The organism is Agromyces ramosus, assembly GCF_004216665.1.
In the GTDB taxonomy this organism is placed as follows: Bacteria; Actinomycetota; Actinomycetes; order Actinomycetales; family Microbacteriaceae; genus Agromyces; species Agromyces ramosus.
Window position 1 is genome coordinate 226,270 of the sequence record NZ_SGWY01000001.1, and the last position, 226,332, is coordinate 452,601.

A 226,332-nucleotide genomic window follows, 5' to 3' on the forward strand; every position below is an offset into this window, starting at 1 on the left:
GGTGAGGATCGAGGGATGCGACGAGAGCTGGGCCATGAGGTTGGCCTCGGCCTGGAACATCTGGCGGAGTTCGTCGTTCACGACCTCGGCGAGCAGCACCTTGACCGCCACGAGCCGACGGGGCATGTTCTGCTCGTACAGGAACACGTCTGCGAAGCCACCGGAGCCGAGCACGCGGATGAACGCGAACCCGGGCAGGTTCGGCGGAGTGGACGGCAGACGCCTCGTCACGTTCCTCCCAGCGCTCGGGCCCCTCGGCGCCGCCCGGTGGCCCGGCGGCGCCCGGTGCCCACCATTGTAGATTGGGGGCGGACGCCCCCGCGAAGCCCTGTGCAGTGCGTCCGGCCGCCCCGCGGCATCAGTCAGTCGAGGTCGCTGTCGGCGCGTCGACCGTGGCGGGCGTGCTCGGGCCGGACGACCTTCAGGACATCGACCACGACGACGGTCACGTTGTCGCGACCGCCGTTGCCGAGGGCCGCCTCGACGAGCTGGCGCGCGGCCTTCTCGGGCTTGGGGTTCGCGACGAGGAAGTGGCGGATGCCGTAGGCCGTCAGCTCCTTCGTGAGCCCGTCGGAGCAGATCAACAGCCGCATGCCCTCCTCGACCGCGATCGCCCGGTAGTCGGGGATCGGCGCCTCGTGGAAGCCCACCGCGCGGGTGATCACGTTGGAATGGGGATGGGTGTCGGCCTCCTCGCGCGTGATCTGGCCCGCGTCGACGAGCTCCTGCACGATCGAGTGGTCGACGGTCAGCTGCTCGAGGAACCCATCGACGAGGCGGTACACGCGGGAGTCGCCGATGTTGAACACGATCCACGCCGGCTCGTCGGAGATCGACCCCAGCGCCGCCCCGGTCACGGTGGTGCCGCTGCCCTCGTCGGTGACGCCGGCCCCGCGACCCATGTCCTGCACGGCGAGGCGCAGCGCGGCATCGATCTCGGGCGTGCCCATCGCGACCTTGCCGCCGTGCTCGGCGAGGCGGGTGACGACGGCGGCGCTCGCGAAGTCGCCTGCGGCATGGCCGCCCATGCCGTCGGCCACGGCGAAGATGGGCGCCTGGGCGACGAAGCTGTCCTCGTTGACCTCCCGGCGCAGCCCGGTGTCGGTCATCGCGGCCCAGGCGATGGTGACCTCGGTGCCGTCGGGGAGCATGACGCGATGCCTGGCGTTGCCGTTGCCGATCTGCGTCACGGGGCTGCCTGCTGTCTGGTCGGGGTCATTCGAGGGGAACTGCGGGGGCGGGGAGGATCTCGATGATCGTATCGTCTCCGAGGTCGAGGCTGGTGCCCGGTCCCACGACGATCGATTCGCCGGAACGCAGGCGACGCGAACCGGACGGGCCCCGCACGATCGTGCCGTTGGTCGACCTGAGATCGGTCGCCACCACACGGGAGCCCTCGAGTCGGAGCTCGAGGTGCGTGCCCGACACGACGGCGCGCGGAGACGGCACCACGACGAGCTCCGGCGATCCTCCCAGGGCGTGGGGGATGCGCGGGGCGAGCGGCCGTCGGCCGATGAGCACCGGGCCGGTCACCGGATGCACCGGGCCGTCGCCGATGCGGTACGCGGGCGCCTGCATCGACGGCTCGACGGGCGTCCCGGGCGGCGCGGGCATCCCCGACGCGGGCGCCGCGGGCGTCCCCGACGCGGGCGGTCGCGGCGGCGCCGGTGCCGGCGCCGCGCGCGCGGTGGAGGACGAGGGCGATCCGGGTGACCGCCGGGCGTCGGCGGCGGGCGGCGGCAGCGATGCTGCGGCCGCGGCGGCGGCGGCGGCGGCGGCAGCGGCGATCGCGGCGAGGTCGACGGGCACGGTCGCCGTCGGCGGGCCGGCGATCAGCCCGGTGCCGATCGGACGCGGCGAGCGCCCGACGAGCTCGGCATCGGGGGTCGGGATCGGCGCCGTCGTCGGCGTCGCCGCCACCGGTCGGCCGCGTGGCATCAGGATGGTGTCGGCATCGGCGGCCGAGGGATCCGGTCGTCGCGGCATCGCCGCCGACGCCCACTCCACCGCCGACGCCCGGAGGCTCGCGCGCGCGTGGGGCACCGCGTCGTCCGCCTCGCCGAGCCGGCCGAGCGGTGCCTCCGCCGCCGTGACCCTGATGCCGACGACGGCGCCGAACTCGGCGAGGTGCCATGGCCGGATGCCCCGGGAGTCGAAGCGCCGCGTGCCCCCGGGAGAGGCCAGGTCGACGACCGCGTCGCCGCGCACGACGGCCGTGACCTCCGACGTGTCGGTGCCCGGCCACCACACCAGCGCGAAGGATTCCACCGGCTGGCTGCCGCCGAGCGGGACGAGGCCGACGAGCGACTCGATCGACACGTTGCCATCGGCGGCCGCCGTCGCCAGCGCGGCGAGGCAGGGACCGGGTGCCGGAGCCGCGATGGCGGCGATGAACCGGTCGCCGACCACGACGTCCCAGGCGCGTGCCCCGAGAACGGCGGCGCTCGTGACGGTTCCGGCGACCATGTCGACCAGTCTGGCACCGCCGCGACGACGGCGTCAGCCGATGCGGCTCATCACGTGCTTGATGCGCGTGTAGTCCTCGAACCCGTAGTTCGAGAGGTCCTTGCCGTAGCCCGAGTGCTTGAATCCGCCGTGGGGCATGTCGGACACGAACGGGATGTGCGTGTTGATCCAGACGCAGCCGAAGTCGAGGTGCTTGGCGAAGCGCATCGCGCGGGTGTGGTCGCTCGTCCAGGCGGATGCCGCGAGGGCGTAGTCCACGCCGTTGGCCATGGCGAGCGCCTCCGCGTCGTCGCGGAACGACTGCACGGTGAGGACGGGCCCGAAGATCTCCCGCTGCACCGCCTCGTCGTCCTGCCGCAGCCCGGTGACCACGGTGGCCTCCCAGAAGTAGCCGCGGCTCCCCTGCCGCCGGCCTCCGATTGCGATGTCGGCGTGCGCGGGCAGCCGGTCGATGAAGCCCGACACGTGCGCGAGCTGGTTCGCGTTGTTGAGCGGGCCGTAGAGGACGCCGTCCTCGCGCGGGCCCCCGGTGCGCGCGTTGGAGGCGGTCGCGGCGGCGAGCATGGAGACGAACTCGTCGTGGACGGACTCGTGCACGATCACGCGGGTGGCGGCGGTGCAGTCCTGGCCGGCGTTGAAGTAGGCGGCGGCGACGATGCCCTCGGCCGCCCCCTGGAGGTCGGCATCGGCGAACACGATCGCGGGCGCCTTGCCGCCGAGCTCGAGGTGCACGCGCTTCAGGTCGGATGCCGCCGCCCGGGCGACCTCCATCCCCGCGCGGACGGACCCCGTGATGGCAACCATCTGGGGGGTCGGATGCTCGAGGAGCGCCGCGCCCGTGCCGCGGTCGCCGGTGACCACGTTGAGCACGCCGGCCGGCAGGAACTCGGCGGCCACCTCGGCGAGCCTGAGCGTCGACAGGGGCGTGGTGTCCGAGGGCTTCAGCACCACGGTGTTGCCGGCGGCGATCGCCGGCGCGACCTTCCAGACCGCCATGTTGAGCGGGTAGTTCCACGGCGTGACCTGGCCGACGACGCCGATCGGCTCCCGGCGCACGAACGACGTGTGGCCGGCGAGGTACTCGCCCGCCGAACGGCCCTCCAGGTTCCGTGCGGCGCCCGCGAAGAAGCGGAGCTGGTCGACCGACTGCATGATCTCGTCGGCGACGAGCGTGGCGCGTGGCTTGCCGGTGTCCTGCGACTCGAGGTCGGCGAACTCCTCGGCCCGCGACTCCATCGCGTCCGCGATGCGGAAGAGGGCGAGCTGCCGTTCGGAGGGTGCGACCTGCCCCCAGGTCTCGAAGGCGTCGGATGCCGCGCGGTACGCGTGGTCGAGGTCGGCCTCGGTGGCGACGGGCGAGACGCCGTAGACCTCCTCCGTGGCGGGGTCGATCAGGTCCTGTCCCGTGTCGCCACGCGCCTCGACGTAGTCGCCGTCGATGAAGTTGCGGAGTGTTCCACTGCTCATGGGTGTCGATCCTCGAACTCGTGCGCTCGGCGCGACGCGCGCGCCCGGCGCCCTGGCCGGCACCGTGCGCCCATGGTACGGGCGATTGCTCGCTCGAGGCGAGCGAATGCATTGGAATCAGTTGTGAAGGGCGCGGATTTCGACGGAATCGCTTGCCTGCGGCATCCGGCGCTGACACAATCGAACGCATGACGAACGCCGCACGCTCCGCCGCCGCGCGGCCGGTGCACCTCGACGATGTCTCGAAGGCCATCATCGAGCAGCTCCAGGCCGACGGCCGGCGATCCTACGCCGACATCGGCAAGGCGGTCGGCCTCTCGGAGGCGGCCGTGCGCCAGCGCGTGCAGCGACTCACCGAATCGGGCGTGATGCAGATCGTGGCGGTGACCGATCCGATGCAGCTCGGGTTCACCCGCCAGGCGATGATCGGCATCCGCGCGGGCGGCGACACCCGTGAGCTCGCCGAGCGGCTCGCGGAGATCCCGGAGCTCGACTACGTGGTGCTGACCGCCGGGAGCTTCGACCTCCTGGCCGAGGTGGTGTGCGAGAACGACGAAGAGCTCATCACGCTCCTGAACACCCGCATCCGCAACCTGCCCGGGGTGCAGAGCACCGAGACGTTCGTCTACCTGAAGCTGCAGAAGCAGTTCTACAACTGGGGCACCCGATGAGCGGGCGCTCCTCCATAGGAGGACAGAGATGACCACCCTCGACACGCCGACGAGCCTCGAAGCGACCGGCTACGACAACGCCGACCTGCAGCAGAAGGCGAAGGATCACCTCTGGATGCACTTCGCCCGCCAGTCCACGATGGAGACGTCGGGCGTCCCGATCATCACGCGCGGCGAGGGCCACCACATCTTCGACGTCGAGGGGCGGAAGTACTTCGACGGCCTCTCGGGCCTGTTCGTGGTGAACGCCGGTCACGGGCGCGCCCGGCTCGCCGAGGTCGCGGCCAAGCAGGCCGAGCAGCTCGCGTTCTTCCCGATCTGGTCGTACGCGCACCCGTCGGCCATCGAGCTCGCCGACCGGCTGGCCGGCTACGCGCCGGGCGACCTCAACCGGGTGTTCTTCTCCACCGGCGGCGGCGAGGCCGTCGAGACCGCGTTCAAGCTCGCCAAGTACTACTGGAAGCTCAAGGGCCAGCCGACCAAGCACAAGGTGATCTCGCGCGCGGTCGCCTACCACGGCACGCCGCAGGGCGCCCTGGCGATCACCGGCATCCCGGCGATGAAGGCGATGTTCGAGCCGCTCACGCCCGGCGGATTCCGTGTGCCGAACACCAACTTCTATCGCGCAGCCGAGGTCGGCGCACCGGCCGACGACCTCGAGGCCTTCGGCCTCTGGGCGGCCAACCGCATCGAGGAGATGATCCTGTTCGAGGGCCCCGAGACGGTCGCTGCGGTGTTCCTCGAACCGGTGCAGAACTCGGGCGGCTGCTTCCCGCCGCCCCCCGGCTACTTCCAGCGGGTGCGCGAGATCTGCGACCAGTACGACGTCCTGCTCGTCTCCGACGAGGTGATCTGCGCATTCGGCCGCATCGGGCACACGTTCGCGTGCGACGCGTACGGCTACGTGCCCGACATGATCACGTGCGCCAAGGCGATGACGTCGGGCTACTCCCCGATCGGCGCCACGATCGTGTCGGAGAAGATCTACGAGCCGTTCGCCACCGGCAACACGTCGTTCTACCACGGGTACACCTTCGGCGGGCACCCGGTGTCGGCCGCGGTCGCGCTCGAGAACCTCGACATCTTCGAGGAGGAGGGGCTGAACGAGCGCGTCCGGGTGAACTCCCCCCTGTTCCGCGCCGAGCTCGAGAAGCTCCTCGACCTGCCGATCGTCGGCGACGTGCGCGGCGACGGGTACTTCTTCGGCATCGAGCTCGTCAAGGACACGGCGACCAAGGAGACCTTCGACGACGACGAGTCCGAGCGGCTGCTGCGCGGATTCCTGTCGAAGGCGCTCTTCGACGCGGGCCTGTACTGCCGCGCCGATGACCGGGGCGACCCCGTGATCCAACTGGCGCCGCCGCTCACGATCGGCGTACCGGAGTTCCAGGAGATCGAGCAGATCCTGCGCTCCGTGCTCACCGAAGCCTCCAACCGCCTCTGATGGCGGGAGCCCACCAGACGACCGACGGCGCATCCGCCACCTACCGCCGCTCGAGCTTCTGGCTGGATGACCTCGTCCGCTCGGGACGAGACGACCTCGTGCCTCGCGCGCCGCTCGCGGCCGATGCACGGTTCGACGTCTGCATCGTCGGCGGCGGCCTGACCGGGCTGTGGACGGCGTACTCGCTGGCGAAGGCCGACCCCCGCCTGCGCATCGCCGTGCTCGAGCGCGAGATCGCCGGCTTCGGCGCGTCGGGCCGGAACGGCGGCTGGTGCTCGGCGCTGTTCCCACGGTCTCCCGGATCGCTCGAACGCCGGCACGGGTTCGACGCGACGGTCGCGATGCGGCGTGCGATGGTCGACACGGTCGACGAGGTCGGTCGAGTCGCGCGAACCGAGGGCATCGAATGCGACTTCGAGCGGGGCGGGACGGTGGTCTTCGCCCGCAACGACGTGCAGCGCGACTTCGCGACGGCGGACGTCGCGGAGCTGCGGCGGTTCGGGGTCGACCGCCCCGACTACTGGGACCAGCGCACGGTCGGGTCCCGGTTCGGGGCGACCGGCCTCGACGGCGACGCGCCCGGTGCGATGTTCGATCCGGCCTGCGCGAGGCTCCACCCCGCGAAGCTCGTCCGGGGCCTCGCCGAGGTGGTCGAACGGCTCGGCGTCGTCCTCTTCGAGCGCACCGAGGTCATCGACTGGGCGGCGGGGAGCGTGCGATTCCGCGGGGTCGACTCGGGCGTCGAGGGCTCCGTGGCCGCGAGGCACGTCATCATCGCGCTCGAGGGCTACGGCTCCCAGCGGCCGAGGGTGCGTCGACGCATCCTGCCGCTCTACTCGCTCATGATCGCGACCGAGCCGCTGGATGATGCGATCTGGGACGAGATCGGTATCGAGCACGGCCAGACGTTCAGCGACTACCGCCACCTGCTCATCTACGGCCAGCGCACCGCAGACAACCGCTTCGCCTTCGGTGGCCGAGGCGCCCGGTACCACTGGGGCAGCACCGTGGATCCGGCGTTCGAGCGCGTCGACCAGGTGTTCGATCACCTGCACGGAGTCCTGCGCGACCTCTTCCCCGCGATCGGCGACGCGGCCGTCACGCACCGTTGGGGCGGCCCGCTCGGGGTCGCGCGGGACTGGCACGCCACCGCGAGCTACAACCCGAAGACCGGTGTCGGCTTCGCGGGAGGGTACGTGGGCGACGGGCTCTCGACGACGAACCTCGCCGGTCGCACCCTGGCCGACCTCGTGCTGGGTCGCGACTCCGAGCTGACGGCCCTGCCGTGGGCGAATCATCGCTCTCCCCTGTGGGAGCCGGAGCCGCTCCGCTTCGCGGGCGCGAACCTCGGGATCCTCGGCATGCAGTTCGCCGACCTCGAGGAGCGCATCACCCGCCGCCCCTCGGTCACCGCGCGGCTGCTCGCCCCGCTCACCGGTCACTGACGTCGCTCGCGGGGTCCGCGAACGCCCACTCGGGGAGGGCGCCGCTCCCGATGAACGCCGAGAGCAGCGACGCCATCGTGTGGCCGGGTGCGAGCGCGAGGACCTGGTCGATGAGCAACCCGGCGGCGGACCCCATGCCGAGTGCCCACGCCAGCCACGCCGCCATGCACAGCGGGCCCGGCCGGTGCTCGGCGGGTGCGTGGGCGGCGGCCCAGCGAACGAGGTCGAGCGCACGGCGGACGCGCCGATGGTCGGGCCGGACGCTCGTCTGGCCGAGCAGCAGCCGACCGAGCAGTTCGGATGCCTCGTCGGCCTCGTCGCCGTCGAGCTCGCGCCGTACCGACTCGTCGACGGTCTCCCCTGCCTCGGCCGCCCTCGACGCCGTGGCTGCCGCGTCATCGTGCGCGAGCTCGCCGATCTGCGGTCCGAACGCCAGTTGCAGCATCATGGCGTCGCGGAAGGCGGGCCGATCGGCCAGGTGCAGGAACCAGGCCAGCCGCAGTGGCGGCTGCCCTGCCGGCTCGCCGAGCAGGAGTGTCTCGATCAGGGTGACCGGGTCGGTCGCATGGCCGAGTCGCTCGAACTGCACGACGCTGCGCTCGAGGTCGTCGAACGCCTCGAGCTCCGCCCGGACGACGCCCACGGCCGTCCCGCCGACGGCCGGCAGCCGACCGGCCTCGGCCGGCGACCCGGACGTGTGGGCGTCCGCCGGCAACCGCCTCGCGGCCGGGCTCTCGTCGATCACCTCGAGCGGGTGGCCCGCGGCCGGCGTATCGGGGTCCAGCAGCGAGCCCCAGCCGTCGGCGGCCCGGCAGAGCGCATCACGGACGCCGAAGCCGGCCTGTCCGGCCCGGCGCACCAGCATCGACAGGAGACCGCGCTCGGGCACGCCACGAGCCGCGGCGAATGTCGCATCGGTGTAGGCGATCGGCACCACCGCGTCGACGCCGGGCATGCGGCAGAGCGTTCCGATGATGGCGGAGACGAGCGCCGGCCGATCCTTGGCCCGTCGCGGCAGGTCGTGCCGGAGCACGCCGGCCGACCGTGCGCCGCGGAACGCGACGCAGACGATCGATCGCTCGGGAAGGAAGCCGGCGAGGACCGGGACGAGCGCGAGCAGGTCGTGCGCACCGGTGGCGCGGATGATGGTGGTCATGCGGCCAGCGTCGCGCGCGCCGCATCCGCTCGACCGGCCCACCGTCCGATCGGGCGACGGACGCCGGCATCCCCGAGGTGGGGAGGACGGGTCAGCGCCCCGAGAACAGCTCCGAGATCTCGGCCGTTTCCGCAGCCGTCGGCCGCCATGCGCTGCCGGCCGCGGCGTTCTGCCGGATCTGCTCGGGGCGCGTCGTGCCCGCGATCACGCTCGCCATGGCCGGCTGCGCGAGCAGCCAGCCGAACGTGGCCTCCAGCATCGTGATGTCCCGCTGCTCCGCGAAGGCGCGGTAGCGGTCGAGCAGGTCCCACGGTGCGTCATCGACGAGGTGACGGCGCTGGCGCATGATGCGCGTGTCGGCGGGATGGTCGTCGCGCCGGAACTTGCCGGTGAGCAACCCGTTCTGCAGCGGGAAGTACGGGAGGAAGCCGAGTCCGAAGTGGCGGACGGCGGGCAGCACCTCGGCTTCGGCCCCGCGCGAGAGGAGGTTGTACTCGTTCTGCGCGGAGACGAATCGGGTGGCGCCGAGCTCGCGGGCGACGAGCTCGGCCTCGGCGACCTGCCAGCCGCTGAGGTTCGAATGGCCGAGGTAGCGCACCTTTCCGTCGCGCACGAGATCGTCGAGCGCCGCGATCGTCTCGTCGATCGGCGTGGAGGGGTCGGGCGTGTGGAGCTGGTAGAGGTCGATCCAGTCGGTCTGGAGGCGCCGCAGCGAGCCCTCAACGGCGAGGCGGATGTACCGGCGGGAGCCCCGCGCTCCCCACGCGGGCAGCGGCGACGGCAGGCTCGCGTGCCCGAACTTCGTGGCGATCACGACCTCGTCGCGCCGACCGCGCAGCGCCTCGCCGAGGAGCGTCTCGCTGAGCCCGTACTCGCGCCCGTAGATGTCGGCGGTGTCGATGAGGTTGACGCCGGCGTCGAGTGCCGCGGCGACCACTTCGTTCGTGCCGTCCTGCGACTCCGTCGCCGTTCCGGCGCGGCCGAAGTTGTTCCCGCCGAGGCCGACCGCCGACACGCGGAGGCCCGAAGGTCCGAGGGAGCGGTACTCGAGTGCGGTCATCCGTCAAGCCTAGGCGGCGGCCTCGGCGGTCCGCGAACGCGTCGATCGGGCGCGGCCTCGTCCTCCACAGGGCCCGCTTCGGCGCGAACCCGTGCGATGTCCGATTCCCGCGAGTCGATGTCGGATGCCGCGGCTACGCTCGAAGCATGAACAGCGTATTCCTCACCCGCCTCGACAGCCCGATCGGCCGCATCGAGCTCACCGGCGACGACGACGCCGTCACGAGCCTCTCCATCGAGCGCGACGGTGCGCTCCCGCACGACGGCGAGCCCGAACGCTCGAACGACGTGCTCGACCTCGCTCGCGCGCAGCTGCTCGAGTACTTCGCCGGATCCCGCACCGAGTTCGACCTCCCGGTCCGTCTGTCCGGCACACCGTTCCAGGAGGCGGTCTGGGCGGAGCTCGAGCGCCTCGGCTGGGGCGAGGCGATCTCGTACGGGGCGCTCGCGGCAGCCGTCGGCAAGCCCGGGTCCGCTCGTGCGATCGGCGGCGCCGTCGGGGCCAACCCGATCCCCATCATCGTGGGCTGCCACCGAGTGCTCGCCTCCGACGGTCGCATCACCGGCTACTCGGGCGGCGAGGGCATCCCGACCAAGCTCTGGCTGCTCGGCCACGAGCGCATCGGCTTCGCCGCGTGAGCGCGGTGCCGCGCCCCGAGCTCGTCACGGGCGACGACGGCCTGGCGCGCTGCGCGTGGGGCGCCGTCGATCCCGAGTACCGCCGCTACCACGACGAGGAGTGGGGCACGCCCCAGCACGACCCGGTGCGCCTGTTCGAGAAGGTCTGCCTCGAGGGGTTCCAGGCCGGGCTGTCGTGGATCACGATCCTCAGGCGCCGTCCGGCCTTCCGCGAAGTCTTCCACGGCTTCGACATCGAGCGCGTCGCGGCGATGTCCGAGTCCGATGTGGAGCGACTGCTCGGCGACGCGCGCATCATCCGCCACCGGGGCAAGATCGAGGCGACCATCCAGAACGCCCGCGCCACCCTCGCACTCGATGAGCCGCTCGACCGTGTCCTCTGGCACTTCGCTCCGGCACCGCGAGCATCAGCACCCGCCTCGTTCTCCGACGTTCCGGCGACCACGCCCGAATCGGTGGCGATGAGCACGGCACTCCGCAAGCTCGGCTTCCGCTTCGTCGGGCCGACCACGATGTACGCCCTCATGCAGGCGGCCGGCATGGTCGACGACCATCTCGCCGGGTGCTTCCGTACGTCGACTGGTCGCCGTGGCGCCAGGATCGCCGTCGGGGCCTGAAGCCCGTCGAGCGAGGGCGGGAGCCGATCGGGCAGCGTCGCTCAGGCGACGAGCTCGAGCTCGCGCGGCTCGTCCCCCGCGCTCGACTCGCGCAGCTCGAGACGGAATCCCGCCGCCCGAGCCCAGTCGATCAGCTCGTCGAGCGAGCCGATCGTCGGACGCGACTGGAGGAACGACCGGGTGAAGCGTCCCTTGGCGTGCTTGTTGAAGTGGTTCAGCGCTCGACGGCGCCCATCGGCGTCGACCGAGACCACTCGGACGAAGGCACTGCCGCCCCGAGCAGGCGCCGGGCCGAGTTCGGCATAGCCCTCCGATCGCAGGTCGAGGATCACGTCCGACCGCGACGCCAGCAACGACGAGAGCGATTCGCGCCAGAACGCACGCAGGCGAACGCCCGGCACGCGGGAATCGTGCGACAGCCGATACGCGGGGATCGGGTCCAATGCCCCGACGAGACCGAACAGCGCGGAATGCACGACGACCGTGGTCTCCGCGAACGCACGAGCCTCCGTGGAGAGGGTCGACGGGTCGAGCGCGTCGTAGAGCACTCCGGTGTAGCGGTCGATCGCCGGCATCGTGGACGCGTCCCGCAGGCGCCGGTTGCGTTCGACCTCCGCGACCTGACGCCGACTCAGCTTCAACGCGCGCATGGTCGCGTCGGGATCACCGGCGAGACCGACCACCCGTTCGACGAGCTCTCCACGCAACGCGGTGAGGTCGGGATGCGCGAGCGCGTCGAGGTCGAGCGGTGTCGGGTCGCCACCGTCCCGCTTCGTCTCGGACGGCGGAAGCAGCAACAGCATCTACGCGGCGATGAACGCGAGCGCCGCGTCGACGTTCGAACCGAGCGATTCGACGCTGTCGATCGTGACACGCGGGAGCGCCGACGACGGGCCGGTCCAGGGCGCGTAGCCCTCGAGGCTCTGCTCGACGGCGCGCCAGGTGGTCTCCTCGAGGTGCGGCAGGCCGCGCTCGCGCTTCTCGAGCCGAGCGCGGTGCAACGACTCGTCGGAGCAGACGACCTCGATGACCCGCAGGCGGACGTCGGCGCGGGCGGCGAGGTCCCGCCACTGCAGGCGCGCGGCCTCGGCGGCGTTGACGGCATCGACGATGACCGTTCGCCCCGAGTCCAGCTCCTTCTCGGCGATCTCTTCGGCCACGAGGTACGCGGCGAGACCGGTCGGCTGGTCGGCGTCGATCCCCGCGCGGAGGATCGCCGACTCGATCGGGTCGACGGACACGACCGTGGCGCCGAGTCGGGCTCCTACGATCTCGCCGATCGTCGACTTGCCCGCGCCCGGCAACCCGGCCATCACGATGAGTTGGGTGACGCTCAGGTCACCGAATTGGCGGTCGATCGGCTGCTCCCCCTGCATCCGGAACTCCTCAGGAGAGCTCTGCGCGTGACGCGACCACCTGCACGGCGTTCGACTGCACCGACAGGAAGCCGTCCTCCGCGTTCGCGGTGATCTTCTCGCCGCCCGGCAGTGTGACGCGAACCTCGCCACCGGCCAGGATCGCGAGCATCGGCTCGTGACCCGGCAGGATGCCGATCTCGCCTTCCACCGTGCGGGCGACGACCATGGCCGCCTCGCCCGACCAGACTTCCTGGTCGGCCGAGACGACGCTCACGTTGAGGGCGGCCATGCTCAGCCGTTCTCCTTCTGGATGCGAGCCCAGTTCTCCTCGACGTCGGTGATCGGGCCGACGTTGAAGAAGGCCTGCTCGGCGACGTGGTCGAAGTCACCGCGGGCGATCGCGTCGAACGACTCGATCGTGTCCTTGAGGGGCACCGTCGACCCCTCGACGCCCGTGAACTTCTTGGCCATATAGGTGTTCTGCGAGAGGAACTGCTGGATGCGACGTGCACGGGCGACCGTGATCTTGTCCTCTTCGGAGAGCTCGTCGACACCGAGGATGGCGATGATCTCCTGGAGTTCCTTGTTCTTCTGGAGGATCTGCTTCACCGTGGTCGCGACGCGGTAGTGGTCCTCGCCCAGGTAGCGCGGGTCCATGATGCGCGAGGTCGACGTCAGCGGGTCGATCGCCGGGTAGAGGCCCTTCGACGCGATCTCGCGAGAGAGCTCGGTCGTCGCGTCGAGGTGCGCGAAGGTCGTGGCCGGCGCCGGGTCGGTGTAGTCGTCGGCGGGCACGTAGATCGCCTGCAGGGAGGTGATCGAGTGTCCGCGCGTCGAGGTGATGCGCTCCTGGAGGATGCCCATCTCGTCGGCGAGGTTCGGCTGGTAGCCCACGGCCGACGGCATGCGGCCGAGGAGCGTCGACACCTCGGAGCCGGCCTGCGTGAACCGGAAGATGTTGTCGATGAAGAGGAGCACGTCCTGCTTCTGCACATCGCGGAAGTACTCCGCCATCGTGAGCGCGGAGAGCGCCACGCGAAGACGCGTGCCGGGCGGCTCGTCCATCTGGCCGAAGACGAGGGCGGTCTTGTCGAACACGCCCGCCTCCTCCATCTCGTGGATGAGGTCGTTGCCCTCACGCGTGCGCTCGCCGACGCCGGCGAACACGGACACGCCGCCGTGGTCCTGCGCGACGCGCTGGATCATCTCCTGGATGAGGACGGTCTTGCCGACGCCCGCACCACCGAAGAGGCCGATCTTGCCGCCCTGCACGTAGGGGGTCAGGAGGTCGATCGACTTGATGCCGGTCTCGAAGAGCTGCGTCTTGGACTCCAGCTGGTCGAAGGCCGGAGGCCTGCGGTGGATCGGCCAGCGCTCGGTGATCTCGACCTGGTCGCCGGGCTCGCCGTTGAGGATCTCGCCGATGACGTTGAAGACCTTGCCCTTGGTGACGTCGCCGACGGGCACCGAGATCGCCTCACCGGTGTCGCTGACCTCCTGGCCGCGCACGAGACCGTCGGTGGGCTTCAGGGCGATGGCGCGCACGAGGTCGTCGCCGAGGTGCTGGGCGACCTCGAGCGTGATGGTGTTCGTCTCGCCCTCGATGGTGATGTCGGTCTTGAGAGCGTTGTAGATCTCGGGGATCGAGTCGTGCGGGAACTCGATGTCGACGACAGGGCCCGTGACGCGGGCGATGCGGCCGACGGCGCCGGCGGTCGACTCGGCGACCGGCGCGGTTGCGGTGTCAGTCATTCTGGCTCTCTCTTTTCTGGATTACTTCTTTGCGGCGAGCGCATCGGCGCCGCCCACGATCTCGGCGATCTGCTGCGTGATCTCGGCCTGTCGCGCCTCGTTCGCGAGGCGCGTGTAGTCGGTGATGAGCTTGTCGGCGTTGTCCGATGCCGACTTCATCGCCTTCTGGGTCGCGGCGTGCTTCGCCGCCGCCGACTGCAGGAGCGCATTGTAGATGCGGCTCTCGATGTACACCGGCAGCAGCGAGTCGAGCACGGTCTCGACGTCGGGCTCGAACTCGTAGAGCGGCTGCACCGTGGCATCCGGCTCCTCGACGCCCTCGACGACCTCGAGCGGAAGCAGGCGCACGACCTCGGGGGTCTGCGTCATCATGCTCACGAAGCGGTTGTAGACGACGTGGATCTCGTCGACGCCGCCGTCGGCGGCATCCCGGAGGAACACCTCGAGCACCGCGTCGGCGATCTCCTTGGCCAGCTCGAACTCGGGGTTCTCGGAGCTGCCGGTCCACTGCCGCTCGGATGCCCGACGACGGAACTGGAAGTATCCGACCGCCTTGCGTCCGACGAGGAAGTACACGACGTCCTTGCCCTGGCTGCGCAGCAGCTCGGCGAGCTGCTCAGCCTCGCGGAGCACCTGCGAGTTGAACGCACCCGCGAGTCCGCGGTCCGACGTGAGGATCACGACGGCGGCGCGCTCGATCGTCTCGGGCTCGGTCGTGAGCACGTGGTCGACGTTGGAGAACGTCGCGACGGCCGACACGGCTCGCGTGATGGCCCGCGAGTACGGCGTCGAAGCCGTCACGCGCGCCTGCGCCTTCTGGATACGCGAGGCGGCGATGAGCTCCATCGCCTTCGTGATCTTCTTCGTCGTCTGGGCAGACTTGATCTTCTGCCGGTAGACCCGAAGTTGCGCTCCCATGTCTCTCCTGTATCCCTAGGGGTCGATCGCGATTCGCCGGCTGCCTAGCGGCGGCTCTTGACGATCTTCTCCTGGTTGACGTCCTCGACGGCGATCGCCTCGAACTCCTCGCGCCCCACCGAGGCGAGCGGCTTGCCCTCACCCGTCTGGAACTCGAGCTTGAACTTGTCGACCTCGGTCTCGAGCGTCGCGACGGTCTCGTCGGACAGCACGTTGGTGTCGCGGAGCGTCGAGAGCACCTCGGTGTTGCGGCCCAGGTAGTCGAGGAACTCGCGCTCGAAGCGCAGGATGTCCTCGACGGGCACCTCGTCGAGCTTGCCGTTCGTGCCTGCCCAGATCGAGACGACCTGCTCCTCGACCGGGTACGGCGAGTACTGCGGCTGCTTGAGGAGCTCGGTGAGGCGTGCGCCGCGGGCGAGCTGACGACGGCTCGCCGCGTCGAGGTCGGACGCGAACATCGCGAACGCCTCGAGCGAACGGTACTGCGCCAGTTCGAGCTTCAGCGTGCCCGAGACCTTCTTGATCGACTTGACCTGCGCGTCGCCGCCGACTCGCGAGACCGAGATGCCCACGTCGACCGCCGGTCGCTGGTTCGAGTTGAAGAGGTCGGACTGCAGGAAGATCTGGCCGTCGGTGATCGAGATCACGTTGGTCGGGATGTACGCCGAGACGTCGTTCGCCTTCGTCTCGATGATCGGCAGGCCCGTCATCGAGCCGGCGCCGAGCTCGTCGGAGAGCTTCGCGCAACGCTCGAGCAGGCGCGAGTGCAGGTAGAACACGTCGCCGGGGTAGGCCTCACGTCCCGGCGGGCGGCGGAGGAGGAGCGACACGGCACGGTACGCCTCGGCCTGCTTCGACAGGTCGTCGAAGATGATCAGGACGTGCTTCGAGTCGTACATCCAGTGCTGGCCGATCGCCGAGCCGGTGTACGGCGCGAGGTACTTGAAGCCGGCGGGATCGGAGGCGGGGGCGGCGACGATGGTGGTGTACTCCATCGCGCCGGCGTCCTCGAGCGCACCCTTCACGCCCGCGATCGTGGAGCCCTTCTGGCCGATCGCGACGTAGATGCAGCGCACCTGCTTCGACGGGTCGCCCGACTCCCAGTTGGCCTTCTGGTTGATGATCGTGTCGATCGCGATGGCGGTCTTGCCGGTCTGGCGGTCGCCGATGATCAGCTGGCGCTGGCCGCGGCCGACCGGGATCATCGCGTCGATGGCCTTGATGCCGGTCTGCAGCGGCTCGTGCACCGACTTGCGCTGCATGACGCCGGGCGCCTGCAGCTCGAGGGCGCGGCGGCCGTCGATGCCGGTGATCTCGCCGAGGCCGTCGATCGGGTTGCCCAGCGGGTCGACCACGCGGCCGAGGTAGCCCTCGCCGACGGGAACGGAGAGGACCTCGCCGGTGCGGGTCACCTCCATGCCCTCCTCGATGCCGGTGAACTCGCCGAGCACGACGACGCCGATCTCGTCCTCGTCGAGGTTCAGCGCGAGGCCGAGCGTGCCGTCGGCGAAGCGGATGAGCTCGTTCGCCATGACCGAGGGCAGGCCCACAACGTGGGCGATGCCGTCGGCGGCGTCGGAGACGTATCCGACCTCGGTCGTCTGCGCCTGGCCCGGCTCGTACGACGAGACGAACTCCGAGAGAGCCGAACGGATCTCGTCGGGGCTGATGGAGAGTTCTGCCATTGTCTTTCCCTTTTCTGTACCGGTTGTACAGCTACTGGTGTGTCGCGGCGCAGGACGCCGGTCGTTTCATCCGGCGTCAGCCGGCAAGCTTCTGCCGCAGCGAGCTGAGGCGTGAGGCGACGCTGCCGTCGATGACGTCGTCGCCGATCTGCACGCGGACCCCGCCGAGGACGGCGGGATCGACGATGGTGTTCACCCGGAGCGCACGGTCGTACTGCGCCTCGAGGCCCCGCACCAGGCGGTCGAGCTGCTCGCTGGACAGCGGCGTCGCGGTGGTGACCGTGGCGATCTCGAACCCGCGCTGCTCGGCGACCACCGCGGCCGCATGGCGGAGGAGCTCGCCGATCCGGCGTCCACGCGGCTGCTGCACGAGGTGGTTCACGATCGCGACCGTCTGCGGCGACGCGTTGCCCGCGAGCAGCTTGTCCACGACCTGCACCTTCGACTCCGTCGGGTTCAGCTTGCTGCCGAGCGCGAGCTCCAGTTCGGCGTCGGATGCCACGGCACGCTGGATCGCGAAGAGCTCCGCGTCGATCGGGACATCGCGTGCCGATTCGGAGGCGACCCGCAGGCCGAGCTCCTCGATGCCCTCGAGCAGGTCCCTCGAGTCCGACCAGTGGCTCGAGGCGAGGTCGGTGAGCAGCGTCACGGAGTCGGCCGCGAGCTTCGAGCCGAAGACGGCCTCGACGAGCGCGCGCTTCTGCGCGGCATCCGCCTCGCTGTCGGTCAGCGCGGTACGGAGCTGCTTCGACGAGCCGATGATCCGGCCGGCGGCGAGGAGGTCCTCCGCGACGCGCAGTTCGGCCCGGCCGAGCGACGTCAACGCGGCGTGCGTCCCGGCCAGGGCCTTCCTCGTAGCGCTACCCATGGGTTACTTCTTCCCTCCGGCGGTGGCCTCGGAGGCCTCCAGGTCGGCGAGGAAGCGGTCGACGACGGCGGTCGCCTTCGCGTCGTCGGAGAGGCTCTCGCCGATGACGCCCGACGCGAGGTCGATCGCGAGCGTGCCCACCTCGGAGCGGAGCGAGACGAGCGCGGACTGGCGCTCGGCCTCGATCTGCGCCTGCGCGGTCGCGGTGACGCGAGCCGCCTCACCGGCGGCACGCTCCTTGGCCTCGGCGACGATCCTGTTGCCGTCCTCGCGGGCGGACTCGCGGATGCGGCCGGCCTCGGTGCGCGCGTCGGCCAGCTGGGCGGTGTACTCCTCGAGCGCCGCCTCCGCCTTGCGCTGGGCCTCGTCGGCCTTCGCGATGTTGCCCTCGATGGCCTCGGCGCGCTCGTCGAGCAGCTTCTGGACGCGCGGCAGCGCGTACCTCCAGAAGAAGACGAGGATGATGATGAAGCAGATCGCCGACCCGATGATGTCGTACGGCTCGGGGACGACCGGGCTCGTGTTCTCCTCGGCAGCCTCGGTCGCAGCGCTCAGAACTGCGTGGAGCACATTGGCCTCCTAGATAGCGGCGGAGCGGATCAGACGAAGATGAAGTACGTGGCGATGCCGATGAAGGCGAGCGCCTCGGTGAAGGCGATGCCGATCCACATCAGCACCTGGAGGCGGCCGGCGAGCTCGGGCTGGCGGGCGACACCCTCGATCGTCTTGCCGACGACGATGCCGACGCCGATGGCCGGGCCGATCGCCGCAAGGCCGTAACCGACCGTCGCGATGTTGCCGTTGATCTCAGCGAGAACGGTAGTTGCGTCCACGTTGGGTTTTCCTTTCCTAGGGATGTTCTGGGCGGGTGCCCGGGCTCAGTGCTCTTCCGCCACCGCGAGCTGGATGTAGACCGCGGTGAGGAGTGCGAAGACGTAGGCCTGCAGGACGGCGACGAGGATCTCGAACAGGGTGAACACGAGGCCGAAGGCCAGGGTCCCCACCCCGAGGAGGCTCCACCAGCCACCGAGCTGGACGACGAAGAACGAGGTCGCGGCGAAGAACAGCACGAGCAGGAGGTGCCCGACGATCATGTTCATCATGAGTCGGAGCGTGAGCGTGATCGGCCGGATGATGAAGGTCGAGATCAGCTCGATCGGCGTGACGATGATGTACACCGGCCACGGCACGCCCGACGGGAACAGCGAGTTCTTGAAGAAGTTCTTGGGGCTCTTCTTGACGCCCGCGTAGATGAAGGCGGCGTAGGCCACGATCGCGAGCACGAGGGGCACGCCGATCACGGACGTGCCGGCGATGTTCAGGAACGGGATGACACCCGTCAGGTTCATGAACAGCACCATGAAGAAGATGGTGGTGAGCAGCGGGAGGAACCGCTTGCCGTCCTTCTTGCCGAGCAGGTCGTCGGCGATGTTGACGCGGACGAGGTCGAGGCCCATCTCGACGAGGCTCTGGAAGCGGCCGGGCACCATGCGCATCCTGCGCGTGCCGAGCCAGAACACGAGGAGCAGCGCGACGACCGCGACGATGCGCACGAGCGTGATGCGGTTGATCTCGAACGGAGTGCCGCCGAAGAGCAACGCCCCCGGGAAGAATTCCTCGATCGACGGACCGTGGAAGCCACCATCATCGGTTGACATCGGAACCAGCAGGTTCAGAGCGTTAGCTAGCAGCGCTATCTCCTGTTTCGGGGCGTGGAGCTCAGCTCTCGCGACGACGAACATCGGACACGGATTCCGAACAGGCCGAAGCCGGGCGGAAACCGTGGGGGATCGTCAATACTCTAGCAAGACTTCTACGAGCAGACGAATTCGCCGCCGGGCCTCAGTCGTCGGTGGGAGCCTTGGGCAGTCGGACGTCGCTCACGTACGGGATCCGGGACTTCGCGACCACGAGCACGTCGACGACGAGCGAGGCGATGACGCCCGCGACCAGGCTGAGGAACAGCACCGTCGGGTTCAGCCACGGGGCGTCGCGGAGCACGACCACGAGCACGATGAAGACGATGAACTTCAGCAGCCAGCCGCCGAGCACGATCCCGAAGAACACGCCCACGAACACGTCGCTCGAGGCGAACCGGTTGGCGAGCAGGATGCTCGCCGCGGTGATGCCCATGAACACCACGGCCATGAGCGTGCCGATGAGCGCGCTCACCAGTCCCTCGGTGCCGGCGAAGACGAAGCCGAGGATGCCACTGACCACGAGCACGACCGCGGCGAGCACCCCGCCCCAGGCGAGCGCCCTGCGGAGCACCGGATTCGAGGTGGGCGTGCGGTCGGCGGATTCAGGGCGTGCGTCGGTCATCGTGCTCCAGTTCGGGGTCGCCCGATTCTAGCCGGGACGCCTGAACGGGCACCGGGGCCGGCTCGAGCTCGTCGAACACGATCGCCTCGGGCACGTCGACCGATTCGGCCTCCGCGGCGACCGTGAGCCGCTTGCGGCGGCCGAGCGGGGCCAGGGTGACGGCCGCGCAGGCGATGAAGCCCAGGCCGAGCAGCAGGAACGCCCACCCGGAGTCGATGCCGAGGTAGACGGGGAACACGAACGAGAGGAGGCATCCGACCGACGCCACCGCCGTCCAGGCGTAGAAGATGAGCACGGCGTGCAGGTGCGAGTGGCCCATGTCGAGCAGGCGGTGGTGCAGGTGCTTGCGGTCGGCGGCGAACGGCGACTTGCCGGCCCGCAGGCGCCGGACGACCGCGAGCCCGAAGTCGAGCAGTGGGATGACGAGCACGGCGAACGGCAGGATGATCGGGATGAAGGCGGGGAACAGCTCGTCGAGGCCGAGCGAGGCGGGATCGATCTGGCCGGTCACCGCGATCGCCGACGTGGCCATCAGCAGGCCGATGAGGAGCGCGCCCGCGTCGCCCATGAAGAGCTTCGCGGGGTGCCAGTTGAGCGGCAGGAATCCCACGCAGGCGCCGACGATCACGATCGCGAGCAGCGAGGCCAGGTTGAAGTAGTTGAGCGGCGACGTCTTCTGCACGAGCAGGTAGGTGTACAGGAAGAACACGCCGTTGGCGATGAGGGCGACGCCGGCGACGAGGCCGTCGAGCCCGTCGATGAAGTTGATCGCGTTCATCACGAGCACGATCGTGAACACGGTGATCGTGGCGCTCATCCACGACGAGCCGACGGTGATGCCGCCGATGGGCAGCGACACGATCGACACGCCCTGCCACGCGATCAGGCCCGCGGCGATGAACTGGCCGGCGAGCTTCGTGGTCCAGTCGAGGTCCCAGATGTCGTCGGCCACGCCGATGAGCACGATGAGCAGGGCGGCACCGAGGATGGCGAGCATCTGGCTGGGGTTCTGGAAGATGATCGAGACGATCGAGAACCGGGACGAACCCAGGGTGGACACGAACGCGGCCGCGCCGATCGCGGCGAGGATCCCGACGAACATCGCGATGCCGCCGAGCCGCGGCGTCGGTCGCGTGTGCACGTCGCGCTCGCGGATCTTCGGGTAGAGCCGGTACTTCAGGCTCAGCTTCCAGACCAGCACCGAGCCGCCGAAGGTGACGAGCGCGGCCACGAGGGCGAGCGCGAGGAACAGGGTCATGAGGCGGCGGCATCCGCTCCGTCGTCGGCGGTGGTGCGGGCTGGTGCCGCGGGCGCGTCGGATGCCGCGGGGCCGTCGGACGCCGCGGGGCCGTCGAACGCCGCCGACGCGTCGGATGCCGCACCCTCGCGGGCCGCCGCGGCCCCGTCGGTCGCGGCATCCGCCTCGGGGTCGATCGTCGCGGCCTCGTCGGCCGGAGCCAGCATGTCCTCGCCGATCACCTCGGCGATGCGCTCACGGGAGATGACGCCGGCGCGCACGATGCGCATCACTCCCCCGTCGACGGCGAGCCCGGTCGCGTCGACGATGGTCGACGACGTGTCGCCGGGCCGTTCGCCGATGGCCTCGTAGCCCTCGCCGGCCGGACCGCCGTCGAGGTAGACGGTGACCGAGTCGCCGAGCATGGCCTCGGCGTCGGCGGCCGTGACGGCCGACGGCTGCCCCGAGAGGTTCGCGCTCGACACGGCGAGCGGGCCGGTCTCGGAGAGCAGCTCGAGCGCGATCGGATTCGCGGGCATGCGCAGCGCCACGGTGCCCCGCGTCTCGCCGAGGTCCCATTGCAGCGAGGGCTGCGCGTGCAGGATGACCGTGAGTCCGCCGGGCCAGAACTCCTCGACGAGCCGGCGCACCGCTCCGGGCACCTCGCTCGCGAGCGCGTCGAGGGTGGGGATGCCGGGGATCAGCACGGGCGGCGGCGAGGTGCGCTCACGGCCCTTGGCCTCGAGGAGTCGGGTCACCGCGGCCGCGTCGAACGCGTCGGCGGCGAGGCCGTAGACCGTGTCGGTGGGAATCACCACGAGTTCGCCGCGTCCGATGGCACCGCGCGCGAGGCGCATGCCGGTGAGCAGCTGGGAGTCGACCGAACAGTCGTAGATGGCAGTCATGACCGCTCGATTCTAGACCAGCGCGCTTGCCATCCCCGGGGCATCGGCGCGCCGCCGTTCATCGTCGACGCCTGGGCGACGGATGCCGCGAGCCCGTGCGGCCCGCGGCATCCGTCGCCTGCGCCCCCGTCGTCAGCGGCGACCGGCCTTCCGGCGGAACAGCCAAGCCCCCCAGGCCACGGAGCCGGCGATGATGACGACGCACCATCCGACGGCCCACCATGCCGAATCGCCCATCGGCGTGCCCATGAGCAGCGACCGGAGGGTCTCGATGATCGGGGTGATCGGCTGGTTCTCCGCGATCCACTGGAGCCAGTCGGGCATCGTCTCGACCGGCACGAACGCGCTCGACAGGTACGGCAGGAAGAGGAGGATGAAGCCGTAGCCGTTCGCCGCCTCGGGTGTCGACGCGGCGAGGCCGATCGCGGCGAAGAGGTAGGTGATCGCGAGGATCCACAGCGCGACGAGCCCGAACACGGCGAGCCACTCGAGCGGCGTCGCCGTCGGCCGGAAGCCGACGAGCAGCGCCACGAGGATCACGACGGCGGTCGCGACGAGGTTGCGCGCGAGGCTCGCGACGACGTGCCCCGTGAGCACCGCGCCGCTGCGGAGCGGCATCGTGCGGAACCGGTCGATGATGCCGGTCGTCATGTCGTTCGCGACCGAGACCGCCGTCGACGCCGAGCCGAAGCCGGCGCAGAGCAGGATGATGCCGGGCACGACGTAGTCGACGTAGCCGCCCGACGGGTCGATCGCGTTGCCGAAGATCCAGGTGAACATCAGCATCAGCATCACGGGCAGCACGATGGCCATGAGGGCCGACTCCACGTCGCGCACGGAGTGGAGGAAGCTGCGCGTGATGAACGTGGACTCGGCCGTGAACGCGCCGATGCGCGGGCGCACGAGGGTGGTCGTGGTCATGGTCGTCACTTCGCTTCCAGGAGTTCGGGCGACGCGGGCGCCGCGTTGCGGGCGGTGATGTCGAGGAACACGTCGTCGAGGCTGGGACGCCGGATGGACACCGCGACGCCGTCGGCGGCGGCCGCGGGAGCGCGGTCGAGCTCGTCGAGGGCGGCCCGGAGCCCGTGCACGCTCCCGTCGGTGGGCAGCTCGAGGAGCAGGACCCCGTCGGCGTCGCGGAGCTCCACGACGTCGCCGCCGATGCGGGCCTTCAGCTCGTCGGGGGTGCCCTCCTCGGCGACCCGTCCGCCGTCGAGCACGGCGATGCGGTCGGCGAGGCGGTCGGCCTCCTCGAGGTACTGGGTGGTCAGGAAGACCGTCGTGCCGGCGCCGGCGAGCGAGCGGATGACGCTCCACAGCTCCTGCCGGCTGCGGGTGTCGAGCCCGGTGGTCGGTTCGTCGAGGAACAGCACCGCGGGCGCGACGATGAGGCTGAGCGCGAGGTCGAGCCGACGGCGCATGCCGCCCGAGTAGGTGCCGACGCGCCGGCCGGCGGCATCCGCGAGGTCGAATCGATCGAGCAGCTCGGCGGCCCGCACGCGGGCCTCGCGGCGCGAGAGCCCCGAGAGGCGGCCCATCATCACGAGGTTCTCGGTGCCGGTGAGCACCCCGTCGACCGCTGCGGACTGGCCGGTGAGGCTGATGCGGCGCTTCACCTCCTCGGTGTCGGCGACGACGTCGTGCCCGGCGACGAGCGCCGTGCCCGAGTCGGCCCGCACGAGCGTCGTCAGGATGTTGATGGTGGTGGTCTTGCCCGCGCCGTTCGGCCCGAGCAGGGCGAACACGGTGCCGGCGGGCACGGCGAGGTCCAGCCCCGCGAGCACCTCGGTTCGGCCGAAGTGCTTGCGGAGTCCGCGTGCGTCGATGGCGAGCGTCATCTCCTGCCCCTTTCCCTGGGTTGTCTGCGTATGCCGCAAACTGTGTATGTAATGCACTGTTGTTTAAGTAATACACAGTTCTAGACTGTCGTCAACACCCACGAGAACGGGAGCCGATGCCGAACCCCACGCCGCCCGACGTCGAGCAGCCCGACCCCGAGCTCCCCAGGGGCGTCGCGCTCGCCTGGGGCATCGCGGCGCATCCCCAGCGCGGGCCGAAGCGGGAGCTGTCGATCGAGCGGATCGTCGAGGCGGCCATCGAGATCGCCGACGCCGAGGGTCTCGGTGCGGTCTCCATGAGCCGCGTGGCGACCTCGCTCGGGTTCACGACGATGTCGCTCTACCGCTACGTGACGAGCAAGGACGACCTGATCCTCCTCATGCAGGAGGAGGCGAGCGTCGTCCCCGTTCCCGACGAGGCCGTCCAGCGCAGCTGGCGCGACGGCGTCAGCGCGTGGGTGCTCGCCATGCGCGACGCCTACCGGGCGCATCCGTGGCTCGTCGACATCCCGATCTCGGGTGCTCCGATCACCCCGAACAGCCTGACGATCGTGGACTGGTTCCTGCGCGAGATGCACGACCTGCCGCTGAGCGACGGCGAGAAGATGTCGGCGCTGCTCCTCGTGACGAGCTACGTGCGGGCCACCAGCGCCCAGGAACGCGACCTCGGCGCGGCGGCCGCGGCCTCCGACCCCGGCGACGTCACGGGCGAGAACGCGTTCGGCGCCCTCGTCGAACTCGTCACGGCCGAGCGCTTCCCGTACCTCCAGCCGCTCCTCGTCGCCGGCGGCTACGTGGCGGAGCCCGGTGCCGGCAACCTCGAGAACGACGACGACTTCGAGTTCGGCCTCCAGCGCATCCTCGACGGCATCGAATACCACGTCGGCCGAGTGGCGGCGGGCCGTGCCGTCGTGCGCCCCGAGCCGCCGGCGCCCGAGATCGCGCTCCCCCGCGACAAGCACGTGCGCGAGGCGGCCAAGGCCAGGCGGGAGGCCGAGAAGGCGCTCCGCGAGGCCCAGAAGCGAGAGCGCGAGGCCGTGAAGCGCGCGCTCGAACGCGAGCGGCATGAACGCGAGCAGCTCGAACGCGACCGCGTCGAACGGGAGCGGCGCGAACGGGAACGACGCGAACGGGAACGCGAGAAGCGCGAGCGCGAGCGGGAACGGCTCGATCGCACCTGAGCCGGTGACGGATGCCGCGGGCTCAGCGCACGGCGGTCGTCGCGCGGTCGCGCGAGGTGAGGTCGCGGTGGTGGACGATCGCACGCCAGCCGTCGGCGGCGAGGATCGCGGCGATCGACGCGGACTGCGTCTCGGCGTGCTCGATCACGAGCACCCCGCCCGGGTGGACGAGCTCCCACGCCCGACGCGAGAGCACCCGCACCACGTCCAGCCCGTCAGCGCCGCCGTACAGGGCCGCGACGGGGTCGTGACGGTGCACCTCGGGGTCGACCGGGACCTCCCCCGCCGGCACGTACGGCGGGTTCGAGATCACGAGCGCGACGCTGCCGTCGAGTTCGGGCAGGGCCGTGGCGAGGTCGCCGAACACCAGCTCGAGGTTCTCCGCGCCGACCTCGTCGACGTTGCGCCGCGTCCACGGGAACGCCTCGGGCGAGTTCTCGACCGCCCACACCCTCGCGTGCGGCACCTCGGTGGCCATCGCGAGCGCGATCGCCCCGCTCCCGGTGCCGAGGTCGACCGCGATGGGCTCGGGCTCGGCCGTGGCCCGGAGCGCGTCGATGGCGAGCTGGGCGACCTGCTCGGTCTCGGGGCGGGGCACGAACACGCCCGGCCCCACCGCGAGCTCGAGCGAGCGGAACGCCGCCCGGCCCGTCAGGTGCTGCAGCGGCTCCCGGCCAGCGCGCCGCGCCGCGAGGGCCTCGAGGGTCGCCGCCTGGGCCTCGTCGAGGACGGCGCCGACCACGATGCGCGCCTGCACGCCGCCGCGGGAGAGGCCCATCACGTGGCCGAGCAGCAGTTCCGCGTCGACCTGGGGTTCGGGAACGCCGGCCGCGCCGAGCCGCGCCACGAGGTCGTCGCGCACCGCGCGGAGGTCTCGTGCGCCGTGCGGCGGCATCCGTTCATCCACGAAATGGAATGTAACGCACGTGACCGGGTGCGAGCGCCGCCGTAGGCTGGGCCGCGGCAGCAGCCCGCCCCGCGTACCCGGTCGTCGCCGACGACGACGCACAGCCGAGAGGAAGCACCATGGCCCAGGTCTTCGACAACATCACCGAGGTCTTCGGTCGCACGCCCCTCGTGCGACTCAACCGCGTGACCGACGGCGCGGAGGCGACCGTGCTCGCCAAGCTCGAGTTCTACAACCCGAGCGCGAGCGTCAAGGACCGCCTCGGCATCGGCATCGTCGACGCCGCCGAGGCGTCGGGCGAGCTCCAGCCCGGCGGCACCATCGTCGAGGGCACGAGCGGCAACACCGGCATCGCCCTCGCCATGATCGGCGCGGCCCGCGGCTACCGGGTCGTCATCGCAATGCCCGAGACCATGTCGAAGGAGCGCCGCGCGCTGCTGCGCGCCTACGGAGCCGAGCTCGTGCTCACCCCCGGTGGCGAGGGCATGAAGGGCGCGGTCGCGCGCGCCGAGCAGATCGCCGCCGAGACGCCCGGCGCCGTGCTCGCCAAGCAGTTCGAGAACCAGGCCAACGTCGAGATCCACCGCCTCACCACCGCCGAGGAGGTCTGGAACGACACCGACGGCGGCGTCGACATCTTCGTGTCGGGCATCGGCACCGGCGGCACCATCACCGGCGTCGGCCAGGTGCTGAAGGAGCGCAAGCCCGAGGTGCGGATCGTGGGCGTCGAGCCCGCGGAGTCGCCCATCCTCAACGGTGGCCAGCCCGGCCCGCACAAGATCCAGGGCATCGGGGCCAACTTCGTGCCCGCGATCCTCGACCGCGAGGTCTACGACGAGATCATCGACGTGAACATCGAGCAGTCCGTGGCCACCGCGCGCCGTCTCGGCGTGGAGGAGGGGATACTCGGCGGCATCTCGTCGGGCGCCACCGTCTACGCGGCCGTCGAGCTCGCCAAGCGTCCCGAGAACGCGGGCAAGACCATCGTCGTCATCGTCGCGAGCTATGGCGAGCGCTACCTGAGCACCGTGCTGTACGAAGGTCTGCTTGACTGAGCGGGTGGGAATCCTCGCCAGGCTCAGTGAAGACGTCGCCACCGCCCGCGCCCACGACCCTGCTTCGCGGAACGCCACCGAGGTGGTCCTCGCCTATTCGGGCCTGCACGCGATCTGGGGTCATCGGGTGATGCACGCCCTGTGGGAGGCCGGGCTCCGGCTGCCCGCGCGGCTCGGCTCGCAGCTCGTGCGCTTCCTCACCGGCGTGGAGATCCACCCGGGGGCCACGATCGGCCGGCGCTTCTTCATCGACCACGGCATGGGCGTCGTGATCGGCGAGACCGCGGTCCTCGGCGACGACGTGATGCTCTACCACGGGGTCACGCTCGGCGGGAAGGCGCCTCGCGGTACGCCGCGCGGCGCGAAGCGGCATCCGACCCTCGAAGACGGCGTGACCGTCGGTGCGGGGGCCAAGGTGCTCGGCGACGTGACCATCGGCGCCTGGAGCGCGATCGGCGCGAATGCGGTCGTCACGAAGGACGCCCCGGCGCACTCGCTCATCGTCGGGATCCCCGCGACGTTCAAGCCGCTCTCGCACGCCACGGCCGACGCGGCACGCGGCGTGCACGACTGGCACATCTGAGCGTCGCTCCGGCCGCGCACTCGGCTCCTGGCGTCGTTGCGCCATTTCGGCGTGCTCCGCGCCGCTTCAAGTGGCGCGCGGGACGCGAAACCGGCGCAGCGGCGACGAGAGCAGTGGAATCAGCGTCGTGCCGGTCGCACGAGCGGCAGGCCCGCCTGTTGCAGGATGCGGCGGAGCAGGCCGCCGTTCCAGGCCTCATCCCACTCCCATCGACCGCACGCCCACTTCGTCACCGATCGCACGTCGTTCTCGCGCTCCTTCTCGTCGCAGACGATCTCGGCGGGTGAACGTCGATCTCCAACGTCGGCGGAACCGCCGAGGTACTTGCCCGCTCCGTCCGCCTCACCCCACACGCCATGATCGGGCCACGCGAAATCGAGGAACGCCGGCCCACGTCCTCGTGGGCGGTTCACCCGCAGCTGCAGTTCCGGCCGAGGGAATCCGAGCTCCTCGATCCGAACTCGGCTGAGCGTCTCGAGCGGCGTCTCGGCACGGGATGACGCACGGTCGAGCACGGCGGCGACGCTGCGACTGCCCGGGAACGGCGATCGCGCGTCGAACCCGGCGCGAAGCTCGTCGATCGTCGCAGCCGGACGCCCCGTCCCGAACCGGGGAATCCAGAGCGCGGCATCCGTCATCGTGAGCGCCGTGAGCAGGGGCCGGGTGCGTGCGACCTCGATCAGGGTGTCGACGACCGGGGTCACCGCGATTCCGTCGTCGGTGAGGATCGGAGCATCCGTTCGCCGAACGATCTCGACAACGCCGTTGCGTCGACGGCCGGACCTGCCGGCCGCGAGCACCACGACATCGCGCGGCACCCCGCCCACGATCGGCATTCCCGAGAGCACGGCCGCCGTGAAGCCGGCGAACACGACTCCAGGCCGTTGTTGCGCGACGGCGAATGCCATCTCACGGTGTCGCGCGACCGGCGAAAGCTCATCGTGGCGCGCTGCAAGGACGTACATGCCCCGCCGCACGGCCACGAGCCGCCCCGCGTCGCGCGCCGTCAAGAGCGTGGCCGAGACCCCGGCGGCACGCGCCCGTGCCGAGGGGATCACGTCTCCGGCGGCACGCGGCAGCGAATCGAGGTCCATGTGGACATGGTCACGGCTCGCCGGGCGGCTGGACGCGGTATCCGTCCCCCGCCCGAATGCTCGGAGCAATGCTCGACCTGTCGAGGAGCTGTCGATGCCGCGGCGCCTGCGCCCGATTGCGGTCCTCTGCGCCACTTGCCGTGGCGTTGAGGACGTCGAAGTGGCGCTGACGAGGCCGCCGAGTCGTCGCCTCAGCCGGCGAGCTGCGCCTCCTCGTCGGCCTGGATGGCCGACTCGATGATGGGGTCGAGTGCGCCGTTCATCACCTGGTCGAGGTTGTACGCCTTGTAGCCGGTGCGGTGGTCGGCGATGCGGTTCTCGGGGAAGTTGTACGTGCGGATCCGCTCCGAGCGGTCCATCGAGCGGATCTGCGTCTTGCGGGCGTCGGATGCCGCGGCCGCGAGCTCCTCCTGCTGGCGGGCCAGCAGGCGGGCCCGCAGCACGCGCATCGCCGCCTCGCGATTCTGCAGCTGCGACTTCTCGTTCTGCATGGACACCACGATCCCGGTGGGCAGGTGGGTGATGCGCACGGCGGAGTCGGTCGTGTTCACCGACTGGCCGCCGGGACCCGACGAGCGGTAGACGTCGATCTTGAGGTCGTTCTGGTTGATCTCGACCTCTTCGGGCTCGTCGACCTCGGGGAAGACGAGCACGCCGGTGGTCGACGTGTGGATGCGCCCCTGGGTCTCGGTGACGGGCACGCGCTGGACGCGGTGGACGCCTCCCTCGTACTTGAGGTGCGCCCAGACGCCCTGCGACGGGTCGGTGGTGTTCGACTTGATCGCGACCTGCACGTCCTTGTAGCCGCCGAGGTCGGACTCGTTCTGGTCGAGCAGCTCGATCTTCCAGCCCTTGGACTGCGCGTACTGGAGGTACATGCGCAGGAGGTCGGCCGCGAAGAGGGCGCTCTCGGCCCCGCCTTCGCCGCCCTTGATCTCCATGATCACGTCGCGTCCGTCGTCGGGATCGCGGGGGATGAGCAGGCGCCGGAGCTTCTCCTGCGCCTGCGCGAGGCTCTCCTCGAGGGAGGGGACCTCCTCGGCGAACGCCTCGTCCTCCTTGGCGAGCTCCCTCGCGGCGACGAGGTCGTCCTGCGCCTGCATCCACACCTCGTGCGCGTGCACGATGCGGCTCAGCTCCGCGTAGCGGCGGTTGACCTTCCTCGCGCGCGCGGCGTCGGCGTGCAGCGCCGGGTCGGCGAGCTCCTCCTGGAGCTCGGCGTGCTCGGCGAGCAGGGCCTGGACGGACTCGAACACGCGGCCTACCGGTGGTCGGTCTCGTGCCCGTGCGAGTGCGCCGCGCCGTTGGCGACCGGCATCGACTTCTGCATGAGCATGAGGAACTCGACGTTGGACTGCGTCTCCTTGAGCCGGCCGAGGACCGCCTCGAGCGCCTGCTGCTGCTCGAGGCCGGCGAGGGCGCGCCGCAGCTTCCAGGTGATCTTGACCTCGTCCTGCGAGAGCAGCATCTCCTCGCGACGCGTCGACGACGCGTTGACATCGACCGCCGGGAAGATGCGCTTGTCGGCGAGCTGGCGCGAGAGCCGGAGCTCCGAGTTGCCGGTGCCCTTGAACTCCTCGAAGATCACTTCGTCCATCTTGGACCCGGTCTCGACGAGCGCGGTGGCGAGGATGGTGAGCGAGCCGCCGTTCTCGATGTTGCGCGCCGCGCCGAAGAAGCGCTTCGGCGGGTAGAGCGCCGAGGCGTCGACGCCGCCCGAGAGGATGCGGCCCGAGGCGGGCGCGGCCAGGTTGTACGCGCGACCGAGGCGGGTGATCGAGTCGAGCAGCACGACGACGTCGTGGCCGAGCTCGACGAGCCGCTTCGCGCGCTCGATGGCGAGCTCGGCGACCGTCGTGTGGTCCTCGGCGGGGCGGACGAAGGTCGAGGCGATGACCTCGCCCTTCACCGTGCGCTGCATGTCGGTGACCTCTTCGGGGCGCTCGTCAACGAGCACGACCATGAGGTGGACCTCGGGGTTGTTGATCGAGATGGCGTTCGCGATCTGCTGCAGCACGATCGTCTTGCCGGCCTTCGGGGGCGCGACGATGAGGCCGCGCTGGCCCTTGCCGATCGGTGCGACGAGGTCGATGATGCGCTGCGTGAGCTTCGTCGGCTCGGTCTCGAGGCGCAGGCGCTCCTGCGGGTAGAGCGGGGTGAGCTTCTGGAACTCGACGCGCGCCGCCGACTCCTCGGGCGTCTGGCCGTTGACTGAGTCGACCTTGACCAGGGCGTTGTACTTCTGGCGGCTGTTCGACTCGCCGTCGCGCGGCTGCTTGATGGAGCCGACGACCGCGTCGCCCTTGCGCAGGTTGTACTTCTTCACCTGGCCGAGTGAGACGTAGACGTCGCTCGGACCCGGGAGGTAGCCGGTCGTGCGCACGAAGGCGTAGTTGTCGAGCACGTCGAGGATGCCCGCGATGGGGATGAGCACGTCGTCGTCGAGGATCTCGGGCTCGAGCTCGTCGCCGCCCGTCTGGCCGCGGCGCTTGCGGTCGCGGTAGCGGTTGCGACGGCCGCCCTCGCCCTCGAGCTGCGGCTGGGCGTCGCGCGTCTGGCCCTGCTGGCCACGCACCCCGTCGCCCTGCTGCTTGCCGGCATCGCCGTCGGCCTGGCGTTCGCGAACGGGCTTGCCCTGCTCCTCGGCCTTGCGCTGCTGGTCGCCGCCCTGGCCGTTCTGGCGACCCTGACGCTCCTCGGCGGGCTTCTGCGTGTCGTCGCCGGCCCGCTCGGCACGATCGCCGCCGCGGCGGCCGCGGTTGCGGCTGCGACCCTGGCGGGGCTGCTCGGCGGCCGGCTCGGCCTCGCCCTCGGCGGGCTGCGAGACGCGAGCGCCCTCGCCCGTCGCGGCCGCGAGCTCCTCGCGCACGGCGGCACGGGCGGCCTCGCGGGCGTCGGCGTCGGCGGGGACGAGGTCGACCCCGGCGCCTCCGGCGTTCACGTGCTGTGCGGCCGTGGTGGCGCTCGTCGCGCGGCGCGGCTGGCGGCCCTGTCGGGCGGGCTGCGTCGTGGCCGGTGCGGCCTCGATCACGGGATTCGCCGGGGCGGGCCGGTCGGCGGAGGCGTCGATGACGGGCTCGGCGACGGGTGCCTCGACGGCGGTCGCCTCGGTGGTCGGAGCGTCGGTCGCCGCCGTGTCGACGGGGGCCTCGGTCGCCGGCGCGTCGGCCTCGAGGGCGGCAGCCTCGGCCGTGGTCGGTTCGGCGACGGGAGCGTCAGGGGCGGCGGAGCCGTCCTGGTGGGCGGAGATCAGGTCCACGAGCTCTCCCTTCCGGCGCTTCGACGCACCTGAGATCCCGAGGGAGGCGGCGAGCTCCTGGAGCTCGGCGACCTTCAGGGTGCTGAGGCGGGTGCGGTTCGCCACGCTCACGTCGGCGTGGTCGGTTGCGTTGGTCACTGGGTATGTTCCTTTCCCCTGGTCGCAGGAATTGCGGACCCAGGAGAGCTGATCGCCGGCACGAGCGATGTCGGTGCGCGGTGGCGCAGACATGCGCGAGAGCGAAAGCAATGGATTGCGGGAATTGCACGATGCGGCCGTGAGATGCGAACTGTGCGTCTCCTGCCGGGTGCGGAACAATCCTAACACCAGGACGAGCACGTCTCCGACGTGCGACGCGCCCGGTGGTGGCGGATGCCGCAGCGGCGCCCTCGGGCCGGCATCGCCCGTCGGCCTCGGCGCGCCGGCGTCAGCGGTCGGCGTCGACGACCGTCGCGCCCTTGAAGTCCACCGCGAGCGGCATGGCCTGCCACGCCGTGTCGGCCGACTCCTCGACGAGGCGCACCGCGTCGGCCCGCTCGCTCGGGTCGCTGGCCAGCACCAGGATCGACGGACCTGCGCCGGAGACGACGGCCGGATGCCCCGCCGCCCGCAGCACGCGGATCAGCCGGTCGGTCTCGGGCATCGCCTCGGCGCGGTAGTGCTGGTGCAGCTTGTCCTCGGTGGCCTGGAGCAGCAGCTCGGGGCTCTGGATGAGCGCGGCGATGAGGAGCGCGGACCGCGACACGTTGAACACCGCGTCGGAGTGCGGCACCGACTCGGGCTGCAGCGAGCGGGCCAGCGCCGTGGACATCTCGTGCTCGGGCACGAGCACGAGCGGCGAGACGCCGCGGTGCACGATGAGCTTCTTGTGCCGGGGTCCCTCGGGCGTGACCCACGCGATCGTGAGACCCCCGAAGAGCGCCGGGGCGACGTTGTCGGGGTGGCCCTCGAGCTCGGTCGCGAGCTCGAGGAGCTCGTCGGGCGTGAACTCGACGACGCCCTCGAGCAGGCCCTTGGCCGCCATCACGCCCGCGACGATCGCGGCGCCCGACGAGCCGAGGCCACGTCCGTGGGGGATCGAGTTGTGCGCCACGATCCGCAGCGACGGCATCGGCGCGCCGGCTCGCGCGAAGGCGTGCGCCGCGGCGCGCACCACGAGGTGCGTCTCGTCGAGCGGCACCTCGCCGGCGCCGACGCCGTGCACGTGGATGTCGTGGGTCGCGGCATCCGTCGCCTCGACCTCGAGCTCGTCGTAGCGGGCGAGCGCGAGGCCGAGCGTGTCGAATCCGGGGCCGAGGTTGGCCGAGGTCGCGGGCACCTTCACGTGCACGGTGCGGCCGACGAGCGAGGGGGTGACGCCGGCGCCGGCGGTGGCGGTGGCGGTCATGACGTGAGCCCGAGCACCTGGGCGACCTGCTTCGTGTCGACCGGCACGACGGTGGGCTGCACGTCGGAGCCGTCGGCCGTGCGGAGCGCCCACTGCGGGTCCTTCAGCCCGTGCCCGGTGACCGTGAGCACGACCCGCGCGCCGGCCGGGACGACCCCGGCCGCCGAGCGCTCGAGCAGCCCGGCGACGCTGATCGCCGACGCGGGCTCGACGAAGATGCCGACCTCGGCCGAGAGGATGCGCTGCGCCTCGAGGATCTTGTCGTCGTCGATGGCGCCGAAGTAGCCGTCGGTCTCGTCGCGCGCCTGCAGGGCGAGCTCCCACGACGCGGGGTTGCCGATGCGGATGGCGCTCGCGATCGTGTCGGGATCGCGCACCGGCTCGCCGCGCACGATCGGCGCGGAACCCGATGCCTGGAACCCGAACATGCGGGGCATCCGCGTGGCATTGCCCGCCGCGATGTCCTCGCGGTACCCGCGCGTGTACGCGGTGTAGTTGCCGGCGTTGCCGACCGGGATGAAGTGGAAGTCGGGCGCGTCGCCGAGCACCTCGACGACCTCGAACGCCGCGGTCTTCTGGCCCTCGATGCGGTCGTTGTTGACCGAGTTCACGAGGTGCACGGGGTAGTTCGCGGCGAGGTCCCGGGCGATGTCGAGGCAGTCGTCGAAGTTGCCCTGCACCTGCAGCAGCTGGGCGTCGTGCGCGATGGCCTGGCTGAGCTTGCCCATCGCGATCTTGCCCTCGGGCACGAGCACCGCGGCCGTGATGCCCGCGTGCGTGGCGTACGCGGCCGCCGAGGCGGACGTGTTGCCGGTGGAGGCGCAGATCACGACCTTGGCGCCGCCCTCGACGGCCTTCGTCACCGCCATCGTCATGCCGCGGTCCTTGAAGGAGCCGGTGGGGTTCATGCCCTCGAACTTCACCCACACGTCGGCGCCCGTGCGGCGCGACAGCGCCGGGGCGGGCAGGAGCGGCGTGCCGCCCTCGCCGAGGGTGACGACGGGCGTGGCATCCGTCACATCCAGCCGGTCGGCGTATTCGCGGATGACGCCGCGCCACTGGCGCGAGCTGGCCTTGGGGGTGGGGTGGTTCACACTGCTCCTTCGACTCGGAGGACGGACGCGACGGATTCGACGACGGGGCTCTGGGCGAGGGCGGCGACGGTCTCGGCGAGCGCGGACTCCTTCGCCTCATGCGTTCCGATGACCAGCGTAGCCCGCTCGGCCGCGCCGCTCACGGTCTGCTGGAGCTGCTCGACCGAGACGCCGTGCTCGGCGAAGACGTGCGCGATCTGCTCGAGCACGCCCGGCTCGTCGGCCACCTCGAGCGTGATCGCGTAGCGGGTGGTGATGCGGCCGATGTCGAGGAGGGGCAGTTCCGCGTGCGTGGACTCGGCCGTGCCGGGGCCGCCGATGACGTGGCGGCGCGCGATCGCGACGAGGTCGCCGAGCACCGCGGACGCCGTCTGCACTCCCCCGGCCCCGGCGCCGTAGAACATGAGCGGGCCGGCGGCGGCGGCTTCGACGAACACCGCGTTGTTGGCGCCGTGCACGGCGGCGAGCGGGTGGCTCCGCGGCACGAGCGCCGGGTAGACGCGCGCCGAGACGCCCTCCTCGCCGGTCTCGTCGTCGACCAGCCGCTCGCAGATCGCGAGGAGCTTCACGACGAACCCGGCGCTCCGGGCCGACTCGACCTGCTGGGCGGTGACTCCCGTGATGCCCTCGCGGTGCACGGCCGTGACGGGCACGCTCGTGTGGAATGCGAGGCTCGCGAGGATCGCCGCCTTCTGCGCGGCGTCGTATCCGCCGATGTCCGCGGTGGGGTCGGCCTCGGCATAGCCGAGCTCGGTCGCGGTCGCGAGGGCGTCCTCGAGCGAGGCGCCCGTCGAGTCCATGCGATCGAGGATGAAGTTCGTGGTGCCGTTGACGATGCCGAGGATGCGGTCGATGCGGTCGCCGGCGAGGCTGTCGCGCAGCGGCCGGATGATCGGGATGGCCCCGCCCACGGCGGCCTCGTAGGAGAGCTGCGCGCCCACCTGCTCGGCCGCGGCGAAGAGCTCGGGTCCGTGGTTCGCGAGGAGCGCCTTGTTGCCCGTGACCACGTCGGCGCCGGAGGCGATCGCGCCGAGCACCAGCGTGCGCGCGGGCTCGATGCCGCCCATGAGCTCGATCACGATGTCGGAGCCCAGGATGAGCGACTCGGCGTCGGTGGTGAGCAGCTCGGGCGGCAGCTGGGTGTCGCGCTTCGCGCCGGTGTCGCGCACCGCGATGCCGACGAGCTCGATGCGCGCGCCGATGCGCTGCGTGAGCTCGTCGGAGTGCTCGAGCAGGAGCCGCGCCACCTGCGACCCCACCGAGCCGGCCCCCAGGAGGCCGACTCGGATGGTGCGGTACTCGATCATGCGGGGGCCCCTTCTGCGGCGTCGGATGCGTCGAGCCCGGCGTCGCGGGCCAGGAGGTCGGCCTCGGTCTCGCCGCGCACGATGACGCGCGCGACGCCGTCGCGCACGGCGACGACGGCCGGCCGCGGCACGTGGTTGTAGTTGTTGGCGAGCGACCAGCAGTAGGCGCCGGTCGCGGCGACCGCGAGGAGGTCGCCCGGGGCGACGTCGTGCGGGAGGTACTCGGCGTCGACCACGATGTCGCCCGACTCGCAGTGCCGGCCCGCCACGCGGAAGAGCGCGGGCGGGGCGTCCGACACCCGGGAGGCGATGCGCGCGGAGTAGTCGGCCCCGTAGAGGGCGGTGCGGGCGTTGTCGCTCATACCGCCGTCGACCGAGGCGTAGTGGCGCCATCCGCCGTCGATCGGCACCGGCTTGACCGTGCCGACGGTGTAGAGCGTGATCCCCGCCGGGCCGATCACGGACCGCCCCGGCTCGAACGCGAGCTTCGGCACGGCGACGCCGTGGGCGCGGCATCCGCTCGCGACCGCCTCGGCGATGCCGAGCGCGATCTCCTCGATCGGCGTCGGGTCGTCGGCTGACGTGTAGGCGATCCCGAAGCCGCCGCCGAGGTTCAGCTCGGGCAGCGGGCCGGCCGCCGAGAGCTCGGCGTGCGCGGCGAGCAGGCGCTCCGCCGACTCGGCGAACCCCGCGGAGTCGAAGATCTGCGAGCCGATGTGGCAGTGCAGCCCCAGCAGCTCGAGCGAGGCGTGCGAGCGGATGCGCGTGCCGAGCTCGACGGCGCGGTCGAGGGAGACGCCGAACTTCTGGTCCTCGTGGGCGGTGGCGAGGAACTCGTGCGTCGAGGCGTGCACGCCGCTGTTCACCCGCAGCCGCACGCGCTGGACGCGGCCGGCGCGGGCCGCGGCATCCGCCACCCGCTCGATCTCGACCTCGCTGTCGATGATGATCGCGCCGACGCCGGCCGCCACCGCGCGCTCGATCTCGGCGACCGACTTGTTGTTGCCGTGGAACCCGATGCGCGCGGGGTCGGTGCCCGCGGCCAGGGCGACCGCCAGCTCGCCGCCGGTGCACACGTCGACGCCGAGGCCGGCGTCGGTGACCCAGCGCACGATCGCGCCGGAGAGGAATGCCTTGCCCGCGTAATAGACCGTCACGGTCGTGCCGACGGATGCCGCGGCGGCCTCGAACGCGGCGAGGATGCGCGCCGCCCGTGCCCGCGCGTCGGACTCGTCGACCACGTACAGCGGCGTGCCGAACCGCTCCGCGAGCTCGGTGACGGCGATGCCGGCCACGACCAGGCGGCCATCGGCGTCGCGGTGCGCACGCTCGGGCCACACCTGCGGGGCCAGGGCATTGGCGTCATCGGGCACGCGGAGCCATCCGGGTGCTGCTGCGGTGGTTGCCACGGGGAAACCTCAACGGGACGAGGGCATCGACGGGATCGCTCGCGGCGAGCGAACCCGGATTGGTTCCTGAAGCCTGCTGCGTGCCGCCCTTGTGGGGCGGACTACGGCGAGTCTACCGAGGCGCGGCAGGCAGGCCGAATCCGTGGCGACGTCTCGTCGATCGCGTCAGTCGCAGCTGCCGAGCGTCGCGAGGCTCGCCGCGTCGAGGCGGAGGCCGTCCGCCTGGAGGGCGACGGTCGCGCCGGTGGGCTCGACCGTGAGCTGCTGCACCTCGACGCCGGCCGGCAGGTGCTCGGCGACGCACACCGGGATCGGGTCGTCGCCGAGGAGCCGGTCGACGAGGTCCGACACGTCGATCGAGCCGCCGCCGGCCGCGACGTCGACGCCGACGGGTTCGAGCAGCACGGTGTCGCCCGCCGCGGTCGGCCGCGCGGTGACGGTGAACTCGACGGGGAACCCGAGCAGGCGGACGGAGTCGGTGTAGCCCACGGTGCCGTCGCCGAAGGCCAGCTCGCCCTCGATCCCCTGCACGTCGACGAGCCGGTTCACGGCCGCGGCGTCGGCCTCGATGGTGGCCGTCACGTGCTCGACGGGCACGGCGAGGTCGACGGGCACGCCCTCCCCCACGACCTCGACCGCGATCGGCACCCCCTCGACGTCGAGCTCGGGGGCGGAGAGCTCCACGCGCTGCATCGTGCCCGAGAGGTACTGCGCGATCACCGAGAGTCCGCCGATCGTCACGCCGACGTCGCCCTCGACGCCGTCGGGCAGGTTCGCCTCGATCTCCTCGGCGAAGCGCGCCTCCGCGATGTTCCGCACGATGACGTCGGCCACCACGACGAGCGCCGCGAGGGCCACGACGATCGCCACGACCGTGAACCAGATGCGCGCCGCGCGCCCGCGGGGCTTCCGCTCGGCGGGAGGCGCGGGAGCCGTCGTCGCCGCTCGCGCGTCGTTCACATGCGCTCCGGTGCGGAGACGCCGAGCAGGTCGAGCCCGTTGCGGATGACTTGGCCGGTCGCGTCGTTCAGCCAGAGGCGCGTGCGGTGCAGGTCGCCGATCGCCTCGTCGCCGAGTGGGAGCACGCGGCAGTTGTCGTACCAGCGGTGGTAGAGCCCCGCGAGCTCCTCGATGTAGCGCGCGACGCGATGCGGCTCGCGCAGCTCGGCGGCCTGGGCGACGATGCGCGGGAACTCCTGCAGCGCGCCGAGCAGCGCCGACTCGGTCTCGTGCACGAGCAGCTCGGGTGCGAAGGTCGAGCGGTCGACGCCGACGGATGCCGCGTTGCGGTCGACCGCCGCCGTTCGCGCGTGCGCGTACTGCACGTAGAACACGGGGTTGTCGTTGGTGCGACGCGTGAGGATCTCGGGGTCGATGGTGAGCGGCGAGTCGGCCGGGTAGCGCGCGAGCGTGTACCGCAGCGCATCGGTGCCGAGCCAGGCCTGCAGGTCGTCGAGCTCGATGATGTTGCCGGCGCGCTTGGAGAGCTTCGCGCCGTTGATGCTCACCAGCTGGCCGATGAGCACCTCGATGTCGCGCTCGGGGTCGTCACCCGCCGCTCCGGCGAGCGCCCGGAGCCGGTGCACGTAGCCGTGGTGGTCCGCGCCGAGGAGGTAGATCTTGTGGCCGAAGCCGCGGTCGCCCTTGTCGAGGTAGTAGGCCGCGTCGGCGGCGAAGTACGTGTAGGCGCCGTTGCTGCGACGGATCACCCGGTCCTTGTCGTCGCCGAAGTCGGTCGTGCGCACCCACACCGCGTCGTCCTCGTCGAAGACGTGGCCCTGCGCGCGAAGGCGCTCGACGGCGGTGTCGACGTCGGACAGGCCGTCGTCGCCCTTCACCTGCAGGCGCCGCTCGCTCGTCCAGACGTCGAAGTGCACGTTGAAGCGTTCGAGCGATGCGCGGATCTCCGCCAGCTGGAGCTCGTAGGCGATCTCGGTGGCGGTGTGCAGCGCGACGGCCTCGTCGAGCTCGAGGAGCTTCGGCTCCCGCTCGAGCACCCTCGCCGCGAGGTCGGCGATGTAGCTCCCGGGGTAGCCGCCGTCGGGCGTGGGCTCGCCCTTGGCGGCGGCCAGCACGGACAGGCCGAAGTTGTCCATCTGGGTGCCGGCGTCGTTGATGTAGTACTCGTTCGCGACCTCGGCACCCGCCGCGCGGAGCACGCGCCCGATCGAGTCGCCGAGCGCGGCCCAGCGCGTGTGGCCGATGTGCAGCGGCCCCGTCGGATTCGCCGAGACGAACTCGAGGTTGATCCGGCCGTCGCCGGCCAGCGTGTCGCTGTGCCCGTACGCGCCGCCCGCGTCGACGATCGCCTTCGCGAGCGCGCCGGCCGCCGCCGCGTCGAGGCGGATGTTGATGAAGCCCGGCCCGGCCACCTCGGCGCTCGCGACGCCGTCGAGGCCGGCCAGCTCGGCGGCGAGCTCGGCGGCGATCTCGCGCGGGTTCGACCCGAGCGGCTTCGCCACCCGCATCGCGATGCTCGACGCCCAGTCGCCGTGCTCGCGCAGCTTGGGCCGTTCCAGGGTCACCTGCCCCGGCGCGAGGTCGAGCACGACGTCGTCGCCACCCGCCCGACGTCGCTCGGCGAGCCCGTTCACGAGGGCGAACAGGGCGTGCGAGAGTTCGTCGGGAGTCACCCGCAAATCCTACCCGGCACGGTTGATAGGGTTCGTCACATGCCGCGCCCGCCCAAGCCCCGACGCACTCGTTCCATCGGCCTCGCGCTCCTCGCCGCGGCATCCGTCGCACTGCTCGCCGGGTGCGCGCCCGACGCGGCCCCGCCCACCGGGACGGCGGCGCCGACGGCCCCGCCGGACGCCCCCACGGCGGCGCCCGCTCCCACCGAGACGGCCGAGCCGCCGACGCCGTTCGAGGTCTCCTGCGACGCGCTCCTGACCGCCGACCAGCTCTACACGTTCAACCCGAACTTCGGCACCGACCCCGCCTACGAACCCGCCGCCGCCAACGTCGTCGCCCTGGTCGAGGAGGATGCCGGCACGGCATGCGGCTACCTCAACCAGTCGAGCGGCGAGGTCATCGAGGTCGCCGTCGCGACGCCGACCGAGGCCGCCGGCGAGGCCCGCAGGAACGCCGCCGCGCTGTCGAGCAAGCCCGTGCCGACCTACGGCACGCCCCCCGACGTCGAGGGCTACTTCGTCATGGCCGGCGGCACCGGCGAGGCGCAGGTGTTCCACGGGCCGTACTGGATCGTGGTCGACTCGGCCGCGCTGTTCGAGCCGGGCGACGCGCAGCAGATCGTCGCCGCCGTGATCGCCAACCTGCCCGCGGCCTGACGAGTCCCATGGCGGCCGACTCCACGACGGGAACGCCCTCCTGGCTGGGGGCCGTGAACGACCGAGCCGGCCTCGCGGTCCTGCTCGAGCGCGGCCCGCTCACCCGCAACCGGATCTGCGAGCTCGTCGGCGTCTCCAAGCCCACGGCGTCGCAGATGATGTCCCGCCTGCTCGCCGGCGGACTCATCGAGGAGCGCGGTCGCACGTCGGGATCCGCGGGGCGGAGTGCGGTGGTCTACGCCGCCCGCACCGACCGGCCGCTCGGCGTCGCGCTCGACCTCGACGCGTTCGAGCTGCGCGCCACGGTCGTCGACGCCACCGGCGCGGAACGCCCCGTCGTCCGGATCCCGCTGCCGCACGATCCCACCGAGCGCTCCGCCGTCGAGGAGGTGTCGCTGGCGATCGCCGAGGCGAGTGCCGCGGCCGGCACCGACCCCGGCATCGTGCACTCGGTCTGCGTCGGCATCCCCGGATACGTCGACCCCGGCGAGACGGGCGAGCTGTTCAGCGAGGCGCTGCCCGGCTGGCCCGTGCGCGGCCTCAAGGAGATCCTCGAGACCGAGCTCGCGCGCACCGTGCACATCGAGAACGACGTGAACCTGGCCGCCGTCGCCGAGCGCCAGCACGGCGCCGGCGTCGACAGCGACGTGTTCGCACTGCTCTGGCTCGGCAACGGCGTGGGCGCCTCGTTCGACGTCGCGGGCGACCTGCACCGCGGCGCCTTCGGCGGCGCCGGCGAGATCGGCTTCCTTCCGGTCTCGGTGGCGGCGAACGCGCTCGACCCGAGTGCGCACACCGCGCAGGACCTCGTCGGCGGCCGCGCGGTGGCCCTGCTCGCACGCCGGCACGGCCTCGAGGTCTCCGGCTACCACGCCGCGCGCTCGGCGCTCGCGGAGCCGGGCGCCGGCGCGGCGCGCGCTGCGGTGTTCCACGATCTCGCCGAGCGCGTCGCGCACGTCGCGCTCCCCCTGCTCGCGACCCTCGACCCGGGGCACCTGGTGCTCGCGGGTCCGTCGGCCAGCCTCGGCGGCGAGCCGTTCGCCGAGGAGGTCGGTCGCGGCATCCGCCGCCTGAGCCGCTGGTATCCCGAGGTGGTCGCGACGCGGGTCGACCGCGATCCGGTGCTCGTGGGCGCCCGCATCATGGTCGCGGCGCGCGTGCGGGAGGAACTCCTCGACACGGTCGCGAGCGTGAGCCTCGCGTGACCCGTCGAACGCACCGCAGGGCGCCCCACGTGTCGGAGACGGGCCTCGGGCAGTGGTAGTCTCTCCAGTTGTGCGCCTCCGTAGCTCAGGGGATAGAGCGCCGGTTTCCGGTACCGTAGGTCGGGGGTTCGAATCCCTCCGGGGGCACTTCAGGCGATGACGTCGCCATCGCCGTTCGAGGGCTCCGAAGAGGAGGCCGGGATGGGCGCGTTCACCGGCTGGCCGGCCCGCGCGGTGGAGTTCTACCGCGGGCTGGGGGCCGACAACTCGAAGGCGTACTGGACGTCGCATCGGGCCGAGTACGACGAGCTCGTGCTCGAGCCGATGCAGGCACTGCTCGAGGACCTCGCCGACGAATTCGGCGAGGGGCGCATCTTCCGTCCGTACCGCGACATCCGGTTCGCCGCCGACAAGTCGCCGTACAAGACCGCGATCGGCGCGACGCTCGGCGGCTCGGGGTACGTGCAGTTCTCGGCGTCCGGCCTCGGCGTCGGCGCCGGATGCCACGTGATGGCCCACGACCAGCTCGCCCGCTTCCGCGCGGCCGTCGACGAGCACCGCAGCGGCGAGGCGCTGGTCGCGGCCGTCGCCGCCGTGGAGGCCGGCGGCGTGTCGGTGAGCGCACGGGAGCGCCTGAAGCGGATCCCCCGCGGCATGGACCCCGACCATCCGCGGGCCGACCTGCTGCGCGACAAGGACCTCGCGGCGTGGGTCGAATGGCCGGTCGCGCCGTGGTTGCACACGTCCGCCGCCGAGACGCACGTCGCCGAGGCGCTGCGGGCCTCGAAGCCGCTGACCGACTGGCTCGACGCCCACGTCGGCCCGTCGGCGATACGCTGAGCCAGGCGATCCCCTCCCCGCACAACGAAACGCGCTCGTCGCTCGTCTGTATGGGTGACGGCGCATCCGCCGCCGTCGGGAGGAGTGCGGGTGGCTCGCTCGTGGGACGAGGTGGCGACGAGGCTCGTCGTCGAGCGCGGCGATGCGCTGAGCCGCTACGCGTACCTGCTCACGGGCAGCGTCGACGACGCGGCCGACCTCGTGCAGGAGGCCCTCGTGCGCACGTTCGGCACGCCCCGGCTCGGGCTGACCCTGCCGCGCGCCGAGGCGTACGTGCGACGGGCCATCCTGAACCAGGTCATCGACCGTTCGCGACGCGACGGGACCTGGCGCCGGGTGCGGCACCTCGCCGTCGCGCCCGCGGCCGTCGACTCGTCGGCGCCGGCGAGCGACGACCGGCTCGACCTGTTCGGGCGACTGCGCGAGCTGCCCCCGAGGCAGGCCGCCTGCATCGTGCTCCGGTACTACGACGACCTCACGGTCGACGGCATCGCCGGCGTGCTGGGCATCAGCTCGGGCGCCGTCAAGCGGTACCTCAGCGACGGGCTCCGCACGCTCTCCTCCTCGATCGATCCGGACGGAACCCGTTCCGCGCGGGCGGGAGGCGAGAATGTCAGCACCTGAACCCACCGGGCTCGGCGAGCACCTCAAGCGGGCAGCGGATGCCGCGAGTCCCCGTGCGGTCGACGTGGACGCCGTGCTCGCCGCGAGCCGTTCCAGACGACGGGCCCGCCGCACGGCGGTCCTGACGGGCGCCGGTGCCGTGGCGGCGGTGCTCGTGGTCGGCGGACTCGTGTTCGGGCTCCAGCGCCCCGGCGGCGACGCCACCACGGCCGACGCCCCGGTCGCCAGCGAGTCGGCCGAGTCCGCCGACGTCGCCCCCGAGGCGGCGGAGGGTGACGGCGCGGCATCCGGACCACGGCTCGCCGTGCCGGAGTCGGTCGATCGCTGCGGCGCGACCGTGGTCCCGCTCGGCGACGCGGCCGACGCCCCGCTCGCGGTCTCCGTGGCGACGCCCACTGCTCCGGTGGCCCCGGGCGCCACCGCATCCGTCACCGTCACGGTGACGAATCCCGGCACGGAGGTCGTGACGGGCGACCTCTCCCGCATCCCGACGATCACCATCGCGGACGCGGGCGTCGTGGCGTGGCACTCGAGCGGCGCGTCGGAGGCGGGTGCGATCCGCGTCTCGCTGCGACCGGGCGAGTCCGTCACGCTCACCGGCGTGCTGTCGGCGCTCCGCTGCACCGCGGCGGACGACGACGGCACGGAACTGCCCTCCGACCTTCCCCCGCTCGCACCCGGCTCCTATGCGGTCGGGGCCACCGTGGCCTTCTCGGCGCCGCAGGAGGGCATGGTCGTGCTGGTGCCGTCGCCGATGACGCCGGTGCTCGTCGGCTGAGCGGTACGGCGGACGCGACCCCGCGCGAGCCGCCGCGGGCGCGACGACGTGGACGCGGCATCCGCCTCACCCATAGACTCGGGATCGTCCGCTGGGACGGGGGAAAGGCACTGGTGCATGGCGTCGTCACGTCGGAAGTCCGCGGTTCTCGGGATCATCATCGGGGCGATGCTCGCGATCGGCGCACCGGCGGCCGCGTGGGCTGAGGATCCGGTCGGGTTCGGATCGAGCCCCGTCGTCGACACCGTCGGCGCGCTCGACGGTCGACTCGCCGAGGTGGAGGCCGCCATCGACGAGACGGCCGACGCGACCGGTCGACAGCTCTTCGTCGCCTACGTCGACGAGTTCACGAACCCCGAGGCTGCGGACGCGTGGGCCAACGACACGGCGATCGCCAACAACATGGGCGCCGAGGACTACCTGCTCGCCGTCGCGATCGACGGCCGGGCGTACTACCTCTCGGCGGACTCCGAGGCGTCGGTGTCGGACGACGACCTGCAACGCATCATGCTCGAGGTCATCGAGCCGCAGCTCCGCGACGGCAACTGGGCGCAGGCGGCGATCGACACCGCCGACGCCCTCGGCGACGGAGGCGGCGGTGGCGGGGGCGGCGGCTGGGGCTGGGTGTGGTTCCTCGTCATCGCGGCCGTCGTCGTCGCGATCATCGCGATCATCCTCGCCCGCCGTCGCTCCCGGAAGCAGGGCGGCGCCGGCGGACCCGCGCCCGGGCCTCCCCCGCCCTCGATCGACGAGCTCCGGCGGCAGGCGGGCGGCGCCCTCGTGCAGGCCGACGACGCGGTGAAGACCAGCGAGGAGGAGCTCGGCTTCGCCGTGGCCTCCTACGGCGAGGAGGCGACGGCGGACTTCCGCGCGGCGCTCGACGGCGCGAAGGCGAAGCTCGCGGAGGCGTTCGCGCTCCAGCAGCAGCTCGACGATGCGACGCCCGACAGCGACGAGGAGCGGCGCGCGTGGTACGGCGGCATCATCCGCCTCACCGACGAGGCCGACGCGGTGCTCGACGAGCAGGCCGAGCGGTTCGACGCGCTTCGGGCCCTGGAGCGGAACGCCCCGGCGGAGCTGAAGCGCGTGCAGGCCGAGGCCACGGCGGCGGCCGCGCGCATCGCGCCCGCCACCGACCGGCTCGCGGCGATCACCCGGGAGTACGCGCCCTCCGCCGTCGCCCCCGTCGCCGACAACCCGGCGCAGGCGGAGGCCCGGCTGGGCTTCGCCAAGCAGGAGCTCGACGAGGCCGCGGCCGCGATCACCGAGGGACGGCCGAGCGACGCCGCGGTCGGCATCCGCGCGGCCGAGGAAGCGGTCGACCAGGCGAACCTCCTCGCGGACGCCGTGGACCGCCTCGCCGCGGACCTCGCCACCGCCGATGCGGCCGTGGCCGCCGGCGTCGCCGACCTCGAGCACGACGTGCAGACCGGGCGTGCGCTCGACGACGCGAACGCCGCGGCACTCGCCGACCGGGTCGCCGCGGATGCCGCCGCGATCCGGGCGACGATGGGCGCCCCCGGACGCGATCCGCTCGCGGCCCATGCCCGCATCGAGCAGGTGAACGCCGAGATCGACGCGGCGATCGCGGGCGCGCGCGAGGCTGCGGTGCGCGTGCAGCGCGCGCAGGCGCAGCTCGGACGCACGCTCGCGACCGCGCGCGCGCGGGTTCAGGCCGCGGAGGACTACCTCGTCGCCCGCCGCGGCGCGGTCGGGGCCGAGGCCAGGACCCGTCTCGCGGAGGCCGGCCGCCTGCTCGTGGAGGCGGAGGGCCAGGCGCAGGTCGACCCCGCCGGTGCGCTCGCGACGGCGCAGCGGGCGGAGTCGCTGGCGAGCACCGCCATGTCCCTCGCCCAGCAGGACGTCGGCGGCTTCGCGGGCGGGTTCGGGGGCGGACTCGGCGGAGGCATGGGCGCGCCGCAGGGCGGCGGGGGCGGCGGCGACCTCTTCGGCGCGGTCCTCGGCGGCATCCTCATCAACTCGGTCCTCGGCGGCGGGGGCGGCGGCGGCTTCGGCGGTGGTGGCGGCGGCTTCGGCGGCGGCTTCGGCGGCGGCGGCGGCGGCCGACGGTCCCCCGGCAGCTTCGGCGGCTCGGCCACGCGTTCGCGGCGCGGGGGCGGAGGCAGATTCTGAGCGCCGCGACCACCCGAACCGGCACCTGAGCCGACCAGACGACCAGACGACCCATCGACCACCACCGAAAGGAACGACCATGGCAAAGCAGTCCATCTTCGGCCGCATCTCGCAACTCCTGCGGGCCAACATCAACGCCCTCATCGACCAGGCCGAGGATCCGCAGATGATGCTCGACCAGATGGTGCGCGACTTCACGAACAGCATCGCCGACGCCGAGGCGGCCATCGCCGAGACCATCGGCAACCTGCGACTCCTCGAGGACGACCACCGCGAGGACGTGGAGGCCGCCCGCGAGTGGGGCGAGAAGGCCCTCGCCGCGAGCCGCAAGGGCGACGAGCTGCGCAGCGCCGGAGACGCGGTGGATGCCGACAAGTTCGACAACCTCGCGAAGGTCGCCCTCAGTCGCCAGATCTCGGCCGAGAACGAGGCGAAGGCCGCCGAGCCGCAGATCGCCGCGCAGACCGAGGTGGTCGACAAGCTCAAGAGCGGGCTGAACGGCATGAAGGAGAAGCTCGTCCAGTTGCAGAACAAGCGCTCCGAGCTGGTCGCCCGCGCGAAGACCGCCCAGGCGCAGCGGCAGGTGCATGACGCGGTCAAGTCGATCGACATCCTCGACCCGACCAGCGAGATCGGCCGCTTCGAGGACAAGATCCGCCGCGAGGAGGCCGTCGTCCGCGGCCAGGCCGAGCTCGCCGCCTCGAGCCTCGACGCGCAGTTCAACGAGCTCGACGACCTCGGCGAGCTCACCGAGGTCGATGCGCGTCTTGCGGAGTTGAAGGCCGGCGGTTCGTCGCGGGGCCAGATCTCGGGCTGAGCGGCTGCGATGACGGATGCCGCGGCCCGCGACGGTCGCGGCATCCGCTCGTTCCCGGTGGGCACCCGCCCCGGTCCCACCCGAGGAGGCAGATGCGAAGCCCGGATCCAGCGAGGCGGCGGTAGCGTTCGAGTATGACGCCGGACGAGGCCGCCGCGGTGCTCGGCGTCCGGCGGGACGCCGACGGAGCCGAGATCGACCGCGCCTACCGGCACCTCGCGCGCGAGCTCCATCCCGACCGGTTCGCGGGCAGGCCGGCGGCCGACGTGCGCGCCGCGAGCGAACGCTTCGTCGATGTCACCCGCGCGCGCGACGTGCTGCTCCGGACGGCGGTCGACCGGATCCGCGGCCGGGAGGGGGGTCCCGGCGAGGGCGGCGACGGCGGCGCCACCGGTGGCGCCACCGCCCGCCGCCGCGTCCGGATCGTCGACGAGCGGGTCGTGGATGCCGAGGCGGTCCGGCCCGCCGGCCCCTCGAGCTGGTGGCTCTTCGGCACGTGGACGCTCCTCCTGCTGATGGGAGCGGTGCTCGCGCTGTCGGGGCTGCCGGTCTGGAGCCCGATCGACCTGTCGGTGCGGGTCGGGCTGCTCGTGGGTTCCGCGATCGCGACCGGCCTCACGGGTCGCCGCTGGGCGTGGCGCACGACCCTCGTGCTCATCGGGGTGAACGCCGTCGCGACGGTGCTCGCGACGACCATCGGGGGCCTGCTGGGCCTGGGGTTCATGATCGTCGCGAGCTTCGGGCTGGCCGTGCAGGCGCGCCTCGTGCGGTTTCCCGACCAGTGACGTGACGCGGGGCGAGCGCGATACTGTGTGAGGCATGCCCGCAACGTTCGTCGTCGTTCCCCAATGGCAGGGCTCCGTCTCGTCGCGCGCGATGAGCCACGCCGACGGCGCGGTCGCCATCCTCGGCGACCTGCCGGCCGCCGCCACGATCCTCGTCGAGGTGCCCGTGGAGGCCGGCGACGCCCTCGGCACCGGCGTGGCCAGGTACAGCGCGCTCCGGCGCGTGCGCGAGCGCACCGAGAAGGCGCTCGCCCAGGTGCCCGACCTGGCCATCACGGTCGGTGGCGACTGCGGCGCGTCGCTCGGCGCGGTGGCCCACGCGTCGCGGCGTGCCGGTGGCGACCTCGCGGTGCTCTGGCTCGATGCGCACCCCGACCTCAACACCCCCGAGTCGTCGCCCTCCGGCGGCTTCGGCGGCATGACCCTGCGTGCGATCGCCGGCGACGGCGCCGACGGGCTCGCCCTCGACGAGCAGACCCGGGTCGCGCCGGCGCGGCTCGTGCTCGGAGGCATCCGTGCGATCGACGACGAGGAGCGCCGCTTCATCGACGAGCACGACGTGGCCGTGCTCACCGTGGAGGACCTCTCCGACCCCTCGATGGTCATCGCCGCGCTCGAGGACACCGGCGCCTCGCAGGTGTTCGTGCACGTGGACCTCGACGTGCTCGACCCCTCCGCGCTCGCCGGCCTCTCGTATCCGATGCCGTTCGGCATCGAGACGGCGACGCTCGTCGCGCTGCTGCGGGCCGTGGCGGCCCGGTTCCCGCTGGCGGGCGCCGCCATCGCGGGATTCGCACCGAGCTCCCCCGAGGCCGCGGAGGACGACCTGCCCACCATCCTGCGGCTCGTCGCCGCGCTCACGTCGGGCGGCGCGGCGCGCGCGTCGGACGTCGGCGACGCGGCATCCGCCACCGGATCGGACTGACCGCGCGACGGGTGTCGCCCGTCGGCAGGCCTGCCTAGGCTGGGACCACGCTGCCCGGCGCCGCCCGGGCCGGAGGGAGACACATGGAGCGCGAGGTGGACGTCGTCGTCGTCGGCGGGGGCCCCGTCGGCGAGAATGTCGCTGACCGGGCGCGGGCCGGGGGCCTCGACGTGGTGCTCGTGGAGCACGAGCTCGTCGGGGGCGAATGCTCCTACTGGGCGTGCGTGCCGTCGAAGACCCTCCTGCGCAGTGCGGCGGCCCTGCGCGCCGCGCGCCGCGTTCCGGGCGCCGCCGAGGCGATCACGGGCGAGCTCGACGTGGCCGCCGTGCTCCGCCGCCGCGATTTCTGGGTCTCGGACTGGACCGACGACGGCGCCGCGAAGTGGGTCGCCGGCGCGGGCATCGGGCTCGAGCGGGGCCACGGGAGACTCGACGGTCCGCGCCGGGTCGTCGTGGAGCACCCCGACGGCTCGGAGGTGACGCTCGTGGCCCGGCACGCGGTCGTGCTCTCGACCGGATCGGACCCCGTCATCCCGCCGGTCGTCGGCCTGGCCGAGGCGGAGCCGTGGACGAGTCGCGATGCGACGAGCGTGCAGCATCCGCCCGCCCGGCTCGCCATCATCGGCGGCGGCGTCGTGGCCTGCGAGATGGCGACCGCCTACGCGGGGTTCGGCACGCAGGTCACGGTGCTCGCCCGCAGCGGGCTGCTCGGACGGATGGAGGCGTTCGCCGGTGAGGCGGTCGCGGCCGGGCTGCGCGGGCTCGGCGCGACCGTGCGGCTCGGTGTCGAGCCCACGCAGGTCGAGCGCAACGCGTCGGGCGAGGTCGTCATCACGCTCGACGACGAGTCCACGGTGACGGCCGACGAGGTGCTGGTCGCGACGGGCCGCACGCCCCGGTCCCGCACGGTCGGCCTCGAGTCCGTCGGGCTCGAGCCGGGCTCGTGGCTGACGGTCGACGAGACGATGCTGGTCGCCGACGCCCAGGGCGACGGCGAGTGGCTCTACGGCGTCGGTGACGTGAACCACCGGGCGCTGCTCACCCACGAGGGCAAGTACCAGGGTCGCGCGGCGGGCGACGTCATCGTCGCCCGTGCGCTCGGCCGTCCCGTCGACGCAACGCCGTGGGGCGTGCACGCCGCCACCGCCGACCACGCCGCGGTGCCGCAGGTGGTCTTCGCCGAGCCCGAGTGCGTGTCGGTGGGGCTCACCGAGGCGGAGGCCGCCCGGGCCGCCGTCGAGGTGCGGATCGCCGACGTGCCGATGCAGTCGGCGAGCGGCGCGGGCATCCTCGCCGACGGCTACGAGGGCCGGGCGCGACTCGTCGTCGACGCCGAGCGCGGGGTGGTGCTCGGTGCGACGTTCGTGGGACAGGACGTCGCCGAGCTCCTGCACGCGGCGACCGTCGCCGTCGTCGGGGAGGTGCCGGTCGACCGTCTCTGGCACGCGGTGCCGGCGTTCCCGACCATGAGCGAGGTGTGGTTGCGACTGCTCGAGGACCTCGGCCGCCCCAAGGCCGCCGCGTGAGCGGGCCGACGGTGCGCATCCGGCTCACGGACTCGCCGATCAGCCGGGCCGGCTACTGGTGGGCGACGGCGGTCGGCTTCACGTGGGGCTTCATCTGGAGCACGGGTCCGGTCCAGGTCCGCCACGGGCTCATCGTCTTCACCGGCATGCCGAAGTGGACGTTCGGACGCGGCGGGTCGTGCGTCGGCGGCTGCTACCTCACCGATCGCAACGCGGGCGACCTCGTGCTGGGCCACGAGGTGGTGCACCAGCGGCAGTGGCGCACCTACGGCATGCTGTTCCCGCTGCTGTACCTCATCGCCGGCCGCGATCCGCTCGGGAACCGCTTCGAGATCGAGGCGGGACTCGAGGCCGGCGGCTACCTTCCGAAGCAACGTCGGGCGCGGCAGCACCGCACCGGGCGCTGAGACGTCGAACGGCCCGGATGCCGCAGTGTGCGGGCATCCGGGCCGTTCGCGTGCCGGCTTCGCGCAGCGAGGCGCGACGCGCTCAGTCCGCGGACTGGGCGGCGGCCGAGAGCGACGCGACGAGCTCGTCGAGCCCGTAGGTCAAGGACAGGGCCGTGGGCGGGGAGACCGCGGCGATGAGTTCCGTGCCGACGACCTGCGCGACCTGGCCGCGCGCGACCGCCGGGATGGCCTGGATCGGCGCGGACGCGAGGAAGGCGTCGGCCTCCTCCTGCGTGTCGTGGTAGCTGATGATCAGGTCGGAGTCGAGCTGGTCGAGCTGCTCGTAGGAGAGCGTGTAGTAGAAGGGCGAGTCACCGTTCGCGAGCTCGGCGACGGCGGGCGCGTCCTCGAGGCCGAGGGCCGAGAGGAACTCCACGCGCGAGTCCTCGGGGGTGTAGACGTAGAAGGTGCCGGCGACATCCCAGACGGCGGCGACGGTCTGCCCCTCGAGCTCGGGGTGCGCCTCCGCCTGGGCGGCGAGCTCGGCGTCGAGGTCGTCGAGCACGCCCTGCGCCTCGTCGGCCTTGCCGAGGGCGGTGCCGACGATCGTGACGGTCTCGCGCCACGGGGTCGTCCACGGCTCGTCGGGGTAGGCCACGGTGGGGGCGATCTCGCTGAGGAGCTCGTACTGCTCCTCGGTGATGCCCGAGTACGGCGCCAGGATCACGTCGGGAGCGGCCTCGACGATCTCCTCGTACGGGGGCGCCTCGCCGTCATCGGTGAGGATGACGGGGGTCTCCTCGCCGAGCTCGTCGAGCTCCTCGGCGACCCACGGCAGCACGCCGTCCTCGTTCGCGCCGTAGGCCTGCTGGCCGATGGCCACGGGCACGACGCCCAGGGCGAGCGCCGCCTCGGTGCTGCCCCAGCCCCAGGTCGCCACGCGCTCGGGCGCGGCGGGGATCTCGGTCTCGCCGAACGCGTGCTCGATCGTCACGGGGAAGCCACCGTCGGCGGCTGCGGTCGAGCCGTTCCCGTCGGGCGCGGCGGTGGAACAGCCGGCGAGGCTGAGGGCGGCCGCGGTGGCGGCGGCCAGGACGGCGATCGTGCGTCGGGCGTGCATGAACTCCCTTTCGAGTGGGTGGATTGAGGTTAGCCTAACCTAAACGTCAGGCCCGATGGAACCGACCGATCGGCACGATCATCGGGGAGCCCGCGACGGGGTCGGGGGTCACGACGCAGTCGAGCCCGAAGGCGGCGCCGACCGTCTCGGCGGTCATCACCGCGGCCGGCTCCCCTGCGGCGGCGATGCGGCCGCCGTCGACCACGACGAGGTGGTCCGCGTAGCGCGCGGCGAGGTTCAACTCGTGCAGCACCATGACGACCGTCGTGCCGTGCTCGCGATTGGACTCCGTGAGCAGGTCGAGCAGTTCCAGCTGGTGGCTCACGTCGAGGAAGCTCGTGGGCTCGTCGAGCAGCACGATGTCGGCTCGCTGCGCGAGCGCCATCGCGATCCACACGCGCTGGCGCTGTCCGCCCGACAGTTCGGAGACCGCACGGTCGGCGAGCTCGGCGGTGCCCGTCGCCTCGAGCACCTCGGCCACGATCCGGTCGTCGTCGCTCGAGCGGCCGCCGAACCAGCCGCGGTGCGGGTGCCGCCCGCGCGACACGAGCTCCGCCACGAGCACGCCGTCGGGGGCCACCGGCTGCTGCGGCAGCACCGCCACGCGGCGCGCGAACTCCTTCGGCGCGAACGAGCGGATGTCGCGGCCGTCGAGCGTGACCCGCCCGGCCTCTGGGCGCATGAGGCGCGCGAGCCCGCGCAGCAGCGTGGACTTGCCGCTCGCGTTCGGTCCGACCACGGCCGTGATGCGGCCGTCGGGGATCTCGAGGTCGAGGCCCTCGACGACGCGGCGGCCGTCGTAGGCGAGGGTCAACGCATCGGCGCGGAGCGCATGCGGTGCTGGCGGGGTCATCCGTCCGATCCTCTCCGATTGCCCCTGGCGATGAGCCAGAGCAGGTAGGGGGCCCCGATGAGCCCCGTCACGATGCCGACGGGCACGGCGAAGCCCGTGAACGCGTGCTGGGCCACCAGGTCGGCGACGAGCACGATGGCGGCGCCCACCACGGCGGATGCCGCGAGCGCGGCCTGCCCGTGCCCCACCAGGGCGCGTGCGATCGGCGCCGCGACGAGCGCGACGAATGCGATCGGTCCGGCGAGCGCGGTCGCCACCGCGACGAGCCCGACGCCCAGCACGATCGCCGTCGCGCGGGCACGGGTCGCGTCGAGCCCGAGCGAGCGCGCGCTGTCGTCGGAGAGCGCGAGCAGCGGCATCCGCGGCGAGAAGGCGACGGTGAGCACGAGGAGCACGGCGAGCGTCGACCCGGCGGTGCCGAGCTCCGGCCAGCCGACGCCGGCGATGCCGCCGACCATCCAGACGAGCGCCTCCGACGCCTCGCGCACCTCCGCCCGCGTGATCAGCCAGCCGAGCAGGCCCGACACGATCGACGCGAGCCCGATGCCGACGAGCACGAAGCGGATGCCGGTGAGCCCGTCGCGCCACGCGAGGCCCCACATCAGGGCGGCCACGACGAGCGCGCCCGCGAACGCCGCGAGCGACACCGCAGGCCCCTCGAGGCCGAGCAGGAGCATCGAGCCGACCGCCGCGAGGCTCGCGCCGCCGGTGACGCCGAGGATGTCCGGGCTCGCGAGCGGGTTGCGCAGGGTCGTCTGGAACAGCGCGCCGCCGAGGCCGAGCGCCGTGCCCGCGACGATCGCGGCGAGCACGCGGGGCAGGCGCAGGCGCACGATCACGAACTCGGCCTTCGGCGAGCCCTGGCCCACGAGCGCGGCGAGCACGTCCCCGACGCCGAGCCCCGCCGCGCCGAGGAGCAGCGACGCGGTCGCCGCGGCCAGCGCGAACAGCGACCCGACGGCCACGACGGTCGTCGCGCGGCGATGGGTTCGCGACCTGGCGGCGGCGACCCGGACCGCGAGGGGGTGGACCGACTCCCCCGGTCCGGTGGGCACGACGGCGGGCGCGACGCTCACAGCGACGTCCCCTTGGTGCGGCGCACCAGCGCGATGAGCACGGGCGCGCCGACGATCGCGGCGACGATCCCGGCCTCGAGCTCGGCCGGCGCCACCACGACGCGACCGATCACGTCGGCCGCGAGGAGCACGATCGCCCCGAGCACACCGGCCAGCGGCGTGATCCAGCGGTAGTCGCCGCCCACCAGCCCGCGCGCGGCGTGGGCGACCGCGAGGCCGAGCAGCGCGATCGGGCCGGCGAGCGACGTGGCCGTGCCCGCGAGGATGATGACGGCGACGGCCGTCACGACGCGGGTGGTCGCGAGTCGCACGCCGAGGCCACGCGCCACGTCGTCGCCGAGCGCGAGCAGGTTCAGCCGGCCGGCGAGCCAGGCGGCCAGCACGAGCCCCGCGACGAGGAACGGCCAGAGCACCGCGGCGGTCTCGAGGCCACGCCCCGACAGCGAGCCGACCGACCAGAACCGGAACTGCGAGAGGGTGCCCTCGTCGCTGATGAGGAGCAGGGTGACCAGCGGCGTGGTCGCCGCCGTCAGCGCCGCACCGGTGAGCGCGAGCTTGGCGGGGGTCGCGCCGGCGCCGCCGGTCGACCCGATCGCGAAGACCACCGCGGCGGCCACCGCCGCACCCCCGAATGCGAACCAGATGAATCCGAACGGCGAGGCCACGCCGAGGAACGCGATCGCCGCCACGACGGCGAGCGAGGCGCCCGCGTTGATGCCGAGCAGGCCGGGGTCGGCGAGCGGGTTCCGGGTCGCGCCCTGCAGGAGCGCGGCGACCACGCCGAGCGCGGCGCCCGCCATGATGCCGATCACCGCCCGCGGCAGCCGCAGGTCGCGCACGACGACCTGGTCGGCATCACCGGCGACCGGCGAGGCGAACGCTCCGAACACCACGTCGAGCGGCACCTGCCGGGTGCCGATCGCGAGGCTCGCCAGCGCGACGAGCACGAGCAGTCCGGCCGCGATCGAGAGGGTCGCGATGGGCGGGAGGCGTCGGGCACCGCGCCGATCGGGCGTGCCGGTCGGGTGCGTCACCGTGGCGGCGCGCGGCATCCGTTCGGTCACCCCTCGTCAGTCGAGCTCGGCGCGACCCATGCGCCAGTAGCCCATGAACGCCACCTGCCGGCGGTCGAGGCCCGCCTCGCGCACGAGGAAGCGACGCAGGGTGGTGATGGCGGATGCCTCGCCAGCGAGCCAGGCGTAGCAGCCGCCGTCGAGACTGTGCCCCTCGGGCACGTCCCACAGGGGCGTGTCGGGCAGGTCGGCCCGTTCCGCCGCGGCGAGCGCGGCGGCCGCCTCGTCGAGGTCGGCGGCCCGGGCCAGGCCGAGCGCGGCGAGGTGGCGCACGACCCAGTCGCGCACGGCCGGCACGAGCAGGCCGCCATGGAGGCATCCGGCGTCCTCGCGGGCGAGCCAGCGCACCTCGACGCCGGCGGGGGCGCGCACCTCGAGCCGGTCGCCGTGCGCGGGCACCTCGATGAGGGCGATCCCGGTGGCGTCGGCCGGCAGGGACTCGAGGATCGACGCGATCGCGGGTGCGGCCGTCTCGTCGCCCGCGAGCAGCAGGGTGTCGACGTCGCCGGGGCGCCAGTCGATGCCGACCGTGCGGCCGGGGCTCAGCTCGTCGGGGCCGATGAGCACGAGCTCGTCGCCGGGCGCGGCCGTGGCCGCCCACGCCGAGGCGGGTCCGGCGTCGCCGTGGCCCACGAACACCACGTCGACCTCGCGCACGTCGGGGCGCACCGCGCGCACCGTGTAGGTGCGGAAGGGGTTGCGCAGTTCGGACGGGAGCTCACGCCACGAGCCGTACCAGTCGTCGCCCTCGGGGAACGTCGCGAACCCGATCTCGGGCAGCGGGAGCACCACCTTCACGCGCTGGTCGAGGCCGGCCGTGCCGAAGCCGTCGAGGTCGTCGCCCGAGAAGGTCACGCTCGTGAAATGCGGTGCGAGGCGTTCGACCCGGGCCACCTGCACCCGGAAGCTGCGGTAGGCGGGGCGCTCACGCGGCGCGGCTTCAGCGAGTGAGGTAAGCATTACCTAAGTCTTGCACATGGTGCCGGCGGTCGTGAATCGTGACGTCATGCACGGTCGCCGATCACCAGTTCGGCGGATGCCGGTGCCCGCGACGCACCCGACGCTCGAGCTGCGCGGCGAGGGAGAAGAGCGTCGCCTCGCCGCCGGGCCGGCCGATGAGCTGCACCCCCATGGGCACGCCTGCGCGCGTCTCCTCGACCGGCACCGTGACGGCGGGCAGCCCGGCGACGTTCACGAACGACGTGAACGGCGTGAACTGCACCTGCTGGGCGAAGTTCCGTTCGCCGTCCTGCTGGTCGTACCAGCCGACCGGCGGCGGCGTGAGTGCGAGCGCGGGCGTCATGACGGCGTCGAACGGGGCGAACCTCCGGATGACGCGCTCCTCGAATCCGGACAGCCACTCGAGCGCCTCCGCGAGCCGGCGGGCGGGCACGGCGCGACCTCGTTCGAGCAGCCAGCGCGTGAGCGGCTCGAGGAACGCCTCGGCCTCGCCGTCGACGGGGATGGTCGCCGCGCCCGCCTGCCAGATGGTGCGGAACGCCGCGGGGTAGCCGGGCTCGGGCTCGGGCGCCATCGCCTCGACGCCGTGGCCGAGCCCGTCGAACACGGTGATCGCCCGATCGAACGCGGAACGCGCGTCCTCGTCCAGCGCGATCTCGTAGGCCTCGTCCCACGGCGAGTCCGTCATCACGCCGACCTGGAAGCGTCCCTCGCCGCGGATGGCGGTGCCGAGGTAGGGTCCGTCGTCGCCGGGCGCCCGCAGCGCGAAGCGATGGGCGGCGGGATACCCGGCCGGCGCGATCATGCCGTCGAGGAGCAGCGCGGCATCCGCGACGTTGCGCGCGATCGGACCCGCCACGCCCAGCCCGGCGAGGCTCGCGAGCCCCGAGCCGGCCGGAACCCGTCCGCGCGACGGCTTCACGCCCACCAGGCCGCACGCCGCCGCGGGGATGCGGATCGACCCCCCGCCGTCCGATCCGGGCGCGAAGGGCAGCATTCCGGATGCCACGGCGGCCGCGGCTCCGCCGCTCGAGCCGCCCGCACCGAGCGACGGGTCCCACGGGTTCCGCGTCGGCGGGCCGGCGAGCCCCTCCGTGTACGACGGAAGCCCGAACTCGGGGGTCGCGCTCTTGCCGAGGCTCACGGCGCCCGCCGCATCGACCGCCCGCACGAGCTCGTCGGAGTCGTCGGGCACGAAGTCCGTGAACGCGCGCGACCCGAACCGCGCCGGAACGCCCGCCCGCCGATGCAGGTCCTTGTCCGCGAGCGGCATCCCCCACAGGGGGGCGGCGGTCGGCACGTGCTCCTCGACGTGACGGGCCCGGGCGATCGCCGCCTCGGGCGTCACGGTGGCGAAGGCCCCGATCGCGCCGTCGAGCCGCGCGATCCGGCCGAGGAAGTGCTCCGCGAGCTCGACCGGCGACACGTCGCGACGCTGCAGCAGCTGGTGGAGCTCGAGGGCGGTGTACTCGTGCAGCTCGGTCATGCTCCGAGCCTACGGGCGATGCCCGCGGCATCCGTGGGGCTACTTGAGCGACTTCTGCAGCAGCACGGTGCCCAGCCAGCGGTCGAACTTGAAGCCCACCCGGCCCATGCGGCCGATCTCCTCGAAGCCGAACTTCTCGTGCAGCGCGATCGACGCCTCGGCGCCCTGGTCGGCGATGACCGCGATGATCTCCTTCAGGCCGGCGGCTCGCGACCGCTCGATGAGCTCGCCGAGGAGCGCGCGCCCGAGGCCCTTGCCCGCGGCGGCCGGTCCGAGGTAGATCGAGTTCTCGACGGTGTACCGGTAGGCGCGCTTCTGCTTCCACGGCGTGACGAGCGCATAGCCGAGCAGCTGCCCGCTCGGCGACTCCGCCACGAGGAAGGGCATGCCGAGCTTGTGCAGGTAGGAGAACTTGGCCTTCCACTCCCGGAGGGTCATCGCGTCCTCGTCGAACGTGACCGTGGAGTTCGCGACGTAGTAGTTGTAGATCTCCCGCACGGCGGGCATGTCCGCGAGCCGGGCGTCGCGGATGGCGAACTCGAAGGGCGCCTCGGGCGGCTCGACCCGGCGCAGGTGCGGGGGCAGCACGCGGCGCTGCTGGTATTCCTCCTCGAGCATGGCGCCAGACTACCTCGCCCGCGTTGCGACCGGATGTCGCGACGGTCAGACGGGCAGCCGCCAGTCGACGGGCTCGCCGCCCTGCGCCTCGAGCAGCGCGTTGGCGCGGCTGAACGGCCGCGAGCCGAAGAATCCCCGGCTCGCCGACAGCGGACTCGGATGCACCGACTCGATGACGGGCGTGTCGGCGAGCAGCGGCCTGAGGCCCTGCGCGTCGCGCCCCCAGAGGATCGCCACGAGCGGCGTGCCGCGTGCGACCAGGGTGCGGATCGCGTGGTCGGTGACATCCTCCCAGCCCTTGCCCCGGTGGGACGCGGGCGCTCCCGGCCGCACGGTGAGCACGCGGTTCAGGAGCATCACGCCGTGCGTGCTCCACGACGTGAGGTCGCCGTGCGCCGGCGTCTCGACGCCGAGGTCGTCGGCGAGCTCACGGTAGATGTTGGCGAGGCTGCGCGGAACGGGTCGAACGTGCGGATCCACCGCGAACGAGAGGCCGATCGGATGCCCCGGCGTGGGGTACGGGTCCTGGCCGACGATGAGCACCCGCACGTCGTCGAGCGGTGCGCCGAACGCCCTGAGCACGCGATCGCCGCTCGGCAGGTACCCGCGTCCGGCCGCCGTCTCGGCGCGGAGGAAGTCGCCGAGCTCGGCGATGCGCGGGGCGACCGGGGCGAGCGCGCGCGCCCATCCCGCGTCGATGAGCCCGACGGCGGCGAGCTCGTCGAGGGACTTCGGCATCTCAGGCTCCGATCGTGGAGACGAGCACGCCCTGGTCGGTGGGCAGGACGCGCCAGACGCTGCCGCTCCCCTCGACCCGGAGGCCGCCGTCGCCGACGATCAGCGCCGTCCGCTCGTCGATGCCGAGCCCGCCGCCGACGAGGCCGGATTCGACGGCGGCGACCAGGCGGGAGAGCATGCCGCGTTCGGCGACGTGCGCCTCGATGGCCACGTCGACCAGGCCGATGCCGGCCTCGATCTCGAGCTCGACCCCCGGCTCCTCCGGGTCCTCCGGTGCGACGAGCACGCCGCCGATGCGCGAACCGCTCCCGAGCGAGCCCTCCGCCGCGATCATCGCGCCGGCCGAGACGCCGAGGTAGGGCACCCCGCCGGCGACCAGCCGGCGCACCTCGCCGAACAGCGGCTCGAGGCCGGCACGCACGTCTTCGACGACGCCGCCGCCCACGGCGATGGCGTCGACATCGGCGATCGCGGTGAGCCCGATCGGCTCGCCGGGTCGCCCTGCGGTGAGGTGCACCTCGATCTCGCCGCCGCTGCCGGCCGCGACCAGGAGATCGGCGAGCGCCGCCGCCTTCTCCCCGGCCTCGGGGTGCAGCGAGATCACGGCGATGCGCGGTCGCGCGCGTCCGGCGGCGCCGCCCCGCAGGACGGCCTCGGCGACGAACGGCGCGTACAGCGGGGCATCCGCCCGGGAGGTCGCGCCGCCGCCGACGAGGTGCACGCTCACGCGGCGCCCTGCGCGGCGTCGACCGGAGGGAGCGCCGACCAGGGGAACACGATCCAGTCGTCGGTGCGCCGGTAGTCGAAGTCGGGCACCAGCACGGTGTGCGACTTCGTGTAGAGCGTCGCGGTGCGCACCTCGGCGCCCTCGTCGCGGATGATCGCCACGACCTTCGCGAGCGTGCGACCGGAGTCGGAGACGTCGTCGACGAGCAGCACGCGCTTGCCGCCGAGTGCCGGCGCATCGAGCATCGGCGGGTGCAGCACCGGCTCGGGGAGCCGCTCGTCGATCCCCGAGTAGAACTCGACGTTGATGGAGCCGCATGCCTTCGTGCCGAGGGCGTACGAGATCGCGCCCGCGAGCAGCAGTCCGCCGCGGGCGATCGCGATCACGACGTCGGGCTGGAATCCGGAGCGCAGCACGTCGCCCGCGAGTCGGCGAGCGGCATCGCCGAACTCCTCCCAGGTGAGGATCTCGCGACGGATCCTGTCGACGCCCGTCGCGGCGTCGTTCGCATCGAAGGTCATCCCGACAGGCTACCCGGCGGTTCCGGCCGGATGCTCGTGCTCGGCGTCGGCGACTCCGGCCGCCGATCCGGCAGGCGGCAGGGCGGCGGTGGCCCCCGGATCCGGCTCCTCGCCGGTCGAGAGCGAGGGCGGCGCCAGCGTGTCGCCCTGGTGCCGGAGGCCCGCGACCCGCTCGTTGAGGTAGGAGATGATCGTCGCCGACGCGGTGCCGACGATCGCGATGCCGCCGGCCATGAGCAGCACCGCGTAGAACCTGCCGAGGGCGGTCACCGGGTAGGTGTCGCCGTAGCCCACGGTCGCGATCGTGACGAGCGCCCACCAGATCGCGTCCCCGAAGGTGGTGATGTTCGCGCCGGGTGCGTCGCGCTCGGCCTGCAGGGTCGCGAGGGCGAGGAAGAACACCCAGGCGAACGCGTAGGCGAGCGCGAGGATGATGAACTGCGCCCGGACCGCGGTCGGCGTGTGCCGTTTCAGCACGGGGAGGTCCTGCAGCAGGCCCACGACGCGGAGCGCGCGGAACACCGGCAGGATGGCGGACAGCACCTCGAACGGATGGTGCCAGGCGTAGTGCCACCGTCGACCGCGCGGCGTGAGCAGGATCCGGATGGCGACGTCGACGACGAAGATCACCCAGGTCAGGATCAGGATGACGATCACGAACGTCGTCACCCACTGCGGCCGGTCGGGCCACAGCACGTAGACGGTGTACGCCATGACGAACGCCACGCCCAGCAGGGCGAGCGTGCGCCCCGTCGCGTCGACGTAGCGTCGGCGACGATGCGTGGCCGGGTCGCCCTCCGGCAGGCCCCGGAGGTTCATTCCGGGGTCTCCGCTCGCACCACGAGCGGGCCCTTCGCGAGGCGGTACGGCGCCGCCTGGGCCACGGGCTTCACGACGATGAGGTCGAGGTCGACGTGCCGCGGCTTCTGCACGGCGTCCGCGATGACGCCGGCGATGTCCTCGGCCAGGAGCGGCTCGGGCACGTCGTCGTACACCGCATCGGCCCTGGCGCGGTCCCCGCCGAATCGCACGAGCGCGAACTCGTCGGTGCGCACCATGCCGGGCGCCACCTCGATCACGCGGAGCGGCTCGCCGTTCAGCTCGAGCCGGAGCACCTCGGTCAGCGCGTGCGCGGCGAACTTCGCCGCGTTGTATCCGCCGCCGCCCGCATAGGCGACGTGGCCGGCGATCGACGTGACGTTCACGATGTCGGCGACCCCGCGCTCGACCGCGCCGCGGCGGAGCAGTGGCAGCAGCGCGCTCGTGACCCGCTTCAACGCCAGCACGTTCACCTCGAACATCCACGCCCAGTCCTCGATGGAGGAGTCCTCGACCGAGTCGAGGCCCTTCGCGCCGCCCGCGTTGTTCACGAGCGCGTGCAGCGGGCCGGTCGCGGCCAGGTGGGCGCGCAGGGCGTCCACGTCGCCCTGGTCGGTCAGGTCGGCCGCGAACACGGATGCCCCGGTCTCCTCGGCGAGCTCCCGCAGCCGATCCTCGCGGCGGGCGACGCCGACCACGTCCCATCCGGCGGCGCGGAGGGCGCGCACGGTCGCCGCTCCGATCCCGGAGCTCGCACCGGTCACGACCGCTCGCAGCACATCCATGCGCCCATTGTGGCGCACCCCCGGAGGAATGCGCGCGACCGCAACGGCCGAGGCATCCGCGCGGCCGTTGGGGTTGAATGGGACGATGCAGACGAGGCCGCACGCGACGCCCCCGACGCGGAGGCGGCGCGTGCCGCTCTGGGACAACGCGCGGTGGATCGCGATCACCCTCGTGGTGATCGGCCACGGCATCCTGCCGCTCATCTCCGAGGACGACGTCGCGTACAGCGTCTACCTGTTCATCTACTCGTTCCACGTGGCCGTGTTCGTCACGGTCAGCGGCTACTTCGCGAAGTCGGGGCCGCCGAACGCGCGGGCCCTCCGGCAGATCCTCACCGACATCGTCTTCCCCTTCTTCATCTTCGAGACGATCTGGACGATCGTCAGGTGGGCGCTCGGCGGCGCGTTCGAGCTGGACTACACGACCGCGTCGTGGACCCTGTGGTTCCTGATCGCCCTCGCGGTGTGGCGCATCATGCTGCCCTACCTGGTGCTGCTGCGCTTCCCGCTGCTCATCGCGATCGCGATCTCGATCGGCGCGGGCTACACGGAGTCGATCGACGCGACGCTCGCCCTCTCGCGCACGCTGGGGATGCTGCCGTTCTTCGTGTTCGGCTGGAAGCTCCGCCAGTGGCAGCTCACGGGTCGCTGGCTCGACCTGCCGTCGAGGGTCGCCTGGCGGTGGCGGGCCGGGGCGATCGCCGTCTTCACCGCGGTGCTCCTGGTGATGCCCATCGCCATCGAGACGTGGCGCGACCTGAAGCTGCGGCGTTTCATGCTCTACGACGAGTCGTACCAGGCGATCGGCTACGACGAGCCGTGGTCGGGCGCCATCCGCCTCGCGCTGCTGCTCTTCGCGATGCTGCTCTCGGTCGCGTTCCTCGTGCTCATGCCGCGCCGCACGACGTGGTTCACGCCGTTCGGCACCGCCACGATGTACATCTACCTCCTGCACACCTTCATCCTGTTCCCGTTCCGCGAGACCGGGATGCTCGCGGGGGACCAGCCGTTCTGGGTCCTGCCCGCGATGATCCTGTTCTGCATCGGCATCTCGGTGGTGCTGTCGCTCAAGCCCGTGCGGCGGGTGTTCCGCCCGCTCGTCGAACCACGGGCGAGGTGGCTGTTCCGGCCCGAGCCGTCGACGGCGACGGGCACGCTGGTGCTGCCGCCGGGCGCGATGCCGCCGCTGCCGTCGCCACCGCCGTCGGCGACGACCGACGGCGATCCGCCCGAACCGCCCGCACCGCCCGCTCCGCCCGCATCGCCGGCACCGCCCGATGAGCCCAGGGCGGGCGCCTGACGTCTCCCTGACGCGATTACGCCGTGTGTCGGGGTCCATTGCCCGCGCCGGGGCGCGGTCGTAACGTGGCTCGGGCCCGGCGGGGGCCCTCTTCCCGCCATCGAGAAGGAGACCTCAATGAGCGAGAACGCCGCCGACTGGCGCTTCGAGACGAAGCAGGTGCACTCAGGCGCCGCACCCGACCCGGTGACGCACGCCCGGGCCACCCCGATCTACCAGACCACGTCCTACGTCTTCGACAACGCCCAGCACGCGCAGAACCTGTTCGCGCTCGCCGAGTTCGGCAACATCTACACGCGCATCATGAACCCGACCCAGGCGGTCGTCGAGGAGCGCCTCGCCGCCCTCGAGGGGGGCACCGGCGCCCTGCTCGTCGCCTCCGGCCAGGCGGCCGAGACGTTCGCGGTGCTGAACATCGCGCAGGCCGGCGACCACATCGTCTCGTCGTCGTCGATCTACGGCGGCACGTACAACCTCTTCAAGTACACGCTCGCGAAGCTCGGCATCGAGACCACGTTCGTCGAGAACCAGGACGACGCCGACGAGTGGCGCCGCGCGGTGCGTCCGAACACGAAGCTGTTCTTCGCCGAGACGATCGGCAACCCGAAGATCAACATCCTCGACATCGAGCTCGTCTCGGGCATCGCGCACGAGGCGGGGATCCCGCTGATCGTCGACAACACGATCGCGACGCCGTACCTCATCCGCCCGTTCGAGCACGGCGCCGACATCGTCATCCACTCGGCCACCAAGTTCCTCGGCGGCCACGGCACGGTCATCGGCGGCGTCATCGTCGACGGCGGCACGTTCGAGTGGTCGAAGAACGTCGAGAAGTTCCCCGGCCTCACCGAGCCCGACCCGTCGTACCACGGCGCGAGCTACACGGCCGCGGTCGGCGACGGCCTCGCGTACGTGATCAAGGCGCGCGTCCAGCTGCTGCGCGACCTCGGGGCCGCCATCGCGCCGAACAACGCCTGGCTCCTGATCCAGGGCATCGAGACGCTCTCGCTCCGCATCGAGCGCCACGTGCAGAACGCACAGGAGATCGCGGAGTGGCTCGACAACCACCCCGACGTCGCGAGCGTGAACTACTCGGGCCTGCCGTCGAGCCCGTGGTACGCGGCGGCGAACAAGTACGCCCCGAAGGGCGTCGGCGCGGTGCTGTCGTTCGAGCTCAAGGGCGGCGTCGACGCCGGCCGGGCCCTCGTCGACAACCTGCAGCTGTTCAGCCACCTCGCCAACATCGGCGACGTGCGGTCGCTCGTGATCCACCCGGCGTCGACGACGCACTCGCAGCTCACGCCCGAGCAGCAGCTCACGACCGGTGTCACGCCCGGTCTCGTGCGGCTCTCGGTTGGCATCGAGAACGTCGACGACCTGAAGGCCGACCTCGAGGCGGGCCTCGCCGCCGCGCGCGCCGCCACGGAGGCCGCGCGCGTCTGAGACCCTGACGCACACGACGGATGCCGCGGGCCGCACGGGCTCGCGGCATCCGTCGTCATCGGGCCGACACCGGCGTAACAAACGCGTGCTGGCGCGCAGGGTTCGGGAGAATCGGGACATGGACTGGCAGACCACCGCCGACGCGGTGCCCGCGGGCATCGTCTCGGAGGCGCGCGCGCAGGCCCTGCAGGGCCGGGCGCCGGCGACGGGGGCCTGGCGCGAGGGCGACCCGGTGGGCGACCGCCGGTTCGTGGCGATCGGCGACGTGCCGCTCGATTCTGGAGCGACGCTGCCGCGCGCGCACATCGCCTACGAGACGTGGGGTACGCCGTCCCCTCGCGGCGACAACGTGGTGCTGGTGCTGCACGCCCTCACGGGCGACAGCCACGTCATCGGCCCCGCCGGTCCGGCGCATCCCAGCGCGGGCTGGTGGCCGGGGGTCGTGGGCCCCGGGCTCGCGATCGACACCGACCGGTACTTCGTGGTCGCCCCCAACGTGCTCGGCGGATGCCAGGGGTCGACCGGTCCCGCGTCGCTCGCCCCCGACGGGGTGGAGTGGGGCACGCGGTTCCCCTTCCTCACGATCCGCGACCAGGTGCGGGCGCAGCTCGCGTTCGCCGGGGCGATCGGGATCGACCGCATCGCGGCCGTGGTCGGGGGCTCGATGGGGGCGATGCACGTGCTCGAGTGGGCGATCATGGCGCCCGACGCGGTCGACCGCATCGCGGTGCTCGCCGCCCCGGCCGCGGCGACCGCCGACCAGGTCGCGCTCAACTCGGTGCAGATCGAGGCGATCCGCAGCGACCCCGCCTTCCGGGGCGGCGACTACTACGACGCGCCCGACGGCGAGGGTCCCACCCGCGGCCTCGCCCTCGCGCGCCGCATGGCGATGCTCAACTACCGCACGGCGACCGAGCTCAACGCGCGCTTCGAGCGCAGCTGGCAGTCGGACCTCGACCCGCTGGGCGGGGGCGGCCGGTTCGCCGTCGAGTCGTACCTCGACTTCCACGGCAACCGGTTCACGCGACGCTTCGACGCGAACAGCTACATCGTGCTCACCGAGGCGATGAACTCCCACGACATCGGGCGAGGACGCGGGGGCGTGGGTGCGGCGCTCGCGGGGATCCGGGCGAAGAGCCTCGTGCTCGGCATCGACAGCGACCGCTACTTCTCCCTCGACGGCCAGGAGGAGGTGGCCGCCGGCCTCGCCGGGAGCGTGCACGGGGAGCGCCCCGTGCTCGTGCACTCGGAGTACGGGCACGACGCGTTCCTCATCGAGCACGCCGTCGTCGGCGCCGCCCTGCGCGCCCTCCTCGACGCCTGAGGGCGCGCCCCGCCGGCGCCGCCGCGGACGGCGCACGCGTCGCCGGGCCGACTCCGCTACAGTTTCGAATGGCGGCACCCGTGTGCCGAGGGTGCCCGACCCTGCGAGGGGGTGGCGTGAAGCGCATCCACAAGGAACGCGACCGGCTCCTGCGACGCCTGGCGCGCGTCACGGGATTCGTCGGCGCGGCCGGCGCGCTGATCTGCCTGCTCGTTCCCGGGGCGGCGACGCCGCTGGAGCTCGCCGTCGGCTCGGTGCTCTGCGCGATCGTCGCCGTGCTCGTCGGCCTGCACACCGCTCGCGGCGCCCTGCTCCCGGCGTTCGGCGTCGTCGCGGGCTCGATGGCGATCATGGTGATGCTCGGCACCGCGTCCGTGATCGACGCCGCGACCACGACCGCGATGGCGGTCCTCGGCGGGGTCGCCTCCGCGTCGGTCGCGATCTCGCTCGTGGTGCACCGTCGTGGGCGGCTGCTCGTGACCGCGCTCGCGGCGATCGTGCTCGGCATGATCTGGATCGTCGCCGCGCGGTCGCACGACCTGCGTGCGGTGGCGGTGGCGACGGCCGCCGGGTGGGCCGCGTGCGGGGTGCTCGGGGCGTGGATCGACCGCGCCATCCGGCTCGCCGCCGACCGCATCGACGAGGTCGGGCGCGCGCACGAGGCCGAGCGCCTCGCGAGCGAGCTCGAGGCCCAGCAGCGACAGGACGCCCGCGTGCTGCACGACACGGTGCTCGCCACGCTCTCGCTCCTCGCGCACTCCGGCGTCGGCGTCGGCCCGACGGCGCTGCGACAGCAGGCCGGCGACGACGCCCGCCTCCTGCGGCAGCTCCGCCTCGGCGCGCCCCTCGACGCCGGCTCGACCACGATCTTCTCCCCCGAGGCCGACAACGACGACGACGCACTGAGCACCACCTTCGAGTCGGTGCGGCAACGATTCGCCCGCATGGGACTGGCGGTCAACTGGCATGGTGCGGGCCAACTGGCCCTTCCCCGCGAGACCCTCGACGCGCTGCTCGGCGCCCTCGGCGAGTGCCTCGAGAACGTCCGCAGGCACTCCGGGGTGAGCGAGGCGGATGTCACGGTGACGGACGACGACCGCACCGTGCGCGCCATGGTCACCGATGCCGGGAGCGGGTTCGAGCCCGAGACCGTCGACGGGGCGCGACTGGGGTACGCGGAGTCCGTGGTCGGCCGGCTGCACACGGTGGGCGGGCGCGCCCGCATCTTCTCCTCGCCCGGCTCGGGCACCACCGTCATGCTCGAGGTGCCGAAGCCATGAGCGATCACGCACCCGACGCCGGCGGCCGCGCCGACCACCAGTTCCGGCGACCGGCCCGTTCGGCCCGCACCGTGCGCGCCGCCGGCGACGTCCGCGAGAGCCACGGCGGACGCCGCCTCGCCACCGGGATCACGATCGCCGCGGTCCTCATCGTGCTCGCGCATCTCGTGCACGCCGTCGCGCAGGCTCCCTACGTGCTGACGGGGCGCGGACCCTGGCCGGCGTGGATCGCGCTCGGCGTGGTCCTGGCCGTCGGCGTGATCTCGCGGCTCGTGTCACGCGTGCTGCCCGACTGGCTGTACCTCGTGCTCCTCGCCGGGCTCGCCGTGCCGCTCTGGCTCGACGTGAGCGCCACGGCCGGCCAGCTCGACCGCGGCGTCACGCCGACCGCCGCCGCCGCGGCCGGAGCCGTGCTCATGCCCGTCGCCGCGATCCGCGGCAGTCGCGTCCCGCTCGTCGCCGCCTCGGTCATCGCCGCCGTGCTCGCGACGGAGGCGCTGCTCCAGGCCACGTCGGCGGGGCTGTTCGTGGTGCCGGGTGTCGCCGTGGCGGCGACCGCGGTGTTCCCGGTGCTGCTCGCGACCCTCGCCATCAGCGGATTCCGCCGGCTCGTCGGGCGCGAGCTCGACCTCTCCCTCGTGCAGAGCACCGTGGGCACCGCACGCACCGCCGTCGGCATGCGCGCGTCCGAGGAGCTCGCGCAACTCGACTTCGACGCCGAGACGCTGCTCGACGACGTCGGATCGGGCCGCATCATGATCCCGTTGCCGCCCGACGCCGCCGAGCTCGCCGGGTCGCTCGCGGCCCGCCTGCGCGTCCGCCTCATCGAAGGGCGGACCGACACCTGGCTGCGACACGCGGTGACGGAGTCGGCCTATCTCAGCCACCGGGTCGTGCTCGACGACCCCCTCGGCTCCGCCGGACTGCTCTCCCAGGAGCAGCGCGACGGGCTGCTCCTCGCGCTCTGGCTCCTCGTCGCCGAGCCGCCGAAGGGCGCCGGACCGCCGCTCCAGGTGCACGTCGCGTGCCGCGAGCGGGCGGACGAGACCGATCCGGATGCCGGATTCGACATGATGATCGACGTGTCGGGCGTTGCACGACGCCGTGTGGACCCCGCGACGTGGGACGCTATCGGTAGTGTCGGAAGCCACAACGTGGTGACGGGGGCCGATGGTTTCCGGATCGACATCGCCTGCCGGGTCGCCCCGAACATCCACGCAGGCAGCCCATCGGCCCGTGGGGCCGCTCGATCGAGGGGAAGCTGAATGGCTGAGACCGATTCACCGATACGGCTCGCGATCGTCGACGATCACCGGATGCTGCTCGGTGCCCTCTCCGAGTGGCTTCGCGGCGCGGCATCCGACATCGAGCTCGTGGTGGCCGTGCCGTCCTGGTCCGAACTGCTTGCGCATCGCGAGTTCCCGGTCGACGTGGTCCTCCTCGACCTCGACCTGCGCGACAACATCCCGATCTCGCTCAAGCTTTCGATGCTGAAGACGGCCGGCGTGCAGACCATGCTCATGAGCACGTACTCCGAGCCCGCGGTGGTGCGCGAGGCGCTCGGTTCCGGCGCGCTCGGCTACCTCGTCAAGTCGGAGCCCGTCGAGAACATCATCGAGGCGATCCGCGCCGCGCGCGTGGGCAACTCGTACCTCACGCCCGAGCTCGAGGACGCGCTCGCCGACGACGGCGCCGTGCCGAAGCTCTCCGCGCAGGAGCGCCGCGTGATGGCGCTCTACGGCGCCGGCCAGCCCGTGAAGGCCGTGGCCTTCCAGCTCGGGATCTCCGAGGAGACGGCCAAGAGCTACCTCAAGCGCATCCGCGAGAAGTACCGGGTCGCCGGCTTCGACGTGGGCACCAAGGTCGCCCTGCGCAAGCGGGCGATCCTCGACGGGATCCTGCTGCAGTCCGACTGAGCGGATGCCGCGGCCGGGCGTCGCCCGGGGCGAACCCTCCGGCTACGGCTCGACGACCTCGACCGCACCCGTGGCGTACGGCACGACCACGCCGCGCCGGCCGCGCGAGCGGTCGAGTGCGAACGAGGCGAGCGTGAGCAGCACGCCCGCGATGGTGAGCACGAGGCCGATCCAGATCGGGGCGACGTACCCGAGGCCGCCGGCGATCGCGAGGCCGCCGAGCAGGGCGCCGAGGCTGTTGCCGATGTTGAGTGCCGAGTGGTTGAGGGCGGCCGCGATCGACTGGCTGTCGCGGGCGACATCCATGAGCCGGGCCTGGATGGTGGGCGACAGGGCCGCGGAGGACGCGCCCACCAGGAAGACCCCGGTGAACAGCCCGACGGGGTTCGCCACGGTGAAGCCGAGCAGCACGAGCGCCGCGGCGAGCACGGCGAAGAACACGTACATGCTGCGGCGCACGCTCCAGTCGGCCAGTCGCCCGCCCACGAGGTTGCCGATCGTCATGCCGAGGCCGAACACGATGAGCACCACCGGCACCATGGCGGGAGGAAGCCCGGTCACCTCGGTCGCCAGTGGCGCGACGTAGCTGTACACCGCGAACAGGCCGCCGAAGCCGATCGCCCCCATCCCGAGCGCGAACCACACCTGGGCGCGGCCGAACGCGCGGAGCTCGCGCTTCATCGTCGCGTACGGGTCGCCCGCCTGCCACGGCACGGCGAGCGCGACGGCGACGAAGGTGAGGGCGAAGATACCCGCGACGGCGAGGTACGCGACCCGCCAGCCCGCGGCCTGGCCGAGCCAGGTGATCGCCGGAACGCCCACGACGTTCGCGATCGTGAGGCCCGACAGCACCAACGCGACGCCTCGGGCTCGCTTGCCCGGACCCATGAGGCTGGCGGCCACGAGGGAGGCGATGCCGAAGTAGGCGCCGTGCGGAACGGCGGCGAGGAATCGTGCGACGAGCACGAGCTCGAAGGTCGGCAGGAGCGCAGAGGCGACCGTGCCGAGCGTGAACGCCGTGAGCAGGGCGAGCAGGAGTCGCTTGCGGGGCCACCGCGCCGCGGCCGCGGCGATCGTGGGCGCACCGACGACGACCCCGAGCGCGTACGCCGAGATGATCCACCCGGCCGCCGCGTTGGCCTCCTCGGGCGACTGCGCGTAGACGCCGGGCAGCAGGTCCTGGGCGATGTTCGGCAGCAGCCCCATGGCCACGAACTCGGTCGAGCCGATGCCGAAGCCGCCGAGGGCGAGTGCCAGCAGCGCGAAACGGATACGGGCCGGCGACAACGTCGTCGGCCCGTCTGGGAGGTGGGTCACCCGTCGATTCTCGCACGAATCGAATCGATTCGACAAGCGGATGCCGCGGCGCCCGCACGGCTCGCGAGCACGCCTAGTCGCAGCGGGGCACGTCGAGCACGTCGCAGCGCACGATCTCCTCGCCGAGCGCGATGCCGATCACGAGGAACGCGCTGACGAGCGCGAGCGCCACCAGCACATTGACGATGGGGACGCTCCGTCGCCCATCGACGTCGGCCGACCGCAGCGGGCGAAGCGCCACCACCGCGCCCACCGGGAGGAGGAACAGCACGACGGCGAGCAGCGGGATCTCCATGGGCCCCGTGTGCACGCCGGGCCGGATCACGGAGAGGTACGGCTCGACCCGCAGCGCCACCACCGCGTTCAGCAGCAGGAACGGCACGGCGAACGCGAGGCCGGCGGCCGCGGACCAGTCCGCGACGGCGGCCCTGAATGCGCGCACGGCGACTCCCTCGAGCTGACGGACCACTCCATGGTCCTCCCGCACGCATCGGGGCGCAATCACCCCGTGCGCCTACGCGACGCCGCCGCCCGCCTCGTCGATCGCGGTCTCCAGTCGCTCGACCTTCGCGTCGAGCTCGCCCGAGTAGCCCGGTCGGATGTCCGCCTTCAGCACGAGCGACACCCTCGATCCGTACTCGCCGGCGGCCTCCGTCGCACGGCGGACGACGTCGAAGACCTCGTCCCACTCGCCCTCGAGCTCGGTGAACATCGAGGTCGTCCGGTTCGGGAGTCCCGACTCCCGCACGATCCTCACGGCCGCCGCGACGGCGTCGTGCACCGACCCGTCCGCCCGTCCGGTGCCGCTCGGCGCGACGGAGAATGCCACCAGCATGTCGACTCCAACCTCGAGGTCCTATTCTCGCGCCGATCGCTCCGGCGCCGATGCCCGGTCGAGGCCGGCGACCCCCCGGACGGTCCCAGCCCGCCACACCGCGCGGATCCCCCACGCCAGGAGCGCCGCGAGCAGCGCGGCCTTGACCGTGACCAGCAGCACGAACGCCGGATGCGCGACGAGCAGCCACCCGTACAGGTAGGGGTACAGCACGTGCGTGAGCAGCGCGATCGCGGCCGCGAGCAGCGCCGGCACGAGGTACCGTCGCGGCCACAGCGCGAGTCCGAGGATGATCGGCGCCGCGAGCCAGGTCGCGAACTGCGGCGAGCCCACCTTGTTCGCCAGCATGAGCACCACGACGAACGACAGTGCGAGCGGGGGGAGCAGGCGTCCGAAGGCCGCTCCGCGCCGCACCGCCCGGATGCCGAGGAGGAGGACGACCCCCACGCCCACCGCCATCACCGGCGTCGTGAGGGCCGCCGCGGCATCCGCGCCCGGACCCGAGATCTGGAATGTGAGGATCTGACGGTCGTAGACGATGTCGACCGCCCGCGAGCCCGCGACCATCTGCCACAGCCACACGGCCGCGATGGGCGCCTCGACCTGGAGACCGCGGTCCGCCTGTTCGGCGACGAATCCGAGCGCGTTCAGCCACGAGCCGGCGACGAGGCTCACGCCGAGGATCCCCGCGCTCAGCGCGACCGCGACGATGCTCACGTCCCACCGCTTGCGTGAGGCGATGACCACCGACGCGAGCAGCGCGGCCGGCCACACCTTCACCCACGCGCCGATGGTCAGGAGGGTCGCGGCGACGCGCGGCCGCCCCGCCGCCCAGAGGAGCCCCGTGAGGGCCAGCGGCACGGTGACCGCGTCGATGCGTCCGAGCGCGATCGGACCGAGCAGTGCGAGGAACCCCACCCACCACCACGCCGCGATCCGCCTGGTGCGCGACAGCCGCCGATCGCCGAGGAGGATCGCGAACGCCGCTGCGTTCAGGAGCACCACGATCGCGAGCCAGGTCTGCCCGTACCACTCGGACCCGAACGCCAGCGAGGCGGCCATCGGCGCGAAGGCGAGGATCGGGTAGACCCACGGGGCGTCGATGCCCATGCGCACGTAGCCGGCGGCGGCGTTCTCGGCCCAGACGCGGTAGACCCCGGTCACGTCGCCCAGGGGGTAGCCGCGGGCACCGAGGTTCAACCAGACGAGCGCGCCGTGCACGATCGCGAACGCGAGCCAGAGGGCGGCACGGCTGCCGAGGAACCGACGGATGCGCCGGCCACGCGACACGGATGCGTCGCGCAGCTCCCCCACCGTCATGGCGAGAGCCTATCCGACCCTCACCCGGCGCCACCCCCGGTCGCGGGAGTCGCGGGCCACCAGGCCGGGCGGAGCGATCATCGCGCGAGCAGGGCGCCGATCACCGCGGGCACGGCCACGGCGATGTCGAGGGCCGTCACCGGTCCCCCGCCGACCTCGGCGCTCGCGCGCCGAGCCGCCTCGCCGTGCACCCATGACGCGGTGGCGGCGAGGGCGGTCAGCGCCTCGGCATCCGCTGCGAGCTGCACATGGTGCGTCGCCACGAGCGCGCCGAGGATGCCGCCGAGCACGTCGCCGCTGCCGGCGGTCGCCAGCCAGTGGGTGGGCGCCGTGACGGTGTAGCGGTCTCCGTCGGGGTCGCAGACGTACGTGACCGCGCCCTTCAGGAGCACCGCGACGCCGAGTTCGGCCGCGGCCCGCTCGGCCCATTCGCCGGGCGCGGCGCGGACCTCGTCGACGGTCGTGGGCATCTCCCGAGCGGTGAGGAGCGCGGCGAGCTCCCCCGCATGCGGCGTGATGACGGTGGGCGCGGTGTGCGTGCCGACCAGGTCGAGCGCGCCGGCGTCGAGCACGACCGGCACCTGGGCGGCGAGCGCGTGCCCGAGGTCGCCGAGCAGCACGAAGGAGCGGCGCGACTGGTCGATGCCCGACCCGACGAGCCACGCCTGCACCCGCCCGGCGACGCCGACGGTCTCGGGGCGACGCGCCAGCACGGCCTGCCGGACGGAGCGCGGCCCGATGTACCGCACCATGCCGATGCCCGTCCGATGCGCCGCCTCAACCCCCAGCACCGCGGCCCCCGGGAACTCCTGCGAACCGGTGACGACCCCGAGCACGCCGCGCGAGTACTTGTCGTCGCCCGACGCGGGAGCGGCGACCCAACCGGCCGCGTCGTCGGCGGTCCACTCCTGCCACACGGTCGTCATGCTCCAACGATAGGTTGGGGTGGATGCCTTCGACAGCCCCCGCACCGATCAGCCTCGCCCCGCGCGTCGTCGTGTTCGACTACGGCGAGGTGATCTCCCGTGAGCCGACGGACGCCGACCGGGCACGACTCGTCGCCCGCGCCGGCGCGGCGGCGGAACCGTTCTGGGCCGCCTACTGGGCCCACCGCGAGCCGCTCGACCAGGGCACGGCATCGATCGCCGAGTACTGGGCGGCCGTCGCGCGCGACCTCGGCGTCGAGTGGAACGCGGTCGACGTGCACGAGCTGTGGGCGATCGACCACCGCGGCTGGCTCAGCCTCGACCCCGACACCCTGCGCGTGCTGCACGCGCTCGCCGAGGGCGGCACCCGCCTCGCCCTCCTGTCCAACGCCGGCGCCGACTTCTCGGGGTGGCTCCGATCCGGCTCCTTCGCGCCGCTGTTCGAGCGCGTGTTCGTCAGCGGCGAGCTCGGGCTGGTCAAGCCGAACGCGGCGATCTACGAGCACGTGATCGACGAGCTGGGCATCACGCCGTCGGAGCTGCTGTTCGTCGACAACAAGTCGGAGAACGTCGAGGGTGCGCGGGCGGTGGGCGGCGACGGTCACGTGTTCACGGATGCCGCGGCGCTCGAGGCCTGGCTCCGGAGCCTCGCCGCATGAACGAGAGCACGGCCCGGCCCGACGCCTCGCCGGAGTCGCCGGCGCTCTTCCGACCGATCACGATCCGCGGCCTCACCATCCGTAATCGCGTCTGGGTCCCGCCGCTCTGCCAGTACTCGGTGACGGCGCGCGACGGCGTGCCGCACGACTGGCACCTCGTGCACCTCGGCGCGATGGCGGCCGGCGGCGCAGGTCTCGTGGTCGCGGAGGCGACCGCGGTCGGCCCCGAGGGCCGCATCTCCGACTACGACACCGGGCTCTGGAACGACGAGCAGGCCGAGGCCTGGAGCCGGATCACCCGGTTCATCCGGTCGCAGGGGGCCGCATCGGGCATCCAGCTCGCGCATGCCGGGCGCAAGGCGTCGGTCTGGCCCGAGACGATCCGTCGCTCGGGCTCGCAGCCGCTCGACGAGGGCGGTTGGACGACCGTCGCGCCGTCGGCGGTGGCGTTCGACGGCCTGCGTGAGCCGGTCGCGCTCGACGAGGCGGGCGTGCTCGGCGTGATCGAGGAGTTCCGGCTCGCGGCCCGACGCGCCGTCGACGCGGGCTTCGACGTCGTCGAGCTCCACGCCGCGCACGGGTACCTCGTGCACCAGTTCCTGTCACCGCTCTCGAACCGTCGCGACGACCGGTGGGGTGGTCCGCTCGAGAACCGGGCCCGGCTGCTGCTCGAGCTGGTGCGCGTGGTGCGCGCCCAGATCGGCGAGCGGATGCCGCTCTTCGTGCGCTTCTCGGCGACCGACTGGGCCGAGGGCGGCTGGGACGAGGAGCAGACGGCGATCGTCGCGCGCTGGGCGCAGGACGCTGGAGCCGACTTCTTCGACGTGTCCACCGGCGGGCTCGTCGCGCACGTGCGCATCCCGGTCGGTCCCGGCTACCAGGCCCATCTCGCCGAGTACGTGGGCGACCGGGCCGACGTGCGCGTCTCGGCGGTCGGCCGTATCACGATGCCCGAGCAGGCCGAGCGGCTCGTCGCGGCCGGCGAGGTCGACGCCGTGATGTTCGGCAAGGCGATGATGCGCGATCCGCACTTCGCGCTGCGGGCCGCCCACGAGCTCGGCGCCGACACGTCGATGTGGCCGCTGCAGTACCTCCGGGCACGGCCGGAGGTCAACGACGGCGAGTGGTGAGCGAGGGTCAGCCCATTCCCGCCGCCGAGGAGCGCATCCTCCTCGCCAGGTCCATCATCTGCGGAGAGTACTGGCCGATCGCGAAGATGTTGCCCTCGCTGTCGCTGAACCACGCGCTGCGCCCGTCGTCCATCTCTGCGACGCCGTCGACCGTCTTCAGACCGGGCATGTCGTAGTCGTGGAACATGACCCCGTGCGTGCGCAGTTCGGTCATGTCGCGGTCGAGGTCGTCGGTCATGAGGCCGAAGGCGGTGTTCTTCGCCGTACCGGCGAAATCGGTGCGGTAGACGAGCACGGGCATCCCGCCGACGTCGTAATACAGGGCTTCGCCCTCGGCGTCCTCGTACATCGGATCACGGCCGAGCACGTCATGCCACCACTGCTTGGCGCGTGCGAGGTCGGACGCCGGGAGTACGGCTGTGGCCATGAGCTTCTCGAACATGATGATTCCTCGAATCCTCGGGTCGGCGTCAGTCTACGCCGACCCGAGGGGTGCCGGTCAGCTCGTTCGAGGGTGCCGTTCAGCCGCGTCGGGTGGCGTCCTGCACCTCGCCCACGAGCTCCTCGATGATGTCCTCGAGGAAGATCACGCCGGTGGTCGTGCCGTCCTCGTCGAACGCCCGCGCGACGTGGGTGCCGAGGCGCCGCATCGTGGCGAGCGCGTCCTCCAGGTCGGTGCCGTCGTAGATCGAGACGAGCCGGCGGATGCGCTTCGCGGGCAGCGGATCGTCGAACTCGTCGTCGTCGAGGTCGATGACGTCCTTCAGGTGCACGTAGCCGTCGGGCTCGCCGCTCGCACCGAGGATGACGTAGCGCGAGAAGCCGTGGCGCGCCACCGCCCGCTCCACGTCGCCGGGTGTCGCCGTCGGCGGCAGGCTCACGAGGCCCGACATCTGCACCGCGACATCCTTCACCTGCTTCGTCGTGAACTCGAACGCGGCCGTCAGGGTGCCGCTCGCGTCGTCGAGCACGCCCTCGCGACGGGACTGGTCGACGATGGTCTGCACCTCCTCGAGCGTGAACGTGGAGGTGGCCTCGCTCTTCGGCTCCACGCCGAACAGTCGCAGCACGCCGTTGGCGGTGGCGTTCAGCGCGACGATGATCGGGCGGAACAGGCGCGCCAGGAAGACGAGCGGCGGCGCGAGGAGGAGCACCGCACGGTCGGGGACCGAGAACGACAGGTTCTTCGGCACCATCTCGCCGAACACCACGTGCAGGTACGAGACCAGCACGAGGGTGATGATGAACGCGATCGTCGAGACGACGCCCTCGGGCCAGCCCGTGAGGTGCAACGGCACCTCGAGCAGGTGGTGGATCGCCGGCTCCGACACGTTCAGGATGAGCAGCGAGCAGATCGTGATGCCGAGCTGGCTCATCGCGAGCATGAGCGTCGCGTGCTCCATGGCCCACAGCGCGGTCTTCGCGCTGCGTCGGCCCTGCTCGGCGAGCGGCTCGATCTGGGATCGTCGCGCGGAGATGACCGCGAACTCGGCGCCGACGAAGAAGGCGTTCGCGATGAGGAGCACGAACAGCCAGACGATCCCGGCCCAGTCGCTCATCGCTCGCCCCGCTCGGTCTCGGTCGTCTCGGCCTCGGGCATGGGCGTGGGCACGAATCGCACGCGGTCGATCCGGCGACCGTCGAGGCGCTGCACCTCGAGGGTGCCCTCATCGATGAGCACCTCGTCGCCGACGACCGGCAGCCGGCCGAGCTCGGCCATCACGAAGCCGCCCACCGTCTCGTAGTCGCCGTTCTCGGGCACGCGGATGCCGGTGCGCTCGAGCAGTTCGTCGGGTCGGAGGATCCCCGGGAAGCTGACCACGTCGCCTCGTCGCACGATGCCCGCGCGGGTGCGGTCGTGCTCGTCGGCGACCTCGCCCACGAGCTCCTCCACGAGGTCCTCGAGGGTCGCCACGCCGGCGGTGCCGCCGTACTCGTCGACGACGATCGCCATCTGGAATCCGCGTCCCCTGAGCTCGCCGAGGAGCATGTCGAGCTTCATCGTCTCGGGCACGCGCAGCGCCTCCGACTGCAGGGCCGAAGCCGGGACATCCGCTCGCCGCTCGCGCGGCACGGCCACCGCCTGCTTCACGTGCACGATGCCCACCATGTCGTCGAGGTTCTCGTCGTAGACCGGGAAGCGGGAGTAGCCGGTCTGCCGGGCCAATTCGAGCACCGCCTCCGACGACTCCTGGCGCTGCACCGCCGCGACCCGCGGGCGCGGGGTCATGACGTCGGATGCGTCGTGGTCGGCGAAGCGCAGCGTGCGCCCGAGGAGCGTGGCGGTGTCCTGCTCGAGCAGCCCGGCGCTCGCCGAGCGGCGGACGAGCGAGGACAGCTCCTCAGCGGACCGGGCGCCCGAGAGCTCCTCCTTCGGGTCGATCCCGACGCCGCGCAGCAGCGCGTTGGCGCTACCGTTCAGCAGGGCGACCGCCGGGCGGAACACCCACGTGAACGCGGTCTGGAACGGCATCACGATGACCGCCGTCTGGCGCGGCAGCGCCAGCGCGAAGTTCTTCGGCACGAGCTCGCCGAGCACCATCGAGAGGAGCGTCGCCACGACGATCGCGGTGGTGGCGCCGACGGGGCGCACCATGCCCTCGGGGAGGCCGAGCGCGGTGAGCGGTCCGGCGAGGAGCGAGCTGATCGCGGGCTCCATCGTGTAGCCGGTGAGCAGCGTCGTGAGCGTGATGCCGAGCTGCGCGCTCGACAGGTGCGTCGACGTGATCTTCAGCGCCGAGATCGTGAGGCCGAGCCGCGTCTCGCCGCGTTCGCGGCGCGCTTCGAGCTCTGCGCGGTCGAGGTTGACGAGCGCGAACTCGCTCGCAACGAACAAGCCCGTGCCGATCGTGAGGAGGAGTCCGATGCCGAGGAGGATCCACTCAGACATCCGCACCTCCCCGGTCGGTCACGGGCGAGGGTCTATGGCCGGGCGTATTGGCAGAGGGGGGATCGTCCATCGTCTCGTCAGTATATCGGCGGCATGGGCGCGCCTCCTGAGCCGTCACGGGCTCGACGCACGCCGCTCCAGGTCGGTCCGGCCCTACCAGCTGACCGGCAGCGCCTTGCCCTCCTCGTAGCCCGCGGCCGACTGGATGCCCACGAGCGCGCGCTCCCGGAACTCCTCGATCGAGCGGGCTCCGGCGTAGGTGAACGAGCTGCGCACGCCCGACGTGATCATGTCGAGCAGGTCCTCGAGCGACGGGCGCAGCGGGTCGAGGTAGATCGAGGACGACGAGATGCCCTCGGCGAAGAGCTCCTTGCGGGCCAGCTCGTACGGCGAGAGCCGGTCGAAGCGCTCGCGCACCGCCTTCGTCGACGCCATGCCCCAGCTCTCCTTGAAGAGGCGGCCGGATGCGTCGCGCTTCAGCGTGCCCGGCGCCTCGATCGTGCCGGCGAACCACGAGCCGATCATGACGGATGCCGCGCCCGCGGCCAGCGCGAGCGCCACGTCGCGGGGGTACCGCACGCCGCCGTCGGCCCAGACCTTCGCGCCGAGCTCGCGCGCCGCGTCGGCGGTCTCGAGCACGGCGGAGAACTGCGGACGGCCGACCGCCGTCATCATGCGCGTGGTGCACATGGCACCCGGTCCGACGCCCACCTTCAGCACGTCGGCCCCCGCCTCGACGAGGTCGGCCACCGCGTCCGCGGTCACGATGTTGCCCGCGACGATCGGTACGCCGAGGTCGAGGTCCCGCACGATGCCGACCGCCCGGATCATGCCCTCCTGGTGTCCGTGGGCCGTGTCGATCACGAGCATGTCGACGCCGGCGGCCACGAGCGCCTGCGCCCGGGCGGCCACGTCGCCGTTGATGCCGATCGCGGCCGCGACGCGCAGCCGCCCCGCCCCGTCGACGTTGGGCTCGTAGATCGTGCCACGGAGGGCGCTTCGTCGGCTCAGCGTTCCCACGACCCGTCCGTGCTCCAGCACGGGTGCGAACTCGAGGCCCGCGTCCACCATGAGGTCGAAGGCGCGCCGCGGGGAGTCGACGTCGTCGGCCTCGAGGGACGCGAGCCCGCCGTGCACGAGATCGCCGAGTCGGGCGTCCGAGAGCGCGGTCGCGAGGCGCTCGGCCGCGATGCAGCCGACGTACTCCTTGCGCGCGTCCTGCAGCACGATGCCGTGCCCCGGCACCGGCGGGAGCACCGCGAGCGCATCCGCGACGGTGTCGTCGGGCGAGAAGCCGTGGGGCGTGTCGAAGCGGGGCGACTGGTCCTTCACCCACCGGATCGCCTCGTCCAGGTCCTGCAGGTGCAGGTCCTGCGGGAGCACGCCGAGCCCGCCGCGCCTGGCCAGCGTCACCGCCAATCGCGGGCCGGTGATCGAGTTCATGTTCGCCGAGACGATCGGCACGGATGCCCCCGAGCCGTCATCGGGAGCGAGCGAGACGTCGAGGCGGCTGGTGACCCCAGAGCGGCTCGGAACGAGGAACACGTCGGAGTACGTGAGGTCGTGGCTCGGGGTCGTCCGGTAGAACTCCATGCGCCCCACGCTACCGCCGCGCAGGGCCACCGGGCCCCCGCGAGGGGTTTAGGCTTGTGTGGGTGATCGGGCACGGAGCGCGTGCGCGCACGTGCAGATCGCCGGCAGAGAATCCAGCATCAATGGAGAGAGTGGGCGAGAGGCTGTGTCGAGCCAATTGACCGGGTCGGGATCCGAGGAGACGACGGCGGGCGAGTACGGGGCCAACGAGTGGCTCGTCGACGAGATGTACGAGAAGTACCTCGCCGATCCTGATTCCGTCGACCGAACGTGGTGGCCGGTCCTCGAGCACTACCGGCAGGGGCGCTCCGACACCTCCGCCGCGGCTCCGGCCTCCCAGCCGACGGATGCCGCGCCCGCCGCGGAGGCATCCGCACCCGCCGCGCCCCCGGTCGCACCGCCCGCACCGGCGGCCCCCGCGCCCGCCGCGCCCGAGACCTCGGTGCCCCCGGCACCAGCTCCCGCGACCTCCGCCCCCGTCACCGCGCCGTCGCCGATCATCGGGCAGGCGCCCGAGGCGCGCACCACGTCGGTGGCACCGCGCACGGCGCCCGTGCCCGCCGACGTGCCCATCACCAGCCCGCAGCCGATCGTCGCCGAGGCGCCGCAGGAGGACGAGATCGTCCCGCTGAAGGGCCTGCCGAAGACGCTCGCGGCGAACATGGACCAGAGCCTCACCGTGCCGACCGCCACGAGCGTGCGCACCATCCCGGCGAAGCTCATGATCGACAACCGCATCGTGATCAACAACCACCTCCGCCGCTCGCGTGGCGGCAAGGTGTCGTTCACGCACCTCATCGGGTGGGCGCTCATCCAGGCGCTCAAGGAGTTCCCGAGCCAGAACGTCTCCTACGCCGAGGTCGACGGCAAGCCAAGCATGGTCAAGCCCGCCCACATCGGCCTCGGCATCGCGATCGACATCCCGAAGCCCGACGGCACCCGCGCCCTCCTCGTCCCCGCCATCAAGCGGGCCGAGACGATGACGTTCAACGAGTACCTCAGCGCCTACGAAGACCTCGTCACGCGAGCCCGCCAGAACAAGCTCAAGGCCGACGACTTCACGGGCGCCACGATCTCGCTCACGAACCCGGGCGGCATCGGCACGGTGCACTCGGTGCCCCGTCTCATGAAGGGCCAGGGCTGCATCATCGGCGCCGGCGCCCTCGAGTACCCGGCCGAGTTCCAGGGCGCCTCCGAGAAGACCCTCGCGAACCTCGCGATCGGCAAGACCATCACGCTCACCTCCACCTACGACCACCGCGTCATCCAGGGCGCCGGATCGGGCGAGTTCCTGAAGAAGGTGCACGAGCTCCTCATCGGGCAGCGCGACTTCTACGAGAACCTCTTCGCGGCGCTCCGCCTCCCCTACGAGCCCATCCGATGGGCACCCGACATCTCGGTCGACATCGCGAGCGCCATCGACAAGACCGCCCGCGTGCAGGAGCTCATCAACTCCTTCCGCGTGCGCGGACATCTCATGGCCGACATCGACCCCCTCGAGTACGTGCAGCGCTCGCACCCCGACCTCGACATCGCGAGCCACGGCCTCACCTTCTGGGACCTCGACCGCGAGTTCGTCACGGGCGGGTTCGGCGACAAGCGCACCGCGCTCCTCCGCGACATCCTGGGCGTGCTGCGCGACTCGTACTGCCGCACCATCGGCATCGAGTACATGCACATCCAGGACCCGGTGCAGCGCAAGTGGATCCAGAACGAGGTCGAGCGCAAGTACGAGAAGCCGGGGCACGACGAGCAGATGCGCATCCTCGGCAAGCTCAACGAGGCCGAGGCGTTCGAGACCTTCCTGCAGACCAAGTACGTCGGCCAGAAGCGCTTCAGCCTCGAGGGCGGTGAATCGGTCATCGCGCTCCTCGACGAGATCCTGCAGGGCGCGGCGAAGGACGGCCTCGACGAGGTCGCCATCGGCATGGCCCACCGCGGCCGGCTCAACGTGCTCACCAACATCGGCGGCAAGACCTACGGCCAGGTGTTCCGCGAGTTCGAGGGCACGCAGGACTCGAAGAGCTTCTCGGGGTCCGGTGACGTCAAATACCACCTCGGCACCGAGGGAACCTTCACCGCCGACGACGGGCACCAGATCCCCGTGTCGCTCGCTGCGAACCCGTCCCACCTCGAAGCGGTCGACGGCGTGCTCGAGGGGATCGTGCGGGCCAAGCAGGACCGCAAGCCGGTCGGCACGTTCTCGACGCTGCCGATCCTCATCCACGGCGACGCCGCCATGGCCGGGCAGGGCGTCGTCTTCGAGACGATGCAGATGTCCCAGCTGCGCGGCTACCGCACGGGCGGCACCGTCCACATCGTGGTCAACAACCAGGTCGGCTTCACCACCGTGCCGGGCGACGCGCGATCGTCGATCTACTCGACGGATGTCGCGAAGACGATCCAGGCACCGATCTTCCACGTGAACGGCGACGACCCCGAGGCCGTCGTGCGGGTCGCGGAGCTCGCGTTCCGCTACCGCCAGGAGTTCAAGCGCGACGTCGTCGTCGACCTGGTCTGCTACCGCCGCCGCGGGCACAACGAGGGCGACGACCCCTCGATGACGCAGCCGCTCATGTACAACCTCATCGAGGCGAAGCGCTCGGTCCGCAAGCTCTACACCGAGGCGCTCGTCGGCCGCGGCGACATCACCGAGGAGGAGTACGAGGACGCGCACCGCGACTTCCAGGACCGCCTCGAGCGTGCCTTCGCCGAGACGCACGCCGCCCAGACCGGCGCCATCCCCATCGTCGGCGCCACCGAGCGCTCCCGCGACGAGGAGGTCGTCTCGGGTGAGCTCGAGACCACCGGCGTCTCGACCGAGGTCGTGCACGCCATCGGCGACGCCTTCGACAACAAGCCGGCCGGGTTCACCGTGCACCCGAAGATCCAGCAGCTGCTCACCAAGCGCTACGACATGAGCCGCAACGGCAAGATCGACTGGGGCTTCGGCGAGCTGCTCGCCCTCGGCTCGCTCCTGCTCGAGGGCACCCCGGTGCGCCTCGCCGGCCAGGACGCCCGTCGCGGCACCTTCGTGCAGCGCCACGCCGTGCTGCACGACCGCGTGAACGGCCAGGAGTGGCTGCCGCTCGCGAACCTCTCCGACAACCAGGCCAAGTTCTGGATCTACGACTCGCTGCTCAGCGAGTACGCCGCGATGGGCTTCGAGTACGGCTACTCGGTCGAGCGGGCCGACGCGCTCGTGATGTGGGAGGCGCAGTTCGGCGACTTCGCGAACGGCGCGCAGATCATCATCGACGAGTTCATCTCGTCGGCCGAGCAGAAGTGGGGCCAGCGCTCGAGCGTGGTGCTCCTGCTCCCCCACGGCTACGAGGGCCAGGGTCCCGACCACTCGAGCGCCCGCATCGAGCGGTACCTGCAGCTCTGCGCCGAGGACAACATGACCGTGGCGCGTCCCTCGACGCCCGCGTCGTACTTCCACCTCCTGCGCCGGCAGGCCTACGCCCGGCCGCGCCGGCCGCTGATCGTGTTCACGCCGAAGGCGATGCTGCGCCTGCGCGGTGCCACGAGCGAGGTGTCGGACTTCACCTCCGGCCGCTTCGAGCCGGTCATCGACGACGCCCGCATCAGCGACCGGGCGGCCGTGAAGCGCGTCGTGTTCGTCTCGGGCAAGATCTATTACGACCTCGCCGCCGAGCTCGAGAAGCACCCGAACCCCGAGATCGCGGTCGTGCGCCTCGAGCAGCTGTACCCGCTGCCGAAGGTCGAGCTCAAGGCCGTCGCCGACAGCTACCCGAACGCCGAGCTGATGTGGGCGCAGGACGAACCCGAGAACCAGGGCGCCTGGCCGTACTTCATCATCGAGACGAACAAGCTGGGCCCGCGCCCCGTGTCGGTCGTCGCCCGCACGGCGGCGGCGTCCCCCGCGACCGGATCGGCGAAGCGCCACTCGGCCGAGCAGGCCCAGCTCGTGCGTCGCGCGCTCACCCTGTAGCCGCGGGTCTCGAGCACGCGGAAGGGGCCGGATGCCACGTGGCATCCGGCCCCTTCGCCGCGTCAGGCGCGATGCACGGGCTCGTCGTGCCGAATCGGCGCCGCGACGGCCGCATCGGTCGCGACGGCATCGGACGACGCGACGACCGGTTGGTCTCCTGGTCCCCGGACGGGCGCGCGCCAGGCCTTCGACGGCCACCAGATCACGCGGCCGAGGTCGTAGGCGAGCGCGGGCACGAGCAGCGATCGCACGAGGAACGTGTCCAGCAGCACGCCGAACGCGACGATGAACGAGATCTGCGCGAGGAAGAGGATGGGCAGCACGCCGAGCGCCGCGAACGTCGCCGCGAGCACGAGCCCGGCCGACGTGATCACCCCGCCGGTGACCACGAGCCCGCGGAGCACGCCCGCCCGGGTGCCGTGCCGCAGGCTCTCCTCGCGCACGCGCGTCATGAGGAAGATGTTGTAGTCGACGCCGAGCGCCACGAGGAACACGAACCCGAACAGCGGCACCACCGGGTCGGCCCCGGGGAAGCCGAAGACGCCGTCGAACACGAGCGCCGAGACTCCGAGTGCCGCGGCGAACGAGAGCACGACCGTGCCGATCAGGAGCAGTGGCGCGACGATCGAGCGCAGGAGCAGCATCAGGATCACCAGGATCACGCCCAGCACGAGTGGGATGATCAGGGTTCGGTCGCGGATGGACGCCTCCTTCGTGTCGAGCGCGACCGCGGTCGTCCCGCCCACGAGCACGGGGTCGTCGGTCGTCGACACGCCCGCCAGCTCCGCGCGGAGCGTCGACACGACCGCCTCCGCCTCGTCGGAGTCGCTCGCGTCCGCGAGGGTCGCGTCCAATTGCACGAGTCCATCGACCACGGTCGGATCGCCGGCCGGAGTGCCGGGTGGGCCCACCGGCTGGATTCCGTCCTCGGTGACGGGCAGCGAGCCGCTCGGCGAATCCTCCGAGACGATGGACACCGCCTCGACCCCCTCGGTGGCGAGCAGCACGTCGGCGACATCCTGCACCTGCTCCTCGCTCGCGATGACCACCGCGGGCGTGCCCGAGCCGCCCGGGAAGTGGGCGCTGAGCAGCGCCTGGCCGTCCCGGGCCTGCGATGCACCGAGGACGAACTCGCTCGACGGCACGCCGTCGGCCTTCAGCTGCGTCATCCCGAGCGCCATGAGCGCGAGCAGCAGCGTCGAGACGAGCCACGTCACCCGGGGCCGTCGCGCGATGAGTCGGGCGACCCTCGGCCAGATCCCGCGACGGCCGACGACGTCGTCGGCCTCGACGTGCGCGCCGAACCTCGGCCTCACCGGCCAGAACGCCGCACGGCCGGCCCAGAGCATGAGCGCGGGCAAGAGCGTCAGTGCGGTCAGCAGCGCGAAGGCGATGCCGATCGCCGAGACGGGCCCGAGGATCTTGTTCGACGTGAGCTGGCTCGCCAGCAGCATCAGCAGGCCCGCGATCACCGTGCCGCCCGAAGCGACGATCGGCTCCCACGATCCCCGCAGCGCCGCCCAGGTGGCATCCCACTTGCGCGCGTGGGTGTGCAGGGCTTCCCGGTAGCGGGCGATGTAGAGCAGCGAATAGTCCGTGGCCGCGCCGATGACCAAGATGAACAGGATGCCCTGGGTCTGGCCGTTGAGCACGAGCACGTCGGCCCGCGCGAGAGCGACGACCACGAGCACCGACGCGCAGAGCGCGGTGAGGCTGGTGCCGAGGACGATGACGGGCAGCAGCGGCGACCGGTAGACGACCACGAGGATGACGAAGACGGCCGCGAAGGCGACGAGGAGCAGCAGGCCGTCGATCCCGGCGAATGCGGCCGTGAGGTCGGCGGTGAAGCCGGCCGGGCCGGTCACCGCAGCCTCGAGGCCGTCGCCCGCCGTCTGTGCGACACGATCTCGGATCCCCCCGACGACCTCGTCGACCTCGGCCGTGGCGTCCACCTGCACGAAGACCTCGGCGGCCTCGCCGTCGTCCGACGCGACGGGCGGCGACACCCCGTCGTCGACGACACCCGGCACGTCCTGGAAGGCGGTCGCGTCGTCCGCGACGGCGTCGGCGTCGGCATCCGTCAACCCGCCGTCGCGCGCGTAGACGACGACGGCCGGGATCACGTCGGCCGAGCGGAACCCGGCCTGGAGGTCCTGCACCCGCGTCGACTCCGCGTCGTCGGGGAGGAACTGCGACTGCTCGTTCTCGACGACGTCGCTGAGGGAACCGAACGATGCGCCGCCGGCACCGAATGCGCCGAACCAGATCAGGATGAGGACGGTGGGGATCAGGAGCCGCAGCCAGGCGGGGACTCGGGATCGGCGGGGGCTGTCGTGCGTTGCGGGTTCCATCCCGAACGACGCTACGGGCTCGACTCCCCGCGCCGCGTCCACCGAAAGACGGAAACACCCCGGTGCGTCGGCGGCGCGGCGCCGGTCGGCGGGATGGCCGTCGCCGCGGTGTCAGTCGACGAGGATGCCGTGACCCGACTGGATGTCGCGGATCCGGGCGAGCACCACCATGCGCAGCTCTTCGGGCGCGCTCTCCTTGCAGGCACGCTGCACCACCTCGGTGATCGCGACGCCCACGCGCAGTTCCGCCTGGCAGTCGGCGCAGTGCTCGACGTGCTCGCGGATGTCGGCCGCATCCTCGCGGCGCAGTTCGTGGTGCAGGTACTCCTCGAGTTCGGCCCTGGCCTTCTCGCAGCCGCAGTCGGTCATCGTGAGCTCCTCGGCATGGTCTGCCTCCTGGTGGTCTTGGCCGCCGTCTCGAAGCCCTGCTCGCGGGCGTACTCGGCGAGGGACTCGCGGAGCATCCGCCTGCCACGATGCAGTCGGCTCATCACGGTCCCGATGGGGGTGTTCATCATGTCGGCGATCTCCTGGTAGGAGAAGCCCTCCACGTCCGCGAAGTACACGGCGAGGCGGAAGTCCTCGGGCAGCGCCTGCAGGGCGTCCTTCACCGCGCTGTCGGGCAGGTGGTCGATCGCCTCGGCCTCGGCCGATCGGCTCGACCGCGCCGTCGTCGACTCCGCGCCGCCGAGCTGCCAGTCCTCGAGCTCATCGATCGTGCCCTGGTATGGCTCTCGCTGCTTCTTGCGGTAGCTGTTGATGAAGGTGTTCGTGAGGATGCGGTACAGCCACGCCTTGAGGTTGGTGCCCTGCGTGAACTGCCCGAAGGCCGCGAAGGCCTTGACGAACGTCTCCTGCACGAGGTCCTGCGCATCGGCTGGGTTCTTCGTCATGCGCAGCGCCGCGGCGTAGAGCTGGTCGATGAACGGCAGCGCCTGCTCCTCGAAGAGCTCACCGAGCGGGCGGCCCTCGTCGTCGGGCACCGCATCGGTCGGTGTGGTCTCGATCTCTTCGGCAGTCATCACCGGCCATCCTAGATCGTCGGCCGGTGCGACAACTGGGCGTTCGAGCACCACGACTGGCACGCGCACCATCTCCTTCCGCGTTCGCTGACGCTACTGTTGATAACCGATGCAGATATCGAGGTATTCCGCCCCCGAGTTCGATCCCTACGGTGAGGCGAGGCAGACCGAGCCCGACGACGGGTGGCGGGCGCCCGTCGCCACGGCCCCGCTCGAATCCGTCGTGGCACTCCCCGGCTCGAAGTCGCTCACGAACCGCGAGCTCGTGCTCGCCGCCCTCGCCGACGGCCCGTCGACACTGCGCGCGCCGCTCTGGTCGCGCGACAGCGAGCTCATGGTCGAGGGCCTGCGCGCGCTCGGGACCCGATTCGAGCGGATGCCGGGAACCGGCGGGTTCGGCGACGACCTCCGCGTCATCCCGGCCGACGAACTGCTCGGCTCCACCACGATCGACTGCGGACTCGCCGGCACGGTCATGCGGTTCCTCCCGCCGGTGGCGGCGCTCGCACTCGGGCCCACGACGTTCGACGGCGACGAGGGCGCCCGCCGGCGGCCCATGGGGGGCTCGATCGAAGGCCTGCGCGCCCTCGGCGTCGACCTCGACGACGACGGCCGCGGCGCCCTCCCATTCACCGTGCACGGCACGGGTCGGGTCGAGGGGGGACCGCTCGAGATCGACGCCTCGGCGTCGAGCCAGTTCGTGTCGGGCCTGCTGCTCTCCGCGGCGCGGTTCGAACGCGGCCTCGACCTTCGTCACGTCGGCGAGCGACTGCCGAGCCTGCCGCACATCGAGATGACCATCGCGACCCTCGCCGCGCGAGGCGTGGCGGTCAGGAGCCCCGAGCCCGGCCGCTGGCAGGTCGACCCCGGTCCGATCCGCGCTGTCGATGTGGACGTCGAGCCCGACCTCTCGAACGCCGCGCCATTCCTCGTGGCCGCCCTCGTCGCCGGCGGCCACGTCACCGTCACGGGGTGGCCGGCCGAGACCACGCAGGTGGGCGCCCAGCTCGCCAGGATCCTCCCCCGCTTCGGCGCCCGGGTGTCGATCGACGCCGACCGGCTCATGGTGCGAGCCCCCGAACCCGGCGCCGACGGGGGTCGCGGCATCCGCGGGGTCGACCTCGACCTGTCGGAGGCCGGCGAGCTCGTGCCGAACCTCGTCGCACTCGCGGCATTCGCCGACGCACCGAGCACCTTCACGGGCATCGGCCACATCCGCCACCACGAGACCGACCGGCTCGCGGCGCTCGCCGCGGAGCTCAACGGGCTCGGCGGCGCCGTCACCGAGCTCGACGACGGGCTCCGCATCGAGCCCGCGCCGCTCACGGGCGGCCCGTGGCGCGCCTACGCCGACCACCGCATGGCCACGACCGGCGCGATCGTCGGTCTCGCGGTACCGGGCGTCGTCGTCGACGACATCGGGTCGACGTCGAAGACGCTGCCGCAGTTCACCAGGCTCTGGGAGCAGATGCTGGCATGAGCTGGTGGGACACGGACGACGACGAGGACGAGCCCGAGTTCGACGAGTCCGACGTCCGCGTGCGCCCCAACCGACGCGGGAGCCGTCCTCGCACGAAGGTGCGACCCGAGCACGCCGACGCCGTGCCGGGCACGGTCCTCGGCGTCGATCGCGGACGCTACGCCGTGCTCATCGACGAGGGCGGCTCCGACGAGCGCGAGATCACGGCGGCGCGTGCGAGCGAGCTCCGCCGCAAGTCGGTGGTCACCGGCGACCACGTCGACCTCGTGAGCGACACGACCGGCGAGCCCGGCACGCTCGCCCGCATCGTGCGCATCGGCGAGCGGTCGACCCTGCTCCGGCGGAGCGCCGACGACACCGACGAGGTCGAGCGCATCATCGTCGCGAACGCCGACCAGATGCTCATCGTGGTGGCGGCGGCGAACCCCGAGCCGCGCATCCGGCTCGTCGACCGCTATCTCGTCGCCGCCTTCGACGCGGGCATCCAGCCACTGCTCGTCATCACCAAGACCGACCTCGCCGACCCGGCCGAGTTCCTCGAGAACTTCGCGGGTCTCGACCTGCCCGTGTTCCGGTCGAGCACCGAGCGGATGCCGCTCGAGGAGATCACGCGAGCGCTCATCGGGCACCGCACCGTCTTCGTCGGGCACTCCGGCGTGGGCAAGTCCACGCTCGTGAACGCGCTCGTGCCGGGCGCCGACCGCGCCATCGGGCGGGTCAACGAGGTCACGGGCCGCGGACGCCACACGTCCTCCTCCACGGTCTCCCTGCGCGTCGAGGACGGGCGCGGCGGCACCGGCTGGGTGATCGACACTCCGGGCGTGCGCTCGTTCGGCCTCGGCCACGTGGACCCGGCGAACATCCTCGGCGCGTTCACCGACCTCGCGCGAATCGCCGAAAACTGTCCCCGCGGGTGCACGCACCTGCCCGACGCCCCCGACTGCGCGATGAACGAGGCCGTCGCCGCCGGTGAGCTCGGCGAGACCGGTCGTGCCCGACTCGACTCGCTGCAGCGGCTGCTCGCGACGTTCGCGTGACGGTCGCAGCGCCCGGCAGCGGCCCCGCCGTCGCACCGGGCGCTCAGGCTGCCGTGCCTACGATGGACGGATGACCGACGCACGACTCGCCCCCGGCGACCTCGCCCCCGACTTCACGCTCGACGACCAGGATGGCACCCCCGTGTCGCTCTCGTCCCTCCGCGGAACCCGCGTCGTGCTGTACTTCTACCCCGAGGCGATGACGCCCGGTTGCACCACCGAGGCGTGCGACTTCCGCGACAACCTGAACTCCTTCAGGGCCGCGGGCGTGCGCGTCGTCGGGGTGTCGAAGGACGACGTGGCGAAGCTCAAGCGATTCGCCGAGCGCGACGGGCTGAACTACACGCTGCTCGCCGATGAGGATCTCGCCGTCCAGCAGGCGTACGGAGTGTGGGGCGAGAAGATGCTCTACGGCAAGACCGTGGTGGGTTCGATCCGCTCCACCTTCGTGATCGGCGAGGACGGCCGCATCGAGCGCGCCTGGTACAACGTCAAGGCCACCGGGCACGTCGCGCGCGTGCGCCGCGAGCTCGGACTCGACGGCTGAGCCGACGGTCGATCAGGCGCCGTCGGGCGCCCGGTCCCCGTCCTCCTGGCGCGTGTAGGCGAGCCGCACCGGCGTCCAGAGGAGCAGCCCGATCACGGTGACCGCCGGCACGAGGAGCAGCCACCCGACATCCGGCCGTGCGAAGAGGCCCTGGAACGCGCCGACGGCGATCGAGACCTGCAGGATCTGCCAGACGATCGCCGCCGCGCGCGACCAGCTCGCCCGCCGAAGCGAGGCGATCGCCACGGCGCCGACCCACACGGCTCCGATCACGACGAGCACGATGAGCGCGATCGCCGTCGGGTACGACGACGGCTCCAGCGTGACGAGGTCGACGACCAGCCAGACGATGATCGCGACCAGCGCGACCGCCTCGAGGAACAGCAGCGCGCTCACCACGACCAGCGCGGCCTTCACCCCACCCGAGACGGATGCCGCCGGCGGCATATCCCCGTCGGCGTGCTCCTGATTCACAGCGTTATCCCATACACGGCTATTGCTTCGATCTCTCCGCTATGCGACCATTTATGAGGCCGAATTGATGCTCACAGGGACGTGAGCCGATCAGTCATGATCCTACTTCCCGAGATTCGGCCTTTCCCCCTGCAGCAGCCGTCACCGGCAAGCGCAATCGAGCGCGTCTGCGAACGAAGTACACGCAAGGAGCATCTCCATGGATTGGCGCGACAAGGCCGCCTGCCTCACCGCAGACCCGGAACTCTTCTTCCCGGTCGGCAACACTGGTCCCGCCGTCGACCAGATCGAGAAGGCCAAGGCTGTCTGCGCCCGGTGCACCGTCACCGAGATCTGCCTGCAGTACGCCCTCGAGACCGGTCAGGACTCGGGCGTCTGGGGTGGCCTCAGCGAAGACGAGCGTCGCGCCCTCAAGCGCCGCGCGGCTCGCGCGCGTCGGGCCTCCTGAACCGCACCTGAACCCGTGGACGGGTGGGCTCGTTCACGTCGGGCCTCCTGAACCGCACCTGAGTCCGCCCCCGGTGGGCTCGTTCACGTCCTGCGCCCGAACCGCACCTGACCCCCACGGCATCAGCACCCTACTCGGGTGCGATCCACCGCAGCGGCACGTCGATGGTCACCTCGGTACCGCGGCCGACGACCGTGTGCCAGTCGATGGTGCCGCCGAGCTCGCCCTGGATGAGCGTGCGCACGATCTGCGTGCCGAGGCCCTCGCCGACCTTCCCCTCCGGCAGGCCGGACCCCGTGTCGCGCACCTGCACGGTGAGCGCCGTCGGCGACCGGTCGGCGGTGATCTCGACGTCGCCCTCCTGGCCGGCGAGACCGTGCTCCACCGCGTTCGTGACCAGCTCGGTGAGGGCCAGCGCCAGCGGCGTCGCGTACTCGCTCGGCAGGACGCCGAACGAGCCCGACCGCTTCGGGTGGGCGGTGGTGTTGTGCGCCGAGGCCACCTCGGCGACCAGCAGCAGCGCACGGTCGAAGACCTCGTCGAAGTCGACGTTCTGGGTGAGCCCCTCGGAGAGCGTGTCGTGCACGACGGCGATCGCGCCGACCCGTCGCATCGCCTGGGTGAGGGCGTCGCGAGCCTCGTCGGAGTGCGTGCGACGAGCCTGGATGCGCAGCAGCGAGGCCACGGTCTGGAGGTTGTTCTTGACGCGGTGGTGGATCTCGCGGATCGTCGCGTCCTTCGTGATCAGCTCCTGCTCCTGGTGCCGGAGTTCGGTGACGTCGCGGCTCAGCACGATCGCGCCGATCCGCTCGCCGCGATGGCGGATCGGGATGGCGCGCAGCGAGACCGTCACGCCGCGCGATTCGACGTCGGTGCGCCACGGCGCCCGCCCCGTGACCACGAGGGGCAGCGACTCGTCGACGACGAGCTTGCCGCTGAGGAGCCTCGTGGTCACCTCGGCGAGGGACTCCCCCTCGAGCTCGTCCTCGAAGCCCATCCGGTTGAAGGCCGACAGGGCGTTCGGGCTCGCGAAGGTGGTGACGCCGTCGACGTCGAGGCGGATGAGCCCGTCCGAGGCACGCGGGGCGCCGCGACGAGGCCCGGTCGGCGCGCCGAGGTCGGGGAAGTCTCCCGACGCGATCATCTGGAAGAGCTCCTCGGCGCACTCGTTGAACGTGAGCTCCTGCCGGCTCGGCGTGCGCTGCGCACCGAGGTTCGTGTGCCGCGTGATGACCGCGACGGGCTCGGGGGCGAGCTGGGTCCCGGTGGCGGACAGCCGACGCATGACGGGCACCGCGCGCACGCGCGTGGGCATCTCCTCGTACCAGTCGGGTGCGGATGAGTCGGCGATGCGGGCGCTCGCGAACGCGTGGGTCACGAGGTCGCGCCACTGCGGCTTGATCTGCTGGCCGACGAAGTCCCGGTAGAAGAGCGTCGCCGCGCTGGAGGGGCGCGCGTGCGCGACCGCGACGAAGTCGTCGTCGCCCGACGGGACCCAGAGCACGATGTCGGCGAAGGCCAGGTCGGCGAGCAGCTGCAGGTCGCCGACGAGCATGTGCAGCCAGTCGACATCGGCCTGACTGCTGCGGCCCTGGGCGAGGACGAGATCACTGAGGGTCGACACAGACCCAGCGTAGTGCGCCCCCTCGCCGCCGGCGTTCCCGCGCCCTGGGTCCCGACCCCCGCATGCCCGCGATCAGCCCGCGGCCGCGCGCCGGACCGCCGGAAAGGCCGATCGGCGCCGCCGCGCGGGCTGCGGCACCGGCAGGATCCGGTCGAGGGCGTACTCGCGCAGCGCCGCACGGAGGGGGCTCCGCGGCGCGGCGTCCCGCAGCGTGCGCGCCGTGAGGATGGCGGCATCCGTAGCCCGCCCGTCGTGCGGGAGCAGGGTCGCATCGCCGATGCCGGCGAAGCGCCGGAGGGTCTGGCGCACCTGCGCGTGGGCGTCGATGCCGAGGGCAGCCGTGCGCACCCGGTTCACGATCACGTCGACGCGCTCGGGCTCGACGTGCTCCAGGAGATCGCCGTGGCCGCGGAGCAGTCGCGACAGCCCGACCGGATCCGCGAGGCCCACGGCCACCACGCGATCGGCCGCCGAGATCGCGGCGAACGTGGCGGCGTTGCGGCGCGGCGCGAACTGGTCGCTCGTGAGCTCCTCGTCGCGCTCGAGGCTGAACCCCGTGTCGATCACGACGTACTCCACGCGTGCGGCGATGGCCCGGATCGCGGCCATGACCCGATCGTGCGCCAGCTCGGGCCATCGGCTCGGACCGACGAGGCCGGTGAAGACGTCGAAGGAGGCCCTCGGTGCCGAGTACCGCTGCGCGATGCGCTCGAGCTCGGCGCGGTCGAGCGCGTCGCCCCCGGCGAGCCGGCAGGCCGACGCGAGCCCGGGCGCCTCGTCGAGGAGCCCGAGGGCGGGGGCGATTGCGCCGCCGTACGGATCGGCGTCGACGAGGGCGACCGAGTGCCCGGCCGCGGCGAACTCGGCGGCGAGGTTCACGGCGATCGTGGTGCGGCCCGGCGCGCCGGCCGGGCCCCACACCGCGATGACCTCGGCGGCTCGCTGCGCCCTCGGCTCGGGGTCGCCGAGCCGGGACGGAACGGGCACGCCGCCCCTGACGAACGCGTCGATCGCCGTCCAGTGCGCGGATCGGTCGAGGACCTCGTGGAGTCCGAGCTGTGCGGCGTGCGCGCGATCGGCGTCAGCGGCCGCGAGGGCGATCAACCGGATGCCCCGATCGTCGCACCCGGCGAGGAGCTCGCCGCTCAACGTGGCGCGCCCGGCGCCGACCAGCACGACATCGGGTGCGAGCACATCCAGGTTCTCGAGCACGTCGCGCCAGCCGACGAGGCGGGCGACGATCGCGTGGCCGTGCTCGACGGCATCGGCGATCAGGCGGTCCTCGGTGGCCGGATCGAGGGCGAGTGCGAGGCGCACCATCAGCGTCCGGTCGCCCGAGCCGGGACGAGGTCGATCGAATCACCCGCCGTGAGGCCCTCGAGGAGCGCGGCCACCTTGTCGCGCGGGATGAGCAGTTCCACGGACACGCCGCCGGAATCGACCATCCCCTCGGGCTCCTGGATGGCGGCGACCTCGGCGTTCGCGACCAGCACGGCCGGCGGCTCGTACGCGCCGCGCTCGAGCTCGCGCGCCGCCCACACGTCGACCGTGGAGCCGGGACCGAGGCCGGTCGGCAGCGCGCCACGGGTCGGAACGACGACGCTCGCCAACCCGCTGCGATCCACGTCGTCGACGGCGGAGTCGGGGACGAGCTCGCCCCGCTCGACGGTGCGGGTCACGACGAGTCCGCGGTCGGGCACCTCGCCCGGCACGAGGTAACGGTCGACCGTCGCGCCGAGGCGCACCGACTCGACCACGAGGTCGCCGGCCTCGATGCGGGTGCCCGGCGTCGCCGTCTCGCGCAACGCGTAGGCCTCGACGCTGTCGTCGAGGCCCGATACCAGCGCCCAGACGCCCGTCGTCGAGCCGGCGACGAGCAGGATGCCGATGACCAGGCGCGGGTCGAGACGGAGCGCGCCGCGCTCCGAGCGTTCCGGTCGACGGACCATCGGGTTCCCTCCTGACACGGGCGCGAGCACGCCGGGCACCATCGTCGCCCGATTCCGGGAGGTCGCCCCGAAGTTATCCACATCCGCGGCCGCTTCCGCGCGCCGGGTCGATACTGGAGTCATGACCTCTCCCGGTTCAGGCGATGAGATCGGCCGGTTCCTCACCGTCGCCGACGCGGCGGAGCTCCTCGCCGTCGACGTCCCGACCGTCGACGAGCTGATCCGCTCGGGCGAGCTCCCGGCGATCCGGGTCGGCAGCGCCGGCCCGTGGCGAGTGGAGCGCACGCAGCTCGAGGTCTGGATCGAGGAGCAGTACGAGGCGACCCGTCGTCATTCGCTCTGGAACCAGGGCGAGTTCGCGAACGTGGCGGAGCTCTCGGGGGCCCGCGCGGGGCGCCTGCGACCCGTCGACTGAACGCAGGGGCTACGGGAACGAAACCAGCACGATCCGCTCGAGCGGAACGAGGCGGATGCCGCGCACGAGGTTGTCGCGACGCACCGTGCCGGGCTCGTGCACGGCGAGGTCGAGGTGGTCGCGCGCCACGCGATCGAGCGTGCCGTGCACACGGCCGTCGTCGGTCGTGAGGTGCACGGGAGTGCGGCGGCGGCAGAGGTCGCGCAGCACGAACGACATGCCGATGCGTTCGGCGAGCCGAGCGGACGACTCCGGCACCGGCCGGAGGCTCGGTTCCAGCTGCGAGCGCGTCGGCAGCACCGCGGCGATCGCCGCCAGCGGCACGATGCAGTGGCCACCCCCTCGGCCTGGCGCGTCCAGCGCGGCGCTCATCCAGTCGCGCCCGAATGCGAGCGGGCGCACTTCGAGCACCTGTGCGTCGCGGAGCTCGACGCGGATGCCCGCGGACGGGTCGTGGTCGGCGATGCGGGCCATCGAGGTGAGCCGGTCGCGGAGGGTGAGACGACCCATCCGGAGCCGCTCCTCCTCGAGCGCGAGCGCCCGCTCCTCGTCGCGCTGCTCCTGGTCGAGCTGCGACTCGAGGTCGTCGAACAGCAGGTCCCAGCGCATGCACGCACGTTACTCCGGCCCCCCTGACCGCCCATTCGTTCTCCACAGGTTCCCGAATCCCTTGACACGGCTCGGGCCGGCTCAATACCGTTCACTCAAGGATCACCCGACGTCCCCCGATCGGGGGTGATCCCGCAGTGGGCCGCGAGGCCGACGCCATCCCCTCATGGAGCCGACATGACCGCACGCCCTGCCGCCGGCCGCGCCCCGGCGAGAAGTTCTGCCCTGCAGTTCCTCGACGATGACGACGAGTACTTCGCCCGTCAGCCGGCGCGACGCAGCGAACTCCCCGATCCCGAGCCGCTGCTGCGCAACCTCACGCACTGCGTCATCGAGGTGCTCGCCGGTGCGCGCGACCTCGACCAGCTCGCGCGCTGGGTGACCGACGACGTCTACCGCAACCTGTCGAAACGCGTGGTGCTCGCCGCTCGTGCTCGGCGTGTCAAGGGGCAGGCGCTGCAGCGTCCGGCGTTCAGCCTCGGCACGGTCATCACCTGCGAGCCGGCCGATGGCGTCGTCGAGGCCGTCGTGATGGTGCACCAGCGGGCACGTTCGCGTGCGGTCGCGATCCGGCTCGAGGGGCTCGACCAGCGATGGCGGGCCAGCGCGATCAGCGTGCTCTGACGCCCTCCGTCGTCACTCGCGGCTGCGGCCGCGGCCGCGGCTGCGGCTGCGGCTGGAGCGTCGTCGCCGCCCAGCCGCGCGCTCCTCGACCCGCTGCACCGGTGCCGTGGCGGGCGTGCAGCAGATCGAGGATGCGGGTCAGCGTCCCTTGCGCTCCTGCGCCCGACGCTCGGCGCGGTTCTGCGGTGCGACCTCGCCGCCGCCGCCGGTGCGCTGGCCGAACGCCCCGCGCGATGGCTCCGCCTCGGGGGCCTGCGCCTGCGCCACGGCGCGGCGAGCGCGCTGCGTGGCCGCCTGCTGCACCTGGCCGCGCTGGTTGCGCACCTCGACACCGCCGGAGTCGCTCGGCGCGGAGTAGCTCAGCTTGTCGTCGGAGGCACCCTGCCGGCCGAGGCCCTTCGCCTCGATCGTCGCCCCGCCGACTCCGGCCTGCGGCGCGACCTCGACCTCGAGGTTGAACAGGAAGCCGACCGTCTCCTCACGGATGGATCCCATCATCTGCTGGAACATCGCGTAGCCCTCGCGCTGGTACTCGACCAGCGGGTCGCGCTGGGCCATGGCGCGCAGGCCGATGCCGTCCTTCAGGTAGTCCATCTCGTAGAGGTGATCCCGCCAGCGGCGGTCGATCACCGAGAGCACCACGCGGCGCTCGAGTTCGCGCATGGCCGGGCTGCCGAGCTGCTCCTCACGGCGCTGGTAGGCGAGCCTCGCGTCGGAGAGGATCTCGCGGCGGATGAAGTCGCGGTTCACGCGCCCCTTCTCGCCGGCCTCCGCGACGACCTCGTCGATCGTGATGCCGATCGGGTAGAGCGTCTTCAGCTCGGTCCAGAGTGCGTCGAAGTCCCACTCGTCGGGGTTGCCCTCGGCCGTGTGCACGTCGAGCACCTCGTCGATGACGTTCTCGAGGAACGTCTGGGTGCGCTCGTGCAGGTCGTCGCCCTCGAGGATGTGGCGGCGGTCGCTGTAGATGGCCTCACGCTGGCGGTTGAGCACGTCGTCGTACTTCAGCACGTTCTTGCGGATCTCGGCGTTGCGCGCCTCGACCTGCGACTGCGCCGAGCGGATGGCGCGCGTGACGACCTTCGACTCGATGGCGACGTCGTCGGGCACGCCGCGCGACATGAGGCTCTCGGCCGCGCCGGCGTTGAAGAGCCGCATCAGGTCGTCGGTGAGCGACAGGTAGAACCGGCTCTCGCCGGGGTCGCCCTGACGGCCGGAACGACCGCGCAGCTGGTTGTCGATGCGACGGGACTCGTGGCGCTCGGTGCCGAGCACGTAGAGGCCACCGGCCGCCAGCACCTTCTCGGCCTCCTTCGCGACCTCGGCCTTCACCGACGCGAAGACGTCGTCCCACGCGGCCTCGTACTCGTCGGGCGTGTCGACCGGGCTGAGCCCGCGCTCGTGCATCTGCTGCACGGCGATGAACTCGGCGTTGCCGCCGAGCATGACGTCGGTGCCGCGTCCGGCCATGTTCGTGGCGACGGTGACGGCACCGTGCCGGCCGGCCTGCGCGACGATCGCCGCCTCGCGGGCGTGGTTCTTCGCGTTCAGGACCTCGTGCCGCACGCCCTTCTTGGCGAGGAGCCGGGAGAGGTACTCGCTCTTCTCGACGCTCGTCGTGCCGACGAGCACCGGCTGCCCCCTGCCGTGACGCTCGACGATGTCCTCGACGACCTGGGCGAACTTCGACTCCTCGTTCTTGTAGACGAGGTCGGGCTGGTCGAGGCGCACCATCGGCTTGTTGGTGGGAATCGGCACCACGCCGAGCTTGTACGTCGACATGAACTCGGCGGCCTCGGTCTCGGCGGTGCCCGTCATGCCGGAGAGCTTGGCGTAGAGGCGGAAGTAGTTCTGCAGCGTGACGGTGGCGAGGGTCTGGTTCTCGGCCTTGACCTGCACGCCCTCCTTCGCCTCGATCGCCTGGTGGATGCCCTCGTTGTAGCGGCGGCCGACGAGGATGCGGCCGGTGTGCTCGTCGACGATGAGGACCTCGCCGTTCATCACCACGTAGTCCTTGTCGCGCTTGAAGAGCGACTTCGCCTTGATGGAGTTGTTGAGGAACGAGATCAGTGGGGTGTTCGCCGACTCGTAGAGGTTGTCGATGCCGAGGTAGTCCTCGACCTTCTCGATGCCGGGCTCGAGCACGCCGACGGTGCGCTTCTTCTCATCGACCTCGTAGTCCTCGCCGGGGGTGAGGCGCTTGGCGAGGTTCGCGAACTCGTTGAACCAGCGGTTGGCCTCGCCGGACGCCGGGCCCGAGATGATGAGCGGCGTGCGCGCCTCGTCGATGAGGATCGAGTCCACCTCGTCGACGATCGCGAAGTGGTGGCCGCGCTGCACCATGTCGCTCGACTGCCACGCCATGTTGTCGCGCAGGTAGTCGAACCCGAACTCGTTGTTCGTGCCGTAGGTGATGTCGGCGGCGTACTGCTCGCGTCGCACCGTCGGGTTCTGGCCGGCGACGATGCATCCGGTGGTCATGCCCAGCGCGCGGAACACGCGGCCCATGAGCTCGGACTGGTAGCTCGCGAGGAAGTCGTTGACCGTGACGATGTGCACGCCACGGCTCGTGAGTGCGTTGAGGTAGGCCGCCGTCGTCGCGACGAGGGTCTTGCCCTCACCGGTCTTCATCTCGGCGATGTTGCCGAGGTGCAGCGCCGCGCCGCCCATGAGCTGGACGTCGAAGTGACGGAGGCCGAGCGTGCGACGGCTCGCCTCGCGCACCGCCGCGAAGGCCTCGGGCAGCAGGTCGTCGAGCGACTCGCCGTTCGAGTAGCGCTCACGCAGCTCGACCGTCTCGTGCTTCAGCTCCTCGTCGCTGAGTGCCTGGAAGTCGTCTTCGAGGGCGTTGATCGCCGCCGCGTAGTTCTCCAGTCGCCTGAGGGTTCGGCCCTCGCCGACGCGGAGGACCTTTTCCAGAATCGAAGCCACGAATGTTCTCCTGTACTCGTCGGGCGCCGTGTTCCTCGAGTGGAACTCCCGGGCACGCCCGTTGCCGCCGTGCAGACGGTCATCATAGCCATGCTAGCGGGCAGCTGGCTGGGCGCGGACGGAGAGCGGGCCGGGTGCGGGCGCTGGGGCCCGCACCCGGCCCGGGTGCGGAGGACGGCTGCGCGTCAGGCGGACGCGCGCTGCAGTTCGGGTGCGGATGCGTCGGACGTGGCATCCGCTCGGTCGTCGAGGCCGATCAGGCCGTAGTCCCATCCCTTGCGGCGGTACACCACGCTCGGCCGGCCCGTCTCGGAGTCGACGAAGAGGTAGAAGTCGTGGCCGACGAGCTCCATGAAGTAGAGGGCGTCGTCGACGGTCATCGGAGTGGAGGCGAACACCTTTCGGCGGATGACCACGGGGCAGTAGACCTCGTCCTCCTCGGTGTAGGGGGCTTCCTGGCCCTCCTCGATCACCGGAATGCTGCCCGTGCGCACCTGTTCGAGCACCTCGGGCGCTGCGGCCTGCACGCCGACCTCGGCGAAGCCGACATCGGTCGCCTCGCGGAGCGAGGTGGGCCTGCGCTGGCCGCGGTGGACCTTGCGGCGGTCCTTCGCGCGGCGGATGCGTTCGAGGAGCCTCCCGAGGGCGACGTCGAACGCGGCGTACTTGTCTGAACCGTCCGCTTCGGCCCGGACGACGGGCCCCTTTCCGACGAGCGTGAGCTCGACGCGGTCGGGTCCGGTGTTGCCGTTCTTCTCATTGTGACGGCTGAGCTTCACGTCGAGGGAGATGGCTCGTTCGGCGAGATGAGTGACCTTCTCCGACTTCTCCGCCGCGTAGGCGCGGAAACGATCGGTGATCCCCAGGTTTCGTCCGACGATGTTCAGTTCCATTTCGACCTCCATTCACCGGCGTGTCACCCGGATCTGAAGGGTGGATCGACCACGCCTGTCCTGCCACCGTAGTCGTCCGGGCCGTGGATGTCACGGTGTGTCTCACGAGTTCCTGCCATGTGTCCCGATCGCCGCAACGGGGTCTCCGCCAGCACCGCGAGGGCCGCCACCGCGCCGCCGGCGGCGAGCACCGCACGCCGTGTCTCGGCCAGCGTCGCACCCGTCGTGAGCACGTCGTCGACCAGCAGGAACCGCCGTCCGACGAGCCGCGAGCGGGCCTCGAGGCCGCCCTCGGCATTGGCCAGGCGGGCCTCGACGCCGAGCCCCGCCTGGTCGCGACGCTCACGTGCGAGGCGCAGCACCGGCGACGGTCGGATGCCGCATCGGGACAGCATCGCGTCGACGGGCGCGTAGCCCCGTCGACGGCGCGCGGCCGGGGTCGACGGCACCGTGCACACCTCGACGGAACCGGCGCGACGCTCGCCGAGGGCCGCTCCGACCGCTGCGCCGAGCGCGTGCGCGAGCGGTGCCGCGGCATCCGTGCGCAGGTCGTCCTTGTAGGCGCGGATGACGGCAGCGGCCACGCCGGCGTACTCGAGCGCCGTCCACACCCTGAGGTCGCCCCGGGCGACCGTGCGCGGCGACGGGCGGAGCGCCGCCGCGCACGACGGGCACACCGAGCGATCGGGCGCGCCGCAGCCGGCGCAGGTGACGGGCAGCAGCAGCCCGATCGCGTCGAGCCCAGCCCGTCGCGCCGCAGCCAGGAGCGGCCGGTCGAGGAGTCGCATCGTCCGAGCGTGGCGCATCGCGGACGATCGCCGGCCGAGATCGGGCCGCACGGTCCGGACCCGGTCTGCGGCTCGCATCGTGGAGGACGAGTCGATCAGTCGGGCTGCTGGGACGCGAGGAACCGGATGTTCCCGGCGCGGACCTGCCAGCCGACGCCGCTCTGTACGTTGAGCGTTCCCTCGCCGGTGAGGACGCGCGGGTCGGCATTGCCGCCGTCGACCTGCACGCCCCCGACGGGTCCGTCGCGATCGCGTGCGAAGCCGCCGAGCTCCTGGGTCACGACGTGGGTCACGCCGTCGGCGAGTCCGGTGAGCGATGCCACGGTACTGGAGTCGAGCCAGGTGACGTCGAGCGGCGTGCCCGAGACGTCGGCGAGCCGGAGCGCCGTGGGGCTCAGGGCCACCGGCAGGCCGTCGGCGCCGCGCTGGATCGAGGCGGCGACGAAGTGCGTGCGTCCGCCGTCGGCGAGGAGCGCCACGATCCGGGTCGAATCCCGCGACACCTCGATCGCCGCGATGGACGACCCGCTCCAGGGCGCGGCGACCTGCTCCGACACGCTCCCGTCGGGCGCGAACCAGACGAGCTGGTCGGGGAATGCGGCCGGGACGGACCAGACGACGCCCTCGCCGTCGATCGTCGGCACGACGAGTCCCTCGCGGGGGTCGAGGAGCACGGATTCCTCGCCCGCACGCACGCTCCACACGCCCTCCGCCGACCGCACCGCGGCAGCGTCGGCCTCGAGTCCGAGCGCGGCTCCGGTCGGCGCGAGCGCGACGACCTGGTCGGACAGGTCGGCGATCGGGTCGATCCCCTCCCCCGACGTCGCCAGGTAGCCGAAGGTCTCGCCGTCGAAGACCACCGATCGGGGATCGACGCGCGGGTTCTTCACCGGCGGGCTCGCGAGCGGCGGCGCATCGGGGTCGACGCCGTTCAACGTGAGGTCGACCGAGCTGATGTTGCGCACGCCGATGAGGCTCGCGTCGAGCTGCTCCTGCATCTGCTGCACCGTGGCGAGGTCGTCGAAGGCGGCTCCGGCGAGGGACACGTTCGCGACGCCGCCGGTCACCGGCACGGCGGCGGGTTCGAGCTGCATGCCCTCGGGGAACGCCGATACCACTCCCGGCCTGAGCCACTCGGCGGGTCCGGCGAGCATGGCCTGCACCATGCTGGTCTGCGCCGAGTCGCGCCCCGCGTACCACCGCACGTCGGGCACGAGGTAGCGATGCGTCGGATCGAAGAAGTAGAGCGTGTAGTCGCGGAAGACCTGCGTGAAGCTCACCTGGTCGATCAGGATTCCCGTCGGCGCACTCGAGATGCGCCATTGCCCGTCGACCTGCTCGAAGCGGTAGTCGAGCGGGATCGGCGTGCGGGACTCGGGCTCCTCGTACTGGCCGTTGTCGCGAAGGGACGCGGCGGGCGTGGCGTCGATCCGGATCGTCGTCTCGTCCACGACCTCCTGTTCCCGGTCGGCGAGCACGTCGATCGTGGCGGCGGCATCGGCCTGCCACTCGTCGGAGAAGGTCGGCGTGAGGTACTCGCGGGCGACCTGGTAGTTGTTGCGGGGGCTCTGTGCGGCGGTGAGGAAGCCCTCGAGGATCTGCTCCTGCGTCGCGTCGGCCGTCGGTCCCTCGACCACGATGTCGAGGTCGGGCGACGAGTCCGCCGGCACGGGGTCGCCCTGTTGCACCGGCCCCGAACTCGGGATGGTCGCGCACCCCGCGAGCAGCATCGAGAGCAGGGCAGCGGATGCCGCGGCGGCCAGGCTGCTACGCATCGTGCACCTCCCGCGCGCCCGTGTCGAGGCCCGGCGTCGCCCCCACCGCGCCCGTGGACGGAGGTCCCTCCGCGCCGGGGTCGACCGGCTCGAGCGGCAGCGGCGACACGACGGCCGCGGCATCCGGTGTTCGCGGCAGCGTGAGGCGGAACACGGTGCCCTTGCCGGGCTCGGACCACACGTCGAGCATTCCGCCGTGGGCGACGGCGTCCTCGAGGGAGATCGCAAGGCCGAGCCCCGTGCCGCCGATCGTGCGCGTGCGGCTGGGATCGGCGCGCCAGAACCGGTCGAAGACGCGGGCCGTCTCCTCCTCGCTCATGCCCATGCCGTAGTCGCGCACCGACAGGGCGATGGCGGTCTCGTTGCTGTCGACGGCGACCACGATGGGGCGCCCCTCGCCGTGCTCGATGGCATTGCCGAGCAGGTTCCGCACGATGCGGCCGATGCGACGGGGATCCACCTCGGCGTCGAGGTGGCCCCCGGGCGCGTCGAGACGCAGCTCGCAGCCCTGCTCGCGTGCGAGCTCGTGCATCGACTCGATGGCGTCGCCCGCCAGGTGCACGAGGTTGGTCGGCTCCGTCGTGAGCTTCACCGAGCCGGCGTCGTAGCGGCTGATCTCGAGGAGGTCGGCGAGCAGTCGCTCGAACCGGTCGGTCTGGGTGTGCAGGAGCTCGACGGTGCGGGAGGTCGGGCCCGGGAAGTCGTCCCGCTGCCCGTAGAGCACGTCGCCCGCGAGCCGGATGGTCGTGAGCGGCGTGCGGAGCTCGTGCGAGACGTCGGAGACGAATCGCTGCTGCATCACGGAGAGCTCGGCGAGCTCGCGGATGCGGGCCTGCAGGCTGTCGGCCATGCCGTTGAAGGAGGCGGCCAGGGTGGCGAGCTCGTCCTCCCCGCTCTCTGGCATGCGCACGCCGAGATCGCCCGCGGCGAGGCGACGGCTGGTCGCCGCGGTCGCGCGGATCGGCTCGATCACGCCGCGCACCACCACGAGGGTGATCGCGCTGAGCAGGGCGAGCAGGGCCGCGGCGCCGACGATGCCCGTGACCTGCATGAAGGCGAGCGTCTGCTCGGCCTCGGAGAGGTCGTAACCCAGGTAGAGCTCGTATCGGCCGGCCGCCGGCACCTCGAGGTCGCTGCCGACGACGATGCCCGGGTCGGTGCCGGCGTCGGCGTTCGGGAGGGCCACCGACTGCCAGTACTGCCGGTCGGGGTGCTCCTGCACCTGCTCGCGCAGCTCGGGCGTGATCACTCCGCCGCCGAGGCGCGGGCTCTGCCGATCGGGCGGGGCGATCAGGACGGAATCCTGGCCGGGCTCCCGGAACAGGGCGATGTCGTTGCTGCCGGACACGCTCGAGATGGTCCGGATCGCCGAGGCCATGAGCAGCTGGAGCGACGCGCGGTCGGCGGCATCCGACGAGTCGAGGATGCTCTGCGCGGCCGCGGTGGCGTTGTTCGACGCCTCGAGCACGGTCTCGCGCTGCGCCTGGAACAGGTTCGAGGCGACGCTGAAGGAGATGTAGAGGCCGATCACGAGGATGGCGAGTCCCGAGAGTCCCAGCGTGATGAGGACCGTGCGGAACTGCAGCGACCGGCGCCAGAGCACCGCGAGTCGACGCGGCACCTCCCGCCACGATCGAGCGGCGAAGAGTGGGGAGGCGTCGGCCGCTGACATCCTCGGCCTACGTCGTCGCGCCGGCCCGATAGCCGACGCCGCGCACGGTCATGACGATGCGCGGGTTGTCGGGGTCGTGCTCGACCTTCGCGCGCAGGCGCTGCACGTGCACGTTCACCAGCCGGGTGTCGGCCTTGTAGTGGTAACCCCACACCTGCTCGAGGAGCATCTCGCGAGTGAACACCTGCTGGGGCTTGGACGCGAGCGTGAGCAGCAGGTCGAACTCGAGGGGCGTGAGGTTGATGCGCTCGTCGCCGCGACGCACCTCGTGGCCCGCGGCGTCGATGGTGAGGTCGCCGACCCCGAGCGTGTCGACCACGGGGTCGGGGGCCGGCCGCAGCCGCGTGCGGATGCGGGCGACGAGCTCCTTGGGATTGAACGGCTTGACCATATAGTCGTCGGCGCCCGATTCGAGGCCCTTCACGACGTCGGCGGTGTCGGACTTGGCCGTGAGCATGATGATCGGCGTGCCCGACTCGGCACGGATGCGACCGCAGACCTCGATGCCGTCGATGCCGGGCAGCATCAGGTCGAGCAGGACGAGGTCGGGCTTCGTCTCGCGGAACGCGGCGAGCGCGCCGGTGCCGTCGGCGCAGAACGCCGGGTCGAAGCCCTCGGTGCGCAGCACGATGCCGATCATCTCCGCGAGGGCCGTGTCGTCATCGACGACGAGTACGCGTGGGGTCATCCGTTCGGTTTCCGTCGGGGCCCGCGAGGCGGGCCGATGGCAGTGGATCCACTGTAGTCGTTCGTTGCCGTGAGCCGCCCGGAAGCGCGCTGGGAGCCGCGGGAGGCCCCCTCGAGCCGGCCGCTCGGGCCGGGCAGGTGACGGATGCCTCGCGGTACGCGAAATGTGCGAGCATGGGGACACCCCGCCGGAAGGAGCGCATGCAGGTGTCCGATCACGACTGGCAGGCGCCCGGCGGACCGGCTCCGGCCCCGAACGGCACGCGGGCCGCGGGCGACGCGACGACCGGGGGCGTGACGCCGCCACCGCTCCCGCCCGGCTCCACCGCGTACGGGCCTCCCGGCGCCACTCCGCCTCCCGGCGCCTTCCCGCCTCCCGGCGCCTTCCCGGCTCCCGGCGCCTTCCCGCCGCCCGGCGCGGGAGGCTGGACGCCGCCGCCGAAGCCCGGCCTCCTCCCGCTTCGCCCGATGAGCTTCGGCACCCTGCTCTGGGCGCCCTTCCGCACGCTCCGCCGCAATCCCGCCGCGACCTTCGGCAGCGGCCTCGTGGTGCAGCTCGTCACCGCGATCGCGACGGCCGCGGTCCTGGTGCCCTTCCTCACGCTCACCCTGTCCCGGCTCGAGGGTGCGACGACCGCCGACGCCGATGCGCTGCTCTCCGGCGCGGTCGGCGGCTTCCTCCTGCTCATGCTCGTCCCCGTCGCACTGTCGGTCGTCGCCGGCGCGTTCCTCCAGGGCGTGATGGTGGTCGACGTGGCGACCGGCACCGTGGGCGAACGGCTCGGGTTCGGCGCGCTCTGGAAGCGCGCCGCGAAGCGGATCTGGCCCCTGATCGGATGGACCCTCCTCGTCGGTGCCGCACTGCTCGTGGCGTTCGCCCTGCTCTTCGGCGTCGTCCTTCTCGCCGCCGCCGTCGACTCCTCGCCCCTCGGCATCCTGATCGGCGTCGTCGGGGCCCTGGTCCTCGGGCTCGGCCTGCTCGTGGTCGGCTTCTGGGTCGGCGTGAAGCTCGCCCTGGTGCCGAGCATCATCGTGCTCGAGCACGCCGGCATCCGCACCGCGATGACCCGGTCGTGGCGCCTCACGAACGGTGCCTACTGGCGCACGCTCGGCGTGCTGCTGCTCGTCGGCGTGATCCTGAACGTGGCCGCCCAGGTGGTCGTGCAGCCGGTCTCGCTGGTCGGCACCCTGCTCGCACTCGTGATCGACCCGACCGGCACTGGCGCCGCCCTCACGATCACGATCATCACCACGATCGTCACCCTCGTGCTGTCGCTGCTGATCGGCGCGATCACGGCCGTGGTTCAGGCGGCGCTCGTGGCCGTGATCTACATCGACCTGCGCATGCGCAGGGAGGGACTCGACCTCGAGCTCGAGCGGTTCGTCGAGCAGCGCGACGCGGGGCAGCCGGTCGGCGATCCGTACCGCGTCCCCGCCGACGCGTCCACCCCGGCCGCCGCGTCGGCGCCGCCCGGAAGCGAGCGCCCCGCCACGTGGTCCTGAGCGTCCTGAACCCCCTGCTCGAGACGCCGCTCGATCCCGATGCACCCGAGGCCCGGCGGTGGCTGCAGGACGAGCTCTCCAAGCCCGAGTACGTGAGCGCGGAACCCAACGCGTTCGACCTCGCCATGCAGTCGATCCGCGACTGGTTCGTGGGGCTCTTCGAGGGCGCCTCGGGCATCCCTGGCCCGCTCCTCGCGCTACTCGTGCTCGTCGTCGTGGTCGTGCTGGTCGTGGTCGGCCTGCTCGTGTTCGGGCTACCGCGACTGCGGCGACGTCGACGGGCCGCCGAACCGCTCTTCGACGACCACGACCGCCGCGACCTGCGGGCGCTCCGCCGCGCCGCCGTCGCGGCCGCCGAGGCGGGCGACTGGCCCCTGGCCATCGAGGAGCGGTACCGGGCGATCGTGCGCGGCATCGTCGACCGCGATCTCGTGCGCGTGCACCCCGGCACCACCGCCCGCGGCGTCGCGGATGCCGCGGCCGCTCCGTTCCCGGCGCACGTCGAGGCCCTGCGGTCCGCGGCCGCCGACTTCGACGCGGTGCGGTACCTCGGCCGATCGGGCTCCCGCGAGGACTACGACGCGCTGACCCGGCTCGACGGCGAGCTCGCGGCCGCGACGCCCGCGACGCCCGTCCGCGAGCGCGCGACCGACGGAGCGCCGGCATGACCGCCACCCGCGCCCCCGCCCGCGCGCCCGCCGCCGAGACGGGCACCGACCCCGTGGCCGCCGCGATCACGCCGACCCTGCGCGAGACGTTCCGGCGCAGGCGCGCGTGGATCGTCATCGCAGCCGTCCTGGTGCTCGGCGCGCTCGTCGTGCTCGTCGTGCAGGGCGGTGCACGCGCGCCCGGGCCGATCCTCGGGGCCGACAACCCGGCGCCGCCCGGCTCGAAGGCGCTCGTCCAGGTGCTCCGCGCGCACGGCGTGGACGTGAGCGAGGCGCGGACGGCGGAGGCCGCGCTCGATGCCGCCGCGAGCGGTGCGACGGTGCTGCTCTACGACGAGACCGGGATCCTCGGGGCGGAGCGCCTCACGGAGCTGGCCGCCGCCGCAGACCGCCTCGTGGTCGCCGAGCCGGGGTTCGGCGCGCTCGAGGCGCTGGCCCCCGGCGTGCGCCTCGCCGGCGCGGCGAGCGGTCCGATCGACGACGTCGCCTGCGCGGCGCGGCCGGCCGAGCGCGCGGAGGCCCTGTCGGACGGCCAGCGGCTGCTCACGGTCGACGATGACGCCGCGGCGGCCGGGTGGCGAGGATGCTTCCGCGACGGGGAGTTCGGGTACGCCGTCGCCACGGGTCCCGGTCCGTCGGGCGGCGAGGTCGCGCTCGTCGCGGCGACGACCGTGTTCGAGAACGAGCACGTCGACGAGTCCGGCAACGCGGCGCTCGCGATCGGCCTGCTCGGGGCATCCGACGAGCTCGTCTGGTACCTGCCCGGGCCCGCCGACGCCGACGCCGCCGAGGCGCCGACCCTCGCGGAGCTCACACCCGGGTGGGTGAGCCCGGTCGTGGTGCTCGCGATCGCCGTCACCATCGCCGCGGGCGTCTGGCGAGGACGCCGTCTCGGGCCGCTCGTCGTCGAGCGGCTGCCCGTGCAGGTGCCCGCGGGCGAGACGAGCGAAGGCCGGGCCCGGCTCTACGCGCGCAGCACGTCGCGAGGGCACGCGCTCGACCAGCTCCGCATCGGGGCGATCGGCCGCATCGCCGCCGTGCTGCGGCTGCCGCGCTCGGCACCCGTCGAGGCGGTCGCGGATGCCGCGGCGCAGGCGACCGGGCGTGACGCGGCATCCGTGGCCCGCCTCCTGGTGGGCACCCGACCGGCCGGCGACCGCGAGCTCGTCGACCTGGCCGCTGAGCTCGACCGGCTCGAACACGACGTCGCCGCCTCCGTGCGGCCCGACGACCGCACCGACCCGACAGGAAGGCGACCATGACCGACGCGATCGCGACCACCGAGGAGGAGCTGCGCGCCGCGCTGAACCGCGTGCGCACCGAGGTGGGCAAGGCCGTGGTCGGCCAGGACGGCGCCGTCACCGGCCTGATCATCGCCCTGCTCACGCGTGGCCACGTGCTGCTCGAGGGCGTGCCCGGCGTCGCGAAGACGCTGCTGGTGCGCACGATGAGCCGCACCCTGCAGCTCGACACGCGGCGCCTGCAGTTCACGCCCGACCTGATGCCGGGTGACGTGACGGGATCGCTCGCCTACGACCCGCGCACCGGCGACTTCGCGTTCCGCGAGGGTCCGGTGTTCACGAACATCCTGCTCGCCGACGAGATCAACCGGACGCCCCCGAAGACCCAGTCGGCGCTGCTCGAGGCGATGGAGGAGCGCCAGGTGTCGGCCGACGGCGTGACCCGCCCGCTGCCCGACCCGTTCATGGTCGCCGCCACCCAGAACCCCATCGAGTACGAGGGCACGTATGCACTGCCCGAGGCCCAGCTCGACCGGTTCCTGCTGAAGCTCGTGCTCGAGGTGCCCGAACGCGACTCGGAGGTGCTCCTGCTGCGGCGCCACGCCGACGGCTTCGACCCGCACGACCTCGCCGCCGCGGGGGTGACGCCGGTGCTCGGCGCGGAGGAGCTCGCCGCGGCGCGCGCCGCCGCCGCCGCCGTGCGCGTCTCCGACGACGTGCTCGCCTACGTCGTCGACCTCGCGCGCGCCACCCGACGCAGCCCGTCGATGCGGCTGGGCGTCAGCCCGCGGGCCACCACCGGGCTCCTCGCGGCGTCGAAGGCGTGGGCGTGGCTCACCGGCTACGACTCGCTGACGCCCGATCACGTGCAGGCCATGCTCCTGCCCGTGTGGCGGCATCGGGTGCAGCTGCGTCCCGAGGCCGAGCTCGAGGGCGTGTCGGTCGATGCGGTGCTGCGGTCGATCGTGCAGCAGGTGCAGGTGCCGCTCTGACATGGCGGTCACCGGTCGGTTCGTGCTCCTGGTCGCGCTCGGCGTCGTCCCCGTCGTCGTGGCGGGCCTGCAGGGCGCGGATGCCGCGTGGCTCGCGCTCGTCGGATGGCTCGCCCTCTCGATCGGCGCCGGCGTGCTCGACCTCTCGCTCGCGGCGTCGCCGCGCCGGCTCGTCCTGACGCGCTCGCTCCCCGATCGGGTGCGCCTCGGCGAGACCGTGACGTCGGAGCTCGCCGTCCAGCACCTCGGCCCGCGCGTGCTCCGGGCGGTCGTCAGGGACGGCTGGGATCCCTCGGCGGGCATCGCCGGGCCCAACCGCACACGCCTGCGGATCCCGCCGGGCGAACGGCGCCGGATGTCGCTGGAGCTCACGCCGTGGCGTCGCGGCGACCGCCGGGCCGAGGAGGTCACGATCCGCTCCTCCGGACCGCTCGGGCTCTGGTCCCGCCAGGCCACGCTCGCCGCGCCGGGCCGCCTCCGCGTCCTGCCGCCATTCCATTCGCGGGTGCACCTGCCGTCGCGGCTCACGCGCCTGCGGGAGCTCGACGGACGCACGCCGCTGCTCATCCGCGGCCAGGGCACCGAGTTCGACTCGATCCGGGAGTACGTGCGAGGCGACGACGTGCGGTCGATCGACTGGCGGGCCACCGCGCGGCACGTCGACCCCGAGGTGCCGGGGAGCATGCGCCTCATGGTGCGAACCTGGCGGCCCGAGCGCGACCGCCGCATCGTGATCGTCGCGGACACGTCGCGCACCGCCGCGGCGCGGGTCGACGACGAGCCGCGACTCGACACTGCCTGGGAGGCGTCGCTGCTGCTCGCCGCGCTCGCGTCGCACGCGGGCGACCGCGTGGACTTCCTGGCGTGGGATCGCCGCCTGCGGGGCCGGGTGCACGGGGCGGGCGGCGCCGAGCTCCTCGCCCGCATGGTCGACACCATGGCGGGCATCGACGCGGAGCTCATCGAGGCCGACTGGGCGTCGGTGCCCGGACACGTGCGCCGGGTGACCAGCCACCACGCCCTCGTCGTGCTCCTCACCGCGGCGGACTCGCCGGGCAGCGCCCGCGGACTCCTCTCGGTGCTCCCGCAGCTCACCGCACGCCACACCGTGGTGGTCGCCTCCGTCGCCGATCCGGCGCTCCTCGCCGCGCGCCACGAGCGTGACACGCTCGACGAGGTCTACGGGGCGTCCGCGGCCGAGCGCGGCCTCCTCGACGTGGAACGCGTGGGGGCAGCCATCCGACGCCTGGGCGGGATCACCGTGACCGCGGCACCGCACGAGCTGCCGCCGGCGCTGGCGGACTGCTACCTCGAGCTGAAGGCGACCGGCCGGCTCTGAGCGCCATGCTCGTCGCGCGCTCGACGGCCGCGGTTCCTACCCCTGTCCGCCGTCGTCATCCGGCGACGATACGGCTCGCGCCGGCGTCGAACTCGACGAGGTCGCCCGTCTCGCCGGCTCGCCACGCGCGCCGCCCGAGCACGAGCATGTACGCCAGGAACCCGCCGAGCGCGGCCACGCCGATGCTGATCTTCACGGGCCACGGCCACGGCGCCGGCGTGACGAAGCCCTCGATCAGGCCCGACACGAAGAGGAAGAACACGAGCCCGATGGCGACGCTGAACAGCGAACGCGCATCCTCGGCGAGGGCGACGCCGCGCGAACGCGGTCCGGGCGCGACCCACGCCCAGAAGATCCGCAGGCCCGCCGCCGCAGCCACGAACACGCAGGTGAGCTCGAGGAGTCCGTGCGGCGCGATGTAGAGGAAGAACGTGTCGGCCTCGTCGTAGGCGAACATGACGGCGGCCGTGACCCCGAGGTTCTGCGCGTTCTGCAGGATCACGTGGGGCACCCAGACCCCGAGGATGCCGAACGCCACGCACTGCGCGGCGATCCACGCGTTGTTGGTCCAGACCGCCCCGGCGAACGACGCTGCGGGGTTCTCGGAGTAGTAGGCGACGAAGCCCTCGTCGGCGACCTGCCGCAGCTCCTCCTCGGTGCCGAGGGCCGCGAGCACGCGCGGGTCACCGCCGATCCACCAGGCGTACAGCGCGGCCACCGCGAACGTGACGACCGCGACGGCCAACGAGAGCCACCGGAGGCGGTAGAGCGCGGCCGGGAGGCTGACGATCGCGAACCGGGTGAACTGGCGGAGCGGGTTCTCGGGCGCACCGGTGAACCGGAGCCGGGCGCGCGCGAGGCTCACCGACAGTCGGTCGCCGAGCGCCGTCGACCCCGCCGTCGCCTGGACGAGCGAGAGATCGGACGCCGTGGCCTGGTAGCGCTCGATCAGCTCGTCGGCGCCTGGGCCGTCGAGCCGGCGCGTCGTCGCGAGCACGTCGAGCCGCTCCCAGTCGTCGTGGCGGGCGGAGGCGAGCGCGTCGAGGTCCATCTGCTTGAATACTACCCATGGCCTCCGCGACCGCCGCCCGGAGCCGGGTCGCCCGGTTCGACGACGAGGGACTGGTCACCGGCGAGGCCGTCACGCTCGACGTCCGACCGGCCAGCGCCCTCATCAGGGCCGCCGGCTCGGCGATCGACGTGCTCCTGTCGCTGCTGCTCATCGTGGCGCTGCTGCTGTCGCTCGCCGGGCTCTCCGTCGACGAGGCCGCCTTCCGCGCCATCCTGGTCGCGGGCATCGTGGGCTGCATCGTGGTGCTGCCGACCGCGGTCGAGACCGCCTCGCGCGGGCGGTCGCTCGGCAAGCTGGCGCTCGGGCTCCGCGTGGTGCGCGACGACGGCGGCGCGATCGGATTCCGCCACGCGTTCATCCGCGCGCTCACGGGCGTCGTCGAGATCTACCTCACGTTCGGCGGCCTCGCCGTGCTGGTCGGCTTCCTGAACCCCTCGTCGAAGCGCCTCGGCGACCTGCTCGCGGGTACCCACGCCCAGGTCGAGCGGGTGCCGAGGGTGCCGTCGGCGGCGTTCGGTGTGCCGGCCGAGCTGGCGGACTGGGCGGCCACCGCCGACGTGGCGCGCCTGCCCGACGTGCTCGCGCGTCGCGTCGCCTCGTTCTTCGGGAACATCGACCACCTCGTGCCCGAGAGCCGCGCCCGGGTCGCCGCGTCGCTCGCAGCCCAGGTCGCACCCTTCGTCTCGCCCGTGCCGGATGCGCCGCCCGAGCGGTTCCTCGCCGCGGTCGTCGCCGTCCGGCGGTCCCGCGACCTCACCGCGCTGCAGCTCGAGGACGCACGAATGGACGCCCTCGCGCCGGTGCTCACGGCCAAGCCGGTGGGATTCCCGGAGCGGTGAGGGCCGGATGCCGCGAGCCCGCGGCATCCGTCGTCGTCAGTACCGGTAGTGGTCGACCTTGTACGGGCCGTCGATGGAGACCCCGATGTAGGCGGCCTGCTCGGGCGACAGCTCGGTGAGCTCGACGCCGAGCGCATCGAGGTGCAGACGGGCGACCTTCTCATCGAGGTGCTTCGGCAGCACGTAGACGCCGATCGGGTAGGCGTCGAGGCGGGTCCACAGCTCGATCTGCGCGAGCACCTGGTTCGTGAACGAGTTCGACATCACGAACGACGGGTGACCGGTCGCGTTGCCGAGGTTCATGAGGCGCCCCTCGCTGAGCACGAGCACGCTGCGGCCGGTGGGCAGCCGCCACTCGTGCACCTGCGGCTTGATCTCGACGCGCTCGGCACCCTCGAGCGACTCGAGTCCGGCCATGTCGATCTCGTTGTCGAAGTGGCCGACGTTCGCGACGATCGCGAGGTGCTTGAGGCCGAGCAGGTGGTCGAGGCGCACCACGTCCTTGTTGCCGGTGCCCGTCACGACGATGTCGATCTCGCCGATGACCGACTCGAGGCGCGAGACCTGGTAGCCGTCCATCGCCGCCTGCAGCGCGCAGATCGGGTCGACCTCGCTCACGATGACCCGGGCGCCCTGGCCGCGGAGCGCCTCGGCGGCACCCTTGCCCACGTCGCCGTAGCCGGCGACGAACGCGACCTTGCCGCCCATCAGCACGTCGGTGGCCCGGTTGAGGCCGTCGGGCAGCGAGTGCCGGATGCCGTACTTGTTGTCGAACTTCGACTTCGTCACCGAGTCGTTCACGTTGATCGCCGAGAACAGCAGCTCGCTCTTGGCGTGCAGTTCGTAGAGGCGGTGCACGCCGGTGGTGGTCTCCTCGGTGACGCCCTGGATCTCGGACGCGATCCGGGTCCAGCGGTCGGGCGAGAGCTCCAGCGAGCGCCGGAGCGTGTCGAGCACGACGCGGAACTCGTGGCTCGTGGCATCCGTCGCCTCGGGCACCACGCCGGCCGCCTCGAACTCGCGGCCCTGGTGCACCAGCAGGGTGGCGTCGCCGCCGTCGTCGAGGATCATGTTCGGGCCGATCCAGTCGGCGCCGGCGTCGGCGGCCTCGGTGCTCCAGTCGAAGATGCGGTCGGTGCACCACCAGTACTCCTCGAGCGTCTCGCCCTTCCAGGCGAAGACCGGCACGCCCTGCGGGTCGTCGACCGTGCCGTCGGGCCCGACCACGACCGCCGCGGCGGCCTCGTCCTGGGTGGAGAAGATGTTGCAGCTCGCCCAGCGCACCTGCGCGCCGAGCGCCACGAGGGTCTCGATGAGCACCGCGGTCTGGACGGTCATGTGCAGGCTGCCCGCGATGCGCGCCCCGGCGAGCGGCTTCGACGCGCCGAACTCCGCGCGGAGGGCCATCAGCCCCGGCATCTCGTTCTCGGCGAGGCGCAGCTGGTGGCGTCCCGCTTCGGCGAGGGACAGGTCGGCGACCTTGAAGGGCAGGGCGGTGGTGACAGGCGGCGTCGTCATGCGGACCATTCTCGCAGGACCGCGGGAACTCGTCGCGTCAGCCGCACAATTCGGACGGGACGTTCGACGTCGGAACCGCCGAGATGTTCACGACCGCCTCGTCGTCCATCCAGAAGACGATCCAGCCGTCGGAGTCCTCGACCGCGAACAACCGCGAGTTGTTGCTCGTCCCCGTCTGCTGGATACCCGGGTACGCTGCCTCCAGCTCCGAGAGGGTCGCCCCCAGCCGTATGCCGGCGGCGGTCGACGGCGAGACGACGGCGCCCGGGGTCCCCCAGCTCGTGACCTGCACGAACGCGATCGCCGAGCCGTCCTCCTCGGTGACGACCGACAGGTTCGCCAAGCCCTCGCCCTCCAGGTACGTCACCAAGGGATTGGGGCACGCCGTCGCCTCGACTGCGTACGGCCCTGTCCCTGGAGCTGCCGGGTCGAACGCCGCGCCCCGCTTCAGCGGCCCGATGCCCGCGCCGCTGACGATCCACGTCGATGGATCGTCGAGGACCTGAGGCGACTGCATGGGGGTGTCGTCCGCGGGCGCGGTGCTCGGCGACGGCGTCGCGCTCGCGGTGGTGCCGGCCGGCGGTGTGCTCGGCGTGGCGTCCGCTCCCGGAACGCACCCGGTCAGCGCCGCGATCGATGCGGCCACGAGTGCGAGCCTTGCCCAACGAACGTTCAATCCGTGTCCTCCCTTGGTGCGCGACGGCCGTTCGGACAGGCCGACGGCGGGGTCCTGGTCCCCGCCGTCGCTCTGTATCGTCTCGGCCTGGGCCGAGCCTAGCGCTCAGGCGCGGATGAGCCCGAGCACCTCGTCGCGCACCGCCGCCATCGTGGCCGCGTCGGCGCCCTCCACGTTCAGCCGCAGCAGCGGCTCGGTGTTCGACGGTCGCACGTTGAACCACCAGAACGGCTCGCTCTCGGGCGTGATGCCCGTCACCGTGAGCCCGTCGAGCTCGTCGAAGTCGGCACGACCGGTGAACGCCTCGACGATGCGCGTGTAGGCGGCGGGCACGTCGTCGACGACCGAGTTGATCTCGCCCGACAGCGCGTAGGGCGTGTAGCGGGCAGCGAGCTCGGAGAGCGGTGCCTCCTGCGCGCCGAACTCGGCGAGCAGGTGCATCGCCGCGAGCATGCCGTTGTCGGCGCCCCAGAAGTCACGGAAGTAGTAGTGCGCGGAGTGCTCGCCTCCGAACACCGCACCCGTCTCCTTCATGCGGTCCTTGATCAGGGAGTGGCCCACCCGCGTGCGCACTGCCGTGGCGCCGGCCTCCTCGATCGTCTCGGGGACGAAGCGCGAGGTGATCAGGTTGTGGATGACGGAGATGTCGTCCTCCCCGGCGGCGCGAACGCGCGAGATCTCGCGGAGCGCGACGATCGCGGCGACCGCGGAGGGGTTCACCGCCCCGCCCTGTTCGTCGACGACGAAGCAGCGGTCGGCGTCGCCGTCGAAGGCCAGGCCGAGGTCGGCGCCGTGCTCCACGACCGCGCGCTGCAGGTCGACGAGGTTCGCGGGCTCGAGCGGGTTCGCCTCGTGGTTCGGGAAGGTGCCGTCGAGCTCGAAGTAGAGCGGCACGATCTCCAGCGGCAGGGCGGGCAGGCCGGCGGCCTCGCCGAGCACCGCGGGAACCGTGAGTCCGCCCATGCCGTTGCCGGCGTCGACCACGATCTTGAGGGGCCGGATGCCGCTGAGGTCGACGAGCGAGCGGAGGTAGGCGGCGTAGTCGGCGAGCACGTCGGCGGTGCTGATCGTGCCCGGGGTGGCGGCGTCCGTGATGCCCTCGTCGAGGTAGTCGCCGGCGCGGTCGCGGATCGCGGCGAGGCCGGTGTCCAGGGAGATGCCCTGTGCGCCCGCGCGCGAGAACTTGATGCCGTTGTAGGCGGCCGGGTTGTGGCTCGCGGTGAACATCGCGGCCGGGGCGTCCATGGACCCCGAGGCGAAGTAGCTCTCGTCGGTCGAGCAGAGCCCGATGGCCACGACGTCGGCACCCCGTCGGGTGGCGCCGCGGGCGAAGGCCGCGGCGAAGCCGGGCGAGGAGTCGCGCATGTCGTGCCCCACGACGACCGTGCCGCCTGCGGCGCCCACCTCGTCGACGAACCCCGCACCGAGTGCCTCGACGGACTGCTCGGTGAGCCCCTCGCCCACGATGCCGCGGACGTCGTAGGCCTTCACGATCGCGTCGAGGCGCGCGCGAGCTTGGGAGGGTGCAGCGGGAGTCATGCCTTGAAATGTACCCCACCGAGAGAAACGTGCCGCACGACCTGCCACCCGACCGGCGCGGAGGTGCGCTCGGCATGACGGCTGCAGAGGTCGTAGCCGTTGGGCTCGCGCGCGAGGGCGAGCGGGCCCAGCACCGCCATCGAGTCGGCGTAGTCGAACGTGAGGGTCGCGACCGCCTCGGCGGTGCATGCGGTTCGCGAACAACGTCTCATGGCTCCACCAGAGTAGCGAGCGATGCGGACATTACGATGGAGGGCATGCCCCGTTCCCGTCGTGTCGCCACACCTCGCTCCCCCAGGCGGCTCGCCCGGGACCGACACGGCCGCGGCATGCGCTCCGCGGTGACCGGGCCGCACCTCGAACCCATCCGCACCCGCCTCGACGAGTTCGACTTCACGGTCGCGACGACCGCGGCCTACCTGCGCGGCCTCTGGCCCGAACTCGAGGGCGTCGTGTTCGAGGTGGCCCAGGGTCCCGCCGAGGCGATCCACGGCGACCACGTCGACCGGTGGAAGGTGATGCACGACGAGCGGCGCATCACGTTCTACCGGCTGCCGATCGTGCGGTTCCTGCGCCTCCAGGAGGGCGAGGATCGCGAGGAGAAGCTCCTGGTCGAGAGCTGCGTGTTCCGCGCGGTCGCCGAACTCCTCGACAAGGATCCGTGGGAGCTCGCGCCCGGCCGCTACCGCCACCTCTGAGCGCGTCCTCGCCGGCATGGTCCGCCGGCGACGCCCGCATCAGTTCGGGTAGACGCGGATGGGCGAGTCGAGCGGGCCGGGCGGCTGGATCCCGAACGCGGCGAGCTCGTCGTCGCCGGCGAGCGACACCGTCGCGTGCAGCCCCGTCGTGCCCGTGAGTGCCACGGATGACGCGCCCCCGAGCGAGACCGAGAGCGCTCCCGCCGCCGGCACGTCGACGGTCCGCTCCGCGCCGCCCTCGACGAGCGTCACGGTCGCCGGGGCGCCACCCGGATTGAAGAGGTGCAGCGTCGGCGACGGACCGGGCGGCACGGCGATCACGGCGGAGTCCAGCAGGGGCGCCGTCGCGACGGTCCAGGCGAGGTCGGACGGTGCCGCGGCATCCGTCTGCCCCTCCGCGCCGCCGACGGTCGTGCGAGCGGCGGCGACCACCGGCTGGTCGGCCTCGATGCGCACCGTGTAGGAGCCCTCGTCGAGCACGCCGAGCGGCACGTCCGTCACGCTCCCGGGCTGGAGCGTGGCCTCGATGGTGTTGCCGCCGCTGCCGGACTCGGGGACCACGCCGATCGACACGTCGACGGTGCCCTCCCCCGGCGCGAACAGCCGGACCGCCGGGAAGTCGTCGCCTTCGGCGTGGTCCTCGGATGCCTCCACGCCGCCGGACTGGGGCACGACGAGCCCCGGGATCACCTGGCTCGTCGCGGGGGTGGCGGTCACGCCGGTGAGCTCGATGCCGGCCGGAGCGAGGCCGACGACCACGGAGGTCTCGAGGCTCGCCGCGATCGCGCCGCCCGTGCTCGTGACGTGCACCACCGGGGACGTCAGGTTGGGAGCCAAGCCCGCGAGCGACAGCACGCGCTGGCTGCCCGGCTGCACGATGATGCCGAGCGCCGACGGCGCTTCGACGGGCCCCGCCTCCCCGTTCACGCGCACGTCGACGGTCGCGGCGACGGCGGTGGGGTTCGAGAGCAGGACGAGCCCGCTGCGGCCGAGGTTGGTCGCCCCGGCCACCAGCCAGGCGTTCGCGACGGCCTCGCCGCACGCGGCTGCGGCGAATCCGCCGAGCGTCTCGGTCGACACGCCCTGGGACTGGGCACCGGCGAGCATGCCGGCGGCGACGCCGCCAGGCTCGGCGGCGACGGCGACCGGTGCGCCGTCCTCGGCCGCGTTGGGATTGCCGGGCGCCGCGAGCGGGACCTCCTCGAGCACGGCGTCGGCCGGTTCGGCCGCGGTCACGACGTCGGCCGAGCCGACCGACGATGCGGTCGTCGCGGCGGCTGCGTCCTCGCCGAGGGCGAGCAGCGGTCCGGGGCAGACTCGCTGCTGACGGCTCTCCGCGGGCTGCACGAGCACCGACGGGGCATCCGCCCGGTGTTCGGGCCACGGCACCAGCGCGGCGGCGGCGACCGTGCCGACGGCCAGCGCGGCCGCGGCGACGAATCCTGCCGCGCGCCCGCCGAGACGGAGCGCCCGCTTGCGATCAATGCGCATCGTCGTCCCCCTTCGGGTGCGCCCGCGGCTCGGCGTCGGGTTCGCGCTCGCGTTCGGCGTCGGCTGCCGGGTCGGGTACCGGCTCCGACGCGGCTTCGGTGCCGGTGGCGTGCGATCCCACGTCGTCGTCCGAGGCGTCGTCGACGGATGCGTCGTCGACGGATGCGGCGGCCTCGGCGGCATCCTCATCGCCATCGCCATCGCCGCCCGCATCGTCGACGGGCTCGACTGGCCCGGCACCGGCACCGGCGCCGAAGGCGGCAGCACCGGCAGCGGCGGCGGCGGTTGCGGCACCGCGCCGCCGGGGCATCCGCCGCGGTGCTCGCCGGTCGGCCTCGCGTCCCGCGCCGGTCGGGATCGACAGCAGCAGGGCCGCGCCGATCACGATCACCTGGATCGTCGTGATGAGCGCCCCGAGCCACCCGCCGGCGTCGTCGGGCACCTGGGCCGCCGCGGCATCCGGCTCTGCGGCCGCGAACCGCCAGAGCGCGCCGATCTCGGTCTCGCCCACCGCGACGAGCGCGGAATTACCGTCGAGGGCCGTGCGCGCCCTCGCCTCCGTCTGCGTGGCCTCACGGCCGTCGGGCGCCGGCGCCAGCAGCACGAACGAGGCGCCGAACTCGCGCATGGCCGCCTCGGGATCGAATCCGCTGCGGGACGCGAGGTTCCCCGCGACCGTGGCGAGCTGCACCTCCTCGTCGGTCAGCTCCGTCCGGGTCTGCGCGAGCGTCGACTGGTCGTCGAGGGTCATGCCCGTGCCGTGCTCCAGCGTGGCTCGCAGTCCTCCGTCGGGCTCGGGTTCCATGCGCAGGGTGGTCACGCGCGGATCGGCCTCCGCCTGGGCGACGACGTAGGCGGGAAGGGTCCGCTCGCTCGCCGGGGCCAGGGGCACCGCATCCGTCGCGATCGCGAACGACAGCGGAACCACCGCCACGAGCGACACGACCACCACGAGTGCACCGACGGCGGCCGCACCGCGTCGGAGCGCGTCGAGGGCGGACACCGAGGCGAGGACGAGCCCGAGCCAGGCGAGGCTCAATCCGGCGCCGGCCCAGATGGGCACGACCTGCGGTCCCACGATGGCGACGGACACGAGCGTGGCCGCGACCGCGGTGGCGTAGCCGAGCAGCACGGTGCCGAGGGCGAGCACGGCGCGGCGCCACCCGGGCGCGAAAGCCGACGCGAGCGCGGCGAGCACGAGCGGCACGACGAGCAGGGTGGCGACGACTCGCGGGTCCAGCGACGTCGTCGCCGTCACGAGCTCGTCCCAGCCGCCCCATCCACCGCTCGGCAGTCCGAGGGCGAGCTGCCATGCGGTCGGTTGCGCGCCCCCGACGGGCAGGCCCGGATCGGCGAGGAGTCCGAACGGCGTGCCGCGGCCCACCTGCTCGACGATCAGCGGCAGGGCGAGCACGAGGGCGGGGACCGGCAACCCCGCGAGTCGCACCGCAGCGCGGCCGCTCACCGCGAGCGCGACGATCCAGCCGACGATGAGGGCGGGAGCGAGGCTGGGCGCCGCCGCCACGACCGCGGCGAAGAGCAGCGAGGCCGTGGCCGCCGCCGCCCACGACGTGGCGGCGCCGAACACCGCGAACGCAAGCCAGCCGAGCAGGACGTGCGCGATCACGGCGCCCGGCCGGCCCTCGGCGAGCGCCGTGAGGAAGGGCGGGGAGGCGACCCAGAGGATCGCGGCGACGGCACGGAGCGATCCGCGTGCGGTGAGCCGCGAGGCGGCGAACCAGACGCCGATCGCGGCGGCGGGCATGGCGATGAGCCAGAGCAGCACCATGGCGAAGGACGGCGCCCAGAACGTGAACGATCCGAGCACTGCGAGCACGCCGTTGAACGGGTCGGCCGCGCCGACGAATCCCGTGCCGATGTCGCGCCAGCCGTACGCAGCGTTGCGCCAGAGCTCGGCGAAGCCCGAGAGCGGCAGCAGCCCACCGCCGCCCACGCCGACCGAGCCGATCAGCCACGAGTACAGCCCGACGGATGCGGCGGCGGTCGCGAGCAGCACCCACCCGCCGCCCGTGCCGATGAACTGCAGCTCGTGCGAGCGCCCCCGGGCCCTGGTGCGACGCGCCTCGGCTGCGGCCTGGCGCCGGCGGCGCACCTCGTCGGGCTGCAGCCGGAGCGGTGCGATCGCCGACCAGCCCACCGTCCGCGACGATGCCAGGACGCGACGCGCGCGGGCGACCCGAACGCCGGAGACCATGGTGGCCAGCGCCGCGCTGAACTCCCCCGGGATGGCGCCGGGCTGCTTCACCAGCAGCAGCCGGATCGACCGCAGGATCGCAAGCGGGAGGAAGCTCAGCCAGTGGAACGGCACGGCGGGCGCCGGCGCGTACGCCAGGCGGCGGTGCAGGGCGGCAGCGCGCGCGGCGCGGGTGTTGCGGCGACGCGTGCGCGCCCGTCCGTCGTCGGGCGGCCCCGCGACGCCGTCGGCGGCGAACCGCACGCGCGCCGCGGGCACGACGGCGACGCGATGACCGGCGAGGCGTGCACGGACGCCGAGGTCGAGGCCGTCGTCGACGGTCGGGAGCGCGGGATCGAGGCCGTCGAGCGACTGCCAGACGGTGTGCCTGACGAGTATGGCCGCCGGATCGAGGCCGAGCACATCGCTGAGTCCGTCGTGCTGGCCCTGGTCGAGTTCGCCGGCGACGACGGGGACGCTGCGGCCGAGGCGCGTGACGGTACGGCCGAATCCGGCGATTCGGCCCGGCTCGTCCCACTCCATGAGCTTCGGACCGGCCACGGCCACGGACTTCGCCGTCTCGAGCGTGGCGAGCAGCGCGTCCAGCGCCTCGGGTTCCGGCGCGGAGTCCTCGGCGAGCAGCCAGAGCGAATCCGCCTCCGATGCGGGCGCGTCGAGCACCCGTTCGCCCGCTCGCACGGCCTCGCCGAACGAGAGGGGCTCCTGCAGCGACACGACATGGGTGGCGCCGGCGGCGGCGCTCTGCGCGCGCGCCTCCGTGTCGGCCTGCGCGAGCACCACCACGAGCGCGTCGGGTGTGCGCACCTGCGCACGGATCGCGTCGAGCGTGCGCCGGAGATGGTCGCCGCCGTGGCGAACGACGAGGACGGCGGTGACTCTGGGGAACATCGGGGCCAGCCTAAGCGGCCCCCGGCGCGGCATCCGCAACCCGGCCGGGCGCGCCACGAAACGATCGGATCCCCTCAGGGCCGGCGCGCCGGTCCGACGCGACGTCGGTGTCGCGTCGGACGAGGCTCAGACCGCGCGCTTGCGGAGCTTGCGGCGTTCGCGTTCGGAGAGCCCGCCCCAGATGCCGAATCGCTCGTCGTTGGCGAGCGCGTACTCGAGGCACTCCCCGCGCACTTCGCATCCCGTGCAGATCTTCTTCGCGTCCCGCGTGGAGCCGCCCTTCTCGGGGAAGAACGCCTCCGGATCGGTCTGCGCACACAGCGCGTCGCTCTGCCATGCCAGCGGATTGTCGTCGCCGGCCCCCTGCCGAACCCCCGGAACGCCCAGCCTCACCGGATCGACGAACCAATCGTCAGGTACTCCAGAACGATATTCAGGATTGCCCATATCGTCTCCCACCCAGTTGTACCGACCACCCAGAGGGTGTGTCACGACCAATTACACCGGTGTAATTCGTGAGAGTCAAGTCGCAGATCGTAAACCCTCAAGCGGCCGTCGAGGCTTCATCGCGCTCGCGACACGCCGACGGCGTTCCGCAGACGTTACCTTCGGGTCGCCGATCACGCTCGCGGACGGACGCGTGGACCGGATCAGGCGTCGGGCGCGGCGCGGCGGGCCTCCCATGCGCTCTCCACCATCTGGGCGAGCGAGTGGCGCATGCGCCAGTCGAGGTCGCGTGCGGCGAGCTCGCCGGAGGCGACGATCCGGGCGGGGTCGCCGGCGCGGCGCGGGCCGACCTCGGGAGCGAACTCGATGCCCGTGACGGCCGCCACCGCGCGCATGATCTGCCCGACCGAGACCCCGTCGCCGGAGCCCAGGTTGTAGACGGGCTCGAGGGGCTCGCCCGCGTCGAGTCTGCGGGCCGCCACGACGTGCGCGGCGGCGAGGTCGGCGACGTGGATGTAGTCGCGCACGCACGTGCCGTCGGGCGTCGGATAGTCGTCGCCGTTGATGCGCGGCGTACGCCCCTCGATCAGCGCGTCGAACACGAGCGGGAAGAGGTTGTGCGGACTGGGGTCGAACACCCGCGTGGTGCCCGACCCGACGACGTTGAAGTAGCGCAGGCTCGTGTGACGCAGGCCCGTGGCGCGCGCCTGGTCGGCGAGCAGCCATTCGCCGATGAGCTTGGACTCGCCGTACGGCGACTCGGGGCGCTGCGGCGTCGCCTCCGTCACGAGGTCGACGTCGGGCGTGCCGTACACGGCCGCGCTCGACGAGAACACGATGCGATCGACGCCCGTCGACTCCATGGCCGCGAGGAGGGTCGCCGTGCCCGTGACGTTCTGCTGGTAGGTGTGGAGGGGGCGGCTCACGGAGACGCCCGCGTACTTGAAGCCCGCGAGGTGCACGACGCCCTGGACGTCGTGGTGGCGGATGGCGGCCTCGAGCGCCGGCCCGTCCAGGATCGTCCCCTGGACGAACGGGGTGCGCGGCGGGAGGAACGCGTGCCGACCGGAGGACAGGTCGTCGACCACGACGGTGTCGATGCCCTGCTCGGCGAACGCCCGCACGACGTGCGACCCGATGTACCCGGCGCCTCCGGTGACCAGCCAGCTCATGTTCCCGCCTCCCGCCCGCGGGAGGTCCGCACGCTCAACCCGATGGTATCGGGGAGGCGGGAGGGTCGGTCGCGGCGCTCACGCCCCTGCGCGACGGTCGAGCGGCCGGACTCCGCGGGCTCGGGAGGGCGCACGCCATCGGCGCGACTCGAGGCCCGGTCAGACCGTGCGAGTCGGCAGGTTCTCGGCGTGCCGGTTGCGGTCCCGGATCTCAGGGCGGCCGTAGCCGTCGGTGTCCAGGCGGAGCACCGTGGCGAGGACGCCCCAGATGGCGAGTCCTGCGATGACGAGGAACACTATCGTGGTCATGGCAGTTAATGTACTCCTTGCGACATCCTGCCGGAAGTGGCAGAGTAGCCACCAAACGACCTATTCCTGCCATCCGGAGGATTCCGTGCTCCAGACCATCGCCTGCATCGCCCTCCCGCAGATGGCGCCGTTCGAATTCGGCGTGATCTGCGAGGTCTTCGGCATCGATCGCCGCGAGCACGGCGGGCCCACGTTCGACTTCCACGTCGTGGCCGCCGACCCCGGCCCCATCCCGACGAAGCTCGGATTCGACGTCGTCGTGAAGGAGGGACTCGAGTTCGCCTACGAGGCCGACCTCGTCGCCGTGCCAGCCTCGCTGGTCGGCTCGCCGGCCGACGAACGCGTGCTCGACGTCATCCGCCACGCCGTCGACCGGGGCGCCTGGGTGCTCTCGGTGTGCTCCGGCGCCTTCACGCTGGGCTACGCCGGCGTGCTCGACGGCCGGCGGTCGACCACCCACTGGATGTACACCGACCGGATGGCCGAGCTGTTCCCGAAGACCGACGTCGACCCCGACGTCCTCTTCGTGCAGGACGGCAAGGTCGTCACGGGCGCCGGCACCGCGGCCGGCATAGACGCGGCCCTGCACATCGTGCGCACCGAACTCGGTGCGAGCGCGGCGAACATCGTCGCCCGCCGCATGGTCGTGCCGCCGCAGCGCGACGGCGGACAGTCGCAGTTCATCCAGACGCCGGTGCCGGAATGCCAGAGCGATTCGTTCGCCAAGGTCACCGAGTGGATGCTCGAGCACCTCGACCACGACCTCACGGTCGACCTGCTCGCGCGCAAGGCGCTCATGTCGCCCCGCACGTTCGCCCGCCGATTCCGCGCCGAGACCGGCACCACGCCGAACGCGTGGCTCAATCGCCAGCGGCTCCTGCGCGCCCAGCAGCTGCTCGAGGAGACCTCGCTCTCACTCGAGGAGGTCGCCCGCGAGACCGGGTTCGGTGCGGCCGCGGTGATGCGCCACCACTTCCTGAAGGTGCTGCAGACGACGCCGACGCAGTACCGTCGCCTCTTCGGCCTGCGCGCCGCGAGCTGACCGTCGGGCCCGCTGAGCGGCGTCGTCAGTCGGCGGATGCCGCGGGCGAGCCGGTCGTGGCGATCCAGGCGATCCCATCCCCCGCGACCGCCAGCCCGCCCTCGTCGGGCGTGACGTAGACGGCGTCGCCGCGCGCGACGGACGCGGCGCCGCCCGCTCCGCGGAGCCGCACCTCGCCCCCCTCGGCGAGCACGATGGCCGGGCCGTCGAGCGGCACGACCGGGGCGTCGGCCCCTGCGGCATCCGCCTCGACGCGGTAGAGCACGAAGTCGGGCACGTCGGGCCGGAACGCGACCACGCCCGGCGCCACCGGCTCGGGCTCGAGGCGCGGCGGTGCGATCGGGGTGAAGTCGAGCACGTCGAGCAGCTCGGTCACGTCGATGTGCTTCGGCGTGAGCCCGCCGCGGAGCACGTTGTCGCTCGCAGCCATCAGCTCGATCCCGAGCCCCGCGAGGTAGGCGTGGATGTTTCCGGCGGCCAGGTACAGCGCCTCCCCGCGGCGCAGCCGCACCCGGTTGAGCAGGAGCGAGATCACGACGCCGGGATCGCCGGGGTAGGCCTCGGCGAGCGCGCCGACCGTCTCGAAGGACAGCGCGTACGGCGAGCTGCGGGCGGGCTCGGATGCCGCGAGCAGGGTGATCCGCTCGGTGACCCATGCGGCCTCGCCCGTGTCGCCGCCCCGTCCGTCGCGCAGGAGCCACTCGACCGTGTCGCGCAGCGGATCCGGCGTGCCGAGCCGTGCCGCGAGCAGGTCGAGCGCCCCCGGCTCGGGCTCGTCCTGCGCGGCATCCGCCGCCCGCAGCACCGCGAGCACGCCCGACACCTCGTCGAGCGGGCGGAAGCCGGACAGCGCGTCGAACTCCTCGCTCAGGGCGACGATGAGCTCGGGCTTGTGGAACGGATCGCGGTAGTTGCGGTCGTACGCGTTGATCGGAATGCCCTCGGCCTCCTCCCGGGCGAACCCGGCGCGCGCCTGCTCGGGCGTGGGGTGCGCCTGCAGCGAGAGCGGCTCGGCGGCGGCGAGGAGCTTCAGCAGGAAGGGCAACCGCGGGCCGGCGTCGGCGAGGCGCGCGCCGAGCGCCTGCTCGGGGGCCGCCGCGATCCACGAGGCGAGGTCGGCGTGACCGACGGATGCCGCGTCGACGACGATCGCGGGCGATCCGGCGTGCGCACCGAGCCACAGCTCCGCCTCGGGCGATCCCGAGGGCGCGACACCGCGGAACTCCGCGATGGCGGCCGTGGAGCCCCAGGCGTACTCGCGCGGGCTGTTGCCGATCGTCACAAACATCCTCGGTGGTCCCTTCCCAGACTTTGGGTCCAAACTACCAACGGCTTCATCGCCCGCCGCGTCCCGCCCTAGGCTCGACGGATCCGACGACGCATTGGAGCATCATGACGTTCGAGCCGCTCGCGAGCGACTTCTACTCGTACGAATCCCTTCTCAACGACCGGGAGCTGGCCGCCATCGCCGAGCTCCGCGCCTGGCTCGAGTCGGAGGTGCGGCCGATCGTCGCGGGCTACTGGGATCGTGCCGAGTTCCCGGCGCAGATCGTGAAGCCGCTCGCCGAGCTCGGCGCCTACTCGTTCGCATGGGACGAGACGAAGCCGTTCGAGAACTCCGCCGTCTTCCGCGGGTTCATCGCGATGGAGCTCGCCCGGGTCGACCCGTCGGTCGCGACGTTCGTCGGCGTGCAGAACGGGCTCGTCAACGGCACGCTCAGCATCTGCGGCTCGGCCGAGCAGCGCCGGGAGTGGATCCCCAGGATCGCGAGCGGAGAGATCGTCGGCGCGTTCGGCCTCACCGAACCGCTCTCGGGCTCCGACTCGGCGCAGGGGCTCCGCACCACCGCACGGCGCGACGGCGACACCTGGGTGCTGAACGGTTCCAAGCGGTGGATCGGCAACGCCACGTTCTCGGACATCACGATCATCTGGGCGAAGGACCTCGCGGATGGCCAGGTCAAGGGCTTCATCGTGCCGACGAGCACCCCCGGGTACCACGCCACGAAGATCGAGGGGAAGGTCAGCCTCCGCATGGTGCAGAACGCCGACATCACCCTCGAGGACGTCGTCGTGCCCGAGTCCCACCGGCTCCAGAACGCGAACTCCTTCCGGGACACCGCCGCCGTGCTCCGCCTGACCCGCGCGGAGGTCGCCTGGGCGGCCGTCGGCACGGCGGTCGGCGCCTACGAGGCGGCCCTGACGTACGCGGGCGAGCGCGTGCAGTTCGGCAAGACGATCGGCTCGCACCAGCTCATCCAGGACCTCCTGGTGAAGAGCCTCGGCAACATCACGGCGTCGCTCGGCATGGTGATCCGGGTGTCGGAGATGCTCGACAGCGGCGAGCAGCGCGACGAGCACTCCGCGCTCGCGAAGGCCTACGCGACGGCGCGGATGCGCGAGACCGTGGCGTGGGCACGCGAGGTCGTCGGCGGCAACGGCATCGTGCTCGACTACGACGTGGCCCGGTTCTTCGCCGACGCGGAAGCGCTCTACTCCTACGAGGGGACCCAGGAGATGAACACCCTCATCGTGGGCCGCAGCATCACCGGCAGGGCCGCCTTCGTGTGAGCCGCGAGACGGATGCCGCGCCCCATGCAGCGCGCGGCATCCGTCACCTGGCGGCGACCGCGCGCGCGATAGCCTTGGAGCCATGACCACCGGCCGACGTCGCACGCTCATCGGCGCCTACGCGACGTTCGCGCTGTTCACGGTGCTGGCCGGGCAGTTCTGGCGCAACCTGCTGGGCTGGTGGGGGTTCGCGGCGGTCGCGGCGGTCGTGATCGGCGGCGCGGTCGCGCTGCTCGTCGCGGAGCGCCCCGCATGGCGGTGGCGGCGGGTGCCGAAGTCCACCATCGCGTTCCTGATCATCGCGACGGCGTCCCTCGCGTGGTCGTACTACCCCGCGGCGACCCTGCTCGGACTCGCGATCACCCTGTCCACGACCCTCGTCGCCGTGGCCCTCGTGCTGTGCGTGCCGTGGACGCGGATCGTCCGAGCGGTCGGCGGCGCCATCAAGTGGATCCTCGCGCTCTCGATCCTGTTCGAGCTGTGGGTCGCGATCTTCGTGCGGGAGCCGGTGGCGCCGAACTTCACCGACTACGGCGACGACGCGCCGATGGCGTTCTTCTGGTCGCGGGGGCTGCTCTTCCAGGGCGGTCCCATCGAGGGCATCGTCGCGAGCCGCAACCTCCTCGGCATGATCGCGCTGCTCGGGCTGATCGTCTTCGGCTCGCTGCTCGCGGCCGGGAGCATCCGGCGCGCGCAGGGCATCGGCTGGCTCGTCGTCGCCGGCGCGGTCATGCTCCTCACGCGATCGGCGACCGTGATCCTCGTCGCCGTGGTCGTGCTCGTCGCCCTCGGCTTCGCCCTGTGGGCGAGGAAGGTCGGACCCGACCGGCGCCGCGGCGTGTACTGGGCGGCGGCCGGCGCCCTCGTGGCATCCGCAGCCCTGCTGCTCGTCTTCTGGAACGCCCTGCTCGCCGTCTTCGGCAAGAGCGACGACCTGACCGGGCGCCTCGACATCTGGAACGCCGTCATCGGCCTCGCGCTCGAGCGCCCGTGGTTCGGCTGGGGGTGGATCGGCTACTGGCAGCCATGGGTGGAGCCGTTCGACGGGCTCGCGGTGCGCAACGGCGTGGAGTACCTGCAGGCGCACAACGCGTGGCTCGACGTCTGGATGCAGCTCGGCATCGTCGGCCTCGTCGCCTTCGCCTCGATCGCCGTCGGCGCGCTGTGGCGCTCGTGGTTCCTGGCCGTCGACCGGCCGAGGGACGACGCGGGTCTCCCGCTCCCCCATTCCGCCGCCGCGCTCGTGCCGCTCCTGCTCCTCGTCGCCCTCCTCGGCCAGAGCCTCGCCGAGAGCCGCATCCTGATCGAGGGCGGTTGGCTGCTGCTCATCGCGATCGCGTGGTCGACGAAGCAACGGCAGTGGGCGGCCGAGCCCCTTCCCGCAGAGCCGCCGCCCGTCCCCGCATCCCGGATGCCGCCGCCCGAGGGGCGGCGATGACGGATCCCGTCGCCGGGGGGCACCTCGCCCGCGCCCTGCGCGACTTCGCGGGTTCCGCGCGGTTCGCCCAGGCACTCGCCCTCCTGGTCGTCGGGTTCGCGTTCTCGACGCACGCCGTGCGGAGCCTCATCGGATGGCCCGGCCTGCTCGCCGCGCTCGCGGGCCTCCTCACCCTCTGCGTGCTCTCGCTCATCGCGAGGTGGCGGGCGGTGGAGTGGTACGGGATCCTGCCGATCACGATCCTGGTGTTCGTGGGGTGGTGCGCGGCATCCGTGCTCTGGAGCAACTTCCCCGGCGCGACGGCGATCCGGGTGGTCTACCTCATCGCCTTCGCCTTCCTCGGCGTGTACGTCGCCCTCATGCGCGACACCATCCAGATCGTGCGCGCGTTCGGCGACGTGATGCGCGTGCTGCTGGGCGCGTCGCTCGCGCTCGAGGTGCTCTCGGGCATCCTGCTCGACGTCCCGCTCGCGATCCTCGGGATCCAGGGCGACCTCGCGTCGCTCGGGCCCATCCAGGGGCTGTTCGGGTCACGCAACCTGCTCGGCTTCGTCGCCCTCATCGCCCTCCTGACCTTCGTCGTGGAGTGGCGCACCCGGATCGTGCCGCGGGGGCGTGCCATCGGATCGCTCGTGCTCGCGTCGCTGTGCCTCGTGTTGTCGGGATCGCCGACGACCTGGGCGGCGCTCGGGGTCTCGCTGCTGGCCCTGGCCGCGCTCTACGGCCTGCGCCGCGCCACGCCCGCCACGCGCTGGCGGTGGCAGATCGCGCTGCTCGTCGCTGCAGTGGTGGTCCTGGTGACCGCATGGATCTTCCGCATCCGGATCATCGAGCTCCTCGACGCGCGTGCCGAGTTCGACGTGCGCCTCGACGTCTGGCGGGAGCTCTCCCGCTACCTCAACCTGAACCCGCTCCAGGGATGGGGCTGGGTGGGGCTCTGGCCGGATGCCGCGCCGTACACCTGGATCGAGCTCGCGACCGGCCGGCCGCATTCGTCCGCGCTCAGCGCCTACATCGATGTCTACTTCCAGGTCGGCGTGATCGGCCTGCTCCTGTTCGTCGGCCTCGTCGGGGTGGCCCTCGTGCGAGCCTGGCTCCTCGCCTCGACGCGGCGGAGCGTCGTGTACGTCTGGCCGGCGCTCATGCTCGTCGTCATCGCGGTGACGAGCTTCGCCGAGAGCTTCGCCCTCGGCGAAGGCGGCTGGATGCTGCTCGTCGTCTGCGCCGTGAAGGCGGCACGGGACATGAGCTGGCGCGACGCGCTGGCGACCGGTCGGCCGCCGCCCCCGACGGTGGAGCGGATCGAGCAGCTGCCCGGCGGCTGACTCGCTCCGGGCGGGGTCTTCCCGTCGGGGTCACTCCCGTCGGAGCCCGACCTTCAGCGCACCGAGGAACATGCCCGCCATGATCGTCTGCGCCCCGAGCATCATGAACAGGGCGGCGAGCACGGCGGTGCGGAGGGTCGACGACGGGTCCTGTGCCCCGAACCCCGATGCCGCCCACACCGAGAACTGCCAGATCGCGATGCCCAGCCCCACGAGGAACAGGAACAGGCCCACCAGCGCACCGCTCTCCAGGCTGATGCGCTTCTCGAGTCGGTCGAAGTTCCGGGAGCGGGGGATGTTGAACCCCTCGTGCTGCGCGTAGATCTTCGTGAGGATCGCGAACAGGATCGCCTGATAGCCCACGACCGCGAGTGCCGCGAGGTAGATCTGGCTCGACACGTCGAACCCGACGTCACCCAGCTCGACCGGACCGATCGCGAGGAGGAAGGCGCCGAGGAATCCGACGAAGAACGCGACGACTCCCGGGATCAGGAACAGCCAGCGCGGGCTGAAGATCAGGAGGAACCGGAGGTGGCGCCAGCCGTCGCGCCAGCTGCGAAGGTGCGGCGGGCGGCTGCGGCCGTCCTTGTCGAGCGTCGTCGGCACCTCGGAGACGCGGAGGCCGCCGAGCGTCGACTTGACGACGACCTCGCTGGCGAACTCCATGCCGGTGGTCTGCAGGTGGAGGTTCAGGATGGATCGGCGGTTGAATCCGCGGAGGCCGCAGTGGAAGTCCCCGATCGGCGACCTGAACAGCACCTGACCGATCCAGGAGAGCACCGGGTTGCCGAGGTACTTGTGCAACGGGGGCATCGCGCCCTCGGCGATGCCGCCCTTGAAACGATTGCCCATCACGAGCTCGTCACCGGCGCGGAGTCGCTCGACGAACGGGTCGAGCTTCGAGAAGTCGTAGCTGTCATCGGCGTCGCCCATGATCACGTACTCGCCCCGCGCTGCTTCGATGCCGCCCATGAGGGCGCTCCCGTACCCCTTCGCCGGGACGTCGACGACGCGGGCGCCGTGCGCACGCGCGATGTCCTGGGAACCGTCGGTGGAGCCGTTGTCGGCGATGATCACCTCGCCGACGACGCCGCTTCGTGCGAGGTAGCCCTGCGCCTTGTCGATGCACACGGCCAGCGTCTCGGCCTCGTTGAGGCAGGGCATGACGATCGAGAGCTCGATCGCATCGGTGGAAGTCGGCATGTCGGGGTCCTGTCGTACGGCGGGCGGGCCACCTCATCGTACTGAATGGGGTGCGGTGAGTCTGAGGGTCTCCTCGCCTCGCTGCCCTGCCGCGCGGATCCGTGGAGCGTCTGCTCCTCCCGGAGCGGCTGCGCCGGGTCCTAGACCGGCTGCACGAGGTCGCGGAGGACGTCCTGCGCGCCGCGCCCGAATCGGTCGTAGGCGCCGGAACGCCACTCACGCAGGACGGGTGCGATGCGGCGCGCGCGTGCGGCGGGAATGGCTCCGCGCATCACCTCGTGGGCGAGCTTTCCACGCACCGCGGCCTCCGTGTGCGACGGCTCGTCCGCGATCGCGGGCAGGCGGTCGGCGAGCTCGATTGCACGGCGGAGCAGCTTCGCATTGCGATCCGTGCGGGGCTCGCGAAGGCGCGCCAGCCTCCCCCCGGCACCGAGTCGCTCGACGCCGATCTGGTTCGCGCCGTGCTGCCGGTAGTCGATCACCGGCTCGGGGATGACGGCGATCCCGCCACCGACGGCGGCCACGACCGCGAGCCATTCGTCGTGCACCCACGACGCGGGGAACGGCGCCGCGCGGTCCACCAGGGAGCGCGTCACCATCGTCGTGGCACCCGTGACCAGGTTGCGCTTGAGCAGCTCGTCGAGGGCGGCATCCGACTCGAGCCTGTCGCGCACCGCGGCGTCCACGCCCAGCGTCGCGAACAGCGAGGCGTGGAGGTCGGCGCCCTCGGCATCGACCAGGCGCGCGTCGCCCGCCACGAGCTCGACGGCGGGGCGGCGCTCGAGCGCGGCGAGGGCCCGCGAGATGCGATCGGGGTGCCAGACGTCGTCCTGGTCGGCCAGGGCGATGACGTCGCCGGATGCCGCGAGCAGCGCCTGCGCGAAGTTGCCGGTGACACCGAGCGGCGCGGGGTTGCGGAGCACGACGAGCGCAGGGGCAGCGGCGCCCGAGGCGCGGCGATCGTCGAGCAGCCCGATCGCCAGTTCCACGGTGCCGTCCGAGGAGGCGTCGTCGGACAGGATGATCTCGTCGACGGGACGCGACTGGTCGAGGATGCTCTCGAGCTGCGCTCCGAGGAAGCGCGCGCCGTTGCGCGTTGCCAGCGCGACCGAGACCGTCGTGGCCACGATCAGCGTCGTCGCACCGGCACCGAGAGGATGCCCAGGAACATCCCCGCCATGATCGTCTGCACACCCAGGATCATGAGCAGCGCCGCGGGGATCGCGAGGCGCACCGTGTCGACCACGTCCTGGCCCCCGAAGCCGACCGCCGCCCACGCGGCGAACTGGAGCACGCCGATGACGAACCCGGCGATGAAGAGGGCGGTGCCGACGAGCGCGCCGGACTCCAGTGTCGCGCGTTCCGCGAATCGCTCGAACGCGGCGCTGCGTGGGATGAAGAACCCCTCATGTCGGGCGTAGAGCTTGGCCAGGAGCGCGAACAGCACGGCCTGGTAGCCGACGATCGTGAGGGCCAAGAGGTACACCTGCGTCGAGACGTTGAACCCGACCGAGCCCACCTCGACCGGACCGAACGCGAGCATGACGCTGCCGATGAGCCCGATCAGGAAGGCGACGGCGCCCGGGTACAGGAACAACCACCTCGGGCTGAAGATGAGCAGGAACCGGAGGTGGCGCCATCCGTCTCGCCAGCTGCGGAGGTGCGGCGGACGGGAACGACCGTCCTTCGCGAGGGTCGTGGGTACCTCGCTGATCCTGAGTCCGGCGAGGGTGGACTTCACGACGACCTCGCTCGCGAACTCCATGCCGGTGGTGATGAGGCCGATCGAGAGGATCGACTCGCGCTTGAATCCGCGCAGGCCGCAGTGGAAGTCCCGGATCTGGGAGGGGAAGAACAGGCGACCCACGAACGAGAGCACGGGGTTGCCGAGGTACTTGTGCAGGGGCGGCATCGCCCCGGGCTCGATCCCGCCGCGGAACCGGTTGCCCATCACGAGGTCGTCACCGGCGCGGAGTCGTTCGACGAACGGGTCCAGGTCGGAGAAGTCGTAGCTGTCGTCGGCATCGCCCATGATGACGTATTCGCCGACTGCGGCCTCGATGCCCCCCATCAGCGCACTGCCGTAGCCCTTCTCGGGGACGTCGACGACGCGGGCGCCGAGCTCGCGGGCGATCTCCTGCGATCCGTCGGTGCTGCCGTTGTCGGCGATGACGACTTCGCCGACCACGCCGGATCGTTCGAAGTACCCCTGCGCCTTCCGGATGCAGACGGCGAGCGTCTCGGCTTCGTTCAAGCACGGCATGACGACCGAGAGCTCGATCGTGGAGGTGGTGATCATGGGGTCCTTCGCGGTGGGTGACGAGATATTCTAACGGACCTCGTCGATGCCCCCGTCGCCTGCGATCACACCGCGCTCGGCGCGCTCGGGCGGGCGTGGCGGCAGTCGGAACGACCAGCCGACCGACAGCAGCGCGCTCGCCCCGGTGCCCACGATCACGCCGAACGCGGCCGCGAACGCTCCGCCCAGCGCTCCCGACGTGGCCGCCATGACGACGACGCCGAGCACGGAGCCGATGCCGGCGGCCACGGTCGCGGACATGGTCCGCCACGAGGTGATGAGGAACGACGAGGCGATCAAGCCGATCGAGAAGAGGAAGACGCCGACCAGGAGCAGGCGGAGCAGTGGGACCGCGTCCTCGTACCCGGGACCGTAGAGCAGGGGGACGAGCCAGGGTGCGACCAGCGCGACCAGGCCGAATGCGACGAGGAGGATGCCGGTCATCGCCGCCATGACGCGGAGGTGATGCCGGCGCGCCTCCGCCCGATCCTCCTCGAGCCAGTGCGCGTACCTGGGGATCAGCACCTGGCTCACCGCCTGCGCGAGCATCGAGGCCGGCGTCGCCAGTGCGATCGCCGCAGCGAACATGCCGGCCTCCTCGGCGCCCGAGTTGGCGAACGCGAAGACCATCGAGAACTGGATGAGTCCGTTGCTCGCGATCAGGCCGACGGAGTTCCATGCGATGAGGTGCCAGACATCGGCGGACGCCGAGGCGGTGTCCGGCGACCGATCGCGGCCCGCGCGACGCATCGCGGGCACCGCCGCGAGGGCGAAGATCGCGTACCCGACCGTCAGCGGCCACAGCAGGAGCACGGTCTGGCCCGAGGCGATGACGAGGGCGAGCAGGGCGAGGCTGATGAACGCGGTGATCGCGTCCCAGGTCGCGGCCGCCCCGACCTGGCCGAGCCCCATTCGCACGCCTCGCGTGAGGATGTACGCCGACCAGGCGAGCGTGAGCGCGATCATCCCCGCCGTCTCGACCGGATCGGCGCCGATGAACACGACGGCGATGACCGCGCCCACGACGACGATCGCGACGGACGCCAACGCGGTCGATCCCCAGAGCAGCCGGAGCACGTACTGGGGCGACCGGCCGTTCCGGAGCGCGCGGGCCAGGAACGTCCCGGCCGCGTTGCCCGCGGCGGTCGGCCACAGCAGGGAGAGGATGATCGAGAGGGAGATGAGGGTGTTGACGAGCGCGAGCGGCTCCGCCCCTACGAATCGCGCGATGAGGATCGAATAGCCGAATCGCGCCAGCCCCTGCACGGCCACGCCGACGGTCGACAGCACCCCCTGTCGGATGAGGGAGGATTGAGGCACCCGAGAATGCTAACCCCGTCAACGGGGCAGAGGAGCGCCGAGACCCCCATGCCGTTCGACATCATGATGCCGTTCTACGGTCGCGTCGACCACTTCCGCATCGCGGTGCGGAGCGTACTCGACCAGACCGACGAGGACTGGCGCCTCGTGGTCATCGACGACCACTACCCGGATCCGAGCGCGGGCGAGTGGCTCGTCGGCCTCGGCGACGAGCGGATCGAGTACGTGCGGCACGCCGCGAACGTCGGGATCAACGCGAACTTCCAGGAAGCCGTCGACCGGTCCGTTGCGGACTGGTTCACCATCTTCGGGTGCGACGACGTGCTGCATCCTGGCTACGTCCGGCACATGCGATCGCTCGCCGCCGAGTTCCCCGACGCCGCGATGCTGCACCCGGGGGTGCGGATCATCGACGAGGACGGCGAGGTCGTGCGCACGATGGTCGATTCGGCGAAGGCGTTCTACCGTCCGAGTGCACGGCAACCCATCCGCCTCTCCGGGGAGCAGCTGGCCACCAGCGTGACACGGGGCAACTGGATGAACTTCCCGTCGGTCGCCTGGCACGGCCCTCGCACCCGAGCAACGGGATTCCGCGACGGATACGAGGTGGTCCAGGACCTCGCGCTCGTCCTTGACCTGTGCCAGGCCGGCGGGTCGCTGATCGTCGACGACACCGTCGAGTTCGACTACCGCCGCCACGCCGGCAGCGTCTCGTCGTGGAAGGCCGTCGACGGGAGCCGCTTCGTCGAGGAGCGTGCGTTCTTCGTCCAGCTCGCGCGGCAGTTCGAGGAACGAGGATGGCACCAGGCCGCCAGGGCGGCCCGCTTCCACCTCTCCAGCCGGGTCAACGCGCTGACGCGCATCCCCTCGGCGCTCGCCGCGCGAGACGGCTTGGGAATCCGCACGCTCGCCGGCCACACCTTCGGCAGGAGCCGCTGACCACTCGTCGGAACGGCCCGGCTCAGGAACGCGCCGGGATCACCTCGAGGATGCGCAGCTCACCATCGGCCGCGAGGTCGAACTCGTCGACGGGCACGAGGCAGTCGCTCTCCACGTCGACCGACTCGTCGACGAGGACGAAGTCCACGTGCTCCTGCGCGAACTCCGAGCAGGCGTCGAACGTGGCGACGATCTGGTCGGGCGCCGGATTGGAGATCTGCGGCTCACCGGTTCCGGGGGTCCAACCGACGCCCGCCAGGCGATTCCACTCGAACTCGTACTTGCCGGTGGGATCGACCAGTCCCCACATGGACTCGGACGGAGCGCCCTGGAACCCGTTGAACGCCTCGACGCCCGACTCGAGCAGGAGCGCGGTCGGAAGGCGTCCGCCCATTCCGACCCACGTGGCCCCATCGGCCTGCTCGTCGAGCGCCTGCACGGCGGCGGAGGCATCCGTCTCGCGGAGGTCGAGGACGCCGCGATACAGCGGGTTGACGGTCGCTGAGCTGATGACGCCCACGAGCAGGAAGGCCGCGACGCCGAGCACCGCCCTGGACCGGGCGAGGAGGTAGATCGCGGCGGCCGAGACCAGCGCCAGGAGCCACCAGTACCGCGCCGGGTCGATCGCGCCGGGCGCCGTCACGCGCAGCGCGATCGCGATCGCGCCCTGCGAGGCGAGGAAGGCGAACGCCAGGACACCGGCGAAGACACGTCCGGGGCGGCGATCTCGCGAGAGTTCCCTGATCAGGATCACCGTGATGACGAGCGAGGCGAACCCGAGGCCGATCCGCAGCCGATTCGGCATCGTCCGGTCCAGGAAGAGGAGGTGCGCCACGGCGTCCCAGCCGGGGATGAAGATGAACGCCAGGATGACCACGGTCGACGCCGAAGCGCCGACCAGCATCCACGGGAACGCCATCGTCCGCCGCGACCTGACGAGCAGCCACACCACCACCGGGAGCAGGAAGATCCCGACGAAGAAGAACGTCGACGCCTCGGACGCGTTCGTGCCGAGCCATCCGCCCGACTTCAGCGCGAGGGCGAACGACGAGGACAACGTCGCCGCCACCTCGACCAGGTCCCCGCGGCCCGTCGGGAAGAGCCGTTCGCCCGGGTACGCGGTGCCGAGGAACGCCTCGACGGTCTCGCGCTTCTCGGAGAGCCAGAGGACCGTGACCGCCGAGCCGAGCACCCCTGCGACCAGGACCGGCGAGAGTCGCAGCGCGAGGCGACCGAACCGCGTTCCGCCCCTCGTCGCGTCGACGACGGCGCCGACCGCGGCAAGGGCGCACACCAGCACGATCGGGACGATGAACGGTACGTAGATCCCCATCGCCATCACGACCGTGAGGTAGGCGAGGATGCCCGCCCAGACGATCGGGACGACCTTGGTCGCCGAGCGGAGGCACCAGACCAGGGTGGTCAGCAGCACGAAGCCCCAGACGACGGGCCACAGTGTCGTCTGGAGGAACCACCACTGGAAGAACGGACTCAGGAAGAACCCGAGGGAGATCGCCGCGGCGAGGAGTGGTCGCCGCGGCAGGATCGTGACCGCGAAGCAGTAGGCCGCCGCGACGAGCGCGAGTCCCGGCAACCACCACTTCAACGCGATCGCGTGGTCGACATCCCACACCAGGAAGCCGAGGAGGTGCGGGCGGAACGCCACGGACCAGTCCGCCCGAGGGAGGTCCTGCGGGATCGTGGCGTCCATGCCCCCGGGGAACGTCTCGTTCTCGACGGGCAGTCCCTGCTCGGCCTGCGCGATCGCCCAGACCGTCTGGACGTTCCACTCGTCGGTTCGGATGAGTTGCGGCGCGCCGGCGATGAGGTCGGGGTCGCGTCCCTCGTGCAACTCCGGATAGAACGCCCCCGACGAGGAGCCGTTCACCGAGAGGCCGACGAGGATCGCCCCGACGACGGCGAGCAGGAGCGGGAGCGCGACGAGGACGCGGATGGCGGGCAGCCCGTCGGGCCGCGGCTCCACCCAGCGATCGAACCGTGCGCGCCAGGCGGCCAGCCGGCCGGGGCTCGCAGTCTCGCTCACCGCGGGGATCCGTCCGTCGACACCGTATGGCAGATGGCGGGCAGGGGCAGCGAGCGCGAAATCACCTACGTAACCTACCCGAACTCCGCCGTGGCTAGCGGCGCTTCAGGCGGAGGCGGCTCTGGACCTTCGAGGCCAGCACGCGCGGGCCCCCGGTGCGAAGGTAGTGCACCGCGAGATCCACGTCGTGCAGGATTCCGTGACGCTTGCGGGGCGGCGTCTTCCGCGTCCGGACGGGGCCGCCGGTCGCGCCATCCGACCCCGCCAGGTCCCGTGCGCGCCGGGGCGACGCTGCGAAGTCGACGAGCGGCTCGAGCACCACCTCCCATGCGTAGTCCTCCCGCACCCGCCGGATGTTCTGCTTCGCCTCCGCCCGGAACTCCTCGTCGAACATCACGGTCTCGAGTGCCGCGGTCAGCGCCTCGACATCGTTGGGCGGAACGACGATCCCGAGGCCCTCCGCCTCGACGAGATCGGCGAAGTGGTCGCCCGCCGTCACCACCATCGGTAGTTCAGCCCAGAGGTAGTCGAGGATGCGGGTCCGGAAGGAGAAGGTCGTCTCGACATGTGCGAAGTGCGTGCTCACGCCGGCATCGGCCTCGGCGAGGTAGTTGTGGCGCTCGCGATAGTCCACCCACGAGGCGTTGAAGTACACGGCACGGTCGAGCACGCCCAGCTCGCTCGCGAGGGCACGCGACTCCGCCACGATGGCCATCTCGGGAACGCCCGGGTGCGGATGCTTCGTGCCCTGGAAGAACAGCCGCACGGTCGGCCGTCGCGACGACAGCTTGGCGACGGCGCGGATCAGCGACTTCGGATCGAACCAGTTGTAGAGGCCCCCACTCCAGAGCAGGACCCGGTCGTCTGCGCCGATTCCCGGCACGACGCCCTTGAGCACCTGCCGATCGTGCGCGGGGAACGCGGAGCCGAGCCCGAACGGGACGACGGCGATGAGACGCTCGAGGTCGGGGTCGGTCTCGTAGTTCGTCGGGTTGATCCGGCCCAGCGCCGCGAGCTGGCCGAGGTAGAAGTGACGCTGCCGCTCCGAGGCGCACAGGAAGAAGTCCCCCCGGAGGAGCTGCTCGTTCAGCACCTCGGTCGCGTCGAGCACCTGCCGGTCCCACTGGGCCCGAGGCAGGTCGCGCCCCTGCTCGAGGTGCTCGAGATGCATCGGGTCGTAGATGTCGCACACGATGATCTTGTTGCTCTTGCGGATCGAGTTGAACAGCGCCATCGCCAGGCCCTGGAAGACGATGATGTCCGTCTCGCGCTCCAGCGCACCCATCGACCGGTCGTCGCCCGGTGCCACGTGCACGACGCGGAACGGGGCGTCGACGGCGTCGACCTTCGCAAGCGAGACCAGGGTGACCGAATGCGTCGTCGCGAGCGCCGCCGCCATGTGCCAGGCGCGGATCGCCGGCCCGGCCATCTTCGGTCCGATCGGATCCCCTGTGATGATCAGCACCCGCGACGGCGTGGGCTCGGAGTAGACGTCGAATGCCTCGGCGATGTTCACGTACCCCTCGAGGTAGGCCCCGCCCTGGTACGAGGGTGCATCGGTGACGCCGAACAACGGCCAGATCCGCGCGTCGGACACCGCTCGCTTCGACTGCACCTCGTGACGTGCCTTCTCGAGCTCGGGGAGCTCCTCGACGAACTGGTCGATGCCGAAGATGCCGGCGAGGGCGGACTTCGCCACGGTCATCGACGGTTCGTCACTCGCCCCCCGACGGAGGTCGAACGAACTGGAGTCGAGCTCGCCGCGGGCGACCGAGCGCCTGACCGTCAGCGCGAGCGTCGCCGGAAGGAGCCGGGCGAGCTCCTCGTCTCCGAGGTTCTTGTACATCGTGAAGAGGGCGTTGCGCTCGAGGAGGTAGGTCTCCTTGAACTCCCCGAACGACGACATGGAGGCGTGGTGCTTGTGGTAGGCGAGGGATGCCGGCTCGTAGACGAACCGCCATCCCGCCAGGTTCACGCGCCAGCCGAAGTCGACGTCCTCGAAGAACATGAAGAACCGCTCGTCGAATCCTCCGAGCGCCTCGTAGACGGACCGCCGCACGAACATCGCGGATCCGGTGCCGAACAGCACGTCGGACGGCTCTTCCGCTGACTTGGGAACGGGCTGCGCGGTGAGCGGCTTGTAGCCCATGCCGAACCAGGTCAGGGCAGCGCCGATGAAGTCGACGTGCTTCCCCTCCCAGTCGAGGACCCGGCTCGCGACCGCTCCGACGTCGGGGCTGCGCTGGAACCGCTCGACGGCGGCGGCCACCCACGCGCGGTCAGGGCGCGCGTCATTGTTGAGGAACGCCAGGTACTCGCCGTGCGACGAGCGGACACCGAGATTGCACCCTCCTGCGAACCCGAGGTTCTCGTCGGACTCGACCACGGTCACGTGGGGCGCTGCGGCTCGAATGCGCTGCGCGCTGTCGTCGCCGGATGCGTTCTCGACGACGACGATCTCGAGTCGGTCGCGTGGCCAGTCGAGTTCACCGAGGAAGCCGATGGCTGCGATCGTGTCATCCGCACCGCGGAAGTTGACGAGGACGACGGAGACGAGCCCCGGGGTCGGCTTGGCCATTCGTGCCTTTCGTGAGGAGCGCTTGCGTTCGGGAGTCTACCCAATCCCACTCGGCGCCCGTCCTGCGGCCGGTGGGCGGACGCCTCGAAACGGACCATGACGCTTTCTCGAACTAGGATGATCGCGACTCTTGCATGCCAGCACGGCTCGATCGTGCTTCTCCGAGTGAGGACTCCGTGAACTCAGCTTTCTCCAACGATGTCGTCGTCATCGGCGGCGGCGGCCATGTCGGCCTCCCGCTCGCGATCGCCCTGGCCGACCGCGGATCCAAGGTCGTGGTCTACGACATCAGCGCGAGCGCGGTGGACATCATCAACTCGGGCAGGATGCCGTTCTCCGAGCCGGGCGCCGAGCCCGTCCTGCGACGCGCCCTCGACGCGGGCATGCTGACCGCATCCACGGACCCGTCGGTGGTCGCGACCGCGGCCAACGTGATCGTGGTGATCGGCACCCCGGTCGACGAGCACCTCAACCCCGATCCGACGGCCATCCCCGAGGCGCTCGCATCGTGCAGCCGGTACTTCCGCGACGGGCAGCTCCTCATCCTCAGGAGCACCGTCTACCCCGGCGTCACCGCACTCGTCGAGAAGATGGTGGCCGACCTCGGAGTGCAGGCCGATGTCGCGTTCTGCCCCGAGCGCATCGCCGAGCACAAGGCGATGGAGGAGCTCTACACCCTGCCGCAGATCGTGTCCTCGCGCTCGGAGGACGGTCGCCGACGCGCCGCGGCCCTCTTCGGGACCCTCACCGACGAGATCGTCCACCTCGAGCCCGAGGAGGCGGAGCTCGCGAAGCTCTTCACCAACACCTGGCGCTACATCAAGTTCGCCGCCGCGAACCAGTTCTACATGATGGCGAACGATCGCGGACTCGACTTCGAGAAGATCCGGAAGGGTCTCACCCACAACTACCCCCGCGCGAAGGATCTGCCCGGACCCGGCTTCGCGGCGGGGCCCTGCCTGTTCAAGGACACCATGCAGCTCGCGGCCTTCAGCGACAACACGTTCAACCTCGGCCACTCGGCGATGCTGGTCAACGAGGGCCTGCCGCTCTACCTCGTCAGCCGGCTGGAGAAGTCCTACGACCTGGCGGACATGACGGTGGGCATCCTGGGCATGTCGTTCAAGGCGGGCTCCGACGACATCCGCTCGAGCCTCTCCTACAAGCTGCGGCGCGTCCTCAAGTTCAAGGCGAAGGCGGTGATCGGCACGGACCCGCACGTCAGCGAGGAGATCGACGACACGCTCCTGCCGCTGGACGCCGTCCTGCAGAAGGCGGACCTCCTCATCATCGCGACTCCGCACGAGGAGTATCGGAACCTCGAGACGTCGCTTCCCGTTGCCGACGTGTGGAACCTGCTCGGCGACGGAGTACGGGTGTGACGCCTCGCGCCACGGTCGTCATCCCGGCGTACAACGAGGGCGACGCCATCCTGCCGGGTCTCGATCGGATCATCGAGGCCGTCAAGCTCGACGCCGAGATCCTGGTGGTGGTCGATTCACCCGACGACACGACCGTTCCGACCGTCGAGCAGTACGCAGCGTCGCATCCGTCCGTTCGGATCGTGATCAACACGTACGGGCGCGGGCCCGCACAGGCCATCCGGTTCGGGATCGACGCCGCGGCCGCGCGGACCGTCGTCGTCACGATGGCCGACGGGTGCGACGACCCCAGGCAGATCGACGACCTGGTCCGTCTCGTCGAACGCGGCGTCGTGGTCGCAGCGGCATCGCGGTACATGCCCGGCGGCCAGCAGGTCGGCGGTCCGCGGTTCAAGCGCTTCCTGTCGCACACCGCGGGATTCAGCCTCAACCTGCTGACCAGCGCGGGGACGCGCGACGCGACGAACTCGTTCAAGGCCTACGATGCCGCATTCGTCAAGGAGGTCGGCATCGACAGCCGCGACGGATTCGAGATCGGCCTGGAGCTCACGGCGAAGGCACGACGGCTGCGGCGTCCCGTTGCCGAGATCCCCACGATCTGGCTCGATCGGCAGTTCGGCCAATCCAACTTCAAGATGTCCAAGTGGATCCCGAAATACCTTCGGTGGTACCGCTTCGCCTTCGGCCCTCCGCTGAGTGCCGAACAACTTCGGTCCAAGGTGGGCGGTTCGCCCGCCATCGGTACCGATTCCAACGAGAAAGCAGAGAAACGAACGCCATGAAGAAAGTCGTCGTCACCGGATCCGCCGGATTCATCGGCGGATACATCGTCGAGGAACTCCTGAACCAGGGGTACGAGGTCGTCGGAGTGGACAACTACTCCAAGTACGGGCCGATCAAGAAGTCCTACGACGACAACCCCAACTACCGCCTCGTCGTCGGCGACGTCCAGGACGTCGAGCTCATGACCGAGCTGCTGTCGGACGCCGATCACTTCATCGCCGGCGCCGCGCTGATCGGCGGGATCTCCTACTTCCACACCTACGCCTACGACCTGATCGCGCAGAACGAGCGCATCATCGCGTCGAGCGTGGATGCCGCGATCGCCGCGCACAAGCAGGGCCGCCTCGAGAAGGTCACGTACATGTCCTCGTCGATGGTCTTCGAGTCGACGGACCGCTGGCCCAGCAAGGAGGGCGACGAGCGCCTCGTTCCGCCGCCGCTGTCGTCGTACGGATTCCAGAAGCTGGCGGTGGAGTACTTCGCCCGGGCCGCGTGGGACCAGTACAAGCTTCCGTACACGATCCTGCGCCCGTTCAACTGCGTCGGGATCGGCGAATCGCGCGCTCTGGGCGATGTCGAGATCGACTCGGGCAACGTGAAGCTCGCCATGAGCCACGTCGTTCCCGATCTCGTGCAGAAGGTGCTGAAGGGCCAGGACCCGCTCCACATCCTCGGCGAGGGCGACCAGGTGCGCCACTACACCTACGGTGGCGACCTCGCGCGCGGGATCGTCCTCAGCCTCGACCACCCCGCCGCGCGCAATGAGGACTTCAACGTCTCGACGGCAGAGGGTCACACGGTCAAGGAGCTCGCAGAGGTGATCTGGCGCAAGATCAAGGGACCCGACGTCCCGCTCCGCCTGACCAGCGATCCCGGCTTCGAGCACGACGTGCAGAAGCGCGTCCCCGACGTGACCAAGGCGAAGGAGGTTCTCGGCTTCGAGGCGACGACCAAGCTCGAGGACATGCTCGACGAGGTCATCCCGTGGATCGAGAACGCCGTCAAGGACGGCACCATCTGATCAGCCGCGTCGCGGATGCACGCGAACGAGGGAGTCGCCCACCGGCGGCTCCCTCGTTCGTCGTCAGGGTGCAGGCACTCGGGCCCGGATGCTCCGGCGATCACTGCCCGTCGACGGGCAACGCCGCGCACAGTGATCCGTTCGAGGGCACCTCGAGGCGCAGGGATGCCCCCTCGACCCCGCTCAGCTCGCTCCAGCCCTGCGGAAGCTGCACCTGGGCGAACTGGGACTGCGCGTCGCCGTCGACCGCCCGTACTCGCACGGTGGCGTCGACCGACGATTCGACGAGCGGTTCGTCGTCATCGAGTGCGACGAACCCCTCGTCGTCGACCGGTGCGCACTCGTATCCCTCAGGCGCGCTGACCGGCTCGGCGCGGAGGAACAGGTTGAGACGCACGTCGAGCTCATCGGAGTCGGAGTACTCGACCGGGGTGTACTGTCCACGCGCGACGAACTCCCGGATGTCCGCCATCGTGAGCGGCGGCGCGACGATCGGTGACGGCCGCCTGCCGGCCAGCTCATCCGAACCGTCGTCGAGGTCGATCGCCGCCGAGATCGCGCGATTCACCGACTGCTCCAGCGTGGCCTGTCCCGTGGCCTGCTGCAGGAGGCCGCCCACGTTGAACGCGAGGGTCATGGCGAGCACCACCGAGACGGCGGTGAGACCCACCCTCCCCCTCCCGGCGAGCACGCTGAGGCAACGTCCGGCGGCCGGGACCAGCAGGGCGACGTAGACGTAGACGTACCGCCCGGCCGACGCGCTCTCCACCCCCAACTGCACGCGAGTGAATGCCGTCAGCAGGCTGAATGCGAGTGCGGCCAGCACGAGTGCGTGCACGGCAGAGATGCGCCCGGCGCCGCCCTTCCGAACGTCGAGGACGAGCCAGACGGCGAAGAGCAGCACCAGGGCGGGGGCGAGCTGGTCGAACGGAATCGTCTTCGCGAGGCTGTCCACGAATCCGTGGGAGATGTACTCGGGCATGCGGACGAGCACGTCGTACGCGCTGGAGGCACGCATTCCGTCCGTCCCCTGGCTCCCTCGGTTGAACGCCAGGTACCAGACGCCGTACACCGCACCGAAGACTCCCCCGATGAGCACGGCGACCCGCCATCCATGCCGGACCAGGAGGAACACCAGGAGGGCCCCGGTGATGGGAATGGCCGTGCCCGCGAAGCCGACCCCGACGAGGAGCAGTGCGGTGATGATGAGGATGTCGCGTCGTCGCAGCTCGGGTCGCATGGCGATGAGCAGGGCGGCGGCACCCGTCACGAGCGGCGTGATGAAGCCGACCTGGAACGCCCAGAGCGTGTTCTCAGCGCCCGGCGCGAGCACCGCGAAGATCGTCGAGACCAGCAGTGCGACGAGCGGGTGGCTTCCGGTTCGGAGCATGACCCGCCACAGCAGGTGCGCCAGGAGCAGATGGACCGCGATGGTGAACCCGAGGTACGGCCAGTACTCCTCGAGGCCGACGACGCCCTTCGTCAGCGTGGTGAGCAGCTGGGGGAAGAAGCTGAGGTGGCCGTTGTGCGGACCGAGCAGGTTCCATTCGGCCCGGCTCGCGAGGAAGTCCCACTCGTCGTAGAAGAACCACTGGCCGCGCGCCGCCAGGACCAGGAGCACCAACGCGATCCCGAGGCTCACCAGGTGTGCGATCGTCCACCGGCGGGAGGTTCTCGACCAGAGTGCGAGGGGTTCCTCGGGCGGCGGTACGGGCATCTTGATCCTCTCCTGGGCAACGACGCACCCTAGGCTAGTTCACTCCGCGAGCGCTCACCTCACTGGCGCGACACCACGGTGCATCCGATCACGGGATTGATGCCCGATGGGGTATTGATCGCGAACACGCAGATCTCGTGCGTGCCGGGCGGCGCCTGCACGGTCGCTCCGAACGCGTGCGCATCGCCGAATCCCGGGTAGCGGACGCCGAGGTCGCCGCGAGGCTGATTCGCGGGGAAGATCCCGGCGATGCGCCCGTCGACGTAGACGTGGACGTCGATCGGAGCCGCCACGTCAGGGTCCACGGCGTGCCCCCAGACGCCGAACCCGTCGGCCACGGGCTGGATGTTCTCGACCTGGCCCACGGGGTCGCCGCTCACCGTCGTCGTGAAGCAGCCGAGCGAGGCGTTCTCACCCCACCCGGTGTCGATCGCATAGACGCAGACCTCGTGACGCCCGGGCGTCGCGGGGAAGGTGGCGCCGAATCCGTGCCCATCCCCGTATTCGGCGGGAATCTCCGGGACGTCGGGGCGCGCCGTCGACGCACCGGCCCCTGCCGCGAACCGTCCGTCGACGTAGATGTGCACCGGGATGCTGTCGGCGGTGTCGCGGTCGTAGGCCCACCCCCACACACCGATCGATCCGAAGCCCGGTTGACCGTTCTCGATGCGGCCGACCGGCGACCCGCCGACTTCGACGGTCGGGCAGCCGATCGATGGATTCGCATCTCCCGCCATCGTGTTGAGTGCGTAGAGGCAGACCGTGTGCGGTCCGTTCGCGGCCGGGATGGTCACGTCGTACCCGTGACGATCTCCGAAGCCCTGGTAGATCCCGAGGTCGTTCCGGGGCCGATCCGCGAGCACGCCCGCGGCGAATCGGCCATCGGTGTAGACGTGGAGCCAGATCGGATCGCGCGTGTCCGGGTCGAGGGCCCAGCCCCGCAACGTGATGCTGCCCAGGCCCGTGGTCGCCTGCTCCTGCGCTCCGATCGGATTCCCGCCCGACTGCACCGTGGCGCAGCCGAGCTCCGTGTTCACCGAGCCCGTGGCGATGTTGAGTCCGTACACGCACAGGCGATGAGCCCCCGCGGATGCCGGCACGAAGAACCCGTACCCGTGGCGCTCGCCGTAGCCCGGGAACCGGCCGGGGATGTCGGGACGGATCGCATCGGCCAGGTACCCGCCGGCGAAGCGGCCGTCGAGGTAGGCGTGGACCCAGATCGGGTCCGACGAGTCCGGATCGAGGGCGAATCCCCACACGCCGAGGCCGCCCGGCTGGGCCTGGACGTTCTCGATGGCACCGACCGGATCCCCGCCGCCGCCGAAGACGTCGGCGCACGTCATCAGGCGGTTCTCCCCCGCGCCGACATTCAAGGCGAAGACGCACACGCTGTGGCGCCCTCCGCCGGTCGGGACCTTGATGGCGAAGCCGTGGTTCGCGCCGAGCCCGAAGCGCTGCCCGATGTCCGGGCGTGAGACGTCGGCGAGTGCGCCGGTCGAGAACACGCCGTCGACGTAGACGTGGATGGTCAGCGGTTCGGCCGTCTCCGTGTCGACCGCCCAGCCCCAGACGCCGACCCCTCCCGGTATCGGCTGCATGTTCTCGACCGCCCCGATGGGCGAGGCATCCGTCGGGGAGCCGAACCAGTCGTAGTAGATCCGCCAGAAGTTGCGATTGCCGTAGGCGGAGCATCCGTCGCCCGTGCCGTAGAGGTTCGCCAGCGCGGCGGCGTTCGGCTGGTACGGCGTGTAGTTGTAGAGGTTCGCCGTCGCCTGGTTGCGGATGTTCACGTTCGTCCCGCCGCACGCGGCGTTCGGGTGGTACCGGACGAAGACCGTGCCGACTCGATGGTTGTAGGACGTCGGGTACTTCCCGTACTGGCGGAACTGCCACGCGGCGTTGTACACCTGATTGAAGAAGCCGAAGTACTCCGCGTTGCAGTCGGCCGTATCCGGGCAGGCGTAGCCCATCGCCCGGGAGTACCCGTAGGAGCTCGGATTCGTGAGGAGGGCCTGCTCCTTCTGCAGCATCACCAGCAGGACCTTCGGGCTGATGCCGCACGCCGTGGCGACCTTCGTGATGATCCTCGCCGCGCTCTCATCGGAGCCGCCCTGGTACGCATCGCACTGGGCGTCCCCGGCGTCCGCGATGCTGTACGTCGTCTGCCGATAGTCGGCGAGGCACGGAAGTCCGTCGCGCGGCGTGCACGAGATGCCGCCGAGGAAGCGCTGCACGTCCGCCTCCCCCATCGCACGCGAGTCGAAGAACTGCGCGTCCGAGATGATGTTGCCGGGGTCGAAGGCGCCCACCGGCGCCGCCGCCGCCGGAGTCGGCTGGGCCTGACCCGCGCCGACTCCCGTCGCCACGAGGACGAGCGCCAGAACCGCGGTCACCACTCGACGTCGTCGCATCCGGCATCTCCCGAGCACCGTGTCGTCATCGACGAACGGGTGTCACGCGATGCGGCGCCTCCCCGCAATATAATCGAACGGCATGCTTCGTCCGTCACCTCGTGGTGACGTGTCGGAAATGCGGTCGAGGGGCCGCAGCGTCACGCTGGACCGCCATTGCGACGTTCGTGTCGTGGAGAGCCGACGACAAGGCCTGGCCGCGTCGCCGACGGATCGCCACGATCGGTACGACGAGCATGAGACGCAGAGTGAGAATGGTGACAGATGAGCAGCGCGTACCCTACGACCGTCGTCGTTCCCCTCTACGGTGACCTCCCCTCGGCCGAGCGCTGCATCCTGAGCGTGCTCGAGACGGTCGACCTCTCGGTGCATGCCCTCCTCGTGGTCAACGACGTCGGACCCGACGCCGACGTCATGGAGCAGCGGGTCCTCGAGCTCCTCGAGGGGACCCGGAATACGCGTTACGTCCGCAACGCGGAGAACCTGGGGTTCGTCGGAACGTGCAACAGGGCCGTGGGCGAGCTCGACACCAGCGAGAACGACATCCTCCTCCTGAACAGCGATGCCCTCCTGACCGACGGTGCGCTCGACGAGCTCTCCGAGGTGCTCCACCTCGCGGAGAAGCACGGAGTGGTCACGGCCCGCAGCAACCAGGCCACGATCGCGACGATCCCGTTCCGCACGCGATCCGGCGTCGAAGCGAGCCCCGAGCGATCGGCGAGCGTGTTCGAGGCGATGCGGGATGAGCTGCCCCGGTATTCGATCGCTCCGGTGGCCCATGGCTTCTGCTTCCTCGTCCGTCGCGAGCTGATCAGCAATCACGGCCTGTTCGACACCGAATTCGCCCCGGGTTACGGGGAGGAGAACGACTTCTGCCTGCGGGTCAACGGATACGGCTACTCGTCCGTGATCGCGAATCGTGCGTTCGTGGGCCACGAGGGATCGAAGAGCTTCGCGTCCCTCGACCAGCTGCGGATCAAGGCGGAGCACGAGGAGCTCATCGTCGAGCGTTACCCGTTCTACCCGGCGGCCGTCCGGCATTACCTCGAGAACGGCATGGACACGGCCGACTGGTTCGCCGATCTCCTCGTTCCCAGCGACGAGCCGTGGAAGGTCCTGATCGACCTCCATCACATGTCGCTGATCTACGACGGGAGCGTCCGCAACGCGCTCACCTTCCTCAGCTTCTTGCAGGCCGAGGAGGCGGCCGGCCGGACCGGCGGCATCGAGTTCGTCGTGGCCGCCTCGCTCGACGCGATCGAGTTCTTCCAACTCGATCGGTTCGGCTTCAGAGTTGTCCCGAACGGCGAGGTCGACGAGATCTTCGACCTCGGTTTCTCGCTCGCACCCATCACGACCTACGGCCAGATCCTCCGGCTCGATCGACTCTGCCTCCGATGGCTCGCGTCGCACCTGGACATCATCTCGCTGCGTGCCATCGCGCTCCTCGAGGAGGACTTCGGCCGGCGCCAGGTCGTCCTCGACTCGCTGCAGTACGCCGACCGCGTGATCGCGATCAGCCAGTCCACGCTCGACGACACGATCGACTATTTCCCCGCGCTCGCCGACGACCTTCCCTCCCGCACGCAGGTCATCCACCAGGGCGTCGCCGTGCCGCCACCGGGGTCACCCGATGATGCGGTGCTCGCGCACCACACGACGCTCTCGAAACGGCAGGCGGAGACCGTCGACGCAGGCGGGTACGTCCTCGTCGTGGGCAACGGATTCCAGCACAAGCAGCTCGCGGCGACTGCCGCCGCACTCCGCGGCCGCCCGTTCCCCGTGGTCATCTTCGGCAGCCGCGCCGACGACCTCGGCGACAACGTGGTTCCCATCCAGGGCGGGCTGCTGACCGACGCCGATGTCCACGAGCTCTACCGGAATGCGGCGCTCATCGTCTATCCCTCGGCATACGAGGGCTTCGGCCTCCCGGTCGCCGAGACCGCACAGCACGGCAGGAATCTCGTGGTGTTCGACACCGAGGTCTCACGCGAGGTCGTCGGAGCACTCGGGCTGTCGGGTTCGACGAGGTTCTTCCGACGCTTCTCCGAGCTGGCCGAGCTCGTCGACGCGGCGCTGGCCGATCCCCGGGCCGTGCCCGCGCAGGTCCGCACCATCGACGACTACAACCGTGCCATCCTCGACTCGATGCGCGACGTGCTCGAACGACCGGTGTCGATCGACCGGGTGCGGTCCCGACAGCGCTACTTCCGGGCGACACGTGCCTACTCGGAGGTGGCCGTCGAGCGTGAGGCGTCGTCGCGTGCTCGCGCCGATGCGCTCGAGGCTCGCGTGGCGCTCCTGGGATCGCGCCGGTCCATCCGGCTCATGGACGGCATCGCCGTGCGCCTCAGCTTCCTGCGACCCGTCGCGCGGAATGTCCGACGCATCGTGAGCCCGCCGCCGAAGGCCTGACATCGTGCCGATGTCCTACCGGCAGCGCCCGATCCGACGGGTGTGCGCGATCCGACGCCTCGAATCGAGGGAGACGACATGAGACTCTCAGCGCTCGTGCCGACGTCGCTGCGACGCCGCCGCGACCCGGCGTCGCCCGCGAGCGCGCATCCGCAGTGGGTCCGCGGCCAGGGGCTGGACGCCGAGCAGCGCCGACGCCTCGGCGACGCAGGCGTCCCTGAATCGGAACTCGTGCAGCTCCACGTCCGAGAGCTGTCCGGCGCGTTCCCCGACTGGTGGCACGAGCAGGGCAATGCGTTCTTCCTCGAGGACGGCATCGCCACCCCCGACGCCATGATCGAGGGGATGCTCGCCGGCCCGGTGCGCAACGCACTGGTGGTCCTCGCCAGCTCCGTCGAAGCCATGGCCTACTGCCTGCCGAGGGGCGATCGTCCGACGGTGTACATCGGACCGGAATGCTCCCTCCCCCGTGCCGAGCTCCATTGCTCGGATGCCGCGAATGTCGTGCTCGTGCGGAAGGTGACGTCGACGTTCGCCTCGGTCATCGATGCGCGGAACGGCGGCAGCATCGTCGCCGAGTCCGACCAGCTCTGGGCATCCGGCACGATCGTGACCACTGATGACATGCATCGTCTCGAGGATGCTGCGACGGGTCGGCGACTCAACCCCTTCGGTGCGCACATCAGGCTGGGTGAGCACGTCTGGCTCGGCCGGGACGTCATCGTCACCGGCGACGTGGAGATCGGCGCGAACTCGGTGGTCGGTGCACGCAGCCTGGTCCGGGGGAAGTCGTTCCCGCCGAACTCCGCGATCGCCGGGACACCGGCCAAGGTCGTGCGCGAGGGGATCACGTGGCAGCGCGAGGACACGCCCTGACCACCGGCTAGCGAACCGGAAGCGAGCCGATCGTCACCGACGAGACGCAGAGCTCCTCCCCAGGCGGGATCTCGACCATGATCGCCCCGAGGTCCTCGAACTCGTAGCTCGTCACCCACCGAGACGAGCCCGCCACCGGCACGTGCCCCCCGACGCCGGCGGTCATGTCCCGCAGCGAGGCGCTGTCGGCACCCGCGAACAGGTGGGCGCCGCTGTCCTCGAAGGCGCCCTCGACGGTGATGAGCTCGAGGTCGGATTCGATGGGGATCGGCGGCGGCTCGAACCACAGCCGACCGGCACCCCCATCCGCGAGCCAGCATCCCGGCCGCACCTCGCCGAGCCCGTCGGCCCCCGTGAGGTCGGCGGCCCCCACGATCGTCGGCTCGACCAGGGTCACGCTCCCGTCGGAATTCGCGAGTGCCGCACGTTCGTCGGTGACGACCGTGTCGGAACCGACCCGAACGAGCGGCAGCAGCTCGGCGAGCATGTTGTACGGATAGAAGCCGCCCGCGACGACCGACTCGGGAACCGGCACGTTGTAGAACTGCGTTGCGCGCAGCCCGTCGCTCGTCTCCGCGAATCGCTCGAGCCAGGCTCGGGCCGGAGCGCCGATGGTGTTGGCGCTCAGATGGACCATGGACGCCGCCGCCGCGATCGCGACCAGGCAGATCGCAAGCCAACGGAGCACCGGACGTGCGCGGCGCAGGATGGGCGACGCATGCTGCAGCACCACGGCGACGGCGATCACCCCGAAGGGCATCGCCATGAAGTTGTACCGGGGTTCGAGGGCTCCGTCGACTCCGAACTCGAACGCGCGCACGACGGCGGCGGGAAGCACCGTGGCAATCGTCACGATGATGAACACCGCCACGGCGTACAGTGCCCTCATCCGTGCGTCGCCGAACCACGCGAGCGTGATGAGCAGGGCGAGCACCGTGGCCCCGATGATCCACAGGAGCGCCTCCCCGCCGAGTGCCGGGCGCGAGTTCCATCCGATCAACGCCGGCATGGAAGCCTGCACGAGGCTCTTCGCCAGGTACACGAGGATCGTCCCCGGGTCGGCGCGAGTCTGTGCCGGCGCGTCCTCGGTCATCGCGGACTGGATGAGATACCACGCCAAGGACGCGGGCACCGCGATCGTCCAGAGCAGCAGCATCCGGCGCAGCGGTCGCGTGCACTCCGGCAGCAGGGGGACGAGCAACGGACTGGCGAAGAGGATCACCACCGCGCGCTCGTCGAACAGGACCGCCACGACGAATGACGCCACCATGACCGCCGCCGAGGCGATCGCCGTCATCACCGTGCCGGCCCTCGCGAACGCGAGGCAGGCGCACAGCGCGACGAGGGAACACGCCAGCGCCGGGGCGACCTGTGCAGCCCCCGCGTACCACTGGATCGTCCCGCTCACGCACGCGGTGAGTGGGAGCATCACCGCCGCGAATGTCCCCCAGCCGGTCGAGCGAGTGATACGCACCACCGCCCAACGAAGGAGCACCGCGCTGATGCCCACGAACGTCACCAGCACCAGCAGGGCGAGTTCCCAGTGCACGGGTCGAGTCAGCTGGAGTCCCCAGTCGAGGGCCTTGCGCGCCGGAAGCCAGTGCCCGAAGAGTTCTCCGTTCAGCCACGAGAGCGTCAATCCGACCTCATCGGCCCGCGCGAAGTTCAGGAAGTCGTCCGAGAAGAACTGCGACGGACGCGCCACGAGGTACAGGATCGTCGAGCTGAGGAGCAAACCCACCACCGCGACGGTCGCGGGACGACGCTCATTCCAGCTGCGGATGCGCTCGAACACCCTCTCCCCCTCTCCGGCGCACGGGCGTGGAACAGCGCGGCCGGAACGCCGTCGGCCGAGATGTCGCGCGTCGGGCGACGCGTCGCCGTGTCCCGCGGTGGTCCTCAGCCACCGTACCGTCGGTCGCGATCCTGCGCGGCCGCGGCGACGATCGTTCGGACCGCGTCGACCATCTCGTCGTGATCGGCGAGATCGGTGACGCGAACGACGGCCTGGCCCGCGAATGCGGCGACCCTGCTGTCGTCGGTCGAGACGACGGCGTCGAACAGCGCCGCCGCGTCGAACGCGCTGCTCGACTCGGCCGAGACGAGCACGTTGAACGCAGCGGCGCGCGGTGTCGTCGGCGCATCCACCGTGAAGGCGACCACGATGTCGTCGAGGTTGTCGCTCGGGTGCACGCCCCCGCGAGTGGTGACGACCTCCTGGCCGAGTTCGACCAGGATCTCTGCGAGGCGCTCGCGTCGCACGTCCTCGCCGTCGTGCGCGGTCAACGCCCAGCGCAGACTCGGAAGGCCGCTCGCGGGACCGCTCGCGACGGTGGTTCGCGTTCGCCGCAGGATGGGCACACCCTCCACGATTCGCGCCTCATCGTGGAACGCGACCGTCCGATAGCCGTCGATCACCACCCCGATCGCGCGGTACCGTTCCGCATCGGACGCCGGGAACCGACCCCGCCACCGCTCGAGGAACCGCTTGCGGTTGGCGGTGTCGAAACGGCTCCGTCCGGGTGAGCTGCCCTCCGCATGCACGGCGATGGACTCGGGAACGACGCGGAAGCCACCGCCTTGACGCTCGGCGAGTCGAAGGCACAGGTCCACGTCCTCGTAGCCGTTCACGTACCCTTCGTCGAAACCCTCGACGTCGATCAGGGTCGAGGCGCGCAGCATCATCACCGCGGCGGTCACGGCCGAGAAGTCGAGCCGTCGCATGCGACCGGCGTCCTCTCGGGGATGCCCCGCGAGGAAGTGCCACGGCAGTACGCGCTCCCCGAGGAACACCGTGCCCGCGGTCTGGATCCGGCCGTTCGGATACAGCAGCAGCGGCTGCACCCCCAGCACATCCGCGGATTCGGCGAGGACCCGCAGGAGCGGGTCGAGCCACCCGTCGCGGACGACGGCGTCGTTGTTGAGGAGGAGGACGTACTCGCCGGTCGAATCGGCGATCCCGCGGTTCATGCCCCCCGCGAAGTTGGTGTTGACATCGCACCGGATGACGTGCACGCGGGTGTCGGCGATGAAGAGTCCGGTGAGGAGGCGGAAGACGTGCGGGGCCGAGCCGTTGTCGATGACCATCACCTCGATGTCGGCGCCGTCGCACTCCGCCAGCACCGACCGAACGGCGTCCGTCGTCATGCGCCAGTCCTGGTACGTCGGGATCAGCACCGACACACGGCCGGGAACACGCGTTGCCGCGCTCGACCGGGCGAGGTCCCAGTCGACGTTCGAACGCGCGCCCTCGTTCGGCGGCGACGCGTAGGCATCGGCCACGAGCCTCGTCATGCGTCGACCCGCGTCCGCGAGGCTGAGCCCCCCACCCACGTCGACACGGTCGGCGTCGCCGATGAGGGCCTGGAGCGCGAGGAGGCTGACGTCCACGTCGACGTCGCGGTCGGCGGTGAGCGGCGACGTGGTCGCGTGGCGGAGGTAGCCGAGCACGAGGTCCGACTCGAGGTGGGCAACGGCGTCGGCCGTGAGCTCCTCGTCGGACCACCATGCGACCTCCACGAACGGGCTGAACGAGAGGTTCTCGGCACGGCCCGACGCGATGTGGTACGCGACCGCGTCCTCGACGGTCTCGAGCCGAGGGGCATGGGCGGGAAGCTGGGCGCGATAGTAGTCGAGGTCGAACAGCCCCGACGAGAGGAGTGCGGCGTCGGGATCCGGGGCGGCGGGCGCCGGCGGAGCGAACCTTCCGGGGAGGAGCCGACGCACGCGGGACGTGAACTCAGACACGGACGCTACCGCTGGGAACGCGGCGATGAGCGCAGGCGACCATGCTTCCCAACCTCCTCGTGGGATCGAATGCACACCGACGCAGGGGGTCTCGTCGCGAACGATGTCGGATTCACCTTAGTGGGACGGACACGGCTGCTCCAAGCCGAGCCGAGGCGGGATGGAGCGCGGCAGCGACCACCCGCGCACCCCGAGGGCGCACCCAGAACCCCGCCAGTCACGGACAGTATGATGAGCGGACTATGAGTGAGCCCTACAACCCGGCCGCCCTGCGCGATCGTCGCTACGAGCGACTCGACTCCGAGCCCATGCGACTGGTCGGCGGCTCGACCGGCGAGGGCCTCAGCGGCCGCGGAGCCATCGCGCAGATCTTCCGGCATCGGGAGATGCTCGACCTGCTCATCCGGCGTGATCTCAAGGCCAGGTACAAGGACTCCAGCCTCGGCTTCGTGTGGACCCTCGTTCGGCCCCTCACCCAGCTGGTGATCTACTACGTCGTCGTCGGCCAGTTCCTCGGAGCCGCTCGCGGCATCGCCGACTTCGCCGTCTACATCTTCGCCGGCCTCACGATCTACGGCCTGTTCAGCGAGATCGTGATGGGCGGCGTCGGATCGGTGGTCGGCAACAGCGGCCTCGTCAAGAAGATCTACCTTCCTCGCGAGGTGTTCCCCCTCTCATCGGTGGGCTCGGCGATCTTCAACTTCGGGATACAACTGGTCGTCCTCGTCGCGGCGACGATCGTGATCGGCGCCGTGCCATTCCACGCGGAGCTGTTCTACGCCGTGCCCGCCGTCGCGCTGATGCTCGCCTATGGAACGGCGCTGGCGTTGCTGCTGTCCGCGGCGAACGTCTACCTGCGCGACATCCAGTACCTCGTGGAGGTCGCGGTGATGCTGCTCATGTGGGCCTCGCCCATCGTCTATTCGTGGACGATGGTCCGTGACTCGGTCGGGACCGGCACGCTCCTCGAGATCTACACGAACAACCCGCTGACACTCGCGGTGCTCGGGTTCCAGCGCGCGTTCTGGACCGCGGGCACACCCGCCGACTACCCGCCCGACCTGCTACCGCGCATGCTCATCGCATTCGCCATCGGGCTGGTGCTGCTGTACCTGAGCCATCTCGTCTTCCGTCGCCTCCAGGGCAATTTCGCGCAGGCGCTCTGAGCCCTCGCCTGACGCACGCACGGCCGCTCGCCCCTGAGCGCCCTCGATCACTACGAAAGAACCCAATGCAGTTGAGCAACGTGGACGCATCGCCGAGACCGCCCGTCGTCGTCGAGGTCGCCGATGTATCCAAGCGATTCGTCGTCCGGAAGGACAACTCGCTGAAGGAGCGCATCGTGACCCTCGGACGCGCGGGCCGTCGCTACCGCGAGGAGTTCTGGGCTTTGTCGGATGTGTCGGCTTCGATCCGTGCCGGTGAGACGATCGGCCTCATCGGTCACAACGGTTCGGGGAAGAGCACCCTGCTCAAGATCATCGGGGGCATCCTCGAACCGAGCAAGGGGCGCGTCGACGGACGCGGCCGGGTTGCCGCCCTGCTCGAACTCGGGGCGGGATTCCATCCCGACCTCACCGGGCGCGAGAACGTCTTCCTCAACGCCTCCGTGCTCGGCCTCAGCCGGGCGGAGACGGAGTCGAAGTTCGACGACATCGTCGCGTTCTCGGGCATCGGGGAGTTCATCGACACGCAGGTCAAGTTCTACTCGTCCGGGATGTACGTGCGACTGGCGTTCGCCGTCGCCGTGCACACGGACCCCGACGTGCTCATCGTCGACGAGGTGCTGGCGGTCGGCGACGAGGCCTTCCAGCGCAAGTGCATGGACAAGATCAAGGCGTTCCAGGCGGAGGGCCGCACGATCATCCTCGTGACGCACTCGATGGGACAGGTCGCCGAGCTCTGCGATCGGGCGATCCTCCTCGATCACGGCAAGGTCGTCATCGACGGGACGCCGAACGAGGTGATCGCCACCTTCCGGGACATCCTCGAACAACGACGGCTGGCGGAGTCCGACCTCGCCGGCCGCGCGGCTGACGACCCCTCCCATGCGAAGATCTCCGCGACCAGGGTGCGGATTCCCGGGCGTGGGCCCGGCGAGCCGGCCCGACCCGGCGACGACATCGTCATCGAGACGACCCTGTCCCACCCCACCGGCCTGTCGTCGTGGTTGTGCGCCATCCAGATCGACAACGAGCACGGGCAGGTCGTGTTCGGGACCAACACCGATCACGAGCGAAGCGGACTGGGCAGCCTCGTCGGGGAACGGCAGCTCGAGGTGCGGATCGTCTCGCCGATGTTCGGACAGGGGACCTACCACGTCAGCGTGGCGCTCCTCGATCCGTCGGGCAACCACCTCGCCGACGCGTCGCTCACGACGTCGTTCGTCATGGAGGCCGACGGGCCGAACTGGGGATCGGTCTATGCGATGTCCCGCGTCGAGGAGCCGGGCACCGGGGAGCCGACGTCCGACGATCCGATCAGCGCTTGAGCAGCTCCCGCAGGTAGCGACCGTAGCCGCTCTTGACGAGCGGGGTCGCGAGCTCGGCGAGCTGCCGATCGTCGATCCAACCGGCCCGCCAGGCGATCTCCTCGATGCATCCCACCTTGAATCCCTGGCGATCCTCGATCACGCGGACGTAGTCGGATGCCTGCATCATCGACTCGAAGGTTCCCGTGTCCAGCCAGGCGGTCCCGCGATCGAGGACCTTGACCTGGAGGCGACCCTCCCGGAGGTAGTGCTCGTTGACGCTGGAGATCTCGAGTTCGCCACGCGCACTCGGCTCGATGGACTTCGCGACCTCCACGACCGAGTTGTCGTAGAAGTAGAGCCCGGGAACGGCGTAGCTGCTCTTCGGATGGGCCGGCTTCTCCTCGATCGAGATCGCCCGCATCGCGTCGTCGAACTCGACGACTCCGTATGCCTCGGGGTTCGCGACCGGATAGGCGAAGATGAGTCCGCCCTCCACCTCGCCGTGAGCTCGGAGGGACGATCCGAGGCCGGTCCCGTGGAAGATGTTGTCGCCGAGCACGAGCGCCACCGTCTCGTCGCCGATGAACTCCTCGCCGATCACGAATGCCTGCGCGAGGCCGTCGGGCGACGGCTGCACGGCGTAGTCGATGCGGATGCCGAGCTGCGATCCGTCGCCGAGGAGCGCCCTGAACTGGGCGTTGTACTCGGGTGTGGTGATCACGAGGATCTCGTTGATGTCGGCCATCATCAGCGTCGACAGCGGGTAGTAGATCATCGGCTTGTCGTAGATGGGCATCAACTGCTTCGAGATGCCCTTGGTGATCGGCCACAGGCGGGTGCCGGAGCCGCCGGCGAGGATGATGCCGCGCATGTCAGCGGACTCCGTTCAACGTGTCGTAGAAGGCTCGCGCATCGGCCCAGGTCGGCAGCAGGCCGGCCTCCCGTGCGGCGCTGAGCCCGGGCGCCTCGGTGTCCTTCGGCGACAGCAGGAGTTCATCGTCGGGCACCGGGAAGTCCAGGCCGACTTCGGGATCCAGCGGGTTGATGCCGTGCTCGCGCGCCGCGTTGAACGGCGCCGACACCAGGTAGCTCACGGTGGCGTCATCGGTCAACGCGACGAAGCAGTGGCCCAGTCCCTCGGCGATGTAGATCGCGCGACGATCGACGTCGTCGAGGAGGACGGAATCCCACTGCCCGAACGTCGGGGATCCGACGCGGATGTCGATCACGAAGTCCAGCACGGAGCCGTGCGTCGCCGTGACGAACTTCGCCTGGCTCGGCGGCACGTCGGCGAAGTGGATGCCGCGGACGACACCGCGGCGAGACACGGAGGTGTTCGCCTGAGCCAGCGAGATCGTGTGCCCGATCGCCGATTCGAGGACATCCGCCCGATACCACTCGAGGAACACGCCCCGGTCGTCTCCGAACTGCTTCGGGGTGAGCTCGTAGCTGTCGGGGATGTCGAGTTCTCGGATCTGCACTCGCAAATCCTAGCAAGGCGGTGGCTCGACGATCGCTGAGCGGACTTCTCCGGGCGTGCGCTCGCATTCCACCTCACGCACGTAACATTGACGCTCGATGAACGAGGAGAACCTGCGAGCACCCGATGTGACGGTCGTCGTGGTGAGTTATGGATCGGAAGCCGTGCTCCCCGCTTTTCTGGACTCGCTCGGGCCGGCCTCGTCGATGCCGTTGCGCACGATCGTCGTGGACAACAAGCCGGCCGGTGGTGCGGTCGAGGGCCTGGCCGAGGCACGCGGCCTCGAGTACCTCCCGCTCGAGAACCCCGGCTACGGCGCCGCCGTGAACAGGGCGGTCTTCGGGCTCGCAGTGGAGACGAAGTGGCTGCTGATCACGAATCCCGACGTCACGATGGATCCGGGGTCGATCGACCTGCTGGTGGGCGCGGGCGAGAAGGACGAGAGGATCGGATCCGTGGGCCCGCTGATCCGGGACGCGGAGGGTGGCATCTACCCGTCCGCGAGACGACTCCCACGTCTCACGACCGGAACCGGCCACGCGTTGTTCGGAAGGGTCTGGCGAGGCAACCCCTGGAGCCAGGAGTACCGGCAGGCGAACGAGGAACCGGTCGCACGGGACGCCGAATGGCTCTCCGGCGCGTGCCTGCTGGTGCGCTCGACGGCCTTCCGCGCGATCGACGGATTCGACGAGTCCTTCTTCATGTACTTCGAGGACGTCGACCTCGGCGCCCGCCTGCTCCATGCGGGCTACCGGAATCGGTATCAGCCCGCGGCGTCCGTGACGCACACCGGAGCGCACTCGACCGAACGGTCGGTCTCGGCGATGGTGGCCGCGCATCACGAGAGCGCCTATCGCTTCCTGGCGAAGCGGTACCCGGGTCCGCTGCTCTGGCCGGTGCGGCAGGCACTGCGACTCGGGCTGCAGGTGCGGTCGCGGCACAGCCGGCGCTGAACACCCCTGCCCCGGTCGGCTGCTCAGGTGCGGTGGAGCAGTCCACCGACGGCACGGACCGGGCGCGTCAGCTTCCAGCTGGTGCTCCCCCGGATCTCGTCGATGGCCGCGCGGAGGGAGGCCGCCTCCATGGTCATGGACTCCGCGGCCTGCTCGGCGGTTGCGAGTCTGACCGACAGGTCATCGACCCGGGCCATGAGGTCGGCGTTCTGCGCGCTGACCTCCTGCAGGTCGACGATCCGGTCCCACTCGCGGCCGACGTCGCCTCCGAGTCGCGCGTAGTCGGCGCGGATGCGGTCCCCGTGCTCCTCCGCCGCGTCGAACAGGGTGCGGAGACCGGCGGGAACCTCGCGCGGTGCGAGGATGCCGAGGCCATGGCCGTGTTCGAACGCGAAGGACGGATGCGATTGCTGGAGCTCGTCCCAGAACTGCCACACGCCGAAATCGTCTCGCCGCTCGGCGATGTCGTGGAAGACGACGACCCCGGTCGGGGAGAGCGTGCTCACCCACGTCTCGTAGTCGTGACGCACGTCCTCGTATCGATGGCGCCCGTCGATGTGGAGCAGGTCGACGCTGCCGGCCTCGAACTGCGGACGAGCGTCGTCGAAGTATCCGCGGACCAACCGGCCGGTCTCGCTGTAGCGCTCACGGACCGTCGCCTCGACCGACTCGAAGACCTCCTCGCCGTAGAATCCCGCGTGGACGTCGCCCTCCCAGGTGTCGAGGGCGTAGACCTGGGTGCCGTCGAGCCCGAGACGCCGGACCGCCTCGCAGAACACGAAGAACGAGTACCCGGCGTGCGTGCCGAGCTCCACGACGCGGCCCGGCCGCACGGCCTGCATGAGCCAGTACGCGAAGGGGGCGTGCTCGGTCCACGCGGAGACGGTGAGGATCGGCGGCCGCCAGTACGAGACATCCGTGATCCAGGGATCCGTGCGCACCAGGCGGTGTCCTTCCTCTGCGAGCGAGGCGCGGGTCCCGGGTCGGGCGGCCGCGCCGTACGTCCGCACCACTCTCGCAGGTGACCGCGGGCATCGCAACGGAGGCGCCCGCGGCCTCCCGAGCGGGAGCGACCTCCGAGATACGCCCGTTAGGATGACGGGCGTGTCAAGACTTCTCGTGACCGGCGGTGCCGGCTTCATCGGCTCGAATTTCGTCCACTACGTCCTCGCGAACACGGACCACACGGTGACCGTGCTCGACAAGCTGACCTACGCGGGCAACCTCGCGTCGCTCGACGGACTGCCCGAGGACCGGTTCCGGTTCGTCAAGGGCGACATCACGGATGCCGCGCTGGTCGATGCCCTCTTCGCCGAGCACGATGCCGTGGTGCACTACGCGGCCGAGAGCCACAACGACAACTCGCTCGAGGAGCCGCGGCCGTTCCTCGACACGAACATCATCGGCACGTACACGCTGCTCGAGGCTGCCCGCAAGCACGACATCCGCTTCCACCACATCTCGACGGACGAGGTCTACGGCGACCTCGAGCTCGACGATCCCGCGAAGTTCACCGAGCAGACGCCCTACAACCCGTCCAGCCCCTACTCGTCGACGAAGGCGGGCAGCGACCTCCTCGTCCGCGCCTGGGTGCGTTCCTTCGGGGTGAAGGCGACGATCTCCAACTGCTCCAACAACTACGGCCCGTACCAGCATGTCGAGAAGTTCATCCCGCGCCAGATCACCAACGTGCTGCGCGGCGAGCGACCCAAGCTCTACGGCAAGGGCGAGAACGTGCGCGACTGGATCCATGCGAACGACCACTCCTCGGCCGTGCTCACCATCCTCGACACGGGAGAGATCGGTGAGACCTACCTGATCGGCGCCGACGGCGAGAAGAACAACAAGGACGTCGTCGAGCTGATCCTGACGACGCTCGGCCAGCCGTCCGACGCCTACGACCACGTCGTCGACCGCCCGGGTCACGACCTGCGCTACGCGATCGACTCGACCCGACTCCGTACGGAGCTGGGCTGGGAGCCGAGGTTCTCCGACTTCGAGGCCGGCCTCGCCGACACGATCGCGTGGTACCGGGACAACGAGGCCTGGTGGGCGCCCCAGAAGGACGCAACCGAGGCGCGCTACCGGGCGCAGGGGCAGTAGGCGTGCGCTACCTGGTCACCGGCGCGAACGGCATGCTCGGGCGCGACCTCCAGTCGGTGCTCGAGGGGCGAGAGGTCACTGCGCTCGCTCGAACCGACCTCGACGTGACGGATGCCGCGGCCGTGACGGCCGCCGTGTCCGGCCACGATGTCGTCATCAACTGCGCCGCGTACACGAAGGTCGACGATGCGGAGGGCGACGAGCGCACCGCCTATGCGGTGAACGCGACCGGCGCGGGCAACCTCGCCGCGGCGGCGGCGGCGGCCGGTGCGAAGCTCGTGCAGGTCTCCACGGACTATGTCTTCGACGGACGAGCGACGAGCCCGTACGCGGAGACGACTCCTCGCGCGCCGATCTCGGCGTACGGGCGCACCAAGGCCGCCGGGGAGGAGCTCGTGCTGGAGCACAACCCCGAGCGCTCGTACGTCGTGCGCACCGCCTGGCTCTATGGCGAACACGGACCGAACTTCGCGAAGACCATGTTGAAGCTGGCGGCCTCCCGCGAGACGTGGACGGTCGTCGACGACCAGGTCGGCCAACCCACGTGGACGGCCGACCTCGCCGCACAGATCGTCTCGCTGCTGGACTCCGACGCGCCGGCCGGGATCTACCACGGCACCAACTCCGGCGAGACGACGTGGTTCGGATTCGCGAAGGCCGTGCTGGACGGCGCCGGCCTCGATCCCGAGCGCATCAGCCCGACGGACAGCTCGCAGTTCGTGCGGCCCGCCCCTCGACCCTCCTATTCGGTGCTCGGCCACGAGGCGTGGTCGCGGGCGGGGATCCCTCCGATGCGGGACTGGCGGACGGCATTGGATGCCGCGTTCGCCAGTGGGGCACTCGCCGACCTCGGCTGACTCCCGCCCGGTCGCGTCGGGCTGTGCGCGGGGGCGTCAGCCTTCCGCCGGCTCCTCGGGCTCGGGCGGGAACACCGCCTGCTGCACGAGCTGCCGGATGTAGTCGTAGTCGGGGTCCTCGGGATCCACGCCGTTGTCCGGCACGAGGGGCACGTCGACGATCGGAAGCTCCTTCGTCTTCGACGCGAGGTCGACGAAGTAGCCCAGCATGCCCTGGGGAACGTCGGTCTTCACCACCTGCGAGCCGGCTGCGGCGATCTCCTGGAACTTGGACAGCACGTTCGCCGGGTTGAACTGGGCGAGCACGGCCTCCTGGATCTGGAGCTGGCGGGCCATCCGGTCGTAGTCGCTCGTGCCGTGACGCGACCGGGCGTACCAGAGCGCGTGGTAGCCGTCGAGGTGCTGCTCGCCCGCCGGGATCCACTCGGCGACGGTCGTGAAGGTCTCGTCGGCGTGGATCGGCACGTCCTCGGGCACGTTCACGGTGACGCCGCCGAGCGCGTCGATGAGCTGCTGGAAGCCGGCCATGTCGATGAGCACGTAGTACTGGATCGGGAGCCCGGTGATGCCCTCCGCGGCATCCCGCATCGCCTCGATGCCGGGCTCGGAGCCCTGGGAGACGGCGTCGGGATACATGTCGGGGCTCTTCAGCTCGACCTCGGTGTAGATGGAGTTGAGCATGCAGACGTCGACCTCGCAGCCGTCGATCGCCCCGTAGCCCTCGGGGTAGACGGCCGCGAGCGGCGAGTCCGCGTCGAACGGCACGTCCGCCATGTTGCGCGGCAGGCCGATGGTCACCGCCTGGCCGGTCTCGGCGTCGATGCTCACCACGCGGATGCTGTCGGGCCGCAGCCCGTCGCGATCTGGCCCCGCGTCGCCGCCCAGCAGCAGGATGTTGTACTTGCCGTCGATCGGCGGCTCGCTCGGCCCGGCCACGAACACCGATGAGAGGAACCCGCTGGCGGTCGTGGCGAGGTAGGCGCCGTAGGCGGCCGTTCCGGAGACCAACGCCATCACCACGACCGTGAACGCCGCCACCCAGGCGCGCGCCGACGGCGCGGTCTTCACGAGCCGCACGAGGCGGAGCGTGTCGAAGGTGAGCACCACCCAGAGCACCGCGTAGAACGCGAGCACCGCCGCCACCACCCACAGCGTGATGGTCGTCGAGAAGACGGTGTAGATCACGGCGGGCCAGAAGATCCAGACGACGAGGGCGACGACCGCGAGGAACCAGAGCGAGAGGGTGGCACCGAGCCCGAAGCGGCCGAGCTTGCGGTCGCCCGCGAGCACCTGCGCGGAGCCCGGGATGAGGAAGTTGAGCACCACGAGCCACCACGCGCGGCGGGTCATCACCGTGCGCGAGGCGAGGTCCGGGAATCGGATCGGGCTGGCGGCGAGGCTCATCGCTTCGACTTGAGCCGTTCGTTCTTCTCCTCGACCAGGTCGGCGAGGGCAGTGGCGTAGTCGGCGAGCGCGGCGCTGAGCGCGGCATCCGACGTCGCGAGGATCTTCACGGCGATCAGGCCGGCGTTCTTGGCGCCCCCGATCGAGACCGTCGCGACGGGGACGCCGGCGGGCATCTGCACGATGGACAGCAGCGAGTCGAGGCCGTCGAGGCGCGACAGCGGCACGGGAACGCCGACGACGGGCAGGGTGGTGACCGAGGCGAGCATGCCGGGCAGGTGCGCCGCACCACCGGCGCCCGCGATGATGACCTTCAGCCCGCGGCCGGCGGCCTGCTTGCCGTAGGCGATCATCTTGTCGGGCGTGCGATGCGCCGACACGACCTCCACCTCGTGCGCGACGCCGAACTCGTCGAGGAGTCCGGATGCCTCGCGCATCACGTTCCAGTCGGAGTCGGAGCCCATCACGACGCCGACGAGCGGGGTGGTTGCTGCAGTCACCCGACGATCCTAGAGCCGCCTGCTGGGAGATGCCCGGAGGGCGCGCAGGGGCGACCCGCGCGAGTGTCCACAGGGGCCCGACCCCGTTCCGCCGAACCGATAGATTGAATCGATCCCACAGGAAGCGATGGACATGACCACTCGATTGCGCGTCGTCGTCGACCAGCTCGTCGCTCCGGTCCCCGGGGCGATCGGCCGGTACACGAGGGACCTGACGCGCGCGCTCATCGATTCGGCGCCCGCGAACTGCGAGGTCGCCGGCATCGTCTCGTCCTCGCCCCCCACGCAGTACGAGTACATCGAGCGCGAGCTGCCGGGTCTGGCCGATCTCTACCGCACGTCGCTCGCGCGACGTGAGCTGGCGGCCGCCTGGCAGATGGGCCTGACCACGTCCCCGGGCGGCGGCATCATCCACTCGCCGAGCCTCTTCGCGCCCCTGCGCAAGCACGACCACGAGTCCGGTAACCAGGTCGTCGTCACGGTGCACGACACCTTGGCGTTCAGCCACCCCGGATCCCTCTCGACCGCGGAGTCGAGCTGGCGCCGCGCGATGCTGAAGCGAGCGCGCAAGCATGCCGACGCGATCGTCGTCTCGACGCACGCACTCGCCGCGCGACTCGCCGACCAGCACGACTTCGGCGATCGGATCCGCGTCGTCAGCACGGCGGCACGCTCCGGACTCCGGGTTCCGGGCGACGCGGCCGAACGCGTGGCCGAGCTCGGGCTCCCACGCGATTACCTCGTCACGATCGGCACGCTCGAGCCCCACCGCGGAGTGACCGACGTGCTCTCCGCACTCGGACGACCCGGGATGCCCGAACTGCCCCTGATCGTGCTCGGCCCGCGCGAGTGGGGCGAGCTGGCGCTGGGCACCGTGGCCGAGGAGTCAGGGGTGCGCAGCGACCTCGTGCGCTCGTTCGACGCGCTGAGCGATGCCGACCTCGCGATCGTCATCGGGGGTGCCGCCGCCTTCATCGCGCCGACGCACGAGGAGGGCGACCCGGCGACCCTGATCGAGGCGCTCACGCTCGGCACGCCCGTCATCCACTCCGATGCGCCCGAGTACGTGGAGACGACCGCCGGGGCAGCGCTCTCGATCCCGGTCGGGGTCGCCGGCGAGGGCTACGTGAATCGCCTCGCCGCGGCCATCTCGACGGTCGTCACCGACGACTCCGTGTCGGATCGCCTGTCGATCGCCGGCCATGATCGATCTCGCGCCTTCAGCTGGCGCGACTCGGCCGAGCGCGTCTGGCAACTGCACGCGGACCTGTGACGGCCGACGGCGCCGCCGGTCAATCCTGGAAGACCGCCGCCGCCGCACGCGCCTCGTAGACCACGTCGTCGAGGTCGGCGCCGATCACCGTGACGTGGCCGACCTTGCGGCCGGGGCGCGGCAGCTTGCCGTAGTTGTGCAGCTTCGCGGTCGGATGCCCGGCCAGGGCCTCCGGGTAGCGGTCGGCGAGGGTGCCCTCCGCGGGACCGCCCAGCACGTTCACCATCACGGACCACGCCTCGTGGCTCCCGGTTCCGCCGAGCGGCAGGTCGAGGACCGCACGGAGGTGCTGCTCGAACTGCCCCGTGGTCGAACCGTCCATCGACCAGTGACCGCTGTTGTGCGGACGCATGGCGAGCTCGTTCACGAGGATCCGGTTGTCGGTCGTCTCGAAGAGCTCCACCGCGAGCACGCCGGTGACGCCGAGGCCCTCGGCGATGGTGATCGCGACACTCGAGGCGACGTCCGCGAGTCGACCGGCCGAGCGCGGCGCGGGGGCGATGACCTCGCTGCACACGCCACCGACCTGCACCGTCTCGACGACCGGCCACGGCACGATCTCGCCCGATGGGCTGCGCGCCACCAGCTGGGCGAGCTCCCGGCGGAAGTCCACGAGCTCCTCGACGAGGAGCGCCCCGCCGCGCCCGTCCTCCGCGATGGTCGCGAACCATTCAGCCACCTCGGCCGCGGCCCGCACGACCCGCACTCCCTTGCCGTCGTAGCCGCCTCGCGGCGTCTTGACGACGGCCGAGCCCCCGTGTTCGCGGATGAAGTCGTCGAGGTCATCCGGCGTCTCGACCCGTGCCCAATCGGGCACCGGCAGGCCGAGCTCGGAGAGGCGCTCGCGCATCAGCAGCTTGTCCTGGGCGAAGCGCAACGCGTCGGGCCCCGGGTGCACGCGAACGCCCGCGTCGACGAGGAGTCGCAGCACGTCCTGCGGCACGTGCTCGTGGTCGAAGGTCACCACGTCGACGTCGCGGGCGAACTCGAGGACGGTCGCAGCATCGGTGTAGTCGCCGACCCGGTCGACCGCCAGTGCGGCCGACATGCCATCGGTCTCCGCGAGCACCTTCAGCTCGATGCCGAGTTCGATCGCTGCGGGAATCATCATCCTGGCGAGCTGTCCACCGCCGATCACCCCGACGACAACGGCCATGGGCTACCTACCTACCTTGTCTCGACCGTCTCACGATGGGGTCGCGCGGCGATGAGCCTTCTCGAATCGCCTTCTCCCGACCCGACGTTAGACTATCGCTGTCGCCGAGCAGGCGTCATTCTCGGCGGCACACGATTGAATTCAGTGAACAGACTCTCAAGCTTCGCACGACAGGTGTACGACCGACTGATCCGCTATGCGATCAAGTTCGGGATCGTGGGCATCCTCGCCTACCTCGTCGACGTCCTCGTCTTCAACCTCCTCCGCATCGGGGTGTTCGGCACGGGCACCTGGTTCCAGTCCCCGCTGGGCGCCACCGTCGTCTCGGTGACGGTCTCCACGGTGTTCGCCTGGGTCGGCAACCGCTACTGGACGTTCCGCGAGCACCGACGGAAGAACTACCTGCTCGAGCTCGTGGAGTACGGCGCGGTGGCGGTGGTCGGCCTCGGCATCAACCTCGCCTGCGTCTGGATCTCGCACTACGTGCTCGGGTTCGATTCGCTGCTCGCCGACAACATCAGCCGCAACATCATCGGGGTCGGGCTCGCGACGCTGTTCCGCTTCCTCATGTACCGCTACTGGGTGTACGGGACCCACCGCAAGGACGGACTCAGCGCGATCGAGTCCCGCCGCGCCGAGGCCGCCGCGATGTCCATCTTCGAGGACGATGCATCCGCGACGACCGATGCCTCGTCGCTCGACGAGCCGAGCGAACGGCGCGTCGGCGGGCCATGAGCCCCACGGCGGGCAGCGCCCTCGCGAAGCTCTGGCACGGGCTGCTGGCCTACGCCGTGAAGTTCGGCGTCGTCGGGCTAATCGGGCTCGTGATCGACGTGGCGCTGTTCAACCTGCTCCGGCTGGGCGTGTTCGGCGAGGGCCACTGGGCGCAGTCGGCGCTGGGTGCGAAGACGATCTCCACGAGTGTCGCGATCGTGTTCAACTGGCTCGGCAACCGGTACTGGACCTTCCGCCGCCATCGTCGCCGCAACTACGTGCGCGAGTTCATGGAGTACCTGATCGTCTCGCTCGGCGGAATGCTCATCGCGCTCGCGTGCCTCTGGGTCAGCCACCACTGGCTCGGGCTGACGAGCATCGTCGCCGACAACGTCGCGACGAACGTGGTCGGCCTCGCACTCGGCACCGCGTTCCGCTTCCTGCTCTACCGCTACTGGGTCTACGGCCACCATCGGGCCGACGGGCTCTCCAACCTCGACCGGGTCGAGGAGGCCCAGCGGGCGATCTTCGAGGAACCCGACGCGACGACGGATGCCGCGCCCGACGCCGTGGGCGAGGTGCCCGCCGCTACTCCGCGTCCGTCTCAGCCGTCGGCTGGAACCACGGCGGGTACACCGCCACGCGCGTCCTGAGCCCGACGGCGTCGAGGGCCGTGCGCACGCGGTCGCGCACGCGATCGTTGCCCACGGCGATGAGCAGCACGCGCTCGAGCGGGAGGCATTCGTGCACGAGGAACTCCGCCGCCAGCAGGCGGGCCCCGTCCTCCTCGCGGTGCAGTCGCTGCAGCATCCGGAGCACATCCGGCCAGGCGGATGCCGCCGCGACGCCGCCGGCCGCGGCATCCGCATCGGTGACGACGACCGCGCCGACCGTGTCGGTGCGCGCGCCGACCGCCCCCGCGACGGAGCCGACGAGGATGACGTGGTCGGCGGGCTGCCGCTCCACCGCGCCCTCCGCGAGGCGGGGATCGGGGGTTCCGGTGCGCACGGCGTTCCAGACGTGCGCGTCGGTGGAGAGCAGGAACGGCACGTAGTCGGCCACGACCGCGTCGAGCCCGTCGATCGGAGCCGTGCGGCGGAACTCGCGAGCGGCGGGCGCCGACACGTCGACGACCGGCGCGGCGCCGGCCAGGTCGGCGAGGACCGCACCCTCCCCGAGGATCGGGGCGATGTTGTCGACGTGGGTGACGTGGTAGATGCGCAGCGTCTTGGGGTCGATGGGCGCGTCGGCGAGCGAGGCGCCCGCGCGGGCGCTGCCGGCCACGCGCGGCGCGGGACGCGCGACACGCGTTCCGCCGGCGGTGCGGGTCCGCGCCGCCGTCACGACGGGCCTGGGCTCGGGCTCCTTCGGCGGGAAGCAGATGGCGCACAGGCCGTCGTCGAAACCGTGGATGCATTCGTCGGCCAAGTGGAACCCTTCATCGCGCGGCTCGCGCTCGGGGGCGCACGAGACCACTCGTCTACGTTACGCCTCCGGGCGGATGTCGCGGCACCTGCCGTGGATCAGCGGCCTCCCCACGCCACCGTGTCGCCGTCCGCCATCGACTGATCCGCCCTGCGACGGTCGGCGACGAGCGTGTGGGCCCCCTCCATCAGTTCGTGGAGCGCCGCCTGCACCTGGAACGGGTTCGGCACGTCCGCGATGACGAAGGGGTGCTCGTGGCCGGTGTTGATGCGCACGTCGCCGGAGCCGAACGTGCCCTGGATCCACGTGCGCCGCACGACCACGTCGTACCCGCGGCTGTGCAGGAGCTCCCGCCGCTCTCGGGCGAACACGCCGCGGCGCATGATGATGCGCCGGCTGGTGATCGTGGTGCGCCGCGTGAGCCATGCGAGGAACGGCAGGAGGCAGCCGAACAGCACGACCAGCAGCGTGACCGCGCCCACCGCCAGCCGTTGCCAGAGCTCGGGCAGCACGAGGAGCGCATAGGTCGCAGCACCAGCGGTGGCCATGAGCAGCAGGACCGGGAGGATGAGCACTCGCGCGTGCCGCCGGAGGCGGGCGACGACGCGCTCAGCGGGTCCTGCAGGCTGGGCGACAGCCTTGCTCGCGGCTGGGCTCATACGCCCATTAATACCGCAGGTGCGTGACGTCGCCCGCGGCGACAGACTGGGCCTCCCCATTCCGGTCGCGCACGACGAGGCGGCCGTCGCGGTCGAGGCGCTCGGCGACGCCGAGGAGTTCCCGATCGCCGGGGAGCTCCACGCGCACCTCGGAGCCGAGGGTGCCGCAGACCCCGCTCACGCGGTCGGCGATGCCGCTCGCGGCGGCATCCGCGCCATGCTCGGAGAACGCGCGGAGGAGGCCGAGGAACGTGCCGAGGTAGTCGGCCAGCACTGCATCGGCATCGGGCTGCACGCCGGTCACCAGCAGCAACGACGTCGACGCGAGGGTCGGCAGGTCGTGCTCGTCGAGGGTCAGGTTGAGGCCGGCCCCGACGACGACCGAGCCGGTGTCGGGGAGCAGCTCCGAGAGGATGCCGCAGACCTTGAACCCCGAGACGAGCACGTCGTTCGGCCACTTCAGCTCCACCTCCACGCCGCCGGTCTCGTCGTCCTCGGTCTCGACCCGGCGAGCGGATGCCGCGGCGTCGACGGCGCGGCGCACGGCCTCGGTCATGGCGGCGCCCGCGATGAGCGGGATCCATCCGTACCCCTCCGGCGGGAACGCCGCCCCGCCCGGCAGCTCGGGACGCACCAGCACCGAGATGGCGAGCGTCTTGCCGGTCGGCGCGAGCCACGTTCGCCCGAGCCGGCCCCGGCCGGCCGTCTGGTCGTCGGTGACGATGACCGAGCCGTGCGGCCAGCCGGCGGCCTCGGGGCCCGTCGCGGCGTCGCGCAGGTCGTCGTTGGTCGAGCCGGTCGAGGCGAGGAACTCGAGGCGGGGCACCGCCGCGCGGCTGAGCGGAAGGTCCATGCCGACAGTCTCCCAGTTCCGCGCGTCACGGGAATGCACCACGTCGGCGGGCGGATTTATAGGAAACCGTCAACGAACCGCCCCGGATGCTCGCCGGTAGAGTGAACGACGTGACCGAAGCGACTGACGGCCCCGACCTCTCCACGACCGCGGGCAAGCTCGCCGACCTCAAGCAGCGCTATCACGAAGCCGTGACCGCCTCAGGCGAGGCGGCGATCGAGAAGCAGCACGCCAAGGGCAAGATGACGGCGCGCGAGCGCATCGCGGAGTTGCTCGATCCCGGCTCGTTCGTCGAGCTCGACGAGTTCGTGCGCCACCGCACGTACGCGTTCGGCATGGACGCGAAGCGCCCCTACGGCGACGCCGTCGTCACGGGCACGGGTACGATCCACGGCCGCCAGGTCGCCGTGTACTCGCAGGACTTCACGATCTTCGGCGGCTCGCTCGGCGAGGTCGCCGGCGAGAAGATCATCAAGGTCATGGAGCTCGCGCTGAAGACGGGCGTTCCGATCATCGGCATCCTCGACTCCGGCGGCGCGCGCATCCAGGAGGGCGTGGTCGCACTCGGCAAGTACGGCGAGATCTTCCGCCGCAACACCGCCGCGTCCGGCGTGATCCCGCAGATCTCGATCGTCTGCGGCCCTGCGGCGGGCGGCGCGGTCTACTCCCCCGCCCTGACCGATTTCGTGATCATGGTCGATAAGACGAGCCAGATGTTCGTCACCGGCCCCGACGTGATCAAGACCGTCACCGGCGAGGACGTCGGCATGGAGGAGCTCGGCGGCGCGCTCACGCACAACACGATCTCGGGCGTCGCGCACTACCTCGCGAGCGACGAGTCCGACGCGCTCGACTACGCGCGCACCCTCATCTCGTTCCTGCCCGACAACAACATGTCGGATGCCCCGGTCTACGACGCCGACGTCGAGCTGGAGATCACCGACGACGACCGCCGGCTCAACACGGTCATCCCCGATTCGCCCAACCAGCCGTACGACATGCACAGCGTCATCGAGGGGATCGTCGACCACGGCGACTTCCTCGAGGTGCAGCCGCTGTTCGCGCCGAACATCGTGGTGGGCTTCGCCCGCATCGAGGGCCGTTCGGTCGGCATCATCGCCAACCAGCCCAGCCAGATGGCGGGCACGCTGAACATCGCGGCGGGCGAGAAGGCATCGCGCTTCGTGCGGTTCTGCGACGCGTTCTCGATCCCGATCCTGACGCTCGTCGACGTGCCGGGCTACCTCCCCGGCACCGACCAGGAGTGGACGGGCGTGATCCGCCGCGGCGCCAAGCTCCTGTACGCCTACGCCGAGGCGACCGTGCCGCTCGTCACCGTGATCACGCGAAAGGCATACGGCGGCGCTTACATCGTGATGGGCTCGAAGCAGCTCGGCGCCGACATCAACCTCGCCTGGCCCACCGCTGAGATCGCGGTGATGGGCGGCCAGGGCGCGGTGAACATCCTCTACCGCGGCGAGATCAGGCGTGCCGAGGAGGCGGGCGAGGATGTCGCGGCGGTGCGCACGAAGCTCGCGAACGAGTACACCTACAACGTCGCCTCGCCGTTCCTCGCCGCGGAGCGCGGTGAGCTCGACGGCGTCATCGAACCGGCCGCCACCCGCGTCGCGGTCGTGAAGGCGCTCAGGGCGCTGCGCACCAAGCGCGCGAGCCTGCCGCCGAAGAAGCACGGGAACATCCCGCTCTAGGGGGAGACATGGTCGACGACATTCCCGCCGGCGGGGCCGGCACCGATGAGGCCGACCCGCGCGCCGCGGCCATCCGCTTCGTCACGCGCGACATCAGCGACGAGGAGGCCGCGGCCGTGACCGCCGTGCTGCTCGCCACGCTCGATGAGACGACTGTCGCGGCATCCGTCGCCGAGCCCGCTCGCAACGCCTGGGTGCAGAGCGCGGGCGCACTGCGCAGCCCGCTCGCCGTCGGGCCGGGCGCGTGGGGCCGCACCGGACGCTGAAACTCGAGCGGTGTCCCCCGTTTTCACAGGGTTCGAACGCCGCTGATGCGGCGGAATCGGCCGCAACGTTGGTTGGAGCCTGAATCGAGGACATTCCATGTCCCCCGAATCCATGCCTGTCCTCCGAAATGATGACTTTTGCGTTCCCGACCGGGTGCGCCAATATGGATATCGCAGGCTCCTTTGGGAGTCGCCACCGTCACCGGTCGGGTAACCGGTGACCGTTGGGGGCGAGTCAGGGCGATATTCGGGTTGTCGCCGTGGCTCGGGCTTGATGGGGGGTCGATCGCTGATCGGCCCCCCACCTCATGTGTGCGGCGCCCCCGCTCAGGTCCGTGGGATCTCCAGCCAGAACTCGACCTCGAGGTCGTCGGTGTTCTCCGACGCCACGGCGCCCTCGGGCTCGCGGAGTCCGACGACCGTCACGGCCACCGCCGACCCCTCGGCCGCCGTCCGCGCGATGATCCGATCGGCGCTGGATCGTGCGACCGCCTCCGCGAGGCGCGAGAGCACGCGGTCCCTGGCGGTCTCGTCGAGGTCGTCGATGCCGCCCTCGTCGAGGAGCGTGACGATCGTGCCGCGCTCGCGCGCGTGCTGCACCTCGACGCGGACGGCGTCGGTGAGCAGCATCCGGCCTCGGATCTCGTCGCGGATCGCGGCCTCGAGCATGCGGCACTCGCGCCGCTGCGCCACGGTGAGGTCCCCGCCGCGGTCGGCGATGCGGCGCAGCATGGGGGCGGCGATGCGGTTCGTCTGCGCGAGCCGCATCCGGCCCTCGAACAGGTGGGCGTCCTGCGCGGCCTGCCACGCGGCCGCCTCGCGCTCGGCCTGGGCATAGCGCCGGGTCTCGCGTGCGGCGGTGGTGAGCGCGCTCGTCAGCATGTGCGCGATGGCCACCCAGACGATGCTGCCGATGACGCCGATCGTGCCGAGCGAGAGCGGGCCCGCCCACACGACGCTCTGCACGGCGAGCGCGATGACCCCGAGCCACGCGGCGGCGAGCTGGCGCCGGGCGGCGGCGATGGTCATGAGCGTGCCGACCGCGGCCACGTACCAGGTGGCGTAGCTGTTGTCGGCGTCGGGGTCGAGCTGGCTCGTGACGAGCAGTGGGAGCACGATGCTCACGGCGAGGTCGAACGCGGCGAGCCAGTCGGGCATGCGCACGCGCTTCGCCGGCCACAGGCTCGCGGCCGTCGCCACCGTGTAGAGCACCAGCGCGACCACGGTCGGCCACGGCGAGCGCGGCACGTCGAGCGTGTAGATCCCGAGCACGACGTGGTAGGCGGAGAAGAGCGCGCCGAGCACGAGGAGCAGCCAGCGAGGGACGGCGATCATGCGCCGCCCCCGACCTCGGCGGCGGGCCACGCGACCGTGACCGTGGTGCCGTGGCCCGGCTGCGAGCGGATCTCGGTGGCGCCGCCGACGTTCGCGATCCGCTCCTCGATCGAGACGCGGAGCCCGAGCCGCTCGTCGGGCACCTCGTGGCGATCGAAGCCGACGCCGTCGTCGGCGACCTCGATGACGCATCCGCCCCCGCGGACGCCGCGGATCCGCAGCTCGCGGCGGGTGGCGTGGCCCGGCCCGTCGGCGTGCTGCATGCTGTTCACCATCGCCTGCACGGCCGCGGAGTAGAGCGCGTCGACGGCCTCGACCGGCAGCTCGACGCCGCCCGCGTTCACGACCCGCACGGTGAACGGAGCGGAGAACGTCGTGAGCGCCGCCCGCAGGCGCCGGACGAGCACCGGGAGGCCCACCGTGTCGAGCGCCCCCGGACCCTCGGCAGCGGCCTCGTCGAGGCGCTTCACGGCGTCACGGGCCATGCGCGCCGCCAGCGCCTGCTCCTCGGGCGAATCGGCGGCCGCCGCCGACAGCAGGGTCGTCAGCACGCTGTCGTGCACCAGGGCATCGACCTTGACGCGCTCGTTCTCGGTCGCGTGCTGCCGGGCGGCGACGTCGTAGCGCTGGAGCGCGGCCTCCTGTGCGCTGTCCACGGCCTCGGCGGCCTGCCGCAGCATCGTGACGATGATGAGCACCACGCTGCCGAGGATGACGGCGTACATCGCGTCGAGCACCGCGAGCAGCGGCGGGGAGCCGCCGCCGGCCGGCAGGAGCCGGATCACGCCGTAGAACGCCGGCACCACGATCGTGTAGCCGGCGGCGATGGGCGTGGGCAGCGCGACGACGGCCGCTGTGGTGGCGACCGTGCAGATGTAGTAGAGCCACGGCGTCTCGCCCTCCATCGCCGCGGGGTCCGCGACGATGAACGGCCACGCCGCGAGGGCGAGTGCATAGAGCACCGCGAACGCGAGCGCGGCGACGCGCACGGCGACCTTGGCGATGGAGGCGACGGCGAGGGCCGCCATGGCGCCGTAGAGGACGGCCATCAGGGCGGGCCCGGCCCCCTCGACGAGCGCCGAGGACTGCTCCAGCGCGAGCGGCAGCGTCTGGGCCCCGAACACGAGCCCGAACAGGCCGAGCGCGCGGCCGGAGACCGTCTCGACCTGGGCACGCGTCACGGCGGCCCGACGACGCGTCGCGAGCCGCGCGACCCGCCATTCAGCGGCGGGCATCCCCGCCTTCGCCGTCGAGGCCGGGCAGGATGCCGTCCTCCACGGCGCGCCGCAGGAGGTCGACCTTCGTCGGCGCGGGCCGGCCGACCTCGACGTACTTCGCCCGGATGCGGTCGAGGTACTCGCGTGCGGTGGAGTGCGCGATGCCGAGCTGCATCGCCACGAGCTTCAGGGGCAGGCCCGATGCGTAGAGGTGCAGCACGTCGCGCTCGCGGCGCCCGAGCTGCGCCTTCGCGAAGTCGCGGTCGGCCTCGATCGCGCTCGCCCACTCGACGTTGTTGAGCACCTCGCCCTTCGCGACCGTGGCGATGGCGCCGATCACCGACGACATCGGCGACGCCTTGGGGATGACGCCCGCGGCCCCGGCTGCGAGGGCCTCGCGCACGGCGGCGACGCGGTCGGCGATGCTGTGCACCAGCACCGCGCTGCCCGTGTCGAGCACCGCCCGCACGTTCTCGGTCACGCTCGAGCCGTCGCCGAGCGACAGGTCGAGCACCACCACGTCGCACGACGACCCCGCGAGTGCCTCGAGGAGCTCGGGCACGTTCGAGGTCTCGGCGACCACCTCGTACCCGGCATCACGACACGCGGCACGCAGGCCGAGCCGCACCGCCTCGTAGTCGTCCACGATCGCGACGGTCGCCGCTCCTGCTGCTGCATCGGACACGCGTGTCCCCCTTCCAGTCACACGATAGCGGTCAGCCTCGCCACGGCCTCGACGTGATGCGTGTTCGGGAACAGGTCGAACGCCGCGAGGTCGGCGAGCCGGTATCCGCGTTCGCGCAGGAGTCCGACGTCGCGGGCGAGGGCGACCGGGTCGCAGGCGACGTACACGAGCTGGCGCGGCCGCAGTTCGGCGAGCCGATCGACGACCTGCCGACCGGCACCGGACCGCGGAGGATCGAGCACCACCGTGGCATCGTGCCATCGTGGCCGCTCGGCCGCGGTCGAGCCCTGGACCGCGTCGTCGAGGAATCGATCCACCCGTGCCGTCACGGCGCGAGCACCCACCCAGTCGGCGAGGTTGGCACCCGCGTGCTCGGTGGCCCCCGCATCCGACTCGACGGTCGTGATCCGGACGGCGCGGCCGAAGCGGTCGCCGACCGCAGCGGCCAACAGCCCGACCCCGCCGTAGAGGTCGAGGTTGGCGGCCGCGGGATCGAACAGGTCGCCGTCGACCAGGTCCTGCACGGCGCGGGACAGCGTCGCGGCCGCACCCCGGTGCACCTGCCAGAATCCGTCGCGATCGAGCCGGAAGACGCGGTCGCCGACCCGCTCCTCGATGGTCGGACGCGGGCCCCGCGGCATCCGCTCGGCGTCGACGACCACGATCGCCGGCTCCCCCACGCTCGGCGCGACGAGGTCGACGGCCCGGGCGCCGGGGAACCGCCCGTCGAGGGGGGCCAGCGCGGCGAGCCCCGGCACGGCGAGGGGCACGGATGCCACGGGCACCACCGTGTGGCTTCGCGCCGCGTACGGCCCGACCGCGCCGTCGGCGGCGACCTGGAGCCGCACGCGCGTTCGCCAGCCGGTGCCGTCGGGCGCGACGCCGGGAGCGAGCTCCGGGTCGACCGGTCGGACCTCGACGTCGGTCTCGACGCCGCCCATGCGCGAGAGCGCGTCGCGCAGCACTTCGGCCTTGAGCGCGCGCTGCCGGTCCATCCGGATGTGCCCGAACTCGGCACCGCCCGCGCGGTTCCCCGGCGCGCGCTCGACGGAGGCCTCGGCCCAGACGTGGTCCTGCCGATCCGGTGAGGCCCGCAGCACGCCGAGCGTCTCCGCCCGCCAGAACCGATCGTGCCGCCGGTCGGTGATGCGCGCCGAGACGCGCTCGCCCGGGATCGCGTCGGAGACGAACACGACCCGGCCCTCGTGGTGCGCCACGAACACGCCGCCGTGGGCGACGCGCTCGACCTCGAGCTCGACGACGGGGCCGTCAGGGTCGGGTGCGGGCGACGCGGGGCGCGCGGCGCCACGCTGCTCCCCGGCACGCGGGCGCCTGCGACGGGGGCGACGGGTCTCAGCCATGCTCCGAGCATTCCACAGCGCGAGCGCGGACCGGCAGGATGGGGGCATGCGCCTGTACCTCGCCTCCACCTCACCCGCCCGGCTGCAGACCCTTCGCGCCGCCGGGATCGAGCCGATCGCCATCGCGCCGGGCGTCGACGAGGAGGCGGTCGTGGCGGCCGTCGAGGCGGAATCCGGCCCCCTCGAGGCATCCGACCTGGTGCAGCTGCTGGCGCGCGCCAAGGCCGAGGCGATCGTGGGGCGCGCGCACGAGGGCGAGCCGATCGACGGGCTCATCCTCGGCGGCGACTCCGCGTTCCTCACCGGCGGCGCGATCCATGGCAAGCCGCACCGGCCCGAGGTCGCGCGCCGGCGCTGGCTCGGCCAGAACGGCGGGCACGGCGACCTCTGGTCGGGCCACTGGCTCATCGACCACCGCGGCGGAGCCATGCGGGGCGCGGTGGGGCGTGCGGATGTCGCGACCGTGCGCTTCGCGGCCCTCGACGACGCGGAGATCGACGCCTACATCGCCACCGGAGAGCCCCTCCTCGTGGCGGGCGCGTTCACGATCGACAGCCTCGGCGGGCCCTTCATCCGGCGCGTGGAGGGCGACCCCTCGACGGTGGTCGGCCTTTCGCTCTCGACGTTGCGCGATCTCGTGCGCGAGCTCGGCGTCGACTGGCCCTCGCTCTGGAACCGGCGCTGAGGTGAGGTCCTGCGCGGCGGCGGTTCGGCCGGCGAGCGCACGGGCGGCGGCCACTGCCCGCCGCGACCATTGTCGACGCCCGCAAGGGTCGCGCGGCTTTTTTGTGGAAGCGACCCAAAGGCGAGCTCCGGCGGCCCAATAGGCTTGAGGATTATGCCGCGCATCACCAAGGTCCTCATCGCCAACCGTGGAGAGATCGCCGTTCGCGTCATCCGCGCCGCCCGCGACGCCGGCATCGGCTCGGTCGCCGTCTACGCCGACCAGGACCGCGACGCCCGTCATGCGAAGCTCGCCGACGAGGCGTACGCGCTCGACGGCACCACGAGCGCCGAGACCTACCTCGTGATCGACAAGCTCCTCTCGGTCGCCCGCCGCTCGGGCGCGGACGCCGTGCACCCCGGCTACGGCTTCCTCGCCGAGAACCCCGACTTCGCCCGCGCCGTGATCGACGCGGGCCTCATCTGGATCGGCCCCTCGCCCGAGGCCATCGAGCGCCTCGGCGACAAGGTCTCCGCCCGGCACGTCGCCGAGAAGGTGGGCGCGCCGCTCGCACCCGGCACGCTGAACCCGGTGGCGGATGCCGCGGAGGTGCTCGAGTTCGTCGACGTGCACGGCCTGCCCGTGGCCATCAAGGCCGCCTTCGGCGGCGGCGGCCGCGGCCTCAAGGTCGCCCGCACGCGCGACGAGGTGCCCGAGCTCTTCGACTCGGCCACCCGCGAGGCGGTCGCGGCGTTCGGGCGCGGCGAGTGCTTCGTCGAGAAGTACCTCGACAAGCCGCGCCACGTCGAGACCCAGTGCCTCGCCGATCGGCACGGCAACGTCGTGGTGGTGTCGACCCGCGACTGCTCGCTGCAGCGCCGCCACCAGAAGCTCGTCGAGGAGGCGCCGGCGCCCTTCCTCACCGAGGAGCAGAACCGCGCGCTCTACGAGGCGTCGAAGGCGATCCTCAAGGAGGTCGGCTACGTCGGGGCGGGCACCTGCGAGTTCCTCATCGGGCAGGACGGCACCGTCTCGTTCCTCGAGGTGAACACCCGGCTCCAGGTCGAGCACCCCGTGTCGGAGGAGATCACCGGGATCGACCTCGTGCGCGAGCAGTTCCGCCTCGCCGAAGGCGGCACGCTCGACTACCCCGACCCCGTCGCCAACGGCCACTCCATCGAGTTCCGCATCAACGGCGAGGACCCGGGCCGCAACTTCCTGCCCTCGCCCGGCCCCGTGCACGTGCTGCGGTTCCCCGGCGGCCCCGGCGTCCGCGTGGACTCGGGCGTGACGACCGGCGACGAGATCTCAGGCGCGTTCGACTCGCTGCTCGCCAAGCTCATCGTGACCGGCTCCTCGCGCACCGACGCCCTCGAGCGCGCCCGCCGCGCCCTCGACGAGTTCGACGTCGCCGGGTTGCCCACCGTGCTGCCGTTCCATCGCGACATCGTGCGCAACCCCGCGTTCGCACCCGTCGACGGCGAGCCCTTCTCGGTGTACACCCGCTGGATCGAGACCGAGTACGACAACCAGCTCGAGCCGTGGTCGGGCGAGCTCGCCGAGACGAGCGGCCCCGCTGCGCGCGCGAGCCTGGTCGTCGAGGTCGCCGGCCGCCGCGTCGAGGTCACCCTGCCGAAGAAGCTCCTCGGCGGCGCATCCGCCACCGGCTCGGCCGGCTCGGGCACGGCGCCGCGCCGACGCACGCCCGGCCACTCGGTCGGCACCGCCACCGGCGACGCCGTGAAGGCACCGATGCAGGCGACGGTCGTGAAGGTCGCGGTCGCCGAGGGCGACAAGGTCGTCAAGGGCGATCTCGTGCTCGTGCTCGAGGCCATGAAGATGGAGCAGCCGATCGTCGCGCACAAGGACGGCGTCATCGGCCTCGTGAACGCGGAGGCCGGCGCCACCGTCTCGAGCGGCCACCTGCTCCTCGCGATCAACGACGCCTGATCCGGCGGCAGCTCCCGCCGGTCGGTCAGACGTGGCCGATGCCGAAGTTCCACGGCGCGGAGATCACGCTCGTGACCGACGGATCGTTCCAGTTCCACTGGGTGGCGGCGACGGCGTTCGCGTTCGCGTACTTCCGGTACGTGTCGGTCCATGAGTCGTACATGCGCTCGCCGAGGTCGGGCCCCGTCTCGACCGGGAACTCGTCGTATCCGGTCCCGTGCCACTCCTCGCCCAACTGATCGGCGAGCGCGCGCAGGTCGTCGCCGGGCCGGAAGCCCTGCGTCGTGGAGACACTGATGCCGTTGCCGACGACCGGATGCGTGAACTGCACCATCACGTTCATGTCGGAGGAATACCCGGACGGCTCGTGGTCGTCGTTGACGACCGCGCCCGGCCACGTGTAGCTCGTCCACGCGTGCCACTCGTGTCCGCCGGGGCGCTCCTCGACATCGGGCGGGCCGCCGAGCACGGTGGAGATCGTGTCGACGAAGGTGCCGGCGTCGGCGTCGTACGAGAGCTCGCCGACGACGATTCCAGCGCCGTTGACAAGGTCGAGGTGCTCGGGGCGAACCGTGATGTGGGCGACGACCGTGTCGACCGGTGCAGGCTCGGCGGCGACCGGGGCGGTCGTCGGCGGTGCCGGCGTCGCCGACTGGGAGGGCATCGGCGTCGAGGTGGGCGGCTGGGTGGGATCGGGGGGCGCCACCACGCATCCGGTCAGCAGCACGCCTGCCGCGGCGATGACGAACGCGACGCCCACGGCACGACCGACCACGGAATCCTCCAACCCGCACCGGCGAGTCCGGCCGACCCGAATCTACTGGATCGCCGCCGTTCGGAGTGCGCGCTCCGGATCGCGATTCGATCACGGCCGCTCGGAGTCGCCGGCCATGGCGCGCGATCGTGATCCGGTCAGGGCCTGGGCTCCGGAACCCAGTCCCCCTCGAGCTCGACGACCTCGCCTGGCTGACCCCGCTCGATGAGCCGGACGACCGCATCGACGACCCGGGCGGGCGGCACCAGCCCGCCGGCATCCGCGCGGGCACGGGGTGAGAGCGCGTGCCACTCCCGCACCGCGCGATCGAGGCCGATCCAGCCTGGGACGACCGCGGTCACCCGCACATCGGAGCGCGCGCCGAGGCTCGTCGTGAACCGTCGCAGGCCCGCCTTGGCGGCGCCGTACTCCGGTGAGGCATAGGCGTCATCGCCGGTGCCGCCGCTCGAGCCGACGTTCACGACCGCGCCGCCCACGCTCGCGAGCGTCGGCCACAGCGACTGCGTGAGGAGCATGGGCGCCAGCAGGTTGACCGTCATGGCCGACCACCACGCGTCAGGTGCGGCGTCGGGGTACTGGTCCCCCGCCGTCCAGGCACCGGCATTGTTGACGAGGGCCCCGACGCGGGCGTCTCGCGCCAGCTCGGCTCCGAGCGTTCGCACTGCCTCCGCCGAACCCAGGTCGCAGACGCGAGTGCCGACGTGCACGTCGTACCCATCCTCGAGCCGACGGCGGGCCTCGTCGAGCGCCCCCGGAAGCCGGTCGATGAGGAGCAGGTCCCGGCCACGATCCGCCAGGGCTTGGGCGATCATTCGCCCGACGCCCCCTGCCGCCCCGGTGACCACCGCGACATCCGCTGCGTCGACCATGCGCCTCAGGCGGGTGGTGGCGCGCCCTGCGGCGTCGGGAGCTCCACCTCGCTGACCTGCTCGCCCACGAGCCGCGAACGGCGCCGGCCGTAGACCAGGTAGATCAGCACGCCGATCACGAGCCACACGAGGAACCGCACCCAGGTGAGCGTCGTCAGGTTCAGCATGAGCCAGAAGCACAGCACCGCCGACAGGATCGGCAGCACCGGCGACCACGGCACGCGGAATCCGCGCGGCAGGTCGGGCCGGGTGCGCCGCAGCACCACGATGCCGAGGCTCACGAGCACGAACGCCGAGAGCGTGCCGATGTTGATCATCTCCTCGAGCAGGCCGACGTCGGTGAAGGCGGCGACGAGGGCGACCACCGTGCCGCCGATGATCTGGATGCGCGCGGGAGTCTTCGTGTGCTCGGTGGTCTTCGACAGCCAGCGCGGCAGCAGCCCGTCGCGGCTCAGCGCGAAGACGATGCGGGACAGCCCGAGCAGCAGCACCATGATCACGGTCGTGAGACCGGCGAGCGCGCCGAGCGAGATCACGGCGGACGCCCAGTCCTGGCCGACGAGGCGGAACGCCGTCGCGAGCGACGGGGTCTCCTCGGCCGCGAGCTGCGTGTACGAGACCATGCCCGTCATCACGATCGAGACGAGCACATAGAGCGCGGTCACGATCGCGAGGCCGAGGAAGATGCCGCGGGGCAGGCGCTTCTGCGGCTCGCGCACCTCCTCGGCGCTCGTGGCGACGACGTCGAATCCGATGAACGCGAAGAACACCAGCGACGCCGCGGAGAGCAGCCCGAAGATGCCGTACTGGGCGGGCGCCGCACCCGTCGCCCACGAGAACAGCGACTGCGCCCACACGTCGCTCGCGCCGCCCTCGGTCGGCACGGACTCGGGGATGAACGGCACGTAGTTCGCCGCATTGATGAAGAAGAAGCCCACGACGATCACGAAGAGCACGATCGCGACCTTGATGATCGTGAAGACCGAGCCCACGCGCGCGGTGAGCTTCGTGCCGGCGACGAGCAGGGCGGTGAAGATCGCGACGATCAGGAACGCGGGCCAGCTCACCTCGATGCCGGCGATCTCCACGGTGGCCGGGAACGGGATGCCGACGGCGAGGAGCGCCTCGCCGAGGTAGACGCCCCAGTACTTGGCGATCACGGCCGCACCGGTGAACATCTCGAGGATGAGGTCCCAGCCGATGATCCAGGCGAGGAGCTCGCCCATGGTCGCGTAAGTGAAGGTGTAGGCGCTGCCCGCCACCGGCACCGTCGACGCGAACTCGGCGTAGCACATGATCGCGAGCCCGCAGGTGATCGCGGCGAGGATGAACGAGATCGTCACGCTGGGCCCCGCGAAGTTGGCCGCCGCCTGCGCACCGACCGAGAAGATGCCCGCGCCGACGGCGACGGCGATCCCCATCAGGGCGAGGTCCCAGGTGCCCAGCGATCGCCTCAGGCTGCGTTCCTCGTCGACGGAGTCGGCGATCGACGCCTCGACGGACTTCACTCGCAGGTTCATGGTTCCCCCCAAGCCGCTGCGCGCTGCCCCCGCAGCGCCGCGTCGTCTCAGCGTACGACGTGCATGGCCCTCGCGGCATCCGTCAGCGAACCGGTCAGCGACGGGTAGATCGGGAACGCCTCGGCGAACTGGTCGACCGTGAGCCGGTGCTCGACCGCCAGCGCGAGCGGCAGGATGAGCTCCGACGCCTTCGGCGCGACGATCACCCCGCCGATGATGGCGCCGGATCCGCTCGAGGCGAAGAGCTTCACGAAGCCGTCGCGGATGCCCATCATCTTGGCTCGGGGGTTCGAGGCGAGCGGCAGCTTGTACACCACGCCGGGCACCACGCCCTCCTCGATGTCCTTCTGCGTCCAGCCGACCGTGGCGATCTCGGGCTGGGTGAAGATGTTCGAGGTGATGTTGCGCTCCTCGGGCGGGTCGACGATGTCGCCCATCGCATGGAACACGGCGGTGCGCCCCTGCATCGACGCCACCGACGCGAGCGGCAGAAACGTGGTGCAGTCGCCGGCCGCGTAGATGTTCGGCATCGACGTGCGCGCGACGCGGTTGACGCGGATGTGCCCGCTCTCCGAGAGCTGGACGCCCGCCTCCTCGAGGCCGATGCCGGAGGTGTTCGGCACGGAGCCGACGGCCATCAGGCAGTGGCTGCCCCGCACCTCGCGGCCGTCGGTGAGCGTGGCCACGACGGAGTCGCCGTCGCGGACGACGGACTCCGCGCGCGACTTGTTCAACACCTTCATGCCGTTGCGCTTGAAGACCTTCTCGATCACGGATGCCGCGTCCGCGTCCTCGCCGGGCAGCACCTGGTCGCGGCTCGAGATGAGGGTCACCTTCGACCCGAGCGCACGGTACGCGGACGCGAACTCCGCTCCGGTGACGCCGGATCCGACGACGATCAGGTGCTCGGGGATCTGGGGAAGGTCGTACAGCTGGGTCCAGGTGAGGATCCGCTCGCCGTCGGGCACCGCGGTGGGGAGCACGCGCGGGGTCGCGCCGACCGAGATCACGAGCGTGTCAGCCTCGATGCGGTCGAAGTCGGTGCCGCCCTTCGCGGTCGCGACGATGATGGCGTTGGAGCCGTCGAGCCGGCCCTCGCCCTGCACGAGGTTCACGCCGGCGTCGAGGAGGTTCGAGCGCATGTCCTCGGATTGCTGCGCCGCGAGGCCGAGCAGCCGCTTGTTGACCGCGGAGAGGTTGATCGCCACGCTCGGCTTCACGGCCTTGTCGGACTGGCCCTTGGCGTAGAACTGCACCCCGAGGTCGGCCGCCTCCTTCACGGCGTTGGACGCCTCCGCGGTCGCGATGAGCGACTTCGAGGGCACCACGTCGGTGAGCACCGCCGAGCCGCCGACGCCGGCGCGTTCGACCAGGGTGACCTCCGCCCCGAGCCTTGCGCCGGCGAGTGCCGCCTCGTAGCCACCGGGTCCTCCTCCGAGGACGGCGATCCGTTGCGTGCGCTCGAACTCGTAGGCCATGCTCACATTCTGTCGTATCCGCGTGGCGGGCCAGCACACGAGCACGGGCCAGCGGCGGCATCCGCCCCCTCATTAGAGTGGTGGGATGCACGATTCGAACCCGCTCGACGACCCGAACGCCGATCCCTTCGCCATCGCCGCCGACGCCGCCGCGAGGATCGCCGAGCTCACCGGGATCGAACGCCACGACGTCGCCCTCACGCTCGGCAGCGGCTGGGGCCGCGCGGCCGACCTCATCGGCGAGACCACGCACTCGATCGCCGCCACCGAGGTGCCGGGCTTCTCGAAGCCCGCGCTCGAGGGCCATGTCGGCACGCTCCGTTCCGTGGCGCTGCCCAGCGGCAAGCGCGCGCTCGTGATCGGCGCGCGCACCCATTACTACGAGGGCCACGGCGTGCGCCGGGTCGTGCACTCCGTGCGCACCGCCGCTGCCGCGGGCGCCTCGACGATGATCCTCACCAACGGCGCCGGGGGCATCAGGGAGACCTGGTCGCCCGGCACGCCCGTGCTCATCAGCGACCACATCAACCTCACCGCCGACTCGCCGCTCGAGGGCGCGACCTTCGTCGACCTCACCGACCTGTACTCCCGCCGACTCCGCGACCTCGCACGGTCCATCGACCCGTCGCTCGACGAGGGCGTCTACTGCCAGTTCCGCGGGCCGCACTACGAGACGCCGGCCGAGGTGCAGATGGCGAAGGCCATCGGCGGGCACATCGTCGGCATGTCCACGGCGCTCGAGGCCATCGCCGCCCGACAGGCGGGCATGGAGATCCTCGGGATGTCGCTCATCACGAACCTCGCCGCCGGCATCCAGCAGACGCCCCTCAGCCACGAGGAGGTCATCGAGGCCGGCCGCGAAGCCGAGCCGGTGATCTCCAGCCTGCTGGCGAAGATCGTCGCCGAGCTCTAGGAGGCACCGGATGTCGCAGACGAACGCCGCCGACGCCGAGCGTCTCGCGCTCGCCGAGTCCTGGATCGCGCAGGACCCCGACCCCGAGACGCGTGCCGAGCTGGCGGCGCTCGTGGAGGGTGCACGCGCGGGCGACCCCGCGGCATCCGCCGAGCTCGCCGACCGCTTCGACACGCGCCTGGCCTTCGGCACCGCAGGGCTCCGCGGCGAGATCGCGGCCGGCCCCAATCGCATGAACCGGGTGCTCGTGGCACAGGCCGCGGCGGGGCTCGCCGCCTACCTGCTCGAGCGGGCGCGTCCCGGCGAGACGCCGTCGGTCGTGATCGGCTACGACGGCCGCAAGAACTCGGCCGTGTTCGCGCGGGACTCCGCCGAGGTGATGGCCGGCGCGGGCGTGCGCGCCGTGCTGCTGCCGCAGCTCCTGCCGACGCCGGTCCTGGCATTCGCCGTGCGGCATCTCGAGATGTCCGCCGGCGTCATGGTGACCGCATCGCACAACCCGCCGAACGACAACGGCTACAAGGTGTACCTCGGCGGCGGCGACGACGGCTCGCAGATCGTCGCGCCCGCCGATGCCGAGATCGCCGCCGCGATCCTCCGGGTCGCCGGAACGACGACCGTACCGGAGCTGCCGCGCGGCGACTTCGAGACCGCGCCCGAGTCGGTCGTCGACGAGTACATCCGCCAGACCGCGCTCGTGGCCGACGCACCCGCCGCGCAGCCCCGCGTCGTCTACACGGCGATGCACGGCGTCGGCTGGGAGACCGCCGCGCGCGTGCTCGCCGCGGCGGGGTTCGACGCGCCCGCGCTCGTGACGACGCAGATCTCGCCCGACCCCGCGTTCCCGACCGTCGCATTCCCGAATCCCGAGGAGCCCGGGGCGATGGACCTGAGCTTCGCGCGAGCGCGCGAGGTCGACGCCGAGCTCATCATCGCCAACGACCCCGATGCCGACCGACTCGCGATCGCCGTCCCGGATGCCGCGGCGGCCGACGGATACCGCCGCCTCACCGGCAACGAGGTCGGGCTCCTGCTGGGCTGGCAGGCCGCGCGCCGCGCCGCCGCGGCGGCCTCCGGCGACGCCGGGGCCGACGGCACGCTCGCGTGCTCGATCGTCTCCTCCCCCGGGCTGGAGGCCGTCGCCCGGGCCTACGACCTGGACTTCGAGGCCACGCTCACGGGGTTCAAGTGGATCTCGCGAGCCACCGGACTCCTGTTCGGCTTCGAGGAGGCGCTCGGCTACCTCGTGAATCCGCAGACGGTGCGCGACAAGGACGGCATCTCCGCCGCGGTCGCGTTCCTCTCCCTCGCGGCGGAGCTGAAGGCCGCCGGCCGCACGATCGCCGACCACCTCGACGACTTCGTCGAGCGGTTCGGCTGCTTCGCCTCCTCGCAGATCTCCCTGCGCGTCACCGACCTCTCGCGCATCGGCGAGATCATGGCGCGGCTGCGCGCCGCGCCCCCGGCCTCGGTCGGCGGCATCCGGGTCGAGCGCATCGAGGACCTGGCCAACGGATTCGGCGCGCTGCCGCCGTCCGACGTGCTGCGGGTCCTGCTCGAGGGCGGCGGCCGGGTCATGGTGCGGCCGAGCGGCACCGAGCCGAAGCTCAAGGTCTACATCGACGCGGTCGGCGCCGAGGGCACCGTCGCGGAGCGGCGGGCCGCGGCATCCGCCGCCGTCGCCGCGCTCGAGGCGGGCATGCGGGAGCTCACCGCCTGAGGCGCGCGCCGGGGTCAGCCGAGCGAGGCCTCGAGCTTCTCGCCGATCTCCTCGACGTCGAAGTAGTTCACGACCTCGATGACCTCGGCGAAGTTGCGCCCGATCGCCGCGCGCACCGCACCGGCGAGCTCCGTCGACGTGAGGATGACCTGGGCGTCGGCAGCGGCATCCGCGATGCTCGCGAGGTCGCTGGCGCTCACGTCCGCGGAGAGCCCGAGGCGGTCGAGCGCCCGCTCGGCGTTCACCTTCAGGATCGCCGACGTGCCGACCCCAGCGCCGCACACTGCCACGATCCTCACGCCACGCCCGCCCCACCGGTCGCGTCGGCGCCGGCGTCCGCGTCGGCTGCCGATTCGCCCTCGGTGTCGATCCCGAGCAGTGCGCGCACCTCGTCGGCCGATGCCGCCCGAGCGATGCGCCCGACGATGCCGCTGTCGTTGAAGGCGTTCGCGAGCTTCGCCACCGACGCGACGTGGTCCTCGGCGTTCGAGACGGCGAGCCCCACGACGACGCGCACCGGGTCGTTGTGCGGGTGGCCGAACGGCACCGCCGTGGCGAGCGTGACGACCGCGAGCCCCTCGCGGCGCACGTCGGGGCCGGGACGCGCGTGCGCGAGCGCGAGGCCCGGGGCGATCACGACGTAGGCGCCGAACTCCTCGATGACCGCGATCATGCGGTCGGCGTACTCCGACCGGGTCGCGCCGGAGCGGGTCAGGGCGCGGCCTGCCTCCCGCACGGCGGCGCGCCAGTCGTCGGCGCGTGCGCGGAGGACCACGGCGGTGTCGGGGAGCGGCGGGATCGTCGTCATGGGGGTCCGTTCGGGGGCGCGTCAGGTCTCGTGGGCCGTGCGGCGCCCGTCAGGCTTCGTCGAAGCCGTCCTGGATGAGCTCGGCGAGCTCCTCGCGGTCGTCGAGGGGGAGGAAGGCGGATGCCGCGGCGTTCAGCTGGAAGGTCTCGAAGTCGTCGAGGTCGTAGCCGAAGGCTTCGCTGAGGAGGGAGAGTTCCCGCGTCAGCGAGGTGCCGCTCTGGAGCCGGTTGTCGGTGTTGACCGTGACGCGGAAGCCGAGCTGGTAGAGCAGGTCGAACGGGTGGTCGACGAGCTCGTCGCCCCACGCCGCGATCGCACCCGTCTGCAGGTTCGACGACGGACTCGTCTCGAGGGCGATCTCACGGTCGCGCACCCACTGGGCGATCGGGCCGAGCGACACGTAGGTGTTCTCGTCATCCTGCCGTTCGATCGTGAGGTCCTCGGCGATGCGCACGCCATGGCCGAGCCGCAGGGCGCGCCCGTCGAAGAGGGCGCTGCGGATCGAGTCGAGCCCGTCGGCCTCGCCGGCGTGCACGGTCACCGGGAAGAACTGCGAGGCGAGGAAGTCGAATGCGGTGCGGTGGCGGCTCGGGAGGAACCCGGCCTCGGCACCGGCGATGTCGAAGCCGACGACCCCGCGGTCGCGGTGCCGAACGGCGAGCTCGGCGATCTCGAGACCGCGATCGGCGTGTCGCATCGCGGTGACGAGCTGCCCCGCACGGATGCTCCGCCCCTGGTGCCGCACGTCGTCGATGCCCGCCTCGATGCCGGCCTGCACCGCCTCGACCGCCTCGTCGAGGCTGAGGCCGCGCGCGAGGTGCTGCTCGGGCGCCCATCGGATCTCGCCGTAGACGACGCCGTCGGCCGCGAGGTCCTGCACGAACTCGCGGGCCACCCGCTGGAGTCCGGCACGCGTCTGCATCACCGCGGTGGTGAGGTCGAAGGTCTTGAGGTACTCGACGAGCGAGCCCGAGTTCGACTGCTCGGTGAACCACGCGGCGAGCGCCTCCGCGTCGGCGGCCGGCACCTCGACGCCGATCTCGTCGGCGAGTTCGAGGAGGGTCTGCGGGCGCAGCCCGCCGTCGAGGTGGTCGTGCAGCGAGATCTTCGGCAGGCCCTGGATGCTGGTGCCGTCGCCCTCGAGGCGGTACTCCGGAATCGTGTTCACGTGACAACGATAGCGGCGCGTCCGTCGCGAAGTCTCGGCAATCTCGAAGCTCCTGCGGGTCGCGTCCGTAGCCCGATCGCGTCGGATTCCGCTCGGCCCGGCCTCCCCGGTGCGGCTACGCGCGACCGATGCGGTCGGCGATCAGCGGCCCGCCGTCCTCGATCGCGTCGCCCGGATCGCCGACGCGGTAGGCGCCCTCGACCGCATCGAGCGCGCGGGCGAATCGGGCGGGCTCGTCGGCGTGCAGCGTGAACAGGGGCGCCCCGGCTCGCACGGCGTCGCCCGGCTTGGCGTGCAGCTCGATGCCCGCGGCGTGGTGCACCGGGTCCTCCTTGCGCGCGCGGCCCGCACCGAGCCGCCATGCGGCGATGCCGAACGGCAGGGCCTCCTGCGCCACGAGCACGCCGTCGCGGTCGGCGGTGACGACGTGCTGCTCGCGCGCGACGGGCAGGGCCGCGTCGGGATCGCCGCCCTGGGCGCGGATCGCCCGCCGCCAGGTGTCCATGGCCCGCCCGTCGTCGAGCGCGCCCTCCACGTCGGCATCGTGCACGCCCGCGAGGGCGAGCATCTCTCGCGCGAGTGCCACCGTGAGCTCCCGCACGTCGGCCGGGCCGCCGCCGGAGAGCACGTCGACCGATTCGCGGACCTCGTTCGCGTTGCCGATCGTGAGCCCGAGCGGCACGCTCATGTTCGTGATGAGCGCCGAGGTCGCCACCCCGGCATCCTCCCCGAGTTCGACCATCGTGCGGGCGAGCTCCCGTGAACGCTCGATGTCCTGCAGGAACGCGCCCGAGCCGAACTTCACGTCGAGCACGAGCGCGCCGGTTCCCTCCGCGATCTTCTTCGACATGATCGAGGAGGCGATGAGCGGGATCGCCTCGACCGTGCCCGTGATGTCGCGCAGTGCGTAGAGCTTCTTGTCCGCCGGCGCGAGCCCGGATCCGGCGGCGCAGATCACGCCGCCCACGTCGCGGAGCTGCGCGAACATCTCCTCGTTCGTGAGGTCGGCGCGCCAGCCGGGAATCGACTCGAGCTTGTCGAGGGTGCCGCCGGTGTGGCCCAGGCCGCGGCCGGACAGCTGCGGCACCGCCACGCCGAAGGTGGCGACGAGCGGCATCAGCGGGAGCGTGATCTTGTCGCCGACGCCGCCGGTGGAGTGCTTGTCGCTCGTGGGCTTGCCGAGCCCCGAGAAGTCCATGCGCTCGCCCGACGCGATCATCGCCATCGTCATGTCGCGGATCTCCCGGCGGCTCATGCCGTTGAGGAAGATCGCCATGGTCATCGCCGACATCTGCTCGTCCGCGACGTAGCCGCGCGTGTACGCGTCGATGAGCCAGTCGACCTCCGCGGTGTCGAGCTCGTGGCCGTCGCGCTTGGCGCGGATCAGGTCGACGGCGTCGAACGCCTCCACGGCGCTCATGCGCGCACGCCCCGGAACTCGGCGAGCTGCCGCGGTCCGAACGCGTCGGGCAGCACCTCGTCGATGGTCTTGACGCCCGACACGGTCTCGAGCAGCATGCCCTCGGCCGAGTGCTCGTACAGCAGCTGGCGGCACCGGCCGCACGGCATCAGCGTGGCACCGTGGCCGTCGACGCAGGTGAAGGCGACGAGCTTGCCGCCGCCCGACATGACGAGCGCCGACACGAGCGAGCACTCGGCGCAGAGCGTGACGCCGTACGAGGCGTTCTCGACGTTGCATCCGCTGACGACGCGGCCGTCGTCGACGATCGCGGCGGCGCCGACCGGGAACTCGGAGTAGGGCACGTACGCCTTCGCCATGGCTTCGCGCGCGCGCTCGCGCAGCGACTCCCAGTCGATCGCATCCGTTGCGGTCATGGTGCTCCCCCGTTCAGGATGGGCCTTTCGGTGATGATGACGGATGCCGCCGCCGGCGGCGGCATCCGCTCAGGACTTGATGTACGGTTTGCCCGCCGCGGCGGGGCCGCGGACCTTGCCGACGAGTCCGGCCACGGCGAAGATCGTCACGACGTACGGCAGCATCAGCATGAACTCGCTCGGCACGGGCGATCCGATGACCGACAGCGTGTTCTGCAGGTTCGAGGCGAAGCCGAAGAGCAGCGCCGCGAGCGTCGCCTTGATCGGGTCCCACTGGCCGAAGATCACGGCGGCGAGCGCGATGAAGCCGGCGCCCGCGGTCATCTCCTTGTTGAAGGCGATGCCCGACCCGATGGTGAAGAACGTGCCGCCGAGGCCGGCGATCGCGCCGGCGAGTGCGACGTTCCAGAACCGGGTGCGGTTGACCTTGATGCCCACCGTGTCGGCCGCCTGCGGGTGCTCGCCGACTGCACGGAGGCGCAGACCCCACTTGGTGTGGAACAGCCCGACGTACACGAGCGCGACGGCGACGTACATGAGGTACACCACGAGGGTCTGCCGGAACAGCACCGGGCCGATGATCGGGATCTCGCTGAGCACCGGGATCGGGAGGCGCTCGAAGCGAGGGGGCGTGTTCAGCAAGGAGGCGTTCGGCGCGAGCACCTGCGAGAAGAAGAAGCTCGTCAGGCCGATCACGAGCACGTTCAGCACGACACCGACGATGACCTGGTCGACGAAGTACTTGATCGAGAACACGGCGAGGACCATGCCGACCAGCATGCCCGCGACCATCGCGGCGAGCAGGCCGAGGAGGGGCTGGTCGGTGAGCGACGCGACGACCGCGGCCGTGAAGGCGCCGGCGAGCAGCTGTCCCTCGATCGCGATGTTGATGACGCCCACGCGCTCGCCGATGACGCCGGCCAGGGAGCCGTAGATCAGCGGGACCGCGAGGCTGAGCGATCCGAACAGCAGGCCGATCACCGGGATCGCCGCGCCGGAGGCGGCCCAGGTGAGGAACCCGAACATGAACAGCACCGCGAACACCACGATCAGCCAGAGCGGCACGCGTCGCTTCGACGACACCAGCACCGCGGAGTAGGCGGTGGCGATCGCGAGGAGCACGATCGTGGTCCACAGGGCCGGCATCGTCGGCACCGTGATCTCGGACAGCTGGATCAGGTCGGACTGGGTGGACAGGCGGAACGTGGTGTCGCCCTCCTGCGGTGCGAAGACCGCGAGCGCCAGGGCGAGGACGGTGAAGATCGCGAACGCGATCGGCGCCTTCCAGCTCGTGACGACGGTCGTGTCGAGGGTCACGATCTCCGGCGAGGGAGCGGGTTGCTGCACGGTGGCGCTCACTTGACCTTCACCTCCTGGGAGACGTTCGGAACGGGCCTGCGACGCGACGCCGGGTCGGGCAGGCGGAAGATCGTGCGCACGAGCGGCGGCGCCGCGATGAACAGCACGATGAGGGACTGCACGACGAGCACGATCTCGATGGGCACGCCCTCGGCGGCCTGCATCGAGAAGCCGCCCGCCTTGAAGGCGCCGAACAGCAGGCCCGCGACGAAGGTGCCCCACGGGGTCGACCGGCCGAGCAGGGCGACGGTGATCGCGTCGAACCCGATGCCGGCGTCGATGCCCGCGGTGAACCCGGTGGTCACCGTGCCGAGCACTTGGCTCACGCCCGCGAGGCCGAGCAGCGCACCCGAGATGAGCATCGCGTAGACGTACATGTTCCGCACGTTGATGCCCGCGACCCGTGCGGCGTTCGGGTTCTCGCCCACCGCGCGGAACCGGAAGCCGAGGCTCGACCGGCTGAGGATCCACCAGACCACGACGGTCGCGATGATCACCAGGACGAAGCCGAGGTGCAGGTTGAACTGCGGTCCGAGCAGCGACGGGAAGATCGCCGTGTCCTTCATCGCCGGGGTCTTCGGGTTCGACGAACCCGGCGCCTGCAGCAGCCCGGGCGTGCGGAGCAGCCAGGAGACGAGGTAGAACGCGATGTAGTTGAGCATGATCGTGACGATCACCTCGTGCGCTCCCGTGCGGGCCTTCAGGAGTCCGGCGATGCCCGCCCAGAGCGCGCCGCCGACGAGGCCGCCGACGAGGGCGACGAGCATGTGCAGGCCCCAGGGCAGGTCGAAGCCGAAGCCGATCCACCCCGCGACGGATGCCGCGATGAGCATCTGGCCGCGACCACCGATGTTGAACATGCCGACGCGGAACGCGAGGGCCACGCCGAGGCCACCGGCGATGAGCGGCGTCGCGAACGTGAGCGTCTCGGTGAGCGGGCGGATGCCGGCGAGGAACGTGTCGCGCCGGAAGTTGTAGATCGACCCCTGGAACAGGGCCGCGTACGCGCCCGAGACCGATTCCCAGATGGCGAGGAAGGTGTCGCCGGGCCGGGCGAAGAAGTACCCGCTGGCCTCCTGCACGCGCTCGTCGGTGAACGCGATCATGATGGCGCCCACGATCAGCGCGAGCAGCACCGCCAGCACCGAGATGATGGCGTTGCCCGTCGCGATCTGGTGGAGCGTGGTGTGCCAGCGCGAGGGCGGCGGCACGTCGGCGCCGGCCGTTCCGCCGGGACCGCCCGCGGTGGCGCGCGCATCCTCGGCCGCGGTCTCCTTCTCGGGCGAGACGGCGCCGGGCTCCTCGATCGCGACGTCGACGTCGAGCTCGGGCCGCCCTGGGCCGGGCGTTCCGGCGGCGTCGGGGTGCTGGGGGTCGCTCATGCCGCGGCTCCTTCTGCGGGGTGTTCGCCGGCCATCATCAGGCCGAGCACGTCACGGGGGGTGTCGCCCGGCACGATGCCCACGATGCGCCCGCGGTACATGACCATGATCCGGTCGGCGAGGGCGACGACCTCGTCGAGCTCGGTGGAGACCACGAGCACGGGCACGCCGGCGTCGCGGGTCTCGACGATGCGCTTGTGGATGAACTCGATCGAGCCCACGTCGACGCCGCGCGTCGGCTGCGCGGCGACGAGCAGTCGAAGGTCGCGGCTCAGCTCGCGGGCGAGCACCACCTTCTGCTGGTTGCCGCCCGACAGCTGGCGGACCTTCGAGTCGATGCCCTGGGTGCGGACGTCGAACTCCTTCACCTTCTCGCGGGCGAAGTCGGCGAGTGCGCCGCGCTGGATGTTGCCCGCGCGCACGAAGGGCGCGCCGCCGCTGCGGTCGAGCATGAGGTTCTCGGCGATCGTGAACTCGCCGACCAGGCCGTCCTCGGTGCGGTCCTCTGGCACGAAGCCGACGCCGGCATCGAGGATGCGCCGGACGCTCGCGGAGGTCAGCTCGGTGCCGTCGAGGTTGATGGAGCCCTCCACGCGGGGCTGGAGCCCGAGCAGCGCCTCGGTCAGCTCGGTCTGCCCGTTGCCCTGCACGCCCGCGACGGCGAGGATCTCGCCGCGGCGCACGGTGAAGCTGACGTCGTTGACGACGAGCTGGCCGATCGGGTCGATGACCGTGAGGCCCTCGACGATGAGCGCCGGGTCGCCGAGCGACGGCTCCTCCTTCTGCACGGTGAGCTCGACGGCGCGGCCGACCATGAGCGAGGCGAGTTCGGCGTTCGTGGCCGTCGGAGCGGCTTCGCCCACGACCTTGCCGAGGCGGATGACCGTGATGCGGTCGGCGACCTCGCGGACCTCGCGGAGCTTGTGGGTGATGAAGACGATCGAGGTGCCGGTCTCCTTGAGCTGGCGCATGATTCCCATCAGCTCGTCGGTCTCCTGCGGGGTCAGCACCGCGGTCGGCTCGTCGAACACGAGCACGCGCGCGTCGCGGGAGAGCGCCTTGATGATCTCGACGCGCTGCTGCACCCCGACCGGGAGATCGTCGACGAGCGCGTCGGGGTCGACGTGGAACCCGAACCGCTCGGAGATCTCGCGCACCTTCGCACGCGCCGTCGGGAGGTCGAGCAGGCCCCCGGCGCGAGTGGACTCGTGGCCGAGCATGACGTTCTCGGCGACGGTGAACACCGGGATGAGCATGAAGTGCTGGTGCACCATGCCGATGCCGGCCGCCATCGCGTCGCCGGGCCCGGCGAACTGCTGCACCTGGTCGTCGAGGAGCACCTGGCCGTCGTCGGCCTGGTACAGGCCGTAGAGCACGTTCATGAGCGTCGACTTGCCTGCACCGTTCTCGCCGAGGAGGCAGTGGATCTCTCCGGCCTCCACGGTGAGGTCGATGTGGTCGTTGGCGACCAAGCTGCCGAATCGCTTCGTGATGCCGCGAAGTTCGAGCTTCATGTCCCCGATCCTAGTGAGGTGGCTGCATCCGTTGGAGATGCTGCACGAATGTGGAGTCGGCCGAAGGCCGCGTGCGCAGATGTTGCGCGAGATGCTCTGTCGAGCCGCCGAACGCGGATCGGGGAGGCCGGCTTCCGCCGACCTCCCCGATCAGTGCGTGGTCCTTACTCTGCGAGGTAGGACGCGACCTCGACGTCGCCCGCGATGATCGCGGCCTTCAGGTCGTCGAGCTGACCCTGCAGGTCGGCCGGGACCTTCGACTCGAAGTCGTGGAACGGCGCGATGCCGACGCCTTCGTTCTCGAGCGTGCCGACGAACGGGGTGTTGTCGAACTCGCCGTTGCCTGCTGCGAGCACCGCCTCGTAGGTGCCGACGTCGATGCCCTTGAGGATCGAGGTCAGCATGAGGTCGGCCACCGACGGGTCGGTCTGCGTGAAGTCCGCGTCGACGCCGATCATGGCGATCTCACGGCCGGAGTCGCGGATGGCTGCGGCAGCCGACTGGTAGATCGGGCCGCCGACGGGCAGGAGCACGTCGACGTTCTGGTCGATGAGGCCCTGGGCCGTGTTGCGAGCGGTGTCGTTCGCCTCGAAGCCACCCGTGAAGAGGCCGTCGGTGCCGTCCCAGCCGAGGACCTGCACGTTGGTGCCCATCTCGGAGTTGTGGTAGTCGACGCCCTGCTTGAAGCCGTCCATGAAGATGGAGACCGTCGGGAAGTTCATGCCGCCGAAGGTGCCGACGACGCCGGTCTGCGAGTACGCGGCCGCCGCGTAGCCGGCGAGGAACGCCGCCTGGGCCGTGTCGAAGACGATCGGCTTGATGTTCTCGAAGTCGGTGGTGCCGTCGAAGTCCAGGTCGACCGTGTCGTCGATCGAGACGTACTCGATGTCGGGGTTGGCCTCGGCCGACTCGCCCGCCGCCGCCGCGAGGGCGAAGCCGACGGTGGTGATCAGGTTGCAGCCCTGGTCGACGAGGTTCGTCAGGTTGGGCGCGTAGTCGGTCTCGGAGTCGGACTGCACGGTGACCGGCTCCACGCCGAGCTCGTCGGCGGCCTTGGTGAGGCCCTCGAACCCGAGCTGGTTGAAGGACTTGTCGTCGAAGCCGCCGGCATCGGAGACCATGCAGGGGAGGAAGTCGGAGGCCTCTCCCCCGTCGGTGCTGCCCGAATCCTCGGGTGCGGATCCGCAACCGGCGAGCAGTACGGCTGCGCCGAACATCGCAAGGCCGCCGAGTGCGGCCTTCCTGGTGGTGACCTTCACTGTGTCCTCCAAAGACTGCGCCCCGACCGTCGCGGGGACCCGTGGAGTCACGTTACCGAATGTTGCGCTCGGCGCTCAGGCGCAGCCGCCGGTGACATGCAATGGTTATCAAGACGCGACATTCTGCTCATATGAGCAGCATCGACGACCCCCGAGCGAGGGGCGCAGCCCGGACGGCGCCCGCGGCGCGGTCGGCGGAGCCGAGCCGACCTGCGACGCGGACCACTGCGACGTGCGGACTCAGGGCGCGCTCGGCGAGTCGATCACGAGTTCCCCGGCGATGATCGCCTGTCGCAGACCCTCGATCTCGCCGTCGAGCTCGGGCGTCACGAGCGAGGCGAGGTCGTGGTACGGCGCGATCTCCACGCCGCCGTTCTCAAGGGTGCCGATGTACGGCTCGTTGGAGAAGGAGCCGTCCTGCACCTCGCCGACGATCTCGACCATCGCGTCCTGCGTGTTCTTCAGGACGCTCGTCAGCAGCACCGGGCGGAACTCGGCGGCGAGCGACTCGTAACCGTCGCTGTCGACCCAGATCACCGAGACGCCGCCGCGCTCGAGGGCGGCGGCGGTGGCGCCCTCGCCGACCTGGCCGGCCACCGGCAGGATCACGTCGGCACCCTGGTCGATGAAGCCCTCGGCCAGCGCCTTGCCCTTGTTGATGTCCTCGAAGTCGCCGGTGAACGCACCGTCCTGCTGCGCCTTGTCCCAGCCGAGCGCGCGCACCGCGGTGCCGTGCACCTCGTTGTACTTGGCGACCCCGTCGACGAACCCGTCCATGAACAGCGTCACGGGCGGCTGGTTGCCGCCGCCGAACGTCGCCACGACGCCGGTCTTCGACACGCCTGCGGAGAGGTACCCGGCGAGGAACGACGCCTGCGCGGTGTCGAACACCACGGGCTTCACGTTCTCGGCGTCGACGGTCTCGTCGACGATCGCGAACGAGAGGTCGGGGTTGTCCTCGGCCTGGGAGAGCGTCGCCTCGGCCAGCTCGAAGCCGACCGTCACGATGAGCTCGCAGCCGGAGTCGACCGCCTGCTGCACGTTCGGCGCGAGATCCGTCTCGCCGGTCGAGACGATCGCCTCGGCTTCGACGCCGAGCTCGTCCTCGGCCCGCTGCAGGCCCTCCCAGCTCGACTGGTTGAACGAGCGGTCCTCGAGGCCGCCCGAGTTCGTCACCATGCGAACGCACTCGTCGGCGGCGGCATCGCTGCCGTCCGACTCCGGCGCGGGCGCACAGCCCGCGAGTGCCACGGATGCCACGACGAGCGCGGCCCCGATCCCGAATCGCCTGCGCATCGACATCCGCTGCTCCCGTCCTCCCGTGCGACCCGCTAGAGCACGTCGCTCGAACCGCCGAGCCTGAGGGCGTCGACGACCGCCTTCACCCGCTGCGCGTGCTCGCTCGTCGTGACGAGCAGCGCATCGGGCGTGTCCACGACGACGATATCGTGCACGCCGATCAGGCTGATGACCCGGTTCGCGCGGCTCACGACGATGCCGCTCGACGCGTCGGCGAGCACCCGGGCGTTGTCGCCGAGGATCGCGAGCTCGCCGGAGCGACCCGCGGTGTTGAGCTTCGCGAGCGAGGCGAAGTCGCCCACGTCGTCCCACTGGAAGTGCCCGCGGATGACGGCGAGCCGGCCCGCCGCGGCGGCGGGCTCGGCGACGGAGTAGTCGATGGCGATCTTCTCGAGCGTCGGCCAGATCCGGTCGACCGCGGGCCCGCGCGTGACCGGGTCGTCCCACGCCTCGGCGAGCTCGACCAGCCCGGCGTGCAGCTCGGGCTTCGTGCGCGCCAACTCCTCGAGCAGGGTCGACGCCTTCGCGATGAACATGCCCGCGTTCCAGAGGTGGTCGCCGCCCTCGAGGTAGCGCCTCGCCGTGTCGAGGTCGGGCTTCTCGACGAAGTTGGACACGGCCTCCACGCGCTCGGCGCCCTCGACCTCGAGCGTGCCTCCGCACTCGATGTAGCCGAATCCGACCGCGGGCTCCGTCGGGGTGATTCCGATCGTGGCGATGTACCCGGCGTGCGCCGCCGCGACGGCGTCGGCGACCGCCGAGCGGAAGAGCGCGTCGCCCGAGATCACGTGGTCGGCCGCGAACGAGCCGATCACCACGCCGGGTTCCCGGCGCTCGAGGATCGCAGCGGCCAGGCCGATGGCGGCCGTCGAGTCGCGCGGCTCGCTCTCGAGCACGATGTTGGTGTCGGCGAGGGCCGGCAGCTGGGCCTCGACCGCCGCCCGGTGGGCGCGCCCCGTCACGACCATGACTCGCTGCTCGCCGGAGATCGGGGCGAGTCGGTCCCAGGTGTCCTTCAGCAGCGTCTGTCCGGAGCCCGTCAGGTCGTGCAGGAACTTCGGAGCGTCGGCACGCGAGAGAGGCCACAGGCGGGAGCCGACGCCTCCGGCGGGGATGACGCTGTAGAAGCCGTCGAGGGGCATGTTCGGTGCTGGCATGCCACCGAGGATAGCCCGGCGGGCCGTCGGCGGGCTGGTCGCGGCATCCGTCACGGCGACTGTCTCGACATCGAGAGGGTTAGGCGGCCCTAAGCGGCGGCGCCCCGGGCGCGGGGCTAGACTCGGTCCGGGCCGAGTGCCCGTCGTGCCCTCATGTCAAGGGCGATCCACACAGCCAGGGAGGGTTGTTCATGCCAGAGACCTCGGCAGGAACCCTGACCGCACCCGCGAAGCCGGCGAAGCAGAGGCCGGGCGGCACGCTGTATCGCGGCCGTGAGGGGATGTGGTCGTGGGTGCTGCACCGCATCACCGGTGTCGCGATCTTCTTCTTCCTCCTCGTGCACGTGCTCGACACCTCGCTCGTGCGGGTGAGCCCCGAGGCGTACAACGCGGTGATCGGCACCTACCAGACGCCCATCATGGGCCTCGGCGAGGTCGCGCTGGTGGGGGCGATCGTCTTCCACGCCTTCAACGGGCTGCGCATCATCCTCGTCGACTTCTGGTCCTGGGCGACGCGGCACCAGCGGGTGCTCTTCTACGTGGTCATCGCCCTCTGGGTCGTCACCATGCTCGCCTTCGTGCCCCGCCACCTCATGAACGTCTTCAGCCACTGAGGAGCCCAGCGACATGACTGCCATCGAAGCGCCTCGCAGCCCGGTGCGCCCCGCTCGCAAGCGCGGCGTGAACTGGGAGAAGTGGGGCTGGATCTACATGCGCGCGTCCGGCGTGGTGCTGATCGTGCTCATCTTCGGACACCTCTTCGTGAACCTGATCGTGGGCGAGGGCGTGAAGGCCATCGACTTCGGGTTCGTGGGCGGCAAGTGGGCCGACCCGTTCTGGCAGTGGTGGGACGTGCTGATGCTCTGGCTGGCGCTGATCCACGGCGCCAACGGGATGCGCACGATCGTGAACGACTACACCAGCCCCGGCACGCTGCAGAAGGTGCTGAAGGGCGCCCTGCTCGCCTCAGCGGTCGTGCTGATCGTGCTCGGCACCCTCGTCGTCTTCACGTTCGACCCGTGCCCCGCCGGCGCACCCGCCGACCTGCTCCCCTCGTTCTGCCCCGCCGTCTAGGAGACCTGTGAATTCCGAGAGCGCCCACGTCGAGACGAAGATCGTCGACGGCGTCCACCACCACCAGTACGACATCGTCATCGTCGGCGCCGGCGGCGCGGGGATGCGGGCGGCGATCGAGGCGGGTCCCGGCGCGAGGACGGCGGTCATCTCGAAGCTCTACCCGACGCGGTCCCACACGGGCGCGGCGCAGGGCGGCATGGCCGCGGCGCTCGCGAACGTCGAGGAGGACAGCTGGGAGTGGCACACCTTCGACACCGTCAAGGGCGGCGACTACCTCGTCGACCAGGACGCGGCCGAGATCCTCGCGAAGGAGGCCATCGACGCGGTCATCGACCTCGAGAACATGGGCCTGCCCTTCAACCGCACCCCCGAGGGCAAGATCGACCAGCGCCGCTTCGGCGGTCACACGCGCGACCACGGCAAGGCGCCGGTGCGCCGGGCCTGCTACGCGGCCGACCGCACGGGCCACATGATCCTGCAGACCCTGTTCCAGAACTGCGTGAAGCTCGGCATCGAGTTCTACAACGAGTACTACGCCCTCGACCTGGTGATGACCGAGGTCGACGGCGTCGAGCAGCCGTCGGGCATCGTCGCCTACGAGCTCGCCACGGGCGAACTCCACGTCTTCCAGGCCAAGGCGATCATCTTCGCGACCGGCGGCTTCGGCAAGATCTACAAGACCACCTCGAACGCGCACACCCTCACGGGCGACGGCGTCGGCATCATCTGGCGCAAGGGCCTGCCCCTCGAGGACATGGAGTTCTTCCAGTTCCACCCCACCGGCCTCGCCGGCCTCGGCATCCTCCTCACCGAGGGCGCCCGCGGCGAGGGCGCGATCCTGCGCAACGCGTCGGGCGAGCGGTTCATGGAGCGCTACGCGCCCACCATCAAGGACCTGGCCCCGCGCGACATCGTCGCCCGGTGCATGGTGCAGGAGGTCGCCGAGGGCCGCGGCGCCGGACCCCACAAGGACTACGTGCTCCTCGACTGCACCCACCTCGGCGCCGAGGTGCTCGAGACGAAGCTCCCCGACATCACCGAGTTCGCACGCACCTACCTCGGCGTCGACCCCGTGTACGAGCCCGTGCCGGTGATGCCGACCGCGCACTACGCGATGGGCGGCATCCCCACCAACGTCGCGGCCGAGGTGCTGCGCGACAACACGACCGTGGTCCCGGGCCTCTACGCCGCGGGCGAGTGCGCCTGCGTCTCGGTGCACGGGTCCAACCGACTCGGCACCAACTCGCTGCTCGACATCAACGTCTTCGGCAAGCGCGCCGGCCGGAACGCGGTCGAGTACGTCAAGGACGTCGACTACACGCCGCTGCCCGACGACCCCGCCGCCGGCGTGCGGCGCATGCTGGAGCAGCTCCGCGACTCGAACGGGACCGAGCGCATCGCCGCGATCCGCAAGGAGCTCCAGGACGAGATGGACAAGGGCGCCCAGGTGTTCCGCACCGACGAGTCCCTCGCCCACGTCACCGAGGTCATCGCCGGCCTCCGCGACCGCTACCGCAACGTCGCCGTGCAGGACAAGGGCAAGCGGTTCAACACCGACCTGCTCGAGGCCGTCGAGCTCGGCTTCCTCCTCGACCTCGCCGAGGTCGTCGTCTTCTCCGCCCGCAACCGCGAGGAGAGCCGCGGCGGCCACATGCGCGACGACTTCCCGAACCGCGACGACGCGAACTACATGCAGCACACGATGGCCTACCTCTCGGGCGACGCGCACTCCTCGGATGCCGCCGACCACATCCGGCTCGACTGGAAACCCGTGACCATCACCCGCTACCAGCCGATGGAGAGGAAGTACTGACGTGACCACCGCCACGCTCGAGGCCAAGTCGACGGATGCCGCGGATGCCGCGATCCGGTCGTTCACCGTCACCTTCCTGATCCGGCGCTTCGACCCCGACGTCGACACCGAGCCGCGCTGGCAGGACTTCGACGTCGAGATGTACGCGACCGATCGCGTGCTCGACGCCCTGCACAAGATCAAGTGGGAGCAGGACGGATCGCTGACGTTCCGCCGCTCGTGCGCCCACGGGATCTGCGGCTCCGACGCCATGCGCATCAACGGGCGCAACCGGCTCGCCTGCAAGACGCTGATCAAGGACCTCGACATCTCGAAGCCCATCTACGTGGAGGCGATCAAGGGCCTGCCCCTCGAGAAGGACCTGGTCGTCGACATGGAGCCGTTCTTCGCGAGCTACCGCGAGGTCCAGCCGTTCCTCATCGCGAACTCCACGCCCGAGCCCGGCAAGGAGCGCATCCAGTCGATCGCCAAGCGCGAGATCTTCGACGACACCACGAAGTGCATCCTCTGCGCCGCGTGCACGTCGTCGTGCCCGGTCTTCTGGACCGACGGCCAGTACTTCGGCCCCGCCGCCATCGTCAACGCGCACCGGTTCATCTTCGACTCGCGCGACGACGCGGCATCCGTGCGCCTCGACATCCTGAACGACAAGGAGGGCGTGTGGCGTTGCCGCACGACCTTCAACTGCACCGACGCGTGCCCGCGCGGCATCGAGGTCACGAAGGCGATCGCCGAGGTCAAGCAGGCGATCATGCGCGGCAAGCCCTGACGTCCCGGTGTCGCCGCGGGGTTCGTGCCGATCGCACGGACCCCGCTCGCTAGTCTGGGTGCGTGAGCGAGCGCACCCCCGCCGGCGACCGGCACGGCCGGCGGCCGGGTCCGCCCGAGGAGTCGGGCCGCGAGGCGTCCGCACCTCCCGCTGCGTCGTCGGAGGACCCCCTCGACCTCGAGCCGAGCGCCCGTGAGCGGTTCGACGCGCTCAGCCAGCCGATCCGCCACCGGTTCGAGGAGCCGATCACCAGGGTCTCGACCCTGACGCAGAAGACCATGGCCCTCTTCCCGGTGCGCGTGTGGCGCCACTTCCTCGCACGCAACGGCTTCATCCTCTCGGCGGGCATGAGCTACCAGGCGCTCTTCGCGATCTTCGCGGCCGTCTACGTCGTGTTCGCCGTGGCGGGCATCTGGCTGACCGGCAACGAGGAGGCCCTCAACGCCTTCATCGCCCTCCTGAACAGCTTCGCGCCGGGCCTCGTCGGCGACGACGGCATCATCTCGACCGACGACCTCGTCACGATCGCGACGACGAGCACGAGCCTGTTCGGATGGACGGGCGCCGTGGCCCTGGCCGGCCTCATCTGGACCGCCATCGGCTGGATCACGTACTCGCGGATCGCGGTGCGCAGCATCTTCGGACTGCCCAAGGACACGCGCGCCTACGCACTGCTGAAGACGCGCGACTTCGTGGTGGGACTCGCCTTCGGCACGATCCTCATCATCGCGACCATCCTGACCGTGGCGACGACCTCGTTCTTCGGGTGGCTTGCGACACTGCTCGGACTGGCGGACGAATCCATCTGGTCGAACCTGATGCTGCAGGCGGGCTCGGTGCTCGTCATCTTCGTGATCGACACGCTCGCGCTCGCGACGCTGTTCCGGTTCCTCTCCGGCGCCGCGATGCCGTGGCGGCGCATGTGGATCGGATCGCTCCTCGGATCGGCGGCGCTCTCGGTGCTGCAGCTCCTCGGCGGGTACGTGATCACGGGCGCGGGCAACAATCCCCTGCTGGCGACCTTCGCGGTGTTCATCGCGCTGCTGCTGTGGTTCCGGCTCACCGGCATCGTCATCCTCGTCGCGGCGAGCTGGATCGCCGTCGAGGCGTTCGACGCGCACGAGAGCCTGCGGCTCGTCACGCCGGAGCAGCTCGTCGAGGAGGAGCGGGCACGCGAGCAGCGCGCACTCGTCACTGCGGCGCGCGTGCGCGTGCGCGACGCCGAGCAGGAGCTCGCCGAGGCGAACTGGCTCGAGCGGATCCCGGCGCGGCGCCGGCTCACCCGGGCTCAGGAGGCGCTGGCGCGTGCGGAGGCGGAGCTGACGCCCCTGGCGGCGCAGGGGGACGTCGGAGGGCTCCCCTAGGATCGAAGGCATGCCCTCCGCGAAACCCCTCCGTGTCGCCAGCGTCAACGTCAACGGGGTCCGGGCGGCATTCCGTCGGGGCATGGGCTCGTGGCTCGAGGGCCGCGGGGTCGACATCCTGGCCATGCAGGAGGTTCGCGCCTCCACCGAAGACCTGCAGGAGCTGCTCGGCGACGAGTGGGACATCCTGCACGACCCCGCCACCGCGAAGGGCCGCGCGGGCGTCGCCATCGCGAGCCGCAACCGTGCGAGCATCCACCGCGTCGAGCTCGGCGCGCCCGAATTCGACAGCGCCGGGCGATGGCTCGAGGCCGACTACGAGGTCGGCGACCGGGTCGTCACCGTGGTGAGCGCCTACGTTCACTCGGGCGAGGCCGACACCCCCAAGCAGGTGGAGAAGTACCGCTTCCTCGACGCGATGGAGGCGCGGCTGCCCGAGCTGGCCGCCCACTCCGAGCTCGCGCTCGTGGTCGGCGACCTCAACGTCGGGCATCGCACGCTCGACATCCGCAACTGGAAGGGCAACGTGAAGCGGGCCGGGTTCCTGCCCGACGAGCGCGCCTACTTCGACCGCTTCGTCGGCGCCGAGGGCGACGCCGACTACAACCATGGCGCGGGCCTCGGCTGGGTCGACCTCGGCCGTCGCTTCGCCGGCGAGGTCGAGGGTCCCTACTCCTGGTGGTCGTGGCGCGGCAAGGCGTTCGACAACGACACCGGCTGGCGCATCGACTACCAGCTCGCGACGCCCGCGCTGGCCGACGCTGCGCTCGCGTACTCGATCGACCGTGCCGACACCTACGCCGAGCGATGGTCCGACCACGCTCCCGTCGTCGTCGACTACGACATCTGATTCCCCCGACAAGGACTCCGACCACATGAACGCCATCCGTCCCGTTGTCTTCTCCGGCATGCAGCCGTCGAGCGACTCGCTCCACCTCGGCAACTACCTCGGCGCGCTCGTCAACTGGGTCGCCCTGCAGGACACCTACGATCCCATCTACTGCGTCGTCGACCTGCACGCGATCACCGTGCAGCAGGACCCGGCCGCCCTGCACGCCAACGTGCGACGCACGGCCGCCCAGTACCTCGCGTCCGGCGTCGACCTCGAGCGGTCGACGCTCTTCGTGCAGTCGCACGTGCCGGCGCACGCCGAGCTCGCGTGGGTGCTCAGCACGATCACCGGCTTCGGCGAGGCGAGCCGCATGACGCAGTTCAAGGACAAGTCGGCGAAGCAGGGCGCCGACGCCACGACCGTCGGACTCTTCACGTACCCGGTGCTCATGGCGGCCGACATCCTGCTCTACGGCACCGAACTCGTGCCGGTCGGCGACGACCAGCGGCAGCACCTCGAGCTCACCCGCGACCTCGCCGGCCGCTTCAACTCTCGGTTCGGCGACACCTTCGTCGTGCCCGAGGCGCTCATCCCCACGGAGTCGGCGCGCATCTACGACCTGCAGGAGCCGACGGCCAAAATGTCGAAGTCGGCCAACTCGGAGGCGGGCCTGGTGAAGCTCATGGACGAACCCGCCGTCACCGCGAAGAAGTTCCGCAGCGCCGTCACCGACACGGGTCGCGAGGTGCGCTACGACCCCGCCGGCAAGCCCGGCATCTCGAACCTGCTCGACATCCTCGCCGCCACGACCGGGCGTTCGATCGTCGAGCTCGAGATCGAGTACGAGGGCCGCGGCTACGGCGACTTCAAGAAGGACGTCGCCGAGGCGGTCGTCGAGCGGCTCACGCCGATCCGCGCGCGCACGCTCGAGCTGCTCGAGGATCCGGCCGAGCTCGACCGCCTGCTCGCGATCGGCGCCGAGAAGGCGAGCGAGCGAGCCGAGCGGATGTTGCGCACGGCCTACGACCGCGTCGGCTTCATCCGACGGGGCTGAGCATGCGGCCGGTCGCCATCCGAACGGCGCGGCTCGTCCTCGACGAACCGACGCTCGCCGACGCCGACCGGGTCGCCGAGTACTGCCGGGATCCCCTCTTCGAGCGGTACCTCACGACGCCGTGGCCCTACTCCCGGGCCGACGCGGAGGCCTTCCTCGGCGTGTTCGTGCCCGAGTCGTGGGCCAGTGGCACCGAGCGCACCTGGGCGATCCGCCGTGCGCCGGGCGGCGAGCTGCTCGGCGTGATCGGCGTGCGCGAGCCGCGCCACGAGATCGGCTACTGGATGGGCGCCGCCCATCGCGGTGCCGGGCTCATGACCGAGGCGGCGGTCGCGGTCGCCGACTGGGCGCTCGCCGGGGGCGTCCGCGGTGCCACCACGCTGTTCTGGCGTGCCGTCGAGGGCAACGTGGCGTCCGCCCGGGTGGCGCGGGCCGCCGGGTTCCGGCGGATCGAGCCGGCCGATCCCACCGTCCCGGCGCGCGACGGCGACGCGCTGCCCGCCTGGCATGCCGTGCGCACGGTCCCCGCGGATCCGCGCGCCTTCGAGAGCTGGACCGACATCCTGGGGCCGGGGTGACCGGCGAAACCGCATCGCCCGTGGTGCTGTTCGACCTCGATGACACGCTGATGGCGCACCGCGAGGCGGTGGCCACCGGCATCCTCCGTCACATGCGCGAACGCGCATACGAGGGCGACGAGCGAGCTGCGGCCGGCCGCTGGCACGAGCTCGAGGAGGAGCACTACACGGCCTACCTCGAGGGCGCGCTGAGCTTCGAGGGCCAGCGTCGCGCACGGGCGGCTGCCTTCGCGCGCGAGTTCGGCGACGAGCTCGACGAGCGGGCGGCGAGCGCGTGGTTCGCCGAGTACTTCCGCCACTACCGCGACTCCTGGGCGCTGCACGACGACGTGCTGCCCGCGTTGGACGCCCTCGCCACCGCACTGCCCCGAGTGCGGCTCGGCATCGTGACGAACGGCGAGCTCGAGTTCCAGACGGCCAAGATCGTGCGACTCGCCCTGCACGGTCGCGTCGAGCACGTGATCGCGTCGGGCGAGCTCGGCATCGCGAAGCCCGATCCCGGCATCTTCCACGAGGCGCTCGATCGGTTCGCGCGCACGGGCCCCGTGTCGGCGGCGGCCTACGTGGGCGATCGCCTGCGCACCGACGCCATCGGCGCGGCGCGGGCCGGGCTCGTCGGCGTCTGGCTCAACCGGCACGGCGTCCGCCCTCCCGACGACGAGGCGGCCGAGGCGATCGACGTCGGCGTGGTGGAGATCCACCGCCTCGACGAGCTCGCCGCGCGGCTCGTGCCGCGCCTCGGCTGAACGCCGCGCGGCGCACTCGCGGCGCGACGAGGGAACGGGCCGGGCGCACCCCCATGCGCCCGACGCGTCTTCTCACCGTACCCTCGGTGAGGCCTACGCCACGTCCTCGTCGACCCAGTCGAGGGTCTTCGTGACGGCCTTCTTCCAGTTGCGATCGAGGCGCTCCCGCTCCGCCTCGTCCATCGCCGGCGTCCAGCGGCGATCCTCCTGCCAGTTCTGCGCGAGCTCGCCGAGGCCCGACCAGAAGCCGACCGCGAGTCCCGCCGCGTACGCCGCGCCGAGCGCGGTCGTCTCCGCGACGACCGGACGCACCACCGGCACGCCGAGGATGTCCGCCTGGAACTGGAGCAGGGTGTCGTTCGCGGTCGCGCCGCCGTCGACCCGCAGCTCGGTGAGGTCGATACCGGCGTCGGCGTTGACGGCCTCCACGACGTCGCGGGTCTGGAAGGCGATCGCCTCGTGTGCCGCCCGCGCGAGGTGCCCCTTGTTCACGTACCGCGTGAGCCCGACGAGCGCGCCGCGTGCATCGGGACGCCAGTAGGGGGCGAAGAGCCCCGAGAACGCCGGTACGAAGTACGCGCCGCCGTTGTCCTCGACGCTGTTCGCGAGCGCCTCGACCTCGGACGCCGAGGAGATCAGCCCGAGGTTGTCGCGGAGCCATTGGATCAGCGATCCCGTCACCGCGATGGAGCCCTCAAGCGCGTAGTGCACGGGCTGGTCGCCCAGCTTGTAGCCGACGGTGGTGAGCAGGCCGTTCCTCGAATGCACGATCTCCTCACCGGTGTTGAAGATGAGGAAGTTGCCGGTGCCGTAGGTGTTCTTCGCCTCGCCGGCGTCGAACGCCGCCTGGCCGAAGGTCGCGGCCTGCTGGTCGCCGAGGATGCCGGCGATGGGCGTGCCCCGCAGCAGGGAGTGCTCGTTCGCGGCCCCGTACACCTCGGACGACGACCGGATCTCGGGCATCATCGAGCGGGGCACGCCGAACGCGGCGAGGATGTCGTCGCGCCAGCCGAGCGTCTCGAGGTCCATGAACATCGTGCGGCTCGCGTTCGTGACATCCGTCGCGTGGACGCCCCCGTCGACGCCACCGGTGAGGTTCCAGAGCACCCACGTGTCGGTGGTGCCGAAGAGCAGGTCGCCGGCCTCGGCCTTCTCGCGCGCTCCGGGCACGTTCTCGAGGATCCACACGATCTTCGTGCCCGAGAAGTACGTCGCGAGCGGGAGTCCGACGTCCTGCTTGAACCGCTCGACGCCGCCGTCGGCCGCGAGCCGGTCGACGATGGGCTGCGTGCGGGTGTCCTGCCACACGATCGCGTTGTACACGGGCTCGCCGGTGCGCCGATCCCAGACCACCGCGGTCTCGCGCTGGTTCGTGATGCCGACGGCCGCGATGTCGTGCCGGGTGAGGTTCGCCCTGCCCAGTGCCTGGCCGATCACCTCGCCGGTGTTGCGCCAGATCTCGGCGGGGTCGTGCTCGACCCAGCCGGCCTTCGGGAAGATCTGCTCGTGCTCGAGTTGCCCGGTCGAGATGATCGAGCCGGCCTTGTCGAAGATGATCGCGCGCGACGAGGTGGTGCCCTGGTCGATCGCGAGGACGTAGTCAGCCATCTGAGAACTCCGTTGCTGTCAGTGATTGGTGGCGGTTGGTGGGCGGATGCCGCGGATCAGCCGATCAGCGGCAGGAGGGGGATCGCGGCGAAGCCGGCCAGCACGCCGCCGATGATCGGGCCGACGACGGGGACCCACGAGTACGACCAGTCGCTGCCGCCCTTGCCCTGGATGGGGAGGAAGGCGTGCGCGAGCCGGGGGCCGAGGTCGCGGGCGGGGTTGATCGCGTACCCGGTCGGTCCACCGAGGGACGCGCCGATGCCGATCACGAGGAGGGCCACGGGCAGCGCGCCGAGCGCGGCGAGTCCGCCATCGCCCTGGCGCCCGCCGCCGAAGCCGATGACGACGAAGACCAGCACGAACGTGCCGATGATCTCGGTGACGAGGTTCCAGCCGTACGAGCGGATCGCAGGGCCGGTCGAGAACACGCCCAGCTTGTTCGCGGCGACCGGCTCGGCGTCGAAGTGCTGCTTGTACGCCACCCAGCAGAACACCGCGCCGATGATGGCGCCGATCAGCTGCGCGGCGATGTACGTGAGCACCGAGACGACGTTCACCGGCACGCCCATGCCGAACTCGGTGGCGCCGTTGGCCACGAGGCCGAGCGTGACGGCCGGGTTCAGCTGCGCACCCGAGGCGTACGAGACCGTGACGCCGGCGAAGACCGCGAGCCCCCAGCCGAAGTTCACCATGAGGAACCCGCCGTTGTTGCCCTTCGTCTTCGCGAGCGCGACGTTCGCGACGACGCCGCAGCCGAGCAGCACGAGCATGGCGGTGCCGACGAGTTCCGCGAGGAACACGATTCCGAGATTGTCCACGTTGACCTTCCTTCTCTGCGTGGTGAGCGCGCCGCACGGCGCGCTCCGGTGGAGCCAGGGAGCACGCCGCACGGCGTGCTGCGGTGGTGCCGGGGGCGATTGGCCCCGAGGTAACGTACCGACCGGGCGACCCGCGAGAGGGCTGTTCCGGTTGCACATGCGTGCAGATCTCGAGGGTCTGAGAGGGCGCGCGCGACCGACGTCGGCCGGGCCGATCCCGCCCCGTTCAGGCCGCCGGTGCGAGGTCCCGCAGGCGTACGCCGTGCCGATCGGCGAGCAGCGAGCGCGTGGCGGCGACCTCCTGCGCGCGGCGCTCGACGCTCCATGCGAGGACCCGCGCGGCGGCATCGGCGAGCTCGTCGAGCAACGGCGCACTGAGCGTGCCGGTGAACGCGATGCTCGTGCGGCGCAGCACGAGGTCGGGCAGGTGCACGACTCGCTCGTTGCGCAGGAGCCAGGCGATCTCGAGGCGGGTGTAGTCGGGGTGGTGCTCGAGCGGGGCGTCGCGTTCGCCCTCGATCGCGGCGAGGAACGCCTCGGCCCGCGTGCCGTAGCGCTCGAGGAGCTGTGCGGCGCGGTCGCGTCCGACCTCGTCGCCGTGCGACGCGAGCCACACCCGTCGGGCGTCGTCGGTGGTCGGGTACCCCGCGCCACCGCCGATCGCGAGTCCCTTCGTCGATCGCAGGCGGTCGCGCCCGATGAGCTCGAGCACCTCGTCGGAGAGGTGCTCCGCGAGGGCACGGAAGGTGGTCCACTTCCCGCCGACGAGGCTGAGCAGCGTCGTGCCCGGGCGCTCCGAGACCTCGGCCCGCTCGATGCGGTAGTCCCGCGAGACGAAACCGGGCTGGGTGTCGTCGTGGCGGGGCAGCGGGCGTACGCCCGAGAAGCGATAGACGATCTGCGACCGCTCGACTCGGATGGTTGGGAAAACGTGCGCGATGAGGTCGAAGAAGTAGTCGACCTCGTCCTCGGTGCAGACGGCGGGCTCCCGCATGTCGTGCTCGAGGTCGGTCGTGCCGACCATCACGCGACCCTTCAGCGGGTAGATGAGCACGATGCGGCCGTCCTCGTGCTCGAAGAAGATCTCGCGGCCCGCGGTCGCCGCGAGCAGCTCCGGATGGTCGAGCACGATGTGCGAGCCCTTGGTGCCGCCCATGAACGTCGACGGTCGCCCGAGGCCCGCATTCGTGAGGTCGGTCCACGGCCCGGAGGCGTTGACGACCACGTCGGCGGCGATGTCGAACTCCTCGCCGGTGAGCCCGTCGCGCACCCGCACGCCGTCCGCGCCGAGGCCGACCGCCCCGAGGTGGTTCGCGGCGCGGGCGTGCGGGCCGGCCGCGAGCCCGTCGAAGAGCACGTCGAGGGCGAGGCGCTCGGGATCGTGCATGCTCGCGTCGTAGTAGGTGGCGGTGTACTTCACGGCGGGGTCCAGCGCGGGCAGTTCCGCGAGGGAGCGCCGGCGACCGTGGAAGGCGTGCCGCGGCACCGCTCCGCCGTCGCGCGAGAACGCGTCGTAGATCGTGAGGCCCGTCTTGATGAGCGCGGCGCCGCGCTCGGTCGCCCGGCCCCGGCGGTGGGTGAGGAACCGCAGCGGCGCCGAGAGGATGCCGGAGAACGTCGAGTAGATCGGCACCGTCGTCTGGAGCGGCTTCACGTAGTGCGGCGCGATGCGGATGAGGCCGTTGCGCTCCTCGACCGATTCCCGCACGAGTCGGAACTCGCCGTTCTCGAGGTAGCGGATGCCGCCGTGGATCATGTGCGAAGAGGCCGATGAGGCGCCCGACACGAAGTCGTCGCGCTCGACGAGCACGACGTCGACGCCCTGGAGCGCGAGATCGCGGAAGGTGGCGATGCCGTTGATGCCGCCGCCGATCACGACGACCTCGGCCGTCGGGCGGGCGCGGAGGCCGGCTATCTCGAGGCGGGCGCCGGCGGCGGCGTCTCCGTGCTCGGATCGCTGCGGGGTCGTGGGGTGCGCAGACATCGCTGTCCTCTCGTGCGGTGCGGCCCGGCTCGCGGTCGGCTTGCGCCGGTGGGGCCGGATGTGGATGAATACATCGTGAGCACGGTCGCACGCTGTTGCAAGCCGACTGAACATATGTGCAAGGGTGTGGGGATGATCGAGAACGACGGACGCGAGGCGATCGACCGAGCCGACGCGGTGAGCGGCAAGACGCGGGACGCCCTCCGGGCCGCCCACCTCTACTACATGCAGGACCTCACGATGGACGCCATCGCACACGAGCTGCACACGTCGCGATCCTCGATCTCGCGCCTGCTCAGCCACGCGCGGGCCAGCGGGCTCGTGGAGATCAGCATCCACTCCCCGCTCGACCTGCCGAGCCGCATCGAGCAGGAGATCCTCGAGCGACACGAGGTGCGCGCGCACGTCGTACCGGTGCCCGACCACGCCAGCGACGTCGATCGACTCGATCGCGTCGCGCTGTCGGCCGCACGGATCCTCGGCCAGTACGTGGACTCGAATCAGGCGATCGGGGTCGCATGGGGGTCCACGATGAGTGCGATGAGCCGGCACCTGGTGCCGAAGGCGACCCACAACACCGAGATCGTGCAGCTCAACGGCGCGGGCAATGTGCGCACCACCGGCATCCTCTACGCGAGCGAGCTCCTGCGGCGGTTCGGCGACGCCTTCGGGGCGCGGGTGCAGCAGTTCCCCGTCCCCGCGTTCTTCGACGAGCCCGCGACGAAGCAGGCCTTCTGGCGTGAACGCAGCACGCGCCGGCTCCTCGACCTGCAGTCCCGGCTCGACGTCGCGCTGTTCGGGGTCGGCTCGCCGTTCGCGGAGGTGCCGAGCCACGTCTACCAGGGCGGCTACCTCGAGCGAGCCGACTACCAGGCCCTCAGCCGGGACGGCGCGGTGGGCGATGTCGCGACCGTCTTCTACCGCGCCGACGGCAGCACCGACGGCATCGGCCTGAACGAACGTGCGACCGGGCCCGACTTCGCCGTGCTGCGCCGGGCCCCGCGCCGGATCTGCGTCGTCTCGGGTCGGGCGAAGCTCCCCAGCCTCCGAGGGGCCCTCGCCGCCGGACTCATCACCGACCTCATCGTCGACGAGGGCACGGCCCGGGCGCTGGTCGACGCGTGATCGGATCGTGACCCCGACGGCGCCCGCCCGCGGCTAACGTGGTCTGGCCGCCGGCATGGCGGCCAGATCGCGCGAAGGGAACCATGTGGATCCGGTGGACCAGCCCGGCGGAGTGAGCTCGAGGTCGTCCGTCCGGGGTCCGGTCATCGTCGGCGCCGCCGCCCTCGCGATCGGACTCGGACTCCTCGGTCACCAGCTGGTCTCGACGACGGCGTACGAGCAGGCGTGGTCGCGGCTGACCTCGGTCGAGACGCAGCTCGCCGACACGATCGAGTCGTACGAGCGCACGCTCGACCGCTCCGAGGTCGTCGCGGTGCGGGCCGAGGCGCTCCAGACCGTCGCCGGCGGCGACCTCGTCGCACCCGACGAGGTCGACGCGCTCAGGGCCGAGACGGCGGAGCTGCGCGCGGCCCTCGAGGCCGCGCCACCGCCCACCGGGCCGATCACGGGGCGCTTCGAGGAGCCGTCCACGTTCGCGCCCGCCTGGGAGCGGTACGCCGATCTCGTGGGGATCGCGGACGCCCTCCCGGCTCGGGACACCGCCATCAGCCGGTTCGACGAGGCGACCTTCGTCGTGCGGGAGGCGCGCCAGGCGGTGGTCGACCGCACCGACGCGGTCTTCACGAGCGCGTACGAGCGCGCCGAGGCCGAGATCGACGCGAACGCGCTCGCGAGCTACCGCACGGTCCTGGGCGTACGGCACCTCATCGATGCCGGCGGCGTCGACGGCCAATCGACGAGCGCCACCGGGTTCACCGCCCTCGCGGAGGCCGTGACGGCGCTGCGCGCCTCGCACGCCGAGGCCGAGGCGGCGCGTTCGGAGCATCCGGTGCGGGCCGAGGTCGAGGCGTTCGCGCGATCGATCTCCCAGGGCGTGGCGCTCGACTTCGGCTGGGCCTACGAGGTGGCGGGCGTCACCAGCGATGGCTGGTACGCGGGCACGGCGGAGTTCTGGCCGGAGGACGGCGGATGGGGTCACATCACGCTGAGCCACAGCATCGAGGACAGCTGGGGCGATGAGAACGCCCGGGCCGTCGTGGTGCACGAGGTCGGGCACACGCAGGCGATCCGTCCGACGTGCACGCCGATCTTCGAGGGACCCGAGTTCCACCGCGACCACGAGACCTGGGCCACCGCCTGGGCGATCGGCATGGGGTACGACCTGCCCGGCGCGGGCATCGAGGCCTACGGACGACCCACCGATGCGCAGATCGCCGCGGCCGCGCAGTGCCGATGAGCCTCCCCGATGCCGGGAATAGCCCGGCCGCGTTCGCGTTGACCTAGAATCGACACGAGAAACGTGCTCCGGGGTCGGTGTAATTCCGAACCGGCGGTGACAGTCCGCGAACTGCGAGTGCGAGGCCGAGAGGTCGAGCGCGAACGGTTGAACCGGTGGAAATCCGGTACCGACGGTGAAAGTCCGGATGGGAGGCGGCACGTGTCGACTGCGCGTGCGCAGTCGATGGATGCGGTGGTCGACACCGCGGCATCGCCGATGCATCCCCCGGAGCCCTGACGACAGGACGCGGGATGACGACGAGCGGGCACACGATGGCGGATGCCGCCACGATGCGCCGCGCCCTCGAGCTCGCCATGCGGGGCCCGGCCCGCGGGGTGAACCCGCGCGTCGGGTGCGTGATCGTCTCGCCGCACGGCGACGTGCTCGCTGAGGGGTGGCACCGCGGCGCCGGCACCGCCCACGCCGAGGTCGACGCGCTCGGCAAGCTCGAGCCGGGTGCCGCGGCGGGCGCCACCGCGGTGGTGACCCTCGAGCCGTGCAACCACACGGGCCGCACCGGGCCCTGCGCCGTGGCGCTCATCGACGCCGGGATCGGTCGGGTCGTCTACGCCGTCGCCGACCCGGGCGACCACTCCGCAGGCGGTGCCGAACGGCTCCGCGACGCCGGCGTCGAGGTCGCCGGCGGCGTGCTCGCCGACGAGGTCGAGGCGGTCCTCGGCGACTGGCTGTTCGCCGCCCGCCATCGCCGGCCCCATGTGACGGTGAAGTGGGCGGCCGGCCTCGACGGCCGCGCCGCGGCATCCGACGGCTCGAGCCGATGGATCACGGGACCCGCCGCACGCGCCGACGTGCACCGACGTCGCGCCGCGGCCGACGCGATCGCGGTCGGCACCGGCACCGTCCTCGCCGACGACCCCGCCCTCACGGCCCGCGAGCCGGGCGGCGAGTTCTTCGACGCGCAGCCCGTTCCCGTGGTGTTCGGGCGGCGTCCCGTTCCGGCCGACGCGGCGATCTCGCGGCATCCGCACGCCCCCGTCTTCGTCGAGGGTGCCGACCTCGCCGCCGACCTGCACGACCTGCAGCGGCGGGGCATCCGCTCGCTGTTCGTGGAGGGCGGGCCCACGCTCGCGAGCGCCTTCCTCGCCGCGGGCCTCGTCGACGAGCTCCTCGTGTACGTCGCGCCCGTGCTGCTCGGCGGGCCGCGGCTCGCCGTCGGCGACCTCGGCATCGACACCATCGCCGACGCCCGGCGCTTCGACTTCGCCGCCGTCGAGCGGCTCGGCGACGACCTGCTCGTCGTCGCCCACCCCAGACCGACCGAAGGGAACTGACATGTTCACCGGAATCATCGAGGAGCTCGGCACCGTCACGCGCGTCGAGCGCAGCGCCGACGCCGCGCGGCTCACGGTGCGCGGGCCGCTCGCGGTCCAGGGCGTGAAGCACGGCGGCTCGATCGCCGTCTCGGGCGTGTGCCTGACCGTCGTCGACTTCGACGACGCGTCCTTCACCGCCGACGTGATGGCCCAGACGCTCACGATGTCCACGCTCGACGGGGCCGGCGAGGGGCTCGCCGTGAACCTCGAGCGCGCGGCCCTGGTGGGCGATCGCCTCGGCGGCCACATCGTGCAGGGGCACATCGACGGCACGGCACGCGTGCTCGAGATCCGCCAGGGCGACGGGTGGCGCGTCATCCGCTTCTCCCTCGACGACGCCCACGCCCCGCTCGTGGTGGACAAGGGCTCGATCGCGATCGACGGCGTCTCGCTCACGGTCAGCGCGCTCGGCGACGAGCCCGCGGGTTCGTGGTTCGAGGTGTCGCTCATCCCAGAGACCCTCACGGCGACGACCCTCGGCCGGCGCGAGGTCGGCGACCTCGTGAACCTCGAGACCGACATCCTCGCCCGTCACGTCGAGCGGATGCTGCGCCTCGATGCGCACCGTTCGCTGCCCTCGTCACTCGCAGAACCGGCCGCAGCCGGAGCAGGGAGCCTCGCATGAGCCTCGCCACGATCCCCGAGGTGCTCGACGCCCTCCGAGCCGGCAAGCCCGTCATCGTCGCCGACGACGAGGCCCGCGAGAACGAGGGTGACGCCATCATGGCCGCCGAGTTCGCGACCCAGGAGTGGATCGCGTGGATGGTGCGGCACACGAGCGGCTTCCTCTGCGCGCCGATGACGAACGCGGCCGCCGACCGCCTCGAGCTGCCGCTCATGACCGAGCGCAACGAGGACGTGCGCGGCACCGCGTACACGATCTCCGTCGACGCGGCCGACCGCACGTCCACGGGGATCAGCGCGGCCGACCGCGCGCACACGCTCCGCGTGCTTGCCGACCCCGCCTCGACGCCCGAGAAGCTCATCCGGCCCGGCCACATCCTGCCCCTCCGCGCCGTCGACGGCGGCGTGCGCGAGCGCGGCGGCCACACCGAGGCGGCGGTCGACCTGATGCTGCTCGCCGGGCTCTCGCCCGTCGGCGTGATCGGCGAGATCGTCGCCGACGACGGCGAGATGATGCGGCTGCCCGGGCTCATCGAGCTCGGCGCGCGCGACGGGCTGCCGGTCACGACCGTCGCGGCGCTCATCGAGTGGATGAACGAGTGGCACACCGGCCACGTCCTGGGTGCGGGCACCGCCGGTTCGGTACCCGAGACCTCGCGGGTGGCGTTCGAGGTCGAGACCTCGCTCCCGACCGAGCACGGCGTCTTCCGCGTGCGGGCCTACCGCGACCGCGGGACGGGCGCCGACCACGTCGCGATCATCGCCGGCGATCCCGCTCGCGACCCGGCGGGCGCCGTCGTACGCGTGCACTCGGAGTGCCTGACGGGCGAGGCGTTCGGATCGCTGAAGTGCGAGTGCGGGCCGCAGCTCGACACGGCGCTCGGCGAGATCCAGGATCGCGGCGGCGTGGTCGTCTACCTGCGCGGCCACGAGGGCCGCGGCATCGGGCTCATCAACAAGCTCCGGGCCTACCGGCTGCAGGAGGACGGGCTCGACACCCTCGATGCGAACCTCGCGCTCGGGCTCCCGATCGACAACCGCGACTACGGCGCGGCGACCGCCATCCTCGCCGACCTCGGCATCGAGACCGTGCGCCTGCTCACCAACAACCCCGAGAAGGTGCGCCAGCTCGAGCACCACGGCATCCGCGTGGCCGAGCGCCTCCCGCTCGTGGTGGGCGTCGGCGCCGGCAACGAGGGATACCTCGACACGAAGCGCCGTCGCATGGGCCACGCCATCGACGACCAGCAGCTGACGGATGCCGCAGCAGAGACCCTCCTGGAAGGACACGCATCATGAGCGGAGCAGGCTCCCCCGAGCTGGACGTCGACGGCACCGGCCTGCGGGTGGTGATCGTCGCGGGCAGCTGGCACGAGGAGATCACGAACGGCCTGATCGCCGGGGCGACCCGCACCCTCGAGGCATCCGGAGCGTCATTCGAGCTCGTGCGCGTGCCCGGCAGCTTCGAGCTGCCCGTCGTGTCGAAGGCCGCCCTCGATGCGGGCGCCGACGCCGTGGTCGCGCTGGGCGTGATCATCCGAGGCGGCACCCCGCACTTCGAGTACGTTTCGGCCGCCGCCACCGACGGCCTCACGCGCGTCGCGCTCGACACGGGCAAGCCGGTCGGGTTCGGGGTGCTCACCCTCGACGACGAACGGCAGGGGCTCGACCGCGCCGGCCTGCCCGGCTCGAAGGAGGACAAGGGGCGGGAGGCCGCGGAGGCGGCCGTCGCCACGGCCCGGACGCTGCGCAGGATCTGGGGCTGAGCCCCGGGCCTCCGTCGTTCGATTGAATCCCGCCCCCGAAGGCGTCGGGAAGTGGTCCGCGGGCCCGCCCGGCTTCTAGGCTCGGGGCATGGACATCCTGCGCATCATCCTCCTCATCCTGCACTTCGTCGGCCTCGCGATGCTGTTCGGCGGATTCCTGGTGCAACAGAAGGCGATCGCCGGGCACACGGGCACCGTCCTCCCGATCATGTGGCGAGGCGCGCTCACGCAGATCGTGACCGGCGTCCTCCTCGTGGCGACCATCCAGATGGGCGACCTGTTCGACCTGAACAACGTGAAGATCGCGGTGAAGCTCGTCATCGCGATCGTCATCACGGTGCTCGTCTTCGTCTACCGCAAGAAGGATCCCGCGCCGAGCTGGGCGCTCTGGACGGTCGGCGGGCTCACGTTCGCGAACATCGTGATCGCGGTCGCCTGGCGCTAGTCGCCGCTCGCCGCGCCGCTCCTGCCGCTCGTCGCATCCGGCTCGACCTGCCGGATGCGGCGGGCGTAGGGTTGTGCGGTTGCCACAAGCGACGATTCCCGGCCTCCGCGGCCATGCCCACGCCTGATCGACGTGCCCGACGCGGAGCAGATCCATACGTTCCACGGAGTCACGCAGGCGATGTCCTCACCCATCCCGGCGGCCGCGACGGCCGCAACCCCAGTCCCCGCCAATCCGCGCAGCCGAGTCGTGCTTGCGAGCCTCATCGGCACGACGATCGAGTTCTACGACTTCTACGTCTACGCCACGGCCGCGGTGCTGGTCTTCCCGTACCTGTTCTTCCCTCCCGGCGACCCGACGGCCGCCCTGCTCGCCTCGTTCGCGGTCTTCGGCGCCGCGATGGTCGCGCGCCCCCTGGGCGCCGTGATCTTCGGCCACCTCGGCGACAAGCACGGTCGCAAGGCGACGCTCGTCGGCGCGCTGCTCACCATGGGCATCGCGACCTTCCTCATCGGCCTGTTGCCGACCTACGCCCTCGTCGGCTGGCTCGCGCCGTTGCTGCTCGTCATCCTCCGCATCGCGCAGGGCTTCGCGCTCGGCGGCGAGTGGTCGGGCGCCGCCCTCGTGGCGACCGAGAACGCCCCCGCGGGCAAACGCGCCTGGTACGGCACGTTCCCGCAGCTCGGCGCGCCGATCGGCTTCATCATCGCCAACGGCCTGTTCCTCGTGATCGCGGCCCTGCTGCCGTCGGACGACCCGTCGATGCCGTCGCAGGCGTTCCTCGACTGGGGCTGGCGCATCCCGTTCCTGTTCTCGGTGGTGATGGTGATCGTCGGCCTCTGGGTGCGACTCCGCCTCGTCGAGTCCACGGCGTTCTCGAAGGCCTCGAAGGCGGGCAAGCTCGCGAAGCTGCCCCTGGCCAGCGTCTTCCGCAACCACTGGAAGCAGCTCATCCTCGGCACGTTCTTCATGCTGGCGACCTACGTGCTCTTCTACCTCATGACGACGTTCTCGCTGGCCTACGGCCGGGCCCCGGTCGAAGCGCCCGAGGGCGCACAGCCCGGCCTCGGCTACTCGTACAACACGTTCGTGCTCATGCTCATCGCCGGCGTCGTGTTCTTCGGCATCTTCACCCTCGTGTCCGGACCGTGGGCCGACCGCTGGGGACGCCGCCGCACGCTCATCTGGGTGACGCTCGGCATCATCGTGTTCGGCCTCATCTGGGTGCCGCTGCTCGGTGCCGGGTTCTGGGGCGTCATGCTCTGGCTCGTCGTCGGCTTCTCCCTCATGGGCCTCACCTTCGGCCCGATGGGTGCGCTGCTGCCCGAGCTCTTCCCCACCAACGTGCGCTATACCGGCTCGGGCATCGCGTACAACGTGTCGTCGATCCTCGGGGCGGCCGTCGCGCCGTTCATCGGCACGGCGCTCTGGGCGGCCGGCGGCGGCAGCCCGTTCTGGGTGGGCGTCTACCTGTCGGTGATGGCCGTGCTCACCCTCATCGCCCTGCTGCTGTCGAAGGAGACGAAGGACGTCGACTACGAGGCCGCGGGCGACGTCGAGACCCGGCTCGCCGAGGGCCAGGCCGAGGCCGCGGCCCTGTAGGCCGGCACCCGCGACGACGGGCGGATGCCGCGGCCGAGGGGCTGCGGCATCCGCCCTGTTTCACGCTCGTGAACGATTCGCAACCCCACTTCTCGCGGCTCGGAGCCCGGCGTAGCATGGCACCGAACAGGGCCGCCGAGACCTCCGCCGGAACCGTCGGCGCTCGGCCGTCCGGGACGGCGGAGCACCGTGAACATGACGATGGACATGATGAAGGGCGCCATGTCGTCGTCGGGCATGCCGATGAAGGGCATGGATCCGGCGATGATGCAGGAGACGATGGAAGCCCTCTCCGCGTGTACGCAGGCGTGCATCATGTGCGCCGACGCGGACGCGGGCGAGGGCATGGGCAAGTGCGCCGGGATGTGCGCGAACTGCGCCGACGTCTGCGACACGATGATGCGCATGCTGCTCCGCATGAACGGGTGGGACATGCAGGTCACGATGTCGATGATGCAGACGACGATCATGATGTGCCGCGCCTGCTCCGCGGAGTGCATGATGCACGCCGAGATGAGCGAGCACTGCCGCATGTGCGCGATGGCGTGCGATCAGGCGGTCATGGCGATGGAGAAGATGATGGGCTCGATGAGCGAGGCGATGCCGATGGCGTGAGCCGCGTGGATCCGCCGATCCCGCCGGCACGCGATCTCAGGCGTACGCGACGCTGAAGCGCTCGTCGCCGCGCGCCAGCACGCCGTACAGCCCGTGCAGCGCCACGGGCTCGCCCGCGTGCAGGACGCCGGCGAAGCCGTCGTGGTGCCAGACCCTGCGCACGTCGCCGCCCTGGAAGTCGACGAGGGTCGCGAAGCCGTGGACGTCGACCTCGAGGACGAGGGCGTCGATCCACTTGCTCGTCGTCGTCGCGGCGAGGCGCTCCTGCATCGCGTGCAGGCCGTGCCCCGGGCGATCGCTCCGGCACTCCGCCGCCGACACGCAGCCGCGCATGCCCATCGCCGCGCCCGTGCGGGGCTCGGTGGTGGCGTGCGGCTCGTGGTGCGACATGAGGGCTCCTCGGTGTTCGATGCGGCCACGATACGCGCGCTGCGGCCGGATGTCGCGGCAGGCCGTCACACGCGGAAACACTCCTCCGGCGACGGGGCCGGTCGCCGCCGGGCGTGCGACTCGTTAGCGTTGGCGCATGTTCATCCACATGTCGATCCACGTCCCGAACCCGGGGTTCGAGCAGGCGGTGCTCGCCTCCATGAACCGGGTGCGCCTCGCCGCGCTGGGCACCCCCGGACTCGTGCACATCGGTCCATGGCGCGAGGACGGCGGCGGACGCATCGTCGGGATCGCGATGTGGGAGTCGCGTGCCCTCTGGGAGGCGGCGCTGCCGGGCCTCTTCGCCATCGCCGAGGCCGACGACCCCGACGGGGCCTGGCATGCGTCGCCGCCCGAGCGGATCCTGCTCGAGGACGCCTGGGTGATGCCGCCCGACGACCTCGTGGACTGACTCAGTCCAGGAAGAGCGCGCGAAGCCGCCTCGTGGTGAACACCAGGCCGACCCCGATCATGACCACGTAGTACAGCACGTGCCAGAGCATGGCCCAGTCGACGTCGCCGGTCGTGAGCCCGCGCACGAGCTCGACGCCGTGCCACAGCGGGAGTGCCTGGATGACGTGCTGCAGCCACTCGGGATACACGGTGATCGGGTAGAAGGTGGCCGAGAACAGGAACATCGGCAGCAGCACGAAGTTGATCCAGTCCATCTGCTGGAACGTCTTCATGTAGCTCGTGACCGCCATGCCGATGCTCGCGAAGCCGAATGCGATGAGCAGCACGGCCGGCAGCGCGAGCAGCGCCCACCACGAGAGATTGAGCCCGAGCACCTGCATCACGAGCTGGAACCCGACGGCGTACAGGGCGCCGCGGAGCAGGGCGAGCAGGATCTCGCCGAGCGCCACGTCGAGCGGGCCGAGCGAGGTGGAGAGCAAGCCCTCGTAGAGCTTCGCGAACTGCATCTTGAAGAAGACGTTCCACGTGGAGTCGTAGATCGCCCCGTTCATGGCGGCGACCGCCAGCAGCGCCGGCGCGATGAACGCCGCGTACGGCACCTCCCGGCCGCTCTCGGTCGTGACCGTGCCGACCAGCGTGCCGAGGCCGATGCCCATCGCGAGCAGGTAGAAGATCGGCTCGAAGAACCCGCTGAGCATCACGAGCCAGTTCGTGCTCCGGGTCGCCTGCCATCCGCGCAGCATGACCGCGCGGGCGTTGCCGGCGTACAGCGAGCGCACCGGCCGCGGCCGGGCGCCGGGCGGGATGCGGTCGCGCTGCGTCACGTCGCTCATCGCCCCAGCCTCCGGATCGCGATACGACGGGCCCACACCCAGCCCGCCACGATCAGCACGGCGAGGTACGCGACGTGCACGACGGTGAGCCAGATCGGCTCGGCGTAGCCGTAGCTGAAGACGCGCGCGAGCTCCGTGCTGTGCCAGAGCGGCGAGATCCAGCCGATCCACTGGAGCCAGATCGGGAAGGTCGAGAGGGGGAAGAACGTGCCGGAGAAGAGGGTCATGGGCAGCACGATGAACCGCATGACCATGGCGAGCTGGCCGGTGTCCTCCTCGAGCGTCGACGCGTAGCCCATGAGGACCGTGCCGAACGCCAGTCCGCCGAGCAGCCCGGCGAAGACCGAGAGGAAGGCCACCGGGGACGGCGCGGCGCCGAACACGAGGATGAGCAGGAAGAACAGCACGAGGTTCACGGCCATGCGAACGGCGACCGAGAGGATCACGCCGTCGACGATCTGCGTGGGCCGCAGCGGCGAGGCGCTCATGCCCGTGAACGTGGGGTTCCACTTGTACCCGAGCATCACGGGGTAGGTGAACTCCTCGCTCGCCACGGTGATGGCCGCGCTGGCGAGCAGCGCCGGAGCCACGAACACCAGGTAGCTCACCCCGCCGACGGCGGCGTCGGGCAGGTTGTCGTCGACGATCGTCGCGAGGCCGACGCCGAGGGCGTAGAGGTAGATCAGCGGGTTGCCGATGCCGGCGACGACGACCGTGCCGGTGTAGCTCTTCATCACGCGGAAGCGGTGCAGGGCGACGTACCACGCGCCCCAGCGGCGCGGGAGCCGGCCGGCGGCGATCGCGCGTGCGGTCGCGTCGTGCTGCGCCTCGGTGGACAGCCCCTGGCTCATTCGATGAGGGTCCGTCCGGTGAGGCGGAGGAAGACGTCTTCGAGGCTCGACCGGCGCACGAGGCTCGTCAGGGGATGCAGTCCGGCCTCGGTGATGCGCACGAGCTCGGCCTCGCCGTTCTCGCTGTAGATGAGGATGCGGTCGGGCAGCACCTCCGTGCGGTCGCCGATTCCCGAGAGCCGCTCGGCGACCTCGCTGTTGCGGTCGCTGCCGAAGCGCACCTCGAGCACCTCGCGCGAGGAGTAGCGGCGGATCAGGTCGGCCGGCGTGCCCTCGGCCATGATCGCGCCCTTGTCGACGACCACGAGGCGATCGCAGAGCTGCTCGGCCTCGTCCATGTAGTGGGTGGTGAGCAGCAGCGTGGTCCCCTGCTCCTTGAGCCGGAACAGCCGGTCCCAGAGGATGTGGCGGGCCTGCGGGTCGAGGCCGGTGGTCGGCTCGTCGAGGAGCAGCACCCGCGGATCGTTGATCAACGCCCTGGCGATCGTGAGGCGGCGTTTCATCCCGCCCGAGAGCGAGTCGACCTTCGCCTTGCCCTTCTCCTGGAGCTGCGCGAACGCGAGGAGCTCGTCGGCGCGCTTCGCGATGACCCGACCCGGCAGGCCGAAGTATCGGCCGTAGACGAGCAGGTTCTCGCGCACGCGCAGCTCGGTGTCGAGATTGTCGGACTGCGGCACGACGCCGAGCTGAGACCGGATCTCGGGCCCGTGGGTGTCGGGATCGAGGCCGAGGATCGAGAGGTCTCCGGCCGTTCGCGTCGAGACGGCGCCCACCATGCGCATCGTCGTGGACTTGCCCGCGCCGTTCGGTCCGAGCAGGCCGAACGACTCGCCGGGGGCGACCTCGAACGAGATGCCGTCGACGGCGGCGAAATCGCCGTAGCGCTTCACGAGATCCCGGGCGACGATGACTGGTTCCGACACAAGGCTCCACGATAGTCCGGCGCACCGACACCCGGCGTCGACCGGAGCTCGGCGCGAACGGGGCGACCGCGGCGGCATCCGACACCCGCTCCTCCTACGATGGCGGGATGCAGACACCACCGGTCATCCGCGTTGGCGAGGAGGTGCGCCGCGCGCTCGACGACGGCGCGCCCGTGCTCGCCCTCGAGTCCACGATCCTGAGCCATGGGCTGCCGAATCCGCGCAACCTCGAGGTGGGTCTCGGCTCCGAGCGGCTCGTGCGCGAGGCGGGCGTGGTGCCCGCCACGATCGGCGTCGTGGAGGGGGTGCCGGTGGTCGGCCTCACCGCGCACGAGATCGAACGGCTCTGCACCGACGACGACGTGGTGAAGGTGAGCGTGCGCGACCTGCCGATCGCCCGCGCGCAGCGGCTGCACGGCGGCACTACCGTCGCAGCCACGGCATGGCTCGCGCATCGCGCCGGCATCCGCGTCATGTCGACCGGCGGCCTCGGCGGCGTGCACCGGGGGGCGAGCGACACCTTCGACGAGTCCGCCGACCTCGGCACCCTCGCCACCACTCCGATCACGCTCGTGAGCGCGGGCGTCAAGTCGATCCTCGACATCGGCGCCACGCTCGAGCGGCTCGAGACCCTCAACGTGCCGGTGGTGGGCTATCGCACGAACCGCTATCCCGGCTTCTACGTCGCCGACTCCGGCCACGCGCTCGACTACCGCATCGAGAGCGCAGTGGATGCCGCGGCCCTCGCGCACGCGCGCGACGAGCTGGGGCTGGCCTCCGCCGTGCTCGTCGCGAACCCGGTCGACGCGTCGAAGCAACTCGACCCCGAGTTCCACGATCGCGTGCTCGCGGAGGCGCTCGACGCGGCATCCGCCGCCGGGGTGTCGGGGCACGACACGACGCCGTTCCTGCTCGACCACATGCAGCGCGCGACCGGCGGGCGGAGCCTCGAGGTGAACCTCGAGGTGTACCGCGGCAACGTCGCACTGGGTGCGGAGATCGCGCGTGCCATCGCCGGCTGAGTCGACCGGCGGCATGCTCGCCGTCGTCGGCGACCTCGTCGAGGACATCGTGGTGTGGGCCGACGAGCCGCTCCGCGTCGCGACCGACACGGCCGCGCACGTCTTCCGCGCCCGCGGGGGCAGCGCTGCGAATGTCGCCGCCCTGGCCGCGCCCCTCGTGCCGACGCGCTTCATCGGCCGGGTCGGGGCGGATGCCGCGGGCGTCTCGCTCGCGGACGACCTCGCCACCGCCGGAGTCGACGTGCGCGTACAGCGCGCGGGGCGCTCGGGCACGGTCGTGCTGCTCGTCGACGCCGACGGCGAGCGCACGATGTTCCCCGACCGCGCCGCTTCGGCCCTGCTCGACGATGTCGACGACGCCTGGCTCGACGGCGTCGCGTTGCTCCACCTGCCCGCCTACGGGCTGGAGCGCGAGCCGATGCGGCACGAGCTCGTGCGGCTCGCGGGCGTCGCCCGGGCCCGCGGCATCCGCGTGTCGGTGGACGCGTCGTCGACCGGACTCATCGCCGGGCTCGGCACCGAGGTGGCGCTCGACCTGTTCCGAGCGATCGCGCCCGACCTGGTCTTCGCGAACGAGGACGAGGCGGCGCTCCTCGGCCTCGCGGGCGGTGGCGCCGTCGCGGCATCCGTCGCCCGCACCGTCGTGGTGAAGCACGGCCCGCTGCCCACCGACGTCATCGTGGACGGCACGCTCGCCGAGCGCGTCGACGTCGCCCCGGTGGCCGACATCCGCGACCTCACAGGCGCGGGCGACGCGTTCGCCGCGGGATTCCTCGCCGCGACGCTGCGAGGGTCGGATGCCGCGGCAGCCTGCCTCGCCGGTCATGCGAGCGCGGCGTCCGTGCTCGCGAACCCGGGCGCGCACGCGACGCCCGGATCCGCCACACGCGACCAGGACGTGAATCGAGACGCGTGACGCTGTCGCGAGATCGCCGTGCCGACGATCGGTGAACCTCCCGCCCGGCGACTCCTGAAAGCAAGGACGCGACCGCACGGTGCGCGACTGTCCTTGCTTTCAGGAGTCCGCGGGGCTTTCAGGAGTCCGCGGGCCGGTCGCCGCCTTCCCGCCCGGCGACTCCTGAAAGCAAGGACGCGAGGGCTCGGTGCAGAACCGTCCTTGCTTTCAGGAGTCACCGAAGGGATTCGCTTTCAGGAGTCACCGAAGGGATTCGCGCTTTCATGAGTCACTGCTTCAGGAGTCGCTGAATGGACTGGCTTTCAGGAGTGGCTGAAGACGTTCGCCTTCAAGAGTCAGGAAGGAAGTCCGGAGTGTCGAGGGATTCCGCGCGAGTGCCCTGACGTTCGAAGCCCCGCGCGCGTCAACCTGAATTGACGCATGGCGTGACGTCAACTACGGTTGACGCCATGGACGACCGCACCCTCCGCACCGCCATCGCCGCCGCCGACGGCGACGACCCCTACCGGGCGCTCCGCGAGCTGCGCCATGCCCGCGTCGAGCTGAACCTCGCCCTCGACCGGGCGGAGGCCGTGGCCGTGCGCCGTGCCCGGGCCGCCGGATCCAGCTGGCAGCTCATCGCGCTCGCGCTCGAGGTCTCCAAGCAGGCCGTGCACAAGAAGTACGGACGCAGGTAGGCCCCGTATGCTGCAAGGCGGCGACGGCGCAGGCATCGGGCGGATGCGGCATCCGCTCACCGCGCCCACCAGGAAGATCTCATGAGCGACACGCAGACCCAGACCACCCGACGCAGTCCCTTCTCCCGTGGCGGGAAGGCGGCGACCGGCCCCCGAGCGACGTTCCGCCAGCTGCTCCCATTCCTCTTCGAGCACCGGCCCGTGCTCATCTGGGTCGCCGTGCTCTCGGTGGTCGGGGCGCTCACGAGTCTGGCCCAACCGCTCCTCGTCGCGCAGGTCATCACGATCGTCGAGGCCGGCCAGCCGCTCGGCTGGATCGTCTGGGGCCTCATCGCGCTCGTCATCGTCAGCGGCATCATCTCGGGCTACCAGCACTACCTGCTGCAGCGCACCGGCGAGGGCGTGGTGCTGTCGAGTCGCAAGCGCCTGGTCGCGAAGCTCCTGCGCCTGCCCATCGCGGAGTTCGACACGCGCCGCACGGGCGACCTCGTCTCACGCGTCGGCAGCGACACGACGATGCTCCGGGCCGTGCTGACCCAGGGTCTCGTCGAGGCCATCGGCGGGGCCGTCACCTTCATCGGCGCCCTCATCGCGATG

The 226,332-nt window shown here is 71.3% G+C and carries 210 protein-coding genes, 1 tRNA gene and 1 riboswitch (2 of these 212 cut by a window edge); of the genes, 89 read left to right on the top strand and 122 right to left on the bottom strand.

Translation table 11 applies throughout. The features are described from left to right. The 4 genes from EV187_RS01020 to EV187_RS01035 all read right to left on the bottom strand — a co-directional run. On the bottom strand, positions 1 to 231 hold the start of the coding sequence (locus EV187_RS01020; protein ID WP_130351188.1) for a serine/threonine-protein kinase. 1,188 nt of this gene lie to the left of the window's left edge; only the first 231 of its 1,419 coding nucleotides appear in the window; its start codon is at positions 229 to 231; the stop codon falls past the left edge of the window. 131 nt (positions 232 to 362) lie between these two features. Next, the gene (locus EV187_RS01025; RefSeq protein WP_130351189.1) at positions 363 to 1,190 is read right to left on the bottom strand and encodes a PP2C family protein-serine/threonine phosphatase; all 828 of its coding nucleotides are present in this window, start codon (positions 1,188 to 1,190) and stop codon (positions 363 to 365) included. 25 nt (positions 1,191 to 1,215) lie between these two features. Further along, on the bottom strand, positions 1,216 to 2,466 hold the full coding sequence (locus EV187_RS01030) for an FHA domain-containing protein (protein ID WP_130351190.1): 1,251 nt from the start codon (positions 2,464 to 2,466) through the stop codon (positions 1,216 to 1,218). Positions 2,467 to 2,499: 33 nt separating this feature from the next. Beyond that, a complete protein-coding gene (locus tag EV187_RS01035; RefSeq protein WP_130351191.1) occupies positions 2,500 to 3,933 on the bottom strand; it encodes a gamma-aminobutyraldehyde dehydrogenase in 1,434 nt (477 codons plus the stop codon). 188 nt (positions 3,934 to 4,121) lie between these two features. On the opposite strand from EV187_RS01035, the gene EV187_RS01040 reads away from it, so the two are divergent. From EV187_RS01040 to EV187_RS01050, 3 genes are read left to right on the top strand one after another with little or no spacing between them, the layout of a single operon-like run. After that, positions 4,122 to 4,604 carry an Lrp/AsnC family transcriptional regulator gene (locus EV187_RS01040; RefSeq protein ID WP_130351192.1) on the top strand — a complete coding sequence of 161 codons (483 nt, stop codon included), beginning with the start codon at positions 4,122 to 4,124 and terminating at the stop codon, positions 4,602 to 4,604. Between the two features lie 28 nt (positions 4,605 to 4,632). Beyond that, complete coding sequence (locus EV187_RS01045) at positions 4,633 to 6,048, top strand: aspartate aminotransferase family protein (RefSeq protein ID WP_130351193.1); 1,416 nt, start codon at positions 4,633 to 4,635, stop codon at positions 6,046 to 6,048. Then, positions 6,048 to 7,493, top strand: a complete 1,446-nt coding sequence (locus EV187_RS01050; protein ID WP_130351194.1) for an NAD(P)/FAD-dependent oxidoreductase — start codon at positions 6,048 to 6,050, stop codon at positions 7,491 to 7,493. The genes EV187_RS01045 and EV187_RS01050 overlap by 1 nt, the downstream gene beginning before the upstream one ends. On the opposite strand, the gene EV187_RS01055 is transcribed toward EV187_RS01050, so the two are convergent. Then, positions 7,480 to 8,649: a DUF4192 family protein gene (locus EV187_RS01055; protein WP_130351195.1), complete on the bottom strand. Its 1,170-nt coding sequence runs from the start codon at positions 8,647 to 8,649 to the stop codon at positions 7,480 to 7,482. The genes EV187_RS01050 and EV187_RS01055 overlap by 14 nt on opposite strands. Before the next feature lie 91 nt (positions 8,650 to 8,740). Further along, entirely contained in the window at positions 8,741 to 9,709 is a 969-nt protein-coding gene (locus EV187_RS01060; protein ID WP_130351196.1) for an aldo/keto reductase, read from the bottom strand. A 146-nt stretch (positions 9,710 to 9,855) separates the two neighbouring features. Here EV187_RS01060 and EV187_RS01065 point away from each other — a divergent pair, with 146 nt between their 5' ends. Next, the gene (locus EV187_RS01065) at positions 9,856 to 10,347 is read left to right on the top strand and encodes a methylated-DNA--[protein]-cysteine S-methyltransferase (RefSeq protein ID WP_130351197.1); all 492 of its coding nucleotides are present in this window, start codon (positions 9,856 to 9,858) and stop codon (positions 10,345 to 10,347) included. A gap of 5 nt (positions 10,348 to 10,352) precedes the next feature. After that, positions 10,353 to 10,964 (top strand): DNA-3-methyladenine glycosylase I, encoded by a 612-nt coding sequence (locus EV187_RS01070; RefSeq protein WP_130352169.1) that lies wholly within the window; start codon positions 10,353 to 10,355, stop codon positions 10,962 to 10,964. Positions 10,965 to 11,005: 41 nt separating this feature from the next. Here the strand turns inward: EV187_RS01070 and EV187_RS01075 are convergent, their stop codons facing one another. The 15 genes from EV187_RS01075 to EV187_RS01145 form a co-directional block, all read right to left on the bottom strand. Then, positions 11,006 to 11,767 (bottom strand): YaaA family protein, encoded by a 762-nt coding sequence (locus tag EV187_RS01075; RefSeq protein WP_130351198.1) that lies wholly within the window; start codon positions 11,765 to 11,767, stop codon positions 11,006 to 11,008. Beyond that, positions 11,768 to 12,340 (bottom strand): P-loop nucleotide/nucleoside kinase family protein, encoded by a 573-nt coding sequence (locus EV187_RS01080; RefSeq protein WP_130351199.1) that lies wholly within the window; start codon positions 12,338 to 12,340, stop codon positions 11,768 to 11,770. A 10-nt stretch (positions 12,341 to 12,350) separates the two neighbouring features. Then, positions 12,351 to 12,611: a F0F1 ATP synthase subunit epsilon gene (locus EV187_RS01085; RefSeq protein ID WP_130351200.1), complete on the bottom strand. Its 261-nt coding sequence runs from the start codon at positions 12,609 to 12,611 to the stop codon at positions 12,351 to 12,353. 2 nt (positions 12,612 to 12,613) lie between these two features. Further along, positions 12,614 to 14,074, bottom strand: a complete 1,461-nt coding sequence (gene atpD, locus EV187_RS01090; protein ID WP_130351201.1) for a F0F1 ATP synthase subunit beta — start codon at positions 14,072 to 14,074, stop codon at positions 12,614 to 12,616. A gap of 21 nt (positions 14,075 to 14,095) precedes the next feature. Next, complete coding sequence (locus EV187_RS01095) at positions 14,096 to 14,992, bottom strand: F0F1 ATP synthase subunit gamma (RefSeq protein ID WP_130351202.1); 897 nt, start codon at positions 14,990 to 14,992, stop codon at positions 14,096 to 14,098. A gap of 44 nt (positions 14,993 to 15,036) precedes the next feature. Continuing rightward, positions 15,037 to 16,677: a F0F1 ATP synthase subunit alpha gene (atpA, locus tag EV187_RS01100; RefSeq protein ID WP_130351203.1), complete on the bottom strand. Its 1,641-nt coding sequence runs from the start codon at positions 16,675 to 16,677 to the stop codon at positions 15,037 to 15,039. Positions 16,678 to 16,753: 76 nt separating this feature from the next. Then, on the bottom strand, positions 16,754 to 17,545 hold the full coding sequence (locus tag EV187_RS01105; protein ID WP_130351204.1) for a F0F1 ATP synthase subunit delta: 792 nt from the start codon (positions 17,543 to 17,545) through the stop codon (positions 16,754 to 16,756). A gap of 3 nt (positions 17,546 to 17,548) precedes the next feature. Beyond that, positions 17,549 to 18,100 (bottom strand): F0F1 ATP synthase subunit B, encoded by a 552-nt coding sequence (locus EV187_RS01110; RefSeq protein ID WP_423190872.1) that lies wholly within the window; start codon positions 18,098 to 18,100, stop codon positions 17,549 to 17,551. A 44-nt stretch (positions 18,101 to 18,144) separates the two neighbouring features. Next, positions 18,145 to 18,378 carry an ATP synthase F0 subunit C gene (gene atpE / locus EV187_RS01115; protein ID WP_022888426.1) on the bottom strand — a complete coding sequence of 78 codons (234 nt, stop codon included), beginning with the start codon at positions 18,376 to 18,378 and terminating at the stop codon, positions 18,145 to 18,147. Between the two features lie 45 nt (positions 18,379 to 18,423). Continuing rightward, positions 18,424 to 19,221, bottom strand: a complete 798-nt coding sequence (gene atpB, locus EV187_RS01120) for a F0F1 ATP synthase subunit A (protein WP_130352170.1) — start codon at positions 19,219 to 19,221, stop codon at positions 18,424 to 18,426. A 166-nt stretch (positions 19,222 to 19,387) separates the two neighbouring features. Next, positions 19,388 to 19,867 (bottom strand): Cg1360 family ATP-synthase-associated protein, encoded by a 480-nt coding sequence (locus EV187_RS01125; RefSeq protein WP_130351206.1) that lies wholly within the window; start codon positions 19,865 to 19,867, stop codon positions 19,388 to 19,390. After that, entirely contained in the window at positions 19,848 to 21,125 is a 1,278-nt protein-coding gene (locus EV187_RS01130; protein WP_130351207.1) for an MraY family glycosyltransferase, read from the bottom strand. Before EV187_RS01130 ends, EV187_RS01125 begins: the two co-directional genes overlap by 20 nt. Beyond that, entirely contained in the window at positions 21,122 to 22,009 is an 888-nt protein-coding gene (locus EV187_RS01135) for an L-threonylcarbamoyladenylate synthase (protein WP_130351208.1), read from the bottom strand. Before EV187_RS01135 ends, EV187_RS01130 begins: the two co-directional genes overlap by 4 nt. Before the next feature lie 132 nt (positions 22,010 to 22,141). Continuing rightward, on the bottom strand, positions 22,142 to 22,930 hold the full coding sequence (locus tag EV187_RS01140; protein ID WP_130351209.1) for an ABC transporter permease: 789 nt from the start codon (positions 22,928 to 22,930) through the stop codon (positions 22,142 to 22,144). A 5-nt stretch (positions 22,931 to 22,935) separates the two neighbouring features. Continuing rightward, complete coding sequence (locus EV187_RS01145) at positions 22,936 to 23,847, bottom strand: ATP-binding cassette domain-containing protein (protein WP_130351210.1); 912 nt, start codon at positions 23,845 to 23,847, stop codon at positions 22,936 to 22,938. A 116-nt stretch (positions 23,848 to 23,963) separates the two neighbouring features. On the opposite strand from EV187_RS01145, the gene EV187_RS01150 reads away from it, so the two are divergent. Further along, positions 23,964 to 25,028: a TetR/AcrR family transcriptional regulator gene (locus EV187_RS01150; protein WP_130351211.1), complete on the top strand. Its 1,065-nt coding sequence runs from the start codon at positions 23,964 to 23,966 to the stop codon at positions 25,026 to 25,028. A 22-nt stretch (positions 25,029 to 25,050) separates the two neighbouring features. On the opposite strand, the gene prmC is transcribed toward EV187_RS01150, so the two are convergent. Beyond that, complete coding sequence (gene prmC / locus EV187_RS01155) at positions 25,051 to 25,923, bottom strand: peptide chain release factor N(5)-glutamine methyltransferase (RefSeq protein ID WP_130352171.1); 873 nt, start codon at positions 25,921 to 25,923, stop codon at positions 25,051 to 25,053. Positions 25,924 to 26,054: 131 nt separating this feature from the next. Here prmC and cysK point away from each other — a divergent pair, with 131 nt between their 5' ends. After that, positions 26,055 to 26,990 (top strand): cysteine synthase A, encoded by a 936-nt coding sequence (gene cysK / locus EV187_RS01160; RefSeq protein ID WP_130351212.1) that lies wholly within the window; start codon positions 26,055 to 26,057, stop codon positions 26,988 to 26,990. A 4-nt stretch (positions 26,991 to 26,994) separates the two neighbouring features. Then, positions 26,995 to 27,573: a serine O-acetyltransferase EpsC gene (gene epsC / locus EV187_RS01165; protein WP_130352172.1), complete on the top strand. Its 579-nt coding sequence runs from the start codon at positions 26,995 to 26,997 to the stop codon at positions 27,571 to 27,573. A gap of 119 nt (positions 27,574 to 27,692) precedes the next feature. Here epsC and EV187_RS01170 read toward each other — a convergent pair whose 3' ends face one another. The 9 genes from EV187_RS01170 to EV187_RS01210 form a co-directional block, all read right to left on the bottom strand. Next, a complete protein-coding gene (locus EV187_RS01170; protein WP_130351213.1) occupies positions 27,693 to 28,667 on the bottom strand; it encodes a hypothetical protein in 975 nt (324 codons plus the stop codon). Positions 28,668 to 28,858: 191 nt separating this feature from the next. Next, on the bottom strand, positions 28,859 to 29,923 hold the full coding sequence (gene prfA / locus EV187_RS01175; RefSeq protein ID WP_130351214.1) for a peptide chain release factor 1: 1,065 nt from the start codon (positions 29,921 to 29,923) through the stop codon (positions 28,859 to 28,861). A gap of 5 nt (positions 29,924 to 29,928) precedes the next feature. Continuing rightward, positions 29,929 to 32,064 carry a transcription termination factor Rho gene (gene rho, locus EV187_RS01180; protein ID WP_242609373.1) on the bottom strand — a complete coding sequence of 712 codons (2,136 nt, stop codon included), beginning with the start codon at positions 32,062 to 32,064 and terminating at the stop codon, positions 29,929 to 29,931. Positions 32,065 to 32,353: 289 nt separating this feature from the next. Beyond that, entirely contained in the window at positions 32,354 to 33,313 is a 960-nt protein-coding gene (gene thrB / locus EV187_RS01185) for a homoserine kinase (protein WP_130351216.1), read from the bottom strand. Beyond that, on the bottom strand, positions 33,310 to 34,407 hold the full coding sequence (thrC, locus tag EV187_RS01190; RefSeq protein WP_130351217.1) for a threonine synthase: 1,098 nt from the start codon (positions 34,405 to 34,407) through the stop codon (positions 33,310 to 33,312). The genes thrB and thrC overlap by 4 nt, the downstream gene beginning before the upstream one ends. Beyond that, positions 34,404 to 35,714, bottom strand: coding sequence for a homoserine dehydrogenase (locus EV187_RS01195; protein ID WP_130351218.1), 1,311 nt, complete (start codon positions 35,712 to 35,714; stop codon positions 34,404 to 34,406). The genes thrC and EV187_RS01195 overlap by 4 nt, the downstream gene beginning before the upstream one ends. Further along, a complete protein-coding gene (gene lysA, locus EV187_RS01200; protein ID WP_130351219.1) occupies positions 35,711 to 37,123 on the bottom strand; it encodes a diaminopimelate decarboxylase in 1,413 nt (470 codons plus the stop codon). The genes EV187_RS01195 and lysA overlap by 4 nt, the downstream gene beginning before the upstream one ends. Before the next feature lie 165 nt (positions 37,124 to 37,288). Continuing rightward, positions 37,289 to 38,083, bottom strand: coding sequence for an LmeA family phospholipid-binding protein (locus EV187_RS01205; RefSeq protein WP_130351220.1), 795 nt, complete (start codon positions 38,081 to 38,083; stop codon positions 37,289 to 37,291). Further along, complete coding sequence (locus EV187_RS01210; RefSeq protein WP_130351221.1) at positions 38,080 to 39,756, bottom strand: arginine--tRNA ligase; 1,677 nt, start codon at positions 39,754 to 39,756, stop codon at positions 38,080 to 38,082. Before EV187_RS01210 ends, EV187_RS01205 begins: the two co-directional genes overlap by 4 nt. A gap of 39 nt (positions 39,757 to 39,795) precedes the next feature. Between EV187_RS01210 and EV187_RS18245 the strand changes: the two genes are divergently transcribed. The 12 genes from EV187_RS18245 to EV187_RS01270 all read left to right on the top strand — a co-directional run bounded on the left by EV187_RS18245 (position 39,796) and on the right by EV187_RS01270 (position 50,453). Further along, positions 39,796 to 40,413, top strand: a complete 618-nt coding sequence (locus tag EV187_RS18245; protein ID WP_165391061.1) for an iron ABC transporter ATP-binding protein — start codon at positions 39,796 to 39,798, stop codon at positions 40,411 to 40,413. A gap of 8 nt (positions 40,414 to 40,421) precedes the next feature. Further along, positions 40,422 to 41,618 (top strand): ROK family transcriptional regulator, encoded by a 1,197-nt coding sequence (locus EV187_RS01220; protein ID WP_130351223.1) that lies wholly within the window; start codon positions 40,422 to 40,424, stop codon positions 41,616 to 41,618. A 74-nt stretch (positions 41,619 to 41,692) separates the two neighbouring features. Continuing rightward, positions 41,693 to 41,765 (top strand) — tRNA-Arg (locus EV187_RS01225). 54 nt (positions 41,766 to 41,819) lie between these two features. Continuing rightward, entirely contained in the window at positions 41,820 to 42,458 is a 639-nt protein-coding gene (locus tag EV187_RS01230; protein ID WP_130351224.1) for a DUF2461 domain-containing protein, read from the top strand. A 90-nt stretch (positions 42,459 to 42,548) separates the two neighbouring features. Continuing rightward, positions 42,549 to 43,082: a sigma-70 family RNA polymerase sigma factor gene (locus EV187_RS01235; RefSeq protein ID WP_130351225.1), complete on the top strand. Its 534-nt coding sequence runs from the start codon at positions 42,549 to 42,551 to the stop codon at positions 43,080 to 43,082. Beyond that, positions 43,069 to 43,860 (top strand): hypothetical protein, encoded by a 792-nt coding sequence (locus tag EV187_RS01240; RefSeq protein ID WP_130351226.1) that lies wholly within the window; start codon positions 43,069 to 43,071, stop codon positions 43,858 to 43,860. Before EV187_RS01235 ends, EV187_RS01240 begins: the two co-directional genes overlap by 14 nt. Before the next feature lie 117 nt (positions 43,861 to 43,977). Next, positions 43,978 to 45,993 carry a TPM domain-containing protein gene (locus EV187_RS01245; RefSeq protein WP_165391062.1) on the top strand — a complete coding sequence of 672 codons (2,016 nt, stop codon included), beginning with the start codon at positions 43,978 to 43,980 and terminating at the stop codon, positions 45,991 to 45,993. A 79-nt stretch (positions 45,994 to 46,072) separates the two neighbouring features. Then, a complete protein-coding gene (locus EV187_RS01250; RefSeq protein ID WP_130351227.1) occupies positions 46,073 to 46,810 on the top strand; it encodes a PspA/IM30 family protein in 738 nt (245 codons plus the stop codon). 134 nt (positions 46,811 to 46,944) lie between these two features. Continuing rightward, complete coding sequence (locus EV187_RS18485) at positions 46,945 to 47,595, top strand: J domain-containing protein (RefSeq protein ID WP_207221703.1); 651 nt, start codon at positions 46,945 to 46,947, stop codon at positions 47,593 to 47,595. A gap of 34 nt (positions 47,596 to 47,629) precedes the next feature. Next, on the top strand, positions 47,630 to 48,520 hold the full coding sequence (locus EV187_RS01260; protein WP_130351228.1) for an arginase family protein: 891 nt from the start codon (positions 47,630 to 47,632) through the stop codon (positions 48,518 to 48,520). A gap of 83 nt (positions 48,521 to 48,603) precedes the next feature. Beyond that, positions 48,604 to 50,046, top strand: a complete 1,443-nt coding sequence (locus tag EV187_RS01265) for a dihydrolipoyl dehydrogenase family protein (protein ID WP_130351229.1) — start codon at positions 48,604 to 48,606, stop codon at positions 50,044 to 50,046. After that, positions 50,043 to 50,453 (top strand): Fe-S oxidoreductase, encoded by a 411-nt coding sequence (locus tag EV187_RS01270; RefSeq protein WP_130351230.1) that lies wholly within the window; start codon positions 50,043 to 50,045, stop codon positions 50,451 to 50,453. The genes EV187_RS01265 and EV187_RS01270 overlap by 4 nt, the downstream gene beginning before the upstream one ends. Before the next feature lie 82 nt (positions 50,454 to 50,535). Here the strand turns inward: EV187_RS01270 and EV187_RS01275 are convergent, their stop codons facing one another. From EV187_RS01275 to EV187_RS01330, 12 genes are all read right to left on the bottom strand, one after another. Further along, complete coding sequence (locus tag EV187_RS01275; RefSeq protein ID WP_130351231.1) at positions 50,536 to 51,555, bottom strand: iron-siderophore ABC transporter substrate-binding protein; 1,020 nt, start codon at positions 51,553 to 51,555, stop codon at positions 50,536 to 50,538. A 46-nt stretch (positions 51,556 to 51,601) separates the two neighbouring features. Continuing rightward, positions 51,602 to 52,408: an ABC transporter ATP-binding protein gene (locus tag EV187_RS01280; protein WP_130351232.1), complete on the bottom strand. Its 807-nt coding sequence runs from the start codon at positions 52,406 to 52,408 to the stop codon at positions 51,602 to 51,604. Then, positions 52,405 to 53,484 carry a FecCD family ABC transporter permease gene (locus tag EV187_RS01285; RefSeq protein WP_242609374.1) on the bottom strand — a complete coding sequence of 360 codons (1,080 nt, stop codon included), beginning with the start codon at positions 53,482 to 53,484 and terminating at the stop codon, positions 52,405 to 52,407. The genes EV187_RS01280 and EV187_RS01285 overlap by 4 nt, the downstream gene beginning before the upstream one ends. Next, positions 53,481 to 54,548 carry a FecCD family ABC transporter permease gene (locus EV187_RS01290; RefSeq protein ID WP_242609375.1) on the bottom strand — a complete coding sequence of 356 codons (1,068 nt, stop codon included), beginning with the start codon at positions 54,546 to 54,548 and terminating at the stop codon, positions 53,481 to 53,483. Before EV187_RS01290 ends, EV187_RS01285 begins: the two co-directional genes overlap by 4 nt. 6 nt (positions 54,549 to 54,554) lie before the next feature. After that, positions 54,555 to 55,517, bottom strand: coding sequence for a siderophore-interacting protein (locus EV187_RS01295; protein WP_130351233.1), 963 nt, complete (start codon positions 55,515 to 55,517; stop codon positions 54,555 to 54,557). Between the two features lie 61 nt (positions 55,518 to 55,578). Continuing rightward, positions 55,579 to 57,003 (bottom strand): amidase, encoded by a 1,425-nt coding sequence (locus tag EV187_RS01300; protein ID WP_130351234.1) that lies wholly within the window; start codon positions 57,001 to 57,003, stop codon positions 55,579 to 55,581. A 39-nt stretch (positions 57,004 to 57,042) separates the two neighbouring features. Continuing rightward, positions 57,043 to 57,621, bottom strand: a complete 579-nt coding sequence (locus tag EV187_RS01305; RefSeq protein ID WP_130351235.1) for a GNAT family N-acetyltransferase — start codon at positions 57,619 to 57,621, stop codon at positions 57,043 to 57,045. A 45-nt stretch (positions 57,622 to 57,666) separates the two neighbouring features. Next, positions 57,667 to 58,359, bottom strand: a complete 693-nt coding sequence (locus EV187_RS01310; RefSeq protein WP_130351236.1) for a uracil-DNA glycosylase — start codon at positions 58,357 to 58,359, stop codon at positions 57,667 to 57,669. Position 58,360: 1 nt separating this feature from the next. Continuing rightward, entirely contained in the window at positions 58,361 to 59,086 is a 726-nt protein-coding gene (locus EV187_RS01315) for a Type 1 glutamine amidotransferase-like domain-containing protein (RefSeq protein WP_130351237.1), read from the bottom strand. Then, positions 59,083 to 59,607: a phosphoribosyltransferase gene (locus EV187_RS01320; RefSeq protein ID WP_130351238.1), complete on the bottom strand. Its 525-nt coding sequence runs from the start codon at positions 59,605 to 59,607 to the stop codon at positions 59,083 to 59,085. Before EV187_RS01320 ends, EV187_RS01315 begins: the two co-directional genes overlap by 4 nt. A 9-nt stretch (positions 59,608 to 59,616) precedes the next feature. Continuing rightward, positions 59,617 to 60,426, bottom strand: coding sequence for a potassium channel family protein (locus EV187_RS01325; protein WP_130351239.1), 810 nt, complete (start codon positions 60,424 to 60,426; stop codon positions 59,617 to 59,619). Beyond that, on the bottom strand, positions 60,423 to 61,211 hold the full coding sequence (locus tag EV187_RS01330) for an SDR family oxidoreductase (protein WP_130351240.1): 789 nt from the start codon (positions 61,209 to 61,211) through the stop codon (positions 60,423 to 60,425). Before EV187_RS01330 ends, EV187_RS01325 begins: the two co-directional genes overlap by 4 nt. An 85-nt stretch (positions 61,212 to 61,296) precedes the next feature. Between EV187_RS01330 and EV187_RS01335 the strand changes: the two genes are divergently transcribed. From EV187_RS01335 to EV187_RS01365, 6 genes are all read left to right on the top strand, one after another. Beyond that, positions 61,297 to 62,511, top strand: a complete 1,215-nt coding sequence (locus EV187_RS01335) for an acyltransferase family protein (RefSeq protein ID WP_207221704.1) — start codon at positions 61,297 to 61,299, stop codon at positions 62,509 to 62,511. Between the two features lie 117 nt (positions 62,512 to 62,628). Continuing rightward, on the top strand, positions 62,629 to 63,954 hold the full coding sequence (locus tag EV187_RS01345) for a bifunctional o-acetylhomoserine/o-acetylserine sulfhydrylase (protein WP_130351241.1): 1,326 nt from the start codon (positions 62,629 to 62,631) through the stop codon (positions 63,952 to 63,954). 118 nt (positions 63,955 to 64,072) lie between these two features. Beyond that, the gene (metX, locus tag EV187_RS01350; protein WP_130351242.1) at positions 64,073 to 65,278 is read left to right on the top strand and encodes a homoserine O-acetyltransferase MetX; all 1,206 of its coding nucleotides are present in this window, start codon (positions 64,073 to 64,075) and stop codon (positions 65,276 to 65,278) included. Between the two features lie 116 nt (positions 65,279 to 65,394). Further along, positions 65,395 to 66,558 carry a sensor histidine kinase gene (locus EV187_RS01355; RefSeq protein WP_130351243.1) on the top strand — a complete coding sequence of 388 codons (1,164 nt, stop codon included), beginning with the start codon at positions 65,395 to 65,397 and terminating at the stop codon, positions 66,556 to 66,558. After that, positions 66,555 to 67,823: a hypothetical protein gene (locus tag EV187_RS18250; protein ID WP_165391063.1), complete on the top strand. Its 1,269-nt coding sequence runs from the start codon at positions 66,555 to 66,557 to the stop codon at positions 67,821 to 67,823. The genes EV187_RS01355 and EV187_RS18250 overlap by 4 nt, the downstream gene beginning before the upstream one ends. Further along, on the top strand, positions 67,824 to 68,474 hold the full coding sequence (locus tag EV187_RS01365) for a response regulator transcription factor (RefSeq protein WP_130351244.1): 651 nt from the start codon (positions 67,824 to 67,826) through the stop codon (positions 68,472 to 68,474). Positions 68,475 to 68,516: 42 nt separating this feature from the next. Here EV187_RS01365 and EV187_RS01370 read toward each other — a convergent pair whose 3' ends face one another. The 5 genes from EV187_RS01370 to EV187_RS01390 form a co-directional block, all read right to left on the bottom strand. Then, the gene (locus tag EV187_RS01370) at positions 68,517 to 69,791 is read right to left on the bottom strand and encodes an MFS transporter (RefSeq protein ID WP_130351245.1); all 1,275 of its coding nucleotides are present in this window, start codon (positions 69,789 to 69,791) and stop codon (positions 68,517 to 68,519) included. Positions 69,792 to 69,864: 73 nt separating this feature from the next. Next, positions 69,865 to 70,233, bottom strand: a complete 369-nt coding sequence (locus EV187_RS01375) for a hypothetical protein (RefSeq protein ID WP_130351246.1) — start codon at positions 70,231 to 70,233, stop codon at positions 69,865 to 69,867. A 72-nt stretch (positions 70,234 to 70,305) separates the two neighbouring features. Next, positions 70,306 to 70,626 (bottom strand): thiamine-binding protein, encoded by a 321-nt coding sequence (locus tag EV187_RS01380; protein WP_130351247.1) that lies wholly within the window; start codon positions 70,624 to 70,626, stop codon positions 70,306 to 70,308. A gap of 21 nt (positions 70,627 to 70,647) precedes the next feature. Then, entirely contained in the window at positions 70,648 to 71,946 is a 1,299-nt protein-coding gene (locus EV187_RS01385; protein ID WP_130351248.1) for a glycosyltransferase 87 family protein, read from the bottom strand. 77 nt (positions 71,947 to 72,023) lie between these two features. Continuing rightward, positions 72,024 to 72,872, bottom strand: coding sequence for an ADP-dependent NAD(P)H-hydrate dehydratase (locus EV187_RS01390; protein ID WP_130351249.1), 849 nt, complete (start codon positions 72,870 to 72,872; stop codon positions 72,024 to 72,026). 23 nt (positions 72,873 to 72,895) lie between these two features. Here EV187_RS01390 and EV187_RS01395 point away from each other — a divergent pair, with 23 nt between their 5' ends. Together EV187_RS01395 and EV187_RS01400 are read left to right on the top strand one after the other, a co-directional pair. Next, positions 72,896 to 73,531, top strand: a complete 636-nt coding sequence (locus EV187_RS01395) for an HAD family hydrolase (protein ID WP_130351250.1) — start codon at positions 72,896 to 72,898, stop codon at positions 73,529 to 73,531. After that, positions 73,528 to 74,661 carry an NADH:flavin oxidoreductase/NADH oxidase gene (locus EV187_RS01400; protein ID WP_130351251.1) on the top strand — a complete coding sequence of 378 codons (1,134 nt, stop codon included), beginning with the start codon at positions 73,528 to 73,530 and terminating at the stop codon, positions 74,659 to 74,661. The genes EV187_RS01395 and EV187_RS01400 overlap by 4 nt, the downstream gene beginning before the upstream one ends. Positions 74,662 to 74,668: 7 nt before the next feature. Here the strand turns inward: EV187_RS01400 and EV187_RS01405 are convergent, their stop codons facing one another. The 4 genes from EV187_RS01405 to guaB1 all read right to left on the bottom strand — a co-directional run bounded on the left by EV187_RS01405 (position 74,669) and on the right by guaB1 (position 79,144). Next, positions 74,669 to 75,103, bottom strand: a complete 435-nt coding sequence (locus tag EV187_RS01405) for a VOC family protein (RefSeq protein WP_130351252.1) — start codon at positions 75,101 to 75,103, stop codon at positions 74,669 to 74,671. A 79-nt stretch (positions 75,104 to 75,182) separates the two neighbouring features. Further along, on the bottom strand, positions 75,183 to 76,220 hold the full coding sequence (locus tag EV187_RS01410) for a hemolysin family protein (protein WP_130351253.1): 1,038 nt from the start codon (positions 76,218 to 76,220) through the stop codon (positions 75,183 to 75,185). Next, the gene (locus tag EV187_RS01415) at positions 76,217 to 77,551 is read right to left on the bottom strand and encodes a hemolysin family protein (RefSeq protein ID WP_130351254.1); all 1,335 of its coding nucleotides are present in this window, start codon (positions 77,549 to 77,551) and stop codon (positions 76,217 to 76,219) included. The genes EV187_RS01410 and EV187_RS01415 overlap by 4 nt, the downstream gene beginning before the upstream one ends. 153 nt (positions 77,552 to 77,704) lie before the next feature. Next, positions 77,705 to 79,144 carry a GMP reductase gene (gene guaB1, locus EV187_RS01420; protein ID WP_130351255.1) on the bottom strand — a complete coding sequence of 480 codons (1,440 nt, stop codon included), beginning with the start codon at positions 79,142 to 79,144 and terminating at the stop codon, positions 77,705 to 77,707. Between the two features lie 145 nt (positions 79,145 to 79,289). Between guaB1 and EV187_RS01425 the strand changes: the two genes are divergently transcribed. Then, positions 79,290 to 83,099 carry a multifunctional oxoglutarate decarboxylase/oxoglutarate dehydrogenase thiamine pyrophosphate-binding subunit/dihydrolipoyllysine-residue succinyltransferase subunit gene (locus EV187_RS01425; RefSeq protein ID WP_130351256.1) on the top strand — a complete coding sequence of 1,270 codons (3,810 nt, stop codon included), beginning with the start codon at positions 79,290 to 79,292 and terminating at the stop codon, positions 83,097 to 83,099. 62 nt (positions 83,100 to 83,161) lie between these two features. Here the strand turns inward: EV187_RS01425 and EV187_RS01430 are convergent, their stop codons facing one another. The 3 genes from EV187_RS01430 to EV187_RS01440 all read right to left on the bottom strand — a co-directional run bounded on the left by EV187_RS01430 (position 83,162) and on the right by EV187_RS01440 (position 86,544). After that, complete coding sequence (locus EV187_RS01430; RefSeq protein ID WP_130351257.1) at positions 83,162 to 85,450, bottom strand: MMPL family transporter; 2,289 nt, start codon at positions 85,448 to 85,450, stop codon at positions 83,162 to 83,164. A gap of 111 nt (positions 85,451 to 85,561) precedes the next feature. After that, positions 85,562 to 85,819, bottom strand: coding sequence for a zf-HC2 domain-containing protein (locus tag EV187_RS01435; RefSeq protein WP_130351258.1), 258 nt, complete (start codon positions 85,817 to 85,819; stop codon positions 85,562 to 85,564). Then, positions 85,816 to 86,544 carry a sigma-70 family RNA polymerase sigma factor gene (locus EV187_RS01440; RefSeq protein ID WP_242609376.1) on the bottom strand — a complete coding sequence of 243 codons (729 nt, stop codon included), beginning with the start codon at positions 86,542 to 86,544 and terminating at the stop codon, positions 85,816 to 85,818. The genes EV187_RS01435 and EV187_RS01440 overlap by 4 nt, the downstream gene beginning before the upstream one ends. A 37-nt stretch (positions 86,545 to 86,581) precedes the next feature. Here EV187_RS01440 and aroA point away from each other — a divergent pair, with 37 nt between their 5' ends. The 3 genes from aroA to bcp all read left to right on the top strand — a co-directional run bounded on the left by aroA (position 86,582) and on the right by bcp (position 89,536). After that, positions 86,582 to 87,952: a 3-phosphoshikimate 1-carboxyvinyltransferase gene (gene aroA / locus EV187_RS01445; RefSeq protein ID WP_130351260.1), complete on the top strand. Its 1,371-nt coding sequence runs from the start codon at positions 86,582 to 86,584 to the stop codon at positions 87,950 to 87,952. Beyond that, entirely contained in the window at positions 87,949 to 88,989 is a 1,041-nt protein-coding gene (gene rsgA / locus EV187_RS01450; RefSeq protein ID WP_130351261.1) for a ribosome small subunit-dependent GTPase A, read from the top strand. Before aroA ends, rsgA begins: the two co-directional genes overlap by 4 nt. 70 nt (positions 88,990 to 89,059) lie before the next feature. Then, positions 89,060 to 89,536: a thioredoxin-dependent thiol peroxidase gene (gene bcp, locus EV187_RS01455; protein WP_130351262.1), complete on the top strand. Its 477-nt coding sequence runs from the start codon at positions 89,060 to 89,062 to the stop codon at positions 89,534 to 89,536. A gap of 12 nt (positions 89,537 to 89,548) precedes the next feature. Here bcp and EV187_RS01460 read toward each other — a convergent pair whose 3' ends face one another. Beyond that, a complete protein-coding gene (locus EV187_RS01460) occupies positions 89,549 to 90,010 on the bottom strand; it encodes a hypothetical protein (RefSeq protein ID WP_207221705.1) in 462 nt (153 codons plus the stop codon). A gap of 199 nt (positions 90,011 to 90,209) precedes the next feature. Here EV187_RS01460 and EV187_RS01465 point away from each other — a divergent pair, with 199 nt between their 5' ends. Then, on the top strand, positions 90,210 to 90,458 hold the full coding sequence (locus tag EV187_RS01465; RefSeq protein ID WP_056730333.1) for a WhiB family transcriptional regulator: 249 nt from the start codon (positions 90,210 to 90,212) through the stop codon (positions 90,456 to 90,458). 130 nt (positions 90,459 to 90,588) lie between these two features. Here the strand turns inward: EV187_RS01465 and EV187_RS01470 are convergent, their stop codons facing one another. The 3 genes from EV187_RS01470 to EV187_RS01480 form a co-directional block, all read right to left on the bottom strand. Next, complete coding sequence (locus tag EV187_RS01470) at positions 90,589 to 92,082, bottom strand: sensor histidine kinase (protein ID WP_130351263.1); 1,494 nt, start codon at positions 92,080 to 92,082, stop codon at positions 90,589 to 90,591. A gap of 72 nt (positions 92,083 to 92,154) precedes the next feature. Then, positions 92,155 to 93,402 carry a CpaE/TadZ family protein gene (locus EV187_RS01475; RefSeq protein WP_130351264.1) on the bottom strand — a complete coding sequence of 416 codons (1,248 nt, stop codon included), beginning with the start codon at positions 93,400 to 93,402 and terminating at the stop codon, positions 92,155 to 92,157. Further along, a complete protein-coding gene (locus EV187_RS01480) occupies positions 93,402 to 94,031 on the bottom strand; it encodes a hypothetical protein (protein WP_130351265.1) in 630 nt (209 codons plus the stop codon). Before EV187_RS01480 ends, EV187_RS01475 begins: the two co-directional genes overlap by 1 nt. 121 nt (positions 94,032 to 94,152) lie before the next feature. On the opposite strand from EV187_RS01480, the gene EV187_RS01485 reads away from it, so the two are divergent. Beyond that, positions 94,153 to 94,446 carry a helix-turn-helix domain-containing protein gene (locus tag EV187_RS01485; protein WP_130351266.1) on the top strand — a complete coding sequence of 98 codons (294 nt, stop codon included), beginning with the start codon at positions 94,153 to 94,155 and terminating at the stop codon, positions 94,444 to 94,446. A gap of 9 nt (positions 94,447 to 94,455) precedes the next feature. Here EV187_RS01485 and EV187_RS01490 read toward each other — a convergent pair whose 3' ends face one another. Further along, positions 94,456 to 95,055 (bottom strand): hypothetical protein, encoded by a 600-nt coding sequence (locus tag EV187_RS01490; RefSeq protein WP_130351267.1) that lies wholly within the window; start codon positions 95,053 to 95,055, stop codon positions 94,456 to 94,458. A gap of 177 nt (positions 95,056 to 95,232) precedes the next feature. On the opposite strand from EV187_RS01490, the gene EV187_RS01495 reads away from it, so the two are divergent. Beyond that, the gene (locus EV187_RS01495; protein ID WP_130351268.1) at positions 95,233 to 95,679 is read left to right on the top strand and encodes an Rv3235 family protein; all 447 of its coding nucleotides are present in this window, start codon (positions 95,233 to 95,235) and stop codon (positions 95,677 to 95,679) included. 138 nt (positions 95,680 to 95,817) lie between these two features. On the opposite strand, the gene secA is transcribed toward EV187_RS01495, so the two are convergent. The 6 genes from secA to mtrA all read right to left on the bottom strand — a co-directional run bounded on the left by secA (position 95,818) and on the right by mtrA (position 104,426). After that, positions 95,818 to 98,610: a preprotein translocase subunit SecA gene (gene secA / locus EV187_RS01500; RefSeq protein ID WP_130351269.1), complete on the bottom strand. Its 2,793-nt coding sequence runs from the start codon at positions 98,608 to 98,610 to the stop codon at positions 95,818 to 95,820. Positions 98,611 to 98,795: 185 nt separating this feature from the next. Beyond that, entirely contained in the window at positions 98,796 to 99,503 is a 708-nt protein-coding gene (gene hpf, locus EV187_RS01505) for a ribosome hibernation-promoting factor, HPF/YfiA family (RefSeq protein WP_130351270.1), read from the bottom strand. A 23-nt stretch (positions 99,504 to 99,526) separates the two neighbouring features. After that, the gene (locus tag EV187_RS01510; protein ID WP_130351271.1) at positions 99,527 to 100,291 is read right to left on the bottom strand and encodes a ComF family protein; all 765 of its coding nucleotides are present in this window, start codon (positions 100,289 to 100,291) and stop codon (positions 99,527 to 99,529) included. Between the two features lie 95 nt (positions 100,292 to 100,386). Then, positions 100,387 to 102,066, bottom strand: coding sequence for an LpqB family beta-propeller domain-containing protein (locus EV187_RS01515; protein WP_165391064.1), 1,680 nt, complete (start codon positions 102,064 to 102,066; stop codon positions 100,387 to 100,389). Further along, positions 102,059 to 103,738: an MtrAB system histidine kinase MtrB gene (mtrB, locus tag EV187_RS01520; RefSeq protein WP_130351273.1), complete on the bottom strand. Its 1,680-nt coding sequence runs from the start codon at positions 103,736 to 103,738 to the stop codon at positions 102,059 to 102,061. The genes EV187_RS01515 and mtrB overlap by 8 nt, the downstream gene beginning before the upstream one ends. A 7-nt stretch (positions 103,739 to 103,745) precedes the next feature. Then, positions 103,746 to 104,426: an MtrAB system response regulator MtrA gene (gene mtrA, locus EV187_RS01525; RefSeq protein WP_130351274.1), complete on the bottom strand. Its 681-nt coding sequence runs from the start codon at positions 104,424 to 104,426 to the stop codon at positions 103,746 to 103,748. Positions 104,427 to 104,626: 200 nt separating this feature from the next. Here mtrA and EV187_RS01530 point away from each other — a divergent pair, with 200 nt between their 5' ends. Genes EV187_RS01530 through EV187_RS01550 form a run of 5 tightly spaced genes read left to right on the top strand, consistent with a single transcriptional unit; the run spans position 104,627 to position 110,168 of the window. Continuing rightward, positions 104,627 to 105,928, top strand: coding sequence for a DUF7847 domain-containing protein (locus EV187_RS01530; RefSeq protein ID WP_165391065.1), 1,302 nt, complete (start codon positions 104,627 to 104,629; stop codon positions 105,926 to 105,928). Next, the gene (locus EV187_RS01535; protein ID WP_130351276.1) at positions 105,919 to 106,596 is read left to right on the top strand and encodes a DUF4129 domain-containing protein; all 678 of its coding nucleotides are present in this window, start codon (positions 105,919 to 105,921) and stop codon (positions 106,594 to 106,596) included. Before EV187_RS01530 ends, EV187_RS01535 begins: the two co-directional genes overlap by 10 nt. Then, positions 106,593 to 107,858 (top strand): DUF4350 domain-containing protein, encoded by a 1,266-nt coding sequence (locus tag EV187_RS01540; RefSeq protein WP_130351277.1) that lies wholly within the window; start codon positions 106,593 to 106,595, stop codon positions 107,856 to 107,858. The genes EV187_RS01535 and EV187_RS01540 overlap by 4 nt, the downstream gene beginning before the upstream one ends. After that, positions 107,855 to 108,829 carry an AAA family ATPase gene (locus tag EV187_RS01545; protein WP_130351278.1) on the top strand — a complete coding sequence of 325 codons (975 nt, stop codon included), beginning with the start codon at positions 107,855 to 107,857 and terminating at the stop codon, positions 108,827 to 108,829. The genes EV187_RS01540 and EV187_RS01545 overlap by 4 nt, the downstream gene beginning before the upstream one ends. A 1-nt stretch (position 108,830) precedes the next feature. Next, the gene (locus EV187_RS01550) at positions 108,831 to 110,168 is read left to right on the top strand and encodes a DUF58 domain-containing protein (RefSeq protein WP_130351279.1); all 1,338 of its coding nucleotides are present in this window, start codon (positions 108,831 to 108,833) and stop codon (positions 110,166 to 110,168) included. A 55-nt stretch (positions 110,169 to 110,223) separates the two neighbouring features. Here the strand turns inward: EV187_RS01550 and EV187_RS01555 are convergent, their stop codons facing one another. Further along, entirely contained in the window at positions 110,224 to 111,219 is a 996-nt protein-coding gene (locus EV187_RS01555; RefSeq protein WP_130351280.1) for a stage II sporulation protein M, read from the bottom strand. A 17-nt stretch (positions 111,220 to 111,236) separates the two neighbouring features. Here EV187_RS01555 and EV187_RS01560 point away from each other — a divergent pair, with 17 nt between their 5' ends. Then, a complete protein-coding gene (locus EV187_RS01560) occupies positions 111,237 to 112,079 on the top strand; it encodes an RDD family protein (RefSeq protein WP_130351281.1) in 843 nt (280 codons plus the stop codon). A gap of 36 nt (positions 112,080 to 112,115) precedes the next feature. Here EV187_RS01560 and ahcY read toward each other — a convergent pair whose 3' ends face one another. The 4 genes from ahcY to EV187_RS01580 form a co-directional block, all read right to left on the bottom strand. Beyond that, on the bottom strand, positions 112,116 to 113,597 hold the full coding sequence (gene ahcY, locus EV187_RS01565) for an adenosylhomocysteinase (protein ID WP_130351282.1): 1,482 nt from the start codon (positions 113,595 to 113,597) through the stop codon (positions 112,116 to 112,118). A 37-nt stretch (positions 113,598 to 113,634) separates the two neighbouring features. Then, the gene (locus EV187_RS01570) at positions 113,635 to 113,964 is read right to left on the bottom strand and encodes a hypothetical protein (RefSeq protein WP_130351283.1); all 330 of its coding nucleotides are present in this window, start codon (positions 113,962 to 113,964) and stop codon (positions 113,635 to 113,637) included. Between the two features lie 414 nt (positions 113,965 to 114,378). Then, positions 114,379 to 115,812 (bottom strand): phosphomannomutase/phosphoglucomutase, encoded by a 1,434-nt coding sequence (locus tag EV187_RS01575; protein ID WP_130351284.1) that lies wholly within the window; start codon positions 115,810 to 115,812, stop codon positions 114,379 to 114,381. Then, complete coding sequence (locus EV187_RS01580; protein WP_130351285.1) at positions 115,809 to 116,024, bottom strand: DUF3499 family protein; 216 nt, start codon at positions 116,022 to 116,024, stop codon at positions 115,809 to 115,811. Before EV187_RS01580 ends, EV187_RS01575 begins: the two co-directional genes overlap by 4 nt. A 117-nt stretch (positions 116,025 to 116,141) precedes the next feature. Between EV187_RS01580 and EV187_RS01585 the strand changes: the two genes are divergently transcribed. Next, positions 116,142 to 116,510 carry a hypothetical protein gene (locus EV187_RS01585; RefSeq protein ID WP_341272742.1) on the top strand — a complete coding sequence of 123 codons (369 nt, stop codon included), beginning with the start codon at positions 116,142 to 116,144 and terminating at the stop codon, positions 116,508 to 116,510. A gap of 39 nt (positions 116,511 to 116,549) precedes the next feature. Here the strand turns inward: EV187_RS01585 and EV187_RS01590 are convergent, their stop codons facing one another. From EV187_RS01590 to EV187_RS18255, 5 genes are all read right to left on the bottom strand, one after another. Beyond that, a complete protein-coding gene (locus EV187_RS01590) occupies positions 116,550 to 118,001 on the bottom strand; it encodes a DUF5719 family protein (protein ID WP_130351287.1) in 1,452 nt (483 codons plus the stop codon). Beyond that, positions 117,991 to 121,104 (bottom strand): glycosyltransferase, encoded by a 3,114-nt coding sequence (locus EV187_RS01595; RefSeq protein ID WP_165391066.1) that lies wholly within the window; start codon positions 121,102 to 121,104, stop codon positions 117,991 to 117,993. The genes EV187_RS01590 and EV187_RS01595 overlap by 11 nt, the downstream gene beginning before the upstream one ends. A gap of 126 nt (positions 121,105 to 121,230) precedes the next feature. Next, the gene (locus EV187_RS01600; RefSeq protein WP_130351289.1) at positions 121,231 to 121,551 is read right to left on the bottom strand and encodes a WhiB family transcriptional regulator; all 321 of its coding nucleotides are present in this window, start codon (positions 121,549 to 121,551) and stop codon (positions 121,231 to 121,233) included. Positions 121,552 to 121,754: 203 nt separating this feature from the next. Continuing rightward, positions 121,755 to 122,723 carry a UDP-glucose 4-epimerase GalE gene (gene galE, locus EV187_RS01605; protein WP_130351290.1) on the bottom strand — a complete coding sequence of 323 codons (969 nt, stop codon included), beginning with the start codon at positions 122,721 to 122,723 and terminating at the stop codon, positions 121,755 to 121,757. A gap of 159 nt (positions 122,724 to 122,882) precedes the next feature. After that, on the bottom strand, positions 122,883 to 123,032 hold the full coding sequence (locus tag EV187_RS18255) for a hypothetical protein (protein WP_165391067.1): 150 nt from the start codon (positions 123,030 to 123,032) through the stop codon (positions 122,883 to 122,885). An 85-nt stretch (positions 123,033 to 123,117) separates the two neighbouring features. On the opposite strand from EV187_RS18255, the gene EV187_RS01610 reads away from it, so the two are divergent. Beyond that, positions 123,118 to 124,074 carry a GlxA family transcriptional regulator gene (locus EV187_RS01610; protein ID WP_130351291.1) on the top strand — a complete coding sequence of 319 codons (957 nt, stop codon included), beginning with the start codon at positions 123,118 to 123,120 and terminating at the stop codon, positions 124,072 to 124,074. Between the two features lie 25 nt (positions 124,075 to 124,099). On the opposite strand, the gene manA is transcribed toward EV187_RS01610, so the two are convergent. Continuing rightward, positions 124,100 to 125,362 carry a mannose-6-phosphate isomerase, class I gene (gene manA, locus EV187_RS01615; RefSeq protein WP_130351292.1) on the bottom strand — a complete coding sequence of 421 codons (1,263 nt, stop codon included), beginning with the start codon at positions 125,360 to 125,362 and terminating at the stop codon, positions 124,100 to 124,102. 104 nt (positions 125,363 to 125,466) lie between these two features. On the opposite strand from manA, the gene EV187_RS01620 reads away from it, so the two are divergent. The 3 genes from EV187_RS01620 to EV187_RS01630 all read left to right on the top strand — a co-directional run bounded on the left by EV187_RS01620 (position 125,467) and on the right by EV187_RS01630 (position 129,408). After that, entirely contained in the window at positions 125,467 to 126,645 is a 1,179-nt protein-coding gene (locus EV187_RS01620) for an acyl-CoA dehydrogenase family protein (RefSeq protein WP_130351293.1), read from the top strand. An 82-nt stretch (positions 126,646 to 126,727) separates the two neighbouring features. Further along, on the top strand, positions 126,728 to 128,083 hold the full coding sequence (locus EV187_RS01625; RefSeq protein WP_130351294.1) for an O-antigen ligase family protein: 1,356 nt from the start codon (positions 126,728 to 126,730) through the stop codon (positions 128,081 to 128,083). Next, positions 128,080 to 129,408, top strand: coding sequence for an O-antigen ligase family protein (locus EV187_RS01630; RefSeq protein WP_130351295.1), 1,329 nt, complete (start codon positions 128,080 to 128,082; stop codon positions 129,406 to 129,408). The genes EV187_RS01625 and EV187_RS01630 overlap by 4 nt, the downstream gene beginning before the upstream one ends. Positions 129,409 to 129,438: 30 nt before the next feature. Here EV187_RS01630 and EV187_RS01635 read toward each other — a convergent pair whose 3' ends face one another. The 4 genes from EV187_RS01635 to EV187_RS01650 all read right to left on the bottom strand — a co-directional run bounded on the left by EV187_RS01635 (position 129,439) and on the right by EV187_RS01650 (position 134,230). Next, the gene (locus EV187_RS01635; RefSeq protein ID WP_130351296.1) at positions 129,439 to 130,611 is read right to left on the bottom strand and encodes a glycosyltransferase family 2 protein; all 1,173 of its coding nucleotides are present in this window, start codon (positions 130,609 to 130,611) and stop codon (positions 129,439 to 129,441) included. A gap of 140 nt (positions 130,612 to 130,751) precedes the next feature. Then, entirely contained in the window at positions 130,752 to 131,738 is a 987-nt protein-coding gene (locus EV187_RS01640) for a glycosyltransferase family 2 protein (RefSeq protein ID WP_242609378.1), read from the bottom strand. Between the two features lie 2 nt (positions 131,739 to 131,740). Further along, positions 131,741 to 132,910 (bottom strand): glycosyltransferase family 2 protein, encoded by a 1,170-nt coding sequence (locus EV187_RS01645; RefSeq protein WP_130351297.1) that lies wholly within the window; start codon positions 132,908 to 132,910, stop codon positions 131,741 to 131,743. A gap of 30 nt (positions 132,911 to 132,940) precedes the next feature. Beyond that, positions 132,941 to 134,230: a lipopolysaccharide biosynthesis protein gene (locus EV187_RS01650; protein ID WP_130351298.1), complete on the bottom strand. Its 1,290-nt coding sequence runs from the start codon at positions 134,228 to 134,230 to the stop codon at positions 132,941 to 132,943. Between the two features lie 48 nt (positions 134,231 to 134,278). Here EV187_RS01650 and EV187_RS01655 point away from each other — a divergent pair, with 48 nt between their 5' ends. Further along, entirely contained in the window at positions 134,279 to 135,169 is an 891-nt protein-coding gene (locus tag EV187_RS01655; protein WP_130351299.1) for a glycosyltransferase family 2 protein, read from the top strand. 22 nt (positions 135,170 to 135,191) lie between these two features. On the opposite strand, the gene EV187_RS01660 is transcribed toward EV187_RS01655, so the two are convergent. Next, entirely contained in the window at positions 135,192 to 137,213 is a 2,022-nt protein-coding gene (locus EV187_RS01660) for a DUF7657 domain-containing protein (protein WP_130351300.1), read from the bottom strand. A 94-nt stretch (positions 137,214 to 137,307) separates the two neighbouring features. Beyond that, entirely contained in the window at positions 137,308 to 139,791 is a 2,484-nt protein-coding gene (locus tag EV187_RS01665) for a glycosyltransferase (protein WP_130351301.1), read from the bottom strand. Positions 139,792 to 139,967: 176 nt separating this feature from the next. Between EV187_RS01665 and EV187_RS01670 the strand changes: the two genes are divergently transcribed. The 3 genes from EV187_RS01670 to EV187_RS01680 are packed head-to-tail and all read left to right on the top strand — an operon-like array spanning position 139,968 to position 142,977. After that, positions 139,968 to 141,173 carry a nucleotide sugar dehydrogenase gene (locus EV187_RS01670; protein WP_242609379.1) on the top strand — a complete coding sequence of 402 codons (1,206 nt, stop codon included), beginning with the start codon at positions 139,968 to 139,970 and terminating at the stop codon, positions 141,171 to 141,173. Beyond that, entirely contained in the window at positions 141,170 to 141,955 is a 786-nt protein-coding gene (locus tag EV187_RS01675) for a glycosyltransferase family 2 protein (protein WP_130351303.1), read from the top strand. Before EV187_RS01670 ends, EV187_RS01675 begins: the two co-directional genes overlap by 4 nt. Further along, positions 141,952 to 142,977, top strand: coding sequence for an NAD-dependent epimerase/dehydratase family protein (locus EV187_RS01680; RefSeq protein ID WP_130351304.1), 1,026 nt, complete (start codon positions 141,952 to 141,954; stop codon positions 142,975 to 142,977). Before EV187_RS01675 ends, EV187_RS01680 begins: the two co-directional genes overlap by 4 nt. A gap of 100 nt (positions 142,978 to 143,077) precedes the next feature. Here the strand turns inward: EV187_RS01680 and EV187_RS01685 are convergent, their stop codons facing one another. Together EV187_RS01685 and EV187_RS01690 are read right to left on the bottom strand one after the other, a co-directional pair. Further along, the gene (locus EV187_RS01685; protein WP_130351305.1) at positions 143,078 to 144,619 is read right to left on the bottom strand and encodes a hypothetical protein; all 1,542 of its coding nucleotides are present in this window, start codon (positions 144,617 to 144,619) and stop codon (positions 143,078 to 143,080) included. Between the two features lie 134 nt (positions 144,620 to 144,753). Beyond that, entirely contained in the window at positions 144,754 to 147,087 is a 2,334-nt protein-coding gene (locus EV187_RS01690) for a hypothetical protein (protein ID WP_165391068.1), read from the bottom strand. A 282-nt stretch (positions 147,088 to 147,369) separates the two neighbouring features. On the opposite strand from EV187_RS01690, the gene EV187_RS01695 reads away from it, so the two are divergent. After that, positions 147,370 to 149,520, top strand: a complete 2,151-nt coding sequence (locus EV187_RS01695; RefSeq protein ID WP_130351307.1) for a glycosyltransferase — start codon at positions 147,370 to 147,372, stop codon at positions 149,518 to 149,520. A gap of 78 nt (positions 149,521 to 149,598) precedes the next feature. Continuing rightward, positions 149,599 to 150,396 carry an acyltransferase gene (locus EV187_RS01700; RefSeq protein ID WP_130351308.1) on the top strand — a complete coding sequence of 266 codons (798 nt, stop codon included), beginning with the start codon at positions 149,599 to 149,601 and terminating at the stop codon, positions 150,394 to 150,396. Between the two features lie 7 nt (positions 150,397 to 150,403). On the opposite strand, the gene EV187_RS01705 is transcribed toward EV187_RS01700, so the two are convergent. Together EV187_RS01705 and EV187_RS01710 are read right to left on the bottom strand one after the other, a co-directional pair. After that, complete coding sequence (locus EV187_RS01705; RefSeq protein WP_130351309.1) at positions 150,404 to 152,191, bottom strand: hypothetical protein; 1,788 nt, start codon at positions 152,189 to 152,191, stop codon at positions 150,404 to 150,406. Positions 152,192 to 152,295: 104 nt separating this feature from the next. After that, the gene (locus EV187_RS01710; RefSeq protein ID WP_130351310.1) at positions 152,296 to 154,143 is read right to left on the bottom strand and encodes a glycosyltransferase family 2 protein; all 1,848 of its coding nucleotides are present in this window, start codon (positions 154,141 to 154,143) and stop codon (positions 152,296 to 152,298) included. Positions 154,144 to 154,385: 242 nt separating this feature from the next. Here EV187_RS01710 and EV187_RS01715 point away from each other — a divergent pair, with 242 nt between their 5' ends. Both EV187_RS01715 and EV187_RS01720 read left to right on the top strand, forming a co-directional pair. After that, a complete protein-coding gene (locus EV187_RS01715; RefSeq protein ID WP_242609380.1) occupies positions 154,386 to 155,309 on the top strand; it encodes an ABC transporter permease in 924 nt (307 codons plus the stop codon). Positions 155,310 to 155,374: 65 nt separating this feature from the next. Beyond that, on the top strand, positions 155,375 to 156,634 hold the full coding sequence (locus EV187_RS01720) for an ABC transporter ATP-binding protein (RefSeq protein ID WP_130351311.1): 1,260 nt from the start codon (positions 155,375 to 155,377) through the stop codon (positions 156,632 to 156,634). Here the strand turns inward: EV187_RS01720 and rfbA are convergent. Next, positions 156,624 to 157,487: a glucose-1-phosphate thymidylyltransferase RfbA gene (gene rfbA / locus EV187_RS01725; protein ID WP_130351312.1), complete on the bottom strand. Its 864-nt coding sequence runs from the start codon at positions 157,485 to 157,487 to the stop codon at positions 156,624 to 156,626. The genes EV187_RS01720 and rfbA overlap by 11 nt on opposite strands. Position 157,488: 1 nt before the next feature. Beyond that, on the bottom strand, positions 157,489 to 158,097 hold the full coding sequence (locus EV187_RS01730) for a dTDP-4-dehydrorhamnose 3,5-epimerase family protein (protein WP_130351313.1): 609 nt from the start codon (positions 158,095 to 158,097) through the stop codon (positions 157,489 to 157,491). Between the two features lie 97 nt (positions 158,098 to 158,194). Here EV187_RS01730 and EV187_RS01735 point away from each other — a divergent pair, with 97 nt between their 5' ends. After that, on the top strand, positions 158,195 to 159,049 hold the full coding sequence (locus EV187_RS01735) for a glycosyltransferase family 2 protein (protein WP_130351314.1): 855 nt from the start codon (positions 158,195 to 158,197) through the stop codon (positions 159,047 to 159,049). Positions 159,050 to 159,072: 23 nt separating this feature from the next. Here EV187_RS01735 and EV187_RS01740 read toward each other — a convergent pair whose 3' ends face one another. Next, positions 159,073 to 159,990 carry a class I SAM-dependent methyltransferase gene (locus EV187_RS01740; RefSeq protein ID WP_242609381.1) on the bottom strand — a complete coding sequence of 306 codons (918 nt, stop codon included), beginning with the start codon at positions 159,988 to 159,990 and terminating at the stop codon, positions 159,073 to 159,075. Between the two features lie 163 nt (positions 159,991 to 160,153). Here EV187_RS01740 and rfbB point away from each other — a divergent pair, with 163 nt between their 5' ends. Together rfbB and rfbD are read left to right on the top strand one after the other, a co-directional pair. Continuing rightward, entirely contained in the window at positions 160,154 to 161,152 is a 999-nt protein-coding gene (rfbB, locus tag EV187_RS01745) for a dTDP-glucose 4,6-dehydratase (RefSeq protein WP_130351315.1), read from the top strand. Between the two features lie 2 nt (positions 161,153 to 161,154). Then, positions 161,155 to 162,009 carry a dTDP-4-dehydrorhamnose reductase gene (rfbD, locus tag EV187_RS01750; protein WP_130351316.1) on the top strand — a complete coding sequence of 285 codons (855 nt, stop codon included), beginning with the start codon at positions 161,155 to 161,157 and terminating at the stop codon, positions 162,007 to 162,009. Positions 162,010 to 162,045: 36 nt separating this feature from the next. Here rfbD and EV187_RS01755 read toward each other — a convergent pair whose 3' ends face one another. Next, positions 162,046 to 163,413 carry an LCP family protein gene (locus EV187_RS01755; RefSeq protein ID WP_130351317.1) on the bottom strand — a complete coding sequence of 456 codons (1,368 nt, stop codon included), beginning with the start codon at positions 163,411 to 163,413 and terminating at the stop codon, positions 162,046 to 162,048. Further along, the gene (gene purE, locus EV187_RS01760) at positions 163,410 to 163,877 is read right to left on the bottom strand and encodes a 5-(carboxyamino)imidazole ribonucleotide mutase (RefSeq protein ID WP_207221750.1); all 468 of its coding nucleotides are present in this window, start codon (positions 163,875 to 163,877) and stop codon (positions 163,410 to 163,412) included. Before purE ends, EV187_RS01755 begins: the two co-directional genes overlap by 4 nt. A 169-nt stretch (positions 163,878 to 164,046) precedes the next feature. Here purE and EV187_RS01765 point away from each other — a divergent pair, with 169 nt between their 5' ends. Continuing rightward, the gene (locus EV187_RS01765) at positions 164,047 to 165,186 is read left to right on the top strand and encodes a glycosyltransferase family 4 protein (RefSeq protein WP_130351319.1); all 1,140 of its coding nucleotides are present in this window, start codon (positions 164,047 to 164,049) and stop codon (positions 165,184 to 165,186) included. A 19-nt stretch (positions 165,187 to 165,205) separates the two neighbouring features. On the opposite strand, the gene EV187_RS01770 is transcribed toward EV187_RS01765, so the two are convergent. Next, complete coding sequence (locus EV187_RS01770; RefSeq protein ID WP_130351320.1) at positions 165,206 to 166,342, bottom strand: 5-(carboxyamino)imidazole ribonucleotide synthase; 1,137 nt, start codon at positions 166,340 to 166,342, stop codon at positions 165,206 to 165,208. Between the two features lie 144 nt (positions 166,343 to 166,486). Between EV187_RS01770 and EV187_RS01775 the strand changes: the two genes are divergently transcribed. Further along, the gene (locus EV187_RS01775; RefSeq protein ID WP_165391069.1) at positions 166,487 to 167,077 is read left to right on the top strand and encodes a GtrA family protein; all 591 of its coding nucleotides are present in this window, start codon (positions 166,487 to 166,489) and stop codon (positions 167,075 to 167,077) included. Continuing rightward, the gene (locus tag EV187_RS01780; protein WP_130351322.1) at positions 167,074 to 167,709 is read left to right on the top strand and encodes a GtrA family protein; all 636 of its coding nucleotides are present in this window, start codon (positions 167,074 to 167,076) and stop codon (positions 167,707 to 167,709) included. Before EV187_RS01775 ends, EV187_RS01780 begins: the two co-directional genes overlap by 4 nt. Here the strand turns inward: EV187_RS01780 and EV187_RS01785 are convergent. The 3 genes from EV187_RS01785 to EV187_RS01795 form a co-directional block, all read right to left on the bottom strand. Then, positions 167,645 to 168,484: a DarT ssDNA thymidine ADP-ribosyltransferase family protein gene (locus tag EV187_RS01785; RefSeq protein WP_165391070.1), complete on the bottom strand. Its 840-nt coding sequence runs from the start codon at positions 168,482 to 168,484 to the stop codon at positions 167,645 to 167,647. The two genes, EV187_RS01780 and EV187_RS01785, sit on opposite strands and share 65 nt — an antisense overlap. A 95-nt stretch (positions 168,485 to 168,579) precedes the next feature. Then, positions 168,580 to 169,140, bottom strand: a complete 561-nt coding sequence (locus EV187_RS01790) for a PH domain-containing protein (RefSeq protein ID WP_130351324.1) — start codon at positions 169,138 to 169,140, stop codon at positions 168,580 to 168,582. Positions 169,141 to 169,147: 7 nt separating this feature from the next. Further along, positions 169,148 to 169,993, bottom strand: coding sequence for a biotin--[acetyl-CoA-carboxylase] ligase (locus EV187_RS01795; RefSeq protein ID WP_130351325.1), 846 nt, complete (start codon positions 169,991 to 169,993; stop codon positions 169,148 to 169,150). A gap of 86 nt (positions 169,994 to 170,079) precedes the next feature. On the opposite strand from EV187_RS01795, the gene EV187_RS01800 reads away from it, so the two are divergent. Both EV187_RS01800 and EV187_RS01805 read left to right on the top strand, forming a co-directional pair. Beyond that, complete coding sequence (locus tag EV187_RS01800) at positions 170,080 to 171,702, top strand: acyl-CoA carboxylase subunit beta (RefSeq protein WP_130351326.1); 1,623 nt, start codon at positions 170,080 to 170,082, stop codon at positions 171,700 to 171,702. 8 nt (positions 171,703 to 171,710) lie between these two features. Continuing rightward, the gene (locus tag EV187_RS01805; protein ID WP_130351327.1) at positions 171,711 to 171,968 is read left to right on the top strand and encodes an acyl-CoA carboxylase epsilon subunit; all 258 of its coding nucleotides are present in this window, start codon (positions 171,711 to 171,713) and stop codon (positions 171,966 to 171,968) included. A 327-nt stretch (positions 171,969 to 172,295) separates the two neighbouring features. On the opposite strand, the gene EV187_RS01810 is transcribed toward EV187_RS01805, so the two are convergent. Genes EV187_RS01810 through EV187_RS01825 form a run of 4 tightly spaced genes read right to left on the bottom strand, consistent with a single transcriptional unit; the run spans position 172,296 to position 176,566 of the window. Further along, complete coding sequence (locus tag EV187_RS01810; protein WP_130351328.1) at positions 172,296 to 173,303, bottom strand: hypothetical protein; 1,008 nt, start codon at positions 173,301 to 173,303, stop codon at positions 172,296 to 172,298. After that, positions 173,300 to 174,538 (bottom strand): sensor histidine kinase, encoded by a 1,239-nt coding sequence (locus tag EV187_RS01815; protein ID WP_130351329.1) that lies wholly within the window; start codon positions 174,536 to 174,538, stop codon positions 173,300 to 173,302. The genes EV187_RS01810 and EV187_RS01815 overlap by 4 nt, the downstream gene beginning before the upstream one ends. Continuing rightward, on the bottom strand, positions 174,525 to 175,205 hold the full coding sequence (locus EV187_RS01820; protein ID WP_242609382.1) for a response regulator: 681 nt from the start codon (positions 175,203 to 175,205) through the stop codon (positions 174,525 to 174,527). Before EV187_RS01820 ends, EV187_RS01815 begins: the two co-directional genes overlap by 14 nt. A 17-nt stretch (positions 175,206 to 175,222) precedes the next feature. Then, positions 175,223 to 176,566, bottom strand: coding sequence for a class I SAM-dependent RNA methyltransferase (locus EV187_RS01825; RefSeq protein WP_130351331.1), 1,344 nt, complete (start codon positions 176,564 to 176,566; stop codon positions 175,223 to 175,225). A 46-nt stretch (positions 176,567 to 176,612) separates the two neighbouring features. Here EV187_RS01825 and EV187_RS01830 point away from each other — a divergent pair, with 46 nt between their 5' ends. Further along, positions 176,613 to 177,251: a Maf family protein gene (locus EV187_RS01830; RefSeq protein WP_130351332.1), complete on the top strand. Its 639-nt coding sequence runs from the start codon at positions 176,613 to 176,615 to the stop codon at positions 177,249 to 177,251. Positions 177,252 to 177,404: 153 nt separating this feature from the next. Further along, a complete protein-coding gene (locus EV187_RS01835; protein ID WP_130351333.1) occupies positions 177,405 to 179,180 on the top strand; it encodes an acetyl/propionyl/methylcrotonyl-CoA carboxylase subunit alpha in 1,776 nt (591 codons plus the stop codon). Between the two features lie 25 nt (positions 179,181 to 179,205). On the opposite strand, the gene EV187_RS01840 is transcribed toward EV187_RS01835, so the two are convergent. The 4 genes from EV187_RS01840 to EV187_RS01855 form a co-directional block, all read right to left on the bottom strand. Next, complete coding sequence (locus tag EV187_RS01840) at positions 179,206 to 179,955, bottom strand: hypothetical protein (protein WP_130351334.1); 750 nt, start codon at positions 179,953 to 179,955, stop codon at positions 179,206 to 179,208. A gap of 137 nt (positions 179,956 to 180,092) precedes the next feature. Beyond that, positions 180,093 to 180,824 carry an SDR family NAD(P)-dependent oxidoreductase gene (locus EV187_RS01845; protein WP_130351335.1) on the bottom strand — a complete coding sequence of 244 codons (732 nt, stop codon included), beginning with the start codon at positions 180,822 to 180,824 and terminating at the stop codon, positions 180,093 to 180,095. A 5-nt stretch (positions 180,825 to 180,829) separates the two neighbouring features. Next, positions 180,830 to 182,344 carry an APC family permease gene (locus EV187_RS01850; protein WP_130351336.1) on the bottom strand — a complete coding sequence of 505 codons (1,515 nt, stop codon included), beginning with the start codon at positions 182,342 to 182,344 and terminating at the stop codon, positions 180,830 to 180,832. Between the two features lie 47 nt (positions 182,345 to 182,391). Beyond that, on the bottom strand, positions 182,392 to 183,822 hold the full coding sequence (locus EV187_RS01855) for an NAD(P)H-quinone dehydrogenase (RefSeq protein ID WP_130351337.1): 1,431 nt from the start codon (positions 183,820 to 183,822) through the stop codon (positions 182,392 to 182,394). An 85-nt stretch (positions 183,823 to 183,907) separates the two neighbouring features. Here EV187_RS01855 and EV187_RS01860 point away from each other — a divergent pair, with 85 nt between their 5' ends. Then, positions 183,908 to 184,735, top strand: a complete 828-nt coding sequence (locus EV187_RS01860; protein ID WP_130351338.1) for a purine-nucleoside phosphorylase — start codon at positions 183,908 to 183,910, stop codon at positions 184,733 to 184,735. Between the two features lie 10 nt (positions 184,736 to 184,745). Then, the gene (locus EV187_RS01865) at positions 184,746 to 186,455 is read left to right on the top strand and encodes a phospho-sugar mutase (RefSeq protein WP_130351339.1); all 1,710 of its coding nucleotides are present in this window, start codon (positions 184,746 to 184,748) and stop codon (positions 186,453 to 186,455) included. Between the two features lie 14 nt (positions 186,456 to 186,469). Here the strand turns inward: EV187_RS01865 and EV187_RS01870 are convergent, their stop codons facing one another. The 11 genes from EV187_RS01870 to EV187_RS01920 form a co-directional block, all read right to left on the bottom strand. Next, positions 186,470 to 186,754: a PTS sugar transporter subunit IIB gene (locus tag EV187_RS01870; protein WP_130351340.1), complete on the bottom strand. Its 285-nt coding sequence runs from the start codon at positions 186,752 to 186,754 to the stop codon at positions 186,470 to 186,472. Beyond that, entirely contained in the window at positions 186,751 to 187,263 is a 513-nt protein-coding gene (locus EV187_RS01875) for a PTS sugar transporter subunit IIA (protein WP_130351341.1), read from the bottom strand. The genes EV187_RS01870 and EV187_RS01875 overlap by 4 nt, the downstream gene beginning before the upstream one ends. Before the next feature lie 49 nt (positions 187,264 to 187,312). Beyond that, positions 187,313 to 188,431 (bottom strand): adenosine deaminase, encoded by a 1,119-nt coding sequence (locus EV187_RS01880; protein ID WP_130351342.1) that lies wholly within the window; start codon positions 188,429 to 188,431, stop codon positions 187,313 to 187,315. Positions 188,432 to 188,546: 115 nt separating this feature from the next. Beyond that, the gene (locus tag EV187_RS01885) at positions 188,547 to 189,851 is read right to left on the bottom strand and encodes a thymidine phosphorylase (protein WP_130351343.1); all 1,305 of its coding nucleotides are present in this window, start codon (positions 189,849 to 189,851) and stop codon (positions 188,547 to 188,549) included. After that, complete coding sequence (locus tag EV187_RS01890; protein ID WP_130351344.1) at positions 189,848 to 190,267, bottom strand: cytidine deaminase; 420 nt, start codon at positions 190,265 to 190,267, stop codon at positions 189,848 to 189,850. Before EV187_RS01890 ends, EV187_RS01885 begins: the two co-directional genes overlap by 4 nt. 69 nt (positions 190,268 to 190,336) lie before the next feature. Then, positions 190,337 to 191,626 (bottom strand): ABC transporter permease, encoded by a 1,290-nt coding sequence (locus EV187_RS01895; RefSeq protein WP_423190863.1) that lies wholly within the window; start codon positions 191,624 to 191,626, stop codon positions 190,337 to 190,339. Beyond that, entirely contained in the window at positions 191,623 to 193,008 is a 1,386-nt protein-coding gene (locus EV187_RS01900) for an ABC transporter permease (RefSeq protein ID WP_242609383.1), read from the bottom strand. Before EV187_RS01900 ends, EV187_RS01895 begins: the two co-directional genes overlap by 4 nt. After that, positions 193,005 to 194,522: an ABC transporter ATP-binding protein gene (locus EV187_RS01905; RefSeq protein WP_130351345.1), complete on the bottom strand. Its 1,518-nt coding sequence runs from the start codon at positions 194,520 to 194,522 to the stop codon at positions 193,005 to 193,007. Before EV187_RS01905 ends, EV187_RS01900 begins: the two co-directional genes overlap by 4 nt. Before the next feature lie 164 nt (positions 194,523 to 194,686). After that, on the bottom strand, positions 194,687 to 195,781 hold the full coding sequence (locus EV187_RS01910; protein WP_130351346.1) for a BMP family lipoprotein: 1,095 nt from the start codon (positions 195,779 to 195,781) through the stop codon (positions 194,687 to 194,689). Positions 195,782 to 196,021: 240 nt separating this feature from the next. Continuing rightward, positions 196,022 to 197,077, bottom strand: coding sequence for a BMP family lipoprotein (locus EV187_RS01915; protein ID WP_130352182.1), 1,056 nt, complete (start codon positions 197,075 to 197,077; stop codon positions 196,022 to 196,024). Positions 197,078 to 197,112: 35 nt separating this feature from the next. Then, on the bottom strand, positions 197,113 to 198,237 hold the full coding sequence (locus EV187_RS01920) for a mannose-1-phosphate guanylyltransferase (protein WP_130351347.1): 1,125 nt from the start codon (positions 198,235 to 198,237) through the stop codon (positions 197,113 to 197,115). Positions 198,238 to 198,428: 191 nt separating this feature from the next. Between EV187_RS01920 and sdhC the strand changes: the two genes are divergently transcribed. From sdhC to EV187_RS01965, 9 genes are all read left to right on the top strand, one after another. Continuing rightward, a complete protein-coding gene (gene sdhC, locus EV187_RS01925) occupies positions 198,429 to 198,851 on the top strand; it encodes a succinate dehydrogenase, cytochrome b556 subunit (protein ID WP_130351348.1) in 423 nt (140 codons plus the stop codon). A 13-nt stretch (positions 198,852 to 198,864) separates the two neighbouring features. Further along, positions 198,865 to 199,311, top strand: a complete 447-nt coding sequence (locus tag EV187_RS01930; protein WP_130351349.1) for a succinate dehydrogenase hydrophobic membrane anchor subunit — start codon at positions 198,865 to 198,867, stop codon at positions 199,309 to 199,311. A gap of 7 nt (positions 199,312 to 199,318) precedes the next feature. After that, a complete protein-coding gene (gene sdhA, locus EV187_RS01935; RefSeq protein WP_130351350.1) occupies positions 199,319 to 201,127 on the top strand; it encodes a succinate dehydrogenase flavoprotein subunit in 1,809 nt (602 codons plus the stop codon). Position 201,128: 1 nt separating this feature from the next. Next, complete coding sequence (locus EV187_RS01940; protein WP_130351351.1) at positions 201,129 to 201,896, top strand: succinate dehydrogenase iron-sulfur subunit; 768 nt, start codon at positions 201,129 to 201,131, stop codon at positions 201,894 to 201,896. A gap of 62 nt (positions 201,897 to 201,958) precedes the next feature. After that, entirely contained in the window at positions 201,959 to 203,260 is a 1,302-nt protein-coding gene (locus EV187_RS01945; protein ID WP_130351352.1) for a YihY/virulence factor BrkB family protein, read from the top strand. A 10-nt stretch (positions 203,261 to 203,270) separates the two neighbouring features. Then, on the top strand, positions 203,271 to 204,110 hold the full coding sequence (locus EV187_RS01950) for an exodeoxyribonuclease III (protein WP_130351353.1): 840 nt from the start codon (positions 203,271 to 203,273) through the stop codon (positions 204,108 to 204,110). A 25-nt stretch (positions 204,111 to 204,135) separates the two neighbouring features. After that, positions 204,136 to 205,146 carry a tryptophan--tRNA ligase gene (gene trpS / locus EV187_RS01955; protein ID WP_130351354.1) on the top strand — a complete coding sequence of 337 codons (1,011 nt, stop codon included), beginning with the start codon at positions 204,136 to 204,138 and terminating at the stop codon, positions 205,144 to 205,146. Between the two features lie 2 nt (positions 205,147 to 205,148). Then, positions 205,149 to 205,724: a GNAT family N-acetyltransferase gene (locus EV187_RS01960; protein ID WP_130351355.1), complete on the top strand. Its 576-nt coding sequence runs from the start codon at positions 205,149 to 205,151 to the stop codon at positions 205,722 to 205,724. Beyond that, on the top strand, positions 205,721 to 206,470 hold the full coding sequence (locus EV187_RS01965) for an HAD family hydrolase (RefSeq protein WP_242609384.1): 750 nt from the start codon (positions 205,721 to 205,723) through the stop codon (positions 206,468 to 206,470). Before EV187_RS01960 ends, EV187_RS01965 begins: the two co-directional genes overlap by 4 nt. A 93-nt stretch (positions 206,471 to 206,563) precedes the next feature. Here EV187_RS01965 and glpK read toward each other — a convergent pair whose 3' ends face one another. The 3 genes from glpK to EV187_RS01980 form a co-directional block, all read right to left on the bottom strand. Further along, the gene (glpK, locus tag EV187_RS01970; RefSeq protein WP_130351356.1) at positions 206,564 to 208,078 is read right to left on the bottom strand and encodes a glycerol kinase GlpK; all 1,515 of its coding nucleotides are present in this window, start codon (positions 208,076 to 208,078) and stop codon (positions 206,564 to 206,566) included. Between the two features lie 56 nt (positions 208,079 to 208,134). Further along, positions 208,135 to 208,896, bottom strand: coding sequence for an MIP/aquaporin family protein (locus EV187_RS01975; protein WP_278038461.1), 762 nt, complete (start codon positions 208,894 to 208,896; stop codon positions 208,135 to 208,137). Between the two features lie 226 nt (positions 208,897 to 209,122). After that, positions 209,123 to 210,880 (bottom strand): glycerol-3-phosphate dehydrogenase/oxidase, encoded by a 1,758-nt coding sequence (locus tag EV187_RS01980; protein WP_130351358.1) that lies wholly within the window; start codon positions 210,878 to 210,880, stop codon positions 209,123 to 209,125. A gap of 132 nt (positions 210,881 to 211,012) precedes the next feature. Between EV187_RS01980 and EV187_RS01985 the strand changes: the two genes are divergently transcribed. The 9 genes from EV187_RS01985 (at position 211,013) to EV187_RS02025 (ending at position 219,670) form a co-directional block, all read left to right on the top strand. Next, a complete protein-coding gene (locus tag EV187_RS01985) occupies positions 211,013 to 212,005 on the top strand; it encodes a sugar-binding transcriptional regulator (protein WP_130351359.1) in 993 nt (330 codons plus the stop codon). Between the two features lie 85 nt (positions 212,006 to 212,090). Continuing rightward, a complete protein-coding gene (locus EV187_RS01990) occupies positions 212,091 to 213,242 on the top strand; it encodes a hypothetical protein (RefSeq protein ID WP_130351360.1) in 1,152 nt (383 codons plus the stop codon). A gap of 59 nt (positions 213,243 to 213,301) precedes the next feature. Further along, positions 213,302 to 213,447, top strand: a riboswitch (FMN riboswitch). A gap of 88 nt (positions 213,448 to 213,535) precedes the next feature. Continuing rightward, positions 213,536 to 214,576, top strand: a complete 1,041-nt coding sequence (ribD, locus tag EV187_RS01995; RefSeq protein WP_242609385.1) for a bifunctional diaminohydroxyphosphoribosylaminopyrimidine deaminase/5-amino-6-(5-phosphoribosylamino)uracil reductase RibD — start codon at positions 213,536 to 213,538, stop codon at positions 214,574 to 214,576. Between the two features lies 1 nt (position 214,577). Beyond that, the gene (locus EV187_RS02000; protein ID WP_130351361.1) at positions 214,578 to 215,243 is read left to right on the top strand and encodes a riboflavin synthase; all 666 of its coding nucleotides are present in this window, start codon (positions 214,578 to 214,580) and stop codon (positions 215,241 to 215,243) included. Next, the gene (gene ribA, locus EV187_RS02005) at positions 215,240 to 216,541 is read left to right on the top strand and encodes a GTP cyclohydrolase II (RefSeq protein ID WP_130351362.1); all 1,302 of its coding nucleotides are present in this window, start codon (positions 215,240 to 215,242) and stop codon (positions 216,539 to 216,541) included. Before EV187_RS02000 ends, ribA begins: the two co-directional genes overlap by 4 nt. Next, complete coding sequence (ribH, locus tag EV187_RS02010) at positions 216,538 to 217,008, top strand: 6,7-dimethyl-8-ribityllumazine synthase (protein ID WP_130351363.1); 471 nt, start codon at positions 216,538 to 216,540, stop codon at positions 217,006 to 217,008. The genes ribA and ribH overlap by 4 nt, the downstream gene beginning before the upstream one ends. 88 nt (positions 217,009 to 217,096) lie before the next feature. Beyond that, on the top strand, positions 217,097 to 217,453 hold the full coding sequence (locus EV187_RS02015; RefSeq protein ID WP_130351364.1) for a hypothetical protein: 357 nt from the start codon (positions 217,097 to 217,099) through the stop codon (positions 217,451 to 217,453). 180 nt (positions 217,454 to 217,633) lie between these two features. After that, positions 217,634 to 219,055 carry an MFS transporter gene (locus tag EV187_RS02020; protein ID WP_130351365.1) on the top strand — a complete coding sequence of 474 codons (1,422 nt, stop codon included), beginning with the start codon at positions 217,634 to 217,636 and terminating at the stop codon, positions 219,053 to 219,055. A gap of 195 nt (positions 219,056 to 219,250) precedes the next feature. After that, positions 219,251 to 219,670 carry a four-helix bundle copper-binding protein gene (locus EV187_RS02025; RefSeq protein ID WP_207221707.1) on the top strand — a complete coding sequence of 140 codons (420 nt, stop codon included), beginning with the start codon at positions 219,251 to 219,253 and terminating at the stop codon, positions 219,668 to 219,670. A gap of 36 nt (positions 219,671 to 219,706) precedes the next feature. Here EV187_RS02025 and EV187_RS02030 read toward each other — a convergent pair whose 3' ends face one another. Then, positions 219,707 to 220,060 (bottom strand): hypothetical protein, encoded by a 354-nt coding sequence (locus EV187_RS02030; protein ID WP_130351366.1) that lies wholly within the window; start codon positions 220,058 to 220,060, stop codon positions 219,707 to 219,709. Positions 220,061 to 220,196: 136 nt separating this feature from the next. On the opposite strand from EV187_RS02030, the gene EV187_RS02035 reads away from it, so the two are divergent. Further along, positions 220,197 to 220,511, top strand: coding sequence for a hypothetical protein (locus tag EV187_RS02035; protein ID WP_130351367.1), 315 nt, complete (start codon positions 220,197 to 220,199; stop codon positions 220,509 to 220,511). Position 220,512: 1 nt separating this feature from the next. Here EV187_RS02035 and EV187_RS02040 read toward each other — a convergent pair whose 3' ends face one another. The 3 genes from EV187_RS02040 to EV187_RS02050 are packed head-to-tail and all read right to left on the bottom strand — an operon-like array spanning position 220,513 to position 223,120. Next, positions 220,513 to 221,346 carry an ABC transporter permease gene (locus EV187_RS02040; RefSeq protein ID WP_130351368.1) on the bottom strand — a complete coding sequence of 278 codons (834 nt, stop codon included), beginning with the start codon at positions 221,344 to 221,346 and terminating at the stop codon, positions 220,513 to 220,515. Continuing rightward, on the bottom strand, positions 221,343 to 222,197 hold the full coding sequence (locus tag EV187_RS02045; protein WP_130351369.1) for an ABC transporter permease: 855 nt from the start codon (positions 222,195 to 222,197) through the stop codon (positions 221,343 to 221,345). The genes EV187_RS02040 and EV187_RS02045 overlap by 4 nt, the downstream gene beginning before the upstream one ends. Beyond that, positions 222,194 to 223,120, bottom strand: a complete 927-nt coding sequence (locus EV187_RS02050; protein WP_242609386.1) for an ABC transporter ATP-binding protein — start codon at positions 223,118 to 223,120, stop codon at positions 222,194 to 222,196. Before EV187_RS02050 ends, EV187_RS02045 begins: the two co-directional genes overlap by 4 nt. Positions 223,121 to 223,227: 107 nt before the next feature. On the opposite strand from EV187_RS02050, the gene EV187_RS02055 reads away from it, so the two are divergent. The 4 genes from EV187_RS02055 to EV187_RS02070 all read left to right on the top strand — a co-directional run. After that, positions 223,228 to 224,142, top strand: a complete 915-nt coding sequence (locus EV187_RS02055; protein WP_130351371.1) for a pseudouridine-5'-phosphate glycosidase — start codon at positions 223,228 to 223,230, stop codon at positions 224,140 to 224,142. Continuing rightward, positions 224,126 to 225,058, top strand: a complete 933-nt coding sequence (locus EV187_RS02060) for a carbohydrate kinase family protein (RefSeq protein WP_242609387.1) — start codon at positions 224,126 to 224,128, stop codon at positions 225,056 to 225,058. The genes EV187_RS02055 and EV187_RS02060 overlap by 17 nt, the downstream gene beginning before the upstream one ends. Before the next feature lie 449 nt (positions 225,059 to 225,507). Continuing rightward, positions 225,508 to 225,735, top strand: a complete 228-nt coding sequence (locus EV187_RS02065; protein ID WP_130351372.1) for a hypothetical protein — start codon at positions 225,508 to 225,510, stop codon at positions 225,733 to 225,735. Between the two features lie 81 nt (positions 225,736 to 225,816). Next, positions 225,817 to 226,332 carry the beginning of an ABC transporter ATP-binding protein gene (locus tag EV187_RS02070; RefSeq protein ID WP_130351373.1) on the top strand. The gene runs 1,374 nt beyond the window's last position, so only the first 516 of its 1,890 coding nucleotides appear in the window; the start codon lies at positions 225,817 to 225,819; its stop codon lies off the right edge, out of view.

What these genes read in the sequence shown, in the direction of transcription:
- EV187_RS01590 (WP_130351287.1), bottom strand. Translation starts at nt 118,001, where the DNA reads ATGCGCATTGATCGCAAGCGGGCGCTCCGTCTCGGCGGGCGCGCGGCA.
- guaB1 (WP_130351255.1), bottom strand. Translation starts at nt 79,144, where the DNA reads ATGGAGTTCTACCGGACGACCCCGAGCCACGACCTCACGTACTCCGAC.
- EV187_RS01635 (WP_130351296.1), bottom strand. Translation starts at nt 130,611, where the DNA reads ATGCCGACTTCCACCGATGCGATCGAGCTCTCGATCGTCATGCCCTGC.
- EV187_RS01490 (WP_130351267.1), bottom strand. Translation starts at nt 95,055, where the DNA reads ATGCGCTGGGACCTGCTGTTCGACGACCTCGAGTCGCAGCTCGACCAG.
- EV187_RS01085 (WP_130351200.1), bottom strand. Translation starts at nt 12,611, where the DNA reads ATGGCCGCCCTCAACGTGAGCGTCGTCTCGGCCGACCAGGAAGTCTGG.
- EV187_RS01950 (WP_130351353.1), top strand. Translation starts at nt 203,271, where the DNA reads ATGCCCTCCGCGAAACCCCTCCGTGTCGCCAGCGTCAACGTCAACGGG.
- mtrB (WP_130351273.1), bottom strand. Translation starts at nt 103,738, where the DNA reads ATGTCAGCGGCCGACGCCTCCCCACTCTTCGCCGCTCGATCGTGGCGG.
- EV187_RS01125 (WP_130351206.1), bottom strand. Translation starts at nt 19,867, where the DNA reads ATGACCGACGCACGCCCTGAATCCGCCGACCGCACGCCCACCTCGAAT.
- EV187_RS01380 (WP_130351247.1), bottom strand. Translation starts at nt 70,626, where the DNA reads ATGCTGGTGGCATTCTCCGTCGCGCCGAGCGGCACCGGACGGGCGGAC.
- EV187_RS01795 (WP_130351325.1), bottom strand. Translation starts at nt 169,993, where the DNA reads ATGGACCTTCCGCTCAGCCGCGCGGCGGTGCCCCGCCTCGAGTTCCTC.
- EV187_RS01860 (WP_130351338.1), top strand. Translation starts at nt 183,908, where the DNA reads ATGCACGATTCGAACCCGCTCGACGACCCGAACGCCGATCCCTTCGCC.
- EV187_RS01625 (WP_130351294.1), top strand. Translation starts at nt 126,728, where the DNA reads ATGACCACCGGCCGACGTCGCACGCTCATCGGCGCCTACGCGACGTTC.
- EV187_RS01140 (WP_130351209.1), bottom strand. Translation starts at nt 22,930, where the DNA reads ATGACCACGACCACCCTCGTGCGCCCGCGCATCGGCGCGTTCACGGCC.
- cysK (WP_130351212.1), top strand. Translation starts at nt 26,055, where the DNA reads ATGGCCCAGGTCTTCGACAACATCACCGAGGTCTTCGGTCGCACGCCC.
- EV187_RS01835 (WP_130351333.1), top strand. Translation starts at nt 177,405, where the DNA reads ATGCCGCGCATCACCAAGGTCCTCATCGCCAACCGTGGAGAGATCGCC.
- EV187_RS02025 (WP_207221707.1), top strand. Translation starts at nt 219,251, where the DNA reads ATGACGATGGACATGATGAAGGGCGCCATGTCGTCGTCGGGCATGCCG.
- EV187_RS01850 (WP_130351336.1), bottom strand. Translation starts at nt 182,344, where the DNA reads ATGAACCTGCGAGTGAAGTCCGTCGAGGCGTCGATCGCCGACTCCGTC.
- EV187_RS01620 (WP_130351293.1), top strand. Translation starts at nt 125,467, where the DNA reads ATGACGTTCGAGCCGCTCGCGAGCGACTTCTACTCGTACGAATCCCTT.
- EV187_RS01040 (WP_130351192.1), top strand. Translation starts at nt 4,122, where the DNA reads ATGACGAACGCCGCACGCTCCGCCGCCGCGCGGCCGGTGCACCTCGAC.
- EV187_RS01555 (WP_130351280.1), bottom strand. Translation starts at nt 111,219, where the DNA reads ATGGACCTCGACGCGCTCGCCTCCGCCCGCCACGACGACTGGGAGCGG.
- EV187_RS01325 (WP_130351239.1), bottom strand. Translation starts at nt 60,426, where the DNA reads ATGAACCTCCGGGGCCTGCCGGAGGGCGACCCGGCCACGCATCGTCGC.
- EV187_RS01530 (WP_165391065.1), top strand. Translation starts at nt 104,627, where the DNA reads ATGCAGGTGTCCGATCACGACTGGCAGGCGCCCGGCGGACCGGCTCCG.
- EV187_RS01560 (WP_130351281.1), top strand. Translation starts at nt 111,237, where the DNA reads ATGGCCTCCGCGACCGCCGCCCGGAGCCGGGTCGCCCGGTTCGACGAC.
- ribA (WP_130351362.1), top strand. Translation starts at nt 215,240, where the DNA reads ATGAGCCTCGCCACGATCCCCGAGGTGCTCGACGCCCTCCGAGCCGGC.
- EV187_RS01250 (WP_130351227.1), top strand. Translation starts at nt 46,073, where the DNA reads ATGGCAAAGCAGTCCATCTTCGGCCGCATCTCGCAACTCCTGCGGGCC.
- EV187_RS18255 (WP_165391067.1), bottom strand. Translation starts at nt 123,032, where the DNA reads ATGACCACGATAGTGTTCCTCGTCATCGCAGGACTCGCCATCTGGGGC.
- galE (WP_130351290.1), bottom strand. Translation starts at nt 122,723, where the DNA reads ATGAGCTGGCTGGTCACCGGAGGCGCCGGGTACATCGGGTCGCACGTC.
- EV187_RS01700 (WP_130351308.1), top strand. Translation starts at nt 149,599, where the DNA reads ATGAGACTCTCAGCGCTCGTGCCGACGTCGCTGCGACGCCGCCGCGAC.
- EV187_RS01330 (WP_130351240.1), bottom strand. Translation starts at nt 61,211, where the DNA reads ATGGATGTGCTGCGAGCGGTCGTGACCGGTGCGAGCTCCGGGATCGGA.
- mtrA (WP_130351274.1), bottom strand. Translation starts at nt 104,426, where the DNA reads ATGACCCCACGCGTACTCGTCGTCGATGACGACACGGCCCTCGCGGAG.
- EV187_RS01510 (WP_130351271.1), bottom strand. Translation starts at nt 100,291, where the DNA reads ATGCGACTCCTCGACCGGCCGCTCCTGGCTGCGGCGCGACGGGCTGGG.
- EV187_RS01485 (WP_130351266.1), top strand. Translation starts at nt 94,153, where the DNA reads ATGACCTCTCCCGGTTCAGGCGATGAGATCGGCCGGTTCCTCACCGTC.
- EV187_RS01170 (WP_130351213.1), bottom strand. Translation starts at nt 28,667, where the DNA reads ATGGACCTCGATTCGCTGCCGCGTGCCGCCGGAGACGTGATCCCCTCG.
- thrB (WP_130351216.1), bottom strand. Translation starts at nt 33,313, where the DNA reads ATGACCGCCACCGCCACCGCCGGCGCCGGCGTCACCCCCTCGCTCGTC.
- EV187_RS01885 (WP_130351343.1), bottom strand. Translation starts at nt 189,851, where the DNA reads ATGAGCGCCGTGGAGGCGTTCGACGCCGTCGACCTGATCCGCGCCAAG.
- ribD (WP_242609385.1), top strand. Translation starts at nt 213,536, where the DNA reads ATGACGACGAGCGGGCACACGATGGCGGATGCCGCCACGATGCGCCGC.
- EV187_RS01665 (WP_130351301.1), bottom strand. Translation starts at nt 139,791, where the DNA reads ATGGCCAAGCCGACCCCGGGGCTCGTCTCCGTCGTCCTCGTCAACTTC.
- EV187_RS02035 (WP_130351367.1), top strand. Translation starts at nt 220,197, where the DNA reads ATGTTCATCCACATGTCGATCCACGTCCCGAACCCGGGGTTCGAGCAG.
- EV187_RS01765 (WP_130351319.1), top strand. Translation starts at nt 164,047, where the DNA reads ATGACCACTCGATTGCGCGTCGTCGTCGACCAGCTCGTCGCTCCGGTC.
- EV187_RS02000 (WP_130351361.1), top strand. Translation starts at nt 214,578, where the DNA reads ATGTTCACCGGAATCATCGAGGAGCTCGGCACCGTCACGCGCGTCGAG.
- EV187_RS01245 (WP_165391062.1), top strand. Translation starts at nt 43,978, where the DNA reads ATGGCGTCGTCACGTCGGAAGTCCGCGGTTCTCGGGATCATCATCGGG.
- EV187_RS01300 (WP_130351234.1), bottom strand. Translation starts at nt 57,003, where the DNA reads ATGACCGAGCTGCACGAGTACACCGCCCTCGAGCTCCACCAGCTGCTG.
- EV187_RS01770 (WP_130351320.1), bottom strand. Translation starts at nt 166,342, where the DNA reads ATGGCCGTTGTCGTCGGGGTGATCGGCGGTGGACAGCTCGCCAGGATG.
- EV187_RS01045 (WP_130351193.1), top strand. Translation starts at nt 4,633, where the DNA reads ATGACCACCCTCGACACGCCGACGAGCCTCGAAGCGACCGGCTACGAC.
- EV187_RS01105 (WP_130351204.1), bottom strand. Translation starts at nt 17,545, where the DNA reads ATGGGTAGCGCTACGAGGAAGGCCCTGGCCGGGACGCACGCCGCGTTG.
- EV187_RS01810 (WP_130351328.1), bottom strand. Translation starts at nt 173,303, where the DNA reads ATGATCGCCGTCCCTCGCTGGCTGCTCCTCGTGCTCGGCGCGCTCTTC.
- EV187_RS02020 (WP_130351365.1), top strand. Translation starts at nt 217,634, where the DNA reads ATGTCCTCACCCATCCCGGCGGCCGCGACGGCCGCAACCCCAGTCCCC.
- ahcY (WP_130351282.1), bottom strand. Translation starts at nt 113,597, where the DNA reads ATGACGACGCCGCCTGTCACCACCGCCCTGCCCTTCAAGGTCGCCGAC.
- EV187_RS01265 (WP_130351229.1), top strand. Translation starts at nt 48,604, where the DNA reads ATGGAGCGCGAGGTGGACGTCGTCGTCGTCGGCGGGGGCCCCGTCGGC.
- EV187_RS01240 (WP_130351226.1), top strand. Translation starts at nt 43,069, where the DNA reads ATGTCAGCACCTGAACCCACCGGGCTCGGCGAGCACCTCAAGCGGGCA.
- EV187_RS01145 (WP_130351210.1), bottom strand. Translation starts at nt 23,847, where the DNA reads ATGACGCTCGCCATCGACGCACGCGGACTCCGCAAGCACTTCGGCCGA.
- EV187_RS01035 (WP_130351191.1), bottom strand. Translation starts at nt 3,933, where the DNA reads ATGAGCAGTGGAACACTCCGCAACTTCATCGACGGCGACTACGTCGAG.
- manA (WP_130351292.1), bottom strand. Translation starts at nt 125,362, where the DNA reads ATGTTTGTGACGATCGGCAACAGCCCGCGCGAGTACGCCTGGGGCTCC.
- EV187_RS01780 (WP_130351322.1), top strand. Translation starts at nt 167,074, where the DNA reads ATGAGCCCCACGGCGGGCAGCGCCCTCGCGAAGCTCTGGCACGGGCTG.
- EV187_RS01135 (WP_130351208.1), bottom strand. Translation starts at nt 22,009, where the DNA reads ATGACTGCCATCTACGACTGTTCGGTCGACTCCCAGCTGCTCACCGGC.
- EV187_RS01220 (WP_130351223.1), top strand. Translation starts at nt 40,422, where the DNA reads ATGGCGGCCGACTCCACGACGGGAACGCCCTCCTGGCTGGGGGCCGTG.
- EV187_RS01595 (WP_165391066.1), bottom strand. Translation starts at nt 121,104, where the DNA reads ATGTTCCCCAGAGTCACCGCCGTCCTCGTCGTTCGCCACGGCGGCGAC.
- EV187_RS02045 (WP_130351369.1), bottom strand. Translation starts at nt 222,197, where the DNA reads ATGAGCCAGGGGCTGTCCACCGAGGCGCAGCACGACGCGACCGCACGC.
- EV187_RS01720 (WP_130351311.1), top strand. Translation starts at nt 155,375, where the DNA reads ATGCAGTTGAGCAACGTGGACGCATCGCCGAGACCGCCCGTCGTCGTC.
- EV187_RS01715 (WP_242609380.1), top strand. Translation starts at nt 154,386, where the DNA reads ATGAGTGAGCCCTACAACCCGGCCGCCCTGCGCGATCGTCGCTACGAG.
- EV187_RS01930 (WP_130351349.1), top strand. Translation starts at nt 198,865, where the DNA reads ATGACTGCCATCGAAGCGCCTCGCAGCCCGGTGCGCCCCGCTCGCAAG.
- sdhC (WP_130351348.1), top strand. Translation starts at nt 198,429, where the DNA reads ATGCCAGAGACCTCGGCAGGAACCCTGACCGCACCCGCGAAGCCGGCG.
- EV187_RS01815 (WP_130351329.1), bottom strand. Translation starts at nt 174,538, where the DNA reads ATGCCCGCCGCTGAATGGCGGGTCGCGCGGCTCGCGACGCGTCGTCGG.
- EV187_RS01405 (WP_130351252.1), bottom strand. Translation starts at nt 75,103, where the DNA reads ATGTTCGAGAAGCTCATGGCCACAGCCGTACTCCCGGCGTCCGACCTC.
- EV187_RS01415 (WP_130351254.1), bottom strand. Translation starts at nt 77,551, where the DNA reads ATGTCTGAGTGGATCCTCCTCGGCATCGGACTCCTCCTCACGATCGGC.
- EV187_RS01800 (WP_130351326.1), top strand. Translation starts at nt 170,080, where the DNA reads ATGCTCGCCGGTAGAGTGAACGACGTGACCGAAGCGACTGACGGCCCC.
- EV187_RS01630 (WP_130351295.1), top strand. Translation starts at nt 128,080, where the DNA reads ATGACGGATCCCGTCGCCGGGGGGCACCTCGCCCGCGCCCTGCGCGAC.
- EV187_RS01680 (WP_130351304.1), top strand. Translation starts at nt 141,952, where the DNA reads ATGAAGAAAGTCGTCGTCACCGGATCCGCCGGATTCATCGGCGGATAC.
- EV187_RS01065 (WP_130351197.1), top strand. Translation starts at nt 9,856, where the DNA reads ATGAACAGCGTATTCCTCACCCGCCTCGACAGCCCGATCGGCCGCATC.
- EV187_RS01830 (WP_130351332.1), top strand. Translation starts at nt 176,613, where the DNA reads ATGCGCCTGTACCTCGCCTCCACCTCACCCGCCCGGCTGCAGACCCTT.
- EV187_RS01260 (WP_130351228.1), top strand. Translation starts at nt 47,630, where the DNA reads ATGCCCGCAACGTTCGTCGTCGTTCCCCAATGGCAGGGCTCCGTCTCG.
- EV187_RS01515 (WP_165391064.1), bottom strand. Translation starts at nt 102,066, where the DNA reads ATGCGTAGCAGCCTGGCCGCCGCGGCATCCGCTGCCCTGCTCTCGATG.
- EV187_RS01865 (WP_130351339.1), top strand. Translation starts at nt 184,746, where the DNA reads ATGTCGCAGACGAACGCCGCCGACGCCGAGCGTCTCGCGCTCGCCGAG.
- EV187_RS02055 (WP_130351371.1), top strand. Translation starts at nt 223,228, where the DNA reads ATGCAGACACCACCGGTCATCCGCGTTGGCGAGGAGGTGCGCCGCGCG.
- EV187_RS01275 (WP_130351231.1), bottom strand. Translation starts at nt 51,555, where the DNA reads ATGCACGCCCGACGCACGATCGCCGTCCTGGCCGCCGCCACCGCGGCC.
- EV187_RS01430 (WP_130351257.1), bottom strand. Translation starts at nt 85,450, where the DNA reads ATGGAACCCGCAACGCACGACAGCCCCCGCCGATCCCGAGTCCCCGCC.
- rfbA (WP_130351312.1), bottom strand. Translation starts at nt 157,487, where the DNA reads ATGCGCGGCATCATCCTCGCCGGCGGCTCCGGCACCCGCCTGTGGCCG.
- EV187_RS01580 (WP_130351285.1), bottom strand. Translation starts at nt 116,024, where the DNA reads ATGAGACGTTGTTCGCGAACCGCATGCACCGCCGAGGCGGTCGCGACC.
- EV187_RS01310 (WP_130351236.1), bottom strand. Translation starts at nt 58,359, where the DNA reads ATGCCGAAGTCCCTCGACGAGCTCGCCGCCGTCGGGCTCATCGACGCG.
- EV187_RS01095 (WP_130351202.1), bottom strand. Translation starts at nt 14,992, where the DNA reads ATGGGAGCGCAACTTCGGGTCTACCGGCAGAAGATCAAGTCTGCCCAG.
- EV187_RS01150 (WP_130351211.1), top strand. Translation starts at nt 23,964, where the DNA reads ATGCCGAACCCCACGCCGCCCGACGTCGAGCAGCCCGACCCCGAGCTC.
- bcp (WP_130351262.1), top strand. Translation starts at nt 89,060, where the DNA reads ATGACCGACGCACGACTCGCCCCCGGCGACCTCGCCCCCGACTTCACG.
- EV187_RS01480 (WP_130351265.1), bottom strand. Translation starts at nt 94,031, where the DNA reads ATGGTCCGTCGACCGGAACGCTCGGAGCGCGGCGCGCTCCGTCTCGAC.
- EV187_RS01550 (WP_130351279.1), top strand. Translation starts at nt 108,831, where the DNA reads ATGGCGGTCACCGGTCGGTTCGTGCTCCTGGTCGCGCTCGGCGTCGTC.
- EV187_RS01390 (WP_130351249.1), bottom strand. Translation starts at nt 72,872, where the DNA reads ATGACGACCGTGTGGCAGGAGTGGACCGCCGACGACGCGGCCGGTTGG.
- EV187_RS01230 (WP_130351224.1), top strand. Translation starts at nt 41,820, where the DNA reads ATGGGCGCGTTCACCGGCTGGCCGGCCCGCGCGGTGGAGTTCTACCGC.
- EV187_RS01055 (WP_130351195.1), bottom strand. Translation starts at nt 8,649, where the DNA reads ATGACCACCATCATCCGCGCCACCGGTGCGCACGACCTGCTCGCGCTC.
- EV187_RS01280 (WP_130351232.1), bottom strand. Translation starts at nt 52,408, where the DNA reads ATGACCCCGCCAGCACCGCATGCGCTCCGCGCCGATGCGTTGACCCTC.
- EV187_RS01545 (WP_130351278.1), top strand. Translation starts at nt 107,855, where the DNA reads ATGACCGACGCGATCGCGACCACCGAGGAGGAGCTGCGCGCCGCGCTG.
- EV187_RS01385 (WP_130351248.1), bottom strand. Translation starts at nt 71,946, where the DNA reads ATGACGGTGGGGGAGCTGCGCGACGCATCCGTGTCGCGTGGCCGGCGC.
- rsgA (WP_130351261.1), top strand. Translation starts at nt 87,949, where the DNA reads ATGAGCTGGTGGGACACGGACGACGACGAGGACGAGCCCGAGTTCGAC.
- EV187_RS01395 (WP_130351250.1), top strand. Translation starts at nt 72,896, where the DNA reads ATGCCTTCGACAGCCCCCGCACCGATCAGCCTCGCCCCGCGCGTCGTC.
- EV187_RS01600 (WP_130351289.1), bottom strand. Translation starts at nt 121,551, where the DNA reads ATGGGCAATCCTGAATATCGTTCTGGAGTACCTGACGATTGGTTCGTC.
- EV187_RS01365 (WP_130351244.1), top strand. Translation starts at nt 67,824, where the DNA reads ATGGCTGAGACCGATTCACCGATACGGCTCGCGATCGTCGACGATCAC.
- aroA (WP_130351260.1), top strand. Translation starts at nt 86,582, where the DNA reads ATGCAGATATCGAGGTATTCCGCCCCCGAGTTCGATCCCTACGGTGAG.
- EV187_RS01030 (WP_130351190.1), bottom strand. Translation starts at nt 2,466, where the DNA reads ATGGTCGCCGGAACCGTCACGAGCGCCGCCGTTCTCGGGGCACGCGCC.
- EV187_RS01345 (WP_130351241.1), top strand. Translation starts at nt 62,629, where the DNA reads ATGAGCGAGAACGCCGCCGACTGGCGCTTCGAGACGAAGCAGGTGCAC.
- EV187_RS01130 (WP_130351207.1), bottom strand. Translation starts at nt 21,125, where the DNA reads ATGACCCTGTTCCTCGCGCTCGCCCTCGTGGCCGCGCTCGTCACCTTC.
- EV187_RS01435 (WP_130351258.1), bottom strand. Translation starts at nt 85,819, where the DNA reads ATGACCGACTGCGGCTGCGAGAAGGCCAGGGCCGAACTCGAGGAGTAC.
- metX (WP_130351242.1), top strand. Translation starts at nt 64,073, where the DNA reads ATGGACTGGCAGACCACCGCCGACGCGGTGCCCGCGGGCATCGTCTCG.
- EV187_RS01790 (WP_130351324.1), bottom strand. Translation starts at nt 169,140, where the DNA reads ATGAGCCCAGCCGCGAGCAAGGCTGTCGCCCAGCCTGCAGGACCCGCT.
- EV187_RS02030 (WP_130351366.1), bottom strand. Translation starts at nt 220,060, where the DNA reads ATGTCGCACCACGAGCCGCACGCCACCACCGAGCCCCGCACGGGCGCG.
- EV187_RS01755 (WP_130351317.1), bottom strand. Translation starts at nt 163,413, where the DNA reads ATGAGCCTCGCCGCCAGCCCGATCCGATTCCCGGACCTCGCCTCGCGC.
- EV187_RS01960 (WP_130351355.1), top strand. Translation starts at nt 205,149, where the DNA reads ATGCGGCCGGTCGCCATCCGAACGGCGCGGCTCGTCCTCGACGAACCG.
- EV187_RS01855 (WP_130351337.1), bottom strand. Translation starts at nt 183,822, where the DNA reads ATGGCCTACGAGTTCGAGCGCACGCAACGGATCGCCGTCCTCGGAGGA.
- EV187_RS01195 (WP_130351218.1), bottom strand. Translation starts at nt 35,714, where the DNA reads ATGATCGAGTACCGCACCATCCGAGTCGGCCTCCTGGGGGCCGGCTCG.
- EV187_RS01845 (WP_130351335.1), bottom strand. Translation starts at nt 180,824, where the DNA reads ATGGTCGACGCAGCGGATGTCGCGGTGGTCACCGGGGCGGCAGGGGGC.
- EV187_RS18245 (WP_165391061.1), top strand. Translation starts at nt 39,796, where the DNA reads ATGCCGCGCCCGCCCAAGCCCCGACGCACTCGTTCCATCGGCCTCGCG.
- EV187_RS01080 (WP_130351199.1), bottom strand. Translation starts at nt 12,340, where the DNA reads ATGCAGGGGGAGCAGCCGATCGACCGCCAATTCGGTGACCTGAGCGTC.
- EV187_RS01495 (WP_130351268.1), top strand. Translation starts at nt 95,233, where the DNA reads ATGACCGCACGCCCTGCCGCCGGCCGCGCCCCGGCGAGAAGTTCTGCC.
- atpD (WP_130351201.1), bottom strand. Translation starts at nt 14,074, where the DNA reads ATGACTGACACCGCAACCGCGCCGGTCGCCGAGTCGACCGCCGGCGCC.
- EV187_RS01335 (WP_207221704.1), top strand. Translation starts at nt 61,297, where the DNA reads ATGCAGACGAGGCCGCACGCGACGCCCCCGACGCGGAGGCGGCGCGTG.
- prmC (WP_130352171.1), bottom strand. Translation starts at nt 25,923, where the DNA reads ATGCCGCCGCACGGCGCACGAGACCTCCGCGCGGTGCGCGACGACCTC.
- EV187_RS01985 (WP_130351359.1), top strand. Translation starts at nt 211,013, where the DNA reads ATGATCGAGAACGACGGACGCGAGGCGATCGACCGAGCCGACGCGGTG.
- EV187_RS01875 (WP_130351341.1), bottom strand. Translation starts at nt 187,263, where the DNA reads ATGACGACGATCCCGCCGCTCCCCGACACCGCCGTGGTCCTCCGCGCA.
- EV187_RS18485 (WP_207221703.1), top strand. Translation starts at nt 46,945, where the DNA reads ATGACGCCGGACGAGGCCGCCGCGGTGCTCGGCGTCCGGCGGGACGCC.
- EV187_RS18250 (WP_165391063.1), top strand. Translation starts at nt 66,555, where the DNA reads ATGAGCGATCACGCACCCGACGCCGGCGGCCGCGCCGACCACCAGTTC.
- EV187_RS01320 (WP_130351238.1), bottom strand. Translation starts at nt 59,607, where the DNA reads ATGACCTTCGATGCGAACGACGCCGCGACGGGCGTCGACAGGATCCGT.
- EV187_RS01735 (WP_130351314.1), top strand. Translation starts at nt 158,195, where the DNA reads ATGAACGAGGAGAACCTGCGAGCACCCGATGTGACGGTCGTCGTGGTG.
- trpS (WP_130351354.1), top strand. Translation starts at nt 204,136, where the DNA reads ATGAACGCCATCCGTCCCGTTGTCTTCTCCGGCATGCAGCCGTCGAGC.
- EV187_RS02015 (WP_130351364.1), top strand. Translation starts at nt 217,097, where the DNA reads ATGGACATCCTGCGCATCATCCTCCTCATCCTGCACTTCGTCGGCCTC.
- hpf (WP_130351270.1), bottom strand. Translation starts at nt 99,503, where the DNA reads ATGGAACTGAACATCGTCGGACGAAACCTGGGGATCACCGATCGTTTC.
- EV187_RS01920 (WP_130351347.1), bottom strand. Translation starts at nt 198,237, where the DNA reads ATGCCAGCACCGAACATGCCCCTCGACGGCTTCTACAGCGTCATCCCC.
- EV187_RS02040 (WP_130351368.1), bottom strand. Translation starts at nt 221,346, where the DNA reads ATGAGCGACGTGACGCAGCGCGACCGCATCCCGCCCGGCGCCCGGCCG.
- EV187_RS01295 (WP_130351233.1), bottom strand. Translation starts at nt 55,517, where the DNA reads ATGCTTACCTCACTCGCTGAAGCCGCGCCGCGTGAGCGCCCCGCCTAC.
- EV187_RS01805 (WP_130351327.1), top strand. Translation starts at nt 171,711, where the DNA reads ATGGTCGACGACATTCCCGCCGGCGGGGCCGGCACCGATGAGGCCGAC.
- glpK (WP_130351356.1), bottom strand. Translation starts at nt 208,078, where the DNA reads ATGGCTGACTACGTCCTCGCGATCGACCAGGGCACCACCTCGTCGCGC.
- EV187_RS01695 (WP_130351307.1), top strand. Translation starts at nt 147,370, where the DNA reads ATGAGCAGCGCGTACCCTACGACCGTCGTCGTTCCCCTCTACGGTGAC.
- EV187_RS01655 (WP_130351299.1), top strand. Translation starts at nt 134,279, where the DNA reads ATGCCGTTCGACATCATGATGCCGTTCTACGGTCGCGTCGACCACTTC.
- EV187_RS01585 (WP_341272742.1), top strand. Translation starts at nt 116,142, where the DNA reads ATGCGCTCCGCGGTGACCGGGCCGCACCTCGAACCCATCCGCACCCGC.
- purE (WP_207221750.1), bottom strand. Translation starts at nt 163,877, where the DNA reads ATGGGCTCCGACTCCGACTGGAACGTGATGCGCGAGGCATCCGGACTC.
- EV187_RS01540 (WP_130351277.1), top strand. Translation starts at nt 106,593, where the DNA reads ATGACCGCCACCCGCGCCCCCGCCCGCGCGCCCGCCGCCGAGACGGGC.
- EV187_RS01900 (WP_242609383.1), bottom strand. Translation starts at nt 193,008, where the DNA reads ATGAGCGACCCCCAGCACCCCGACGCCGCCGGAACGCCCGGCCCAGGG.
- EV187_RS01915 (WP_130352182.1), bottom strand. Translation starts at nt 197,077, where the DNA reads ATGCGCAGGCGATTCGGGATCGGGGCCGCGCTCGTCGTGGCATCCGTG.
- EV187_RS01410 (WP_130351253.1), bottom strand. Translation starts at nt 76,220, where the DNA reads ATGAGCGACTGGGCCGGGATCGTCTGGCTGTTCGTGCTCCTCATCGCG.
- EV187_RS01475 (WP_130351264.1), bottom strand. Translation starts at nt 93,402, where the DNA reads ATGGTGCGCCTCGCACTCGCCCTCGATCCGGCCACCGAGGACCGCCTG.
- ribH (WP_130351363.1), top strand. Translation starts at nt 216,538, where the DNA reads ATGAGCGGAGCAGGCTCCCCCGAGCTGGACGTCGACGGCACCGGCCTG.
- EV187_RS02065 (WP_130351372.1), top strand. Translation starts at nt 225,508, where the DNA reads ATGGACGACCGCACCCTCCGCACCGCCATCGCCGCCGCCGACGGCGAC.
- EV187_RS01905 (WP_130351345.1), bottom strand. Translation starts at nt 194,522, where the DNA reads ATGAAGCTCGAACTTCGCGGCATCACGAAGCGATTCGGCAGCTTGGTC.
- EV187_RS01890 (WP_130351344.1), bottom strand. Translation starts at nt 190,267, where the DNA reads ATGACCGCAACGGATGCGATCGACTGGGAGTCGCTGCGCGAGCGCGCG.
- EV187_RS01980 (WP_130351358.1), bottom strand. Translation starts at nt 210,880, where the DNA reads ATGTCTGCGCACCCCACGACCCCGCAGCGATCCGAGCACGGAGACGCC.
- EV187_RS01575 (WP_130351284.1), bottom strand. Translation starts at nt 115,812, where the DNA reads ATGACTCCCGCTGCACCCTCCCAAGCTCGCGCGCGCCTCGACGCGATC.
- EV187_RS01825 (WP_130351331.1), bottom strand. Translation starts at nt 176,566, where the DNA reads ATGGCTGAGACCCGTCGCCCCCGTCGCAGGCGCCCGCGTGCCGGGGAG.
- EV187_RS01645 (WP_130351297.1), bottom strand. Translation starts at nt 132,910, where the DNA reads ATGATCACCACCTCCACGATCGAGCTCTCGGTCGTCATGCCGTGCTTG.
- atpA (WP_130351203.1), bottom strand. Translation starts at nt 16,677, where the DNA reads ATGGCAGAACTCTCCATCAGCCCCGACGAGATCCGTTCGGCTCTCTCG.
- EV187_RS01305 (WP_130351235.1), bottom strand. Translation starts at nt 57,621, where the DNA reads ATGCTCGAGGAGGAATACCAGCAGCGCCGCGTGCTGCCCCCGCACCTG.
- EV187_RS01060 (WP_130351196.1), bottom strand. Translation starts at nt 9,709, where the DNA reads ATGACCGCACTCGAGTACCGCTCCCTCGGACCTTCGGGCCTCCGCGTG.
- EV187_RS01075 (WP_130351198.1), bottom strand. Translation starts at nt 11,767, where the DNA reads ATGCTGTTGCTGCTTCCGCCGTCCGAGACGAAGCGGGACGGTGGCGAC.
- EV187_RS01465 (WP_056730333.1), top strand. Translation starts at nt 90,210, where the DNA reads ATGGATTGGCGCGACAAGGCCGCCTGCCTCACCGCAGACCCGGAACTC.
- EV187_RS01050 (WP_130351194.1), top strand. Translation starts at nt 6,048, where the DNA reads ATGGCGGGAGCCCACCAGACGACCGACGGCGCATCCGCCACCTACCGC.
- EV187_RS01440 (WP_242609376.1), bottom strand. Translation starts at nt 86,544, where the DNA reads ATGGTGCGCGTGCCAGTCGTGGTGCTCGAACGCCCAGTTGTCGCACCG.
- EV187_RS01400 (WP_130351251.1), top strand. Translation starts at nt 73,528, where the DNA reads ATGAACGAGAGCACGGCCCGGCCCGACGCCTCGCCGGAGTCGCCGGCG.